The 208479-nt window shown below is 32.4% G+C and carries 200 protein-coding genes and 1 pseudogene; 117 read left to right on the forward strand and 84 right to left on the reverse strand.

Annotated features, from left to right (window positions below; genetic code table 11):
- Positions 1–145 precede the first annotated feature (145 nt).
- Both BP92_RS0104330 and BP92_RS0104335 read right to left on the reverse strand, forming a co-directional pair.
- Complete coding sequence (locus BP92_RS0104330) at positions 146–1048, reverse strand: hypothetical protein (protein WP_051604387.1); 903 nt, start codon at positions 1046–1048, stop codon at positions 146–148.
- Positions 1049–1380: 332 nt separating this feature from the next.
- Positions 1381–2598 carry a site-specific integrase gene (locus BP92_RS0104335; protein WP_026724923.1) on the reverse strand — a complete coding sequence of 406 codons (1218 nt, stop codon included), beginning with the start codon at positions 2596–2598 and terminating at the stop codon, positions 1381–1383.
- A gap of 780 nt (positions 2599–3378) precedes the next feature.
- Here BP92_RS0104335 and BP92_RS0104340 point away from each other — a divergent pair.
- The 8 genes from BP92_RS0104340 (at position 3379) to BP92_RS0104375 (ending at position 10892) form a co-directional block, all read left to right on the forward strand.
- The gene (locus tag BP92_RS0104340) at positions 3379–3876 is read left to right on the forward strand and encodes a hypothetical protein (RefSeq protein WP_026724924.1); all 498 of its coding nucleotides are present in this window, start codon (positions 3379–3381) and stop codon (positions 3874–3876) included.
- 173 nt (positions 3877–4049) lie between these two features.
- Positions 4050–4544, forward strand: coding sequence for a hypothetical protein (locus tag BP92_RS0104345; protein WP_026724925.1), 495 nt, complete (start codon positions 4050–4052; stop codon positions 4542–4544).
- Between the two features lie 211 nt (positions 4545–4755).
- A complete protein-coding gene (locus BP92_RS0104350) occupies positions 4756–5496 on the forward strand; it encodes a LytTR family DNA-binding domain-containing protein (protein WP_026724926.1) in 741 nt (246 codons plus the stop codon).
- A 103-nt stretch (positions 5497–5599) separates the two neighbouring features.
- The gene (locus BP92_RS15770) at positions 5600–7120 is read left to right on the forward strand and encodes an amidohydrolase family protein (protein ID WP_051604388.1); all 1521 of its coding nucleotides are present in this window, start codon (positions 5600–5602) and stop codon (positions 7118–7120) included.
- 266 nt (positions 7121–7386) lie between these two features.
- Positions 7387–8682 carry an AAA family ATPase gene (locus BP92_RS0104360; protein ID WP_026724927.1) on the forward strand — a complete coding sequence of 432 codons (1296 nt, stop codon included), beginning with the start codon at positions 7387–7389 and terminating at the stop codon, positions 8680–8682.
- Entirely contained in the window at positions 8669–9313 is a 645-nt protein-coding gene (locus tag BP92_RS0104365; RefSeq protein WP_026724928.1) for an RloB family protein, read from the forward strand. The genes BP92_RS0104360 and BP92_RS0104365 overlap by 14 nt, the downstream gene beginning before the upstream one ends.
- Positions 9314–9462: 149 nt before the next feature.
- Positions 9463–9918 (forward strand): hypothetical protein, encoded by a 456-nt coding sequence (locus BP92_RS0104370; protein WP_150111867.1) that lies wholly within the window; start codon positions 9463–9465, stop codon positions 9916–9918.
- Positions 9919–10088: 170 nt separating this feature from the next.
- Positions 10089–10892: a DUF2971 domain-containing protein gene (locus BP92_RS0104375; protein ID WP_026724930.1), complete on the forward strand. Its 804-nt coding sequence runs from the start codon at positions 10089–10091 to the stop codon at positions 10890–10892.
- 106 nt (positions 10893–10998) lie between these two features.
- Here the strand turns inward: BP92_RS0104375 and BP92_RS0104380 are convergent, their stop codons facing one another.
- Complete coding sequence (locus tag BP92_RS0104380; protein ID WP_026724931.1) at positions 10999–11490, reverse strand: thermonuclease family protein; 492 nt, start codon at positions 11488–11490, stop codon at positions 10999–11001.
- Between the two features lie 97 nt (positions 11491–11587).
- On the opposite strand from BP92_RS0104380, the gene BP92_RS15775 reads away from it, so the two are divergent.
- The 4 genes from BP92_RS15775 to BP92_RS0104400 all read left to right on the forward strand — a co-directional run bounded on the left by BP92_RS15775 (position 11588) and on the right by BP92_RS0104400 (position 13438).
- A complete protein-coding gene (locus tag BP92_RS15775) occupies positions 11588–12391 on the forward strand; it encodes a hypothetical protein (RefSeq protein WP_051604389.1) in 804 nt (267 codons plus the stop codon).
- A 68-nt stretch (positions 12392–12459) separates the two neighbouring features.
- Positions 12460–12912: a DUF5675 family protein gene (locus tag BP92_RS0104390; protein ID WP_026724932.1), complete on the forward strand. Its 453-nt coding sequence runs from the start codon at positions 12460–12462 to the stop codon at positions 12910–12912.
- Positions 12913–12924: 12 nt separating this feature from the next.
- Entirely contained in the window at positions 12925–13188 is a 264-nt protein-coding gene (locus BP92_RS0104395) for a hypothetical protein (protein ID WP_026724933.1), read from the forward strand.
- On the forward strand, positions 13178–13438 hold the full coding sequence (locus BP92_RS0104400; RefSeq protein ID WP_026724934.1) for a hypothetical protein: 261 nt from the start codon (positions 13178–13180) through the stop codon (positions 13436–13438). The genes BP92_RS0104395 and BP92_RS0104400 overlap by 11 nt, the downstream gene beginning before the upstream one ends.
- A gap of 189 nt (positions 13439–13627) precedes the next feature.
- Here BP92_RS0104400 and BP92_RS0104405 read toward each other — a convergent pair whose 3' ends face one another.
- From BP92_RS0104405 to BP92_RS0104490, 17 genes and pseudogenes are all read right to left on the reverse strand, one after another.
- Entirely contained in the window at positions 13628–14050 is a 423-nt protein-coding gene (locus BP92_RS0104405; protein ID WP_026724935.1) for a DUF6943 family protein, read from the reverse strand.
- Between the two features lie 1553 nt (positions 14051–15603).
- Positions 15604–17595 carry a heavy metal translocating P-type ATPase gene (locus tag BP92_RS0104420; protein WP_026724937.1) on the reverse strand — a complete coding sequence of 664 codons (1992 nt, stop codon included), beginning with the start codon at positions 17593–17595 and terminating at the stop codon, positions 15604–15606.
- Positions 17596–17605: 10 nt separating this feature from the next.
- Positions 17606–17971, reverse strand: a complete 366-nt coding sequence (locus tag BP92_RS0104425; protein WP_026724938.1) for a DUF3703 domain-containing protein — start codon at positions 17969–17971, stop codon at positions 17606–17608.
- Positions 17971–18333: a cation transporter gene (locus BP92_RS16665; RefSeq protein ID WP_160169116.1), complete on the reverse strand. Its 363-nt coding sequence runs from the start codon at positions 18331–18333 to the stop codon at positions 17971–17973. The genes BP92_RS0104425 and BP92_RS16665 overlap by 1 nt, the downstream gene beginning before the upstream one ends.
- 76 nt (positions 18334–18409) lie before the next feature.
- On the reverse strand, positions 18410–18628 hold the full coding sequence (locus BP92_RS17315; RefSeq protein ID WP_026724939.1) for a GDCCVxC domain-containing (seleno)protein: 219 nt from the start codon (positions 18626–18628) through the stop codon (positions 18410–18412).
- Positions 18629–18679: 51 nt separating this feature from the next.
- A pseudogene (locus tag BP92_RS17320) lies at positions 18680–19009 on the reverse strand (MerC domain-containing protein); the annotation flags it as partial.
- Positions 19010–19028: 19 nt separating this feature from the next.
- Positions 19029–19346, reverse strand: a complete 318-nt coding sequence (locus tag BP92_RS17250) for a heavy metal-binding domain-containing protein (RefSeq protein ID WP_035692882.1) — start codon at positions 19344–19346, stop codon at positions 19029–19031.
- A gap of 30 nt (positions 19347–19376) precedes the next feature.
- Positions 19377–20666, reverse strand: a complete 1290-nt coding sequence (locus BP92_RS0104445; protein ID WP_026724940.1) for an efflux RND transporter periplasmic adaptor subunit — start codon at positions 20664–20666, stop codon at positions 19377–19379.
- An 11-nt stretch (positions 20667–20677) separates the two neighbouring features.
- Positions 20678–25027, reverse strand: a complete 4350-nt coding sequence (locus BP92_RS0104450) for a CusA/CzcA family heavy metal efflux RND transporter (protein ID WP_026724941.1) — start codon at positions 25025–25027, stop codon at positions 20678–20680.
- Positions 25028–25123: 96 nt separating this feature from the next.
- Positions 25124–25450 carry a DUF6660 family protein gene (locus BP92_RS0104455; RefSeq protein WP_026724942.1) on the reverse strand — a complete coding sequence of 109 codons (327 nt, stop codon included), beginning with the start codon at positions 25448–25450 and terminating at the stop codon, positions 25124–25126.
- Positions 25451–25511: 61 nt separating this feature from the next.
- Entirely contained in the window at positions 25512–26741 is a 1230-nt protein-coding gene (locus tag BP92_RS0104460; protein WP_026724943.1) for a hypothetical protein, read from the reverse strand.
- Positions 26738–27178, reverse strand: coding sequence for a QcrA and Rieske domain-containing protein (locus tag BP92_RS0104465; RefSeq protein ID WP_026724944.1), 441 nt, complete (start codon positions 27176–27178; stop codon positions 26738–26740). The genes BP92_RS0104460 and BP92_RS0104465 overlap by 4 nt, the downstream gene beginning before the upstream one ends.
- A gap of 1 nt (position 27179) precedes the next feature.
- Positions 27180–28361 (reverse strand): di-heme oxidoredictase family protein, encoded by a 1182-nt coding sequence (locus BP92_RS0104470; protein WP_026724945.1) that lies wholly within the window; start codon positions 28359–28361, stop codon positions 27180–27182.
- Between the two features lie 612 nt (positions 28362–28973).
- Positions 28974–31202 carry a VapE domain-containing protein gene (locus tag BP92_RS0104475; RefSeq protein WP_026724946.1) on the reverse strand — a complete coding sequence of 743 codons (2229 nt, stop codon included), beginning with the start codon at positions 31200–31202 and terminating at the stop codon, positions 28974–28976.
- A gap of 97 nt (positions 31203–31299) precedes the next feature.
- Positions 31300–31581, reverse strand: a complete 282-nt coding sequence (locus BP92_RS0104480) for a helix-turn-helix domain-containing protein (protein WP_026724947.1) — start codon at positions 31579–31581, stop codon at positions 31300–31302.
- A 144-nt stretch (positions 31582–31725) separates the two neighbouring features.
- Entirely contained in the window at positions 31726–32634 is a 909-nt protein-coding gene (locus BP92_RS0104485; RefSeq protein ID WP_211252188.1) for a hypothetical protein, read from the reverse strand.
- Between the two features lie 271 nt (positions 32635–32905).
- Positions 32906–34123 carry a site-specific integrase gene (locus BP92_RS0104490; RefSeq protein ID WP_026724949.1) on the reverse strand — a complete coding sequence of 406 codons (1218 nt, stop codon included), beginning with the start codon at positions 34121–34123 and terminating at the stop codon, positions 32906–32908.
- Between the two features lie 387 nt (positions 34124–34510).
- On the opposite strand from BP92_RS0104490, the gene BP92_RS0104495 reads away from it, so the two are divergent.
- From BP92_RS0104495 to BP92_RS0104525, 6 genes are all read left to right on the forward strand, one after another.
- On the forward strand, positions 34511–35137 hold the full coding sequence (locus tag BP92_RS0104495) for a DUF2004 domain-containing protein (protein ID WP_026724950.1): 627 nt from the start codon (positions 34511–34513) through the stop codon (positions 35135–35137).
- Between the two features lie 172 nt (positions 35138–35309).
- Entirely contained in the window at positions 35310–35753 is a 444-nt protein-coding gene (locus tag BP92_RS16670) for a hypothetical protein (protein WP_051604392.1), read from the forward strand.
- 59 nt (positions 35754–35812) lie between these two features.
- On the forward strand, positions 35813–36508 hold the full coding sequence (locus BP92_RS0104505; RefSeq protein WP_026724951.1) for an SH3 domain-containing protein: 696 nt from the start codon (positions 35813–35815) through the stop codon (positions 36506–36508).
- 162 nt (positions 36509–36670) lie between these two features.
- Complete coding sequence (locus BP92_RS0104510; RefSeq protein ID WP_026724952.1) at positions 36671–37429, forward strand: hypothetical protein; 759 nt, start codon at positions 36671–36673, stop codon at positions 37427–37429.
- A gap of 164 nt (positions 37430–37593) precedes the next feature.
- Positions 37594–38679, forward strand: coding sequence for a hypothetical protein (locus BP92_RS0104515; RefSeq protein ID WP_026724953.1), 1086 nt, complete (start codon positions 37594–37596; stop codon positions 38677–38679).
- A gap of 159 nt (positions 38680–38838) precedes the next feature.
- Entirely contained in the window at positions 38839–39339 is a 501-nt protein-coding gene (locus BP92_RS0104525; RefSeq protein WP_026724954.1) for a TPM domain-containing protein, read from the forward strand.
- Between the two features lie 241 nt (positions 39340–39580).
- Here the strand turns inward: BP92_RS0104525 and BP92_RS0104530 are convergent, their stop codons facing one another.
- A complete protein-coding gene (locus tag BP92_RS0104530; protein ID WP_026724955.1) occupies positions 39581–40273 on the reverse strand; it encodes an SIMPL domain-containing protein in 693 nt (230 codons plus the stop codon).
- Between the two features lie 57 nt (positions 40274–40330).
- On the reverse strand, positions 40331–40957 hold the full coding sequence (locus tag BP92_RS0104535; RefSeq protein WP_026724956.1) for a rhomboid family intramembrane serine protease: 627 nt from the start codon (positions 40955–40957) through the stop codon (positions 40331–40333).
- Positions 40958–41038: 81 nt separating this feature from the next.
- On the opposite strand from BP92_RS0104535, the gene BP92_RS0104540 reads away from it, so the two are divergent.
- The gene (locus tag BP92_RS0104540) at positions 41039–41920 is read left to right on the forward strand and encodes a lysophospholipid acyltransferase family protein (protein WP_026724957.1); all 882 of its coding nucleotides are present in this window, start codon (positions 41039–41041) and stop codon (positions 41918–41920) included.
- 16 nt (positions 41921–41936) lie between these two features.
- Here the strand turns inward: BP92_RS0104540 and BP92_RS0104545 are convergent, their stop codons facing one another.
- Genes BP92_RS0104545 through BP92_RS0104555 form a run of 3 tightly spaced genes read right to left on the reverse strand, consistent with a single transcriptional unit; the run spans position 41937 to position 44703 of the window.
- A complete protein-coding gene (locus BP92_RS0104545; RefSeq protein WP_026724958.1) occupies positions 41937–43424 on the reverse strand; it encodes an aminotransferase class V-fold PLP-dependent enzyme in 1488 nt (495 codons plus the stop codon).
- 14 nt (positions 43425–43438) lie between these two features.
- Positions 43439–43933 (reverse strand): hypothetical protein, encoded by a 495-nt coding sequence (locus tag BP92_RS0104550; RefSeq protein WP_026724959.1) that lies wholly within the window; start codon positions 43931–43933, stop codon positions 43439–43441.
- A 5-nt stretch (positions 43934–43938) separates the two neighbouring features.
- Positions 43939–44703 carry an MBL fold metallo-hydrolase gene (locus BP92_RS0104555; RefSeq protein ID WP_026724960.1) on the reverse strand — a complete coding sequence of 255 codons (765 nt, stop codon included), beginning with the start codon at positions 44701–44703 and terminating at the stop codon, positions 43939–43941.
- 115 nt (positions 44704–44818) lie between these two features.
- Between BP92_RS0104555 and BP92_RS0104560 the strand changes: the two genes are divergently transcribed.
- A complete protein-coding gene (locus BP92_RS0104560) occupies positions 44819–46294 on the forward strand; it encodes a hypothetical protein (RefSeq protein ID WP_026724961.1) in 1476 nt (491 codons plus the stop codon).
- Between the two features lie 53 nt (positions 46295–46347).
- Positions 46348–46821, forward strand: a complete 474-nt coding sequence (rlmH, locus tag BP92_RS0104565) for a 23S rRNA (pseudouridine(1915)-N(3))-methyltransferase RlmH (protein ID WP_026724962.1) — start codon at positions 46348–46350, stop codon at positions 46819–46821.
- 51 nt (positions 46822–46872) lie between these two features.
- Here rlmH and BP92_RS15795 read toward each other — a convergent pair whose 3' ends face one another.
- Positions 46873–47610, reverse strand: a complete 738-nt coding sequence (locus BP92_RS15795) for a hypothetical protein (protein ID WP_051604393.1) — start codon at positions 47608–47610, stop codon at positions 46873–46875.
- A 3-nt stretch (positions 47611–47613) separates the two neighbouring features.
- Positions 47614–48435: a dihydropteroate synthase gene (gene folP / locus BP92_RS0104575; RefSeq protein ID WP_026724963.1), complete on the reverse strand. Its 822-nt coding sequence runs from the start codon at positions 48433–48435 to the stop codon at positions 47614–47616.
- Positions 48436–48504: 69 nt separating this feature from the next.
- On the opposite strand from folP, the gene BP92_RS0104580 reads away from it, so the two are divergent.
- From BP92_RS0104580 to BP92_RS0104600, 5 genes are all read left to right on the forward strand, one after another.
- Complete coding sequence (locus BP92_RS0104580) at positions 48505–49044, forward strand: DUF1599 domain-containing protein (RefSeq protein ID WP_026724964.1); 540 nt, start codon at positions 48505–48507, stop codon at positions 49042–49044.
- A 60-nt stretch (positions 49045–49104) separates the two neighbouring features.
- Positions 49105–50178: a DoxX family protein gene (locus BP92_RS0104585; RefSeq protein ID WP_026724965.1), complete on the forward strand. Its 1074-nt coding sequence runs from the start codon at positions 49105–49107 to the stop codon at positions 50176–50178.
- Between the two features lie 3 nt (positions 50179–50181).
- Positions 50182–50682 carry a TlpA family protein disulfide reductase gene (locus BP92_RS0104590; RefSeq protein WP_026724966.1) on the forward strand — a complete coding sequence of 167 codons (501 nt, stop codon included), beginning with the start codon at positions 50182–50184 and terminating at the stop codon, positions 50680–50682.
- A gap of 111 nt (positions 50683–50793) precedes the next feature.
- Entirely contained in the window at positions 50794–51543 is a 750-nt protein-coding gene (tpiA, locus tag BP92_RS0104595) for a triose-phosphate isomerase (RefSeq protein WP_026724967.1), read from the forward strand.
- A 164-nt stretch (positions 51544–51707) separates the two neighbouring features.
- Positions 51708–52100 (forward strand): DUF1801 domain-containing protein, encoded by a 393-nt coding sequence (locus BP92_RS0104600; RefSeq protein WP_026724968.1) that lies wholly within the window; start codon positions 51708–51710, stop codon positions 52098–52100.
- Between the two features lie 33 nt (positions 52101–52133).
- Here BP92_RS0104600 and rho read toward each other — a convergent pair whose 3' ends face one another.
- On the reverse strand, positions 52134–53909 hold the full coding sequence (gene rho, locus BP92_RS0104605) for a transcription termination factor Rho (RefSeq protein ID WP_026724969.1): 1776 nt from the start codon (positions 53907–53909) through the stop codon (positions 52134–52136).
- Between the two features lie 186 nt (positions 53910–54095).
- Between rho and BP92_RS0104610 the strand changes: the two genes are divergently transcribed.
- The gene (locus BP92_RS0104610) at positions 54096–54506 is read left to right on the forward strand and encodes a DUF4293 domain-containing protein (RefSeq protein ID WP_026724970.1); all 411 of its coding nucleotides are present in this window, start codon (positions 54096–54098) and stop codon (positions 54504–54506) included.
- A gap of 114 nt (positions 54507–54620) precedes the next feature.
- Here BP92_RS0104610 and BP92_RS0104615 read toward each other — a convergent pair whose 3' ends face one another.
- Positions 54621–55115, reverse strand: a complete 495-nt coding sequence (locus tag BP92_RS0104615) for a metallophosphoesterase family protein (RefSeq protein WP_026724971.1) — start codon at positions 55113–55115, stop codon at positions 54621–54623.
- A 97-nt stretch (positions 55116–55212) separates the two neighbouring features.
- Between BP92_RS0104615 and truA the strand changes: the two genes are divergently transcribed.
- From truA to BP92_RS0104665, 9 genes are all read left to right on the forward strand, one after another.
- Positions 55213–55971, forward strand: a complete 759-nt coding sequence (gene truA / locus BP92_RS0104620; RefSeq protein ID WP_026724972.1) for a tRNA pseudouridine(38-40) synthase TruA — start codon at positions 55213–55215, stop codon at positions 55969–55971.
- On the forward strand, positions 55964–57784 hold the full coding sequence (locus BP92_RS0104625; RefSeq protein WP_026724973.1) for an ABC transporter ATP-binding protein: 1821 nt from the start codon (positions 55964–55966) through the stop codon (positions 57782–57784). Before truA ends, BP92_RS0104625 begins: the two co-directional genes overlap by 8 nt.
- A 304-nt stretch (positions 57785–58088) precedes the next feature.
- Positions 58089–59477: a dihydrolipoyl dehydrogenase gene (lpdA, locus tag BP92_RS0104630; RefSeq protein WP_035692884.1), complete on the forward strand. Its 1389-nt coding sequence runs from the start codon at positions 58089–58091 to the stop codon at positions 59475–59477.
- A 151-nt stretch (positions 59478–59628) separates the two neighbouring features.
- Complete coding sequence (locus BP92_RS0104635) at positions 59629–59970, forward strand: hypothetical protein (protein WP_026724975.1); 342 nt, start codon at positions 59629–59631, stop codon at positions 59968–59970.
- 27 nt (positions 59971–59997) lie between these two features.
- Positions 59998–60387 (forward strand): hypothetical protein, encoded by a 390-nt coding sequence (locus BP92_RS0104640; protein ID WP_026724976.1) that lies wholly within the window; start codon positions 59998–60000, stop codon positions 60385–60387.
- Positions 60388–60474: 87 nt separating this feature from the next.
- Entirely contained in the window at positions 60475–61044 is a 570-nt protein-coding gene (locus tag BP92_RS0104650; RefSeq protein ID WP_026724977.1) for a hypothetical protein, read from the forward strand.
- Positions 61045–61152: 108 nt separating this feature from the next.
- Positions 61153–61938: an MlaE family ABC transporter permease gene (locus BP92_RS0104655; protein ID WP_026724978.1), complete on the forward strand. Its 786-nt coding sequence runs from the start codon at positions 61153–61155 to the stop codon at positions 61936–61938.
- Positions 61939–61940: 2 nt separating this feature from the next.
- Entirely contained in the window at positions 61941–62687 is a 747-nt protein-coding gene (locus tag BP92_RS0104660; RefSeq protein WP_026724979.1) for an ABC transporter ATP-binding protein, read from the forward strand.
- A gap of 8 nt (positions 62688–62695) precedes the next feature.
- The gene (locus BP92_RS0104665; RefSeq protein ID WP_026724980.1) at positions 62696–63667 is read left to right on the forward strand and encodes an MlaD family protein; all 972 of its coding nucleotides are present in this window, start codon (positions 62696–62698) and stop codon (positions 63665–63667) included.
- A gap of 47 nt (positions 63668–63714) precedes the next feature.
- On the opposite strand, the gene BP92_RS0104670 is transcribed toward BP92_RS0104665, so the two are convergent.
- From BP92_RS0104670 to BP92_RS0104695, 6 genes are all read right to left on the reverse strand, one after another.
- The gene (locus BP92_RS0104670) at positions 63715–64179 is read right to left on the reverse strand and encodes a hypothetical protein (RefSeq protein ID WP_035692885.1); all 465 of its coding nucleotides are present in this window, start codon (positions 64177–64179) and stop codon (positions 63715–63717) included.
- 21 nt (positions 64180–64200) lie between these two features.
- Complete coding sequence (cmk, locus tag BP92_RS0104675) at positions 64201–64884, reverse strand: (d)CMP kinase (protein ID WP_026724982.1); 684 nt, start codon at positions 64882–64884, stop codon at positions 64201–64203.
- Positions 64885–65064: 180 nt separating this feature from the next.
- Positions 65065–66084 carry a type IX secretion system protein PorQ gene (gene porQ / locus BP92_RS0104680; protein ID WP_026724983.1) on the reverse strand — a complete coding sequence of 340 codons (1020 nt, stop codon included), beginning with the start codon at positions 66082–66084 and terminating at the stop codon, positions 65065–65067.
- 129 nt (positions 66085–66213) lie between these two features.
- On the reverse strand, positions 66214–68676 hold the full coding sequence (lon, locus tag BP92_RS0104685; protein ID WP_026724984.1) for an endopeptidase La: 2463 nt from the start codon (positions 68674–68676) through the stop codon (positions 66214–66216).
- 150 nt (positions 68677–68826) lie between these two features.
- Positions 68827–70122, reverse strand: coding sequence for an MFS transporter (locus BP92_RS0104690; RefSeq protein WP_026724985.1), 1296 nt, complete (start codon positions 70120–70122; stop codon positions 68827–68829).
- Between the two features lie 65 nt (positions 70123–70187).
- On the reverse strand, positions 70188–71000 hold the full coding sequence (locus tag BP92_RS0104695; RefSeq protein WP_026724986.1) for a M48 family metallopeptidase: 813 nt from the start codon (positions 70998–71000) through the stop codon (positions 70188–70190).
- Positions 71001–71154: 154 nt separating this feature from the next.
- On the opposite strand from BP92_RS0104695, the gene BP92_RS0104700 reads away from it, so the two are divergent.
- On the forward strand, positions 71155–72018 hold the full coding sequence (locus BP92_RS0104700) for an alpha/beta fold hydrolase (RefSeq protein WP_026724987.1): 864 nt from the start codon (positions 71155–71157) through the stop codon (positions 72016–72018).
- Between the two features lie 34 nt (positions 72019–72052).
- Here BP92_RS0104700 and BP92_RS0104705 read toward each other — a convergent pair whose 3' ends face one another.
- Positions 72053–72778, reverse strand: a complete 726-nt coding sequence (locus BP92_RS0104705; protein ID WP_026724988.1) for an LOG family protein — start codon at positions 72776–72778, stop codon at positions 72053–72055.
- Positions 72779–72866: 88 nt separating this feature from the next.
- Entirely contained in the window at positions 72867–75698 is a 2832-nt protein-coding gene (gene uvrA / locus BP92_RS0104710; RefSeq protein WP_026724989.1) for an excinuclease ABC subunit UvrA, read from the reverse strand.
- Positions 75699–75856: 158 nt separating this feature from the next.
- On the opposite strand from uvrA, the gene BP92_RS0104715 reads away from it, so the two are divergent.
- From BP92_RS0104715 to BP92_RS0104735, 5 genes are all read left to right on the forward strand, one after another.
- On the forward strand, positions 75857–76075 hold the full coding sequence (locus BP92_RS0104715) for a hypothetical protein (RefSeq protein ID WP_026724990.1): 219 nt from the start codon (positions 75857–75859) through the stop codon (positions 76073–76075).
- Positions 76056–76439 (forward strand): hypothetical protein, encoded by a 384-nt coding sequence (locus tag BP92_RS0104720; RefSeq protein ID WP_026724991.1) that lies wholly within the window; start codon positions 76056–76058, stop codon positions 76437–76439. Before BP92_RS0104715 ends, BP92_RS0104720 begins: the two co-directional genes overlap by 20 nt.
- A gap of 20 nt (positions 76440–76459) precedes the next feature.
- Positions 76460–76780, forward strand: a complete 321-nt coding sequence (locus BP92_RS0104725) for a hypothetical protein (protein ID WP_026724992.1) — start codon at positions 76460–76462, stop codon at positions 76778–76780.
- Positions 76781–76853: 73 nt separating this feature from the next.
- A complete protein-coding gene (locus tag BP92_RS0104730; protein ID WP_026724993.1) occupies positions 76854–77228 on the forward strand; it encodes a hypothetical protein in 375 nt (124 codons plus the stop codon).
- A gap of 75 nt (positions 77229–77303) precedes the next feature.
- Positions 77304–77594 (forward strand): hypothetical protein, encoded by a 291-nt coding sequence (locus BP92_RS0104735; RefSeq protein ID WP_026724994.1) that lies wholly within the window; start codon positions 77304–77306, stop codon positions 77592–77594.
- 78 nt (positions 77595–77672) lie between these two features.
- Here the strand turns inward: BP92_RS0104735 and BP92_RS0104740 are convergent, their stop codons facing one another.
- From BP92_RS0104740 to BP92_RS0104750, 3 genes are read right to left on the reverse strand one after another with little or no spacing between them, the layout of a single operon-like run.
- Positions 77673–79490: a chloride channel protein gene (locus BP92_RS0104740; protein WP_026724995.1), complete on the reverse strand. Its 1818-nt coding sequence runs from the start codon at positions 79488–79490 to the stop codon at positions 77673–77675.
- Between the two features lie 53 nt (positions 79491–79543).
- Complete coding sequence (locus BP92_RS0104745; protein WP_026724996.1) at positions 79544–80209, reverse strand: DNA alkylation repair protein; 666 nt, start codon at positions 80207–80209, stop codon at positions 79544–79546.
- Entirely contained in the window at positions 80196–80792 is a 597-nt protein-coding gene (locus BP92_RS0104750; RefSeq protein ID WP_026724997.1) for an acyl carrier protein phosphodiesterase, read from the reverse strand. Before BP92_RS0104750 ends, BP92_RS0104745 begins: the two co-directional genes overlap by 14 nt.
- A 100-nt stretch (positions 80793–80892) precedes the next feature.
- On the opposite strand from BP92_RS0104750, the gene glmM reads away from it, so the two are divergent.
- Positions 80893–82281 (forward strand): phosphoglucosamine mutase, encoded by a 1389-nt coding sequence (gene glmM / locus BP92_RS0104755; protein WP_026724998.1) that lies wholly within the window; start codon positions 80893–80895, stop codon positions 82279–82281.
- 39 nt (positions 82282–82320) lie between these two features.
- Here the strand turns inward: glmM and BP92_RS0104760 are convergent, their stop codons facing one another.
- Both BP92_RS0104760 and BP92_RS0104765 read right to left on the reverse strand, forming a co-directional pair.
- Positions 82321–82746, reverse strand: a complete 426-nt coding sequence (locus tag BP92_RS0104760; RefSeq protein ID WP_026724999.1) for a hypothetical protein — start codon at positions 82744–82746, stop codon at positions 82321–82323.
- Positions 82747–82856: 110 nt separating this feature from the next.
- Positions 82857–84830, reverse strand: a complete 1974-nt coding sequence (locus tag BP92_RS0104765; RefSeq protein ID WP_026725000.1) for an endonuclease — start codon at positions 84828–84830, stop codon at positions 82857–82859.
- Positions 84831–85075: 245 nt separating this feature from the next.
- On the opposite strand from BP92_RS0104765, the gene BP92_RS0104770 reads away from it, so the two are divergent.
- From BP92_RS0104770 to trpA, 9 genes are all read left to right on the forward strand, one after another.
- Entirely contained in the window at positions 85076–87826 is a 2751-nt protein-coding gene (locus tag BP92_RS0104770) for a gluzincin family metallopeptidase (RefSeq protein ID WP_026725001.1), read from the forward strand.
- 183 nt (positions 87827–88009) lie between these two features.
- Positions 88010–90412 (forward strand): alpha-ketoacid dehydrogenase subunit alpha/beta, encoded by a 2403-nt coding sequence (locus BP92_RS0104775; protein ID WP_026725002.1) that lies wholly within the window; start codon positions 88010–88012, stop codon positions 90410–90412.
- Positions 90413–90617: 205 nt separating this feature from the next.
- Positions 90618–92018: an anthranilate synthase component I family protein gene (locus BP92_RS0104780; protein WP_026725003.1), complete on the forward strand. Its 1401-nt coding sequence runs from the start codon at positions 90618–90620 to the stop codon at positions 92016–92018.
- A 10-nt stretch (positions 92019–92028) separates the two neighbouring features.
- Positions 92029–92595 carry an anthranilate synthase component II gene (locus tag BP92_RS0104785; protein ID WP_026725004.1) on the forward strand — a complete coding sequence of 189 codons (567 nt, stop codon included), beginning with the start codon at positions 92029–92031 and terminating at the stop codon, positions 92593–92595.
- 94 nt (positions 92596–92689) lie between these two features.
- Positions 92690–93682, forward strand: a complete 993-nt coding sequence (gene trpD, locus BP92_RS0104790; protein ID WP_026725005.1) for an anthranilate phosphoribosyltransferase — start codon at positions 92690–92692, stop codon at positions 93680–93682.
- A 2-nt stretch (positions 93683–93684) separates the two neighbouring features.
- Positions 93685–94470 carry an indole-3-glycerol phosphate synthase TrpC gene (trpC, locus tag BP92_RS0104795; RefSeq protein ID WP_026725006.1) on the forward strand — a complete coding sequence of 262 codons (786 nt, stop codon included), beginning with the start codon at positions 93685–93687 and terminating at the stop codon, positions 94468–94470.
- Positions 94467–95102 (forward strand): phosphoribosylanthranilate isomerase, encoded by a 636-nt coding sequence (locus BP92_RS0104800; protein ID WP_026725007.1) that lies wholly within the window; start codon positions 94467–94469, stop codon positions 95100–95102. Before trpC ends, BP92_RS0104800 begins: the two co-directional genes overlap by 4 nt.
- Complete coding sequence (gene trpB, locus BP92_RS0104805; protein ID WP_026725008.1) at positions 95092–96285, forward strand: tryptophan synthase subunit beta; 1194 nt, start codon at positions 95092–95094, stop codon at positions 96283–96285. The genes BP92_RS0104800 and trpB overlap by 11 nt, the downstream gene beginning before the upstream one ends.
- Positions 96286–96321: 36 nt before the next feature.
- Positions 96322–97098, forward strand: coding sequence for a tryptophan synthase subunit alpha (trpA, locus tag BP92_RS0104810; protein WP_026725009.1), 777 nt, complete (start codon positions 96322–96324; stop codon positions 97096–97098).
- A 12-nt stretch (positions 97099–97110) separates the two neighbouring features.
- Here trpA and yaaA read toward each other — a convergent pair whose 3' ends face one another.
- A complete protein-coding gene (gene yaaA / locus BP92_RS0104815) occupies positions 97111–97869 on the reverse strand; it encodes a peroxide stress protein YaaA (RefSeq protein ID WP_026725010.1) in 759 nt (252 codons plus the stop codon).
- 143 nt (positions 97870–98012) lie between these two features.
- On the opposite strand from yaaA, the gene BP92_RS15800 reads away from it, so the two are divergent.
- Complete coding sequence (locus tag BP92_RS15800) at positions 98013–99143, forward strand: ligand-binding sensor domain-containing protein (protein ID WP_051604394.1); 1131 nt, start codon at positions 98013–98015, stop codon at positions 99141–99143.
- A gap of 38 nt (positions 99144–99181) precedes the next feature.
- On the opposite strand, the gene BP92_RS0104825 is transcribed toward BP92_RS15800, so the two are convergent.
- Both BP92_RS0104825 and BP92_RS0104830 read right to left on the reverse strand, forming a co-directional pair.
- Complete coding sequence (locus BP92_RS0104825) at positions 99182–100219, reverse strand: RluA family pseudouridine synthase (protein WP_026725011.1); 1038 nt, start codon at positions 100217–100219, stop codon at positions 99182–99184.
- Complete coding sequence (locus tag BP92_RS0104830) at positions 100206–100865, reverse strand: PASTA domain-containing protein (protein ID WP_026725012.1); 660 nt, start codon at positions 100863–100865, stop codon at positions 100206–100208. Before BP92_RS0104830 ends, BP92_RS0104825 begins: the two co-directional genes overlap by 14 nt.
- 179 nt (positions 100866–101044) lie before the next feature.
- Here BP92_RS0104830 and BP92_RS0104835 point away from each other — a divergent pair, with 179 nt between their 5' ends.
- The 3 genes from BP92_RS0104835 to coaD are packed head-to-tail and all read left to right on the forward strand — an operon-like array spanning position 101045 to position 103089.
- The gene (locus BP92_RS0104835; protein ID WP_026725013.1) at positions 101045–102019 is read left to right on the forward strand and encodes a D-alanine--D-alanine ligase; all 975 of its coding nucleotides are present in this window, start codon (positions 101045–101047) and stop codon (positions 102017–102019) included.
- 3 nt (positions 102020–102022) lie between these two features.
- The gene (locus BP92_RS0104840) at positions 102023–102628 is read left to right on the forward strand and encodes a hypothetical protein (protein WP_026725014.1); all 606 of its coding nucleotides are present in this window, start codon (positions 102023–102025) and stop codon (positions 102626–102628) included.
- A 2-nt stretch (positions 102629–102630) separates the two neighbouring features.
- Positions 102631–103089 carry a pantetheine-phosphate adenylyltransferase gene (gene coaD / locus BP92_RS0104845; protein ID WP_026725015.1) on the forward strand — a complete coding sequence of 153 codons (459 nt, stop codon included), beginning with the start codon at positions 102631–102633 and terminating at the stop codon, positions 103087–103089.
- Between the two features lie 62 nt (positions 103090–103151).
- Here the strand turns inward: coaD and BP92_RS0104850 are convergent, their stop codons facing one another.
- Entirely contained in the window at positions 103152–103787 is a 636-nt protein-coding gene (locus BP92_RS0104850; protein ID WP_026725016.1) for a class I SAM-dependent methyltransferase, read from the reverse strand.
- A gap of 271 nt (positions 103788–104058) precedes the next feature.
- Complete coding sequence (locus BP92_RS0104860) at positions 104059–105453, reverse strand: DEAD/DEAH box helicase (RefSeq protein WP_026725018.1); 1395 nt, start codon at positions 105451–105453, stop codon at positions 104059–104061.
- A gap of 95 nt (positions 105454–105548) precedes the next feature.
- On the opposite strand from BP92_RS0104860, the gene BP92_RS0104865 reads away from it, so the two are divergent.
- On the forward strand, positions 105549–107273 hold the full coding sequence (locus BP92_RS0104865; protein ID WP_026725019.1) for a M14 family zinc carboxypeptidase: 1725 nt from the start codon (positions 105549–105551) through the stop codon (positions 107271–107273).
- Here BP92_RS0104865 and BP92_RS0104870 read toward each other — a convergent pair.
- From BP92_RS0104870 to BP92_RS0104895, 6 genes are all read right to left on the reverse strand, one after another.
- The gene (locus BP92_RS0104870) at positions 107270–108118 is read right to left on the reverse strand and encodes a patatin-like phospholipase family protein (protein WP_026725020.1); all 849 of its coding nucleotides are present in this window, start codon (positions 108116–108118) and stop codon (positions 107270–107272) included. The two genes, BP92_RS0104865 and BP92_RS0104870, sit on opposite strands and share 4 nt — an antisense overlap.
- Before the next feature lie 128 nt (positions 108119–108246).
- Positions 108247–109683 carry a TolC family protein gene (locus BP92_RS0104875; protein ID WP_026725021.1) on the reverse strand — a complete coding sequence of 479 codons (1437 nt, stop codon included), beginning with the start codon at positions 109681–109683 and terminating at the stop codon, positions 108247–108249.
- The gene (locus tag BP92_RS0104880; protein WP_026725022.1) at positions 109670–112858 is read right to left on the reverse strand and encodes an efflux RND transporter permease subunit; all 3189 of its coding nucleotides are present in this window, start codon (positions 112856–112858) and stop codon (positions 109670–109672) included. Before BP92_RS0104880 ends, BP92_RS0104875 begins: the two co-directional genes overlap by 14 nt.
- Positions 112859–112876: 18 nt before the next feature.
- Positions 112877–113965, reverse strand: a complete 1089-nt coding sequence (locus tag BP92_RS0104885; RefSeq protein ID WP_026725023.1) for an efflux RND transporter periplasmic adaptor subunit — start codon at positions 113963–113965, stop codon at positions 112877–112879.
- A 106-nt stretch (positions 113966–114071) separates the two neighbouring features.
- Positions 114072–114488: a hypothetical protein gene (locus BP92_RS0104890; RefSeq protein WP_026725024.1), complete on the reverse strand. Its 417-nt coding sequence runs from the start codon at positions 114486–114488 to the stop codon at positions 114072–114074.
- 49 nt (positions 114489–114537) lie between these two features.
- Entirely contained in the window at positions 114538–115146 is a 609-nt protein-coding gene (locus BP92_RS0104895; protein WP_026725025.1) for an NUDIX hydrolase, read from the reverse strand.
- 7 nt (positions 115147–115153) lie between these two features.
- Between BP92_RS0104895 and pyrE the strand changes: the two genes are divergently transcribed.
- Both pyrE and BP92_RS0104905 read left to right on the forward strand, forming a co-directional pair.
- A complete protein-coding gene (pyrE, locus tag BP92_RS0104900; RefSeq protein WP_026725026.1) occupies positions 115154–115801 on the forward strand; it encodes an orotate phosphoribosyltransferase in 648 nt (215 codons plus the stop codon).
- A 40-nt stretch (positions 115802–115841) separates the two neighbouring features.
- Positions 115842–116234, forward strand: coding sequence for a hypothetical protein (locus BP92_RS0104905; RefSeq protein WP_026725027.1), 393 nt, complete (start codon positions 115842–115844; stop codon positions 116232–116234).
- Positions 116235–116477: 243 nt separating this feature from the next.
- Here BP92_RS0104905 and BP92_RS0104915 read toward each other — a convergent pair whose 3' ends face one another.
- Positions 116478–117599, reverse strand: coding sequence for a cysteine desulfurase family protein (locus tag BP92_RS0104915; RefSeq protein WP_026725028.1), 1122 nt, complete (start codon positions 117597–117599; stop codon positions 116478–116480).
- 122 nt (positions 117600–117721) lie between these two features.
- On the opposite strand from BP92_RS0104915, the gene BP92_RS15805 reads away from it, so the two are divergent.
- Positions 117722–118225 (forward strand): hypothetical protein, encoded by a 504-nt coding sequence (locus tag BP92_RS15805; protein ID WP_026725029.1) that lies wholly within the window; start codon positions 117722–117724, stop codon positions 118223–118225.
- Between the two features lie 97 nt (positions 118226–118322).
- Here the strand turns inward: BP92_RS15805 and BP92_RS0104925 are convergent, their stop codons facing one another.
- Both BP92_RS0104925 and BP92_RS0104930 read right to left on the reverse strand, forming a co-directional pair.
- On the reverse strand, positions 118323–118883 hold the full coding sequence (locus BP92_RS0104925; protein WP_026725030.1) for a Smr/MutS family protein: 561 nt from the start codon (positions 118881–118883) through the stop codon (positions 118323–118325).
- A complete protein-coding gene (locus BP92_RS0104930) occupies positions 118867–119064 on the reverse strand; it encodes a hypothetical protein (RefSeq protein ID WP_026725031.1) in 198 nt (65 codons plus the stop codon). Before BP92_RS0104930 ends, BP92_RS0104925 begins: the two co-directional genes overlap by 17 nt.
- 253 nt (positions 119065–119317) lie before the next feature.
- On the opposite strand from BP92_RS0104930, the gene BP92_RS0104935 reads away from it, so the two are divergent.
- Entirely contained in the window at positions 119318–120010 is a 693-nt protein-coding gene (locus BP92_RS0104935) for a hypothetical protein (protein ID WP_026725032.1), read from the forward strand.
- A gap of 133 nt (positions 120011–120143) precedes the next feature.
- Here the strand turns inward: BP92_RS0104935 and BP92_RS0104940 are convergent, their stop codons facing one another.
- The 4 genes from BP92_RS0104940 to BP92_RS17325 all read right to left on the reverse strand — a co-directional run bounded on the left by BP92_RS0104940 (position 120144) and on the right by BP92_RS17325 (position 125793).
- On the reverse strand, positions 120144–121610 hold the full coding sequence (locus BP92_RS0104940; protein WP_026725033.1) for an oligosaccharide flippase family protein: 1467 nt from the start codon (positions 121608–121610) through the stop codon (positions 120144–120146).
- Positions 121611–121628: 18 nt separating this feature from the next.
- Entirely contained in the window at positions 121629–122924 is a 1296-nt protein-coding gene (locus BP92_RS0104945) for a glycosyltransferase family 4 protein (protein ID WP_026725034.1), read from the reverse strand.
- Between the two features lie 109 nt (positions 122925–123033).
- Positions 123034–125550 carry a YfhO family protein gene (locus BP92_RS0104950; RefSeq protein WP_026725035.1) on the reverse strand — a complete coding sequence of 839 codons (2517 nt, stop codon included), beginning with the start codon at positions 125548–125550 and terminating at the stop codon, positions 123034–123036.
- 90 nt (positions 125551–125640) lie between these two features.
- Entirely contained in the window at positions 125641–125793 is a 153-nt protein-coding gene (locus tag BP92_RS17325; RefSeq protein ID WP_228063935.1) for a DUF4834 family protein, read from the reverse strand.
- Positions 125794–126002: 209 nt separating this feature from the next.
- On the opposite strand from BP92_RS17325, the gene BP92_RS0104960 reads away from it, so the two are divergent.
- On the forward strand, positions 126003–126971 hold the full coding sequence (locus BP92_RS0104960) for a transporter (protein ID WP_026725037.1): 969 nt from the start codon (positions 126003–126005) through the stop codon (positions 126969–126971).
- 1 nt (position 126972) lies between these two features.
- Entirely contained in the window at positions 126973–128094 is a 1122-nt protein-coding gene (locus tag BP92_RS0104965; protein ID WP_026725038.1) for a hypothetical protein, read from the forward strand.
- A gap of 56 nt (positions 128095–128150) precedes the next feature.
- On the opposite strand, the gene BP92_RS0104970 is transcribed toward BP92_RS0104965, so the two are convergent.
- Positions 128151–129410: an aminotransferase class I/II-fold pyridoxal phosphate-dependent enzyme gene (locus tag BP92_RS0104970; RefSeq protein ID WP_026725039.1), complete on the reverse strand. Its 1260-nt coding sequence runs from the start codon at positions 129408–129410 to the stop codon at positions 128151–128153.
- A gap of 248 nt (positions 129411–129658) precedes the next feature.
- Here BP92_RS0104970 and BP92_RS0104980 point away from each other — a divergent pair, with 248 nt between their 5' ends.
- The gene (locus BP92_RS0104980; protein WP_026725040.1) at positions 129659–130231 is read left to right on the forward strand and encodes a non-canonical purine NTP diphosphatase; all 573 of its coding nucleotides are present in this window, start codon (positions 129659–129661) and stop codon (positions 130229–130231) included.
- Here BP92_RS0104980 and BP92_RS0104985 read toward each other — a convergent pair.
- Positions 130209–130823: a trimeric intracellular cation channel family protein gene (locus BP92_RS0104985; RefSeq protein ID WP_026725041.1), complete on the reverse strand. Its 615-nt coding sequence runs from the start codon at positions 130821–130823 to the stop codon at positions 130209–130211. The genes BP92_RS0104980 and BP92_RS0104985 overlap by 23 nt on opposite strands.
- A 182-nt stretch (positions 130824–131005) precedes the next feature.
- On the opposite strand from BP92_RS0104985, the gene BP92_RS0104990 reads away from it, so the two are divergent.
- Together BP92_RS0104990 and BP92_RS0104995 are read left to right on the forward strand one after the other, a co-directional pair.
- Positions 131006–132907, forward strand: a complete 1902-nt coding sequence (locus BP92_RS0104990) for a DEAD/DEAH box helicase (RefSeq protein WP_026725042.1) — start codon at positions 131006–131008, stop codon at positions 132905–132907.
- Between the two features lie 86 nt (positions 132908–132993).
- Positions 132994–133767 carry a carboxypeptidase-like regulatory domain-containing protein gene (locus tag BP92_RS0104995; RefSeq protein ID WP_026725043.1) on the forward strand — a complete coding sequence of 258 codons (774 nt, stop codon included), beginning with the start codon at positions 132994–132996 and terminating at the stop codon, positions 133765–133767.
- 1 nt (position 133768) lies between these two features.
- On the opposite strand, the gene BP92_RS0105000 is transcribed toward BP92_RS0104995, so the two are convergent.
- Positions 133769–134446 carry a TrmH family RNA methyltransferase gene (locus BP92_RS0105000; RefSeq protein ID WP_026725044.1) on the reverse strand — a complete coding sequence of 226 codons (678 nt, stop codon included), beginning with the start codon at positions 134444–134446 and terminating at the stop codon, positions 133769–133771.
- Positions 134447–134501: 55 nt separating this feature from the next.
- Between BP92_RS0105000 and BP92_RS0105005 the strand changes: the two genes are divergently transcribed.
- The 8 genes from BP92_RS0105005 to BP92_RS0105040 all read left to right on the forward strand — a co-directional run bounded on the left by BP92_RS0105005 (position 134502) and on the right by BP92_RS0105040 (position 144027).
- The gene (locus BP92_RS0105005) at positions 134502–135032 is read left to right on the forward strand and encodes an RNA polymerase sigma factor (RefSeq protein WP_026725045.1); all 531 of its coding nucleotides are present in this window, start codon (positions 134502–134504) and stop codon (positions 135030–135032) included.
- The gene (locus BP92_RS0105010) at positions 135025–135810 is read left to right on the forward strand and encodes an anti-sigma factor (protein WP_026725046.1); all 786 of its coding nucleotides are present in this window, start codon (positions 135025–135027) and stop codon (positions 135808–135810) included. Before BP92_RS0105005 ends, BP92_RS0105010 begins: the two co-directional genes overlap by 8 nt.
- A 57-nt stretch (positions 135811–135867) precedes the next feature.
- Positions 135868–136575: an SIR2 family NAD-dependent protein deacylase gene (locus tag BP92_RS0105015; protein WP_026725047.1), complete on the forward strand. Its 708-nt coding sequence runs from the start codon at positions 135868–135870 to the stop codon at positions 136573–136575.
- A gap of 56 nt (positions 136576–136631) precedes the next feature.
- On the forward strand, positions 136632–137975 hold the full coding sequence (gene purB, locus BP92_RS0105020; protein ID WP_026725048.1) for an adenylosuccinate lyase: 1344 nt from the start codon (positions 136632–136634) through the stop codon (positions 137973–137975).
- Between the two features lie 13 nt (positions 137976–137988).
- Positions 137989–138768, forward strand: coding sequence for a polysaccharide deacetylase family protein (locus BP92_RS0105025; RefSeq protein ID WP_051604395.1), 780 nt, complete (start codon positions 137989–137991; stop codon positions 138766–138768).
- Between the two features lie 71 nt (positions 138769–138839).
- On the forward strand, positions 138840–141077 hold the full coding sequence (locus BP92_RS0105030) for a cation:proton antiporter domain-containing protein (protein ID WP_026725050.1): 2238 nt from the start codon (positions 138840–138842) through the stop codon (positions 141075–141077).
- A gap of 103 nt (positions 141078–141180) precedes the next feature.
- Complete coding sequence (locus BP92_RS16675; protein WP_160169117.1) at positions 141181–143481, forward strand: CAP domain-containing protein; 2301 nt, start codon at positions 141181–141183, stop codon at positions 143479–143481.
- 36 nt (positions 143482–143517) lie between these two features.
- A complete protein-coding gene (locus tag BP92_RS0105040; protein WP_026725051.1) occupies positions 143518–144027 on the forward strand; it encodes a CAP domain-containing protein in 510 nt (169 codons plus the stop codon).
- A 72-nt stretch (positions 144028–144099) separates the two neighbouring features.
- On the opposite strand, the gene guaB is transcribed toward BP92_RS0105040, so the two are convergent.
- Entirely contained in the window at positions 144100–145572 is a 1473-nt protein-coding gene (gene guaB / locus BP92_RS0105045; protein ID WP_026725052.1) for an IMP dehydrogenase, read from the reverse strand.
- A gap of 113 nt (positions 145573–145685) precedes the next feature.
- Between guaB and BP92_RS0105050 the strand changes: the two genes are divergently transcribed.
- Positions 145686–148187 (forward strand): cation-translocating P-type ATPase, encoded by a 2502-nt coding sequence (locus tag BP92_RS0105050; RefSeq protein ID WP_026725053.1) that lies wholly within the window; start codon positions 145686–145688, stop codon positions 148185–148187.
- Here the strand turns inward: BP92_RS0105050 and BP92_RS0105055 are convergent.
- Together BP92_RS0105055 and BP92_RS0105060 are read right to left on the reverse strand one after the other, a co-directional pair.
- A complete protein-coding gene (locus BP92_RS0105055; RefSeq protein WP_026725054.1) occupies positions 148184–149047 on the reverse strand; it encodes a hydroxymethylglutaryl-CoA lyase in 864 nt (287 codons plus the stop codon). The genes BP92_RS0105050 and BP92_RS0105055 overlap by 4 nt on opposite strands.
- A 19-nt stretch (positions 149048–149066) precedes the next feature.
- The gene (locus BP92_RS0105060) at positions 149067–150086 is read right to left on the reverse strand and encodes a quinone-dependent dihydroorotate dehydrogenase (RefSeq protein WP_026725055.1); all 1020 of its coding nucleotides are present in this window, start codon (positions 150084–150086) and stop codon (positions 149067–149069) included.
- Between the two features lie 171 nt (positions 150087–150257).
- Between BP92_RS0105060 and BP92_RS0105065 the strand changes: the two genes are divergently transcribed.
- From BP92_RS0105065 to BP92_RS0105075, 3 genes are all read left to right on the forward strand, one after another.
- Positions 150258–150812: a thioredoxin family protein gene (locus BP92_RS0105065; RefSeq protein ID WP_026725056.1), complete on the forward strand. Its 555-nt coding sequence runs from the start codon at positions 150258–150260 to the stop codon at positions 150810–150812.
- 255 nt (positions 150813–151067) lie between these two features.
- Positions 151068–152642 (forward strand): FMN-binding glutamate synthase family protein, encoded by a 1575-nt coding sequence (locus BP92_RS15815; RefSeq protein WP_084329653.1) that lies wholly within the window; start codon positions 151068–151070, stop codon positions 152640–152642.
- 6 nt (positions 152643–152648) lie between these two features.
- Positions 152649–153023 (forward strand): GreA/GreB family elongation factor, encoded by a 375-nt coding sequence (locus BP92_RS0105075; RefSeq protein ID WP_026725057.1) that lies wholly within the window; start codon positions 152649–152651, stop codon positions 153021–153023.
- Positions 153024–153051: 28 nt separating this feature from the next.
- Here the strand turns inward: BP92_RS0105075 and BP92_RS0105080 are convergent, their stop codons facing one another.
- From BP92_RS0105080 to BP92_RS0105090, 3 genes are all read right to left on the reverse strand, one after another.
- Positions 153052–153399: a hypothetical protein gene (locus BP92_RS0105080; RefSeq protein WP_026725058.1), complete on the reverse strand. Its 348-nt coding sequence runs from the start codon at positions 153397–153399 to the stop codon at positions 153052–153054.
- A gap of 6 nt (positions 153400–153405) precedes the next feature.
- On the reverse strand, positions 153406–153909 hold the full coding sequence (locus tag BP92_RS0105085; protein ID WP_026725059.1) for a hypothetical protein: 504 nt from the start codon (positions 153907–153909) through the stop codon (positions 153406–153408).
- A gap of 116 nt (positions 153910–154025) precedes the next feature.
- Positions 154026–154958: a peptidylprolyl isomerase gene (locus BP92_RS0105090; RefSeq protein WP_026725060.1), complete on the reverse strand. Its 933-nt coding sequence runs from the start codon at positions 154956–154958 to the stop codon at positions 154026–154028.
- A 167-nt stretch (positions 154959–155125) separates the two neighbouring features.
- Between BP92_RS0105090 and BP92_RS0105095 the strand changes: the two genes are divergently transcribed.
- The 6 genes from BP92_RS0105095 to BP92_RS0105120 all read left to right on the forward strand — a co-directional run bounded on the left by BP92_RS0105095 (position 155126) and on the right by BP92_RS0105120 (position 160847).
- Positions 155126–155845 carry a 3-ketoacyl-ACP reductase gene (locus BP92_RS0105095; RefSeq protein WP_026725061.1) on the forward strand — a complete coding sequence of 240 codons (720 nt, stop codon included), beginning with the start codon at positions 155126–155128 and terminating at the stop codon, positions 155843–155845.
- 182 nt (positions 155846–156027) lie between these two features.
- Positions 156028–156825, forward strand: a complete 798-nt coding sequence (locus BP92_RS0105100; protein WP_026725062.1) for a class I SAM-dependent methyltransferase — start codon at positions 156028–156030, stop codon at positions 156823–156825.
- A 17-nt stretch (positions 156826–156842) separates the two neighbouring features.
- Positions 156843–157520, forward strand: coding sequence for a tRNA (guanosine(37)-N1)-methyltransferase TrmD (gene trmD, locus BP92_RS0105105; RefSeq protein ID WP_026725063.1), 678 nt, complete (start codon positions 156843–156845; stop codon positions 157518–157520).
- 51 nt (positions 157521–157571) lie between these two features.
- Entirely contained in the window at positions 157572–157994 is a 423-nt protein-coding gene (locus BP92_RS15820; protein ID WP_051604397.1) for a BLUF domain-containing protein, read from the forward strand.
- Between the two features lie 117 nt (positions 157995–158111).
- Positions 158112–158468, forward strand: coding sequence for a 50S ribosomal protein L19 (gene rplS / locus BP92_RS0105115; protein ID WP_026725064.1), 357 nt, complete (start codon positions 158112–158114; stop codon positions 158466–158468).
- A gap of 156 nt (positions 158469–158624) precedes the next feature.
- Positions 158625–160847: an NADP-dependent isocitrate dehydrogenase gene (locus BP92_RS0105120; protein WP_026725065.1), complete on the forward strand. Its 2223-nt coding sequence runs from the start codon at positions 158625–158627 to the stop codon at positions 160845–160847.
- A 48-nt stretch (positions 160848–160895) separates the two neighbouring features.
- Here the strand turns inward: BP92_RS0105120 and BP92_RS16680 are convergent, their stop codons facing one another.
- On the reverse strand, positions 160896–161558 hold the full coding sequence (locus tag BP92_RS16680; protein ID WP_051604398.1) for a hypothetical protein: 663 nt from the start codon (positions 161556–161558) through the stop codon (positions 160896–160898).
- A 121-nt stretch (positions 161559–161679) separates the two neighbouring features.
- Between BP92_RS16680 and BP92_RS0105130 the strand changes: the two genes are divergently transcribed.
- From BP92_RS0105130 to BP92_RS0105160, 7 genes are all read left to right on the forward strand, one after another.
- The gene (locus BP92_RS0105130; protein ID WP_035692894.1) at positions 161680–164052 is read left to right on the forward strand and encodes a TonB-dependent receptor; all 2373 of its coding nucleotides are present in this window, start codon (positions 161680–161682) and stop codon (positions 164050–164052) included.
- Between the two features lie 4 nt (positions 164053–164056).
- Positions 164057–164884 (forward strand): DUF4249 domain-containing protein, encoded by an 828-nt coding sequence (locus BP92_RS0105135; RefSeq protein WP_026725067.1) that lies wholly within the window; start codon positions 164057–164059, stop codon positions 164882–164884.
- Between the two features lie 107 nt (positions 164885–164991).
- Positions 164992–165654, forward strand: a complete 663-nt coding sequence (locus tag BP92_RS0105140) for a thiamine diphosphokinase (RefSeq protein ID WP_026725068.1) — start codon at positions 164992–164994, stop codon at positions 165652–165654.
- Between the two features lie 41 nt (positions 165655–165695).
- On the forward strand, positions 165696–167687 hold the full coding sequence (gene uvrB / locus BP92_RS0105145; protein WP_026725069.1) for an excinuclease ABC subunit UvrB: 1992 nt from the start codon (positions 165696–165698) through the stop codon (positions 167685–167687).
- 8 nt (positions 167688–167695) lie between these two features.
- Positions 167696–168169, forward strand: coding sequence for a DMP19 family protein (locus BP92_RS0105150; RefSeq protein WP_026725070.1), 474 nt, complete (start codon positions 167696–167698; stop codon positions 168167–168169).
- Between the two features lie 70 nt (positions 168170–168239).
- The gene (locus BP92_RS0105155) at positions 168240–169130 is read left to right on the forward strand and encodes a DUF6252 family protein (protein WP_026725071.1); all 891 of its coding nucleotides are present in this window, start codon (positions 168240–168242) and stop codon (positions 169128–169130) included.
- 104 nt (positions 169131–169234) lie between these two features.
- Positions 169235–169672 (forward strand): VOC family protein, encoded by a 438-nt coding sequence (locus BP92_RS0105160; protein ID WP_026725072.1) that lies wholly within the window; start codon positions 169235–169237, stop codon positions 169670–169672.
- Here the strand turns inward: BP92_RS0105160 and BP92_RS0105165 are convergent.
- Positions 169669–170070: a hypothetical protein gene (locus tag BP92_RS0105165; protein WP_026725073.1), complete on the reverse strand. Its 402-nt coding sequence runs from the start codon at positions 170068–170070 to the stop codon at positions 169669–169671. The two genes, BP92_RS0105160 and BP92_RS0105165, sit on opposite strands and share 4 nt — an antisense overlap.
- A gap of 42 nt (positions 170071–170112) precedes the next feature.
- Here BP92_RS0105165 and BP92_RS0105170 point away from each other — a divergent pair, with 42 nt between their 5' ends.
- The 4 genes from BP92_RS0105170 (at position 170113) to BP92_RS0105185 (ending at position 172857) form a co-directional block, all read left to right on the forward strand.
- Positions 170113–170901, forward strand: a complete 789-nt coding sequence (locus BP92_RS0105170; RefSeq protein WP_026725074.1) for an alpha/beta hydrolase — start codon at positions 170113–170115, stop codon at positions 170899–170901.
- A gap of 44 nt (positions 170902–170945) precedes the next feature.
- Positions 170946–171395 (forward strand): DUF1456 family protein, encoded by a 450-nt coding sequence (locus BP92_RS0105175; protein ID WP_026725075.1) that lies wholly within the window; start codon positions 170946–170948, stop codon positions 171393–171395.
- 142 nt (positions 171396–171537) lie between these two features.
- Entirely contained in the window at positions 171538–172341 is an 804-nt protein-coding gene (locus tag BP92_RS0105180; RefSeq protein WP_026725076.1) for a hypothetical protein, read from the forward strand.
- A gap of 78 nt (positions 172342–172419) precedes the next feature.
- Positions 172420–172857: a VOC family protein gene (locus BP92_RS0105185; protein WP_026725077.1), complete on the forward strand. Its 438-nt coding sequence runs from the start codon at positions 172420–172422 to the stop codon at positions 172855–172857.
- A gap of 9 nt (positions 172858–172866) precedes the next feature.
- Here the strand turns inward: BP92_RS0105185 and menD are convergent, their stop codons facing one another.
- Positions 172867–174519, reverse strand: coding sequence for a 2-succinyl-5-enolpyruvyl-6-hydroxy-3-cyclohexene-1-carboxylic-acid synthase (gene menD, locus BP92_RS0105190; protein ID WP_026725078.1), 1653 nt, complete (start codon positions 174517–174519; stop codon positions 172867–172869).
- A gap of 77 nt (positions 174520–174596) precedes the next feature.
- Here menD and BP92_RS0105195 point away from each other — a divergent pair, with 77 nt between their 5' ends.
- A complete protein-coding gene (locus tag BP92_RS0105195; protein WP_026725079.1) occupies positions 174597–175091 on the forward strand; it encodes a GNAT family N-acetyltransferase in 495 nt (164 codons plus the stop codon).
- A 59-nt stretch (positions 175092–175150) separates the two neighbouring features.
- Here BP92_RS0105195 and BP92_RS0105200 read toward each other — a convergent pair whose 3' ends face one another.
- The 3 genes from BP92_RS0105200 to BP92_RS0105210 all read right to left on the reverse strand — a co-directional run bounded on the left by BP92_RS0105200 (position 175151) and on the right by BP92_RS0105210 (position 179833).
- Entirely contained in the window at positions 175151–175744 is a 594-nt protein-coding gene (locus BP92_RS0105200) for a glutathione peroxidase (protein ID WP_026725080.1), read from the reverse strand.
- A 90-nt stretch (positions 175745–175834) separates the two neighbouring features.
- The gene (gene ccsA / locus BP92_RS0105205) at positions 175835–178993 is read right to left on the reverse strand and encodes a cytochrome c biogenesis protein CcsA (RefSeq protein ID WP_026725081.1); all 3159 of its coding nucleotides are present in this window, start codon (positions 178991–178993) and stop codon (positions 175835–175837) included.
- Positions 178994–179101: 108 nt separating this feature from the next.
- Positions 179102–179833: a biotin--[acetyl-CoA-carboxylase] ligase gene (locus tag BP92_RS0105210; RefSeq protein ID WP_026725082.1), complete on the reverse strand. Its 732-nt coding sequence runs from the start codon at positions 179831–179833 to the stop codon at positions 179102–179104.
- An 85-nt stretch (positions 179834–179918) separates the two neighbouring features.
- Between BP92_RS0105210 and rsfS the strand changes: the two genes are divergently transcribed.
- The 8 genes from rsfS (at position 179919) to BP92_RS0105250 (ending at position 186010) form a co-directional block, all read left to right on the forward strand.
- On the forward strand, positions 179919–180290 hold the full coding sequence (gene rsfS / locus BP92_RS0105215; RefSeq protein WP_026725083.1) for a ribosome silencing factor: 372 nt from the start codon (positions 179919–179921) through the stop codon (positions 180288–180290).
- 8 nt (positions 180291–180298) lie between these two features.
- Positions 180299–182242: an ATP-dependent zinc metalloprotease FtsH gene (ftsH, locus tag BP92_RS0105220; RefSeq protein ID WP_026725084.1), complete on the forward strand. Its 1944-nt coding sequence runs from the start codon at positions 180299–180301 to the stop codon at positions 182240–182242.
- Between the two features lie 107 nt (positions 182243–182349).
- Positions 182350–182955: an LUD domain-containing protein gene (locus BP92_RS0105225; RefSeq protein WP_026725085.1), complete on the forward strand. Its 606-nt coding sequence runs from the start codon at positions 182350–182352 to the stop codon at positions 182953–182955.
- Between the two features lie 2 nt (positions 182956–182957).
- A complete protein-coding gene (locus BP92_RS0105230) occupies positions 182958–183764 on the forward strand; it encodes a phosphatidate cytidylyltransferase (RefSeq protein ID WP_026725086.1) in 807 nt (268 codons plus the stop codon).
- On the forward strand, positions 183754–184407 hold the full coding sequence (locus BP92_RS0105235) for a phosphatidylserine decarboxylase family protein (RefSeq protein ID WP_026725087.1): 654 nt from the start codon (positions 183754–183756) through the stop codon (positions 184405–184407). Before BP92_RS0105230 ends, BP92_RS0105235 begins: the two co-directional genes overlap by 11 nt.
- 3 nt (positions 184408–184410) lie before the next feature.
- On the forward strand, positions 184411–184692 hold the full coding sequence (locus tag BP92_RS0105240) for an acyl-CoA-binding protein (RefSeq protein ID WP_026725088.1): 282 nt from the start codon (positions 184411–184413) through the stop codon (positions 184690–184692).
- Between the two features lie 12 nt (positions 184693–184704).
- Positions 184705–185478 carry a superoxide dismutase gene (locus tag BP92_RS15830; protein WP_316929525.1) on the forward strand — a complete coding sequence of 258 codons (774 nt, stop codon included), beginning with the start codon at positions 184705–184707 and terminating at the stop codon, positions 185476–185478.
- A 13-nt stretch (positions 185479–185491) separates the two neighbouring features.
- Positions 185492–186010, forward strand: coding sequence for an STM3941 family protein (locus tag BP92_RS0105250; protein ID WP_026725090.1), 519 nt, complete (start codon positions 185492–185494; stop codon positions 186008–186010).
- A gap of 411 nt (positions 186011–186421) precedes the next feature.
- Here BP92_RS0105250 and BP92_RS0105255 read toward each other — a convergent pair whose 3' ends face one another.
- Positions 186422–187300 carry a winged helix-turn-helix domain-containing protein gene (locus BP92_RS0105255; protein ID WP_026725091.1) on the reverse strand — a complete coding sequence of 293 codons (879 nt, stop codon included), beginning with the start codon at positions 187298–187300 and terminating at the stop codon, positions 186422–186424.
- Positions 187301–187409: 109 nt separating this feature from the next.
- Between BP92_RS0105255 and BP92_RS0105260 the strand changes: the two genes are divergently transcribed.
- Entirely contained in the window at positions 187410–187970 is a 561-nt protein-coding gene (locus tag BP92_RS0105260) for a hypothetical protein (RefSeq protein WP_026725092.1), read from the forward strand.
- 54 nt (positions 187971–188024) lie between these two features.
- Here BP92_RS0105260 and BP92_RS0105265 read toward each other — a convergent pair whose 3' ends face one another.
- Positions 188025–190211, reverse strand: coding sequence for a glutamine synthetase III family protein (locus tag BP92_RS0105265; protein ID WP_026725093.1), 2187 nt, complete (start codon positions 190209–190211; stop codon positions 188025–188027).
- Between the two features lie 123 nt (positions 190212–190334).
- On the opposite strand from BP92_RS0105265, the gene BP92_RS0105270 reads away from it, so the two are divergent.
- Entirely contained in the window at positions 190335–190898 is a 564-nt protein-coding gene (locus tag BP92_RS0105270; protein ID WP_026725094.1) for a DUF1543 domain-containing protein, read from the forward strand.
- Positions 190899–190938: 40 nt separating this feature from the next.
- Here the strand turns inward: BP92_RS0105270 and BP92_RS0105275 are convergent, their stop codons facing one another.
- Positions 190939–191454, reverse strand: coding sequence for a hypothetical protein (locus BP92_RS0105275; protein WP_026725095.1), 516 nt, complete (start codon positions 191452–191454; stop codon positions 190939–190941).
- A gap of 107 nt (positions 191455–191561) precedes the next feature.
- Here BP92_RS0105275 and BP92_RS17205 point away from each other — a divergent pair, with 107 nt between their 5' ends.
- Positions 191562–191702 carry a hypothetical protein gene (locus BP92_RS17205; protein WP_162833735.1) on the forward strand — a complete coding sequence of 47 codons (141 nt, stop codon included), beginning with the start codon at positions 191562–191564 and terminating at the stop codon, positions 191700–191702.
- 3 nt (positions 191703–191705) lie between these two features.
- The gene (locus tag BP92_RS0105285) at positions 191706–192077 is read left to right on the forward strand and encodes a YchJ family protein (RefSeq protein ID WP_026725096.1); all 372 of its coding nucleotides are present in this window, start codon (positions 191706–191708) and stop codon (positions 192075–192077) included.
- Here the strand turns inward: BP92_RS0105285 and BP92_RS0105290 are convergent.
- Positions 192074–192550, reverse strand: a complete 477-nt coding sequence (locus BP92_RS0105290; protein ID WP_026725097.1) for a GyrI-like domain-containing protein — start codon at positions 192548–192550, stop codon at positions 192074–192076. The two genes, BP92_RS0105285 and BP92_RS0105290, sit on opposite strands and share 4 nt — an antisense overlap.
- 50 nt (positions 192551–192600) lie before the next feature.
- Complete coding sequence (locus tag BP92_RS0105295) at positions 192601–196026, reverse strand: methylmalonyl-CoA mutase family protein (RefSeq protein WP_026725098.1); 3426 nt, start codon at positions 196024–196026, stop codon at positions 192601–192603.
- Between the two features lie 129 nt (positions 196027–196155).
- Here BP92_RS0105295 and BP92_RS0105300 point away from each other — a divergent pair, with 129 nt between their 5' ends.
- Both BP92_RS0105300 and BP92_RS0105305 read left to right on the forward strand, forming a co-directional pair.
- Complete coding sequence (locus tag BP92_RS0105300; protein ID WP_026725099.1) at positions 196156–196866, forward strand: DUF4197 domain-containing protein; 711 nt, start codon at positions 196156–196158, stop codon at positions 196864–196866.
- 309 nt (positions 196867–197175) lie between these two features.
- Positions 197176–197559: a hypothetical protein gene (locus BP92_RS0105305; protein WP_026725100.1), complete on the forward strand. Its 384-nt coding sequence runs from the start codon at positions 197176–197178 to the stop codon at positions 197557–197559.
- Between the two features lie 80 nt (positions 197560–197639).
- Here BP92_RS0105305 and BP92_RS0105310 read toward each other — a convergent pair whose 3' ends face one another.
- From BP92_RS0105310 to prfA, 4 genes are all read right to left on the reverse strand, one after another.
- Entirely contained in the window at positions 197640–198422 is a 783-nt protein-coding gene (locus BP92_RS0105310) for an alpha/beta fold hydrolase (RefSeq protein ID WP_026725101.1), read from the reverse strand.
- A 58-nt stretch (positions 198423–198480) separates the two neighbouring features.
- Positions 198481–199269: an ABC transporter substrate-binding protein gene (locus BP92_RS0105315; RefSeq protein ID WP_035692903.1), complete on the reverse strand. Its 789-nt coding sequence runs from the start codon at positions 199267–199269 to the stop codon at positions 198481–198483.
- 38 nt (positions 199270–199307) lie between these two features.
- Complete coding sequence (pyrF, locus tag BP92_RS0105320) at positions 199308–200120, reverse strand: orotidine-5'-phosphate decarboxylase (protein WP_026725103.1); 813 nt, start codon at positions 200118–200120, stop codon at positions 199308–199310.
- A gap of 128 nt (positions 200121–200248) precedes the next feature.
- Positions 200249–201322 carry a peptide chain release factor 1 gene (gene prfA, locus BP92_RS0105325; protein WP_026725104.1) on the reverse strand — a complete coding sequence of 358 codons (1074 nt, stop codon included), beginning with the start codon at positions 201320–201322 and terminating at the stop codon, positions 200249–200251.
- Positions 201323–201509: 187 nt separating this feature from the next.
- On the opposite strand from prfA, the gene BP92_RS0105330 reads away from it, so the two are divergent.
- The 7 genes from BP92_RS0105330 to BP92_RS0105365 form a co-directional block, all read left to right on the forward strand.
- Positions 201510–203714 carry a TonB-dependent siderophore receptor gene (locus BP92_RS0105330; RefSeq protein ID WP_026725105.1) on the forward strand — a complete coding sequence of 735 codons (2205 nt, stop codon included), beginning with the start codon at positions 201510–201512 and terminating at the stop codon, positions 203712–203714.
- A gap of 20 nt (positions 203715–203734) precedes the next feature.
- Positions 203735–204283 (forward strand): PepSY-associated TM helix domain-containing protein, encoded by a 549-nt coding sequence (locus BP92_RS0105335; protein WP_026725106.1) that lies wholly within the window; start codon positions 203735–203737, stop codon positions 204281–204283.
- A gap of 633 nt (positions 204284–204916) precedes the next feature.
- Positions 204917–205507 carry a hypothetical protein gene (locus BP92_RS0105345; RefSeq protein ID WP_026725108.1) on the forward strand — a complete coding sequence of 197 codons (591 nt, stop codon included), beginning with the start codon at positions 204917–204919 and terminating at the stop codon, positions 205505–205507.
- Positions 205508–205556: 49 nt separating this feature from the next.
- Positions 205557–206396, forward strand: coding sequence for a CPBP family intramembrane glutamic endopeptidase (locus tag BP92_RS16685; protein ID WP_026725109.1), 840 nt, complete (start codon positions 205557–205559; stop codon positions 206394–206396).
- Positions 206396–206797, forward strand: a complete 402-nt coding sequence (locus BP92_RS0105355) for a hypothetical protein (protein ID WP_026725110.1) — start codon at positions 206396–206398, stop codon at positions 206795–206797. The genes BP92_RS16685 and BP92_RS0105355 overlap by 1 nt, the downstream gene beginning before the upstream one ends.
- Positions 206798–206905: 108 nt before the next feature.
- Positions 206906–207637 (forward strand): hypothetical protein, encoded by a 732-nt coding sequence (locus BP92_RS0105360; protein WP_026725111.1) that lies wholly within the window; start codon positions 206906–206908, stop codon positions 207635–207637.
- Between the two features lie 565 nt (positions 207638–208202).
- A partial coding sequence (locus tag BP92_RS0105365; RefSeq protein WP_026725112.1) for a helix-turn-helix domain-containing protein occupies positions 208203–208479 on the forward strand: 277 nt, incomplete at its 3' end.

Below are 208479 nucleotides of genomic sequence, written 5' to 3' on the forward strand. Positions count from 1 at the left end.
TCTAATTTTGCCATTAAGTCGTTGTACTGGTCTTTTGTTAAAATAATTGCTTCCATTTTCGTAGTTTTTAAAAGTTTATGGAGCAAAATTGTGAAGTAAAAAAAAGTCCCTTAGTCCCAATCGGGTCCCAAGGGACTATTATTTTTTAGAGTAAGTTGTCGAGGTCTATTCGTTTGTGGGTCTTTGGTCGTTTATCGCCTCGTGATGGTTTGAGGATGGTTTCGACTGTTTGGGGACTTATTTCGTTGTTATCCTTATCGATGAAATTATTGACGATCATATTTACGATTTCGCCATTAGAAGCATCAATAAATGATTTTCCATCTACAAATAATTCGCGACTTAGTTGGTAGAATATGTCTACTAATTGGTTTAGATTTCCGTTGAATTTCAGTTTTTTAGTTGTTAGTTTTTTCTCCAGTTCTAGTTCTTTTTCCTTCTCAATTTCTGAACGCATTTTGCGAAGGGTTTGTAATTTTTCAATGAATTGAACGCATTGCTGGTCATAAGCTTGCAGCTTGTTGTTGATTGAAATGATGTCGGCTTGTTTGTATTCGAAAATTTCTTCGTTTAAAAACAAGATTTGATCATTGAACGATTCCATTTTTTCAACCTGATGTTTGATTTCAAAAAATGAAAAATAACGATCTTCCGATTCGGCATTGATTAACCTTTTTGGAGTTAATTGTTTGGTTTCTTTTACGCTCGAAGATTGCAGCTCTGTCCGTTTTTTCTCGATGATGTTGTACAATTTATTAAATCTACTCAATGCCTTTTGGCTAAAGAATAGTTCTTCATTGTTGGCTAATAATTTTTCGAATTTGTTTAACCAAGTGTTACCGTCTTGGGCAAGTTGGAGTTGGTAGTTTATGAATTCGGGTAGTTGGGATTGTGGAATTGTAAATACTTTTTCGAGTAAAGCAATACAATAGTTTTCCAGTGTGGGTTCCTGGTCGTGCGTAATGTCAAAAATAGAAGCTGCACTTTGTGCTGTGTCGATGGTTCTCCATTCTGAGAATAATGATTTTTTGATGTTTTGCCCTTTCAAGTTCACGTTTTTTGCCGGTGTTAAATTTGTTCATTATTTGTTATTTGGTTACACTTTTTCCAATGTCACGACTTGAAATGATATAGTTGCTTGAAGTTCAGGTATACTTCAAGTAATTTTCAATATGATTTTGGAAGTTTTTTACTATTTGGGATGCCTAAAATTAGAACAAATTCAGCACCTGTTTGCGTTGGTTTTCGTACAAGTTTTTAACAAAATTGCGAGGGCTTGTATTTGCTAGGGTTTTGGATTTCGAGAGTAAAAAAGCATAAAATTTACCTTCGAAAAAGAAAACGAGAGTAATTTTTTGAAGTAATTACTCTCGTTCTGTTTTAGTAGATGTAGTTGTCAACCGCTTTGTCTAATTCTTCTGAAATGATTTTAGCATATACTTGGGTTGTGCTGATATCTCGGTGGTCCATTAGTTTTGAAACGTGCTCTATTCGCATTCCGTTGTTTAAAGCATTGGTTGCAAAGGTATGGCGGCTTATATGAAATGTTACTTTTACTGGAATTTCTAATTTCTTTGCTATGCGCTGTAATTGAAAATTAGCTGCTTTATTGGCACTTTCTATAAAAGTATAACGGTATTCATCATTCTTTAAATAGAGCTCTTTATTTGTGATTACAGGGAATATAAAGTCATCTTGTTCTGCATTTTCCTTTTTGTATTTATTGATAATGTCTAATGCTAACTGACCAATTTTAAACTGATGCATTCTTCCTGTTTTGCGAATTACTTTTTGTATTCTTCTTTCTTCTTCATTGAAGTGTTTGACTTGAAATTCTAATACATCACTGAATCGTAATCCTCCTGCGAAAATTGAAAAGATAAACATATCGCGATATACACTCGCTTTTGATTTTTCATCTAGTTTATAATTGATAATCGCCTCGAATTGCTCTTTCTTTAAAAACTGTCTTCTGCTTGGGTCTTTCTTTAATTTCAACTTACTAAACGGATACATATATTCAGGAATTAAATCTTCTTTGATAGCTTCTTTGAACATAATTGCTAATATCATAATGGAATAACGTTGTGTTGTATTTCCGTTTTTTAGTTCGTTGCTTAGATAACTCATATAGTCCATTAATAATGAAACTGTAATGTCATCAAAATAAACCTCCTTGGTTCCTACCCATTTTTCGAACTTATCTAAATAGGCATGATAATTTTTATAGGTTGAAATGGAAACGTTGTTTCTGATTCGTTCACAATGTTTTCTGGAATACTCGAAGAAATTTGGTACTTCTTTTCCTTTTATGGCTTCTTTTAGTTTTTTAATGGAAACGGTTTTTACTTTTCGTTCCATGTCGGCAATTTGTCCTTCCGCATCGGCAATTTTTTGAGCAAGTGCAGCATTCATTCGCGCGCTATTAGGATAGCTTTTCTTAACTCTCTGCTTTGCTTCATCCCAATCACTTTCTTTAAGCTTGAGTCCGGCAGTGATAAATTTCGTTTTTCTATCTTTTATAATTCTAATGTACAAAGGGCTTTTACCTGTTTGATCTTTCTGATTGGTGCGTAGTATTAATTTTATAGATGCCATAATTATAGAATATTAGAAATGTTGTACTATATTTGTAAAGCGGTGCAAACGAGTGAAAGTATTGATTTTACTAGTGTTTCATTCTAGTGCAACGGAGTACTAAGGTACAACAATTGGTACAACAAATCAAGTATTTTGATGCTTTTTTATGCTTAAATTTGCTTTAGTATTTTTTATAAAGTCAATAAATACAGTACTTTAAGTGCAAAAGGGTACTTGCAGAATTATTATAGAGATAACAGCGGTTTGCTTCAATGGCTACTTCCGGATTTTCCTACGGAAAATCCGCTGCTGAATGGAATGTTTTGTTATATTTGTGATGGATTGGTGTTGATTCAACGCCACTGAGAGCAAGCCTCATAACGTTGTATACAATATATTTTCCGAACTTACGCTGAACGATTCTCTCCTATTTTTACGAGAAAAATTTATTGAAATTGTTACCGAAAAATCTTGTGCGAAAATTGAAAACCGAACCGAACTTTGTCGATAAACTTTGTACTGAAATTACGTTTTCGGGAAAATTGTTGTGAAACTAAAACCCGAAAATAAATGTTGCGTGAAAATATGTTTTGCGTGACAATCCGAACTTTGCGTTGAGTTTTATTTTTAAGTTCCGAAAATATTATACTGTATACAACAGCGGTTTAAAAATATGGCTGGTTTCGGGATTTTTTGAAATGGCGCAGTTGTTTAATTTAAAGTTTTGGTTATATTTGTGAAGGCTTGGTGTTGCATTTTCGCCACATTTTTAAGCCGCAGAACGTTAGCAATAATTATATGAAAAACTTCGTAAAATTCGGGCTTTTATTAATTCTGATTTTTCAGTCTTGCTTTATTATTGCTCAAAAATTCGACAAAAAATATTTTGTAAAAACTGCTTGGTTTGTTAATAATAAAGACAGCATTTTCTATAAATCCGACACTTTAAAATTAATAAAACATGTTAACTTATCTCCAAAATGGTCTGGAAATGGAAAATTATATTCAGAAAATGAAATGGAATATTTTGGTCATGGAGACTTTGTCGAAATAAAGTTTGAAAGACAAGGTGAATTATATTTTAATTGGCGTGTGAAAAATTCAAAATTTAGATTTCCTATTCTTCCTTGGAATTGGAAATATAAGAAAAATGACCAAACTATAGAAATCCATGACGATAAAGATCTTTTAATTTTGAAATTCAAACCGATTTTTGAAAAACAAATAGAAATCACATCTCGTTACGACAAGAACAAAATGAAGACAGTTGAACTTACTGTCGTCAGGATAAAATAACTATTGCTAACAACGGTTTTGTTCAATGGCTTGGGCTTGGTTTTTCCTTCGGAAAAACCTCTATGATTCGTAATTTTGTTTTATATTTGTTTTGGTCAGTGCTTAATCACAAGCCACTGAAACAAAGCCGCAAAACGTTGTATGCTATAGTGCAAACTAAACAGAAAAACAATATGAAAAAAGCCTTTTTAATTTTTACTTTACTACTAATTTCAATTTCCTTTGCTCAAGAAAAAAGAAAAGCATTTACTTTAGAAATAGCAGCGAACGAAACTCAACAATATAAAGCTGAAATTCCAGAAAGCCCATTTTTTGTGAAAGAAAAAATACTTCAAATTTATTGTGGTGAAAAAATTTTTATTGAATGTGAAATTTCAAAAGATACTATATCTACAATGAAAATAGTTGAGAAAAATATTAATCCAAAGAAAACAATAGAAATTGAATTTATCCAGGATTCTGAAGACCGAAAAAATATAAGGACAATACTTATCGTTAAAAATCCTTTTGATAAAAAACTCAACTATAACGCAATAATGTTTACTCCATTAAGTCAAAATTGGAAGTCTACAAGTATAATACCGATTCAACCCAATTTAATGAATTATGAAATGTGGCCACACGCTATAATTTCAATTGTTTTAGAAGAATGGCGATTTGAAAATTAACTACAGCATACAACAACGGTTTGCTTCAATGGCTACTTCCGGATTTTCCTACGGAAAATCCGCTGCTGAATGGAATGTTTTGTTATATTTGTAATGGCTTGGTGTTGGCTCAACGCCACTGAGAGCAAGCCGCAGAACGTTGGCAGAAATGCAACCAAAAATCGGAGAAAAAACTAACAACCCCAAATATTTAATTGCCTCTTTTTTAAAAATGAAAAAAATAAATCCTTCGATAAAGCATCATTTACTAATCGGAATTTTTATCTGTTTTTGGTTTTTCATTTTTGCTTATTTTATCAAACCATTTGATGATGGAACAATAAGTTCAAAACAATGGATACTGATAAGTATTGGATTTAGTCTTATTGCGTTTCTATGTTATGGCTTAATTGCAGTAATTCAAAAAAGTTTTTATCAAAAAGTATTAAAATGGAATATTCTTTATGAAATAATTATCCTTTTACTTTTCCATTTCCTTTTTTTAGTAATGACCTATTTATATTATAAAAGTCCTATTCTAAATGGAGGATTTGGCTTTTTGGAATTTTTACAAGTAATCATTCTTAAATCTGCTTTGATTTCAACTCCAATTATAATTTTAGCAAGGATATACTCTGTTAAGTTAATTCCAATACAAGATGAAAACATTATTATTAAAGGAGAAAACAAGCTAGATATTTTAAAAATAAAAAAAAGTGACTTGGTTTGTATCTCCAATTCACAGAATTATATCGAAATATTTTATACAGAACAGAATCAATTAAAAACAAAATTAATTCGCAGTACACTAAAAAAAGTTCAAAAAGATTTTGTTTTTTTAGTTCAAATCCATCGTTCGCATTTAATAAATCCAACTCATTTTAAAGCTTGGAAAAATCAAGACACCATATTTCTAACTCAAATTGAACTACCTGTTTCTAAAAACTATAAAGAGCAATTATTATCTTTATAATTTTCGTACCTAAAACCGCATATTTCATACCTAACATATCAAAACACACTAATTCAGAGTGCTTTTGAGTTTATTTTTGCATCACAAAACAAAATTAAAAATTATGAAAAAACTGTGGTTTAGAAGAATACTTTACGTCACTATTGTATTTTTAGTCCTTTTTATTGGTGTCTTCATTTGGGCGGATAATGAATTAAATAAGGTTTTAGGTAAATCGACAAAAGTTATAGATATTGCTTCGATTGTTAAACCAACCGAAATAATTCAAATAAAAAACGCAAATGTACTTTCAGAAGATTGTAGCCACTTCATTAAAAATCAAGATGTAGTTATTAAAAATGGTAAAATAATTCGTTTAGGAGAAAATCAACTTGTCGAAAATAATGCTGTTATAATTGATGGAACAGATAAATATTTAATTCCAGGTCTTATTGATTCTCACGTTCATTTAAAAGAAAGCAAAAACGATTTGCTTTTATATTTAGTTAATGGAGTAACTTCTATTAGAGAAATGGCTGGAAGACCAATTACTTTAGAATGGAGAAAAGCAGTACAAAAAAATGGGTTTGGTCCACAAATGTTTATTGCTTCTCCACCAATATTTAGTGAAAGTGGAATAATGGGTTATTACTATCAATGGACTAGACAATCAATCAATTATTCAACAAAAGATGATGCTGAAAAAGAAATAAAAAAGATTAAAGAACAAGGTTATGATGCGGTAAAAATGTACGGTTTTGTTAATCCCGAAATGTTTAAAACCACAATAGATATTTCCGAAAAATATAATATTCCAGTAATTGGACACATTCCTTTAGTTAATTTAGATACGTTTTATACTTCAGGTCAAAAAGAGGTTGCTCACGTTGAAGAATTAACGGTAAAGACTATCGATGATTTTGGAAAATCTATATCGAAAAATCCAGAAGAATTTCTTGCCTATTTAAAAATACGTTCAGTCCAAATTGCAAAAAAACTAAAAGAAAATAATATTAGCGTAACTTCAACTGTTTGGTTATGTGAGAGTTTTTTAAATCAAAGATTCGACTTAAAATTGAAACTTAAAGAAATAGAACTAAAATATGCCAATCCAAAAATCATTGAAGGAACACCAATTTACAAATTAGGTTGGTTACCGACTAAAAATGGGTATGAATATGATGGAGAAGATAATCCAGACACAAAAAAATCATCATTAATTTACTGGAAAACTTATGCAGAAGCAATTCATATTATGACAAAAGCATTGATTGATAATAAAGTTACAATTATGGCTGGAACAGATGCCAATGTAGCAACTGTTGTTCCGGGGTTTTCACTTCACGATGAATTGCAATCATTATCAAAATCAGGAATGACCAACTCAGAAGTTCTTTATTCAGCAACAGTTGAACCGAGCAATTGGATGAAAAAAAATACTGGAAAAATAAAAATTGGATATAATTCAGATTTAGTGCTACTTTCAAAAAATCCATTAGAAGATATGAAAAACACGAAAACAATAGAATATGTTTTCTTTGACAAAAATATGATTGATAAAGTTCAAATCTCAACTATTCTGAAAAAAATAGAAGAAGCAAATAATGAAAATAGAAGTATAAAAATTGACGAATATATTAAGTAAAAAATGCACTATCTGCCAACAGCGGTTTTAAGAAATTGGGGTTTTAGGGCTTAATTTAAAGTTTGTTTTGTACTTTTGATTTTCGGTGTTTAATCGAAAGTTTCGGACTTACAAATCCCCAACTTCTTAAAGCCGCGAAACGTTAGCAGTAAGCTTATAAGAATTCGATAATAAGTCAAATTCTGCAATCAATTTACAAATTTTTAACTTATATTTCTATTTAATTGCTTTTTTAGTTGTATCTTTGAAATAAATTTACAAATACAATGATAATAAATTTCAATATTCAAAATTTCGGTTCAATAAAGGATAAACAAACATTATCTTTTGAAGCTGATAAATCCGACCATCTTGAAGATTATTATATAATTCATACAATTGGTGGATTAAGATTACTTAAATTAGGTTTGATATATGGCGCAAATGCTTCTGGTAAAACTACAATTCTAAAAGCACTTGAGTTTTTTCGTGAAATAGTTTTAAATCCAGAGGATAAAAAAACCGAAACATTTAACTTTAAATCTTTCTTATTTGATAATATATCTTCAAAATTAAATACTATCCTTTCAATTGAATTTATTCAAAATGAAACAAAATATTTTTATGAGGTTGAATTAAATGAAAAAGCTATCATAAGTGAAACATTAAACCATTACAATCCTACAAAAGCAAATGTTTTCAAAAGATCAACAGATTTAGAAGAACAATTTACAACAATAACATTTGGTAGTAAAATTAAAAAAGATAAAATATTTGAAAAAACTTTAGAATCAAATACATTATGGAATAACACTGTACTTGGAGGATTTCTAAAAACGAATATCGAATCTAAAGAATTAAAAGATGTTACAGATTGGTTTTCAAAATATCTGAATTCATTGATTTATACAGATACTCAACTTAACAATTATGTTTCTAAAAAATTAGATAAAGCTGAAATATCAAAAGCAGATGTTATTAATATATTATCAAAAGCAGATTTTAATATATCTGATATAATTCTTAAAGATGATGATGAGATTCCAGAAAAAATGGTTAACGTATTAAAGGCGTTAGATATGCCAAATGATGAAATTGATAAAATTCTAAATAATCCATTAAAAAAAATTGAGTTTGAGCATACTGTAAATAATACAAAATATTCATTGCCTATAAATCTTGAATCCCAAGGTACTCAAAGATATTATGGCTTTTCAGGGTTATTAAGTTTACTAATAAAAAAATCCATCGCAATAACAATAGATGAATTAGAAGCTTCACTACATCCAGATTTATTCACTCATTTTCTTTTATCTTTTTTAGTTAATTCAAAAAAATCGCAAATTATTGCAACAACTCATAATAGAGAAGTGTTAAACAATAAAGATATCTTTAGAAATGACTCAATTTGGTTTACAAATAAAACTGAAGATTGTGCAACTGAATTATATTCTCTTTCTGATTTTGATAGCTCAGTTATTAGAGACACGAGTAATGTGTACAACGCATATAAAATTGGAAAATTGGGTGGTGTACCAAATTTAGGTGATTACTATATAGAAATTACTAATGAGAAAAAATAGAGCTATTCCTTTGAAAAGTAAACCAAGTTTTGCATTTGTCGTTGATGGTGAATGTGAGTTTTGGTATATACAAATGTTAAAAAGAAATGAAAGACAAATAAGTGTTGATTTAAAACCTGAAATTCCTCAAAAAAAGAAACTTATCGACCAATATAAAAAGGTTGTTGATCTATCTAAAGATTATGACAAAGTATTTTGGATTATTGATTTTGATGTTATTATAAGCGAAACACGTAAAGCAAAAAAAGGAACACTAACAGCACTCCAAGAATTTAAAAAATATTATACTGAATTAGAAAATAATTTTCAAAATGTATTCGTTTTAATTAATAATCCTTGTTTAGAATTTTGGATATTACTACATTTTCAAACAACATCAAAATATTTTGATACTTGTGAAAGTGCTACAAAAGAGTTGAAAAAGCATATAACAAATTATGAAAAGTCTCAATCTTTTTATACAAAACAAGATAATGATATTTATTTAAAGCTTAAACCGCATTTAAATAATGCAATTTTAAATGCAAAAAAATTAAAACGTTTAGACTTTGATAATCCTCACACTGCTTTATCAGAAATGCAGATATTTTTTGAGCTAGAGGAAATTGAAAGTATAACTACACCAAAATAAAGCCAACTGCTAACACAGGTTTTACGCTATTGCGGGTTTTGGGCTTAATTTAAAGTTTGTTTTGTATCTTTGAAGTCAGTGCAAAACTGAAAGTTTCGGCTTCCTTAATCCGCAACAGACGTAAAGCCTGGGAACGTTGTAAACAATTTATGAAAAAAATACTACTTACGACATTAATCATTATTACTTTAAGTTGTAATAAAAATGATATCGAACAGGAAGAATTAAAAATTTTGACTGAAAAAATTACTTTACTTGAAGAGGAAAATAAGAACCTAAAAGATTCTATAAAGAAAGCTGAGGAAGATTTTTTATATTCCCTACATTTAGTTGGTGTTCCTCATAATAAAACATCAAAAGTTGGAAAAAAAGATAGTATAGCTGTTTTACTTCATCCATTTGGACATAAACTACCGAAATACGAGTTCTATAAAATTGAAGACAACAAAAAAATTAAAGTAAATAGTAATAATTCTACATTTTTTAATTATCAATTCAAACCAAAATCAACCGATGATAATAAAATAAAACTATTTATTAAAATTCCTGATAAAGATAGATTTGTAGAACTAAATGGTGAAATTACAATCGACGTAGAAAATTAAACTGTTTACAACAACGGTTTGCTTCAATGGCTACTTTCGGATTTTCCTACGGAAAATCCGCTGCTGAATGGAATGTTTTGTTATATTTGTAATGGCTTGGTGCTGGTTCAACGCCACTGAGAGCAAGCCGAAAACGTTATAGGCAATTTTACAAGACGAAATCGTATACTATGAAATGGGAAACACATCATACAAAAGAGATTACTGAAAAGTATGTCTATAGATATTTAACAATCGAAAAACTTATTGATTTTCTAGACACCAATAGTATCTATCTTGCCAGATTAGATACTTTCGAAGATAATTTAGAAAATATAGAACCTTACGATATAAATCAATTAAAGTTTTTAACATTATCAAAACCTGATGATGCAAATCCCGAAATGCCAGAATCATTTTGGGATGAGATAATTGAAAAAAGTAAAATACGATTACAAGAAGTTCAAAATTATTTAATTGAAAAGCAGAAAAAAAGATTTGTAAGTTGCTGGATTCTTAGTGATGTTGAATCTTTTGGAATGTGGGATACTTATGGAAAGTCAGGCTTTGTAGTTCGATTCAACCGAGAATATTTTCAAAAAATTATTAGGGAATCAATTCATTTGCAAACTGAGCCAACAAATAAAATTGATCTCTTAGTTGTTGGGAAAGTATTTTATCAGGATTTTGAAAAAATGTTACTTAAGGAAAAAGAATCCTTACTTCGGTTTTCAGCATTTAGGAAGCACCTATCTTTTAAACACGAATCCGAATATAGAATTGTTGGGTTTACAAACGAAAATGAAAATGAAACTGGGCTAAGGTTTAAACTGCCTGAAATTGAAAGCCTAGATTTCGAAATATTTGCAAATCCAAGATTATCTTCTTTTCAATTTCAACAATACAAAAAGATTATTGAAAAATATTTAAAAGCAGGGAAATTGAAAGAATCAGAGTTAAAGAATTTTTTGGAGTTTAGAAATTTGAAGTATTAAAAAACTGCCTATAACAGCGGTTTAACTCCATTACGCCTGTAAAGCACATATTTTATTGGTGTTTTAGTTATTATAAATTCAATTAGTACAACATAAGTACAACAAATCAAAAGTTATTTACATAGCTGTAAATCCCTATGTTATTAAGCTGTGCTTCCCTATTCATTAATTGAAATTCTGCCAACCTACTACAATAAAATTTATCAGTTGCTTTTGCAAACCCATTAATCAAAAGCAAATCATTTAAACATTCTCCTCCTGGAAGAATCACATACCCTAATTGTCTTTTCCAATAATCATAATAGTTATTGGTTTCTGTAATGATTGTAACATTTGTTTTAGGCGGTGCAACCGACAAAACATACTGTAATGACATTAATCCAAATTGACGCAGGAAATGTGCTGCTAAATGACTTTTTTGCTCCTCCTCTATCATCTTTCTACTGATACGCACTTCGGGTGCATCTAATCCATAAAGACGAATTCTTTTTTGCAATTGAGAGAAACGATTGCGAATGATGATGCTATCACCATCAATCACTTCTTCAATTTGCCAATGGGTTTCCACTAAATAGGGTGCTTTTGCGTTGTATTGCATTGATTTTCAATGTTTTAAGTTATTGATAATCAAAGATAATAATTGACATTTGTAATATCAAAATTCAATAATTATTAACACATTAAATTTTTAAAAAATGGCAAGACAAAAAGGCGCTTTAAAGTATGTAGGAACTCTAGGAGATGTTCGACATTTTAAAATTAAAGGACAGGAAGGCTACTTTGCAGGTATGGTAGGGGGACCAACAGGTGACCAAGTTTTAACTGCACCTGAATTTGAGAGAACTCGTGAGAATATGAATGAATTTGGTGCTTGCGCCAAAGCTGGTAAAGCAGTTCGCACAGGACTATCTCAATTAATGAAACAAATGGCAGACAGCCAAGTAACTGGAAGATTAACTTCTATTATGAAGAAAATCAACCTTGAAGACCAAACCGAAGCCAGAGGTTATCGTAAAATCGAAATCACTTCACAAAGAAACTACCTTAAAGGTTTTGAGTTTGATAAAAACATTTCTTTTAATGGTATTTTCAACGCTCCGTTTTCTGTAACTCACGGAACTGACAGAGAAACAGGTGATTTAGTTGTTCCGGCATTTAATCCAGCTAACTTGGTTAATGCACCATCAGGTGCAACTCATTTCAGATTACTTACTGCATTATCTGTAGTTAGTGATTTTGAGTACAACGCAACTACTAACAGTTATGATCCAATGGATGCAGCTTTGAATGAAGTAAACAACATTCAATATTCTGGATACTTAGATTTGTATTCTCCTGTTCCTGTAACTACTGTAACTGCAACATTACCAAATGGAGCTTTACCATCTGCTAATACATCAGTATTACAATGTATCGGAATTGAATTCTATCAACAAGTTGGAGCAAATTATTACTTGTTTGCAAGTGGGAACTGCTTAAAAGTTGAGGACGTTTTCTAAAAGAAAATCCTAAAGATTCCTCACCAAAAGTGAGGAATTTTTTATTTAACTTCAAATCTAATCATCCAATGGAAAGCAAAATAATTAGAATAGCACAGGGCAAAAATAGCACGTTAAGTCAATTGTATATCAATGACATTTTTCAATGTTATTTATTAGAAGATAAAATTAGGGAAATAAAAGTTCCAACAGAAACTGCCATACCTTCAGGAGTATTCAGCTTAAAATTAAATACTATCGGAGCTAAAAATGTAAACTACAAAAAAGCATTAGGAAAGCTGCACGAAGGAATGATAGAAATCAACGGAATACCAAATTTCAGTTTTGTATATATCCATACAGGAAACACTATAAAAGAAACAAATGGTTGTCCGCTTTGTGGATTTGGTTTCCAATTTACAGAAGGTGAATATGTGGTAACTCAAAGTGTTTCTGCTTATAGAATGGTTTATCCGAAATTAGTTAACCTAGCTAAAAGCACTTCAAACAAAATTGTAATTGAAAATAACTTCCAATTTTAAAATCAGTGTACAATGGAAAATGTAAATTATATAACAGTGCTTTTTGGCTCTTTAATTAGTATACTGCTTTCAGTTGTGGCTTATTTTATCAAGCAATTACACACCGATTTCAAAAGAATGGAGAAAGATTTAGTTGAAGTTAAAACAATGGCTTTAATCATTAAAACGGAATTCAAAAGCGGAAATGATTTATTGAACCAAAAAGTAGAATACCTAGAAAAAAGAATAAATAATATTGAATTATCAATTTTAAAAAATCAAGAATATGAAAAATAATAAAATGAATGTTGTTGAGCGTGTGAAAGCTCCAACACCAAAATGGTTTAAAGTTTTAAGAACCATCGGAATTACTTTAGCTTCAGTTGGTGGAGTAATCTTGGCTTCTCCTGTTGCCTTACCTGCTGGAATAGTTACAGCAGCAGGATATTTGCTACTTGGTGGCAGTATCGTTACAGCAGTTTCGCAAACTGGAGTAAAATCGGAAGAGGAACCGAAAATTGCACCTGAAGAAAAAGTAGTACAATAAAATAGTCAAATTTTAATAGCAAATTTAAGTCCCGAAATTCGGGACTTTTTTAGTTTACAACCTTTTTGCACAATGTTTTGCATCGTTTTTATCAATTTTATAAAACTGGTGCATTCATATTGCTTTTATGTTGCACTCAAATAGTAAGCAAAGTGCAAAAAAGTATTTTCGGTTTTGTTTAACTTGAAATTATCTTTTGCAGTAGCGGTATAAAATTACTCTGCGCATATCGTTTATAAGATTTAGATTTTCATTGAAGCGTTTTTCGCTTTGCTCTAAAAGTTTTAATGCTTGGACGTTTTTAAGGTGTTCTTTGTGGTCTTTTACTTCTTGGTTGACTTTTATTGAAAACTCTTTTCTGATTTCGTACAGGCTTAAAAATGGGATTACTGAACCACGAAGGAATTGATGCCAAAATTTTGTTTTCCAAAGTGCATAAGCTGTTAAATTTATGGTGTCGAAATCTTCTTCGTTTTCAAAAATGATTACGAAACTGTTTGTAAATGGTTCTTTTTGTGGCTTTCCGCTATTCATTCCTTTGTTTAGGATGAATAAATGAGGTTGTGAGTAAATCGTACCTGTTCTGTGGGTTTTAATGATAAATTTTAGCATAACATCGGCTTTTAAAAATTAGAAAAATTTTCTACTTTTTGCGGTGTTTCTTATGAAATGAAGATGTGCCTCGCTACGCTCCGCCCATTAAATTTTTTCAAAAGAAAAAAAGAAAAAAAAGAAAGCCGTCTTTGTAGTGGAGGGTTTCAAAAAAGCAAGTTTTTCAGAAAAAATACTACCCTAGAAAAGAGTGTTCAGTAATCAGTTTTTAGTATTCAGGAAGAATGTGTTTGGTAAAATGGGTGGAGATTTTTTCTGAAACCCGTAGGGCTTGAACTTGCTTTTTTGAATACCCGGAACTTACCTTTGCTTCCTTTTTTTTATTTATTTTTTTTTGAATTTCCCTATAAAAGTTCTTATGAAATCGGGGGTGATTTGGGAGTAGTTCTATTTACTGGGGTTTTGTTTTGAAAGATGGGAGTTCTTTAAAGGGTATTAAATTTTAAAACAGGATAAATTTCCATAGGCAAATCAATAATAATGCTTTTATCCTGTTTTAAAATTTAATACGCTTTAGTGGTTTTGATTTTTGTGGATGCTTATTGTTCAGTTGACAGTAGCAGTGTTCAGTTAGCAGTAAATGGTCTTATGGAAATGGGAAGCATCTTCAAAAAACAATGAAAATAAATACCTAGTGCGATGGTGCAGTAGCGCAGGCAAGTGTATTATTTTTTATTTGCTTATTGGGATATTGTGATTGCTTTTATGATGGATGGTTGCCTTACGGCTAGTGTTCAGTGTTCAGGTTTTAGTGTTCAGTTTTTGTGGAACGGATAAAGGCAACTGGCCATCGTGAAAGCAATTGATTGGGATGCTTCTGGCGAATAAAAAATAATACTCTTGCTGTCCCTTTTTGATTTTGTGGGTGCCTTTTTGGGAGTGTTCAGTGGTCAGATTTTAGTGGTCAGTTGTTTTGGAATGATGAAAGGCACTTACAAAAACAATGCAACTACTACCTATTTATACGCAAAGTTGATAAAAACAGTTAACCTAAAGGCTCTTTGAATTAATTATTTAGAGGTTTTTCAACTGAAATGAAAGGCGTGTTAATGGCGGTGGCGAAGGGTGGTGTTTTTGGTAGCTTGGTGATGCGATGGGAGCTGCCAAAAATGTTGCCCTAGAGCCACTGCCTTGCGCGTTGGGTGGAGCGGCTTTTTTACATAATGTTATTATAGTGCATCCGAGATTTTGTTTTGAAATAGGATTTTCTTTATGCACTATAATGCCACATTATGTAAAGAAGCTTTGGGAAAAAAAATTACTGGCGCAAGTTGCAAAGCGTACGTGTTTTTGATAAAAACTGTGCCAGTAATTTTTTTTGGAGCGTTGGCAAAGGGGTGCCAACTGAAATGTAAAACTTCTTTTTTAGCACCTAACCAAGATACGCCGTATTTTACTACTTTGGAAATTAACGAAATGAAGCAAACAAAGAACTGGCTTTAGGAATACTTGGACTAAAGACGGTTTTTGTGCAGCTGAATGAGATAATGACTTTCAAAAAAAAGATGCTTACTAATTTTAGTAAACATCTGTTAGGAAATATATAATTAACTTTAAAATTTCATTCTTTGTATTCTCACAGCATTTAAGATTGCTAACAACGCTACACCAACATCTGCAAAAACGGCTTCCCACATTGTTGCTAATCCACCAGCACCTAGAACTAACACAATTGCCTTAACACTAAATGCTAAAATAATATTTTGCCAAACAATTTTCTTGGTTTGTTTACCGATGTTTATTGCAATTGGAATTTTACTTGGTTTATCGTCTTGAATAACAACATCGGCAGTTTCTATTGTGGCATCACTACCTAAACCACCCATTGCAATACCAACATTACTTAAAGCAACTACTGGCGCATCATTTACACCATCTCCAACAAAAGCTACGGTTTCATTTTTAGCAATGATTTCTTTTACTTTGTTTACTTTGTCTTCAGGTAATAAATCTCCGAAAGCATTTGTAATTCCGAGTTTTTGAGCTACAAATTGTACTACGGTATTTTTATCGCCACTTAACATTGTGGTTTTTATACCTAATGCTTTTAGATTGTCAATTGTGATTTGTGCATCTTCTTTAATACTGTCTGCAATAGTTAAGTAACCCACAAATTTTTTATCATAAGCTACAGCTATTAACGTGTATACTATACTTAATGGATCAATATCATAAGTAATAGAAAATTTATCCATTAGTTTGAAATTACCCACTAATACTTCTTTTCCGTTTATGTTTGCTTTTAATCCGTGACCAGATATTTCTTCAACATCTTTAAGTTGAATTGTACTGTCAATATTTCCAACAAATTGATGAATGGCAGTTGCCACTGGATGTGTGCTTTGACTTTCTAAAGCATTAACCATTTGAAGTATTTCATTTTTATTGAAATCGGAATTAAAAACGACTTCTTGAACTTTGAAAACTCCTTCGGTCATTGTTCCTGTTTTATCCATTACAACATTTTGAACGGTAGCCATAACGTCAAGGAAATTACTTCCTTTAAAAAGAATTCCGTTTTTAGAAGCCGCTCCAATTCCTCCAAAATAGCCTAAAGGAATACTAATTACTAAAGCACAAGGACACGAAATAACTAAGAAAATTAAAGCACGATATAACCAATCATTAAATTGGTAATCCGCCACAAAAAACATCGGCAAAACACATATTGCAATTGCCAAAGCAACAACTATTGGCGTATATATTTTTGCAAACTTTCTAATAAATAATTCTGTTGGTGCTTTTTTAGCTGTTGCATCTTGCACCATTTCAAGAATTTTTGATAATTTACTATCTGTATAAGCAACTGTAACTTTTACCTGACAAACTGAGTTTAAGTTTATCATTCCTGCTAAAACGTTTTCCCCTTTTGCTTTTGTATCTGGTTTGCTTTCGCCTGTTAAAGCTGCTGTATTGAATGAAGCAGTATCAGAAAGCAATTCACCATCTAAACCTAATTTTTCTCCTGCTTTAAGCAGGATGATATCTCCAATTTTTGCTGTTGATGCTTTGATCGTTTTAGCCACATTATTTTCTAAAACCGTAACCTCGTCTGGTCGTTGGTCTAGTAAAGTTTTTATGTTTGCTTTTGCTCGTTGTACAGCTAATGTTTGGAATATTTCACCAATTGCATAAAACAACATTACAGCAACACCTTCAGGAAATTCAGCGATAGCAAATGCTCCAATTGTGGCAATTGACATTAATAGAAATTCTGAAAACACATCGCCTTTTCGAATACTTTCAAAAGCTTCTTTAACAACAGGAATTCCAACAGGAATGTAAGCTATGATATACCAAGCGATTCGTACCCAGCCTGTAAACCAAGATTGTGTAAAATAATTATCAAAACCAATAGCTACCATCAATAAAACAAAACTTATTATTGCAGGTAAGAACATTTGAAATGTTGATTTTTCCTCACTTGAATGGTCGTGGTCGTGTCCATCATCATCGGAATGATGTTCTGTACTTTGATTTATTTTTTCTTCTAACGAGCAACAAATTTGTTTTCCTTGCTCGTCATAAATATGTTTATGCTCCATACTATAATTGTTATGAATTCATATTTAAAATTTCTTTAATATCTTCAGGTATTTCCATCTGTTTTAAAGGTGGCACATTTGCACCACCTGTATTACCTACTGGAATTTGACCAACAAATGATTTTACACCGCCGACCAATAATCTTGGTATTTGACCAATAACTTCTTTTGAACTTTTTATTTTAATACCAAATTGCAACATTTTCCAATGTACAAATGTGTGTTCATAAGGATATTTTTGTGCAATGATATGCGCTCGTTCTAAATGATACCAAGCATTTTGCAAATTATCTTGCTGTAAATTATCCTTAACTAATTCTAACTCTTTTTTATAAAAAGGAATTAGTTTATTTGGCATTTTAATATTGAATTTCATTACTCTGCTTTACAACAACCGTCTAAACTTTCATAAGCTTCTAGGTCAGCCTTTACTTCATCTGCATCATAACCTAACTTAGAAATACCTTTTTTAATTGCTTGCAAAGTAGTTTTCTTTGAATTGTAATAAATAGTAAATGTCATCGCTTTATCATCTAATTCATACATTTTAACACCTTTTATTTTAAGCATTTCGGTTTTGAATTTTTGCCCACAGGTTTCACATTCTTTACAATGGTCGCAATGTAAAAATGTTTTTATTACAACCTTCTGAGTTGCTTTTTGTGCCGATACAAAATTTGAAAAGAAAAATAATGATACAGCTAAGACTAATATTTTTAAAACTGACTTTTTTCTCATAATTTTTATTGTTTTTTGGTTTTCGTGAATCTTCGATTTCATATTTAATGTTTATTAAATTATTTTAATAATATATTTAACAACAGCTTTTCTCTGCTTGAATTGGAGGACATTTTATTGAACCGTAGCTACAATAAACACAACAATCGCCTTCAAGTGGCTTGAGTATTGTTTTACATTTTTCACATTCGTAAAAATATTGGCAAGCATCGGTTGGCATTAACTCCTCTTTTTTATGTCCGCAATTAGGACAAGATAAAGCAGATTTTAATTCAACCTTTTTTCCTTCATAGATTGTGCAAGTTTTACAGTTTCCGTGTAATTTGTTTCGATAATAATTTACAGCAGTAGCTATTAAAACACCAAACATCCCTATATAAACAAGTAAAATATTGTTATTTACATAAAAGCTATAAAAAATTAGTCCAGCACTAGGAATTGCTATAAGTAAAGGATATAAACATTTATGTTTTTGATAAGAAATATAAAACCCTACAATAGAAACTATGACCAATATTTGAAACACCCACATTGTCCATCCACCAAAAAGCTCAAAGCTTCCTAATCCAAGTGCAGATGCACCAAACGCAAATAAAGGAAAACAACAGGGTGAAAAAATAGCTGTTATGAAAAGCCCAATTGTTCCTAATTTATCTATGTTTGATTTTATTTTCATTTTCAACTATTGTATTTACTTAATGATTATGTCCTTCGTGGCCCTCTTTTGAATGATCGTGTCCTTCGTGATCTTCTTTTGAATGGTCGTGTCCTTCGTGACTATCAGCTTTTGCTTCAATTAATTCCATTTTGCAAACTGGACAGTTTCCTTTTTTATCATACGTTTTTCCTTTTTCACAATCCATTGGACATTCGTAAGCTAATTTGTGAGCTTCTCCTTCTTTGTGATTATGTCCTTCGTGTTCAGTTGTAGCTTCAGTATTTTCTTTTTTATTACAAGAAACTGTACTAAATGTTGCAATAGCAAAAGCTATTATTAAAATTGATTTCTTCATTTTTTATGTTTTTTAAAGTTAAATTAAATATTAATGTTCGTGACCGCCACCACCTTCACTTTTCAGTAAATGACTTTGAATGTAGTAAGCTCCTTTTAAGACAATTTTTGCGTTTGGTTCAATTTTTTGAAGTAAGGTAACTTGTGTATATCCTAATTGTGAAGTTCCTGTTTTTACTTCAATACGTTGGAAGTGGAATTTTTTTCCTTCTGCTTCTTCGTGCTTGTCTCCATCTTCGTGATTATGTCCCTCTTTTTCATCGTGAGCCACTTCTTCTTTATGACCTTCTTCTAATACAAAAATGAATTCTCTACCATCTGCTTTTATAATTGCTTCTGATGGTAAAGCTTTCACTGTATTTGCTCCTGCATCGATAAGTGCATTTACATACATTCCAGGTATTAATTTTTGTTGAAAGTTTGAAATATCAGCGTGTACGGCTACTGATTTTGTTTCGTTTTCGAATGATTTACCAACACTAAATATTTTTCCATTAATTTCAGTATTGCCTTGATTGGTTAAAATAAAACGTACATTTTGACCTTGTTTTACTTTAAATAAATCTTTTTCGTACACTAGTAAATCTACGTGTAATTTAGAGTTGTCAACTATATTCATTAAGGGTTTACCTGCTTCAACATTACTTCCAATTTTAATATAAATTTCTGTAATATTACCTGAAATTGGAGCAATTACTGGAACTGTAGCCGTTGTATTTCCGTTACCACTAATGTGTAAAGTATTTAATTGCTTTTGCAAAGAATTAAACCTTGCTCTTTCAATTTCATAATCTGATTTGGTTTTTTGAAAAACTTTTTTAGAATTTACTTCTTCCTCACTTAATGTTTTTTGTCTTTCAAATTCTAATTTTAGAAACTCTAAATTACTTTTTGAAGTTAGATAAGCTTCTTGAATTTTAGTAAATTCAGGACTTTCAATTGTAGCAATAGTTTGTCCTTTACTCACTCTTTGTCCTTCGATTACATTTATTGTTTTTACAATTCCTGTAGTAAAAACAGATACATCAGCTTGATTTTGTGGTGGCAACTTTGTATAACCATTTGCCTTAATTACTTCACTCAAATTTTTATCTGAAAAAGTACCTAATGTTATACTTGATGCATTAAACTGAGCTTCATTTAATTCAACTTCTTTAATTGCTGTTGGCTCTTTTTCTTCAGAGTGACTTTCTTCTGTATGAGCTTCACCATCTGTATGTACGTGTCCATCGCCTTCAGTATGACGCAAAGAAAAATATAAAATAATAGCAAGGATTATTGCTCCTACTATTGATGCATATATTATATTCGATTTTTTCATTTTACTTTTTATTATTGATTGATACTGTATTGAATTGTAATTATAGTTTGATTATAATTATAAATCGCTTCGCTATAATTTAATTGAATTTGACTTGCTGTTTCTAAACTTTGAACATATTCCACATAAGAAATATCACCATTTTGATACCCTTTTGTTGCGTTTTTAATTATTAAATTAGCGTTTGGCATCGCTGTATTTTTATAATAATCTATTAATGATGCATATGTGACTAATTGCTCAGATTGTTGCTCTAAATGGCTTTTAAATTGCTGATTTATATAATCGGCATTTTTCTGTTCTCGTTCAATATTTGTTTTTGCAGATTTTGCTCTAGCGATACTACTTCCTGCAAATATTGGAACAGACAAACCAACTACAACACCTTGAAATTGAGGTGTGCTATTATAATATATTGGTGTTCCGTTTACATCTTGAATACCTGTTATAGATTGCAAAAAATAGCCCACTGAAAAATCTGGTGACAATGCTGATTTTTCTACTTTATGATTGGCTTTTGCAATTTTAACTTGTTGATCTGCTAATTGAACAATTAGATTTTGTTTTACCATTGAACTATCAACTTTCGCCATAGCAGGATATGGTACAAATGAAGTGTCAGTTGCTACAAAATCAGTTTTTAAATCTAAAATTGCTTTTAATTTTGATTTTTCAATTGCAATTTGTGTTTTATTTTGCTTTATTTTTTGCTCTAATTCTTGTTGTTTCGCTAATGCAATTGTTTTTTCTAAAGCATTTGTTTCACCTGTTTGAAATTTCAGATTGGCAGACTTTACAAATTTTTGCATTACAGCATTTTGTTTTTCTAAAACTGTATTTTGCTTTTCATAAAACAACAAAGTATTCCAAGATTGTCTTATAGAATAAGTTATTTCTTGTTTTGCAACTCCTAATTTAGTTGAACTTGCATTACTATATTCTTTAAGCAAACTCCTTTTAGCACTTATTTGAAATGGATTAAAACTTTGACTGATACCGAAATTTTTATCTTGAGCTTGTGAGTTTATTTGTCCAAATGTTCCTGTCAATTCCGTTTTAGGAAGTTCAAATGCTGTTTTTTGCAACTGTGTTTGCATTTTTACTTCTAATTCTGAAGCTTGGATACTTTGATTATTTTCCAAACCCATTTCAAGAGCTTGTTTTAAATCAAGCTTTTGAGTTTCTTGTGCATTTGCTCCGAATATCCCAAATAAAAATATAATTACTAAAGCCGAATTATTCATAGTTTTTCTTTTAATTTTTATCCCATTTTCAAAATATAAATACAGAATTGGAAGGACAATTAATGTTAGTAAAGTCGCAGTTATTAATCCACCAATTACAACAGTTGCTAATGGTTTTTGAACTTCAGCACCTGCGCTACTGCTAATTGCCATTGGTAAAAATCCAAGTGAAGCAACAGCCGCAGTTAATATAACAGGTCTTAATCTTACTTTAGTACCTTCTTTTATTCTGTCATATACATTGTCCATACCTTGTTTTTTAAGTTCATTAAAATATCCAATTAAAACAATTCCGTTTAATACAGCAACTCCAAAAAGAGCAATAAATCCTACACCTGCTGAAATACTAAATGGCATATCTCGTAACCAAAGGGCAACAATACCACCAATAGCAGATAATGGAATAGCAGTAAATATTAATAGAGATTGTTTGATTGATTTGAATGTAAAATAAAGCAATACTAAAATTAAACCCAATGCTACTGGCACAGCAACAGAAAGTCGTTTGTTTGCTTCAACAAGATTTTCAAATTGACCACCATAAGTAGTATAATACCCTTCTGGTAATTTTAGTTTTTCGTCTAATTTAGTTTGAATGTTTTCTACCACAGTTTTCACATCTGCACCACGAACATTAAAACCTACAACAATTCTACGTTTTCCATTTTCACGAGAAATTTGCATTGGTCCATCTTCATATTTTACATCTGCAATTTGTTCTAATGGGATTTGATTACCTGATGGTAAGGTTACAAATAAAGCTTTTAGGTTTTCAATATCTTTTCTGCTGTCATCGTCTAATCTTACTACTAAATCAAAACGTTTTTCGCCTTCATAAACAACACCTGCCGTTTCTCCTGCAAACCCCATTCTGACAACTTTGTTTAAGTCGCCAATTTTTAATCCGTAAAGTGCTAATTTGTCTTTATTGTATCGAATTGTTATTTGTGGTAAACCTGCAACTCTTTCTGCTTTAACATCTGAAACACCTTCAATACCATTAATTAACTGTACAACTTCTTCACCTTTGCTAACTAACATTTCTATATCGTCACCAAAAATTTTAACGGCTACATCACTTCTAACACCTGTCATCAACTCATTAAAACGCATTTGAATAGGTTGAGAAAACTCTGTAAATGCACCTGGAATATCAGACAAAGCGTGTTCCATTTTTTCCATTAATTCTTCTTTGGTTTCTGCTGAAGTCCATTCGTTTTTATCCTTTAAGAGAATAATCATATCTCCTGCTTCAATAGGCATTGGGTCAGTAGGAATTTCAGCCGAACCAATTTTGGTAACTATCATTTTAATTTCAGGAAATTTGGCTCTTAAAATTTGTTCTGCTTTAGTTGTTGCATCAACTTCTTGTGATAAAGAACTACCCGAAGCTATTATCAAATGCGTTGCAATATCACCTTCATCAAGTGTAGGAATGAACTCGCCACCTAATGTATTAAATAAGATTAATGAACCTATAAATAATGTAATAGCCACACCAATAATTGCAGCTTTAACTTGCAATGCTTTTTCTAAAAGTGGTGTATAGAAATTGTAAATGGCATCAATTATTTTATCACTAAAATTCTTTTTATGTCCTGTTTCTTTTTTTAATGCCAAAGCAGACATCATCGGAACATAAGTTAATGACAATATAAATGCTCCTAATATGGCAAATGATACTGTTTGTGCCATTGGTCCAAACATTTTTCCTTCGATTCCTACTAAGGCTAAAATTGGCAGATATACGATTAAAATTATTATTTCACCAAAAGCAGCACTACTTCTAATCTTTGCAGATGCTTTATACACTTCATCATTCATTTCTTGAGTGGTGAGTTTACCTTTTTTACTGACTTGGAGTCGATGTATAATAGCTTCAACAATGATTACAGCACCATCAACGATTAAACCAAAGTCGATTGCCCCTAAACTCATTAAATTTCCACTCACTCCGAAAAGTTTCATCATTGAAATGGCAAATAATAAAGCTAACGGAATAACTGAAGCTACAACTAAACCTGCTCTCCAATTACCCAGAAGTAATACTAAAATGAAAATTACAATTAATGCTCCTTCAATAAGATTAGTTTGAACAGTATTGATAGCCTTATCTACTAAAACTGTTCTATCCATAAACGCCTCAATCTCTACACCTTCAGGAAGTGATTTTTTGATTTGTTCCATTTTCTCTTTGACAGTTTTAACAACTTCTCCACTGTTTTCGCCTTTAAGCATCATTACCATTCCTGATACTTCTTCGCCTTTTCCATCTTTTGTAACTGCTCCATATCTGATACTACTACCTATCTGAACCTTTGCAACATCACTAATAAGAATAGGAATACCATTTTGATTTTTTACTACAATTTTATTAATGTCTTCAATACCATTAACCATACCCACACCACGAATGAAATAAGCATATGGCTTTTTATCAATGTAAGCACCACCTGTATTTTCGTTATTATTTTCTAAGGCATCAAAAATCTCAGTAATAGTTGTATTCATACTTTTCAGCTTATCTGGCTGAACTGCTATTTCATATTGCTTAAGATTTCCGCCAAGAGTGTTTACTTCAGCTACACCTTTTGTACCAACCAATTGAGGTTTTATAATCCAATCTTGTATGGTTCTTAAATCCGTTGCATTATATTTTTCTTCAAATCCTTTTTTGGGAAATACTACATATTGGTATATTTCACCCAAACCTGTACTAACTGGAGCCATTTCAGGTGTACCAACTCCTTTTGGTATGGTGTTTTCGGCTTCTTTTATTCGTTCTGTAATTTGTGCTCTTGCCCAATAAATATCTACTTCTTCTTTAAATACTACTGTTACAACACTTAAACCAAAACGACTTATTGAACGAAGTTCTACAATATCAGGAATTGATTTAACTGATTGTTCTATTGGATAGGTAATAAATTGCTCTACTTCTTGGGTTGCTAAAGTAGGTGAACTCGTAATTATTTGTACTTGATTGTTTGTAATATCCGGTAACGCATCAATTGGTAAAGTATATAATGAATAACTACCAACGATAACTAATACGAGTGTAAAAAGTCCAATAATAAATTTATTATTGATACTAAAATGAATGATTTTATCTAACATTTTTATTGTATAATGAATTAATAAACAGAGAACTGTTTTTCTTTTTTAAGTTGCTTAAAAGACACAACTTATTAACCCGAAATTACTCGGGCTTCATTATACTAACTGAGGTGGTTGCCAAATACTTCCGTAAAAATTTGAAAAAGAAGTTGACTTATAAAATGAAATAGAAGTTTTTATTTCTTGAAATTGTACTAAAAACTGAAAAGATTGAATTTCTAAAAACGTTAATGTTTGTTGACCACAACAATTGCAAACACAAAAAGGAGAACACAAATCTGTTTCTTCATCGTGTGAATGATTGTGTTGTGAGTTAGTTTGTGATTGTGAAGATTTAACTAAAACATCATTATGCTTATCTGCACAAGGATAGGCAGTAAGCATAATAATATATATTGATAATATGATGTTTAGTATTTTCATTGTTGTAAAAGTAATATTTTTTTACAAAAAATAAAAATAAATACAAATTGTGTTTTTTATTTTAAAAATAAGTAGATATTCCTAAATTAAATCCATCTGTTACAGATGGTGGATTCAATAAGATATCTCTTTGTTTTTGTAATCTGTAATTCAAACGAATAACAGTTTGACTATTTGGTCTGAAACTTAATGCTGGAACAATACTCCATAAATCTTCACCCATATTTTCACCTGTTTCTTTAAATTTACCTACGTTCCAATCTACATATTCCAATCTACAAGCCACATTTATTGTTGCATTTTCCCAATCTAAAATTGTTCCTTTTACGATAGGTTGAACAATATCTACAAAACCACCATATTGCTTATTACCAAATTGTTGCGTATAAGTTTCTGGAACATCTACTTTAATCCAAGCCCATTCGGCAGTAATAAAAGTTTTTATTTTTGGAAGTGTTGTGTTAAAATCAATAGCAAAAATATTTACTCGACGCTTCTTATCTATAATTATACCATCATCTTGAAATTTGTTGTAAATACCACCCATATAAGACAAACCAATTTCACCAATTTTACTATTTCTTACAGCCATTTTACCAGTAAATAATGGTTCTCCACTATTAATTTCTTCAAACCTTTCTGGGTTATCCTTTGCAGCTGGTAAATATGTTTTATTTTGAGTGTTTTCTATAATTGAATTATCAAAATTTCCAGAGAAATAAGCTTCATAACCAAACATCCAATTCTTATGATATTTTTTTCCGTATAATCCTGCTCCAACATTACTAAAAGTTCCGGGAAGCATTTGCGTTGCAGATATTGGTCGGTCTGTAAATTCCCATTTTGGGCCATCGTGATTTTGATTAAACGAACCAATTGGATTTACAATAATTCCAGCTCTAAAGTTTGCTAAAGGATGGAATTCAACATCAACAGAAGCAAATTCTATTGAAATTTCTTTACCACCATCTTCAAATTCTAATTCACTTAAAAACTTTACTCTTTTACTTATAGATGAAGACATAAATATTGATAATCTTCTAGCTTGGAATTGATGCCCTTCCGAAATGCCATCAGTAGTAAGATGTTGCCAATTTGTTTCAAGGTAACCACCAATTGCAATAGGTGTTTTGTTTATATTTAATGTTGGACGATTATAAATAGCATCCATATTTAAGGTTTTCGTTGTATCTTTTGTTACTCTTTTTAATAAGGTTGGATCTATTTGCGCATTGACTGTATTAGCAAATGCACAAAAAAATATAATTATATAGGAAATTGAGATTCTCATTTTAATGAAACTTTTAAAATATTGTTTTCTATTAGTATTGGAAATTTTCTTAAATCGGTATTTGCAGGACCACTTTCAACTACTCCTTTATTACTAAATTCACTGCCGTGTGCTGCACATTGAAGTTTGTCTCCAAAAGCTTGCAATTCTGCTCCTTGATGTGTGCATTTCATTAGTAATGCCGAATATTCCGTTGCATTGAATCGGTAAATACAAATAGGAAATTGTAGTATTTCATTTTGTATAATTATATATTTTTTATACTCAGTTTTACCGTTAGATACGATTTCAAAATCAGTAATTGGGACTAAAATATCTGAACCATCAATTTTTTTAGAAAGTACTTGAGAAGAAGAACAACTTTGTAATAAAGAAATTCCAGTAATAGCCGCCAAGCAACCAAAACCACAAGTTTTTAGAAATTCTTTTCTATCCATTTTATAAAGATTTTAAAAATTTTAATACCGCATTTTTATCTGCTTGAGAAAGATTATTATATGCGTTTTTACTATTGTTAGATTCTCCACCGTGCATTGCAATAGCTTCTTCTATACTATGCGCTCTACCATCGTGCATTAAAAAATATTGTCCGCCTTGTGAGTTTGTTGAAAGTCCTAAACCCCATAATGGTGGTGTTCTCCATTCAGAAGTTTTAGCGATTCCTTCGGTGTACCCATCATCAAGACCACTTCCCATATCGTGCAAAAGCATATCTGTATATGGTGAAAAAGATTTGAAAGATAATCCTGAAATTGGTGAATATCCAGTTGTTAAATTTGACTTATGACAACCCACACAATTTACTTGATTAAATAAATTTTTTCCGCGAATTACTTCTTCATCGTTCTGATTACGTTGTATTGGTGCCTTTAGCGTTTTAAGATAAAATACTAAATCATTAACTTTTACATTAGTTACTTCGGGGTCAATTTCTTCATTAGTATAAACATCAATAGGGTTAAATGTTGAAGTAATTCCCATATCTTGATTATAAGCATTTACAGTTTGATGTAACAAACTAAAAGCTGCTGCTTTTTTACCAAATCTTCCAATATATTTACCGTTTTGAGTAACTGCACTTTCAGGATTAATGTAGCTTGGAATTGTTATCCAATTTGGTACACCAGAAATACCATCACCATCTAAATCATTTGGGTCTGCCATTGCTAAAATGTCAGCATCAGTTAAATACTGTAAAAAGCCTAAACCTGTATTTGCAGGCGGAGTGAATTTTGAAAATGTTGCACCAAAGGGAATTTGTTCTGGTGTATAGCCTGGCATAGCTCTATTCTGTAATTGTGGTCCTCCTAAATGTAAAAATGTATTGCCGTTTTCGTCAGCTTGACCAAAACGTATTAATGTTGTAAACGGATGTCCTTTTCCATCACCTGCGTGACAACTAATACAACTTGTGGCAACAAATGTTGAACCTAATCCTGTATTACGAGTAAAAACTTCGGTAAATGCACCGTCTCCACTTAAAAACCTTGCTAATTCTTCATTTGATAATCCTTCAATTGTTCCGTCTAAAACTTCATCATCAGCTGGAATATCTACATAACTTGTTTCACACGACATAGCAATTGTGCAAAAAGCAACATATAAAATTAATTTTTTCATTACTGTAATATTATTTTTAGGCAAACCTAAAATATTAATTAGACAAATACAAGTTAAATATTAAGAAATCACTAAATAATAAAAATTTATAGTCCTTAAGCTAAGTGCTATAAGCATTTTTTACTAATTAATTTTATATAAAAAACATACGATAAATTAAAAATTAAAAAGAATATTGGCTGTCATTTTACTAATAGGGTAACATTGGTACCCTAATTTTGGAAAAAAGATATTTTATTTTTTTAGTTATAAAAAAAACTGATTTATATGGAATTTCGAGTGCAAACAAAACTTACTATTTTATTGATTTGCGTTAAAATATTCTAATGTTACCCGAAAGTTTGAAACTAAAAAAAATAAAAAATGTTTGTGTTGATTTATGGTTACCCTGCTTACCCTGTGAAAAGGGTGTATTTTGGAGGTTTTGGGTGATGGGTTTAGGGTGTTAGGTTTTTGGATAGAAAATGGTACACAGATTTAACGGATTGAACAGATTAGCACGGATTTTATTTTGATAAGTGTTACTTATAAATTAAAAAATCCGTGATTAAAATTGTATTTAGCCACGGATTAAATGCCTTTCGACTACGCTCAAGGTGACAAAGCAACGTCTTAATTCTCGTCAACAATTTTGTTTCTGTTATCTACTTCTTCGTATGTGTTTTCTATTAAGGCATATACAAATATTCCATTTTTCTTTAGTCTTAGAAAGTTGTGTTTCTTTAAAGCTTTGCCTAATTTGTTTATTGTTCCGTCTGAAATATTGATTTTTGCTTTTTCTGCTAGTTTTGTCGCTATTTGTGATGCGTTTAGGAATGTTAGTCCACCGCCAACAATTCCTGTTGAATGTAACGGAAGTACATTTGATTGGCTATCTGTATATTGATTTAGTTCGTTTTTATATGCTGGTTCAAACCACGTTAATAGTAATTCTTCTTCTGGGCTTCTTAATTGGTATTGTTCATTGTTTTCGGTGATGTTTTTGATTTCTTCTTGGTCGAACCAATGTCTGAATCCGCTTTTGAATAAATACAAGGCTTGGGAAAAAACAAGATTAATATCTACTTCGTGTTGGTATTGAATACCTTCTAATTCAAAACAAAGAAATCTTCTACTTCCTGTACTGTCGTTTAAGAACTGAGCTGTGTTGACACTTCCTGCAAATGATGCGCGTCTTGGCATTGTTTCGTTATTGTGTCCGTAAGCTTTTCTCATTCTGATTTGCGTTTTTGTAATAATTTCTTTTAAGCTGCCTATTTCGGAACGGTTTAGGTTTTCTAATTCGTCTAAATTGATTAACATACATTCCGCCAGCTGCACTAAAGTATCTTTATTGTTTGGATTGATAGTTCCTGAAAATAAATACTCTTTCAATTGTTTTGGTACTAATTTTTCTACCCAAGTTGTTTTTCCTAATCCTTGTTTTCCACTGAATACGATTACTGTATGATTTATTACTTTATCATCCAATACACAACCTACCATTGCTACAATCCATTTTTTAAAACATTGCTGCCAAAGTTCTTGTTTTGTAGTTGTTATAGTGTTTGCCAATTCTAAAATGTAATCGGTTTTTTCGTCGTACGTTGGTAAATTATAGAAGTAATCTTCAAACGGATTGAACAATTGACAGAAATCAGAATACAACAAGTTTCTTAATGAAGATAGATTTGTTTTAATTCTTCCTTTCAAACATTCACGAAGCATTGAGTTTTCTATAAAATCATTCATTACATTCCATTTCTTTTTCCCAAAATATTGAAACTCTAACTTACCTGAAACAATATTGTGACGAAATACATAACGTGTTGATAAAAACAGTTCTAGGCGGTCTATTTGGGTTGGTTTTGGTTTGTCGTCATCGATTTCATCGATGTTAGCCTTCTGCGAAGGAGTTTCCTCGACTTCGCTCGGAATGACACCTTTTTTTGATTTATTTTTTGTATTTCGACTTGTTTCAATTTTTTCATTTTTCCCAAATTCTTGAATATTTCCATAAGCGCTATTGATTGTTTGTGTTACTTCTTTTTCGTCATATCCAAAATCTGTTAGAATAAAACTTAATGCTTCTTGTAATGAAATGCCTTTTCGGTTTAGGTTACAGGCTAATTGATGTACGAATACGTTTCGACTACCTTGCGAAAATTGCACTTTTTTTTCTGTAAATTTTATGCAGTGATTATAAATGGCTTCGCTGTTTTTTGTTTCAGGTTTCAAGTTTAAAGTTGGAGGCACTTCGACAAGCTTAGTGTGAAAAGGTTGTTTTGAGTTGGTTGTATTCAAAGGCACTTCGACTGCACTCAGTGTGACAAAGACAATAGCATTTTCATTTATGAATACATTTTCATCGTAGGAATAAAAGCAAAGTCTGGTTATGTCTTTTCCGGATTTGTCTATTTCTAAATTTAGTAATTTTTCATAATGATCCTGGATTGCTAAAAAAGTTTCTTTGTGTTCGGCTTTTATGCTGCTTACTTTTACTAAAATCTTTAATCCGTTGCCTGATGGACTAATAAAACAAGCATAAGTAAATTCGCATTGTCTTGCTAAATGATTGACTTTTGCTAGTTCTTCTGTTTGTAATTTGTCGATGTCTAAAATGATGTAGTTGGAATATTCTGCCAAAAATTCCATTTTTCTACCACCAATAAATTTTCCTGAAGGTGTAAATGCAGGAAGTGATTTTTTTGCTTTTTCGTAAGCTTCTAATTTATTTTCAGATAGTGATTTACGCAAATAAACTATGGCGTGTTTGTATTTACCTGTTTTGATTTCCTCCAAAATCATTGGTATTGTTTTGTGTTCTACAACTTCGTTGAAGTTTTTGAAGATGGTTACCATAAGGATAGTGTTCAGTGGTCAGTTATTAGTATTCAGTTTCGTTTCGTCCAAAAGTTTGCAGTCGCAAACTTCACAAGTTCCATTACATTCTGTCATTTTATTTGCCTTTGAATGATTTGTTATAATGCTCTTGAAGTAGTTTTTCTACATCAGAAAGTTTGTAATAGATTTTACTTCCTACTTGACTGAATGAAATTTTACCTTCGTCTCTCCAGGTTTGGGCGGTACGTTTTGAGATTTTCATTAATAACAGAAATTCTTGATTGTCTAAAAAGGTTTCCTTTTTTGGGTCGGCTTTGGTGTTTAATTGATTTTGAATTGCTTCTAATTTTGTCATTAAGTCGCTGAACTGGTCTTTTGTGATGATAATTGCTTCCATTTTCTTTGTTTTTAAAAGTTTATGGTGCAAATGGAAGAAATAGAAAAAAGTCCGATTAGACTTAATTGGTCTTATCGGACTAAATACTTATTGAAGTGGTAATTTTAAAGGAATATCAAATTTTATTTACTCTTTTCCATCGGACTAAAACTTAACTGACACATCGCTATTTGGGTCTTTATCGGTGCGATTTGGTGATAAATAGGTTTGAACTGTACTCATTGAAAGTGGTTGTCCTTCTTCATCTACAAAACTATCACAGACAAATTGCGCCACATCTTTAATCTTATGTTGTAAATAAGGTTTTCCATTTGGTTTTACGTTTGTCATCATTTGTTTGAAAGCAAAGGCAATTATATTTAGTGGTCCGTTTATTTGAAGCTTGTTTTTAGAATTATGTATTGAATTGGAATTGTTTTCTAATAGTTCTTTTTCATTTTCGAATTCCGTTTTCATTTTACGAATGGTTTGCAATTTTTCAATTAATTGATTGCATTGTATATCGTAATCTAATAGTTTACTGTTTTTAGAAATTATATCGGCATTTTTATATTCGTAGATTTCTTCTGTTAAATGGATTATTTTTTCATTGAAGTTATCCAACTTTTCAACGTGTTCTTTTACTTCGTGAAAGGAAAAATATCTATCTTCCGCTTCCGCATTAATTAATCTTTTTGGAGTTGCTTTATGTGCTGCTCTTACTCTCATAGATTGAATTTCTTCTCTTTTCTTTTCTAAAATATGGAAAAGTTTGTTGTATTTGCATAATGCAGTTTTAGTAACAAATAGTGATTCGTTTCGGGAAATTAGTTTTTCTAATTTGTTTATCCAGTTCAATTCGTCTTTTACTAAGTCGGTTTGATAGTTTATGAAATCGGAATATTTGGATTGAGGCAAATCGAAAATCTTTGTAATCAAAGCAGTACAATAGGTTTGTAAGTTGATTTCTTCGTTTATAATAATATCAAATAATGGGTTACTTGATTGTGCTGAATTAACAGCAATAAACTCCACAAATGATGAAGTCTTAATAGGCAAATTTGGTGCGTTCAATTGAATTGATAATTTAATGTCTAACAATAACTAATTTTTACTTGCCTTTATGTGATTGTCACTTATCAATTGCTCAAAAATCCTCTTTATTTCACTTAAAATTGGCTTGTACTTACTTTTTTCTTTCTTCTTACTTTTATCATAAAAAAAAATCCTATTGGATAGGATTTTGATTTATAGGCTTATAATTTTCTTATTTTCAATATGTAAAAATAATACTTTATCTTGTAACGCATTTCTTAATAAAATATTATATTTCTGTTAAAATATTTTAGTAAATATAATTATCAACTGCATTGTCTAATTCTTCATTAATAATTTTAGCATATATCTGTGTTGTGCTGATGTCATTATGATCCATTAACTTACTTACGTGCTCAATTCTCATACCATTATTTAAAGCATTGGTTGCAAAAGTGTGTCGGCTAATGTGAAACGAAACTTTAACTGGTAATTCTAATTTCTTTGCAATTCTTTGAATTTGAAAATTAGCTGCTTTATTGGAACTTTCAGTAAAAGTATAACGGAACTCATCATTTTTGAAAAACATTTCTTTATTTGTGATTACTGGAAATATAAAATCATCTGGTTCCGCATTTTTCTTTTTATATTTATGAATAATATCCCAAGCTACTTGACCAATTTTAAACTGATGCATTCTTCCTGTTTTACGAATGACTTTTTTAATTCTTCTTTCTTCCTCGCTAAAGTGTTTAACTTGAAATTCTAACACATCACTAAAACGCAATCCGCCAGCGAATATTGAAAAAATAAACATATCGCGATAGATACAAGCTTTTGAATTTTCTTGAAGTTTATAATTGTTGATTGCTTCAAATTGTTCTTTCTTTAAAAACTGTCTTTTACTTGCGTCCTTTTTAAGTTTCAGTTTATTAAATGGGTACATATACTCTGGAATGATTTCTTCTTTAATAGCTTCCTTGAACATAATAGCCAAAATCATTATAGAGTAACGCTGTGTAGTATTTCCGTTTTTTAAAACATTACTTAAATATCCTAAATAGTCCAATAACAAAGAAACCGTAATATCATCAAAATAAACATCCTTTGTACCCACCCATTTTTCAAACTTATCCAAATAAACGTGATAGTTTTTATAGGTTGAAATTGATACATTGTTTCTAATTCTCTCACAATGCTTTCTCGAATATTCAAAGAAATTTGGTACTTCTTTACCCTTGATAGCTTCTTTTAACTTTTTGATTGAAACTGTTTTTACCTTTCTTTCTAAGTCTGCAACTTGTCCTTCAGCATCGGCAATTTTTTGAGATAATGCAGCATTCATTCTCGCACTATTAGAATGGTTCTTTTTTACTTTCTGCTTTACTTCATCCCACTCACTCTCTTTTAGTTTAACTCCCGCAGTGATAAATTTCGTTTTTCTATCTTTTATAATTCGGATATACAAAGGACTGTGACCTGTTTGGTCTTTCTGATTGGTGCGTAAAATAAGTTTAATTGAAGCCATAATTATAGAATATTAGAAATGTTATACTATATTTGTAATGCAGTGCAAAAGGGTGAAAGTATTGATTTTATTGGGTTTTCATTCCAGTGCAACTCAGTACTAAAGTACAACAATTGGTACAACAAAACAAGTATTTTAATGCTTTTTTATGCTTAAATTTGCTTTTGTACTTTTTAAAAAGTCAATAAATACGGCACTTTAAGTGCAAAAGGGTACTTGCGTTTTTAAAGTTGAGATAACAGCGGTTTGCTTCAATGGCTACTTCCGGATTTTCCTACGGAAAATCCGCTGCTGAATGGAATGTTTTGTTATATTTGTAATGGCTTGGTGTTGGTGCAACGCCACTGAGAGCAAGCCGCAGAACGTTAGCCACAATATGAAAAAATCATGACGCAAACTTTACTATTTTTACTTGTAATCGGAATTGGAACATTTTATGCTTTTAAAAACGGAAATAAAGCAAAGAAAGATATTATAGAATTTGAAAACTTAAAGTACCAAAAAAACAATGTTGATAATGAAATAGTTGATTTAAAGTTTTTTGGGAAAATCGATTTAAATAATACTAAAGAATACATTGATGTTTCCGCAAATATAAATGGAAATAAAATATCAATTGATTTAATTTTTTTTGAGAAAAAAGTTTCTAAAAAAACAATAGAACCAACAATACATTTATTAAATAATCTTTCTGAAATTGAAAAAAATGCAAAAAAAATAATTTTAGAAGATTATAAAATTCAAAATGTAGTTCTTGATTATATTGAACACCATCTTCAAGAATTCAGTGAAAGTGATTTACAATCTTTAGATATAATTCAAACAGAGAAATTAGAAGAAAAAAAATTAAAGTTTCTAAATAAAATTAAACTTGTAAGAATTGGAATTTATCCTGAAGATTCAGATAGTATGGCTACGTTTGATTATACAATTGGTCGAGATTTAACCCAGTACCTAATTGTTATACGTTTTGATAGCGAAGGAAAGCTTGTTGAAATAGTAATGGAAAGTTAAATACTACCACTAACAGCCGTTCATTTCAATGGCTACAAATCAATAAAACACAACATTTGATTTTCTGCTTGAAATCTTATCTTAGCAAGAAATAATCGTTCTAAGAAGCCAAAACCTTCTTGCCAAGCCACAGAACGTTTTTAAAAATTATAAAAGACAGAATACTAACCCCATGCGAATTCAAAATATAAATTTAAATTCTCAAAAAATCAAAGACAAAGAAAATCAAATAAACGATCTACTATCTGAAATTTTAAATAGAAATATAATTGATGCTGAAACCCATAAATTCATTGAAGATTTTGTGAATGAAAGTAAAACAATTGAAAATCAAGAGAACTTATATTTTAAAGAATTAAATGCTTTTGAAAAAAAATTATTAAAAGAAATAGAAAGAAAATATAAGCTCGTAAAAAAGGACTATTATAAAAATCTTTGGACTGTGTTAGGTATGGCTACATTTGGTCCATTAATCAGTGGTCTTTTCGGTTCCGTTTTTAAAAACATGGCTTTTATAGAAATAGGATTTCCTGTTGGTTTACTTATTGGAAGACAACTTGGAAGCTATATGGACAAAAAAGCTGCAGAAGAAAATCGACAATTAAACATAAAATAACTTCACCCAATGTTAGCCGACAGTTTGGCTGAGCAATACGAAAATGAAAACCGTAAATTATGACTAAATGGATTTACTTACTATTTTTTTTAAATTTTTCCTTTTGTTTTGGACAACAATTTGAATTTGGAGTAATAAATGACAACGATGGTTTTGTAAATGTTAGAAGTTCTAAAGAAATAAAAAATAATATAACCGATAAATTAGATAACGGATTTATCGTTTCATATTTTGGAGCAGAAGGAAATTGGATACTTATAGAATATAAAAAAAATGGAAAAGAATTAAATGGTTACGTTTATAAAGATAGAATAAAAGGATTGACTGAATTTACAAAAATACCTAGAATAAAAACTTTAGAGAACCACACCGTATTCGTAAACCAAAAAGTGAAAGTCGATATAGTTGAACAGAAATTTGAAAAAACTAAACATACTTATAAATACTACAAAGAAAATCCAAATCAGCTTTATAAAATTGATGGAAAAGACATTTTTGGAACTGATGGACGTATCCCAAATAAAGAATACAATTCTATTAAAATTGAAATAGATACACTAAAATTATCAATTCCCAAAAAAGCTATCGAAAACTTATACGAGCCAAATTCAGAATATACATTAATCAATTATGATGAAAAATTAGAGACTTTATATATTCAATCATTAAATGGTGACAGCGCAGGTGGATATGCATTGTTGTGGGTTATTGAAAAAGGAAAATATAAAATGCGGATAGAAACAACACCATTTTAATAAAAACGAACAGCTACAAATATTGGTTTTAAGCTTAATTTAAAGTTAGTTTTGCATTTGTAACCTATATCCTTAATTTATTAGTTTTGAGAAAACTTATCCTAACCTACTTAAAGCCTGCGAGACATTATGTGACTCCTTTTGACAAATCAAACTTACAGAATGAAACAACTTCTAATTATATTGTTTACATTAACAATTGTATCTTGTAAAAATAAAACGCTAAATGCAGTTTCAACGACTTCAAACTCTAAAGACACTCTTAAAACTGAGCTTTTAAAAAAAAATGAAAAATCAAATTCAATAAATAAAATCGATGTTGATTTTAAAAAAAACAAAGATTTACTTGACATAATTTTACTTTTACCTGATAGTGCTTTTTCAAGTTGGGAATGGAAATTAGAAGACCGAATTAAGTGGTATAATGAAATAAAAGAAAACGGTTATTACACCGATAATAATCCTGATTATTTTAATCAAAAATATTTTGAACCAAATAAAGCAGGATTTTCAATTGTTGATGGTTTTTGGTCAATAAACATTTATAGAACTTCAGAAAGTTCCTATATTGTTATCACTGACGATATTGTTGGAGACGGAAACACTTTAAATATTTATGAAGTAAAATCTAATGAATTGAGAAACTATTCAGATGAAGAAGAATTATTTTCCAACTTCAAAGAACTACTAAAGAAAAAAGAACATACTGAAAACTGTGCAGAAAAATTTGAAGAAATGAATGATCCAATTTTTGAGTTTGACTTTACAAAGAAGAATACCATTGAAATTGAAAGTTCTTGGTATTTAACAAAAGAAGATTATGAAAACTGTTTAATTGGAAACGCAATACTTTACAACTTTAATCCAAAAACAAAGAAATTTGAAATAGAAAAAATATACTGGAAAGCAAAGAAAAAGTGATAAATATGTTACATAACAGTTGTTATTCATCTCAGGTAGTTTTTCTTGGCTTCTACCCTATTTTTACAAAAAAACATATTACCTTACCGTACGCAATTCGCTGGATTCTCAAAAGCTAATAGCCAAGAAAAGTTTGCAATAATAAAAACTCAAAATCAAGAATTATGACCAAAACAAGAATCATCTTATTAGTAATTTTTATATTTTTTTCACTTCATATTACTGCACAAGAATTGAGCTGTGATGAGAAAATTACAACCCAATTTATAAATAAAATAAAACCATTTAACTCTAAAGATTTGATTCCATATTATTCTGAAAAAGAAAATAAATGGGGATATATTCATAGAATTACCAAAAAGATAATCACAAAACCAATTATGCGAGAGGCTTATTTTTTTAAACCTTTTGTTCAATTCTATTATAGCTTTGAAACCAATGGTTTACAAAATGGATGCTCTGGTAAAATTTTAGGAAGCAAAGATAATTACAAAATAGAATCTTTAGAAAAGTCTGAATATCAAGAATTTGACATCTATGAAGAAGGAGGTCCAGAAGTAAAAAAAACTTATAAAAACATGGTAAAAGAGGACGTAAATGGGTTTGTAGTTGATGAAAATGGAAAACTAAAACATTTTAATCCTAAATTTTATAATGAAAAAGACGATGAACCTTTAATTCAAAATATTATTTTTTTTAAAAATAATTATTATGCAATTATTAAAATATTAGAAAACAATAAAAAATATTACAGCATAATTAATCAAGAAGGGCAAGAGTTCTTAAACTTTAAAAAGACAGAATATTATCCAATGCTAAAACAAATTTATTCTGATGATACTGATATTTGGTTTTTAACTATTAGAAATGATAAAAAATATGTTTATAAATCATTGTTAAACAATATACAACTTGAAGAAGCTTTTGATGACAATACTATTTATGGTGAAGTACAAGACCAAAGCTTTGGTTATGTCATCTATTCCGTAGACAAAAAAAAGGGAGTTTTTGATTTGACTACAATGAAATGGAAAATAAAACCTTCTGATAAAAATGATTTTATCTATTTGTTTTATGCATCATCAGAGCCGCTTTTGTACAGTTATCAAAAAGGTGAATGGACATATAGAAATGATGTTATTATTTCGAACAAAGACATTGAAGAAAACAGAAAAAAAAGTTATATCTACATTCAATCTTCTAAAAATATTTTTTACGATTTGGAATTAAAAAGCTATGAGCCAAAATAATAGAATTTATAACTAACAAGGTTTTTGCAAGATTGCGAATTTTGTGGTTAATTCACGTTTACATTTCGCAAAAAATTTTATCTTTAACAGAAACAAACCGTTCCGAAGCTCGCAACTTACGTCAAGCGCTGGAACGTTATTTCCAATTTAAATCAAATCATGAATAAATCATTCTTTATAATTCTTCTTTCTCTTTTATTTTCAAACTCTAATTTTGCGCAAACAAACCCACAATTAGAAAAAAAAAGTAATGTTTTTCCAGAAACACCTTTCTTCGTAAATGACTTTGAAAATATTTTTGCATGGGACGAAGTACCAATAATTGATGAAAAATTAGAAACTTATTTCAATCAATCGCATCATAAAATTATTTTAGTTACTGTTTCTTCTATAGAACCTTATAAAGATATTTTTAATTACTCATTAGACTTAGCAAAAAACATTAATGTTAAGCAAAATAAAAATGCAGAGATTGTAATTGTCATCAGTAAAAACCTTAGACAAATTCAAATACAAAATGTAGACCAAATTAGGGAAAAACTTACGGATGAAGAAACAAAAAACATTATAGAAAATTATATTATTCCAGAATTTAAAAATGATAAATATCTTACTGGAATTATGAATGGAATAGAGCAAATAAAAAATGAGCTTAAATAAATCCATTTTAAGAAACAGCCTAAATTAAGTGTTTATTTGAGGTGTCAATATTTGTATTTCTTATTCGAAGTAAGATTTTCTTTTCTTCGTTCTAAGCCTATTTATAACAATAATAATAAGTTCCGCCACTTCAAAAAGCCCCAAGTACGTTAGAAAGTTATTTATGACGACTGCTAAATATTAGAACATAAAAAAAGCCAGAACTTACATTCTGGCTTTTCAATTTTTTTAGCTTATTTTCTTATTCTAAGACAAAAGAAACGGATACGTTTGAAATAATCTCAATTTCTCCAATGGCTAATGTTTCTTTTTCAGGCATTTGTTCGTATGCAACATCAACTGATTTCATAGAAGCATAAACTGGTCGTGGATAATTGGTATAAGAATTATCAGAAATCACTAACGCCTTCCCTACTTTTTGTCCCGCTAAAACAGAAACGTAATCTTCTGCTTTTTGTTTAGCATCTACCATTGCTCTCTTACGCGCTTGACTTTCGTATTCTTTAATTTTAGATGATTTGAATTCTACTCCTTGAATTGAGTTGATACCGCTATCTACCAAATCCATCATTAACTTATCGTATTTGGTTAAGTCTTTCAAATGAATAGAAATCGTTTGATTGGCTACATAATTGTATTTTTTAGTATTATAATCGTAGTTTTTATACAAGTTTACACGTTGTGTTTGATAATCGGCTGTTGGAATTCCGCGTTGCTTGATTAATTTCAAGACTTTATCTACGATTTCATCGTTTTTCTTTTTTACTTCGGCTGCTTCTTTTCCTGTGTTTTCCACAGCAACCGTAATTATAGCTTCGTCTGGAGTTACTTTGATTTTACCTTCGCCAGAAACACTAATTTGTGGAACTGTTTTTACTTCTTGTGCTTGTACCATACCTACTGAGAATAATAGTATCATTACTAGTTTTTTCATAATCTTAATATTTTAATAATTTATAGTTTTCAAGTATTGTGCCAAAAATGAATCTCCTTATATTTTTTTCATTTTAGCCATGATAAATAAAATTACAATAGGAACCAATAAAGCCATAACTGTTTTTGGTTCTTCTGTAATTAAAAAAGGAAATTTTACTAAAGTAATTACAAATCCGCCAATAGCGCCACCAAAATGCGCTACATGGCCAATATTATCATTCTTTGCTTTCATACCATAAATTGAAAATAATAAATAGGCAAATCCGAAGATGTAACCTGGAATAAATCCGTACATGTACAAATTAGGTTCTAACAAAATAGCGCTGTAAATAATTCCCATTACCGCACCAGAAGCGCCAACCGCACGGTAGTAATATTCATCTTTATGAAAATACAAAGTGAGTAAATTTCCCGCAATTAAACTTCCAAAATACAGATAAGCAAAATACATAGCACCTACACTATTAATTACAAAAGGAGCAAACATATAAAGCGTAAACATATTGAAAAGCAAATGCATCAAATCTACATGTAAAAATCCAGAAGAAAACATTCTAAACTGTTCACCAGAGCGAATGCTTCCAATATGAAATTCGTATTTTCTAAAGAAATGTGTATCGTTAAAACCTTTATAACTAATTAAACCATTAGCCGCAAGAATAACTAATAAAACAATGTTCATAAAGTTTTTTTTTGTAAATTTAGGAATACTTTGGCAAATTTACTTGCAAGTAAAAAAGTATATTTGTAAAAATTTAAACGAATGCAATTATTAGTTTACATACTTATCTATCCGATACTGTGGATAATATCTATTCTACCATTCCCTATTTTTTATTTGTTTTCCGATTTTATATGTTTTTTAACCTATAACATTATTGGTTACAGAAAAAAAGTAGTGCGTGCTAACATTAAATTAGCTTTACCCCATTTATCTGATAAAGAAAGACTTGCCATTGAAAAGAAATTTTACAGCCACATGTGTGATATGTTCTTAGAAATGATAAAAACCATTACCATCTCGCAAAAAGAAATTGAAAAACGATTTACTTTTAGCAACATGGAGGTATATTATGAATTGGAAAAAAAGAACAAAAGTATTGCCTTAATGTGTGCGCATTATGCTAGTTATGAATGGGTAGTATCAATGAATTATTACATTCATTGCAAAGGATTTGGAATTTATAAAAAATTATCCAATCCGTATTTTGACAAATTAGTAAAAAGAATTCGCTCTAAATTTAAAGCCGAATTAATTACTACAAAGCAAACTATTCCAACAATTGCAGAAAATCATAAAAATCATGTTTTAGGTATATATGGCTTTGCTAGTGATCAATCGCCAAAGGCAAATGCTGCTTATCATTGGGCACCTTTTATGGGACATATTGTTCCCGTTCACACAGGGGCAGAAATGCTTGCTAAACGTTTTGATATGAATGTGATTTTCTTAAAAGTTAAGAAAGTAAAAAGAGGCTATTACGAAGCAAATTTTGAAATTCTTTCTGAAGATGTAAAATCGGTTCCTAATTACGAGATTACTGATAAATTCTTGAAATTAGTAGAAGAACAAATCTATGAAGCTCCCGAATTTTACTTGTGGACGCATAAAAGATGGAAACATACAAAAGAAAAAGCTCAGTAATCACTGAGCTTTCTTTTTATAAATTAAACCAATTGTGAACCATTTCCTTGATTTCACCTTTGGCACTTTTATGAACAAATTCATTGGTTTTAGGATTGTACTCGTAATCCGTTCCCCATTCTTTATGATTAGCTGCTAAAGCTTTGATGTTTTCGCAAACGAATTCAATTTCTTCTGTTGTAGTCGTTGGGTGAATCGACATACGAATCCATCCCGGTTTTTGAATTAAATCTCCTGAAGAAATTTTACAAACCAAATCATGCGAAGTTTCTTGGTCTACGTGTAACAAATAATGTCCGTAAGTTCCAGCGCAACTGCAGCCACCACGTGTTTGAATTCCGAATTTATCATTTAGTAATTTTACTCCTAAATTGTAATGTAAATCATCAATGTAAAACGAAATGACTCCTAACCTATCTTGGTGTTGGTTTGCCAGAATATGTAAGTTATCGATATTTCCAAGAGCATCAAAAATGTAGTCAACAATTTCGTGTTCTCTATCTAAAATATTTTGAACACCCATTTTTTCTTTCAACTGAATTGCCAAAGCCGTTTTCATTACTTGTAAGAAACCTGGAGTTCCACCATCTTCTCTATCTTCGATATTGTCGATGTATTTGTGCTCACCCCAAGGGTTTGTCCAACTTACGGTTCCGCCACCGGGACAATCGGGAACGTTATTTTTGTATAAATCTTTGTTGAAAATCAAAACGCCTGAAGTTCCAGGACCACCTAAAAACTTATGAGGTGAAAAGAAAATCGCATCCAAATAACTTTCTGCATCTTCTGGATGCATATTGATATTCACATACGGACCCGAACAAGCGAAATCTACAAAGCAAACACCGTTATTTTGGTGCATTAATTTTGCCACTTCATGATACGGAGTTCTAATTCCGGTAACGTTTGAACATGAGGTAATTGAAGCAATTTTAAAACTTCTGTCTTTGTATTTTTCTAGTAAATTTTTTAATTCATTAATACATAATAATCCGTTTTCATCAGCTGGAATTACCACTACATCAGCAATGGTTTCTAACCAAGACGTTTGATTCGAATGGTGTTCCATGTGCGAAATAAAAACGATTGGTTTCAACTCGTTTGGAATCGCAGTAAACTCTTTTAAATTTTCTGGAATACGAAGTCCTAAAATACGTTGGAATTTGTTTACAACACCCGTCATTCCGGTTCCATCGGTAATTAAAATATCCGAATCCGATGCGTTTACATGATGTTTGATAATGTGACGTGCTTCATGATACGCCATTGTCATAGCGGTTCCTGTAACAGAAGTTTCGGTATGCGTATTGGCAACAAACGGACCAAAATCATTCATTAATTTCTCTTCAATTGGGCGATATAATCTTCCGCTGGCTGTCCAATCGGTATAAATGATTTTCTTTTCCCCAAAAGGCGATTGAAATTTTTGATTGATACCAATTATATCCTTTCTGAACTCCTCAAAGTAACATTCTAATTGGGTTTTAGTTGTTGTAGTTGACATGCGTTGTATTTTATTTATTCTTTCGTTTGTCTTTCGTATAAAACCGTTTCTACTGTTTCAAAATCAGTTGGTTTTCCTTCTGTGACAAAATATTTTATTAAAACTTGACCCCATAAATCGCCACAAGAAAATTCAGCAATTATCCATCTGTGATTCAGAATTTTTGATGTATTAATCAAAAACGGAACACCATCAATTGGTTCATAAGGAACAAGCGGATTTCCTTTTTTATTTTCGTTTAAACTAATCAAATCTTCCTTAACTTTTACAGCAACTTTTTGATAATCTAAATTGTTAGAAAAGAAATATTCTTGCGCATCTTCGTCGCTTTCCAAAGCAAAATAATTAGCATTAGCCAAACTAGCAACAGAATCTCTCGACGTTTTTAAATTCGCTTTTACTTTTAGTACCTCTTTGTCTTTAGCATCTAATATTTTGGTTGAATTCACATATTGAAATACATTAAACAATAATGAGAAAATCAAAGCATACAAAATTACGTTCTTCATAAGTATTAAATATTAATTTCTAAATTATCATAAGCTACAAACACATTTTCTGGCAATTTCTTCTGAATTTCTACATGAAAACCAAACAAATGGCTAATATGTGTTAAATAAGTTGTTTTTGGACGCACCAAAGATATGAAATGTAAAACTTCTTCTAAATTAAAATGTGTTGCATGTGGTTCTTCTCTCAAGCAATTCACTACCAAAAACTTACAATCTTTAATTTTTTCGATTTCAGAAGCTTCCATTGTTTTCACATCTGTCAAATACACAAAATCTTGAATTCGGTATCCAAAAACTTGTAAGGAACCATGATAAGCATTTACAGGAATAACAACTTCATCATTAACCAAAAACGATTGGTTATTAATTACTTCATTTTCAGAAACTGAAGGTGCGCCTGGATATTTATTCTCGGTTTCAAAGATGTAATCGAATCTTCGTTCTAAATTCTTCAATACGCGTTGATGAGCATAAATGGCAATAGCTCCTTGTTTAAAAAAGAACGGACGAATATCATCTAAACCCGCAGTATGATCCGCATGTTCGTGCGTAAATAATAATCCGTCAATTTTAGGACATTTGGAATTTAGCATTTGTTGTCTAAAATCGGGGCCACAATCGATAACAATAGAAGTATCTTCGGTTTCAATCCAAACCGAGACACGTAATCGCTTGTCTTTCTCATCTGAACTCAAGCACACCGAGTGATGACTTCCTATTACTGGAATTCCTTGAGACGTACCTGTTCCTAAAAAGTAAATTTTCACAACCTTATCTTTTGCACAAAAATAACAATAATTATGGTAGTTTTTATAAAATGATTAACTTTGCAATTAGAGATTATTATTCTCGTGTACCCCAAAATATATTTTAATGAAAAGCATGGTTACAGATATTAAAGTTCGTGGAGATAAAGAGATAGAGCAAATCCCTTCCATTAAAGATAAAGCATTAAGAATCAATCTTAATGAAAACATCTATGGAACGTTTGCAGAGATTGGTGCAGGACAAGAAACAGTACGTAACTTTTTTAGAGCAGGAGCCTCTTCTGGAACTATTGCAAAGGCCATGTCGGCATACGATAAAGACTTTAGTGACGCTATTTATGGTGAAGAAGCTGATGGTCGTTATGTTACAGAAAGTCGTCTTCGCAAAATGCTAACTCACGAAATTAATCTTGTTGAACAACGTTTAAGTAGAGACAAACATCCAAATAAATTGTTTTTTAGTTATGCTAATACGGTTGCTACAATCGACTTTGCAAAGCAATTTAAAGGTCATGGATGGGTTGGAATTGTGTATCAAGTAGAGCCAGACGAAGATTATAACGAAATTATTCTTCACATTCGTTTCAAAGAAAATGATGCCAAATTACAACAAGAAACTCTTGGAATTTTAGGGGTAAATTTAATTTATGGTGCTTTCTATAAATATAATGACCCGAAAAAATTACTTCGTTATTTATACGACCATTTAGATAAAGACCAATTAGAAATTGATACGGTAAACTTTTCAGGTCCTCGTTTTGCTAATGTTGACAATCGTTTGATGAGTTTACAATTGGTTAAAAACGGAATGACCGATGCCGTAATGTTTGGTCCTGATGGAAAAAATATCTTACCTGCTGCTGTTTTATACAAGAAGAATATCTTAGCATTAAGAGGAAGTTTTAGACCTGTTACTAAAGTAAATATGGACATGTATGAGGAATCATACAACATGTTTATCAAAGAAAATAAAGTTGCCGAAGACAACACGTTTGTTGTTTTTGAAATTACGCTTTCCAACTTAAAAGCCGAAGGTGAAATTGACGAACGCGATTTCCTTGACCGTGCAGAGTTACTTTGTAAACTTGGGAAAAACGTAATGATTTCGAACTTCCAAGAATATTTCAAAGTTGTGGAATACTTCTCTAACTATTCAAAAGCAAGAATGGGATTAGCTATGGGAGTAAATAACTTAGTTGAAATTTTCGACGAGAAATACTACCGCCATTTATCAGGAGGAATATTGGAAGCTTTTGGAAAATTATTCTATCGCGATTTAAAAGTGTACTTATATCCAATGAAAGATGATAATGGAAACGTTATCACTTCAGAAAACTTAAAAGTACATCCTAGAATGAAAGAATTGTACAAATTCTTCAAATTCAACGGAAAAGTAATCGATATCAAAGATTATGACGAAAAGAACTTAGATATTTTCTCTAGAAAAATTTTAAAAATGATTTGTAGAGGCGAATCAGGTTGGGAAGATATGCTTCCTGAAGGAACTGCGGATATCATTAAAAAAGAAAAACTATTTTCTTACGCTTGCGAAATCGACTTCAAAGAGAAGCAAACAGAAGAAATTAACTAATATCGAAAATCACTCCCAAAAAGAGTGATTTTTCATTTCACAAAACCAACCACATGAACATTCGTCTTTTAGCTATCGGAAAAACAGATAACAAAGCCTTACAAACCTTGATTGATGATTACACCAAACGTTTGTCGTTTTACGTGAAATTTGATTTGGAAATTATTCCCGATATCAAAAACGTTAAGAATTTATCCGAAGCCCAACAAAAAGAAAAAGAAGGCGAATTGATTTTATCCAAAATCACACCAACCGACCATTTAATTCTACTCGACGAAAACGGAAAAACGTTCAGCAGCGTAGGATTCTCCGACTTTTTACAAAAGAAAATGAATGCTGGAATCAAAACCTTAGTATTCGTAATTGGTGGTCCATACGGGTTTAGTGAAACGGTATACCAAAAAGCACAAGGTAAAGTTTCGTTATCCGAAATGACGTTTTCGCATCAAATGGTGCGACTTTTTGTAATTGAACAAATTTATAGAGGGTTCACAATTTTGAGAAATGAACCGTATCATCATCAATGATAAGGTAAAAGGATAAAAGGAAGTTACTTCATCCTATTCTTAACTTATTACTTATAACTTACACCCACATTCAGGCAATTTTTTCTCATCGTACACAAATTCAAAAGAAGACAATTGAATTTCATTATTTGTTGCTTTCCAAGCCAAAATTTTGTTTTGAATGTATTGGTCGTACGTTAATCGATTATCAAAATTCAAATGTAACATGGTGATTTTTCCATCGCTTGTAAAGTCAGCAAATTCTCTGATAAAATCGATAAATTCTTCTCTTGAAACATCGTTTCCATCAACGGTAATTTTATTGTCTTTATTGAAATTCACAGTGAAATTGTGGAAGTTTCTATAATGTTCGGCGTGTTTTTTAATAAAAAACTTAGAAAAATGTTTGCGGTATTTAAACTCGACATCCGTAAAAGGGAAAAAAGCCAAATTCTTAGCCACACTATCTGAATACGTAAAAACATTCATGGTTCCTTCTTTTGAGTGTGAACTGCGTTTCTTTTTGTCTTGTAAATTCATCACTTCTGGAATGACTAATTTCAAAGGCAAACGCTTGTCGATATTAAACACCCAATTGGTCGAAGCAATAGCATTTTTGCGATTCACTTCTACAATCGTATCTAATTTTTCTTTGTCATCTGGATTTTCTTCGGTTTTAAAGAACATATAAACAGGAGAATGGTCGGTCATTTCTTTCATAACCGAAACACTTTCTTGGGGTAATAATACTTCTTCGTTATTACAAGAAAACAAGCCAATCAAGGCAACAATAGCAACTAATTTTTTCATTCTTTATTTTAATTTACTGACTAATTTTATACATTCCACCGCTTCTTTTACATCGTGAACTCGAAGAATTTTAGCTCCTTTTTGCAACGCAATTGTATTCAACACAGAAGTGCCGTTCAAAGCTTCTTGTGGCGAACTTTCTAATACTTTATAAATCATCGATTTTCTGGAAACTCCGACTAATACTGGCAATTCTAGCATTTCGAACAACTCCATTTTATGTAATACTTCGTAATTCTGTTCTACTGTTTTGGCAAAACCAAATCCAGGATCAATCACAATATCCGAAATTCCAAAGCTTCTCGCCTTTTGAATTCGCTCCGAAAAATAGAAAATCATTTCTTTTACAATGTCGTTGTAATCAGTTAGACTTTGCATCGTTTGCGGATTGCCTCGCATGTGCATCATGATGTATGGCACTTTCAATTCGGCAACGGTTTCCAACATTTTATCATCTAATAAACCTGCTGCAATGTCATTTACCATCGCAACTCCATTTTCTACTGAAGCTTTCGCAACTTGAGCTCGAAACGTATCAACCGATAAAACAATATTAGGAAACGTTTCAACCAATGATTTCACAATCGGAACCAAACGTTTGATTTCTTCTTCTTCCGAGACAAATTCGGCACTTGGCTTACTCGAATAGGCTCCGATATCAATAAAATCAGCTCCTTCCGAAAGCATTTTATCAACCTGATGAATAATCGAATTGATTTCTTTATGCTTGCCACCATCGTAAAACGAATTGGGTGTCACATTCAAAATCCCCATCACTTTTGGAGTTGATAAATCGATTAAATTTCCGTTGCAATTGATATTCATCTTTATTTCTTTTCAATTTTGAGTTAATTCCTTACTTTTGAAAATTCTCACACAAATATAAAGCAAATAATGTCGAATACTTCTCAACAATATGATAAAGTTATAGCGGTTTGTCGCGATTTATTTTCAAAAAAAGCACATGATTACGGAACGGCATGGCGTGTTTTACGTTTGCCTTCTTTAACTGATCAAATTTTCATTAAAGCCCAAAGAATTCGCAGCTTACAAGAAAACGAAGTCCGTAAAGTAGATGAAGATGAAACTTCAGAATTCATCGGAATTATCAATTATTGTGCGATGGCTTTGATTCAAATGGAAAAAGGAGTTGCCAATCAACCAGATATGTCAGCTGATGAAGCTGTAAGATTATACGATGAAAAAATCGCGGAAACGAAAGCCTTAATGGAAAACAAAAATCATGATTATGGCGAAGCTTGGCGCGATATGCGAATCAGTTCTTTAACGGATTTAATCATTCAAAAGTTACTTCGTGTGAAACAAATCGAAGACAACAAAGGAAAAACTTTAGTTTCGGAAGGAATTGACGCCAACTACCAAGACATGATTAACTATTCGGTTTTCGCTTTAATATTAATGGAAAATAAATAACAAGTCGTTAACACATTACCTTTTTTGTAAATTGTATTTTTATCAAAAATCAAAAAAAGCATGAAAAAAGAAAACTTAAGTTGGATTTTACGCCTTATTATTTCTGCCTTATTTATTGTTTCGGCTGTAGCCAAATTATATCCATCGCCTTATTTTGCGATTTCCACTTTTGAAGTAAAACAATTGTATCCACTAGGATTTTCAGAAGGTTTTGCACCTTATTTCTCAAGAATTTTAATCGGAATTGAATTTGCTTTAGGAATTGCTATTTTATTAAAAGATTACTTGAAAAAAATCACGATTCCGGCTACCATTTTATTATTAGCTGTTTTCACAATTCACTTAAGCTACACCACTTTCGTAAGCGGAAATGCAGGAAACTGTGGTTGTTTCGGAGAATTAATCCCAATGACACCGGTGGAAGCCATTATCAAAAACATCATTGCGATTTGTTTATTAGTTTGGTTATTCAAAATACTACCCGCTGATGGAAAATCAAATTTTTGGTTGTTGAAATCGGTTGCTTTAGGCTGTATTTTAGGGCTTTTCATGTTGGCTCCTATTCGACCAGTTGAAAAAGTAATGACTGAACCAACTTCTGAAATTCAAGACAATTTAGGAGTTATCGCAGATTCTAGTGCTTTATTAACTGTTGAAGAGCCAAAAGCTGAAATCACTAAAGATACTATTAAAAAAACAGAAGAAAAGAAAACCGAAGATGCTCCTAAAAAAGTAAAATCCAGTTACGAGAAATATTTTCCAGGAATTGATACCGATAAAAAGATTCTGTGCTACTTTGTTCCTGGTTGCGACCATTGTATGGATACCGCAAAAGAATTGAACGAAATGCGTAAAAAAGATAAGAACTTCCCTCCTGTTTATGTGATTTTTATGAATGAAGAGCCAGAGAAAATTCCAACATTTTTTGAATTCGCAGGAACGAAATTCCCATACAAAATGATTGATGTGATTCCGTTTTGGACAGAACTAGGTTCAGGAAGAGATACACCTGGAGTAAAATATTTATGGAATGGTAACGAATTCAAATACTACGACGGCATCAATGAAAATAAATTCAACGGAGCCGAATTCAAGAAATTAATTAAAAAACCGTATTCAGAATTAAAAAAATAAGCTATGAAAAAAATATTCGTTTTAGCAACAATGCTAATCAGCACTTTAGGATGTGCACAAAAAGAAGAAACTACCTTTAAAAATGAAAGTCTTAATTATGTTTTAAAAACAACCGAAGATAAACCAATTACTTTCCATGAAATAGTAAAAAAACACGAAGGAAAGACAATATTCATAGAACTTTGGGCTTCATGGTGTTCGGATTGTATCAAAGCAATGCCAGAAGTAAAAAAATTAAACCAAACTTATGGTAAAGACGTTGTTTTTGTAAACTTATCATTTGACAAAACATCTGAAAAATGGATTCAAGGAATCGAAAAACATGAAGTGGAAGGTGAGAATTATTTCATTGGTGACAACATGAAAGGAACATTTGGGAAATCATTAGATGTAGATTGGATTCCAAGATACTTAATAGTGGACAAAACTGGTAAAATTGTTTTATACAGAGCCATAGAAAAAGATTTTGACAAAATAAAAGAGGTATTAAACAAGGTTAAATAAATAGTAGAATCTTCGCAAACCTTTGCGTAAATTTATTACAAAGAGGTGACCAAAAAACACTAATTAAACAAACAAATTAGTACTTTTGAAATTAATAAAAATGAAATTTCAATGAGAAAAAATATCGTAGCTGGAAACTGGAAAATGCATAAAAACCAACAGGAAACTATTGCATTAATAGAAGAAATTATCGCTAAAAAACCAAATACTTCAACTGAAATTATTGTAGCACCTACATTTGTAAACTTAGCTAAAGCAGTTGAAATTACGAATGGAAAAGGAATTACTGTAACAGCCCAAAACATGCACCAAGCAGAAGGTGGCGCTTTCACTGGCGAAATTGCAGCTGGAATGTTGACTGATATCGGTGTAAACACAGTAATCTTAGGTCACAGCGAAAGACGTGCGTATTTTCATGAAACAGATGCTTTGTTGGCTAGTAAAGTGGATACCGCATTAAAACACGAAATGCGTGTTATTTTCTGCTTTGGTGAAGAATTGAAAGACCGTCAAAACGACAATCATTTTAATGTGGTGGAATACCAATTACGTGATGGATTGTTCCATTTAGAGAAGAAAGATTGGACTAATATTGTATTAGCTTACGAACCGGTTTGGGCAATTGGAACAGGCGAAACCGCTTCTCCTGAACAAGCGCAAGAAATGCACAAATTCATAAGAACTTTAGTTGAAAAAGTATACGGCTTTGACATTGCAGACAACTTAACCATTTTATACGGAGGAAGCGTAAAACCAGATAACGCCAAAGAAATCTTCTCAAAACCTGATGTCGATGGTGGATTAATTGGTGGTGCTGCGTTAAAAGCAGATGACTTTTTAGCTATAGTGAATGGGTTTTAATTTTTGAATTTAAATAAATTCTAAAAGCTGAGTAAAAAGCGTAATTACTGTCATGCTGAACTTGTTTCAGCATCTCTATTTTGAGAATCTGAAACAAGTTCAGATTGACAAAACGTAAATTTTACTCAGCTTTTTTTATTAAATTTGAAGGAAACAATATTGCTATGAATCCAGAAATCTCGGAATACAACAACGCTCAATCAACTGAAGACCAATTAATCTGTAATGTTTTAGCAAAACAAATCGATTTACATTTGACTGAAGCTGAAAATAAAATTTGGCACGCGCATCCGGTTTGGTTTTTAGAGGGAAATCCAATTGTAGGTTATAGTAAACAAAAGAAAGGTATCCGATTGATGTTTTGGAGCGGAAAATCTTTTGATGAAGACAAACTCAATGTTTTAGGAGGTAAATTTCAAGATGCTTCTATTTTTTATAATTCTGTTGATGAAATCGACACAAACGATTTAAAAAATTGGCTTCAAAAAGCAAAAGAAATTCAGTGGGATTATAAGAATATTGTAAAACGAAAAGGGATTTTAGAGAGGCTAAAATAAAAAAAACTCCGATTATCATCGGAGTTTTTATTTTTATTGATTCATCGAAATTAAAAATTCTTCGTTGTTTCTTGTTTTCTTAAATCGGTCATGAATGAAATCCATAGCTTCTACTGGGTTCATATCGGCTAAATATTTACGCATAATCCACATTCTTTGAATGGTATTTTCGTCTAATAACAAATCATCACGACGTGTACTTGAAGAAACCAAGTCGATGGCTGGGAAAATACGTTTGTTGGCAATTCTTCTGTCCAACTGTAATTCCATGTTTCCTGTTCCTTTGAATTCTTCGAAAATAACTTCGTCCATCTTAGAACCAGTCTCTGTTAATGCAGTTGCGATGATACTTAATGAACCACCATTTTCTACATTACGAGCTGCTCCAAAGAAACGTTTTGGTTTTTGTAATGCATTCGCATCAACACCACCACTCAACACTTTTCCTGATGCTGGTTGAACTGTATTGTAAGCTCTTGCTAAACGAGTAATCGAGTCTAATAAAATCACTACATCGTGACCGCACTCTACTAAACGTTTTGCTTTTTCTAATACAATATTAGCAATCTTAACGTGCTCTTGTGGCTCTCTGTCGAAAGTTGAAGCAATTACTTCACCACGAACGCTACGTTGCATATCAGTTACCTCTTCTGGACGTTCATCAATTAATAAAACAATTAGATAAACTTCTGGATGATTAGCCGCAATAGCATTCGCAACATCTTTTAACAACATGGTTTTACCCGTTTTTGGTTGGGCTACAATCATACCACGTTGTCCTTTTCCAATTGGAGAAAACAAATCGATAATACGCGTTGAAACGGTACTACCACGTTCCGCTAAATTGAATTTTTCTGTTGGAAAAACTGGTGTTAAATGTTCGAATGAAATTCTATCACGCACGACTTGTGGATCGTGACCGTTAATTTTTAATACTTTTACTAATGGGAAGTACTTTTCTCCTTCTTTCGGAGGACGCACTACTCCTTTTACGGTATCTCCTGTTTTTAATCCGAACAAACGAATTTGAGACGTTGATAAATAAATATCATCTGGAGACGCTAAATAATTGTAATCTGAAGAACGTAAAAATCCGTAACCATCAGGCATCATTTCTAAAACGCCTTCACTTTCAATAATTCCGTCGAACTCATAATCAGGTTCTCTGAAATTTTGTTTTTTGTTTTGATGTGGATTTTTGTTGGTATTTGGAGTGTTCCCAGTATTTCCTTCAGTAGGATTACTTTTTTTGTAATCAGGATGGTTAGGGTTATTTTGATTTGCCTTGTGATTTGGATTTCTCGGCAAATTTTTATCATTCTGAGAAGTTTCTGTAGTAGTCACTTCTTTAATTGGTTTTTCAGCTTTAGCTACCTCTTCGTTAGTAGCTTCTTTGTTTGGTAAAGGTTTTTTATTTTTAAAATCTTTACGAGGTAGTTTGTCATTTGGTTTAGGTGAAACTACTTTTGACTCACTTACTTTGATTTCTTCATCTTTATCAGTTACTTGAGGAATAATATCTTCTGGTAAATCTTTTAAAGGTTTTGAAAATAAATCTTTTTTTATTTTTGGCGCTTGGCTAACTTCTTTTTTAGGAGCAATTCGCGCTCTTTTTTCTTTAGGTTGGTCTGTGGCTACTTCTTTAGGTAATTCTGATTTAATTACTTCTGGCTTAGCTGCTTGTAAGTCTAAAATTTGGTATACCAAGTCATCTTTTTTAAGAGAACGGTACTTATTAATTTTAGCCACTTTTGCAATCTCTTGCAAATCAGAGAGTTTCATCTCCTTTAATACTTCAATATCAAACATGGATATAAGTTGAATAAAATTGTTTATAGGGTTAAAACAAAAAAATGATAGATTTTTTTTGAGGTGTAAGGTGTCGCAGAATGAAGTACTTACGACTAATACAATGCAATAATACGAATAAATTTGGATATAACAATAGTTTTAATTGAAAAGAAATACTATTTTTGCTCTACAAATCAACTCAAAATGATACAAAGAATTCAAACGGTTTATATGGCTATCAGCGCTATTGCGATGGGCGCTCTGCCATTTGTATTTTCTTTATGGACAACAACCGATAAAAAAGAAGTATTTTTTACTTCTTCTTTATTGTACATCATTTTTTTCGTGGTTTCAGCTTTACTAGCAGTTTTTAGTATTATCAATTTTAAAAAGAGACAACATCAATTTGTATTAAACAGATTGAACATGATATTTAACTTTATTTTACTAGGATTTTTTGTGTATCGCTCGCTAAACTTATCCGGAGAAACCATGGTTTCTGAGAAGGGTATTGGGATGTTTCTTCCTGCAATTTCTATCGTTTTATTAGTCTTGGCCAACAAGGCAATAAAAAAGGACGAAGAGCTCGTAAAATCTGTTGATCGATTACGATAAACCTATCATCTTAGTTTATTAGTGCGAAGAAAAAATCCGAAGCGAAAGTTTCGGATTTTTTTGTTTTAAACAGATGAACAACGAATGTTGAATAACGAATGTTGAAGTTTTAAACTACTTCTTACCAAGCTCAATCACCTCCAAACTCTGGATTTTATCACCATCGATTTCAAAACGCAACATGGTTCGTACTTGATGAAAACCATATTTTCCACAAGCACCTGGATTCATATGTAGCAAATTCAACTTTTTATCGAATTGTACTTTTAATATGTGAGAATGACCACAAATAAATAATTTAGGAGGATTTTTTGTGATTTCAGCTCGTATTGTCTGATTGTACTTATCGGGATAACCGCCAATATGCGTAATCCAAACATCAACACCTTCACAGAAAAATCGATTATTTAAAGGAAATTCCATTCTGGCTTTGTCATCATCGATATTGCCATAAACACCTCGAAGGGGTTTTAGTTTTTTTATGGCATCGGTAACTGCTAAATCGCCAATATCGCCTGCGTGCCAAACTTCATCGGCTTGGTTGACGTATTTCAAAATAGCATCATCAATGTGGCTGTGCGTGTCGGATAACAACAGAATTTTCTTCATAAGACAAAATTAAGTTTTTATTATCACAATTTGAAAGGAACTTTACTTTTGAATTTTGTAAATTTGCAAGCTATTTAAGAAAACCGAACACCCAATTTTGAGATATTTCATAGAATTTGCCTACAACGGAAAAAACTTCCATGGATTTCAGAGTCAGCCTGACGCCGCTTCGGTACAGGAAACTTTGGAAAAGGCGCTTTCTACCCTTTTCAGAGAAACTATCGCAATTGTAGGTGCCGGAAGAACCGATTCGGGCGTACATGCCAAACAAATGTATGCCCATTTTGAAACCGAATTGGAATTGGATTCCGACTATTGGTCACACAAATTGAATTCGTTTTTACCGCCGTCGATTGTAGTTTATCGAATTTTTAAAGTAGCTGATGAGGCTCATGCGCGTTTTGATGCGACTTCGAGAACTTACGAATATTACATGCACACTTTTAAAGATGCGTTTATTACCGATGGAAGTTGGTATCATTCACATCATTTGGATTTGGATAAAATGAATGATGCGTGCAAAATTTTATTCGAATACATTGATTTTGAATGTTTTTCGAAAGTACATACCGATGTGAATACGTTTAATTGTAAAATTTCGGAAGCGCATTGGAAACAATCGGGAAATCAGCTTATCTTTACCATCACCGCCGATCGATTTTTGCGCAATATGGTAAGAGCGATTGTAGGAACTATGGTTAACATTGGTTTAGGCAAAATAGAAGTCGCTGATTTAAGAACGATTATCGAAAGTAAAAACAGAGGAAAAGCCGGATTTTCAGTTCCAGCACATGGATTGTATTTGGTAAATGTTAGGTATCCGTATATAAAAGAAAGAGAAAAAATTAATGAGTAAAAGAAAAAAATCGTCGTTTAATAAATTGCTAGTGTATGCAAAACCGCACAAAGGAAAATTGTACTTTGTGTGCTTTTGGGCTGTATTCTTAGCTATTATTAGTGCTTTTAGACCATTTTTATTAAATTTTACAATTGATAATTATCTAATTGAAGTTAAAAAAGAAACAAACGTAATTCAGCAATATTTTGAAGGTTTGATGCTTTCCATTTTCCCTGGAAACGATAATTTCTCTAATCTTAAAATATTAGTAGTTATAATGTTTTTGGCGCTTTTACTTGAAGCAATTTCACAATTTTACTTCAGTTACATAGCGAACTGGTTAGGACAAGATGTAATTAAAGATTTACGAAACAAACTTTACGACCATATCAATTCATTCAAAATGAAGTATTTTGATAATGAACCGGTTGGGAAATTAGTAACGCGCTCCGTTTCCGATATCGAGTCCATTGCAAGTATCTTCAGTCAAGGATTGTTTATGATTATTAGTGATGTTTTAAAAATGATTATTGTTATCATTTTTATGCTGATTGTAAATTGGAAAATTACAGGAATTGTTTTGGTTATCATGCCTGTCATCCTAATTGCAACGAACATTTTTAATAGAAAAATGAAGGGTGCTTTTAACGAAGTTCGAAACGAAGTAGCTAACTTAAATACCTTTGTTCAAGAGCGATTAACCGGAATGAAAATTGTACAATTGTTCAATAGAGAAGCAATTGAATTAGAAAAATTCAAAGAAATCAACCAAAAACACAATGTAGCATGGTTAAAAAACATTTTGTACAACTCCATCTTCTTCCCTATTGCCGATATTATTTCAAACATTAGTATTGGATTAGTTGTGTATTTTGGTGCTTTGTGGATTATTAACGGAGATGCAGACACTTCAATTGGGCAATTAGTTGCTTTTAATATGTATATTTCAATGCTTTATAACCCTTTACGTCAAATTGCAGATAAATTCAATGTGATGCAAATGGGAATTGTTGCCGCTGATAGAGTTTTTGAAATCTTAGAAAAACATGATGATGTTCAAGACAACGGAACAGTTGAAGCGACACATTTTAAAGGTTTAATTCAGTTGAAAGACGTTCGTTTTAGTTACATCAAAAACGAAGAAGTTTTAAAAGGCATTAATTTAGAAGTCCAACCTGGCGAAACTATTGCTATTGTGGGAAGTACAGGTGCAGGAAAATCGACTATTATCAATTTATTGAATCGTTTTTACGAAATTGATTCGGGTGAAATTGCTATTGATAATCAGAATATTAAAAATTATACTTTAGAAAGTCTTCGCAAGCAAATTGCTATTGTGTTGCAAGATGTTTTCTTGTTTGCTGATACCATTTACAACAATATTACACTTCACAACGAAGCGATTACTCGAGAAGATGTCATTACAGCCGCAAAGAAAATTGGTGTGCACGATTTCATCATGAGTTTACCAGAAGGCTACGACTACAATGTAAAAGAACGTGGTGTGATGCTATCTTCTGGACAACGCCAATTGATTGCCTTTTTAAGAGCGTATGTAAGTAATCCAAGTATTTTAATTTTGGATGAAGCCACCTCATCAATCGACACGCATTCGGAAGAATTGATTCAAAAAGCAACGGAAACTATCACTAAAGACAGAACTTCTATCGTAATCGCCCACCGATTAGCAACCGTTGTTAATGCAAGTAAAATCATCGTGATGGATAAAGGGCAAATCGTAGAATTCGGTAAACATAGCGAACTGGTGAATAAACCTAATGGCTATTACAAGAAATTGTACGATTCGCAGTTTGCAGTAGAGGTTGAGTAGTGTAGTGTTCAGTATTCAGTGATTAGTGTTCAGTTTTAGAACGCGGATAACACAGATTGAACGGATAATCGCTGATTTTTTTGTGCTCCTTGTGCTTTCCTTGTGTGCTTTGTGGTTAAACTTTTTACACAGAGATTCGCAGAGATTTTTTGATTTGCTTTGTGTTGATAGAGCTACACAGAGACGTTTTACTTTTTGTACTTTAAATTGAATTTGACTTTGAAATTGTTCTTGACCTTGCACTTGTTTTAAATTAATTCCTTAAATTCGCAACTTATAAATAAAACTGAAATACTTTATAAAAATGAAATACGATATCATTGTTTTAGGAAGTGGTCCTGGTGGTTATGTAACTGCTATTAGAGCATCACAATTAGGCTTCAAAGTAGCCGTTATCGAAAAAGAAAATTTGGGTGGAATTTGTTTGAATTGGGGTTGTATTCCAACGAAAGCATTATTAAAATCGGCTCAAGTTTTTGATTACCTAAAACATGCTTCAGATTACGGATTAACCGTTAAAGAATTTGATAAAGACTTCAATGCTGTAATTGCACGTTCGCGTTCGGTTGCAGAAGGAATGAGCAAAGGAGTTCAATTCTTAATGAAGAAAAACAAAATCGACGTTATTGATGGTTTTGGAAAAGTAAAACCAGGTAAAAAAGTAGACGTAACTGCTGCTGACGGAAAAGTAACTGAATATTCAGCAGATCATATCATCATTGCAACAGGAGCGCGTTCTCGCGAATTACCAAACTTACCTCAAGATGGTAAAAAAGTAATCGGATACCGCCAAGCGATGACATTACCTGAGCAACCAAAGAAAATGATTGTTGTAGGTTCTGGTGCGATTGGAGTTGAGTTTGCTCATTTCTATAACGCTATGGGAACTGAAGTTACGATTGTTGAATTCATGCCAAACGTAGTTCCAGTGGAAGACGAAGACATCTCAAAACAATTTGAGCGTTCGTTGAAAAAAGCAGGAATCAACGTGATGACGAATTCTTCTGTGGAAAGAATCGATACTTCTGGAAACGGAGTAAAAGCATTCGTAAAAACGGCAAAAGGAGAAGAAGTTTTAGAAGCCGATATCTTATTATCAGCGGTTGGAATTAAAACCAACATCGAAAACATCGGATTAGAAGAAACCGGTATTGCTACCGATAGAGATAAAATTTTAGTTAACGCTTATTACCAAACAAATGTTCCAGGTTACTACGCAATTGGTGATGTAACGCCAGGACAAGCTTTAGCACACGTTGCTTCTGCTGAAGGTATTTTATGTGTGGAGAAAATCGCAGGTTTACATGTTGAGCCATTAGATTACGGAAACATTCCAGGTTGTACGTATGCGACTCCAGAAATTGCTTCTGTGGGTATGACAGAAAAACAAGCGAAAGAAAAAGGATACGAAATCAAAGTAGGTAAATTCCCATTTTCAGCTTCTGGAAAAGCAAAAGCAGCGGGGACTCCAGACGGATTTGTAAAAGTAATTTTTGATGCTAAATACGGTGAATGGTTAGGTTGCCACATGATTGGTGCTGGCGTAACTGATATGATTGCAGAAGCAGTTGTAGCGCGTAAATTAGAAACTACAGGACACGAAATCTTAAAAGCAGTTCACCCTCACCCAACCATGAGTGAAGCGGTTATGGAAGCGGTTGCTGATGCTTACGGTGAAGTGATTCACTTGTAGTCTTTAGAACATAGAAAATAGATTTTAGAAAATAGATTAAATCCGATTTGTGAAAGCAGATCGGATTTTTTTGTTGAAAACTTGGAAAGAGTTTGTAGGAAAAATTGATTATATTTGAAACTAATTAGTTGATATAACCATATTAGAAAAAATGACTAATAAAGAAATCATAATTCTTTGCCTAGTAATAGTTTACATAAGTACAGCTCTCATACTTTTAATAACTGCTTACGTAAAATATAAAACTTTTTTAGAATTAAAACGAAAGATAGAACCAGAATATGTTGAAAATCTTGGTGGTCTTTGGGTTAATGATGGCGGAGGTTGGTTCGCTGGGACATTTCAATTCAGGACACCTTTACCCATAGAAGACAAATCAAATGATGAAAGTATTAAAAAGGCAGTTTCTGAACATAATAAAATAATAACTTATTACTGGATTTGGATGATTTCAATATTACCAGTTGGTTTATTAGTAAAATTATTGGTTTAAATCCAGAGAAAAAAAGATTTAATAAGAATGAAAAACATCTCAAGAATTATATCAATAATATCCTATTTAATTATAATTCTCGCTGGAGAAATGATTGGAATTCCATTCATTCTGTGGTTATTTTTTACAATCTTTGATTTTGGAAATATTGACCAAATTTTCGCAATATTTGGGGTTTTAGGAGTAGGATTAAATTTTTCAAAGTGGAAAAATAAAATTCTAATTACAATTATTAGTTTTATTTTAATGCTGTCCCCTATAATTGCAAGAATGTCACAAGTTGAAATTGAAAAATTTGATTATTTAGCATTTCAAATTCCTTTAACATTTTTTATAGTTTCATATTTACTATTCATAATTATAAACATTAAAGAAAAACTATTACCTACAACAGTTTCAAGCAAATTCTCAAAATGAAGTAAATTCACTTTTCTTGTATAAAAAATATTCCATTACGAAGAAACTCATTTCTTAAATCCATAAAACTATATAAATAACCAACAAATGGAAACATTAGGTCACTTTATCTTTGAGCTTTTAAAAATTACTATTTTAGGCTTTATTTACTCTACAATATTATATTATATCTTTAAATTAATTCCAGAAAATAAAAAACCTGAGTGGATTAAAAGTTGGTTAAAAACCAAAAAAAGACTTTGGTTATCTATTTCATTATTTCTCTTATTTTATATGTTTACACCTTATGGTGATCATGGACTGGGAGATAGTGCAAGAATTCCAATTAGCTTTACAAAAGAAATATGCAATATTAACTGGACAAAATATGCTCAATTAGATAAGGTAAAAAGTAGAGAAGACAATGATATTTATTTAACACGATTTAAAAAAGTAAACAACATTTTGTGTGGTAATTTAGATAGTGATTTTTACGATTATCAAAACTCTTACTTTGTATATGATATTGATTCTGAAAAGTTAGAAGAATTTCAAACTGAAAACGATTACAATAAATTTGCTGAAAGTAAAAAACTTCCAAAATCTAATGAATTGAAAAGCTTTGAAGATAATTATCAAGATTATTGGAGCGGTTGGAGATTTTTTTTGTTACCATAATTAGAAAATCCAACTCCACCACAAGTCGGATTTTTTACTACAACTCTTACAAATATCATGTTTTATCTGACTAAAAATCACTATATTTGGTTGTAATTAAGATGCTTCATGAAAAAATATTTCGACAATCTTACTGAAGCTTTACAAAACTTCCTCATCGAAGTGGGTGAACTCTCCTACTTTGCAGGGCGATTTTTCAAAGAATTTTGGAAACCGCCTTACGAATTTAAAGAACTCTTACGTCAGTGTTTTTATATTGGAAATCGCTCCTTGTTGTTAGTTAGTGTTACGGGTTTTATCATTGGTTTGGTATTTACCTTGCAATCTCGTCCTACGTTGCAGGAATTTGGTGCTGTTTCTTGGATGGCGTCTATGGTGAGTGTTTCTATTATTCGTGAAATTGGTCCCATCATAACCGCTTTAATTTGCGCTGGAAGAATTGGCTCTGGAATTGGTGCCGAATTAGGTTCCATGAAAGTAACCGAACAAATTGATGCTATGGAAGTTTCGGGAACCAATCCCTTCAAATATTTAGTTATTACACGAATTTTAGCGACTACCTTGATGTTGCCATTACTAGTTATCGTGGGCGATTTTATTGCAATTTACGGTTCGTTTTTAGTAGAAAACATCAAAGGAAACGTGTCGTTTACCTTATATTTCAATCAGGTTTTTAATATTTTAGAATACAGCGATATTATGCCGGCTACCATCAAAACCTTCTTTTTTGGATTTGCGATTGGTTTGGTGGGTTGCTACAAAGGTTATAACTGTAAAAAAGGTACGGCTGGCGTAGGAAAAGCAGCAAATGCAGCGGTAGTTTATACTTCTATGTTGCTTTTTATTATTGACTTTGTAGCGGTTTTTGTAACGAACATTTTTTACGATTTATAGCCATGACAACTCCAACGAAAAATGCGATTATCACCATTAAAGATTTGCACAAGCAATTTGGCAGCAATGTGGTTTTGAATGGTTTCGATTTGGAACTCTTTGAAGGAGAGAATTTAGTGGTGATGGGAAAATCGGGTTCAGGAAAATCGGTGATGATTAAGTGTGTGATTGGTCTAGAACAACCTGATAGCGGTTCGATTTTAGTCATGAATGAAGAAATCAACAACCTAGAACAAGAAGATTTAGACGAATTACGCACCGAAATCGGGTTTTTATTTCAAGGAAGCGCCTTATACGATTCGATGTCCGTTCGTGAGAATTTAGAATTTCCGTTGCGTCGTCATACTAAAAAATTTGGCGTTATTGAAGATACTACGCCTTTAGTGATGGAAGCTTTAGAAAGCGTTGGTTTAGCTCATGCAATTGATTTGATGCCGAACGAACTTTCAGGCGGTATGAAACGAAGAATTGCTTTGGCCAGAACCTTAATTTTAAAACCAAAAATCATCTTATATGACGAACCTACAACCGGTTTAGACCCGATTACATCAAAAGAAATTGTACTTTTGATGAATTCGATACAAAAACAATACAACACGTCTTCGATTATCATTACACACGATGTGGATTGTGCCAAAGTTATTGCCAATCGCATGATTTTATTGATTGACGGTGTAAATTATATAGAAGGAACGTTTGACGAATTAGCCAGTTCAACCGATCCAAAAGTGCAAGCATTTTTTAAATAGTTTTAGTAATGGAAAAATCAAATTCTCAAAAAATACAACTCGGAATCTTTGTTATCATTGGAACATTAGTGTTCTTAGCCGCGATTTATTTTATTGGAAATAAGCAAAATATGTTTGGTAATACCTCACATTTGAAGGCTGTTTTTGTTAATGTGAATGGATTACAACCAGGAAATAATGTTCGTTATGCAGGAATTGACATTGGTACGGTAAAAGAAATCGAAATGATTAACGATACGACTATTAGTGTTCATATGATTATTGATAACAAAATTATGGAACACATCAAGAAAAATGCGATTGCTACCATTAGTTCGGATGGTTTGGTGGGCAACATGATTATCAATATTATTCCTGGAAAAGGCGAAGCTCTAAAAGTTAAAAATGGCGATACGATTCAATCCTATAGCCGAATTGGAACTGATGCGATGTTAGAAACCTTAAATGTAACGAATGAAAATGCCGCCATGTTAACCGCTGATTTATTAAAAATCACACAAGAAATCACACAAGGAAAAGGAACGGTTGGAATGTTAATTCGCGATACGATAATGTCGAAAAATCTTCAAGAAACGTTGAATTATTTGCGAATTACGAGTAAAGGAACTTCGGAATCAGTGGCTAGTTTGAATAAGTTAATCAATGAATTAAATCGAAAAGACAATGTTATCGGTACATTAAACGATACGGTTGTTGCGAATAGAATGAAGAAAATTATAATCAATTTAGAGAAATCGAGTACTGAAATTGATAAAGTAGTGACTAATTTAAATGGTACCATTACCAATGTTAAAGAAGGAAAAGGCGCTTTAAATTATCTTTCAAATGATCCGAAATTGGTTAAACAAATTGATTCAACCATTACAAACATCAACAAAGCGAGCATCAAACTAAATGAAGATTTAGAAGCCTTGAAACACAATTTCTTATTTAGAGGGTATTTTAAGAAACAAGCTAAGGAGAAAGCGAAAGTAAATTAAAAAAAAAGCTGTCATTTTAAAGTGACAGCTTTTTATAATAGGTTATATTATCGGTGATATTCGGAAAAAAGTTCGCCTGTTACACCACTATCGTTAATTAATGTTTTAATTTTCATGTAATTAGCATTCAAAACCACAACTTTTGACATTTCTCCGTCGATTTCTAAATTATCTGTTGTTACGTCATAAAAATACTCACCCGTTGTTGTAGCAGCATCAATAGGAGTTGTTTCAGAATAACTCATTGCTGGAATTGAAATTGTTATATAACCACTAATAATATTACTATCGTAAGTACCATCAGATTTAAATTCCATAGTTCCTTCAGAATCACCATCTAAATTTACTCTTGTACCCGAGTAATTAGCAGTTCCGTACATGTTTCCTAATTGCCAAACACCTTCAATATTTGCTGTAGTTTTGTCACTTTCGTCATCACTACTACATCCATTTAAAAATAAAATTGACATTAATAAAAAAGTCACTTTTAAAGAATTGCTTAAAAATTTCATGTTGTTATTTGTTTAGGTTATTTATAATTTTTCCTTCACTAAATTCAAAACCAATTCAAATTGCTCTTTTTTAGTCAAGCTTGAATTATCGACTTCAATAGCATCATCTGCTTTCACTAAAGGAGAATCTTCTCTGTGCGTATCAATATAATCGCGTTCTTCTACGTTTTGAAGTACGTCTTCGAAAGTAATGTGTTGTCCTTTTTCTACTAACTCATCAAAACGGCGTTGCGCTCTGGTTTTTGAACTTGCGGTCATGAACAATTTCAACTCAGCATCAGGAAAAACTACGGTTCCAATGTCTCTTCCATCCATTACAATGCCTTTGTCTTTACCCATAGCTTGTTGTTGCTCTACCAATTTGGCACGAACTTCCGAGATTTCTGCTACTTTACTTACCATACGCGAAACTTCAATAGTTCTGATTTGGTTTTCGATGTTCTCGTTATTCAAATACATTTCAGCAAATCCTAAAGTAGGATTGAATTGAAAACGCAAATTGATATTCGGTAATTGCGCCACCAAACCTGCTGCATCTAAATGCGTTTCAGAAACCAAATTATGTTGCATGGCAAAATAAGCCACTGCACGATACATCGCGCCAGTATCTACATATACATAACCTAATGCTGCAGCCAATTGCTTAGCTAATGTACTTTTTCCTGTTGACGAAAAACCGTCTATTGCTATGGTAATTTTTTTCATATGTTGCCACGAAGACGCCAAGGCGCTAAGTTTTTTATTATTAAATCTATTGACTTTTTTTAAACATATAAGTCATATAAGTTTTTCTTAAGTAATATTTTGTGAATAATTAAGTTCATTTAAGCTAACCTCTTTTTACTTTTTACTTTTTACTTTTTACTTTTTACTTTTTACTTTTCACTAATTCAAATCAATCATCAAACCAAACAAACTCGTATTGGCAGCAATGGTATATCTTGAATACGAATAATCGAATTTCACTTTTCCAAATCGCAATCCAAAACCAACTGATATTCCAGAGAAATTACGTTTGTCTACGATTCGTAATTCTTCGCCTCTTCTAAAGTTATATCCTAATCTTAAGTTGAATCCTTTTTCTGGAAATAATTCGGCTCCTAAAATTACGTGACGTAAAGCGTTATTGAAAAACGATACTTTTTCTTCTTCCGAACCTCCATCTAAACTTCCTTGTGCTCTGTTGGGATTAGAAAAAGCAATATTCCACTGCTGTAAATTTTCTAACGTAACATGCCAACGAATCGGTACATGCAGCATCAATTGCGAAATTCCAGCATCAATAGCTAAAGGTAATTTTTCATTCGTATCTTGATAAGGTTTTATTTGAAATCCTAAATTCCGAACCGTCAATCCGTAATTGATATCATTATCTACATCAACATACAAAAATCCTAAATCAACCGCTGCTCCCCAAGAATTATAACTTTCTAAAGTGGAGGAAATTAATTTGGCGTTTGCCCCAACATACATATCGGTCCAAGGTAAATTATAGGCATAACCTAGTGATAATGCAGCTTCACTTCCTGTAAAATCAGAAGTTAAATTTCCTAATTCGTCTCTTCCTTCAAATGTTCCGTAATTGATATAACTAATTCCTGCATGAAAAGTTTGCAAATGGCGGTCATACGTGTAAGCATAAGCAGCAGTTCCATAAGAAACTTCTCCGTAGTAACTTCCATAATTAGCCGATAAACGATTGTGCATTTTTTCATTAATCGTTGCTGGATTGTAAAACGCTTGGTTGACGTCGTAATCCACAACAGTAACCGTTTTTCCACCCAAAGCCGCTTGTCGAGGTGATTGCGCTAAGTTCAAAAACTGATATACTGCTTTACCTCCTATTTGGCTAAAAGATACAGCCGATAGTAGAAATGAGAGTAGTAATACGAGTTTTCTTAGCATTTTTTGGTGTTAATCTTACTTATAACGCAACTGCGAAGATAAAATTATATCGGTTAGGAAACAAAAAAAGAACTCCCAATAAATGAATTATTGAGAGTTCTTAAATTAATCGTATTAAAATTGGAAAATTTAGTTTTTACTTTCCAAGTTTTTAGCATTTTTCACCTTTTGATTGGTAATAGCAATATCTAAAACTTCGCTCATTCTGTCTACGTAATGGAACGTTAATCCTTCGATATAATCCGCTTTAATTTCTTCGATATCACGTTTGTTTTCTTTACACAAAATGATTTCTTTGATGTTAGCTCTTTTCGCAGCTAAAATCTTTTCTTTGATTCCGCCCACTGGCAATACTTTGCCTCGAAGGGTAATTTCTCCCGTCATGGCGATGTGTTTTTTCACTCGTTTTTGAGTAAAAGAAGATACCATAGAAGTTAGCATCGCAATTCCAGCACTTGGTCCATCTTTTGGCGTTGCTCCTTCTGGAACGTGAATGTGAATGTTATAATTATTCAAAACCTCTGGATTGATTCCTAAAAATTCAGCGTTAGCACGAATATATTCCAAAGCAATCGTAACCGATTCTTTCATAACCGTTCCTAAATTTCCGGTCATCGTCATCGCTCCTTTTCCTTTAGAAATTAAAGATTCGATGAATAAAATATCACCACCAACTGATGTCCACGCTAAACCAGTAACTACTCCAGCCACATCGTTATTTTCGTATTTGTCGCGCTCCATTCGTGGCGATTTCAATACTTCTAAAATATCAGCATCGGAAACTTTTACGTTGTAAGGTTCTTCCATAGCAATCGATTTTGCTGCATGTCGCACTACTTGAGCAATTTTTTTCTCTAAACCACGAACACCTGATTCACGTGTATAACCTACTACGATTTTTTCTAATTGTTTTTTACCAATTTGTAAATCTTTAGCGGTTAATCCGTGTTCTTTTAATTGTTTTGGCAATAAGTGTGTTTTAGCGATTTCGATTTTTTCTTCAATGGTATAACCTGTCATTTCAATGATTTCCATACGATCACGAAGCGCTGGCTGAATGGTTGACAAACTATTTGAAGTCGCAATAAACATCACTTTTGATAAATCATATCCTAATTCCAAGAAATTATCGTGGAATTCTTTGTTTTGTTCCGGATCTAAAACCTCCAATAAAGCCGAAGATGGATCACCATTATGACTTGATGATAATTTATCAATCTCATCCAATACGAAAACTGGATTTGATGTTTTGGCTTTCTTAATATTTTGAAGAATTCGTCCTGGCATCGCACCAATGTAGGTTTTTCTGTGACCGCGAATTTCCGCTTCATCACGTAAACCACCTAATGACATTCTGATATATTCTCTTCCTAAAGCTTCAGCAATGGATTTTCCAATTGATGTTTTACCAACTCCCGGAGGTCCGTACAAACATAAAATTGGTGATTTCATATCGTTACGAAGTTTTAAAACTGCCAAATGTTCGACGATACGTTTCTTTACATCTTCTAAACCATAATGGTCTCTATCTAGAATTTTTTGAGCACGTTTTAAATCGAAATTGTCTTTGGTAAATTCGTTCCAAGGCAATTCTAAAAACAACTCAATATAATTGCGTTGAATACCAAAATCTGGCGAATTTGGATTAGTACGTTGCAGCTTAGACAATTCCTTTTCGAAATGTTTTGCTGTTTTATCGTCCCATTTTTTCTTTTTTCCTTTGGCACGCATTTCTTCAATTTCGGCTTCATACGAAACGCCACCCAATTCTTCTTGAATGGTTTTCATTTGTTGCTGCAAGAAATATTCGCGTTGTTGTTGGTCTAAATCGAAACGCACTTTAGACTGAATATCGTTGCGAACTTCTAATTTTTGAAGTTCTAAGTTCATGAAACGCAAGGTTTCAAGTGCTCTGTCTTTTAAATTTGGAATCGATAATAATTGTTGTTTTTCTTCAACCGAAAGATTCATGTTAGAAGAAACAAAATTGATTAAAAACGGATTACTTTCGATGTTTTTAATAGCAAAAGTAGCTTCTGTAGGGATGTTTGGACTTTCCTTGATAATTTGGATTGCCAATTCTTTAATCGATTCTACAATCGCTTTAAATTCGACATTTTTATCATCTGGGCGTTCTTCTGCAACCTCTTTGATTTTGGCTCTCAAATAAGGCTCTTCTTGCGTAAACGCTTCTACTTCAAAACGTTTTTTTCCTTGAAGGATTACGGTTGTATTTCCATCAGGCATTTTTAAAACACGCATGATACGAGCTACAGTTCCAATATGATGTACATCGTTTGGAGTTGGTTCTTCTACATTTTCATCAATTTGCGCCACTACACCAATGATTTTTCCTTTGGCATTGGCATCATTGATTAATTTAATCGATTTATCTCTTCCTGCAGTAATTGGGATAACCACTCCTGGGAATAAAACGGTATTTCGTAAAGGTAAAATGGCAATATCTTCAGGCAAAGCCTCGTTGTTCATTTCTTCTTCATCTTCGGGCGTCATTAACGGAATCAATTCCGCTTCTGGATCCATTTCTTGAAGTGACAAATTGTCAAGCGCTAGTATTTTTTGATTCGGCATAGTAATATTTATGGTCTTTTTGTCAGTAATTATCATTTGAAAATGTATTCAAAGGTACGCATTAAAGCGCTATTTTATTGATAATCAAATCATAAAATAATTTTAAATAGCAATTTCAAGAGTATTAGTTCAAGATGTATGCCAAGAACCTTACTTTTTAGGAACTCGTAACAAAAGAAGCAATCCAACAACAAAAAATAGGATTAAAAATAAGATGGCATTTTGAATTTTACCCGTTACATCAGCAATATAACCATAAGTAAACATTCCGATAACAATTCCGATTTTCTCAGCTACATCGTAGAAACTAAAGAACGAAGTTGTGTCTTTAGAATCTTCAGGAATAAATTTAGAATAAGTAGAACGCGATAACGATTGAATTCCTCCCATTACTAATCCCACAAAAGCGGCAGCAATATAGAAATCGTTTGGAGTGATTACAAAATAGGCATAGGTACAAATTAAAATCCAGGAGAAATTTAAACCAATTAAAACGACAATATTTCCATATTTAGCAACCAGTTTTGATGTAAGCCAAGCACCTAAAACCGCGATTAATTGAATTAATAAAATACTCACAATTAATCCCATTGTACGTTTACTATCACTTCCCCATTGCACTTCTTTTTCACCAAAATAAGCTGCAATAATCATGATAGTTTGCACTGCCATACTATAAACGAAGAAGGCTCCTAAATAACGTCGTAAGGATTTTAATTCCTTTATTTGTTGCCAAACTTTTCGCAACTCTTTAAAACCATTGAATAGTACATTTTTATGCAGTTTGTTTTCGTTTTTATTATTTGGTAAGTAGTAGTAAGTGTATTGACTAAAGCCTAACCACCAAATACCTACTAAAAGAAAGGAATAACGCATCATTTGTAGTTTTTGGTTATCCGCTACTGACATAACCATAGCCAAACAAATCAATAACAAAACAACGCTACCCACATAACCCAAACTAAATCCTTTTGCGCTGATTTTATCTTGTTGTTCTTTGTGAGCGATATCGGGTAAATAGGAATTGTAGAAAACTAAACTTCCCCAAAAACCTATTAATGCCAATAAGTAGGAAACCAAACTTAAAACAACCATTTCATCATCTATTGAAAAAAAGTACAATGACATACATGAAATCGCCCCAACGTAACAAAAAAGCTTCAAGAAAAACTTTTTGTTTCCCAAATAATCGGCAATTCCTGATAATAATGGCGATATAAAAGCAATGATTAAAAATCCTAAAGCAGTAACATAACTTATTAAAGCCTCACTTCGAATAGAAAATCCAAACAGAACAATTTCTTCAATATTTTTTTGGCGGAATAAAGCTCCGTAATACAATGGAAAAATGGTTGAAGAAATCACCAAAGCATAAACCGAGTTTGCCCAATCGTAAAAAGCCCAAGCATTTAAAAGTTTTGAATCTCCTTTTTGAAGTTGTTGCATAGCAATTGTTTTAAAATAAAAAATCCCGACAATGTCGGGATTCAAATATAATAGTAATTTTTTAATTATTTAAAAGTTACTCCAAACTTAGCCGCTTCTGCTTTAGCCTTTGGAATTAATTCTTTAATTTTAGCAATACGAGTAGCATTACTAGGGTGTGTACTCATAAATTCTGGTGGTGATTGCCCTCCAGATTGTTGCGCCATTCTTTCCCAAAATGCAACAGCCGTATCAGGATTATAACCTGCAATTGCCATTAACGTTAATCCAATCATATCTGCTTCACTTTCATGCGCTCTACTAAATGGTAACATTCCACCAAATTGAGTAGTCGCTCCATAAGCTGTCATTGCTATTTGCTGAGTTTCTTGAGATTTATTTCCAGTAGCTACTGCTACTCCCGCCGCTCCAGCTTGTTGTAAAACACCAGCACTCATTCGTTGTTGACCGTGATTGGCTAAAGCATGCGCTACCTCATGTCCCATTACAGTTGCCATACCCGCATCGTCTTTACAAATTGGCATAATACCCGTGTAAAAAACGATTTTTCCTCCTGGCATACACCAAGCATTTACTTCTTTGCTATCTACTAATTTATATTCCCAAGCATATCCTTCTAAATAATTAGCATATCCGTTAGCATTTAACCAACGTTCAGCAGCAACTTTAATTTTAGATCCAACTGTCTCTACTCTTTTCGCATCACTTGTACCCGTAATTACTTTATTTTCAGATAAAAACTGATTATATTGTTGAAAAGCTGAAGGCAAAATTTCACTATTTGGAACTAAAGCCAAAGTACTCTTTCCAGTAAACGGATTTTTAGCACACGATATCACAAGTGCAAAAGCAAGAAGTACTACAATTTTAAATTTCATATTCATAAGTAATCGATTTTTTACAAAATTACATCTTTTTTTAATTTTAAGCTGTTTGTCGGATTCAATTTTTGCATCATTTTTTAACTATATTTTATAATCAAATTTTAAACCAAACATCATATAAATTGTAACTTGCACAAAATTTCTGAACATGTCTAAAAAGAAACAAAAGCAATCGCAAGTTATCGAAACACCTAAACCTATTTTATATACAGCAAAATTTTTGCAAGCTATTTCTCCTAGTCTAACAACTAAATTTGCGGCTAAACTTTTTACCACTCCTATTCGCCATAAATTACCAAAACGTGAATTACATATGGAACGCGAAAGTGTTCAAAAAAGTATTATGGTTCCATCTATAAACAAAGAAATTGTAGTTTATGAATATGGAAAAAGTGATAAAAAGGTACTTTTAGTTCACGGATGGTCTGGTCGTGGAACACAATTGGTTAAAATTGCGGATGAGTTACTAAAAATGGGCTACATGACGATAAGTTTCGATGCACCAGCACATGGGAAATCAAAAGGAAATTATTCGATAATGACTGAATTTATTGCTTCAATTTTAGAATTGGAAAAACAATACGGTTCGTTTGAATATGCTATTGGACATTCGCTTGGTGGAATGTCGGTTTTAAATGCGATTAAGCAAAATTTGAATGTTAAAAAAGCCGTTACCATTGGAGCTGGTGATATCATTCAAGACATCATTGATGATTTTATCAAGAAATTAGAATTAAAACCAGAATACGGAGTCAAATTACGAGATCATTTCGAAAAACGTTTTGTTGGAAAAATGGATGATTATTCAGCATACAAAGCTGCTAAAACAATTAAAATCCCAGTTTTAATCATGCACGATAAAGAAGATGATGATGTTTCCGTGAAAGCGGCTTATCATATTCATGAACATTTACAAGGTTCAGAATTGGTGATTACGGAAGGTTTAGGTCATCGTAAAATTTTAGGCGATGAAGCAGTAATTGAAAAAATTAAAGAATTCATTTCAAAATAAAAAAAGTCCTTCGTTTGAAGGACTTTTTAGTTTTTTAGAAGTTTGGTGATAAATTGTATTTTTTATAGAAGTTATCTAACGCTTCCAATACCTCATCTTCAGTATCAACTACTTTGATTAAGTTCATATCATCTGGATTGGCGTTTTTCATTTTGTCAATCATCACATTTTTAATCCAATCTAATAAACCTGACCAAAATTCGGTTCCTACTAAAATAATTGGGAATTTTCCGATTTTCTTAGTTTGAATTAAGGTAACCGCTTCGAATAATTCGTCTAATGTTCCAAAACCTCCTGGCATAACCACGAAACCTTGCGAATATTTTACAAACATTACTTTTCTCACGAAGAAGTAATCAAAGTTTAAGTTTTTATCTTTATCGATATACGGGTTAAAGTGTTGTTCAAAAGGCAATTCGATGTTTAAACCTACCGAAGTTCCGCCTCCATAATGAGCTCCTTTGTTTCCTGCTTCCATGATACCAGGACCACCACCGGTAATTACTCCGTAACCTGCTTTACTAATTTTGTATGCGATTTTTTCAGCTAATAAATAATATTTGTCTTCTGGTTTTGTTCTTGCTGAACCAAAAATGGAGACACAAGGACCAATTCTTCCCATCGATTCGTAACCATTTACGAATTCTGACATGATTTTAAAAATTGCCCATGAATCATTGGTTCTTATTTCATTCCAAGTCTTTTGCTTGAATTTCTCTTGAATTCTGTGTTCTTCGTTTTCGTACTGATCTGCTGCCATAGTAATTTTAGTTAATTTGTTTGTAAACAAACTATTACGATTAAATAATAAAGTTTTAGCAGTGTTGTTGTGTGTAGTAATTAGGTTGCTAAGATAATTCTTTTTTCAAAAACTGCGCCGTATAACTTTTTTTATTTTTCACGATTTCCTCTGGAGTTCCTTTCGCAACGACTTCTCCTCCACCTTTTCCACCTTCGTAACCAATGTCGATAATGTAATCGGATAATTTTACAACATCTAAATTATGTTCGATAATTAACACCGTGTTTCCTTTATCCACTAACTTATTGATGACATCCATAAGAACTCTAATATCTTCAAAATGTAATCCCGTTGTTGGTTCATCGAGAATATAAAACGTGTTACCAGTATCTTTTTTAGAAAGTTCTGTTGCTAATTTAATACGCTGCGCTTCACCACCGGAAAGTGTTGTACTTTGCTGTCCTAAGGTAATATAACCTAACCCTACATCTTGAATTGTTTTTACTTTTCGATAAATTTTTGGAATATTTTCAAAGAAATCTACCGCTTCATCAACCGTCATGTTCAATACATCCGAAATTGATTTTCCTTTGTAACGAATTTCCAAAGTTTCTCTGTTGAAACGTTTTCCCATACAGGTTTCACATTCTACATAAACATCAGGCAAAAAGCTCATTTCAATCGTTCTCACACCTGAACCTTCGCAAGTTTCACAACGTCCGCCTTTTACATTAAAACTAAATCTTCCTGGTTTGTAACCACGAATCATAGCTTCTGGCGTTTGCGTGTATAAACTTCTAATTTCTGAAAAAACATCAGTATAAGTCGCTGGATTCGAACGCGGTGTTCTTCCAATCGGACTTTGGTCAATGTCAATTACTTTGTCGATATGTTCTAAACCTTCGATTTTCTTGTAAGGTTGTGGCTTTTTAACAGCATTGAAAAAATGCGCGTTTAATATCGGATACAAGGTTTCGTTAATCAAAGTCGATTTTCCACTTCCTGAAACTCCGGTAACACAAACCAATTTTCCAAGCGGAATTTCAATCGAAACATTTTTTAAGTTATTCCCCGTAGCACCTGATAATTTGATGGATTTACCATTGCCTTCACGACGTGATTTTGGAACTTCAATCTGCATTTTACCACTCATGTATTGAGCCGTAATGGTATTTTCTTTCAACAATTCTTTCGGCGTTCCTTTACTGATGATTTGTCCACCAAAACGACCTGCTTTTGGACCAATATCAATCACATAATCGGCACGTTCAATCATATCTTTGTCGTGTTCAACAACAATTACGGAATTTCCAATATCGCGCAAACTTTCTAAAGATTTAATCAAACGTTCGTTATCTCTTTGGTGCAAACCAATACTTGGCTCATCCAAAATATATAAAACCCCAACCAATTGCGAACCAATTTGCGTTGCCAATCGAATACGTTGCGCTTCTCCACCCGATAGTGATTTTGAACTTCGATTTAAGGATAAATAGTTCAGACCTACATCCAATAAAAATTGTAATCTAGCTGTAATTTCTTTTAAAATTTCAGTTGAAATAACTTGTTGTTTTTCAGAAAGGTGATTTGGTAAATCGGCAAACCATTCGGATAAATCGGCAATATCCATTTGGACTAATTCACCTATGTTTTTTCCGTTTAATTTGAAGTATAACGATTCTTTTCTTAAACGTGTTCCTTCACATTCTGGACATTCATTTTCATCCATAAATTCTTTTGCCCAACGTTTAATGCTTGCCGAATCGGAATTATCGTATTGATTTTTAATGAAGTTAGAAATTCCTTCAAAATCGATTTTATAATCTTTCGTAATTCCCATAACCTTTGAAACGACTGAAAATTTTTCGTTTCCACCATACAAAATCATATCCATTGCTTCTTGCGGAATGGTTTCAATGGCATCGGTTATTTTGAAATCATATTTTTGTGCGATAATTTCCAATTGCTTGAAAATCCATGAACTTTTATATTCTCCCAAAGGAGCAAAACCACCATTTTTTATTGATGATTTCGGGTTTGGGATAATTTTTTGAAGGTTGATTTCATTCACAGTTCCTAATCCGTTACAACACGGACAAGCTCCTTTTGGAGAGTTGAATGAAAAGTTATTCGGTTCAGGATTTGGATACGAAATTCCAGAAGATGGACACATTAAATTACGACTGTAAAAACGCACTTCTTGGCTTTCTTGTTCAATCACCATCATGACATCTTCGCCATGATACATAGCGGTTTTGATGCTTTCTGATAGACGTTTATCAGTATCTTCTTCGTTATCAATTGCCATTCTATCGATTACGATTTCAATGTCATGCGTTTTATAACGATCGACTTTCATGCCGTATTCTAAATCACGAATTTCGCCATTTACACGAACTTTTAAGAAGCCTTGTTTGGCAATTTGCTCAAATAATTCGCGATAATGTCCTTTACGAGAACGAACAACTGGTGCTAAAATATTGATGCGTTTCCCGTTGAAATCCTCTAAAATCAACTGTTTTATTTGCTCATCAGAATACGAAACCATTTTTTCTCCCGTATTGTAACTGTAAGCATCAGCGCCACGAGCGTACAATAAACGTAAGAAATCGTAAATTTCGGTAATTGTTCCTACAGTAGAACGAGGTGATTTACTCGTGGTTTTTTGCTCAATAGCAATCACAGGCGAAAGTCCGTCGATTTTATCTACATCAGGTCGCTCTAGCCCTCCTAAAAACTGACGCGCATAAGCTGAAAAGGTTTCGATGTACCTTCTTTGACCTTCAGCGTAAATAGTATCAAAAGCCAATGACGATTTTCCAGAACCCGACAAACCTGTAATAACCACAAGTTTTTCGCGTGGAATGGTAACATCTATGTTCTTAAGATTATGAGCTCTCGCTCCAATAATTTCGATTGTTTCTTCTGTGTGTTGCATGTTTTTTGGCAAAACGCAAAGATATGAGTTTGTAGCTTGAATTACTATTTTTTAAATTTGTTTATGTTTAAAAAATAAACTTGTTAATAATTATAACTTATTGAATACTACTTAAATCATAGGTATTTGTTATTTTTGATTATTAAAAATTTATTCAAATGGCAAAATCAACTTTTAAATCTAACTCAGATACAGCAACAAGTGAATTAGCATATTATATTAAATGTAACTATGATAATATCAATTTGGAGTTAAAAGATAGCAAATTTGGAAAGTCTATCGAAATCTCATTTAGTAATGAAGAAAAAATGAAAATTTTTAAATCATGGCTTCATCAAAAACTAAATATTGATAAAAATGGATACTATTGCCTTTAATTTTTTTCTAAATTTACCTTTGTATATAAAAGATATTTTAAACATGATTAAAAAAACATTCTTATTCTTATTAATTTTTTATTTAGTATCCTGCAACAACAATGAAGATTATGTTGGTGATTGGTATCTTGTAGAAAAAAACAAATTTAGCAACTCCGAAAAAATAAATATTAAGAAGGCAGGAGATAATGGTTTTATAATAAATTATGTTTATTTTTCAGATTGGAGATGGGGAAAAAAAACATATTATTGTGAATATGAAAATGGATGTTTTGTTTACAAGGATAAAAATAAAATATGGTTATGCTCTTCTGAGGATAGCTTAATTTCAGCATTAAATGGTAAAGTTTATAGAAAAAAATAACCCCAAATGAAATCATCTTAATGAGAAAGATTTTTTACAAAGGTTTAAGTGAAAATGAAGAAATTAATAAAAATATTGTTAATTTTTTTTACACTAGGTTATTTTATAAATCGGATGAAGAAATTGTTAGAGTCTACAATAAAGAGTATGATATTAATTGTGAAAATGAAAAAATACAATTTCTTTTATTCTTTATGATTGATAGAATTTTTAGAAATAGATTTGATTATAGTCCTATCATTGTTGACTCTAAAAATGATGAAATAGAATTACTTGGCAAAGTAAAATTCATAAAACCCAATAAGCTCCTATTAATTAATGACTTCATGAGAAAAGTTTAAAACTTTTTATACTATTTAAATTTAATTCACGTTAATCTTTAAAGGTTCAATTTAAAAATTTAAATGATTTAGTATGAAAAAGTTATTATTTATTCTCTTTTTATTTCCTGCAGTAAGCTTTTCTCAAATACTTATTAAAGATGTTTCAAGAATGTCTTATTTAGATACTCCAAAGAATATTCATAAGACTACAGAGGTTTTGTCTAATATGAGCATTTATATTGAATCTGGTTATTTGTTTATTAAAGACGACATAGAAACTTTAAAATACAAAGTAATAGATACTTATCTTTCTGATATTAATGGAAAAGAAACAACTGTTTACGAAATATTTATTAAAAACGAAAAATATGTTGCTTATGTTGATTCTGTAAGAGATTCAAGATTTTTATTTTTAAGATCTGTTGATGATACCGATGTAAGCTTTTTTTATGAAAAAAGAAGCTAATTTTTTTTAACATAGTCAAAAGGATGCTTTAAAAATTTTATAATTAAATATTTAAAAAAATAAAGTTCAAATTTTATGAGTGAAATTTTAAAAAAATTTGATTTTTTAAAAAAGTTGTTTAAACGGCTTGGTTATATTTTTCTTTTATTAGGGAATATTGAATTTGTTTTAATGTTTGTTTTAAAAGACAAATCGTTAAGTCAGGTAATCTACCAAAATTATGGTGAAAATTTTTTAGCACTATATTTTAGTTCATTTTTTTGTTTTTCATTATTCTGTTTTTGGATTAAGAAAAAAATATCAGATTTAGAACTAAATGTATTTGCTAATCATTTAGATTTAATAGATGAATTGCACAACAATTGATCTTTCAATAAAATTAATTTTGCAATATTATTGTATATATATTGATATAAAAACTTGACTTTATTTTATATTAGTTAACTACTCAATAATCATTGATTTTAAACGCATTCTGTATTTTTCAAGAATAAGTTGTTTGTATATAAATCCAAGGAAGATGCCATCTTTTAAAACCGGTAACACTTTACAACCCGACGAATCAAACTTTTCCATGATGGTTTCTAAAGTTTCATCATAGAAAATAATTTCATTTGGTGGTTGCATTATTTCGTCAGTTGAAGTGTATTTTACTTTGAATTGCGAGAAAACTATTGGTCGAATTTCATCTAGTAATATCAAACCTAACAACTTATTTTTTTCATCCAAAACAGGAAAAACATCGATATCCGATTGCTGGATTTTCTCAACTAATTCTTCCAAATTATCACTAACCGAAATAGGTTTGAAATCAGTTTGAATTAATTTAGCTACATCAATAGAATTCAAAATATTAGCATCACGATTATCTGTAAAAACTTCGCCTTTATCGGCTAAATTTTTAATATCAAACGAATACGGTTCAAAACGTTTAGAAATTGCAAAACTTACCGAAGAAACTATCATCAATGGAACCATCAAATTATAACCTCCAGTAATTTCAGCAATAAGGAAAATTGCGGTTAGTGGTGCGTGAAATAATCCGCTCAATATTCCAGCCATTCCAACAAGAGTAAAGTTTCCAATTGGCAACTTAGCGAAACCGATTATATTGAAAAAATAAGCCACACAAAATCCTAAATACGAACCTACGAAAAGTGAAGGAGCAAAATTTCCACCATTTCCACCAGCACCTAATGTCAAACTTGTAGCATAAACTTTTATCAACATCGTTGCACCAACAAACAACAACAAAATCCATTTTGAATCTTCAAAGCGTTCAAAAACGGTATTTTGGACTAATCGTTCAGGATTACTGTCGGCTAATAGCTTGATGCTTTCATAACCTTCACCAAATAAAGAAGGAAATAAGAAAATCAGAACGCCCAAAATTCCAGCTCCAAACAACGCTTTATTGATGATATTAAATTTTAATCCGCTGAAATAATGTTCTATTTTTCTGAAAGTTCTCGCATAATTTATCGAAACTAATCCACTTAAAACGCCTAATAAAATATAATAGGGTAAATTGTGATAATCGAAAAACTGGACTTTTTTAAACGAAAACAAGATGTCTTCATTTAACATTACCGTTGAAACCAAAGCACCAGTAGCCGCGCTAATCATAATCGGAATAAAGGCTGTAATACTAATTTCAGCTAGTACCACTTCAATGGCAAACAATACTCCTGCGATTGGAGCGTTGAAAGCGGCTCCAATTCCGGCAGCGACACCACAAGCTAATAAAAGCGTTCTATCTTTGTAACTTAAACGATAATTTTGTGCATAATTACTCCCAAAAGCAGCTCCCGTAACGGTAATTGGCGACTCTAAACCCGCACTTCCCCCCATACCTACCGTAAAGGAACTCGTGATGATTTGGGCAAACATTTGCTTTCTAGGCATGATTCCGCGCTTTTTAGCGACAGCATACATAATTTGAGAAGTTCCTTTTTCAATAGAACCATCCAAAACCTTTTTAACAATGAGTACTGTAATAATAATACCAATGATTGGCAGCGTACTATTACTGTAAGGAAGATGGAATACATCATCTAATCTTTGAGCCGATTTATAAACCCAATGCGCAAACGTTTTTAGAATAATTACGGCTAAAGCTGAAGAAATTCCGACTAAAACGCACGAAAAATATATAAACTGCCGTGGTGTTAGTAACGATTTTAAAAGAAAAACAAATCGCTCTAAACGTCGGAAGGTTTTGTGTGTAAACGTTTTTAAGGAAAAAGATTTCTTTCTTGGCATTGTCTTGAAGTATTTTACGAAGGTAAATCTTTAATCTGAAAAATGAAACAAAATTAGAGTAAACGTAAGGCTTCTCTTCTACTTAAAGGTTTCAAATTGGTTGAATTCACATAAGCTTCGACTCCTTTTGGATTAAATCTACTATAATCACGTAAAGCCCAACCAATTGCTTTTTGAATGAAGAATTCGTTGGAATCTTTATGCTTTTCGCATTCCGATTTTAAAATTTCAAAATTGGTTTTTTCTTTATAACTCAATTGAAATAAAATAGCGCTTCGGTTTAACCACATGTTTTCAGAATTTGAAAAACGTTCAACTACATTTAAAGTCTCAGAAGGAAATTGCAACAAGTAACCTCCTAAAATATATTTCGCAATCGTATCAACTGAATCCCACCAAAAATTAGTAATAATTAATTTTTCAATCAATTGAATATCTTCTAAAACATATTTCTTCTTGAACTCTTTTAGTAATAAATCTATTGCTGTTTGATGAAACTCGCGTTCTTTCATTTGGAACAATTCCCAAGCAATTGCTCTAAAGTTAGATTTGACTTCCGATTTATTTTGTTCGTAGTTTGATTTGAAAATTGCACGTCTTTTCTCGGTTTTAATTCCAAAATAGGTAAAATTATTCTTCATGTAATTTTCCATTGGAATTGCTAATTCGCTATTGGATGCTTTTCGAAAATCAGCTTCTAGATCACTACAAAATTTCATTGAGTTCCTTTAATTTTTGTTGGCACGAAAGTACTAATTCTTCAAAAAACTGAAAAAATTCCGATTCAAATTCAGTATAAAAATCTTGAATTTCAACAATCGCCTCTTGCATGTGTGCGCGATGCTTGGTTTTATAATCCATCTGAAAAAGAATCATTTCCAACCCTGCGATTGTTGCATAACTGACAAGCCAATTTCTTCCAATCATATAGGGCAACATTCCTTTTGTTCTTTCGGTTAGGATTTCGTAATTGTCTTGCATCAATTTGTAAAAATCAGCAGCGTAATCTTCTAATTTTTCATTGGAATATTTACTCCAATTTTTCGCTAAGAAATGATCGTAAGCAATATCCATAATCACACCCGAATAATGTCCGTATTTTTCGTGCAAACGATGTTTACTTTTGCGATAAATGGGATGCGCATCGGTAAAACTATCAATATGACGGTGTAATAAAATACCCTTTTGAAGGGAATTTGGATAATCCAAATACTGAGAACCTCGAATACTATCTGCCATGAAATTGCCAATTTTGACAAAATCATCATCACCCGACAAATAGATATGAGCTAAAAAATTCATTTTGTAAGTTATTTTCGTAAATATATAAAAAAATATTTTGCGACTTTGCGACTTTGCGAGCTACATCTTAATATATTTGTATTTCAAATTTCAATTCATCATGACATTAATAAAATCAATATCAGGAATTCGTGGAACCATTGGCGGAAAAGTGGGTGATAACCTAACTCCAGTTGACGCTGTAAAATTTGCTTCTGCTTACGGAACCTTTCTAAAACAAAACATTGCAAAAGATAAACTAAAAGTAGTAATTGGTCGAGATGCGAGAATTTCGGGACCCATGATTCATAATTTAGTGGTGAATACATTAGTTGGATTAGGAATTGATGTTATCGATCTAGGCTTATCCACTACTCCAACGGTTGAAATTGCAGTTCCTGTGGAAAAAGCAGATGGTGGAATTATCCTGACGGCTTCTCACAATCCAAAACAATGGAACGCTTTAAAATTATTAAATTCAAAAGGCGAATTTTTAAGCGGTGCCGATGGAGCAAAAATTCTAGAAATTGCGGAAGCCGAAGCCTTTGATTTTGCCGATGTGGACTCGCTAGGAGAAGTTACTGAAAACAATGCTTACATGGATATTCACATTGATGAAGTATTAGAATTGCCTTTGGTTAATGCTGATTTGGTAAAGACTAAAAAATTCAAAGTAGTTGTTGATGGAGTAAATTCATCGGGTGGAATTATTATCCCAAATCTATTAGAACAAATGGGCGTTGAAGTAGTAAAATTATATTGCAATCCAAACGGTCATTTTCCTCACAATCCAGAGCCTTTAAAAGAACACTTAGGTGATATTTGTAAATTAGTTGTAGAAGAAAAAGCGGATTTCGGAATTGTAGTTGACCCAGATGTGGATCGATTAGCTTTCATTTCTAATGATGGTGAAATGTTTGGTGAAGAATATACTTTAGTAGCTGTTGCCGATTATGTTTTATCGAAAACTCTTGGAAATACGGTTTCTAATATGTCATCTTCTCGTGCTTTACGCGATATTACTGAAAAACACGGCGGAACATATCAAGCAAGTGCTGTAGGAGAAGTAAATGTGGTAGAATTAATGAAGAAAACCAACGCTATCATTGGTGGCGAAGGAAATGGCGGAATTATTTATCCATCATCGCACTATGGTAGAGATAGTATTGTTGGAGCAGCTTTATTTTTAACGTATTTGGCTAACCAAGATAAAACGGTTGCTGAAATTAGAGCAAGTTTTCCTCAATATTATATGAGTAAAAACAAAATTGAGTTAACACCTCAAATCGATGTTGATACTGTTTTAGCTGCGTTAACCGAAAAATATAAATCAGAGAATATCTCAACTATTGACGGAGTAAAAATTGATTTCCCAACCGAATGGGTGCATTTAAGAAAATCAAACACCGAACCAATTATTAGAATTTACACGGAAGCTCCAACACAATCAGAAGCTGATGTTTTAGCAGAAAGATTTGTTAAAGAACTCAAAGAAATAGCAGGAATATAAATAATAAAAAAGGTTAGATTTTAAATCTGACCTTTTTTATTATTTACCGTGGCCTTTTCCATGGCCTTTCCCTGGGTGACCATTACCTTTATTGTGTTTATGGTCGTGATGGTGTTTTTTTACTTTATATTTTGTTTTATGCGAGTAATTATAGCGTTGTGGGCTATCGCCATAAAAATCTAATTCTATTTGAGTACTTTTTCCTAAATTAATACCCACAAAAATTGAAGGAACTTTTACACTTACCGACCATTTTCCGTTGTTGAAATAAATATAATTTCCTCTTTGAATGTCATAATACATATTTTGGTCAGGAAAATAAATATGTCTTGTTTTTGCTCTATATCCATGAGCAGGAGCCCAAGGCGGTGGTCCTTGCGAAAAAACGTCTGTTGGCACTACCAACATAAATACTAAAATTAATACCCCAAAAAGCGTTGCTATTCTGTTTTTACTAGTTTCCATAGTGATTAAATTTAATAGTTATTTGTATTAATAAACCAATAATACTGCCAAAAATTATGTTTTTAGAAATTTTTAACTTTTTTTAACATTTTTTAAAAACAGAAAAAAGTCTATTTAACAATAATTTTTTTTGTGGTACTTTGAACGCCATTTGTAACTTTAACCAAGTACATTCCGGCATTTAAATCTAACTTGACACGTATTTCGTTTTCAAAATTTTCTGTCTTAAGTAACTGTCCTGTAATGGTATAAATTTCCACTTTTGAAGTTCCTTCTAAACCAGAAACAATTAAGTATTCAGAAGCTGGATTTGGATAAACAACTACTCTATTATCAATTGGAGTTTGAGTCGATAAAGTAGAAAACCATGGCTGACCAAAATTAGCTCCAAAAATATAATCAGCTAAACTAGGATAATCTATAAATGGATTACGATTCATTTGCCAAGTATATATGTAATTATTACGATTCATTTCAAAATCGTCTCTTGGGTCGGTTGTATTCCAAGTTAGTAAAGTAGCTAAATCACCTAATATTTGGTTTCCTGAAATATCTGATGGATTACCATTAACTAAACTTAATGCGTTATATCTAACAGCCATATAAAACAATGATCTTGCTACATCTCCTTTCCATTTTCCTTGTGTTCCCAATGGTCCATTATAATCTCCTAAACCAAAATCTTTATTACTTTTAATAATATTTTCTTGTCCATCTTCAGCGTGTAAGTGATGTGCATCTGAATGAGCAGATAAAATATCATTTGCATTTGTTGGCAACCAAATATTGATTCCATCTGCAGTAGAGGATGTTCCTCCAGAAAAACCTCCTCTTGCTTGCGCAAAAACATGTTCTCTTACCCATTTTCCTACACCACTACTTCCAACTTGCTGATCTAATTTTGGTTTTGGTGACTCAACATAATACATCCAAACTTGATTACTATTTTCAGGATTTATATCAGCACTTTTGAGTATTTCCCAAATATCACCATAACTATGTGCTCGAACAACCGCTGGATTTGCAATTATATCTTGTAGCGCTTGCTTTAATGCATTACCAGATAGACCTTCTAAAGAATCGTAATACCCAGCAGGAATAGTTGGTGTTACTAGACCATAAGTAGGGTTTAAAGGAGTTCCATAAGATTGAACTATAAAATCGTTATCGTAAACTCTTACTATGATATTATTATTATTTGAAACATAGCCTAAAGCTAAAGGCTGAACACTAATCAACATTTCTTCATCTCCCTCATCAAAATTATCGTCTGTTAGAGTGATACTTGTTTGTGTTGAACTTTGACCTATTGGAATTGTAACTGATAAAGTTCCTAAATAATCACTACTATTAAAATTTCCATTGTTAAGAGCGAAATTTATATCTAGATTAGCATTTGTAACAGGTTGGCTTGTCGTAAAAATAATATTAAAAATATCACCTTCATTATAACTTACTTGAGAAGTTGAAACCGTTACATAATTTAAAACTATTCCACTTCCATCATTGTTAACACCAGGAGTCGGGGGCTTTACTTCATAAGTTCCATCATTTTTTCTTTGAATTGATTTTGAAACCGAAGTTGATGTTTCAATATCAGCAGAACTTACTGATAAATTTAAAATCGACATTAAATTTGTTGCCACTAGAGTATTACTATTTGAATAAGCAACCGCATCAATTAAATTTGTTAGAGTTGCCAAAGTTCCTGTAGTAGTTGTATATGGAAAATCAGAACCGTTTCCAAGATATAGTGCTACTACATCTGGTCCGTTTTGAATTTTACTATTCGGAATATTACCTGCTGGAGAAGGCTCTACCATAACATTTCCAAAATGAATAATTCCATTTATGTCAGTTATAAAACCATCTAAATCATAGGTGTAATAGCTAGAAGAATTTGATTCATTAAAAAAAACGAGTACATAACCATCCAAAGGAAAATTTGGTGTAGATGATTTTAATTCAATAAATTCCTTAACATCACTTCCAGGATTATCTGCATCTACCTCGTTAATAACAACTTGAGAGTAGTTAAACATTCCTAACATAAGGAATAATAGGGTAAGTAATTTTTGGAGCATAAAAACTAATTTTATCAAAAATACGAATATAAAAATGAAAGTACCTTCATTTTTTAACAATACTTATTAATTTTATGCATTTTTTAAGGCTATTGTACGAGTATTTTTATATTTTGCAGTCGTTAAGCAACTTTTTGCTTTGTTTGCCATCTAACAATAAAACTGATAAATCAATTTTGAAATTTATTATTAAAATAATTGTTTTCTTATTTCCAATTCTTGTTATCTCTCAACATTCTACTAGAATGATTGTTAGAGTTAATTCAGAAGAAAAAACGCTATTGATTAAACAAATTTTAACTTACAATAACACTAGTAATGATACCTTAAATCATATCATTCTTAACGATTGGAACAATGCTTTTTCATCAAAATCTTCTGCATTAGCAAAAAAATATTCCGATGAATTTGTGAGAGCCTTTCATTTAGCAACAGAAAAAGAAAGAGGTTTCACAGAAATTAAAAATATAGTAGACAACGATTTTCAAATAATAAATTGGAACCGACCTAAGGGCAAAGTAGATTTAATAAAACTAGAACTCAATCAGCCTATTTTACCTTGTTCGAAACAAACCTTCACATTGGTTTATATCGTTAAAATTCCAGATTCAAAATTTACCAAATACGGTTACAATAATGACGGACGAATCGTATTAAAAAACTGGTATTTAAATCCCGCTCGATTTGAGCATAAAAAATTCATACAATATAGTAATGAAAATCTAGATGATATTCCAAATGCTTTTTCTGATTTTGAAATTGAATTTGAACTTCCAAAAGACTATGCTTTATCAAGTAACCTACAAGAAATCAATTCTATTGAACTTATTGATACTAAAAAGGTTCTTCTAAATTCTAAAAACAAAAATGAAGTTGTCATTACAATAGAACCTAAAAACACCTATCAAACTTACCGAAATGAAATTATTGAAGTAAGTTGTGGAATTGAAGATGCTAGAGTAAAAGAAATTGACAAAGCGATAATCTTTGATAAAGTAAGCCGTTTTACAGCTTCAAAATTAGGATTACCTCTAACTTCTAAAATTATAATTACTCAGGAAGACTACGCGCGTCAGCCGTTTTATGGTTTAAATCAATTGCCTAGCTTTTTGAGTCCGTTTTCTAATGAATTGATGTTTGAGTTGAAATTTTTAAAAACCTATTTAAACAACTACTTAAAAGAGAATCTTAATCTAAATCAAAGACGTGATTATTGGATTGCAGATGGAATTCAAATGTTCTTAATGATGCAATATGCTGATGAGTATTTTCCTGAATTAAAAATGACTGGAAATGTTGCCCACCTAAAAATTTTAAAACCGTATCATTTTATCAATCTAGATTTCAACCAACAATATAACTATTTGTATATGTTAATGGCTCGTAAAAATTTAGATCAACCTCTTAACGAACCCAAAAATCGCCTAATAAAATTCAACGAACAAATTGCAAGCAAATACAGAGCTGGCTTAAGTTTAAAATATTTAGATAGCTATTTAGGAAACGATATTGTTCATAAAAGCATTCAAGAATACATTCAAGAAAATCAGTTTTTTGGAACAAATTCTCGTCAGTTTGAAACCGTTCTTATAAAAAATAGTCCAAAAGACATTAATTGGTTTTTTAGAACTGTTATTGAAACTCGTGATTTAATCGATTATAAATTTGGAAAAGTTACCAAAACAGAAGATTCTATAACGGTAAATATCATTAATAAAACCAATACCAACGTGCCCATTTCTCTATATCAATTAAAAAATAATGAAGTGGTTAATAAAATGTGGTTGACCGAAATTAAAACCGATTCAACTATTGTAATACCAAGATTGGGTGCCGATAAAATAACACTAAATTACAACAACGAAGTTCCAGAATACAATTTAAGAAACAATTGGAAATCTTTAAAAGGTTTCTTCTTTAACAATCGTCCTTTAAAATTCATATTTTTTAAAGATTTAGAAGAACCTTATTACAATCAAATCTTTTATGTTCCAGAGGCCGAATTCAATATTTATGATGGTATTGCTTTAGGAATGCGAATTAATAATAAATCCATGCTGAACAAACCGTTCTCTTTCAGCATGACACCAATGTATTCAAGTAATACAGGATCAATCGTAGGGAAATTTTCTGCTTTTGTAGATGATAATATTCGCGAAAAAGGCAAGTTATATAACATCCGATACATGGTAGCTGGTAGTCGTTTCCATTACACAAAAGATGCTTTTTATACCAATTTTACACCAGTTGTTCAATTTAGATTTAGGGATGAAAATTTTAGAGTAAACAAAAATGAATTCATTCAACTAAGACAGGTCTATGTCAATAGGGACAAATCGCCATTTGTAACGGATGCTAATACACAAAACTATAATATTTTCAATGCTAAATACGGAAATTATCAATCAGAAGGAACGAAGCATTTTTCACTATTAAACGATTTACAAATTGCTAATTCATTTGGAAAAATTTCCACAGAAATCCATTACCGAAAATTATTTGAAAACAATAGACAAATTAGTCTTCGTTTTTTCGCAGGAGCTTTTATGTACAGAAGTGTAAATACTGACTTTTTTAGTTTTGGACTAGACCGACCAAACGATTACATGTTCGATTACAATCTATTAGGAAGAAGTGAAACCACTGGGATTTACAGCCAACAATACGTTTATGCAGAAGGTGGTTTCAAATCTAAATTAGATACAAGATTTGCGAACCAATGGATGACAACAATAAATGGAACCTTCAATATTTGGAACTGGATTCAAATATATGGCGATGCCGGAATGTTTAAAAATCAATACACTAGTCCAAAATTTGTATACGATTCTGGATTACACCTTAATCTTGTTCCTGATTATTTTGAACTTTTTTTACCTGTTTATTCTTCAAATGGTTTTGAACTTAATTCAAATAATTATGGCGAAAAAATCCGTTTTGTAGTAACCTTAAGTCCAAAAATATTAGTTTCTCTATTTACAAGAAAATGGTTTTAATAGCTTTTTGACTATTTTTTTGATAATTTAATAATTAAAAATCGTTTTTTAATAGATTCATTGCGTTTTTCAAATCAAAACTATTGATAATTTAATAATAATTAAAAAAATATTACTCCTTGTATTGTTTTATAAGTCGTTTTAATTAAATTTGTTGAATTATCAATTTCGTACAAACGGCTTATGAAAACAGCAACAACATCGGAAGTAGTTTCTTTTGAAGATTTCAAAAAAGAAGTCATTAACGATTATAAAATCGCCCGAATTAGTAGAGAATGTAGTCTTCTTGGAAGAAAAGAAGTACTTACAGGTAAAGCCAAATTCGGAATTTTTGGCGATGGTAAAGAAGTACCTCAATTAGCTTTAGCAAAAGCGTTTCAAAACGGAGATTTCCGTTCAGGATACTACCGAGACCAAACGTTTATGATGGCAATTGGTGCTATGAATATCGAGCAATTCTTCGCTGGATTGTACGGCCATACCGATATTAATTTTGATCCAATGAGTGCCGGTCGTCAAATGGGCGGACATTTTGCAACACATTCATTAGACGAAAACGGAAATTGGAAAAACTTAACCCAACAAAAAAATTCGAGTTCTGACATCTCTCCTACTGCTGGGCAAATGCCGCGTTTGTTAGGATTAGCTCAGGCTTCAAAAATATACAGAAATGTTTCAGGAATCAACCAAACCAACTTCTCTGAAAACGGAAACGAAGTGGCTTGGGGAACTATCGGAAATGCTTCTACTTCTGAAGGTTTATTCTTCGAAACCATCAATGCTGCTGGTGTTTTACAAGTACCAATGGTAATGAGCGTTTGGGACGACGAATACGGAATTTCAGTTCACGCACGTCATCAAACAACTAAAGAAAACATCTCAGAAATTTTAAAAGGTTTCCAACGTGATGAAGAAAATAACGGTTACGAAATCTTACGTGTTAAAGGTTGGGATTACCCAGCTTTAGTAGAAACCTATCAAAAAGCATCGCAAATTGCGCGTGAAGAACACGTTCCTGTTTTAGTGCACGTAAGCGAATTAACGCAACCGCAAGGTCACTCAACTTCTGGAAGTCACGAACGTTACAAAAATGCAGAACGTTTGGCTTGGGAAACAGAATTCGACTGTGTAGCTAAAATGAAAACTTGGTTAATTGAAAACAATATCGCTACTTCTGAAGAATTAGATGAGATTGATAGCCAAGCTAAAAAAGACGTTTTAGAAGGTAAAAAAACAGCTTGGATAAACTTTACAGCTCCAATTAAAGCTGAGCAACAAGAGTTGGTTGGTTTGTTAAATACCATCGCTTCACAAAGTGAAAACAAAGTATTCATCGAGAAAATTGCTAACGATGTTGCTTCAATAAAAGAACCTATTCGTAAAGATATTTTAGTAGCAGCTCGTAAAGTGTTGCGCATGATTATCAAAGAAAATTCGCGTGCGACTTTAGCTACTTGGATTGAAAACTATACGGAAAAAATCCAACCAAAATTCAGTTCACACCTATTTTCGCAATCGGATAAAACGGTTTTAAAAACGAAAGAAGTTGCTCCAACTTACGATGCAACTGCGGAAGATGTGGATGCACGTTTGGTTTTAAGAGATAACTTTGATGCTATCTTCTCAAAATATCCAGAAACCTTAATTTTTGGTGAAGATTCAGGAAACATTGGTGACGTAAACCAAGGTTTAGAAGGCATGCAAGAAAAATACGGAGAATTACGTGTTGCCGATGTGGGAATTCGTGAAGCTACGATTTTAGGTCAAGGAATTGGAATGGCAATGAGAGGATTACGTCCAATTGCTGAAATTCAATATTTAGATTATTTGTTGTACGCTATCCAAATCATGAGTGATGATTTAGCAACATTACAATACAGAACAGCGGGGCGTCAAAAAGCACCGTTAATCATCAGAACTCGTGGTCACCGTTTAGAAGGCGTTTGGCATTCAGGTTCTCCAATGGGAATGATTATCAATGCGATTAGAGGAATTCACGTTTTAGTTCCAAGAAATATGACCAAAGCAGCTGGTTTTTATAACACATTGTTAGAAACTGATGAGCCTGCATTAGTTGTAGAATGTTTGAACGGTTACCGTTTGAAAGAAAAAATGCCAATCAACTTAGGTGAATTCAAAACACCTATCGGAGTAGTTGAAACAATTAAAACTGGAACTGATATTACTTTAGTTTCTTACGGATCAACATTACGTTTAGTAGAACAAGCAGCAAATGAGTTAGAATCGGTTGGAATTAGCGCTGAAATTATTGATATTCAATCTCTATTACCTTTCGATATCAATCACGATATTGTAAAATCGGTTGCGAAAACGAATCGATTATTAGTAATTGACGAAGACGTTCCTGGTGGAGCAAGTGCTTATATTTTACAAGAAATTGTAGAAAATCAAAATGCGTATAAACATTTAGATAGCGCACCACAAACATTAGCTTCAAAAGCGCATAGACCGGCTTATGGAACGGATGGAGATTACTTCTCAAAACCTTCAGCTGAAGACATTTTTGAGAAAGTATATGCCATGATGAATGAGGCTAATCCAACAAAATATCCAAGTTTATATTAAAAAATTTGTTTATTCAAAAAATATTTAGAAACATTTGCAACATACAATTAAGAAAATGATTTCAATTTTAAACAATACTTGGTGGTGGTCTAACTTACGTCAAACGTCGTGAGCGAAACCTGCTATAGTATAATTTAAAACCAATACATAGAAAAGGCTTGTCAATCACGACAAGCCTTTTTTTATTGCCAAAAATTCAAATCACATGAAAAAATATAAATTACATACCAACTACAAACAAATTCTTGCCGACACCATTACGCCGGTGAGTGTTTATTTAAAAATTCGCGATAAATTCCCGAATAGCATTTTATTGGAAAGTTCGGATTATCATGCAAATGAAAACAGTTTTTCGTACATCTGTTTCAATCCGATTGCTTCTATCAAAGTGGAAAATCAAAAAATTGAAACGAATTTTCCAGATGGCTTTTCAGAGATAATTCCAATTGATTCCAATGTAAACGTAGCGAAAGAAATCGAAAATTTTTCAAACCAATTCCAAACCGAAAAGTCAGATTTTAAATTCATTACACAAGGATTATTTGGTTATTTAGCTTACGATGCAATTAAGTATTTTGAGAAAGTTTCGATTGCTAAAAAATCAACAGAAAACGAAATTCCCGAAATCTTTTATGCTGTTTACCAGAATATCATCGCGATCAATCATTTCAAAAATGAAGCATATTTATTCTGTCATAGCTTTGACGGAAGCAACAATATCGCTGAAATCGAACAATTATTGCAAGCGAGAAATTTTGCTTCATTTTCCTTCCAAAAATCAGGAAGCGGAACGTCAAACTTAACTGATGACGAATTCAAAAACTATGTTGCTTTAGCCAAAAAACATTGTTTACGTGGCGATGTCTTCCAATTGGTCTTATCTAGAAGATTTTCACAAGGTTTTAAAGGTGACGAATTCAATGTTTATAGAGCTTTACGAAGCGTAAATCCTTCTCCCTATTTGTTTTATTTCGACTATGGAAATTTCAAAATATTTGGTTCATCGCCCGAAGCACAATTGGTAATCAAAAACAATTTTGCTGAAATTCATCCCATCGCAGGCACATTCAAACGCACCGGAAACGACGAACAAGATGCCGAATTAGCTAAAAAATTAGGTGAAGATACCAAAGAAAACAGCGAACATGTAATGTTAGTCGATTTAGCAAGAAATGATTTAAGCCGAAGTTGCTACGATGTGAAAGTAGAAAAATACAAAGAAGTGCAGTTTTTCTCTCACGTGATTCATTTGGTTTCAAAAGTATCCGGAAAATTAAAAGAAAATCATACTTTTATGGAATTAGTTGCGAAGACATTCCCAGCAGGGACATTAACCGGAGCACCAAAAGTAAAAGCCATGCAATTGATTGAAAACATAGAAAAAACCAGCCGAAGTTTCTACGGTGGAGCCATCGGAGTGTTAGATTTTGAAGGTAATTTCAATCATGCCATTATGATTCGTTCCTTTTTGAGTAAAAATCACACCTTACATTTTCAAGCTGGAGCCGGAATAGTTGAAAGTTCCTCCGAAGAAAACGAAATGCAAGAAGTGTATAATAAATTAGGTGCTTTACAAAAAGCTTTAGATTTAGCAGAAAACATTTAGACAGAAAAACATCATGAAAATAGCAGTTATAGACAATTACGATAGTTTTACCTACAATTTAGTCCACTATTTAGAGGATTTGAATGCGAATGTAACCGTTTTTAGAAACGATGAATTTGAGTTGAATGAATTGGAAAAATTCGATAAAATTCTTCTTTCTCCAGGGCCAGGAATTCCAGACGAAGCGGGTTTGTTGAAAGAAGTTATCAAAAAATATGCTGCTACTAAAAGTATTTTTGGAGTTTGCCTAGGCTTGCAAGCTATCGGAGAAGTTTTTGGTGGAACTTTAACCAACCTAGAAAAAGTGTATCACGGTGTGGCAACCAAAGTCACAAAAACGGAAGATGATTTTATTTTCAACGATTTACCAAACGAATTCGAAGTGGGTCGCTACCATTCTTGGGTCGTTTCCAATGAAAATCTTCCTACCGATTTAATCGTAACTTCTACTGATGAAAACGATCAAATCATGTCGATGAAACACGCACATTTTGATATTCGAGGCGTTCAATATCATCCTGAAAGTGTTTTAACTCCTTTCGGAAAAAAAATCCTAGAAAATTGGCTTAGCCATTAATTAACAACAACATACACGCTTAATTTATTGCTTCACTAACACAAAATAAGTGAAGTACAGCCCAACTTATGTCCAATTTTAAAATTCGAAACACATGAAAAATATATTAAATCGTTTAATTCAACATGAAATCCTAACCAAAGAAGAAGCTAAAGATGTTTTGGTCAATATTTCTTCAGGAAGTTATAATCCAAGTCAAATAGCTGCTTTTATGACAGTTTACATGATGCGATCCATTACTATTGAAGAATTAGCAGGTTTCCGAGAAGCTTTGTTAGAATTGTGCATTCCTGTTGATTTTTCCGCTTACAATACGATCGATTTGTGTGGAACTGGTGGTGATGGAAAAGACACCTTTAATATTTCAACTTTAGCTTCTTTCATACTAGCTGGAGCTGGAATTAAAGTCGCAAAACATGGAAATTATGGGGTTTCTTCGATTTCAGGATCTAGCAATGTGATGGAAAAAATGGGCGTAAAATTCACTAATGACTCCGATTTCTTAACCAAATCCATTGAAGAAACGAATATCGCTATTTTACACGCACCACTCTTCCACCCTGCCATGAAAAATGTGGGTCCGATTCGAAAAGAGTTAGGCGTGAAAACGTTTTTTAATATGTTGGGACCGATGGTAAATCCGTCGTTTCCAAAAAATCAAATGGTGGGGGTTTTTAGTTTGGAATTGGCTCGAATGTATGCGTATTTATACCAAAACACATCTACCAACTACTCCATTTTACATGGATTAAGTGGTTTTGACGAAGTTTCATTAACCGATGAAGTAAAAATCATTTCCAACGCATCCGAACAAATTTTAAAACCATCCGATTTCAAATTACCTGAATGTAAACTTGAAACCATCAAAGGAGGAATAACCGTAGACGAATCTGCAAAAATATTCTTCGATGTGATTTCTGGAAGAGGAACCACGGCTCAAAACAATGTGGTTTGTGCTAATGCTGCAATCGCAATTCAAACCGTTGAAAAATCGAATTATGAAGAAGCTTTAGCTAAAGCGCAAGAAAGTTTAGAAAGTGGAAAAGCATTGGAAAAATTGAAAAAATTAATCGCAATAAGTAATTAATCATGAACATTTTAGATAAAATCATCACCGACAAAAAACGAGAAGTCGAATTAAAGAAAAACATTATTCCAGTTTCACAATTAGAAACTTCAGTTTTGTTCAACTCACGAACCTATTCATTAAGTAAACTTTTGAAAAATAGTGTTTCTGGAATTATTGCAGAGCATAAACGTCGTTCACCATCAAAAGCTATTATAAACAACAATCATTCTGTAGAAGATGTAGTTTTAGGGTACCAAAATGCTGGAGTTTGTGGAATTTCTGTTTTAACCGATGCTAAATATTTTGGTGGGAGTTTGGAAGATTTGTTATTAGCAAAAGCTTCGGTTAATATTCCGTTATTAAGAAAAGAATTCATTGTTGACGAATACCAAATCTTGGAAGCCAAAGCGCACGGAGCCGATGTAATATTACTAATTGCAGCGGTTTTAACTCGAGAAGAAATCAAACAACTTTCTGAATTTTCTCAAAGTTTAGGATTGGAAGTATTATTGGAAGTTCACAATTTGGAGGAATTGGAAAAATCGATTATGTCAAGTTTAGATATGATCGGCGTGAACAATCGCAATTTAAAAACCTTCGAAGTGAGTTTGAATTACAGCAAAGAATTAGCTACAAAAATTCCAGATGAATTTGTAAAAGTTTCAGAAAGTGGCATTAGTTCTATTGATGCAGTTAAAGAATTACAACAATATGGTTATCAAGGCTTTTTAATGGGAGAACATTTCATGAAAACCGAAAATCCGGGTTTGGAAGCTAAACGATTCATTCAAAAATTAATGTCATGAAAAACATAAAACTAAAAATTTGTGGTATGAAAGATTCGGAAAACATCACGGAAATTTCGACTTTACAACCTGATTATCTTGGTTTAATCTTTTGGGAAAATTCAAAACGAAATATGACTTTAGACGCTATTCCTGAACTTTCTGAAACCACAAAAAAAGTTGGAGTTTTTGTAGATGCTTCCATACAAGAAATTGCTGCAAAAATTAATCAATATCAATTAGACGTCATTCAATTACATGGAAATGAGTCGGTTATTTTTTGTAAAAACGTAAAAAAACTCGGTGTTGAAGTCATCAAAGTTTTTTCTATGGATTCGACATTCAATTTTTCAAAATTAAAAGAATATGTATTTACTGTCGATTATTTTCTCTTTGATACCAAAGGAAAATTACCAGGAGGAAACGGAATTACTTTCGATTGGAATGTTTTGGAAAACTATCACTACACTATTCCTTACTTTTTAAGTGGTGGAATTGGAAATACAGAAATTGACGGATTAAAAGAATTTCTAAAATCATCCGCTGCAAATAAGTGCTATGGAATTGATGTTAACAGTCGTTTTGAAAAAAAACCTGGAATCAAAAATAAAATCAAATTACAAAAATTTAAAAAATTGCTATATGAAAACTAAGTATAATGTTGATGAAAACGGATTTTACGGCCAATTTGGAGGCGCATTTATTCCCGAAATGTTATACCCCAATGTTGAGGAATTAAAAGAAAACTACTTAAAAATCATGGCCGAACCTTCTTTTAAAGAGGAGTTTAACGACTTATTACAACAATTTGTGGGTCGTCCAACGCCTTTGTATTTTGCCAAACGTTTATCCAAAAAATACAACACCAAAATCTACTTGAAGCGAGAAGATTTATGTCACACTGGAGCACACAAAATCAACAACACCATCGGTCAAATTTTAGTCGCCAAACGTTTAGGCAAAAGCCGAATTATTGCCGAAACTGGCGCTGGTCAACACGGTGTAGCAACAGCAACGGTTTGCTCTTTAATGGGATTAGAATGCATTGTATACATGGGTGAAGTCGATGTCAAAAGACAAGCACCAAACGTAGCTCGCATGAAAATGTTGGGCGCAGAAGTTCGTCCAGCAACATCGGGTTCGAAAACTTTGAAAGATGCTACTAATGAAGCGATTCGCGATTGGATTAATAATCCGATTGATACGTTTTACATCATTGGCTCTGTAGTGGGACCTCATCCTTATCCCGATATGGTGGCACGATTTCAAAGTGTGATTTCTAAAGAAATTAAATCCCAACTATTAGCTCAAGAAGGGAAAGAAAATCCTGATTACGTTATCGCTTGTGTTGGTGGCGGAAGCAATGCTGCTGGAGCTTTTTACGAATTTTTAGACGAAGAATCGGTGAAATTAATTGCTGTGGAAGCGGCTGGGCATGGAGTTGAATCGGGAGAAAGTGCTGCGACTTCTGTTTTAGGGAAAATCGGAATCATTCACGGAAGTAAAACTTTATTAATGCAAACTGAGGATGGTCAAATAACAGAACCTTACTCTATTTCCGCTGGATTGGATTACCCAGGAGTTGGTCCGCTTCATGCTCATTTACACGATACCAAAAGAGCGGAATTCATCGCAATAACAGATTCCGAAGCCATGCAATCTGGATTAGATTTATCAAAAACAGAAGGGATTATTCCAGCAATTGAAACGGCTCATGCTTTTTCAGTTTTGGATAAAAAACAATTCCAACCTAATGATATTGTTGTTATCAACTTATCTGGAAGAGGCGATAAAGATTTGAATACGTATATCGATTATTTTAAGTTTAGCGAATAGTAATAAGTGAAAAGTGATTAGCCTAAAACAAATAATATGAACAGAATCAACCAAAAATTACAAGAAGATAGAAAACTGCTTTCCATTTATTTCACAGCAGGATTTCCGCAAATAAACGACACTGTTTCCATTATTCAGGAATTGGAAAAAAATGGTGTCGACATGATTGAAATTGGGTTACCTTTTTCTGATCCATTAGCCGATGGACCAACCATTCAAGAAAGTTCTACAATTGCTATCGAAAACGGCATGACGACTTCACTCCTATTCGAACAATTGAAAGACATTAGAAAAACCGTTCAAATTCCTTTAATCATCATGGGTTATTTTAATCCGATGATGCAATTTGGAATAGAGAAATTTTGTCAAAAATGTGCTGAAGTTGGGATTGATGGCTTAATTATTCCCGATTTACCACTATTCGTTTACGAAACAGAATACAAAGCGATTTTTGAACAGTACAATTTAAAAAACATCTTTTTGATTTCGCCACAAAATTCGGAAGAAAGGATTCAACAAATCGATGCGATTTCCGATAGTTTTATTTATATGGTGAGTTCGGCTGCCGTTACTGGAAGTCAATCAGGATTTGGTTCGGCGCAAATGGATTATTTCAAACGAATTTCAAATTTAAACTTGAAAAATCCTCAAATTGTTGGTTTTGGAATTAAAGATGAAGAAACGTTTGAACAAGCGACGAAATATCAAAAAGGTGCTATAATTGGAAGTGCATTTATCAACTTTTTGAAGGAAAATCCGATTTCAGACATTTCAAAATTTATAGATAGCATAATTAAAAAATCCCGAGCCTAACTCGGGATTTGTTTATCTTGTAAAAACTAAAGTATTTCCTTTACTCAAATTCGCATCAAAAGCATAACCTTCATAGTTAAAACCTTTTAAATCTTCAATGGTTTCTGCATTGGTATCGATAATATAACGTACCATCAAACCTCTTGCTTTTTTGGCGAAGAAACTTATCATTTTTAGTTTTCCGTCTTTATAATCTTTGAATTCTGGCGTAATTACTGGAACTTTTAATGCTTTGGTGTCAACTGCACTAAAATATTCATTACTTGCTAAATTTAGAAACAATTCATCTTTTGTAAGTTCTTTGTTTAAAGTATCTGTGATAGTCTTTTTCCAAAATTCGTAAAGATTTTTCTTGGTTCCGATAGCAATAGAAGTTCCCATTTCTAAGCGATAGGGTTGCATTAAATCTAAAGGTTTTAGAAGTCCGTACAAACCTGAAAGAATGCGTAATTTTTCTTGTAAAACAGCTACTTTTTCTGTTGGTAACGAATATACGTCTAATCCTGTATAAACATCACCATCAAAAGCATAAATAGCAGGACGAGCATTTTCAGGTGTAAAAGGAACACTCCATTCTTGATTACGTTGCCAATTTAATTCGGCCAACTTCTCAGAAATATCCATAAGCTCCATTAATTGCTTCGGTTTTTTCTTTTTTAACGTTTTTTGAATGGTTTCCGATTTCGATAAAAAAGCAGGTTCCGTGTAATTAGAAAATGGTAACGGACTTTCGTAATTCAAAGATTTAGCTGGTGATATAACAATTTTCATAGTTTATTCTTTCTGTTTTTCAAAAGTACGAAAATAAGTAAATGTTAGTTTATCGCTTTTATAAGATTTTATTATAGTATTATAACTAAGAATGTATTCAAACTTATTTGTATATTTGACTATACTCATACAAATTCAGTAAAATGAAAAATTCAAAATCAGTTTTAGCACAAATAAGTGAATTTTCTATTTTACTTCTTTTTCTAATTTTTACTTCTTGCAACGGACAAAATAAAAACGAAAAAGATTCTAAAAACGAAACCGTTCAAAACGTAATTACTAATGATAAATTCAATATTAGTTCATTTAAAAACAATATTGTTAGCGAAATAGATAAAAGTATTCGCAGCATTTATCAAGATAAAACCGGTGCTTATTGGTTTGGAACGAATGATGCTGGAGTATTTCGTTATGATGGAAAAACTATTATTCAATTTACTACGAATGACGGACTTTCAAACAATCAAATACTAACTATTCAAGAAGATAATTTGGGAAATATTTGGTTTGGAACCGGTTTATTTGGCGTTAGTCGTTTTGATGGAAAAACTTTCACCTCTTTTACTTCTAAAGAAAATTTAAAACTAAACCAACTTTCCATCAACGATTGGAAAAAAGAACCAAATGATTTATGGTTTTATACTGGTGGTGGAGCCTATCGATACGACGAAAATTCAATTTCCTATTTACCTCTAAGTTATGAAAGCAAACATTTACAAAGCTCTCCTTTTAACTTGAGTCGCTATGCTGTTTATTGCATTTTAAAAGATTCTAAAGGTAATCTTTGGTTTGGAACACAAGCACAAGGCGTTTGTCGCTACGATGGAAAATCATTTACTTGGTTTACTGATAAAGGATTACAAGGTCCTGCTGTTCTGGCATTATTTGAAGATAGTAAAGGAAATATATGGTTTGGGAATAATGGAGCTGGATTGTTCAAATATGATGGAACTTCGTTAGTTAACTTTTCAGAAGAAAAAAACCTAAGCAATTCCGAATTTAGAGTAGCCGGAAAATCTAATCCAAATACATTGGCGCGTGTATATTCGATAAACGAAGATAATAATGGAAATCTTTGGATTGGAACCGTCGATGCAGGTGTTTGGAAATACGATGGAAATAATTTAATCAACTTTACCACTAAAGAGGGTTTAACAAGTAATGCTATTAACACTATTTACAAAGATGTAAACGGTGAACTTTGGTTTGGAACCGATGCAGATGGAATTTGTAAATTCAATGGAAAAACCTTTACAAAATTTGAAGTTAAATAGTATTTATAATAAAAAAAGCCTCTAATTGAGGCTTTTTATTATTCTTCTGAAAATGTTTGTGCTTTTGAATAAACCCTCCATTTATCAATACATTCTTGTAAATCTTGTGGAATTGGAGAATCAAAACGTAAAAATTCTTTTGTGATGGGATGTTCAAATCCTAATGTTTTGGCATGAAGTGCTTGTCTAGGCAACACTTTGAAACAATTCTCAACAAACTGTTTATATTTCGTAAAAGTCGTTCCTTTTAAAATGGAATCACCTCCATAGCGTTCATCATTAAAAAGTGTGTGACCAATGTGTTTCATGTGCACACGAATTTGATGTGTTCTTCCTGTTTCTAATTGACATGAAACTAAAGTTACATATCCAAATCGTTCTAAAACTTTATAGTGTGTTACTGCGTGTTTTCCTTTTTCATCACTTTCATGAACCGCCATTCGCATTCGATTTGTATCATGACGACCGATATTACCTTCCACAGTTCCTTCGTCTTCTTCAATATTTCCCCAAACTAAGGCAATGTATTCTCTTTCCGAAGTTTTTTCAGCAAATTGTTTCGTCAAATAAGCCATTGCGTGTTCGGTTTTTGCAACTACTAATAAGCCTGTGGTATCTTTATCGATTCTGTGAACCAAACCTGGTCTTTCCGAACTATTCATTGGTAAATTCTTAAAATGATATGCCAAAGCATTCACCAAAGTTCCCGAATAATTTCCATGACCTGGATGCACTACCATTCCAGCTGGTTTATTAATCACCAACAATTGATCATCTTCATATACAATATCCAAAGGAATATTTTCAGGTGTTAGCAATTGTTCGTAAGTTGGATGTGCTAAAACTAAACGCACCACATCACCTGCTTTTACTTTGTAATTGGATTTTACCGCTACATCGTTCACTAAAATGGAACCATTTTCTGCTGCTTGTTGTATTTTATTTCGGGTGGTATTTTCAATCATGTTCATCAAAAATTTATCCACACGCAAAGCCGATTGTCCTTTACTTGCTTCAAAACGATGATGTTCGTATAACTCGTCTTCGAGTTCAGTTCCTACATTATAATCCGCCATTCTCTTCTTTAAATTCTACTGGTTCTGTTACTCCTTCTTCCACAGGTGGTAAAGTATCTGCTGGTTCTTCTGAACTAAATGTTTCTTCATTAAACACTTCTTTTCCATCACCTAATACAAAATCCAATGTTGAACTTTTCTTTACCTTATCTCCTGCTCTTAAACGTCTTCCATTTTGGTAGATTTGTAATACCACATCTTTCGCAATATGCGGTTTGTAAGTAATTTTTCCTTCTTTTAAAGTTAACGATTTTATAGTAGCCGAAATTTGTCGGAACGTTTTATCTTTAAATTCAGGAATCGTGATATCAGTAAATTCACCTGCATTTAATTTCACATAGACTTTACGACCGTCTTTTACCAAACTTCCTGCTTTTGGATCTTGCTCTAAAATCGTAAAAGGAGGAAAATCAGCATTAAATTCAACTGTATCTAACAAAAAAACCTCTAAATCTAATTCGTTTAGTTTTTCTTCAGCTACTTCTAGTTTCATTTTAGATAAATCAGGCACTTTGATTTCCTGACCATGATTGGTTCTAAAATCTAAAAACTGAATCACTAAAAAAGTAAAACCCACAACTATTGCAGCGGCTAAAAAAACTTGAGTAAAAAATGTTCTACTAGTTAAATATTTAAATAAACTCATACAAAATGATATTTTGACAAAGATATAAAATTCAAAAAGAATTTACGAAGCAATTCATTTTGATTTCTTCACCCATTTAAAACGAATGAATTGCAAAAATATTTCTTTGGTAATCGAATAAAAGAACGTAAAATCTCAATAAATAATGTAATTTTGTGTATCACTTTTAGAATTTCAAAATGAAAAACGTTGCCATTATCATGGGAGGTTACTCTAGCGAGTACAAAATTTCGTTAACTAGCGGAAATGTTGTGTTTAACAATATTAATCGTGCTAAATTCAATCCATATCGCATTCATATTTTCAAGGAAAAATGGGTGTATGTTGACGAAAATGATGCCGAATTCCCAGTGGATAAAAACGATTTTTCAGTAACCGTAAATGGAACGAAAATCAATTTTGATGTGGTTTTTAATGCAATTCACGGAACGCCAGGTGAAGATGGTTTGATGCAAGCTTATTTTGAATTATTGAATATTCCTCAAACTTCTTGTGATTATTATCAAGCAGCTTTAACGTTCAACAAACGCGATATGTTATCGGTTTTAAAACCTTACGGAATCAAAACGGCGGAATCTTATTATTTGAATTTAGGTGATGAAATTAACGTTGATTCAATTTTAGCAAAAGTTGGATTACCTTGCTTCGTAAAACCAAATAAATCAGGATCCAGTTTCGGAATTTCGAAAGTAAAAACTAAAGAAGAATTTCTTCCAGCTATTGAAAACGCTTACAAAGAAGACGACGAAATCATCATTGAAAGTTTCCTTGACGGAACTGAAGTTTCTGTTGGAGTTATCAATTATAAGGGAAATGTTACGGTTTTACCTATTACCGAAATCGTATCGGAAAACGACTTTTTTGATTACGAAGCGAAATATTTAGGCAAATCGAAAGAAATTACACCTGCAAGAATTTCGGATGAATTGAAAGTAAAAATTGAGACGGTTGCCAAAAGAGCTTACGAAGTATTAAAAATGAAAGGTTTTTCGAGAAGTGAATTCATTATAGTTAATGATGAACCTCATATGTTAGAAATGAACACGATTCCAGGTTTAACTACTGAAAGTATTCTACCGCAACAAGCTCGCGAAGCAGGAATTTCATTACCAGAATTATTTGAAAATGCTATTGAATTGGCTTTAAAGAAGTAATATATGGTTGAAATTCAAGTTCATCATGAACTTCTTCAAACTGGAAAAATTAAAAATGTAATTTGTCCAAATTGTAAGAATAGAGAAAATTTAGAATATAGAGTTTACGGTGGGATAAGTCGAATTTTAATTGTTCCAACAGCTCCTTTAAGAAGACTAACAAAAGTGTTTTGTAATTCATGTCAAAAAGAATTTAAATTAAAAGAACTTAGTGACGATATAAAACAAGCCGTTAAATATGAGAGAAGTAAAAACCCAATAAAAACACCTATTTGGCAATTTACAGGGATAATTATTTTACTCTCCATATTATTTTTTGGAATCTATACTGGTATAGAAATGACAAAACTTGAGAAAGAATATATAAAATTACCTTTGAAAAACGATATTTATAAAACAAATATTAAAGGCAAATATTCAACTTTAAAAGTTTATAAGGTTACAAAAGATAGTGTATATATATTATTGAATAAATTTTCTTTAGATAGTTACAAAGGTCTTGAAGAAATTAATATTGAAGAAAATTATTCAGAAATAAAAGTTTTATCAAAAAGAGAGTTACAGAAATTATACGATGAAAATCTGATTTACGAGGTTAATAGAGAGTAATTATGAAAAAAGCAATATTTCCAGGTTCGTTTGACCCAATTACCAACGGACATTTCGATATTATCAAAAGAGGCGTTTCTTTATTTGATGAAGTCATTGTGGCGATTGGCGTTAATGCCGAAAAAAAATACATGTTTTCGTTAGAAGATAGAAAACGTTTCATCGAAGAAGCTTTCAAAGACGAACCTAAAGTTAAAGTCATCACCTACTCTGGCTTAACAATCGATTTATGTAAAAAAGAAAAAGCGGATTTCATTTTACGTGGATTACGAAATCCAGCTGATTTTGAGTTTGAAAAAGCTATTGCGCATACCAACCGTGTCATGTCGAAAATAGAAACGGTTTTCTTGTTGACAGCCGCTCGAACTTCATTTATTTCTTCAAGTATTGTTCGTGATGTGTTGAGAAATGGTGGCGATATTACACAATTAGTTCCTGAATCGGTTTTAGATAAGAAATAATTCTAACACGAATTTCACGAATTGACACAAAAAGATTAGTGTAAATTCTTGAAATTCGTGCTTTATTTCTCAAACACAATCAACTTCTCTTTTATAATTAAATTCGAAAAGTGAAATTCGGATTTTATCCATTCTAAAGTTTTGGGTTGGTAAATGAAAACATGGGTAAAATCATCTTTGTAATACCAATTCTCAAAAGGTTTCTGATTGTTGAAAACTTCTGTTTTACAGTATAATTTTCCTTTCGGAAGAAGTAAACTTTTCAGCAATTCAAATTCTTTATAAGGTTGATGAAAATGCTCCATTACTTCGCAACACGAAACGTAATCGTATTTTTGATTTAAAAGTGACACATCATTCGCAAAAAACAAATCGTAATTCTGCACTTGATAGCCTTTATCCATCAACATTTTAGCAATCACCGGTCCCGTTCCTGAACCAAAATCCAAACCTTTAGCTTCTGGAGAAAAATCTTGTAAAACAGCATTTACGATTGGAGAAACAAAGTTTTGATAGCGTTCATCAAAAACATCATTATTGTGCTTTTCGTAATGTGCTTTTTCTTCTACAGCAGTTAAAAAAGTATGTTTTGGTCTGAAAATCCCATAGCAAGTATCACATTTATAAAACAAATGCTTGGGTTTATCGCAAAAAAGCGTTGCAGCGGAATTACAAAGTGGACAGGTTGGAGAATTCATGATTGTAAATTTATAATCACATTTTATTTTTCATAAAAATTTGATAAAAGATTACCAATAATGGAATCCAAACAAGGATAGGAAATAATGTTCCCTTTATTTTATATTTCAAATTGTCTTTTGAAAACCAAATATGATACAATCCTGGTACTATAAATAACATACTAATAATATAAAACCAAGGATTTATGAGAATAAACAAACCAATAGAAAATAGTATTACTCCCTTTTTTAAAGTTCTATTCATCTCTATTTTAATTAAAATAAATTCTTATTTTCTATTATTCTCTTTACGTGACGTAAATTTTGGATGATTTTCTTCCTCCTCCTCTTTCTTAATCACCTTTCTTGCTACTTCAATTTTATATTTCTTTCCTTTCATTTTTTCGTCTTTGATGTTTTGCAATAGCGATTTCACTTTTGGATATTTCACTGCTACAAACGAAATAAAATCTTTAACTTCGATTAAGCCTAAATCGTCTTTTTCTAATTTGCCTTTTTGCGAAAAGAAACCTACAATATCAATTTTATTCAGCTTATTTTTCTTTCCTCCGCTAATGTAAAGCGTTTGATATAAAGGTGCTTTGGGCAACGATTTCGCATTGGAAACATCTAATCTACGTTTACCATAATCAAAATAATCGGCTTTCTTTTCGGTTTCGTTTACCAAAACATAAGCGGTTCCAGTGGCTAACATACGAGCCGTTCTTCCGTTTCTGTGGGTGAATTCGTCTTCTTTGGCTGGTAAATGGTAATGAATTACGTGATTCATTTCTGGAATATCCAAACCTCTCGCACCTAAATCGGTTGTAATCAAATAAGAAACACTACCATTTCTGAACTGAATTAAAGCTCTTTCACGTTCGTCTTGGTCTAATCCACCATGATAAAACGTGGAAATAATGCCTTTTTGAGTCAACATATCATGAATACGTTCTACTGCTTCTCTATGATTGCAAAAAATAATCGCAGCTTCGGAATTTAACGAACAAATTAATTGAAACAACGAATCAATTTTATCTTTCGATTTCGAAAATACGATGCGAATATCTAAATTGTCATTTTGCTTCTCTTTCGGAATAAAATCCAACACTTTCGGATTAACCACCTTTGTATATTTCGGAATTTCAACACCTGAAGTCGCAGAAACTAAAACGTGTTTGTTTGCTTTTGTAATTTTTCCAATGATATACGACATTTCTTCATGGAAACCCAATTGTAACGACTTGTCAAACTCGTCTAAAACATAGGTTTTGATGTTATCCGTAGCAAAACTTCCTCGTTCTATATGATCGGCAATTCTTCCTGGTGTTCCAATTAACAACGCTGGCGGATTGCTTAAATTTTTGAATTCAGTTTCTATCGAGTGACCTCCATAACACGTGTTGACTTTATAATGCGTTCCCATTTTTTTCCAAACTTGCTCAATTTGTAAACCTAATTCGCGTGAAGGTACTAAAATTAAGCACTGTACACCTTTTACGTCTTCTTCTAATAATTGAAAAATTGGCAACAAAAAGGCTAACGTTTTCCCCGAACCTGTTGGAGAAAGCAATAAAATATTATCTTCATTCAAAATAGCCTTTTGGGCTGCTTCTTGCATTTTGTTTAAACTTTGAATACCAAGATTCAATAGTACATTGTTGGAATATGGATTTTGACTCATGCGGCAAAGATAAAGCCAATTAATTAAAAATTACGAATTATAAAATTCTACCTCAAAAAGATTCTTTATTTTTGAAAATCAAATACAATTCTGCTATGCGTTTTTTACAAATAAGTTTACTTTTCTTCTCGATTTCTGCGTTTTCACAAAACAATTTCATTACACCTTTTGAACGTGGTAATGGCAATCAAACGACTACTTATGAGGAATGTATTGCGTTTTATGAAAAATTAGACGAAAGTTTTGCCAACATCCAAATGATTTACAAAGGCACCACCGATAGCGGAAAACCTTTGCATTTAGTACTTTTTTCAAGTGAAGGCAAATTTGATTTTGACGAATATTTTACTAAAAATAAAGCTGTAATTTTAATCAACAACGGCATTCACGCAGGTGAACCTGACGGAATTGACGCTACCATGATGTTGATGCGCGATTTGGCTATGGGAAAAATAAAAACAGCTAAAAACACTTTAATTGCTGCAATTCCCGTTTATAGTGTTGGCGGTATGTTGAACCGAAATTCGCATTCCAGAGCCAATCAAAATGGTCCCGAAGAATATGGATTTAGAGGAAATGCTCGAAATTATGATTTGAATCGTGATTTTATTAAATCGGACACTAAAAATTCAAGAAGTTTTCAAAAGTTGTTTACCGAATTAAATCCTGATATTTTCTTGGACAATCACGTTTCTAATGGGGCGGATTATCAATATACGTTTACATGCATTGCAACCCAACACGAACGTTTAGGAAATACATTAGGCAATTATTTCATCAACGAATTATATCCTTCGGTGGTGAAAGACATGAACAAAAAGAAAATCGATGTGGTTCCGTATGTTAATGTACACAGCACCACGCCTGATAAAGGTTTTGAACAGTTTACCGATACTCCAAGATATGCCACTGGTTATTCGACTTTGTTTCATACCTTAGGATTTGTTCCAGAAACGCACATGTTAAAAGTGTACAAAGAACGTGTGAAAGTGACGTATGAATTTATGGTAAGCACTATTAATTTCGCCGACGCTAATTGGCAAAAAATCAAACAAATGCGAAAAAATGCTTTGAACGAATACCAAGCTGGAATGCCATATCCATTAGATTGGGCAATTGATTCAACGAAAGTGTCATATATTGATTTTAAAGGCTATCAAGGTGGTTACAAACCAAGTGATATTTCAGGAAAAGACCGCTTATTTTACGATAAAAGCAAACCATTTACCAAGAAAATTCCGTTTTATGGGAATTATAAACCTACGAAATTCGTAAACATTCCGAAAGCGTATGTTATTCCGCAATCGCAATGGCAAGTTTTGGATATTTTGAAATTGAACAATATTAATGCACATCGTTTTCAAAAAGACACAATTATTGAAGTAGAATCGTATAAAATTGAAAATTATCAAACCTCAAAATCGCCTTACGAAGGGCATTACGCGCATTACAATACGAAAGTCTCCAAATCGACTCAAAAAGTGAAATTTTTCATGGGAGATTATGTGTTTTACACGAATCAACCTGGAGTAAAATACTTAGTAGAAACTTTGGAACCTGAAGCAGTAGACAGTTATTTCAATTGGAACTTCTTTGATCCTATTTTACAACAAAAAGAATATTTTTCAAGTTATGTTTTTGAAGATTTAGCCAAAGAATTCTTAGATAAAAATCCAAAAATCAAAGCCGAATTAGAACAAAAGAAACAAAACGACAAAGCTTTCGCTGAAAATGGAGCTGCACAATTAGATTGGGTGTACAGACAATCGCCTTACTATGAGAAAGCGCATTTGCAGTATCCGGTTTATCGAGTGAATTAAATTTTAGATTGAATTTCAGGAATTGAATTTATAAAATGTTCTTTTCCTGAATTTATTATTGTTTTCGCATTGTAAAACTCAAAAATTCCAGCGCCATTTCTTGGAATTTCGACTAAAACATCGGGTGGATATTTTTCTAAAATTAAATTAGAAATATGATTGGTCATCGTTACCAAACTGTTATTAACTAAAAAAAAGTAATTGACGTTTTTATTCATTCTGTGTGAAGTTTTATTAGTGCCTTTATCTTGTTTTGTAAGTTGCTCTATTTCTGAAAAATACACAACGTCATCTGCTACTCCAGCATTTACATTAACCGCGATTACTATGTCGTTTTGAACTCTTTTTGCTGTGTTAATCGGAATATTATTAACAACACCACCATCAACAAAAACAGAATCTCCTAAAGTTAATGGTGTAAAAATGGTTGGAATAGAAATAGAAGCTCTAATTGCATTGTATAAACTTCCTTTATCAAAAACAACTTCTCTCCCATTTGCAATATCAAAAGCGGTTGCTGTATATTTAATGGGTAAATCTTCAATATTTACATCGGTAATAAATTCTTTAATTTCGTTAAAAATTCGCTCCCCTTTCACCAAACCTTGAGTTGAAAAACTAAAATCGATTAACTTAAAAATTTTAGTTCGATTTACCTTTAACATCCATTGCTTGAATTCCTCTAGCTTACCTACTGCATAGATTCCGCCAATTAAAGCGCCCATAGAAGTTCCAGAAATGGAAGCAATATTTACATTTAACTTTACTAATTCTTCAATAACACCAATATGTGCTATGCCTCTTGCACCACCACCGGAAAGAACTAAAGTAATATCTTTTTTCATTGTGTTGAAAATCTTATTATTGAAAAACTTGTATTAAAAATAGTAAATAAATTTTAGAAATAGAAGTGCAATAAAAAAAGTCATCTTTTCAGATGACTTTTCATTTACAATTACATTACAAAAAAATATTAATTCCATCCCCCACCAAGCGCTTTGTATAAATTAATTACTGTAAGCATTTGGTTTTTACGAGTTTCAATTAAATCTGTTTTGGCTTCCAAAGCATCGCGCTGAGTAAGTAAAACTTCCATATAATCAGCTCTAGCTGATTGAAATAATTGATTCGCAATTTCAATAGATTGATTTAAAGCATCCACTTGATTGTTTTTTAAATTAAATGAATTTTGTAGATTTTCAATCTTCGACATTTGATTTATAACTTCGGTATAAGCTCTTAAAATGGTTTGCTCATATTCATAAACCGCTTGAATTTGTTTTGCAGAAGCTGTTTTATAAGTCGCTTTAATAGCATTTCTGTTTACTAATGGCATAATAGCATCTCCAACGATAGAATACAATAGCGATTCTGGAGAGTTTAATAGATATTTAGCATTAAATGCTTCATAACCTATACCTGCTTTTAATCCAAACTGTGGATAAAAATTAGCTTTTGCAACTTTAATATTTAATTTAGCAGCTTCCAACTCCAATTGTGCTTGTTTGATATCGGGTCTGTTTTCTAATAAATCTGAAGGTAAACCTACACTTACAAACTTAGGAGTTGTTGCCATAAAACTACTAGCATCTCTTAAAACAGGTTGCGGTGTTCTACCTACTAAAAAATTAATTTTATTTTCAATCTCTACTATTTCCTGTTTAAGATTGTAAATTTCGCTCTGATTTTTTTGAACCTCAGCTTCAAAACGTTTAACTGCCAAAAGGGTTGTTCTAGCCGACTCTTTTAATAATTTTACAATATCCAAAGCATTTTTTTGAATCTCGATGTTTTGCTCTAAGTTTTTCAATTGGGCATCTAATGCAATTAATTCATAATACGAATTAGCCACTTCCGCTACCAAATTCGTAACTAAATAATTCTTACCTTCTTGAGAAGCCATATATTCCATTACAGCTGCTTTTTTAGAATTACGAAGTTTTTTCCAAACGTCTAATTCCCAAGTACTGTATAAACCGAATTTGTAGTTTGTTAGTGGTTCTGGAAATTTCTCATCTTCTCTGATGTTTAAATTCTCTTCAATTGCACCATTTCTAGTAAACTTACCCACTTTATCTAAATCGGCACCAGCACTTAATCCAACACTTGGTAAATATTCCCCTTTTTTAGCTTGAATTTCGTTTTGAGCCATATTTACCTTTTGCATCAAAATATTCAATTCTTTATTATTAACTAAAGTAGAATCGATTAAATTTTGCAAATAAGGATCTTCAAAAAAGTCTTTCCATTTTACTTTACCAGAATTAGTACTTTCAGTTGTTTTTTCTGTATAATTTGTTGGTAAAGTCACTTTACTTTCTTGTGTAGCTACCTTTGGAATTCCACAAGAATGTAGTATTAGGATGGTGCATCCTAATACTACTGATTTTATAAAATTATTTCTTTTCATTTTTTTCTTTATGAGAATCTAGATATTTGTAATCTTCCGTTAACGGAGTAAAGTCTTCGTTTTTAATCATTTTTCTGCCTTCAGCTAATTTGGCAAAAATGTAGTATAATCCAGGAATTAATAAAACCCCGAAAATGGTTCCAAACAACATACCTCCAAGCGCAGCTGTACCAATAGTTCTATTTCCAATAGCTCCTGCACCAGTTGCTTTAACTAATGGAATTAATCCTGCAATAAAAGCAAATGAAGTCATTAAGATAGGTCTAAAACGAACTTTAGCGCCTTCAATAGCTGCCTCTAAAATAGACATTCCTTGCTGCGTTTTCTGGACGGCAAATTCTACAATTAAAACGGCATTCTTACCCAGTAATCCAACAAGCATTACTAAACCTACTTGTGCATAAATATCGTTTGCTAAACCAAAAAGTTTCAACATGAAGAATGTTCCGAAAATTCCGGCTGGCAAAGAAAGTATAACTGCAAATGGCAAAATAAAACTTTCATACTGAGCTGCTAATACAAAATAAACGAAGACTAATACAATTCCAAAAATTAGAATGGCTTCATTACCTCTTTGAGCTTCATCAAAAGTTAATCCTTCCCATGCTACATCGTATCCATTTGGAAGCGTTTTTTTAGCTACTTCGTTAATAACCTTAATGGATTCTCCTGTTGTATATCCTTTAGCAGGAATTGCTCTAATGGTTGCTGAATTGTATAAATTATAGCGCGTAATTTCGTTTGGCCCTTGTCGTTTTTTTAGCGTCATAAAAGCAGAATAAGGAACCATTTCGCCTTTATCATTTTTAACGTAGTATTTTAATAAATCATTTGGGTTTCTTCTAAAAGATGGATCTGCTTGCGTGTATACTCTAAAATAATTATTAAATCGAATAAACCCTTGTTCAAAAGTACTACCAACCAAAATATTTAAATTTTCCATTGCTGCTCCAATAGAAACTCCTTTTTGCATGGCTTTTTGGTTATCAATGATAATTTCATATTGCGGATAATTTGCTGCGTAAAAAGTAAACAATCCTGTTAACTCTTTACGTTTTCCTAAATCTTCCATAAATTGTTTATTGATTTTATCAAAAGAATAATAATCTCCACTATTTGTTTTATCCAATAAACGGAAAGATAATCCTCCAGCCGCACCATAGCCAGGAACTGCTGGTGGTTCAAAATATTCAATTACAGCTCCAAAGTTTTTAGTTTCTTTCTCTAATTCTTCAATAACTTCATGTACCGAATTTTTTCTGTCTGACCATGGTTTTAGATTGATTATACAAGTACCGGCATTAGAACCCCTACCTTCTGTAAGAATTTCATAACCTGCCAATGATGATACCGATTGTACTCCTTCCACATGTTCTGCAATTGATTGTAATTTTCTAGAAACAGCATTAGTTGTTTCTAAGGTTGAACCCGGAGGCGTTTGAATAATAGCATAAATCATCCCTTGATCTTCACCTGGAATAAATCCTGAAGGTAATGTTTCATTTACAAAAATAGTTGCAACGGCAAATCCACCTAAGGCCAAAAAAGTAACAATTCGTCTATCAACAATCTTAGTCAGAATGTTAGTATACTTTCCTGTTAATTTTTCAAACAATCTATTGAATGCATCAATAAATTTATTAATTGGTGTTTTCTTTCTAGGTTTTCCATGCGTATTTTTAAGAATCATAGCGCATAAAACTGGAGTTAAAGTAAGCGCCACAACACCAGACAGTACGATAGATGATGCCATGGTTATTGCAAACTGTCGATAGAATACCCCAACAGGACCCGACATAAAAGCTACTGGAATAAATACGGATGTCATTAACAAAGTAATTGCAACAACAGCGCCTCCAATTTCTCCTAATACCCTTTGAACAGCTTTAAATGGACCAATATGATCTTCCTCCATCTTGAGGTGGACGGCCTCGACGACGACAATAGCATCATCTACTACGACCCCAATGGCTAATACTAAAGCAAATAAGGTAATCAAGTTAATGGTAAGTCCAAACATCTTCATAAAGATAAAGGCTCCAATTAACGAAATAGGTACAGCAATAATTGGAATCAGTGTTGAACGCCAATCTCCAAGGAAAATGAAAACAACAATTGCTACTAATACAAATGCTTCCCCCAAAGTATGTACTACTTTTTCTATTGAGGCATCTAAGAAACTTGAAACATCATAACTGACTTCATATTTCATTCCTGGTGGAAATGAGCCTTTTAATTCTTCTAATTTTTGTTTAACTCCTTCAATTACTTCTGTTGCATTACTTCCATAAACTTGCTTTAATTGAATTGCTGCAGATGGATGCCCATCTTTATTTGAATAGATATCAAAAAATTCGCTTCCAAATTGTACCTTTCCAATATCTTTAATCTTGATAATCTCCCCTTCTGGATTGGCACGAACTATAATATTTTCATATTCTTCGGGCTTATTAAACCTTCCTTTATAAACCAATACATATTCTAAAGATTGCGCTTTTATACCCGTAGCTTGGCCTAAACGTCCTGGTCTACCAATAAGACTTTGCTCAGCCATCGCTTTCATAACTTCATCTGTAGAAACATTGTAAGCACGCATTCTGTCTGGATTTAACCAAATACGCATAGCATAATTACGGTTTCCTAAAATTTGTGCTGTTGAAATCCCTTTTATACGCTGGATTTCAGGGATAATATTCACATTCGCATAGTTATATAAGAACTTTTCATCAGCATGTTTGTCTTCACTATACACGTTGATGTACATTAACATACTAGGTTGCACGACTTGTACAATAACACCCTCTAACTGAACTAGTTCCGGCAATGTGTTAATTACTTTATCTACCCGGTTCTTAACATTAACTACAGCTTCATTAGGATCTGTTCCTAAATCAAATAAAACCTGAATCGTTGCTTCACCCGCACTTGTTGCGTCTGAAACAATATATCGCATTCCTGGCACACCATTAATTGCTCTTTCTAAAGGAATTAATGAAGATTTTTCTAATACTTCAGCACTTGCCCCTGGATAAGCTAAGGTAATTAAAACCCTTGGTGGTGCAATCTCTGGGAATTGAGATATGGGTAATGTTTTAATAGACAATAACCCTAAAAATATGATTATAAGCGATACAACAATCGCCATAACCGGTCTTTTAATAAAATTCTTAAACATGATTACTCTTTTTAGGGGTTATTCTGCGTAAAGATTTAAGTTGGAAAACACCTTATTAGGCGCTTGATAGTCAATATGAATTTTTTGACCATTCTTCACTTTTCGTAATCCATCTAAAAGAATCTTATCTCCTATAGAAAGTCCACTTTTAACAATAAACAAATAGGGAATCTCTTCCTCGGCTACTGTTATTTCTCTCTGTTTAACTGTATTGTCTTTATCAATAACAAAAACAAATTTCTTATCTAAAACTTCAAAAGTTGCTTTTTGAGGAATCAATAGCGCTTTTTTGTAATTGTTTCTAACTATTACATTTCCAGTTTCGCCATGCCTCAATATTTTATCTGGATTGTTAAAAGTTGCTCTAAAAGCAATATTCCCTGTTTCGTTATTAAACTCTCCTTCGATAGTTTCAACTACTCCTTCTTGGCTAAAAATTGAACCATTAGCCATTTCTAAGTTTACTTTAATCATTTCTCCTTTAGCCTTTTTGGTAACGTAGTTCAAATACTCAGCTTCGGGAACATTGAAATAAACCCACATTTTGCTATTATCAGAAAGTGTAGTTAATAAATCTCCTTCATCTAATAAACTACCTTCTCTGGCTTCTAAATGATTCATAATTCCAGAAAAAGGAGCTCTTATATCGGTAAAACCTAAATGAGTTTGCGCCAAACTAACTTCGGCATTAGCTTTTGCTAATCTTGCTTTTGCTAGTGCCAATTCATTTTTAGAAACCACATTCTTTTCAGCTAAAGCCTTTGTGTTTTGGTATTCTATTAATGCAGATTGTGCTTCAGCTTTTGATTTAGATAATTCTGCTTCATAAACATTAGGCATAATTCTAAACATTTTTTGTCCTTTAGAAACAAATTGCCCTTCATCTACAAAAATGTTTTGCAAATAACCACGCTCTAAAGCTCTTAATTCAATGTGACGAATTGAGTGAATTTGGGCAACATATTTTCTATCAACAACGGTATCTTTTTCAAGCGGATTTGAAACTAAAAACTTTGCTTCTTCTTCCTTTGTTTCTTCTTTGTGTCCACAACTAGATAGTAATAAAATACCACCTAAGCTTAAAAGCATAAAAATTCTTTTAGCCATTTTTTTTATTTTAAAATTGAATAAATATTTTTTTTGTAATGAAATGTAAAATCTCCAGAAATCGTAAGTATTGATTTCTGTTTAGTAACTAAAAAAAAATATTAAATCAAATTCTAAAAACACAATAGAATATATTGCGGGAAGGAATTGTAGATAAATAATCTATATACTTGCAAGGAGCAAGTCTGTTTTGAATAAATTGTGAATGGTTAGCGCATACATTAGTATCAAAATATGCAGAAAAGAAATTAAAATAATTATCAAATATAGAATATTCAGTATCTTCTTGCTCTAGTTCAGATTCTGATATTTCTATTTTATCATGATGAGTCTCGTAGTTAGCATCTGTTTGTTTGTAAAATACAACTAGCTTTTCTAATTCCTGTAAATGGAATTCTTCATCAGAGGAAATTGTTTTTGAAAAAGAATTTGCACTAAAATCTATATTGGAATTTGCAAATACAATATTCCCAATGAATGTTAGTACTACTAAATAAAAGTATTTTAATAATTTCTTTTTCATTTGAGTACAAAATTATAGAATGAATTTAATCTTGTATCACAAAATAGTGTTAAATGCTATTATTAACCAATTCCGTCTCAAACAACAACTTAATATTCTCGTACGAGTTCTCTAATAAAAACTTTATATCCTTAGGATTTACCCATTCCACACGTTCAATTCCTTCATCGGCTTGACCTTGTGGTGTGCCTTCATATTTGGTGCGCATTTCAAACCATTGCGTAATTTTTAGTTTGTAGCGACCGTTACGTTTGAAAATATGGTAGGTTCTTTGTAGTTTTTCGGTAATAGCTAATCCTGTAACGCCAGTTTCTTCCTCCACTTCTCGGATAGCGGTTTCTTCAATGGTTTCGTTTTTTTCTGTACCGCCTTTTGGTAAATCCCATTTGCCGTTTCTGAAAATAAAAAGCACATCGCCGTCATTGTTATAAACCAATCCACCACCTGCTTTTTCAACGGGTAATTTCGCACGAAGCGTTTTCATTATCAATTTTTCATCAGGATGATACAGAAAGGCTTTCTGAATTTTATTCTGAAAAATTTTAACGATTAACTTTTTGATATCAACACTTTCCAATAAAAAAAGTTTGAAATCGGTTTCTTTTTGAACCTGATTTGTCAAAAAAAGTGGCTTATCGTTCACAAAAACTTTATACATTTGCAATATGATTTTTAATAACAACACAGCACAACAAACAGCCGAATTGCTTTTACAAATAAACGCAATTAAATTAAATTCTAAAAATCCTTTTACGTGGGCTTCAGGCTGGAAGTCACCGATTTATTGCGACAACCGCATAATACTTTCATTTCCAGCGGTTAGAAATTATATTCGCGATGAATTTGCCAAACATATTGAAGAAAAATTTGGCAAACCAGATGTGATTGCAGGCGTTGCAACAGGTGCTATTGGTATCGGAATTCTAGTTGCCGAAACCATGGGATTACCTTTTGTATACGTTCGTCCAGAGCCAAAAAAACACGGAAGACAAAACCAAGTAGAAGGTTTCTTGCAAAAAGGACAAAACGTAGTAGTTGTAGAAGATTTGATTTCGACTGGCGGAAGCAGTTTGTTAGCTGTTGAAGCTTTACGCAACGAAGGTGCTAATGTAAAAGGAATGGCAGCGATTTTCACCTATGGCTTTCCAGTTTCAAAAGAACGTTTTGAAGAGGCTAATTTAGATGTTTTTACTTTAAGTAATTACGAAAATTTATTGCAAAAAGCAGTTGACAAACAATATGTTTCAGAAAACGAATTGGAAACATTAAGCGCTTGGAACGCCAATCCTTCTGAATGGAATGTAGAAGTTTAAATCACAAATAATAAAACATCAACAATAAACAAAAAAACATATGAACTTAGAAAGTCCAAAAGTAAACGTAGCAAAATCAGCTGAATATTTATTCAACGCTTTGAACGACGTTAAGAATTTCGAAAAATTAATGCCTGAAAATATCGCAAAATTTGAAGTAATCGACGAAAATTGCTTTGAATTCGGCTTAAAAGGAATGCCAGAAATTAAATTGGTAAAAAAAGGAGGAACTCCAAATTCGCAAATCGTTTTAGGAGCAGCTTCAAGTAAATTGCCTTTTACATTAACTGGAAACTTAAACGCAATTGATGCTGATAACACAGAAGTGCAATTAGCTTTTGAAGGCGATTTCAATCCAATGATGGCCATGATGATCAAAGGACCAATCACAAAATTTATTGAGACATTGGCTCAGAATATGGGGAAATTATAGTTTCCTGATTAACTTATTGAACACGAATTGCATGGTTTATGTAATTCGTGTTTTTTTATGTTTCAAATCGAAATTCCACTAACGTCACTTCGAGTGTTTTGTGTTTGGAAAGCCTCAGATTTCCAAATACAAAATGCATCGAGAACTGAAGAAGGAAAATCGTTGCTATAGTTCTCGATACAATTTTTAAAAGCAAAAATTAGCATTTTTTCTTTTAAAAATCACTCGAAGTGACGGTAATAGTTATGCTTGTTTCAAAGCCTCAACCAAGAAATCAATATCTTCTTTTGTATTAAAATGACTAAATGAAATGCGTAAACTTGGTTTTTTGGTCTCTTCTGGTGATAGAAATTCGGCTAAAACGTGCGATGGCTTGATACTTCCACTTTGACAAGCACTTCCGCGTGAAACGGCAATTCCTTTCATATCCAACGTAAATAACAACATTGAAGTCTTTTCTTCCGATAAAGGCAACTGGATGTTTAAAAGGTTATAAAACGTATTTTCTCCGTTGATTTTTACTTCTGGAAACACTTTTTTTAATTCTGAAAAGCAATAGTTTTTTAAATCGGAAATATATTGTTCATCGTTTTCTAAATTCGCGTAAGCTAATTCTAAAGCTTTTGCCATTCCTACGACTTGATGTACCGCTTCGGTTCCGGCACGCATGCCTTTTTCTTGCTCGCCTCCGAAAATCATAGGTTGTAACATGGAATTCTTTTTAATGTAGGCAAAACCTACTCCTTTTGGACCATGAAATTTATGTGCAGAAGCTACTAAAAAATCAATTCCCGACTCTTGTACATCTAAATTCGTTTTTCCAATAGATTGCACAGTATCGCAATGAAAAAGTGCTTTTGCATACTTACATAAGCCTGAAACACGTTTGATGTCTAAAATCGTTCCTATTTCGTTATTTACGTGGATTAATGATACTAATGTTGGAACTTCTGAATGCAATTTATCAGCTAAATCATGATAATCAATATTTCCATTAGGTAAAATCGTTACATATTCAACTTGAATTCCGAACTCTTTTGCTAGATGTTCGACAGTATGTAACGTAGCGTGATGTTCGATTTTAGTTGTAATGATGCGTTTAATTCCCAAATCCTTAACAGCACTAGTCAGAATCCAGTTTGTGGCTTCTGTAGCACTTGATGTGAAAATAATTTCAGAAGCTTGTGCATTAAGCAATTTCGCAATGGATTTTCGGGATGATTCCAATAAAGTCTTGGCACTTCGACCAAAACTGTGGGTGGAAGATGGGTTTCCAAAATCGTTTTGAAGCACGTTCATCATCGCAGTAATCACTTCTGGATGAATTGGCGTAGTTGCGGCGTTATCTAAATACACTTTTTTCATAAGGCAAAGATACAAATCATTTTATTTTAGAAATCTTAAAATCAATTCGTATTGAAATTAACAAAGTTTAGCAAATTAATAAATTAAAACCTTTATTTTTGTTGCACAAATTAGATGAATACATGAAAAAACTTATAGTTTTAGTAGCCTCGGTTTTTATGCTACAAGCTTGTGATGATGGCGATATTACGCTAGAATCTTTCAATTTTGATACGGTTAATATTCAAGAATGCCCTGATAATAATTTGATTTTCAAAATTAATGGAGATGAAATGTTATTAATTAATATTCCCGAATCGAGTTTTGCCAACGTTGAAACTCCTGATGGAAGCCCACGAATAATAAATGTAAGTACATCGAATCAGATTATCTATAGAATATATTCAGACAATGTAAGTGCTAATAATATTTGTGCAACTATTCCACCTGCTACACCAGTAGTAAAAAAAGAATGGAATGCTACAGGAGGAACAATTGAAATCATTACAGATGCACTTTACGCTTCAGATGGAATTACAATAACTGGATATAATCATAACATTAAATTTGTTAATGTAAACTTTTCCGGAAGTTCGAATTCGTTTAGTTTTACGGAATATAATTTTGGTAATTACGAAACGAATTAGATAAAAATATTCAAAAAAATAAAAGGACTATTCAAATTCGAGTAGTCCTTTTTTTATTTCTAGAAGTGAAATGGGAGTGAAATTATCATCCAAAATCTTACTTCACATTTTGCTTAATATACACTTCAGTTGCTCCTAAACCATATTTTTGATAGTTCGCATCTTGGAATGAAATGTTGTCATAACGTCCCAACATAAAATCCAATTCGGCTTTCAAAACACCTTCACCAACGCCGTGAATAAACACCACTTTTGGCATCCTATTTTTGATAGCAAAATCGAGTTGGCGTTTTGCAGTTTCCATTTGCAAAGTTAAAATATCATAGTTGCTCATTCCGCGTTTTGAAGGTACTAATTTTTCGATATGCAAATCTACTTCTAAGACAAATTCATCCTTACGAGAACGCTTTTCTTTGACAAAACTGCGTTTTTTTGGCTCTTCTTTATCTTTTAAAACAGAACTTAAACTTTGAGTGGAGAAAAAACCACTTAAATCATTGGAATTGTTTATTTTAACCAATTCGTTGACAAAAAATGTCATCACAAAATTATGAGTAGTTTCCACTGAAATCTCATCATTTTGAACCTTAATTACTACTCCCGAAATGTTGTCGTCTAAAACCGCAACCTTATCTCCTATTTCAAATTTCTGTATCATTTTCTTCTTCGTTTTCTCCATCATTTTTAGATGGAATTTTCTTCATCAATCTAAATAATCCAAACATAAAAACAGCCATTGCTCCTATCATGATAAATCGATTTGGAGCTGGTTTTGATTGCTCAATCATGGCAAAAATTCCAACTGCAGCAAACATCAAAATGTATAAAAATTGCTTCATAATTTTTTCTTTAAAATACAATTTTCAAAAGTAGTCTTTTAAAAGTCAACAAAAAAAGTCAATCTCATTTTTAATAAAAAAGTCCTATTAAAATTTGAAATTATTAACGCGTTAAAATTAATAACAACTCATTAACAAATCGTTTACAACACTTTTTTTGAGTTTGGCACAGCAATTGAAAATACCTAATCAAGCAACAAGTTTTAGAAACGAGTTTTAAAATTGAGTTGCTAAATTTTTAAATTGTTGTATCATGAAAAAAATTACACTTTTAGTAGTAGCCAGTATCCTTCTGGTAGGGAACATGGCTTTAGCGTCAGAAAATCCTGTTTTTTCTGACAACACAAACAGAAGAGGATATTACATCGATTATAGAGATGCAGAGCCTATTATCTTCAGAGAGCGCGGAATTGAGTTTATGTTGTTTCCAAATGGAGAATTCGACTTCAACACAAGACCATCAGGACCAAGATATGCAGTAAACGGTACAAATGGAGCTCCTGGCACAAGAGGTTATTACGGAACTTCTGAAAGAGGAATTCGAGTTGAGCATGATAACTTTGGTAGAGTAAGACGTGTAGGGAATGTTTACATTAACTACGACGCTTTTGGAAGAGTAAAACGCATTGGAACTATCTACATGAGCTATAATAGTTTTGCAGTAACTAGAGTTGGAAATATGCGAATTATGTACGACAGAAGAGGAAGAATTGTAGATGTATATGGCTTTATCAACTATGCAAACAGCGGATATGTTTACAACCCAAGAGGAGAGCATTATTCTGGAGGAAATGGTGGTTATGGCTACGATGACGATTATGATGATGATTACGAAAGTGATGATGACTTTTACTACTATAGAAAAGATGGCTCTAAAGCCAAAATGTCTGAAGATGACGTAAAAGAAATCAAAAGAGAAACTTTAGAAATGAAAAAAGATAAATAATAATTGGTTGGTTAGTTTGTTTTTAAATCCTGCGGATTCTGGGAAGATGAAGCAGGATTTTTTGTTTTTAAATTTTAAAAAAATTTATTTGGAACACAGATTGAATTAATCAAAGAAATTAAAAAAATCTTTATTATTTCTTCAGAATTCTCTTGAAAACAGAGTTCATCACAAAATTGATATCAGAAGAAATTTTTAAATAATAACTCAATCCTAAGTAGAAAATGGTTACTAAAATAGATTTCAAGATAATATTTACGAAAGGATGAAAGCTAAAATCCCAATAATAAAATACTCCAAAACTTACTATTGCTAAAACTAAAGCTACGATTGTATTTTTTGTAAACGGAAATAACTTCATTTTAAGCACTACAAAAAGTAGTTTAGCTAAACTATATAACGTAATCGAAATTAACGTTGCTATTGCTGCTCCATTCAAGCCATAAAGCGGAATGAAAATCATATTTAGAGAAACCGTTAGAAAGACTAAGAACAATCCTAAAAATAAAACCGCTTTATAATACTTCGAATTAAAAATGATCGAATTATTATTTCCTAAAATCAAATCGAAATACTTTGAAATTCCAATTAGGAAAACGACAGCAATTCCTTCTTTATATCCAGCTGGCAAAACACCATATAATTCATTGATATTCACTAAAATACCTATCAAAATTAATCCACCAATAACTTGTAGCGTAATTGAAGACTTTTTATACAATTCATTTAATTCATCGTGTTTATTTTCGCTCATTAATTTAGCCGTAATAGGATACGTAATTTGATGCATCGCACGACTAGGAACCGCAATAACCGTCGCAATAAATATAGCAACCGAATAAAAAGCGATATTATCAATGTTGATGTAAAAATTCAGCATGAATTTATCGACATCTAACAACATATTTGCTACACTTCCTGATAAGATGATAAAAAAACAATAGGTTAAAATTGCTTTATAATTATCTGGAAAAACTAGCTTAAAATGAGGTAATTTCACTTTCATCGCATAAAAAAACATCGTTAAAAGCAATAAAAAGTAAATTCCCATCAAAGTAAAAACGAATTGTTGTGGCGAAATCACATCAAAATAAACCGCAAATAAGAATATGGAAATCAGAATCCGAAGCAAAACTTCTTTTACAAAGCTACCATAAACCGATTGCAAATGCACTTTTACCCAGGCATAAAAAATCTCGAAATACCCCATACACAATCCAATCACAGGAATTTGCCACACATAATCGTAAACAATTTGATTTTTTTGAGACAATAAACTCGCTATTTGGTGGTAACCAAAAAACCCGATTAAACTTACCGGAAGCACTATCAATAAAGGCAAAACCAATACAAAAGTTAGAAATTGTGCTTTTTTTTCTTCTGTTTCGTATTCGTTATAAAATTTCACCAAAGTATTATGAACTCCAAACGCCATTAAAGGCATCATAATGTTAGCAGCGGATAGTATAAATCCCACCAAACCATAATAAGTATCACCTAGAAATTGTCCGTACATGAACAACGTATTAATCGCACCAATTCCAAAACCAATGTAAGTAATGATGGTGTTTTTAATCGATTGTTTGATGACGATTCCCATATTTTTAGTAAAAAGTGATTAGTGACTAGTGATTAGCAGTTTGGCTAATTTTTCTGTCAATGATTTTCTGCTGTATTGTTGCAAACCTACTGGATATACTTTTAAATTATTTTGCTGAAATTGCTCGAAATAGGTCAGAATTTGTGCTTTTAAAGCTTCTAATTCGTCATATTTGAAGAAAGTTCCCGTATTGGTTTCTTTAATAATTTGAGCGAAATCAGCATGTTCTGGTCCGATAGCCACAATTGGTCGTTCTGAAACCATATATTCAAATAATTTTCCAGGAATAATGCATTTGGTTTCTTCCGAATCAATTTCGATAAGCAATAAAACTTGTGAACTTCTTTGTTCGATTATGGCTTCATCGTGTGGCAAATAGCCCAAATGATTCACATATTTTTCTAACTTAAATTCTTTAATCGCCTGAAGTACCTCAGCACTCACCGCTCCAATCAATTTTAATTGAAAATGATTTTTAAAATGTGGGTTTTCTTTGGTCAATTCTTTCAAAGCTTTCCATAAAATTCTTGGATTTCTTGCAGATAAAAACGAACCAATATGTGCTAAAGTAAATTTTTCATCCAAAGATTTTTTATCCACTTGTTCCACATCATATCCATTGGTAATCACTTCAATTGGTTTTGAAGTAATGGCTTCAAATTCTGTTTTTGTGGTTGGAGAAGTAACTAAAAGTCGGTCACAAGTCGTCATGACTTCTTTTTCCAAATCTTTGTGTTTTTTGGCTGCCCAAGAACTTAATTTTAGTTGTTTGTGATAGCCAATAGTTGTCCAAGGATCACGAAAATCGGCCAACCAAGTAATATTGAGTTCTCTTTTTAATTGCAAACCAATCAAATGCAAACTATGTGGTGGACCCGTTGTAATTATCGTATCGATTTGATTTTCTTGAAGATATTGTTTCAAGAATTTAACCGAAGGTTTCACCCAAAATACTCTTGCATCTGGAATAAAAACGTTGCCACGAATCCAAAGCATTGCTTTTTCTATAAACGATTGCTTTTTTTGATTCGGAATAATTCCGGAACTGATTTTTTTGGTCTTATTTTTTGAAAAAACAGAAGCTAATCCGTAAGGTTCAAAAATCGGTTTTTTGATAATAATAGCTTTATCCGAAACTTCACTCAATAATTTCTCATCAACCAACGGATAAGTTGGATTTTCAGGAATATAAACGTGAGGTTCGATATTAAAATCGGGTAAATATTTGACAAATTTCAACCAACGCTGTACACCTGGACCTCCTGCTGGTGGCCAGTAATACGATATAATGAGTATTTTTTTGGTTGGTTGCAACTTTATATTTTTTAAACACATAGACACATAGGTCTACTTTAATAATTTATAGAAAAGCGTTTCACTTAACATAGTAAACAGAGAAAATCTGTGTTTTCCACGTTCCAAACTAATTATGCTTTTTCTTATTCTCAAAATAAACTCCAGCTCCAATTAATAAAAGCATTCCGATTGAACTCATTAATGCGATTGTACTTCCTGTTTTTATCACTTCTGGTTCAAATTTGAATTCGATAGTATGTTTTCCTGCTGGAATTTGTAAACCTCTTAAGACGTAATTTACATTCAAAATTTCAGCCTCTTTTCCATCTATCGTTGCTTTCCAACCGTTCTTATAATACATTTCAGAGAAAACCGCGAAGCCTTCACTGCTGTTATTTGAAACGTATTTCAAATGATTTGGTTTGTAGGCAACTAAATTTATTGATGAAATAGAATCTTTTTCATATTCTAAATTTGAAATAGGAAGTGCAGGTGCTTTTAAATATTTTGTAGCATCAATAGTTCTAAAAATAGCCACTCTTTTTGTATCCAAAGTATCCAACGCTTTGATTTCTTCATTGGCAGATTTTACAAGCTTAATTTCTTCTACAAACCATGCATTTCCATTAGCAAAAGGATTGGTAACGGGAACGTCGCCATTGCCAGTAGGAACAATTACATATTTTACATTTAACATATCCAAAACTGGATTGCTTTTTGTAAAACTATAGGTTTGCATATCTATTGAACTTGCTAATTTTTCAATATTTTTCTCAATGTTATATTCAAATAACTGGTCAACTCTTCTTGGGCGAACAGCGCTATAACCTCCAACTGCTTTATGGAAATAAGACGTTCTTCCTTGCAATCTTCCTTGAATTTCGTATACTCTGTAATTTGACGTGTCTTGTAAAATTTGCTTATCAGCTTCTGTTGGTTCAAAAGGCATATCTACTTCGCGGGCACTTCTAAATTGACTTGGATTGTTATTCAAATAACGTTTATCGACCATAAATAAATCGGAAACCATAAAGAATCCAACCAATACAACAGCTGTAGTTTGTGCCAATTTTTTTTGGATATACAACCATAAAACAATCGCTACAGCTAACATGAATAAACCTGAACGCATTAAATCGCTAGTATAGAAATTTATTCTATCTTCTTTTAAGGCGTTTATAAAATTGATTCCGAATGATTTATCTTGGCTTTCACCAAACATTTGCATCAATTGTTGGTCGATTGGAGCTGAAAAATTAAAGAATCCTTTTGCTAAGTATAATACAACTACTAATCCTAAACTAGTAGCAGCAGCTTTCCATAAACTTGTCCATTGTGCTTCTTTTTCCGAAGTAAAAAAAGATTGAAGTCCCATAATGGCTAATACTGGAAAACATAACTCCAACACTACCTGAATAGAAGAAACCGCACGGAATTTATCATACAAAGGCACGAAATCAACAAAGAATCTCGTCAAAGCATCAAAATTTTTACCCCATGAAAGCAATAAAGAAAGAATGGCTCCAGCTAGGAATAAATATTTAACTTTTCGCTTATCGTGATATAATCCTAAAACCGCTAAGAAAAACACAATTGCTCCAATGTAAGCTGGTGCTTCAACAATTGGTTGTTCTCCCCAATATGTTTTCCCGTAATATTGAACCGTTTGTAAGGCTTCTGGTGGTGTAGCGCCATAATTCAATAAAAACTCATATAAAGCTGATTTTTCGTCTAATTCTTCTCCATTTCCACCTCCAAAAAGTCTTGGTGCAATTAAGTTAAAACTTTCCGTAACACCATAACTATATTCCGTTATGTATTCATACTTCATGGATGAATCTTCGGTGTTTTTGGAACCATCGGCATTAAAAGTTAATTCGCTTTTCCCGCGGATACTGTGATTGGCATATTCTGAAGTTGCCATTAAATTAGTAGCATTGGCACCTATGGCTAAAATTCCTGCAACAGCAAATACTCCAATAATTTTTCCTAATTCTTTAAATTCCTTATTCTTAACTGCAATTACCACATAATACACTCCGATTATCGCTAATAAGAGTAATAAGTAATACGTCATTTGGAAGTGATTCGCATTAATTTCTAATGCTGCTGCGACCATAGTAAGCAAACCTCCAATTACATATTTTCGTTGGAAAACCAATAAAACTCCTGCAATTACCATTGGCATATAAGCGATGGCGTGAGCTTTAGCATTGTGTCCAACTCCTAAAATAATAATCAAATACGTTGAAAATCCAAAGGCTAACGCTCCGAAAAATGCTTTTAACGGATCTACTTTTAACACCATCAACAACACATAAAACCCTAAGAAATAAAGGAATAAATAATCCGCAGGGCGAGGTAAAAATCGTAACCCATCATCTACCATTCCAATAACATCATTTGGATATTTTGCACCTAACTGATAGGTTGGCATTCCTCCAAAAGCACTATTTGTCCAATACGGCTCTTCACCCGTTTCATTTCTAAAGTCATTTTGTTCTTTAGCCATTCCGGTATATTGAACAATATCGGATTGGAAAATTTTATTTCCTTGTAAAACTGGGTAAAAATAAATTAGGGAAACCAAAATAAACCCTACTAAAACCAATAAATGAGGATATAATGCTTTGATATTTTTCATGTGTAGTAAATAATGAATATAAGGCGCTAAAGTAATTAAAAAAAGGATATTGTTAAAATATCCTTGGGAGTAATCTTGTTAAACTAACAATTATTTCACTTCTTCGTAATCAATGTATTCACCCACTTCTTTTTTAGGTTTTGGGGCTGGAGCACTTGCTTGAGAAGTTCTATTTTGTTGTTCTTGTTGTTGTCTGTACTGTTCCTGCATTTGTTCTTGCATTTTATTTACGGCCTTTTGCATTAAAATTGGAGCAAAAATTCGCATTAAAAACTTAAACAAATAATAAAAGAGTATAATATAAAATATAACCTTTATTGTTCCTGTAAGAGAAGCCATTTCCATGCTAATAAAATTTAAAATTCAAAAATACAGATATTGGTTGGGAAAACTTCAAAATTGTTTCATAAAATTATGATAAAATAACTATTTTTGGAGATAAATCTTTTTTTATGAAATCTATTCAAGTACTTTTTATTTTAATCTTCGGGATTACTTCACAAATTACATTTGGCCAATTTACGGATGAAATTAATTCTAATCGTCCAGGAAAATCGATGATGGCTTATGCTGTTGGTAAAAAAATCATTCAAACCGAAACGGGCGTAACTTATGTTTCAGAAGATCACGATCTTTTAGGATATCAAGCAAAAGGATTTATCGGAGAATTAGCCATTCGCTATGGTGTTTGGAAAGAAGAATTAGAGGTTATTGCAGATATTCAATATCAAAACGACAAACTTACCGTTGGTAATTTTGAAGAGAAAAGAAATGGTTTCAAACAATTGACATTAGGAGCGAAATATTTAATTTACGATCCCTTTAAAAATTATGTAGAAAAAGAGAACATCTACAGTTGGAAAGCCAACAAAAAATTCAAATGGAGACAATTTATTCCGGCTTTTTCAATGTATGCTGGAGCAAATTTCAATGTGGGTGATACTCCTTTTAATTATGCTCCGGCAGATATAAAAGAGCCTAGCTTTAGTCCAAAAGTAACAGCAATTGCTCAAAATCATTTTGGAGGTAGATGGGTTTTAGTAACGAACTTAACTTACGATAAAATAGGAACCGATTTTGCTTCTATCAACTATATTGTAACATTAACCAGAGGTTTCAATGCAAAATGGTCGGGATTTATTGAAAATCAAGGCTATATGGGTGATTATTACAGCGACGGTGTTTTCAGAATTGGAGCTGCCTTTTTGTTTGACAAAAACATGCAAGTTGATGCTTCATTAGGGAAAAACCTTAAAGACACTCCTGGTTTATTGAATGCCGGAATTGGTTTTTCATGGCGTTTTGCAGACCAGTATGAAGAAGTTCAAATGGCAAAACCCGGTACAGAAACTAAAACCGACAAAAAAATGAAGAAAAAAGGTGAAAAAGAAGCGAAGAAAAGAAAAGATGCAGTAGAATAAAATGATAACAATTAAAGAAGCCCTTACCAAAAAAGAAATGAAAGATTACGTTATGTTTTCTTTCGAATTGTATAAAAATAACCCTTATTGGATTCCACCAATTATTGCTGAAGAATTAGAAACTTTTGATAAGACAAAAAATCCAGCATTAAAAACAGCTGAAGCCCATTTTTATTTGGCTTATAAAGACAATAAAATTGTTGGTAAAATTGCAGCCATAATTAATTGGGAAGAAGTTAATCTATTAGAAAAAAGAAAAGTCCGTTTTGGTTGGTTTGATGTTATTGATGATATTGAAGTAACAAAAGCTCTTTTAAATAAAGTAGAAGAATTAGGCAGAAAACACAACATGGATCACATGGAAGGTCCAATGGGTTTCTCTAACCTAGATAAAGTTGGCGTATTATCTGAAGGTTTTGACCAATTGGGAAACATGATTACTTGGTATAGTTTACCTTATTATATCACTCACTTTGAACAACTCGGATTGGTTAAAGAAAAAGAGTACATAGAAAGTGACTTTTCTTTCAATGGTATTAATCCTGAACCTTTTCAAAAAGCCAGCGAATTAATTAAAAAAAGATATGAATTACGTTGCTTAAATTTCACAAAAACAAAAGACATTATGCCTTATGTGGATAAAATGTTTGATTTGTTTAACGAAACTTATTCTAAACTGCAATCATTTGTACCAATCAATGATATCCAAAAAGAATATTTCAAAAAGAAATATATTGGTTTTATCAATCCCGAATTTATTAAATTCATAATGGATAAGGACGACAATATGGTTGCATTTGCAATTGTAATGCCTGGTTTTGCTCAAGCACTTAAAAAAGCAAACGGAAAACTTTTCCCTTTTGGTTTTTATCATTTGTTACAAGCACGTAAACATTCAAAAGAAGTTGTTTTCTATTTAATTGGTGTTACACCTGAATATCAAAGTAAAGGTGTTACAGCTATTGTTTTTGATGAATACTATAAAGTGTGTCAAGCAAAAGGAATTGAGACTTGCATCAGAACTCCAGAATTAGAAGAAAATCATGCCATTCATAATTTATGGAAACATTTTAATTCTAAAATCAATAAGAGAAGAAGAACATATAAAAAGGAATTATTATAAAACAAAAAAGGGATTCAAATTGAATCCCTTTTTTATATGTATTTATTTATAAAGGCTTACTCTACATTTTGAACGTTTGCTTCTGCAATTTTAGCATACGTTCCGTTTACTAATTTTTCACGAATAGCTTCAAAAGCTGCTAAAGTTTCAGCAATATCTTCTAAAGTATGTGAAGCAGTAGGAATCATTCTTAATAAGATAATTCCTTTTGGAATTACAGGATATACAACAATAGAAAGGAAAATTCCGTAGTTTTCACGTAAGTCATTTACCATAACCATCGCTTCTGGAATAGACCCTTCTAAATATACTGGTGTAATACAAGTATTTGTATCACCAATATTGAATCCTCTTTCTTTTAATCCGTTTTGTAATGCATTTACGTTTACCCATAATTTATCTTTGATTTCAGATGAATTACGTAATAACTCTAAACGTTTTAAAGAACCAATAGTTTGAATCATTGGTAATGCTTTTGCAAACATTTGAGAACGTAAATTGTATTTTAAATAATCGATAATATCTTTATCTGCTGCAACGAATGCCCCAATGTTAGCCATTGATTTTGCAAAAGTTGAGAAATACACATCAATTCCATCTTGACAACCTTGCTCTTCTCCTGCTCCAGCACCCGTTTTACCTAATGTACCAAAACCATGAGCATCGTCAACTAACAAACGGAAATTGTATTTTTCTTTCATTGCTACAATTTCTTTCAATTTACCTTGTTGTCCTCGCATTCCGAAAACACCCTCAGTAATAAATAAGATTCCACCTCCTGTTTCCGTAGCCATTTTAGTTGCACGTTGCAGGTTTTTCTCCATACTTTCTAAATCATTGTGTTTGTAAGTAAAACGTTTTCCCATGTGTAAACGTACCCCATCAATAATACAAGCATGAGAATCTACATCGTATACAATGATATCGTTTTTAGTTACTAAAGCATCAATAATAGACACCATTCCTTGGTAACCAAAGTTTAATAAATAAGCTGATTCTTTCATTACAAAAGCAGCTAATTCATTTTCTAATTGTTCGTGATATTTAGTATGACCACTCATCATACGAGCTCCCATTGGGTAAGCTGCTCCATATTGAACTGCCGCATCAGCATCTGCTTTACGAACTTCTGGATGATTTGCTAAACCTAAATAATCATTCAAACTCCAATTTAAAATATCTTTTCCATGAAATTTCATTCTTGGACCCAACTCTCCTTCTAATTTAGGAAATACATAATATCCTTCTGCTTGTGAAGCCCATTTTCCTAACGGACCTTTATTGTTTTGAATTCTTTCGAATAAATCTTTTACCATGATATATAATAGGTGTTAAAAACGAAGCAAAAGTATAAAGAAAAAAGTTTTTATTATAAATTTTAAGCCTAAAAAAATTCACTGATAAAATAAAAATTCAAAAAAGCTTGGTAAATCAATAAATGCAATTACCTTTGCACCGAACGACACAGAAATGTGGTTACACGTTCACCTTAAAAGTCGGGGGCTCCACCTCGACTTTTTGCTTTTTATACATTTCGTATCTTTGTTTTTTAAAATCATTTTTCATGAAACTCGTATTCGCATCCAACAATAAAAACAAAATTCAGGAAATTCAAGCTTTAGTTCCAAAAACCATTCAAATTGTAAGTTTAGAAGAAATTGGTTGTACAGAAGATATTCCAGAAACTGCTGAAACTATCGAAGGAAATGCCATTCTAAAAGCCAATTATGTTACAGAAAAATATGGCTACGATTGTTTTGCTGATGATACAGGCTTAGAAGTGGAAGCTCTGAATGGAGCTCCTGGAGTTTATTCCGCTCGCTATGCTGGCGAACAAAAAGATGCCAACGATAATATGGATAAACTTTTATCCGAATTAAAAGATAAAGCAAATCGAAAAGCCAACTTTAAAACCGTTATTGCTTTAAATCTTAATGGAGAACAAAACTTATTTACCGGAATCATCAATGGAAAAATCATAGATAAAAAAATCGGAACAAACGGTTTTGGTTATGACCCTATTTTTGTTGCTGAAGGATTTGATAAAACCTTTGCTGAATTGACTATGGAAGAAAAATCAACTATTAGTCACAGAGGAATTGCAGTTAAAGAACTTATTCTTTTTTTGCAAAAATAGAACCTATAGGCAAACTCCAGTTGTATTTAAAAGCAATTAATCGCAAAGAAATAATAAAAACCGCGACTATTAATGAAATAATATCACTTTGTATTTGTAATTCTTGCAAAAGGAAAAACAAAATTCCACCTGCAATACAAAGCGTAGCATAAATTTCCTTTCGGAATAAAACCGGAATTTCATTACACAAAATATCGCGAATTACTCCACCAAAAGTAGCCGTAATAGTTCCTAAGATTACACAAACCACAGGACTCAAACCAAATTCCAAACCTTTTTCTAAACCAATTAAGGTAAAAACCCCTAATCCAATCGTATCAAATAAAAACATCGAGATACGCAAACGCTCTAAATAACGATTGAAAACAACTGAAAGAAAAAATCCAAGGGTAATAATGTAAACATAATCGATATCTAACATCCAGCCGACAGGTGTTCGTCCAATCATTACATCACGAACTGTTCCGCCTCCTAAAGCAGTGACAAAAGCGATACAATAAACACCAAATAAGTCTAATTTCTTATAAATAGCAGTCAAAGCACCCGAAATAGCAAACACTAAAGTTCCAATAACGTCTAAAAGTTCAAACATGTCGCATCATTTTTTACAAAAGTAGTTCATTTTGCAATTTTTCTATCCCAAATTCAACTATAAAACATTTTTTATAAAATCTGTAAAAATGCATGAAAATGTAATTAATTGAAAATCAATTAGTAACAAATTAGTTAATCTGATTTATAAAGCGTACCTTTGCACCCAATTTAAAATATTTTATGAATAAATTTGAACAATTAGGATTGAATGAGTCGCTACTGCTGGCGATTAAAGATCTAGGATTTGAGAATCCGTCAGAAGTACAAGAAAAAGCGATTCCAGTACTATTGGAACAAAACACAGATTTAGTTGCCCTAGCGCAAACAGGTACAGGGAAAACCGCAGCTTTTGGTTTCCCGCTAATTCAAAAAATTGATGCTGAGAACAAAAATACTCAAGCCTTAATTTTATCGCCAACACGTGAATTATGCTTACAAATCACCAACGAGATTAAATTATACTCAAAGTACATAAAGGGGTTACATACTGTGGCTGTTTATGGTGGTGCAAGCATTACAGAACAAGCTAGAGAAGTGAAACGTGGTGCACAAATTATTGTGGCTACACCAGGTAGAATGCAAGACATGATTAACAGAGGTCTTGTAAACATTAAAAACATCGATTTTTGTATCTTAGATGAGGCAGATGAGATGTTAAACATGGGATTCTACGAAGACATTTGTTCCATTTTATCGGACACACCAGACGAGAAAAACACTTGGTTATTCTCTGCAACAATGCCTGCTGAAGTAGCGCGTATTGCAAAACAATTCATGTCGAGCCCAGAAGAAATTACGGTTGGACACAAAAATTCAGGTTCTGCTACCGTTTCTCACGAATACTACGTAGTAAACGCAAGAGACCGTTACGAAGCTTTAAAACGTTTAGCTGATGCTAATCCAGACATTTTTTCAGTAGTTTTTTGTAGAACAAAACGTGATACACAAGCAGTTGCTGAAAAATTAATCGAAGATGGTTATAATGCAGCGGCTTTACACGGAGATTTATCGCAAGCACAACGTGATGGCGTAATGAAATCATTCCGTGGTCGTCAAATTCAAATGTTGGTTGCTACTGACGTTGCGGCTCGTGGAATTGACGTTGATAACGTTACACATGTTGTAAATTATCAATTACCAGACGAAATTGAAACTTACAATCACCGTTCTGGAAGAACTGGTAGAGCTGGAAAATTAGGGACTTCAATTGTAATCGTTACGAAAAGTGAATTGAGAAAAATTCATTCTATCGAGCGTATTATCCAACAAAAATTCCAAGAAAAAACAATCCCTTCTGGAATTGAAATCTGCGAAATTCAGTTATTACATTTAGCGAATAAAATTAAAGATACAGAAGTTGATCACGATATTGACACCTATTTACCTGCAATTAATGAAGTTTTAGATGGTTTATCTAAAGAAGAGTTAATTAAGAAAATGGTATCTGTTGAATTTAATAGATTCATCAACTATTATAAATCGAAACGTGATTTAACAGGCGAAAGAGGAAGTGATAGAGAAAGAAGTTCTGAACCAAGAGAAATTAGAGCGGGTGATCCAGTTCGTTATTTCATCAACATTGGAGCAAGAGACGATTTCGATTGGATGCAATTAAAAGATTTCATCAAAGAAACTTTAGATTTAGGTCGTGATGACGTATTTAAAGTAGACGTAAAAGAAGGTTTCTCTTTCTTTAATACTGATGGTGAACATACTGACAAAGTAATGTCTGTTCTTAACGGATATGACATGAACGGTCGTAGAATCAACGTTGAAATTTCTAAAAACGACGGTGGAGGAAGACGCGATCACAACGGAAGAAATTCTGGTGGTGGAAGACGTGAAGGCGGATTTAGAGGTGAAAGAAGCGGTTCGGCTCCAAGAAGAGACGGTGGTTTCAGAAGCGATAGAGGTTCAGCTCCAAGAAGAGAAGGCGGAAGAGATGGTGGTTTCAGAGGTGAAAGAAACAATGAAAGAAGCAGTTCGGCTCCAAGAAGAGAAGGCGGATTTTCTGACAGAGCTCCAAGACGTGCTGAAAGTGCTGGAGATTCATCAAGACCAAGAAGACCTAGAAGAAGCTAACGATTTTCGTTAATTTTCTTATAATTTTATAGAAAACTACAAAATATCCCCTTTTGATTCGTATTTTTGAATCAATAATTTAAAGGATGAGATATTTTGTAGTTTTTCTTTTTGCCTTGATTTCTAATTTTTGTTTTTCACAAAACGATTCGATTGTGAGAAATATCAAAGGCACTGTTATTCACAACGGAACAAAGCTTCCTATGGGCAATGTTCACGTTATCAATACGTCACGTGTAAAAGGTACTGTAACCAGTCCTAGTGGAACATTTGAAATTGGCGCAAAAGTAAATGACACTATATTGTTTACGTATTTAGGTTACGAAACTGTTAAAGTTAAAGTAACCAACGACTGGATTAAAGAAAACCCAACAAAAATCTACTTGAGTGAAAAAGCCTACGTCTTAGACGAAGTAGTTGTAGCAAAATACAATTTAACAGGTTATGTAGAAGTGGATACAAAATTAATACCCGTATCCGATGACGCTTATCGTTACAGTATTTCTGGATTAAAAGCAGGTTATGAGGGTGGTGAATACAAACCTGGAGCAATTGCAAAGGTTTTAGGTTCTATTTCAAATCCAGCGGATTTCTTATACAATGTATTTGGAAAACGACCAAAAGAAATGAAAAAGCTGAAAGAAATGAAGAAAGACGATACTGTTAGAAATCTTTTAGCCACTAAATTTGACAGAGAAACGTTAGCTGCTTTGTTAGAAATTAGTAAAGACGACATTCCTTTAATCCTTCAAAACTGTAATTATTCTGAATATTTTATCCAAACTGCAAACGACTTGCAAATCATGGATGCTATTAGTGCTTGCTATGAAGATTATAAAATCTTAAAGAAGAATAAATAATTTATTCCGAAACGTTTTCTTTTAATTCGTGAAACTTACGTTCAATAAACTCAATATCTTTTATAGATTTCCGTGTCCAATCAAGGCGTTTTTCTAAAACTTCTTCTTCAGATAATTGCCAATCGATATTAGATTGTCTTAATCGGTTCGTAATATCTTGGATAATAATAGCCGCAGAAACTGAAATATTCAAACTTTCGGTATAACCCACCATCGGAATTTTCAAAAATCCATCCGCTTGCTGAATTACTTCTTCCGATAATCCATTTCGCTCGGTTCCAAAAAACAAAGCTGATGGCTTCGAAATATCAAATTCGTGCAACATACATGAATCATTATGTGGAGTTGTAGCAATAATTTGATATCCTTTAGCTTTCATCTCGTCAATACAACTTTGAACGGTATTAAATCGATTAACATCGACCCATTTTTGAGCACCCATTGCAATTTCGGTATCAATTCGCTTCCCAAATTTCTGTTCAATCACATTCAATTCTTGAATTCCAAACACTTCACAACTACGCATTACAGCGCTTGTATTGTGTAATTGATACACATCTTCCATGGCAATAGTGAAATGTTTAGTTCTGTTTTTCAACACCCGTAAAAAGCCATCTTTTCTATTCTCGGTAAGAAAACCTTCTAAATATGTTAACAACTCTTGATTAAATTTCTCCATATCGCAAAAATAATACTACTTTTTTTATTATTTTAGACAAAAAAAAGAAAATTGCATGACACAAGAAGAACTTTTGCCCCTATTACTTAAAAAAGACGATAGGTCATTTACACTGCTTTATGACAATTATGCCAAGAGTCTTTATGGAATTATTTTCAATTTAATCAAAGACAAAGAAGAAGCAGAAGATGTGCTTCAGGAAGTTTTTGTTAAAATTTGGAAAAATATTGATACTTACAATACCTCAAAAGGCCGATTATACACATGGATGTTGAACATTGCCCGTAATTCTTCTATCGATAAATTACGTTCTAAAAACTTTAACAACAATCAGAAAAACCTGTCTACCGATAATTTCGTACATATACTTGACGATAACTCGAAGACCATCAACAAAATAGATGCGATTGGAATTAAAGAGTTTATCAAGAAATTGAAACCAAAGTGCATCCAACTAATTGATTTGTTGTTTTTTAAAGGATATACCCAACAAGAAGCGTCTGATGAATTAGAGATTCCTTTAGGAACCGTGAAAACGCAGAATAGAAATTGTATGAATGAATTAAGATTAATGATCAATGAATAGTAGAGAATATATAGAATCAGGTATTTTAGAATTGTATGTATTTGGAAAACTTTCCGATGAAGAAATTGCGGAAGTCAACCAAATGGCAACACAATATCCTGAAGTGAGAGAGGAAATTAAGGCTATTGAATCAGCAGTCATTAATTTATCACACAGTATTGCTCCTCATTTATCGGCAACGAATTTTGAAAAAATCAGAGCTGAATTATTAGGAAGAAGCAAAGTAATTGAAATGAAACCGAAAACAAATTGGGCACAATACACAGGTTGGGTTGCTGCTGCTGTTTTAGTAGTTGGTTTCGGACTTCAATTTTATAAATTAAACCAAACAAATGAAACCTTGAATAATGTTTCGACCGAAAAAAACTTATTACAAGAGTCAATTGTTGATTTAGAATTAAAGAAGAAAGAATCAGAAGAAGTTTTAGCTATTTTAAGAGATACAAGTAATATTGCCGTAGCTTTAGCAGGACAACAAGTAGCACCAAACGCTTATGCAAAAGCCTATTACAACAAAACTACTAAAACAGTTTACATCGATGCATCAGGGCTGCCTGAACCACCAAAAGGAATGGTATATCAAGTATGGTCGTTGCAGTTAGAACCTGTTTTAACACCAACAAGCATTGGTTTACTTGACTCCTATGCGACAAGTTCAACCAAGGTTATAAAAGTAGAAAATGCCGAATCACCACAAGCGTTCGGGATTACTTTAGAACCGGCTGGTGGTAGCGCTAGTCCAACATTAGAACAGCTTTACACCTTAGGAAAAGTATAATCAAAATGCGTCTTTATGGACGCATTTTACTTTTATAAAATTGCAAAAGAAAAGAAAATGAAAAAAATTGTAGTACTAACAGGCGCTGGAATCAGTGCTGAAAGCGGCATTAAAACATTCCGAGATGCTGACGGTTTATGGGAAGGTCATGATATCATGGAAGTGGCTTCTCCTATTGGTTGGAAAAAAAATCCTGAATTGGTTTTGGACTTTTACAACAAAAGAAGAGCCCAACTCTTAACCGTAAAACCCAATAAAGCACACGAAATTTTAGCCGAATTAGAAGAACATTTCGATATTCACATCATAACACAAAACGTAGATGATTTACACGAAAGAGCCGGAAGTAACAAAGTCATTCATTTACATGGCGAATTGTTAAAAGTGCGAAGCATTTCAAACGAAAACTTCGTAATCGATTGGAAACAAGATTTAAATCTAGGTAATTTTGATTTGGAAGGCAATCAATTACGACCACATATCGTTTGGTTTGGCGAAGACGTTCCGATGATTGAACACGCTATTGACATCGTAGAAACAGCTGATATTTTAATCATCATCGGAACTTCATTACAAGTCTATCCTGCTGCTGGATTGATGAATTATGTGAACCAAAACGTTCCAGTTTATTATATCGATCCAAATCCAGCTACAATTTATGATTTACCAAACGAGTTAAAAGTATTACCACTTACCGCCGTTGAAGGAATGAAAATTGTAAAAGAAGAATTGGCAAATTCTATACAAAAAACTTCTGACTTCTAACTTCTAACTTCTAACTTCTTACTATATTTGCACTTCTTTAAACAACACACTACAAAATGCAATTAACAGAATTAAATGCTATTTCGCCAATTGATGGTCGTTATAGAAGCAAAACTATTTCATTATCTCCATATTTTTCTGAAGAAGCCTTAATTAAATACCGCGTTTTGGTAGAGGTTGAATATTTTATTGCTTTGCGCGAAGCTGATATACCTCAATTAGCCAAAATTGACAAATCGATTTACGATTCTTTAAGAGCGATTTACAAAAACTTTTCTACCGAAGATGCACTTTGGATTAAAGAAACCGAAAAAACAACGAATCACGATGTTAAAGCGGTCGAATATTTCATTAAATCGAAGTTTGATAGTTTAGGATTACAAGAATTTAAAGAGTTTATCCATTTCGGATTGACTTCTCAAGATATCAACAATACAGCAATTCCGCTTTCTACTAAAGAAGCATTTGAAAATGTATATTTACCAGGTTTGGTGAGTGTTATTGCGAAATTGAAAGAATTAGCAATGGAATGGAAAGACATTCCAATGTTAGCCAGAACACACGGTCAACCAGCCTCTCCTACTCGTTTAGGAAAAGAAATCTTAGTTTTCGTAGAGCGTTTAGAAGAGCAAATGCGTTTGTTATTCAATGTTCCGTTTGCAGCTAAATTTGGTGGTGCAACTGGAAATTACAACGCACACAAAGTTGCCTATCCAAACACCGATTGGAGAAAATTTGGAAGCGATTTCGTAGAAAACAGTTTGGGATTACACCATTCGTTTCCAACAACACAAATTGAACATTACGACCATTTTGCAGCGTTTTTTGATGCTTTAAAACGAATCAATACCATTTTAATCGATTTAGATAGAGATATTTGGACGTATGTTTCAATGGATTATTTCAAACAAAAAATCAAAGCAGGAGAAATTGGTTCTTCGGCTATGCCACATAAAGTAAATCCAATTGATTTTGAAAATTCGGAAGGAAATTTAGGTATTGCCAATGCAATTTTCGAACATTTATCAGCAAAATTACCACTTTCAAGATTACAACGCGATTTAACTGACAGTACGGTTTTACGTAATATTGGAGTTCCAATGGGACACACGTTAATCGCTTTTGAAGCTACATTAAAAGGATTGAACAAATTGTTATTGAACGAAGAAAAATTCGCAGAAGATTTAGAGAAAAACTGGGCGGTAGTTGCAGAAGCTATCCAAACGATTTTACGTCGTGAAGGCTATCCAAATCCGTACGAAGCTTTAAAAGACTTAACCAGAACGAATACTGTAATTAACAAAGAAGCGATTCATAATTTTATTGGAACTTTAAACGTTTCTGAAGAAGTGAGAGCGGAGTTAATGCAAATTACACCGAGTAACTATTTGGGGATTTAATTCCTTCTAAAATATGCCAAAACCTATCAGTATAAAACTTATTTTTATTAGTTTACTGATAGGTTTTTTCTTTTATTCTTGTTCGTCTTCCAAAACCACAACCACAAATTCAAAAGCAGGGGTTGTTATCACATTTGATGATTACTTCGTAAAAGAATGGAAGGAAGCAGATGTCCAGCTCTCAAAACACAATTGGAAAGCGACTTTTTGCGTGAGTAATTTTGAAAAACTTACAGCAATTGATATTTCAAATTTAAAAGCACTTCAAAGCAAAGGGCACGAAATTGCTGGTCACGGATTTCGTCATCTCAATGCAAAAGAATTCACTAAGAAAAATAAGAAACAACAATACTTGATCGTTGAGATTTTTCCATTAATTGAAGCATTTAAAAAAGAAGGTATCGAAATTAAATCGTATGCCTATCCTTTTGGAGCCAAAACACAAACGTTAGACTACGAATTACAAAAACATTTCGAAATCATAAGAGGAACAGCAAAAGGGGGAAAAAAAGTAGCCGACAACGCTAATTTCTATAACGGAACTCGATTAGCGAACGGAATTGGAATCGACAGCAATTACGAGCATTTTAGTTTAAACTACTTAACTAAAGTTTTAAATTACGCAAAAAAACACAATAAAATAGTCGTTTTCTACGGACACAAACCAGTTAACAAAGCAACTAATGAATATGAAGTAGATGTAAAAACATTAGAAATGATTTGTCAATTTGTGGTTTCAAACCAAATGAAATTTTACACGCTTCAAGAACTAAATTCGTTAAAAAAACAATAAAATTAAGCGCATAAAGAATTGAAATTTTGAAAACTGAACGCTTTTCACTATTTTAGTAAAAATTCAAATGTATGCCAATATTACTAACTGCCTCTACTGTTCATTTACCCAATTTAATTAGCGATTTAGGACTAATTTTAGTCACTGCAGCCATTGCGGTATTAATTTTTAGAATTTTAAAACAACCTTTGGTTTTAGGTTACTTGGTCGCTGGTTTTTTAGCAGGAAATAAATTCGGTTTTTTTCCAACGGTTAAAGACATGAACAGCGTAACGGTTTGGGCAGAAATTGGAGTAATTTTCCTCTTATTCAGTTTAGGTTTAGAATTTAGTTTCAAAAAGCTAATGAAAGTAGGCGGAACGGCTTCTATAACCGCACTCACCCAAATCATATCAATGGTAGCCTTAGGTTATTTCGTAGGCCAAATGATGGATTGGGGCAAAATGAACAGCTTATTTTTAGGCGTTATTTTATCGATTTCTTCTACAACCATCATCTTAAAAACCTTTGACGAATTAGGTGTAAAAACACAAAAATTCGCCGGAAATGTAATTGGAGCCTTAATTGTACAAGATATTTTAGCCATTTTAATGATGGTTTTATTGTCAACCGTTGCGGTAAGTCAACAATTTTCGGGTGGTGAATTATTGCAATCCGTTTTAAAATTGGTTTTCTTTTTAACCATTTGGTTTGTGGCGGGAATTTTCTTTATCCCAACTTTACTTAAAAAAGCCAAACACCTTTTAACCGATGAAATGTTACTAATTGTTTCATTGGCATTATGTTTATTGATGGTTTTATTTGCTGCAAATGTAGGCTTCTCTCCTGCTCTTGGTGCTTTTATCATGGGTTCTATTATTGCCGAAACCACACAAGCGGAACACATTGAACATTTGGTAAAACCTGTAAAAGATTTATTTGGTGCAGTTTTCTTCGTTTCGGTCGGAATGTTGATAGATCCTGAAATGTTAGTCAAATACGGATTTCCTGTAGCTATTTTAACGTTGGTTGTTATCTTAGGACAATCATTAAGTGCTACCATTGGCGCATTATTTTCGGGACAACCGTTGAAACAATCCATACAAACGGGAATGAGTTTATCGCAAATTGGTGAATTCTCGTTCATCATCGCTACATTAGGAATGACGTTAAATGTAACGAGCGATTTCTTATATCCAATTGTGGTTGCGGTTTCTGCTATTACCACCTTCACAACGCCGTTTATGGTGAAATTCTCAACACCATTTTCGTCTTATTTAGAAAAAAAACTACCAAGACGTTGGGTTAAAAAAATCGAACGTTACAGCGCCAATACCGAAGCTATCAAATCGGTTAGTACTTGGCAAATTGTACTTCGCGCCTACTTAACTCAGGTAATTATTCACTCGATTATTATTGTTGCGATTATTCTACTTTCATCTAAATATATTCTTCCATTAGTAGAAGATTCACGTTTTGGAAATGCCATTGCAGCATTAATTACGGTTGTAATTTTATCTCCATTTTTATGGGCTTTATCGCTTAGAAGAGTGGCCGTAGAACAAGTGCAAGAATTAATGCAAGTCAGAAAATACCAAGGTCCGATTATCGTATTAGTATTCTTTAGAATTGCGCTTTCTCTTTTCTATATGGGATTTGTATTGAATGAATTTTTCTCTCCAGTAATCGCTATTATTGCGTTGGTTATTGGAATCGTTTCCTATATTTTATTCCCAAAACGATTGCATGCGTTTTACAACAAAATTGAAGGTCATTTCTTGAGGAATTTCAACGATAGAGAAATTACAAAACAAGCCAACAAACGTCAGAATGTATTATCGCCTTGGGATGGACACATGGCAGATTTTGAAATCGCTACAGCATCCAATTTAGCAGGCAAAACCTTAGAAGAATTAAAAATCAGAGAGCAATTTGGAATCAATATCGCTTCTATTAAACGTGGTGATGTTACGATTAATATTCCAATTAGAACCGAACGCTTATTTCCTGGTGATGAAATCAACGTTATTGGTACAGACGAACAAGTAAAATTATTTAAGAATTACCTAGACAAACACGAGATTGATGCTCCTGAAACTAAAGCAAAAGAAGATATCATCTTACAACAATTAGAACTTAAAAACCGAGTTTGCATAGGAAAAAGCATTCGTGAATCGCAAATTAGAGAAAAAACACACGGCATCATCGTAGGTATCGAACGCAACGGAAAACGTATTTTAAATCCAGAATCGCATTGGATTTTAGAATCTGATGATATTTTGTGGATTGCTGGTGATAGAAAGAAAATTAATGAGTTTTTGAAGGGGTAATTCATTAGTATTCAGTTATCCGCAACGTTTGTCATTCCGAAGGAATCTCTTGGTTTTTTTTGGCATGAAAGTTGTCATTAATTTAGATATCAAACCAAAATCTATGAGTAAATTTTTTCTTTTTGTATCTTTTCTATTTTCCATTTCAATTTTCTCTCAACAAGAAGTTGAAATCGACTTTGAAAAGTTGAATTCAAAAGTTACTATTTTAATAAACAATCACAGGAAATATCTAAAATTAAAAGAATTCGAAAAAGACACTTTTCTTCTTAAGGCAGCTGAAGACCATAGTTTGTATTTACAAAAATTAGGCTTTTTATCTCACGAACAGAAAGATGCAAAAAAGAAGAACCCAAGTGACCGAGTAATCTTTTATGGTGGTAAAAAATTTAGTGGAATTGGAGAAAACATCTTATTCACTTCTATTAAACGAGAAAAATATAGTAATAAAGACTTAGATAAATTAGCACAAACTATTTTCAACCAATGGAAAAATTCACCACCACATTACAAAAACATAATTAATAAAGATTTTGATGCAGCGGATTTAGGTTTTTTCATCGATACTAAAAGAAAAAGAATCTATGCCACTCAGGTTTTTGGAATAAAAGGAATTGAAATCCCAAATCAATTATCTGAAAATGCATTTGGAGTTGAAGAAAAGAATAAAAAATGTAGACCGATTGATTTTGGAACAAAATTACATATTGGAAATAGTATTGAAATAGAGGGCGAAAATGTCATTCTTTATTATCATGATAAACAGAAATTTGAATTGATGTTTTCTGAACCGAAAGATGGAATTGCAATTGATTTTGTTGAAAAAGAACAAATGAGCTGCAGCAAACCAAACACTTTTGACGTTTCTCCAATTTATGATGGAGTTATGTCAGAACCTATTTACAGAGAAGAATTATTAAAAAACAACACCGCTCAAAACGAATACAAGTTAATCACTAAAGTTGGAAAAGTTCCCAATCATCTTATCGGAAAAGAAATTGTCGCTAATGTAATTTTGATTTTTGATAATTGTGCTTGCGAATATGTTGTGCCTTTAAAAATTAAATCAAAAACTATTGATTTATTTCCTTTAGAACCAATCATTGAAGTAACAAATGATGCAAGTTTGAGCAACAAAGGCATTTTGTTCACCGATGAAATTTTATTTGAATTTGATAAAAATAAAATCAAATCAAAAAATGAATTTTACTTTAAAAGTTATAACAAAGTACATTCAACTCAAATTTACAGTTACAGTTCCATCGAAGGAAATGAAATTTCGAACAAAAAATTACATAACGATAGAGCAATTGCTATTGAAAAATTCGCAAGAGATTCTTTGAATATAAAAATGAAACCTTCTTTAGTTATTGCCGAAGAAAATTGGGAAAAATGCTACATTCAATTAGCTATGGAAAACATGGAATATTTAGCAAGTAAACCCAAAAATGAAATTAGAGAGTACATAAATCTAAAAAATAAAGATTTTGAAACGTATCTAAATGACCAAAGAGTTTCTAAATTAGTTGTTAATTATTATGGAGAAATCAATAAAGATTCATTGTCAAATGAAGATTATTTAAACTCTTTATATGACTTAAATCTAAGAACTGCTATTTATGATAAGGATTATAAAAAGGCGAATTTGGCGCTTTCAAAATTGTATACTTTAGAATATAGTTCGAGTATTTTTGATGAAATGGTTTTTAATGAAATTCAAACAAATCCTAAATTAGTTCAAAATGCTACTGCTGTAATCTGTAAAAATTTTGAAAATAACTACTTTAAAACGACACAATTTCTTAAAATTTGGTTAGAAAAATTTGATTCCCTACCAAAAAATGCACAATTAAATTTACTAATTCTTTATTGCAGAATCAATAGTGAATTACTTGAAAAATGGGATGTTAATATTTCTAAATTAACCAATGTTAGTAAGCCAGCGTCAATAGAAAACAAGTTCATAACGTTTAAAGAAAATAAAAAACTCCAATCCAATTTCGATTACATTTTACTTTATTATAGCAATCATATTAATGATTACAAGAACATCAATCGTTATTTCGATAGAGTTTACATGAGTTTTAAATCGAACATAAAAACGAAAGAAGATAGAATTAATTTGGCTTTGTTTGTCAATCATTGGAGCGTTTATAGTTATAGTATTGCTTTACTCAAAGCCGAAATGAATAAGCCTACATTTTCAAAAGAAGAAGCATTATTATTAGCACAAACTGTTACTCTTTTCTTTGATGAAAACGATGTAAAAACGAATCAACAAATTTTAAACAAAGTCTATCAATTGAATAAAAAAGAATGGTGCGAATGGCAAAAAGAAAACTTCAATCTTTTAAGAAACGAACAAATTAAATCAGATTTCTGTAAAAAATGCAATAATCTTTAGTTAAAAAGAGTTATCATAGAAAAATCTCCAACTAACATGAAAACCCAAATCACCCTATTCCTACTCCTACTTTCTTCTTTAAGTTTCAGTCAAAATCAAAACAAAATTGATTTAGAAAAACTGAAAACAAAAGTATATCAATTAGTAAACGAAGAACGCTCTAATAACGACAGAAAAGTTCTTGGTTTGGATGCTTATTTGAAAAAAGCAGCGGATGACCATGCTAAATACATTGCAAAAGCTCAAACCTTATCGCACGAACAGACTGATGCTAAAAAGCAAAGTCCAAAAGAACGCGTGTATTTTTATGGCGGAAATTCGTTTGTTCTGGTTGGTGAAAACTTATTATTTACAGGAATTAAAGACCAAATTTACTCTGAAGCCGACTTAGATGCTTTAGCCTTAAAAATGTTCAATCTGTGGAAGAAATCACCCAATCATTTGAAAAATATTTTAGATCATCAATACTTTTATACTGAAATCAGTTTTAGCATCGATTGGGAAAACAAGAAAATTTATGCAGTACAATTGTTTGGAGCAAAATAAAAAACCTGATAGCTTATAAACTATCAGGTTTCTATTTCACTGAACACTACTCACTGAGCACTGAACACTTTTTTATCTCGAATAATTCGGAGCTTCTTTCGTAATCGTTACATTGTGTGGGTGACTTTCGCCAATACCACTTGCTGTAATTCTAATGAAACGGCTGTTTTCTTGTAATGTAGCAATGTCTTTTGCACCACAATATCCCATTCCAGCTCTTAAACCACCTATGAATTGTTGCATGCTTTCGTTCAATTCTCCTTTATATGGTACACGACCTACGATTCCTTCTGGAACTAATTTCTTAACATCGTCTTCTACATCTTGGAAATAACGGTCTTTTGAACCTTCTTGCATCGCCTCCACAGAACCCATTCCACGGTAAGATTTGAATTTTCTTCCTTCAAAAATAATAGTTTCTCCTGGAGATTCTTTTGTTCCTGCTAATAACGAACCTAACATCACACAATCAGCACCCGCAGCAATTGCTTTTGGAATGTCTCCCGTGTAACGAATTCCCCCATCAGCAATAACGGGAACTCCAGTTCCTTTTAAAGCCGCAGCTACTTCCAAAACTGCTGAAAATTGTGGAAATCCAACTCCAGCCACAACTCGCGTTGTACAAATCGAACCTGGACCAATTCCAACTTTCACCGCATCAGCTCCATTTTGAGCTAAGTATAAAGCTGCTTCTGGAGTTGCAATGTTCCCTACAACTACATCTAATTCAGGAAATTTTGCTTTTACTGCTTTTAATACATCCACAACACCTTTTGTATGTCCGTGAGCCGTATCAATGATTACAGCATCAACTCCAGCGTTTACTAATGCTGTTGCTCTTTCAACGGCATCTGCTGTAACTCCTAAAGCTGCAGCAACACGCAAACGACCGAATTTATCTTTATTGGCAATTGGTTTTTGTGTTAATTTGGTAATATCTCTAAACGTAATTAAACCAACTAATTTATTATTGTTGTCAACTACTGGTAATTTTTCAATTTTGTTCTCTTGTAAAATTCCTTCTGCTTCTTGCAAAGTGGTTCCTTGAGCAGCTGTTACTAATTTTTCAGAAGTCATTACTTCTAAAATCGAACGTGAATTTACTTTTTCGAAACGTAAATCTCTATTCGTTACAATTCCTTTTAAAATTCCGTTTTCATCAACTACTGGAATTCCGCCAATGCTAAATTCTTTCATCGCCATTTTAGCATCTCCAACAGTTGCAGTTAAAGGCAACGTTACTGGATCGATAATCATACCGCTTTCTGCACGTTTAACTTTCTTTACTTTAGCTGCTTGTTGCTCAATCGTCATGTTCTTGTGTAACACGCCAATTCCACCTTCTTGTGCCATAGCAATTGCCATAGAACTTTCGGTAACCGTATCCATTGCTGCGGAAACGATAGGAACATTCAACGTAATATTTCTCGAAAACTTCGATTGAATACTAACTTCGCGTGGTAAAATTTCTGAATAATTTGGAATAAGCAAAACATCGTCGTAAGTAAGACCTTCGCCAACGATTTTAGTTGTGTGTGCTTTCATGGTGCAATTTGTAGTTGTTGTTAAATTGCGTGCAAATATAGTAAAACTTAGCCAAATAATCTATTTCTTTTAAGAATAAATTATGTAACTTGCATATTAATTTTTCATTCCCAATGAGCGATTCTAAAAAAATAAGTACAGGCCTAAACGATTTAGAAGTAGTAGAATCCGCAAAAAAATTCGGAACCAACTCCGTTGAACATCAGAAAAAAAACCATTTTCTGAATTCCATTTTAGATATCGTAAAAGAACCCATGTTTCTTTTATTACTAACTGCTACCAGTATCTATTTCATAACGGGAGATTATGGTGATGGTATTTTTATGGCTTTTGCAATTGTATTTGTAATGGCGATTTCGGTTTTTCAAGAATCTAGAAGTCGTAATGCGATTGAAGCCTTAAAAAAACTAACCCAACCGAAATGTAAAGTCATTAGAAACAGTCAATTAATCGAAATTCCAACCGAGGAAATTGTAATTGGTGATTGTGTTCAATTAGAAGAAGGCGCCTTCATTCCTGCTGACGGAATCATTCTCTCTTCCAACGATTTTTCGGTGAACGAATCAATTTTAACTGGTGAATCTTTATCAATTTTCAAATCCAATGAATCCGAAGACAAACAAGTTTTTCAAGGCACAATTGTAGCTTCTGGACTTGCTATTTGCGAAGTAACGGCTATTGGAGATAAAACGCAATTAGGGAAAATTGGTTCGAGTTTGAATGCGATTGAAGAAGAAAAAACGCCTTTGCAAATTCAAATAGGGAATTTCGTTACTAAAATGTCAATTATAGGTTTGGTCATATTTGCTATTGTTTGGGCGATTAATTACTACAACTCTGGATTAGTTTTAGATAGTTTATTAAAAGCGTTAACCTTAGCAATGAGCGTTATCCCAGAGGAAATTCCAGTCGCTTTCACTACGTTTATGGCATTAGGAGCTTGGCGTTTGATGAAAATGGGAATCATTACCAAGCAAACCAAAACAGTAGAAACCTTAGGAAGCGCCACCGTAATTTGCACCGACAAAACCGGAACAATTACCGAAAATCGAATGAGTTTAGCCGAATTGTATCTTTTTAATTCCAATTCAATAGTAGCAACTACACAAAAACTAAATCCTGAAGCCGAAGAAATCATAAATTATGCCATGTGGTCGAGTGAACCAATTCCGTTTGATGCGATGGAAATTGCGATACATGAAGCGTATTCTAATTTTGAAAGCGAAGACGAACGACCTCATTTTAAAATGGTTCACGAATATCCGTTAAGTGGAAAACCACCAATGATGACACACATTTTCGAAAACGAATCGGGTAAAAAAATCATTGCAGCGAAAGGCGCTCCTGAAGCTTTAATCGCTGTTAGTCATTTAACTGAAACTGAAAAAAATCAGATTTTTGAGGCGATGAAAACCATGATGCAAAAAGGATTCCGAGTTTTAGGCGTGGGTGTTTCTGACTTTGAAGGAACGGATTATCCAGCAGCCCAACAAGAATTAAAGTTTCATTTTAAAGGATTGGTAGCGTTTTATGATCCACCAAAACATAACATTCAAGCGGTTTTCGAAACGTTTTACAAAGCTGGAATTCAAGTAAAAATTGTAACAGGCGATAATGCTGAAACTACTTCTACCATCGCAAAACAAGTCGGGTTTAAAAATGCTGATAAAGTATTGAATGGCGACGAATTAATGGCAATGGATGAAGCGACTTTGAAGGAAAAAGTAATGGAAACTGCGATTTTCACTAGAATGTTTCCAGAAGCTAAACTAAGAATCATCAAAGCTTTAAAAGCTAACAATCAAATCGTAGCCATGACAGGCGATGGCGTAAATGACGGACCTGCTTTAAAATCAGCACACATCGGAATTGCGATGGGTAAAAAAGGTACCGAAATTGCCAAACAAGCTGCCAACTTAATTCTTGTAGACGATAATTTCGAGCGAATGACGGATGCTATTGCTATGGGAAGAAAAATTTACCTCAACCTTAAAAAAGCGATTCAATACATCATTTCTATTCATATTCCGATTATATTAATTGTGTTTATTCCGTTGGCTTTGGGTTGGATGTATCCAAATATTTTTTCTCCAGTTCACATTATTTTCTTGGAAATTATTATGGGCCCAACTTGCTCCATCATATACGAAAACGAACCGATGGAAGACAATCTGATGCTACAAAAACCAAGACCGCTAACAACGACTTTCTTTAACTTAAAAGAAGTATTGATAAGCATCATTCAAGGATTAGTCATTACATTAGGATTACTGTACATTTATCAATACGCTATTGGAGAAAACATGTCCGAAAACGGCACTAGAACCTTAATTTTCCTAACATTAATTACTTCCAATATTGTATTAACCTTAGCGAATCGTTCGTTTTATTATTCTATTTTCAAAACGATTCAGTACAAAAATAATTTGGTAGGATTAATCATTGGAGTAACCATTTTACTGACAGTATTAATATTGTTTATCCCTGCATTTTCCAACTTCTTCTTGTTTGAAATGGTAAGTGGTTCCCAAATAGGATTATGCGTTTTAGTGGGAAGTATTTCAGTACTTTGGATAGAAATTTATAAAGCCTTTAAACGAAGAAAATCGAATTAATGAAATTCACCAAATAGTTTAGTCGCTTCATTATAAGCACTTTCAAAACTCATTGGACTCGTATTCGTATTTTCTCTTTTTGTAGTGAAGTACGACAACAATTTTTCCGTAGGCATGTTTCCTGTTAAATCGTCTTTTGCCATTGGACAACCACCAAAACCTTGAATCGCGCCATCATAACGACGACAACCTGCATTATAAGCTGCATCAATTTTTTCAAACCATTTGTCTGGCGTAGTGTGAAGATGGGCGCCAAATTCGATGTTTGGATATTTCGGAATCAAATTAGAAAACAAATAATCAATTACTTCTGGAGTGGAACTTCCAACGGTATCGGAAAGCGATAGAATTTTAACACCCATATTCGCTAATTTTTCGGTCCATTCGCCCACAATTTCAACATTCCATGGATCTCCATACGGATTTCCAAAACCCATTGAAATGTAGGTCACGACTTCTTTATTCGATTTATCAGCGATTTCTAAAATTTCTTGTAAAGTAACCAAACTTTCAGCGATAGTTTTGTGCGTATTTCGCATTTGAAAATTCTCCGAAATCGAAAAAGGAAAACCTAAATATTGAATTTCCTTATGAACCGAAGCATTTTGAGCGCCTTGTGTATTGGCGATAATGGCTAATAATTTACTGTTGGAAGCAGACAAATCCAATTGAGCCAAAACCTCAACAGTATCTTGCATTTGCGGAATCGCTTTTGGCGAAACAAAACTTCCAAAATCAATAGTATCAAAGCCTACACGCAATAATGATTGGATGTATTTTACCTTTTTTTCGGTAGGAATAAACGGCTTAATGCCTTGCATGGCATCGCGCGGACACTCGATAATTTTGATTTCGTTCATAGCTTCAAAGATAGAAATTTTAGCTGTTTTCCAAAATCTTTTTGTTGATTGCTTTCACTAAAGCTGGTCCTTCGTAAATAAATCCAGTGTACAATTGCACCAAACTAGCACCAGCATTTAATTTTTCAATCGCATCTTCTGCGGTGTGAATTCCTCCTACTCCAATGATTGGGAACGACTTATTACTTTTTTCCGAAAGAAAACGAATCACTTCTGTAGAGCGTTTCGTTAATGGTTTTCCAGACAAACCGCCCATTTCTGATTTGTTTTCTGATTGCAAACCTTCGCGAGAAATCGTCGTATTGGTAGCAATTACACCTGCAATTTTAGTTTCGTTTACGATATCAATGATGTCTAAAAGTTGCTCATCAGTTAAATCGGGAGCAATTTTTAGTAAAATTGGTTTTTGTTTTGATTTTGCCTTATTTTGATCTTGTAGCGTTTGCAACAACTCGGTCAAAGGTTTTTTATCTTGTAATTCGCGAAGATTCGGTGTATTTGGCGAACTCACATTCACCACAAAATAATCCACATACGGAAACAAAGCTTCAAAACAGATTTCGTAATCCTTAACCGCTTCTTCGTTTGGAGTGACTTTATTCTTCCCGATGTTTCCACCAATTAAAACGCCTTTATTCTTTTTCAAACGTTCAACGGCTTCTTTTACACCACCATTATTGAAACCCATTCGGTTGATAATCGCATTGTCTTCTTTTAGGCGGAACAAACGTTTTTTAGGGTTCCCTTCTTGTCCGACTGGCGTTAATGTTCCAATTTCAATAAATCCGAAGCCGAAATTCGATAACTCTTGATATAACTTCGCATCTTTATCAAACCCAGCTGCTAAACCAACTGGATTTTTGAATTTAATTCCGAAAACTTCGCGCTCTAAACGAACATCTTTTACTTCGTAAAGCGATTGAAATAAAGAAGAAAAACCAGGAATTTTATTCAGAAAACGAATGAATGAAAAGGTAAAATAATGCACTTTTTCTGGATCGAAACAGAAAAGTAACGGACGAATGAAGCTTTTATACATAGTGTGTTGTGTTGTGGTACAAAAGTAAGAAAATGGAATCCTAAAAAAAAGTATTGACGCATTTTGTAACAATAAAAGATTTAGTGCGTATAATTAACGAAGTGAAAAGTAAAAAGTGAAAAGACTAAACTTCTAATTTCTAAATTCTAACCTCTAAATTCTAATTTCAAAATGGCTCAAACTCCTTCCAACATGTTACCATTAGGCACAATTGCTCCTGATTTCAATTTGAAAGACACCAACGCTACCGATTTTAAAACGTTAGCTGATTGCAAAGGTGAAAAAGGAACGGTGGTAATGTTCATTTGCAATCATTGTCCATTTGTGCATCATGTGATGGAAGAAGTGCTTAAAGTGGTGAATGATTATCGCGTGCAGGGAATTGGTTTTGTGGCGATTTCGAGTAACAATGTAGTTAAATATCCGCAAGATGCACCAGAATTAATGACCGAATTTGCCTTTGAAAACGGATTTGAATTTCCATATTTATATGATGAAACACAAGGAGTAGCCAAAGCTTACGATGCGGCTTGTACGCCTGATTTTTATCTTTTCGACAACCAAAATAAGTTAGTTTACCGAGGACAATTAGACGATAGCCGACCAGCCAATGGAATTCCCTTAAGTGGTTCTGATTTACGCAGCGCTATTGATGGTGTGGTTATGAATCGATTAATTAATCCGGAACAGAAGCCGAGTATTGGGTGTAATATTAAGTGGAAGTAATTTTTTTATCTCATTAGTTTACTTAACTTTGTACTCAAATTAAATTCTTTCATTTTGAAATACCAAGTTTCAAATATCACTTTAATTTCAAATACTATTACAAAAGTAGTAGCATTTACACACAGCAAGGCCTTTATCAATTAGGCCTCCGTCTATCCTATTCCTAATTCTCAGACGGAGGATTTTTACATACAACATTCTCTATTCATTTCAGAAGTATCTTCTGTAATCATTATTTATTTTAATTCTAGTATCATGTCGCAAAAAAAACTTTTGGGAAAATTATATGCGCGCCATATAATTTGGATAATCACGTTATCATTTATGATGGGAACTCTTTTTTTGGTTGCCTACTATAAAGTGCATCCGATTTTTCTATCTGCTCCTTTATTAATGCTTGTTCTAGTAACTATCGACAGCTTTCAATCTAAGCATTCGGTACGAAGAAATTATCCATTGGTAGGACGTTTACGTTATCTTTTTGAATCGGTTCGTCCTGAATTTCGCCAATACTTTTTTGAAGGTGAATTGGACGGAAAGCCTTTTAACAGAAGACAACGTTCCATCGTGTATCAAAGAGCGAAGAACCAAAAGCAAACTATTTCGTTTGGCATGCAAGACGAACCTAAAAGAATTGGTTATGAATGGGCTGCGCATTCGATTTATCCTAAAAAGAACGACTTCAGTCAATTCCGAGTAAACATTGGAAATTCGCAATGTTCAAAGCCATATAGTGCTAGTATTTTCAATATTAGTGCGATGAGTTATGGTGCTTTGAGTAAAACTGCCATTTCTTCTCTAAATGAAGGAGCTAAAATGGGGAATTTCGCTCACAATACAGGAGAAGGCGGAATCAGTGATTACCATTTAAAAGGAGGCGACTTGATTTGGCAAATTGGAACAGGATATTTTGGTTGTAGAGATGGAAAAGGACATTTCAATGAGGCTCTTTTTGTTGAAAAAGCCAATTTAAAAGAAGTGAAAATGATTGAAATTAAACTTTCGCAAGGAGCTAAACCTGGTCACGGTGGTTTACTTCCAGCCGAAAAAAACACACCAGAAATCGCACGAATTAGAGCCTTAGAACCGCACAAAACCGTTCATTCACCATCAGCACATACAGCGTTTTCAAATGCTACTGAGTTATTATATTTCATACAGAAATTGAGAAACTTATCTAATGGAAAACCAGTTGGATTTAAGATTTGTATTGGAAAAAAAGAAGAATTTACTGAAATCATAGAGGCAATGTTAAACACTAACATCCTTCCTGATTTCATTACCATTGACGGTGCTGAAGGAGGAACAGGAGCTGCTCCACTAGAATTCATTGATTACATGGGAATGGCTTTATCCGATGCACTTGTATTTGCTCACAAATCGTTAGTAGATTATGGCTTGAGAAGCGAAATTAAAATTCTAGCTTCAGGAAAAATCATATCCGCTTTTGATATTGCTAAAAACATGTCTTTAGGAGCCGATGCTTGTTACAGCGCTCGCGGAATGATGTTTGCCTTAGGTTGTATTCAAGCCTTACAATGCGATAGCGGAAAATGTCCAGTTGGTATAGCAACACAAGACAAATCACTTTACAAAGGTTTAGATATCACCGATAAACGCGTTCGTGTAGCGAATTTTCATAAAAATACTTTGAAAGCGGTAGCCGAATTCATTGGAGCCTGCGGATTTGAATCACCTGAACAGATAACGCCTGATACGTTCTTTAGAAGAGTAAATTATAATACCAATTTAAACTTCAAGGAAATTTATTTCACAAATCCAGAAACCAAAGGCAAAACACTAGATAAAGAAACAATATTCTTAAATTAAAGTAATATGAAACCAATACCAAACTTTACAAAACATGATTTTAATCTTTTAACCGAAATGATTAAAAGTAATATTAATGTTTCCAATTCAAAAGATCTATTACTTTTAAAACAAGAATTGGAACGAGGTACCATTCACAAAGAGAAAGATGTGATAGAAAAATTCATCAAAATCAATTCCATTGTAATCATTGAAGATTTAGAAACAAAAAGAGAAATGAAATTTCAAATCATATTGCCTTCAATGGCAAACATTAAAGAACAAAAAGTTTCTGTTTTAGCCACTTTGAGCATTGCTGTAATTGGATTTAAAGAAAACGACGAAATCGAATGGGATTTACCAGGCGGAAAGAAAATGCTAAAGATTAAATCGATTAATTAAATAAAAACACCCTATTGCGGTGTTTTTTTTATTTAAACAAATCAACAATAAATATGACCAAAATCAGTAAAGCAACGACTATCAAATAAACTAAAAAATGAAATTTTTGAACTTTTCTTTCTTCTCGATAATCTGGCATTAAAATAGTTTCGGTACTTGCAATAATTTCATTATCAATAAGTAGTTGATCAATAATGACTCTATCTTTATCCAACAAAAAAAATAGAGTTCCATCACTAATATCAGAGTTTTCATTACTATTATGATAGAAGTCTATATTATTCTCAAGTAACAAATTTTCAAAAAATATATAATCTTTGAATAAGACATTTAACTTAAAATGATTTTGAAATTTTACTTCTGCAGAATTTGCCATAATCTATTACTTTTTTTCCAAAATCACTTCAATTGGATTATTACTTCTTGGTCCGAAAGTTCTGGCTTGGCGTTCGTTTTCACTCGAGCACAAAATATACATATTAAAAGCTTGTAATTGCACTAATTGAGCTTTGAACTTTCCTTTAGTATCTTCAATTTTAATATAAAATTCTTCCGCAGGAAAAGTATTCGTTACCGAAAGCAAATAAGTATCTCCAGCATAAGGAAAAAACCATTTTTCAGATTCGTTTGGTTTACTGATTAGGTGATTTCGAGTAAAAACTAAAGCTTGATTGCCGTATTTCCAACTGTATTTATTGTTCTCGTTGATAACTTCTTCTCCTTTTTCGTTGACCAATGTAATTTTCAAATCGGGAATATTATCTGATTTTCCTTCTTCATGTGCTTTTACTACTAAATAGGAGGTAAAATCAAAGCCACAATGCGGCACTTGCCCTAATGAGAACAAAGAGAAAAGAAGAAAGAAAAATGATAATTTGATTTTCATAGCCTTGATTTGTTGGTAAAAATACAAAAATGATACCAAAGAAAAAATCCCAAGACAAAGTCTCAGGATTTCTTTTAAATATACTTTTTACTTTTAGCTTTTTACTTTGGACTTAATTATTTAACATCCATCAATTCAACATCAAAAACCAAAGTAGCGTCTGGTGGAATAACTCCTCCAGCACCTCTAGAACCGTATCCTAAATAAGAAGGAATTACAAAACGAGCTTTGTCTCCTACTTTTAATAAAGCAATACCTTCGTCCCAACCTTCAATAACTTGTCCAACTCCTAAAGTGAAGTCAATTGGTTGTTTTCTTTTGTATGAAGAATCAAAAACTTGTCCGTTTTCTAATGCTCCTTGGTAGTGAACCGATACTTTTTTACCTTTTTCAGCTTGTTTACCATTTCCTTTTTGGATGATTTGGTAACGTAAACCACTTTCAGTCTTTTGAAAACCAGCGGCTAATTTTTCCAAAGCTTCCTCTGCCATTTTTTTTTGCTCAGCAATTCTTTTTTCTCTTGAACCTTCAAATGTTCTGAACGCTTCAATAGCATTCCATTTTTGTGCCTCTTCTCCTACTCTTACAATTTCTAATGAATCAATTGTATCGCCTTGTGCAATAGCATCAACTACATCTTGACCTTCAACAACATGTCCAAAAACAGTGTGTTTTCCGTCTAACCAAGCGGTTTCAATATGAGTGATGAAGAATTGAGAACCATTAGTTCCGGGTCCAGCATTAGCCATCGATAAAACTCCAGGTCCATCGTGACGTAAAGTTGGGTGAAACTCATCATCGAAGTTATAACCAGGACCACCCGTTCCTTGTCCTTGAGGACAACCACCTTGAATCATAAAATCAGGAATTACACGGTGAAATTTTAATCCGTCGTAATAAGGTTTTCCCATTGGACGTGCTGAATTTTCTAATTGTCCTTCTGCTAATCCTACGAAATTCCCAACCGTTCCTGGTGTTAAATCGTGCGTTAATTTTACTAAAATAACACCTCTTGAAGTATTGAATTTAGCGTATATTCCGTTTTCCATTTTCTATTTATTAAATTAAAGTGCAAAACTACAAAAATATTACGAACCTATCAATTAAGATATGCTACAGCATTATCACTTCACGAATTTAAACAATCTTTAACATCATATAAAACAAGTAAAATATCTTTATGTAGTAAATTTGTAGTCTAAAATCATGAAAAAGAATGGAAAATTTAAAAGGTAAAAAAGCCATCATAACGGGCGGTAGTAGAGGTTTAGGAAAAGCTACAGCCATAGCATTTGCAAATCAAGGAATTGATGTTGCCATAACAGGAAGAAATGAAGCGAATTTAAAAGAAACTGTTGCCGAATTAAAAGCATTGGGTGTAAACGCTACGTATGCGGCTTTTGACATCGGAAATTATGACGAAGTAAAAAAAGGAATTCAAGAAATCATGAATACTTTTAATACAGTCGATATTTTAGTAAACAATGCTGGAATTGCAGCTTTTGGAAGCTTTTTAGAAATGGATGTGAACCAATGGCAATCGATAATTCAAACGAATGTAATGGGAATGTACTACGTAACTAAAGAAGTGTTACCTTATTTAATTGCTAACAATCAAGGAGATATTTTCAACGTTTCGTCTACTGCTGGATTAACCGGAAACCCAAATACTTCTGCATATTCTGCATCAAAATTCGCTGTAATCGGAATGTCAGAATCGTTAATGAAAGAAGTAAGAAAGAACAACATCAGAGTTTGTACGTTAACACCAAGCACCATTGCTTCTGATATGTCGATTCAATTAGGAATTGCAAGCAAAGACACCACAGAAACCGTATTACAACCTGAAGATTTTGCTGAACTAATCGTTTGTGCATTACAACTTCCAAGAAGAGCTTTATTGAAAAATGCTTCTTTGTGGTCTACAAATCCATAAAATCAATAAAATCTAATCTAAAAGCGATGTTACTTCTGTAAAACATCGCTTTTTTTGTTTTTAAACCACTATTCTTCTTATCTTTAATGCTTCAAAATCGATTATAAGAATCGATACTATGATTTTTTACCCAAATTAATACGAAGTCCATTTGAAGCTTCGATAAACAAATAACGATTCGTATGCAAGCTAATGATTACTTAAATATCAATAAACAAACTTGGAACAACAAAGTAGAAGTTCACGTGAACTCGGATTTTTATGACATGGAAGGTTTTCTGAAAGGAAAATCTACATTAAATTCGATTGAATTGGATTTACTTGGCGATGTTTCTGGAAAAAGAGTTTTGCATTTACAATGTCATTTTGGTCAAGACACCATGACTTTAGCAAGAATGGGAGCTAAAGCAACTGGAATCGATTTATCCGACAAGGCAATTGAAAAAGCGAAAGAAATCAACAATAAATTGAATTTAGACGCGACTTTCATTTGTTGTGATATTTATGATTTACCGAATCATTTGGACGAAAAATTCGATATTGTTTTCACCAGTTATGGCACAATTGGTTGGTTTCCCGATTTAGACAAATGGGCAAAAATAATTTCGCATTTCTTAAAACCGGATGGAAAATTTGTCTTTGCTGAATTTCACCCAGTAGTTTGGATGTTTGACAATGATTTTAAAGATGTTTTCTATAATTATTTCAATGTCGAACCTATTTTAGAAGAAGAATCTGGAACTTACGCTGATAAAGAAGCACCTCTAAATGCAAAAACCATCACTTGGAATCATCCAATTTCAGAAGTCTTAAACGCTTTGATTCAAAATGGATTGGTAATTAATTGTTTTAACGAATTCGATTATTCTCCTTACAATTGTTTCAATCAAACCGAAGAATTTGAACCAAATAAATTCCGAATCAAGCACTTGGAAAACAAAATTCCAATGGTGTATTCGCTTTCGGCAACTAAAAAATAAACTCCTATCTTTGCAGCATGCGAATTGATATTATTACCGTTTTACCCGAATTAATGCGAAGTCCGTTTGAGGCTTCCATCATGAAACGCGCCATTCAGAAAGGATTGGTCGAAGTCCATTTTCATAACTTAAGAGATTACACTACAAATAAACAAAGAAGTGTAGACGATTATCAATTTGGTGGTGGCGCTGGCATGGTAATGATGGTGCAACCAATCGACGATTGTATTTCGAAACTAAAAAGCGAAAGAACCTACGACGAAATCATCTACATGACGCCAGATGGAGAAACGCTGAATCAAAAAATGGCCAATTCCATTTCGATGTATGAAAACATCATGATTTTGTGCGGACATTATAAAGGAGTTGATCAACGTGTTCGCGATATGCACATTACACGAGAAATTTCGATTGGTGATTATGTATTGAGCGGTGGCGAAATTGGTGCTATTGTATTTTGTGATGCGATTATACGATTGATTCCAGGTGTTTTGAGTGATGAAACTTCTGCTTTGACGGATAGTTTTCAAGACAATTTGTTATCACCTCCTATTTACACAAGACCTGCCGAATACAAAGGATTGAAAGTTCCCGAAGTATTATTGAGTGGGAATTTCGGAAAAATTGAAAAATGGCGTGAAGAAATGGCGTACGAACACACCAAAAACAGAAGACCCGATTTGTTAGAAGATTAGTTTTTTTGTTTTGATTTTTTTCTTAAATTTAGTGTACTAATTTCTGAAAAAATGAATCGTATCATTTATTTAAGTTCCGGAGTTAAAATATTCTCCGATGAGGAGATTAATGATTTGTTGAAAATTTCAAGAGAAAACAATCAAAAGAACGGAATAACAGGCTTACTACTTTATTCTGATGGTAATTTTATGCAAATTCTAGAAGGAGAAAGAGAAGCAGTTGAAAACACTTACAACAAAATTCAGAATGATACCCGACATCGAAACATTATTCTAATTACAAACGAATCTGTAAAACAACGTAACTTTTCAGAATGGAAAATGGGTTATAGTATAGTGGATCCTGAATTTTTAAGTAAGCATCCCGAAATAAATCCATTTGAATTAAAAAAGCCTTCCAAAATAGATACTATAATAACAACTTTTATAGATACTTTTTTAAATTCCTTCCGAAACAAGGTACTTTACAATTAAAAAGAGTTGAAAAGTTTTGGATTTTAAATAAAAAAACTTAATTTTGCACCCACTTTGAACCAACCTCTGGCGATAGACGTGTATGTTGCTTTGAATCAAACATTTATAATTAAAACTATGTCAAATTTAGTTGATTTCGTAAATAACGAATTAGTTGCAAAAAATGATTTCCCTGAGTTTGGTGCTGGTGATACAATCACTGTGTACTACGAAATTAAAGAGGGTGAAAAAACTAGAACTCAGTTCTTCAAAGGAGTTGTAATCCAAAGAAGAGGTGCTGGAGCTACTGAAACTTTTACAATTCGTAAAATGTCTGGTGCTGTTGGTGTTGAGCGTATCTTCCCAGTTAACATGCCAGCTTTACAAAAAATTGAAGTTAACCAAAGAGGTAAAGTACGTAGAGCTCGTATCTTCTACTTTAGAGATCTTACTGGTAAAAAAGCAAAAATCAAAGAAAGAAGATACAAAAACTAATTTGTACTTTCTCAAGCATAAAAAGCCGCAACATTGTTGTGGCTTTTTTTATTGAATTTTATTCAAGTTTTAAGCGAAATCGCTCCATTATTTCTCTCAAATTTTCTATATTTGGCAGATTTTACAAATTATATTCAAAACAAACACATAACATTCATGTCCAATCAATCTAAAATAATGTATACCATTACGGATGAGGCGCCAATGTTGGCAACACATTCGTTTTTACCTATTGTAAAAGCCTTCACAAAACCTGCTGATATTGCTATCGAAACTAGAGATATTTCTTTAGCAGGAAGAATTTTAGCTAACTTTCCAGAATTCTTAAAAGAAAATCAAAAAGTAGGCGACGCGCTTACCGAATTAGGACAATTAGCTAATACTCCAGAAGCTAACATTATTAAATTACCCAACATTTCGGCTTCGGTAATTCAATTAAAAGAAGCGATTGCTGAATTACAATCACAAGGTTTCAATATTCCTAGCTATCCTGAAGAGCCTCAAAACGATACTGAAAAAGAAATCAAAGCAAAATATGCTAAAGTTTTAGGTTCGGCTGTAAATCCTGTATTACGTGAAGGAAACTCGGACAGAAGAGCGCCAAAAGCAGTTAAAAACTACGCTAAGGCTAATCCTCACCGCATGGGAACTTGGGCTGCTGATAGCAAAACCGAAGTAGCACACATGAATTCGGGAGATTTCTACGGAACAGAAAATTCTACAACCGTTGAAAAAGACGGAAAATTCAGAATCGTTTTCAATTCAGATAATGGAGCAACTACCGTTTTAAAAGATTTCTCAAATTTAAAAGCGGGAGAAGTTATTGATAGTTCGGTTATGAACTTAAATGCTTTAAAACAATTCGCTAAAGCTACGATTGCGGATGCTAAAGCGAAAAACGTAATGCTTTCTGCGCATTTAAAAGCAACCATGATGAAAGTTTCGGATCCAATTATTTTTGGAGCTATCGTTGAAACTTTCTTTGCTGATGTGTTTACAAAATATGCTGATTTATTCAAATCATTAGATATTAATCCAAATAACGGATTACAAGATTTATACAACAAAATTGCAGGAATTCCTCAAGAAGCAGAAATCAAACAAGCTATTGCTGATGCTTTAGCTAACGGACCACGTGTAGCTATGGTAAACTCAGAAAAGGGAATTACGAATTTCCACGTTTCTTCTGACGTAATTGTAGATGCTTCAATGGCTGCTTTAGCACGTAGTGGAGGAAAAATGTGGAATGCAGAAGGAAAAGAAGAAGACACTATCGCAATTATTCCAGACCGTGCTTATGCTGGTTTCTATTCGGCTTGTATTGAAGAAATGAAAGAAAATGGTGCTTTAGATCCTAAGACAATTGGTTCTGTTCCGAATGTTGGATTAATGGCTCAAAAAGCAGAAGAATATGGTTCTCACGATAAAACTTTCCAACTAAAAGAAAACGGAACTGTTAATGTGGAAGATGAAAACGGAAACATTTTATTATCTCAAAAAGTAGAAGCAGGTGATATTTTCAGAATGTGTCAAGTAAAAGATGCTCCTATTCAAGATTGGGTAAAATTAGCAGTTAACCGTGCAAGATTATCTGATACTCCGGCTATTTTCTGGTTAGATAAAGGCAGAGCGCACGATAGAGAAATCATCAAAAAAGTAGAGAAATACTTAAAAGATTACAATACAACAGGCTTAGACATTCGCATTATGGATGTAAAAGATGCTATGAAAGAAACCTTAAGAATCATCCGTCAAGGAAAAGATGTAATTTCAGTTTCTGGAAACGTATTGCGTGATTACTTAACGGATTTATTCCCAATTTTAGAATTAGGAACTTCGGCTAAAATGCTATCAATCGTTCCATTAATGAACGGTGGTGGATTGTTCGAAACTGGTGCCGGTGGTTCTGCTCCAAAACACGTTGAACAATTTATTGAAGAAGGGTATTTACGTTGGGATTCATTAGGTGAATTCTTAGCATTACAAGCTTCTTTAGAGCATTTAGCACAAACACAAAACAATACTAAAGCTCAAGTTTTAGCAGATACTTTAGATGAAGCAAATGCAAAATTCTTAGCAGAAGACAAATCGCCAGCCAGAAAAGTAGGTGGAATTGATAACAGAGGTTCGCATTTCTATTTAGCTTTCTATTGGGCACAAGCTTTAGCAAACCAAACTAAAGATTCGGAATTAAAATCAACATTCGCTCCTATTGCAGAAGCAATGACAGCAAATGAAGCAAAAATCGATGCAGAATTAATTGCAGCTCAAGGTAAAGAACAAAAAATTGGTGGTTATTATCATCCAAGTTTTGAATTAACTGAGAAAGCAATGCGTCCAAGTGAAACATTAAATACTATCTTAGCTAAATTGAACTAAGATTTTTAAACTCAATAAAAAAAGCGACTTAAAATTAAGTCGCTTTTTTTATTTCTTATCTATTGGCTTGACGTATTCAATAACAAATTTAGCTGCTACTCCAGTATTCAAATTCCAATCATTTGTAGTTATTAAATTATCATTTTCATCATAAATGGCAAAAGTAGCTGTGTTAGGACCTGCTAATCCTTGATTTAGCGCCACAATATCAATATTATTATCTCCTTCTCTCAATTCAATCAAACTCGTTTTAAAATCAGAATCTAAATAAATTACATTAAAGACTGTAACTTCATTTAAAAGAATTCTAACCTTATCTCCATCTGGATCCATGTAGTCTCTAGTCTTGATTTTTATGACATGTGTATTGACTTTAAACTTTCCAAAGAAAACATTTTCCCAGCTTCCTTGTTGCGATTCTTTATTTAATTTATCCTTTACTTCATCTCCAGGATTCTTAAATTCACTTTTTTGAACCATGACACTTTCTTCCCCTTTTTTCTGATTCAATATTGAATAGCGCTTTAAGTAGCTATCATCTTTATCAAAAATACTTTTGTAAGGTAACGTTGTAGTATTTGATTCCGTATCCACTTTTGCAGGTTCATCCCAATTTAACTTCAGCTTTGAAGTTTTAAAAGGAGAATCTTTTTGAGCCAAAACCGACACAAATTGAAATAGAAAAAGTAAAACAAATAATTTGGTTTTCATTTGAACTGCATTGAAAGTGGTAAAATTAAAACAATTATTGATTTTAGATTACAAATTAACATTTGTTTTAAATTATTGCATATTTTTTTTGTGAAATTTGTAGTACAAAATTTATACCAAAATGGGGCTACAACTAAAACTTTATTGGATTTTATTCTTTTTTTCACTTTTGGGATTTGGACAAGAAAAAGTAACCCTAAGTGGTGTTATTTCTGATGCCAATAATAATGAAACTTTAATTGGTGTCTCCGTTTATGTTTCCGAATTAAATATTGGAGCATATACAAATGAATACGGCTTCTATTCCATTACTTTACCAAAAGGAAATTATACAATTCAAGTTAGCTATATTGGATTTGAAACCTTTTCTGAAAAATTAGAAATCAATCAAAATGTAAAGAAAAACTTTAGTCTAAAAGAAAGTAAGCAAGAACTTAAAGAAGTTGTCATTACAGAAAACGCTTATAAAACCAATATCAAAAAACCGGAAATGAGCGTTAATAAATTAGCGATTACCACCATAAAACAAATGCCAGTTTTATTAGGTGAAGTTGATATTATTAAATCGCTTTTGTTTTTACCAGGTGTTACAAATGCTGGAGAAGGCCAATCGGGTTTTAATGTTCGTGGTGGTGGAGCCGATCAAAATTTAGTACTTTTAGATGAAGCGACACTTTACAATACATCACACGTATTTGGTTTATTTTCGGTTTTTAATGCAGATGCTATTAAAGATTTAAAACTATATAAAGGAGGAATTCCAGCCCGTTTTGGAGGAAGAGCCTCTTCGGTTTTAGATGTGTATCAAAAAGACGGAAATAGCAATAAATTCAGCATGAATGGTGGAATTGGATTGATTTCCAGTCGCTTATTAGCAGAAGGTCCAATTGTAAAAGACAAAGGTTCTTTTCTTATTGCAGGAAGAGGTTCGTATGCCCATTTATTCTTGAAATTAACCGATAATAAAAACTCCGCTTACTTTTATGATTTGAACACCAAATTGAATTATAAAGTTAACGAAAATAACAACTTATATTTATCGGGTTATTTCGGACGCGATATTTTTAATTTAAATGAATCCTTCCGAAATATTTACGGAAATTCGACACTTAATGTGCGTTGGAATCACTTATTTTCTGATAAATTATTTTCTAACTTATCACTTATTTACAGCAATTATTTTTACGGATTGGATTTAGATTTCATAGGGTTTAATTGGGAATCTACTATTCAAAACTACAATTTGAAATACGATTTTAAATATTACGCTACTGAAAAAACAAAGTTCAATTTTGGAGCTAATGTTACCAAATTTGATATCAATCCCGGTACCATAAAACCATTGAATGAGGAATCTTCAATTAACTACCGTCAATTGGATAAAAAATATGCTTTTGAAAATGCTTTATATGTCGATTTCGAACATAATTTAACTGATAAACTTGCTATTATGGCAGGAGTTCGCTTTAGTTCTTTTTACCGAGTAGGAGCTTCTACAGTAAACTATTACGATAACGATCAACCCGTTTTGTATGATGAAGAGTTGAAAATTTACGAAAAAGCAACTCCAACTTCTACAAGGTATTTTGGTTCGAATGAAAAAATAGCAGATTATTCCAACTTTGAACCTCGTTTTACGGTATCCTATGAAATTGATAAAGATCAATCCATAAAAGCAGGTTATAACCGAATGGTTCAATACATGCAATTGGTTTCAAATACCGCATCACCTACTCCATTAGATGTTTGGACCCCAAGCGATAATTACATTAAACCTCAACTGGCTGACCAAGTTGCTATTGGTTACTTTAAAAATTTTAAGGATGGTGATTACACTTTAGAATTAGAAACTTACTACAAAAAAGTACAAAACCGAATCGATTATATTGATGGTGCCGATTTAATTGCCAACGAAGCAATAGAACAAGTTCTATTAAACGGAAGAATGCGCTCCTATGGTCTAGAAATGATGATTAAAAAAAATGAAGGTAGATTAAACGGATGGATTTCATATACTTTATCTCGCTCAGAACAACAAACTCCAGGAAGAACACCAACTGAAATTGGAATCAACAATGGTGATTGGTATCGTTCTGCGTATGACAAAACCCATAATTTAGCAGTTACTGGAAGCTATAAATTAAATAAAAAATGGAGTTTTGGAGCTAATTTCACACTTCAATCAGGTCAACCTGTAACTTATCCTTCAGGAAAATATGTTTTTCAAGGTGTAACCGTTCCAAGTTATAACTCTAGAAACGAAGACCGATTACCAGCTTATCACCGTATGGATGTTTCGGCAACGCTGACTCCTAAAAAATATGAAAACCGTAAATTTAAAGGAGAATGGGTTTTTGGAATTTACAACATCTATAGCCGCTTTAATGCTGCTTCCATATCGTTTAGACAAAATTCAGAAACTGGTGTAAATGAAGCCGTAAAACTTTCTATTTTCGGAATTGTTCCTTCTGTTTCCTATAATTTTAAATTTTAATTTTATGAAAAATATTTTCCTATATACCGTTTTACTCGTTACAATGCTATTAAATAGTAGTTGTGAAAAAGTAGTAGATATTGAATTAGACAATTCAGACCCAAAATTGGTTATTGATGCCATCATCAAATGGGAGAAAGGAACAACTGGCGAAAGTCAAACCATAAAATTGAGTTTGACTAATGATTTTTACACCAATGAAATTCTTCCTGCTAATGGTGCAACCGTTACCGTTACAAATAGTTCCAATGTAGTTTTCAATTTTATTGAAATTCCAAATACGGGAGATTATGTTTGTAATAACTTTCAACCTGTAATTGGCGAAGTTTATACATTAGAAATTCTATATGATGGAGAAATATATACTGCATCTAGCGCTTTATATCCTACTCCAGATATCATTAATGTACAACAAGAAACAGTAGTTGGAATTAGTGGTGAAGACGAAATTCAAATTAAATATTTCTATCAAGATAATGGAGCTGAAGAAAATTATTATCTATTAGGTGTTAAAAATCCAAACAAACAATTTCCTGAATTTGGTGTGGTAAGCGACGAATTTTTTCAAGGAAACGTTATGTTTGGTTTTTATGGTAGTAGTGAAACGGAACCTGGAATTACGTTAGATTTAAGCGTTCAAGGCGTTTCAAAAAGCTATTATAACTACATGAATAAATTAATTGCAATTGCCGGAAGTGGTTCTGGAAATCCATTTGCAACACCACCAGCTACCGTTAGAGGAAATATTAGTAACATTACAAACAACTCAAATTATCCGCTAGGTTATTTCTTTTTGAGTGAAATTGATACGGTTAGTTATTTGGTTCAATAGTTTTTAAAAGATAAAAACGAGTTCAAGTACAAAATTGATATTGTACTTGATTTTGTTTTTTGTATTTGATTTTTTTAACGATATATTTACGGCATTAAATCTAAAAAATGTCATCACACCATATTGTTCGCGACGACCAAGAACCTGCATTAATTATTGCTAATGGCGCATCCTGTAGCGAAGAATTAATGGGGCAATTGTTAGAATGGTCACCATTAGTGATTGTTTTAGACTCAGCAATTGAACGTGTTTTAGAATTAGACATTAAAGTCGACGTTTTATTGGGCGATTTTGACCGAGGTTTTAATCCAGAATATTATTTAGAAAAACAATATCCGTTAGAAATTGTTCATACACCCAATCAAGATAAAACTGATTTAGAAAAAGCCTTTGATTACCTCATCGAAAAAGGTCATAAAGCGGTAAATGTAATTTGGGCGACTGGCAAACGTGCTGATCATACAATTACCAACATTACAAGTATCGTTAAATTCAGAAATCAATTGAAAATAGTATTGCTTGACGATCATTCTAAAATATTTTTATTACCCAATACCTTTGAAAAATGGTATACTAAAAACACTCCTATTTCACTCATTCCAATAGGAGAAGTTACCGGAATTCATTCTTCTAATCTTTTTTATCCATTATCCAATCATTCACTAACCATTGGATATAAAACAGGAAGTAGTAATCATGTTTCCGAAGATGGAATAGTGACAATTACTCACGAAAAAGGCGATTTGTTATTAATGGAATGTTGGGATTAACTTTGTAACTTTGTACCTTACATTTTACACTTTGTACTTTAATGAAATTCCAAGTCGTATCTGAATACAAACCTACTGGTGACCAACCACAAGCCATTGAAAAACTTTCAAAAGGCATTTTAAATGGTGAAAAATACCAAACATTATTAGGTGTTACAGGTTCTGGAAAAACATTTACCGTGGCAAATGTGGTGCAAGAAGTACAACGACCAACACTTATTTTAGCGCATAATAAAACACTTGCAGCTCAATTATATTCCGAATTCAAGCAGTTTTTCCCTAATAATTCGGTACAGTATTTTGTTTCGTATTACGACTATTACCAACCTGAAGCTTTTATTCCCGTTACCGGAACTTATATTGAGAAAGATTTATCGATTAATGATGAATTAGAAAAACTGCGTTTAAGTACAACTTCCGCCCTACTTTCGGGTCGAAGAGATATTATTGTAATTTCATCCGTTTCTTGTTTGTATGGAATTGGAAATCCGGTTGAGTTTCAGAAAAACGTAATTAATTTAGAAGCGGGTCAGCAAATTTCACGTACCAAATTATTACATCAATTAGTACAAAGTTTATATTCGAGAACGGAAGCCGAATTTGCCGCTGGAAATTTCAGAATCAAAGGTGATATTGTCGAAATCTTCCCAAGTTATGGCGATGAACCTTTCCGAATCCACTTTTTTGGAGATGAAATTGAAGAAATTGAAGCTTTTGATCCAACCACTGCAAAAGTGATAGAACGATACGAAAAACTAACAATTTATCCAGCGAATATGTTTGTGACTTCGCCTGATGTGTTACAAAACGCTATTTGGGCTATCCAACAAGATTTGATTAAACAGGTGGATTATTTTAAAGAAATTGGCAAACATTTAGAAGCAAAACGCTTGGAAGAACGCACGAATTTCGATTTAGAAATGATTCGCGAATTGGGTTATTGTTCTGGAATTGAAAACTATTCTCGTTATTTAGATGGTCGTGAACCTGGAACCAGACCATTCTGTTTATTAGATTATTTTCCTGATGATTATTTAATGGTGGTGGATGAAAGTCACGTTACGATTTCGCAAGTTCATGCCATGTACGGTGGCGATAGAAGTCGTAAAGAAAACTTGGTAGAATATGGTTTCAGGTTGCCTGCTGCTATGGACAATCGCCCACTAAAATTTGAAGAATTTGAAGCCTTACAAAATCAGGTTATTTATGTTTCGGCAACACCTGCAGATTACGAATTACAGAAAACTGAAGGTGTTTATGTAGAACAAGTTATTCGTCCAACAGGTTTACTTGACCCCATTATTGAAATTCGACCAAGTGCCAACCAAATTGATGACTTAATCGAAGAAATTCAATTGCGATGTGAAGCAGATGAACGTGTTTTAGTTACTACTTTAACCAAACGTATGGCAGAAGAATTGGCTAAATATTTAACTAAAGTTTCGATTCGTTGTCGCTATATTCACTCCGATGTGGATACTTTGGAACGTGTTGAAATCATGCAAGATTTACGAAAAGGAATCTTTGATGTGTTAATTGGTGTGAATTTACTTCGTGAAGGCTTGGATTTACCTGAAGTTTCGTTAGTTGCAATTTTAGATGCCGATAAAGAAGGTTTTTTACGTAGTCATCGTTCGTTAACACAAACTGTAGGTCGTGCTGCTCGTAACGTAAATGGAAAAGCAATTATGTATGCGGATAAAATAACTGCTTCAATGCAAAAAACCATTGACGAAACCAATTACAGAAGACAAAAACAAATCGATTACAATACCAAAAACGGATTAGCGCCAAAAGCTTTGAATAAAAGTTTAGGAAGTGCATTAAGTGGTAATTCAGTTTCTACAGGTTATTATGAAAAAGAAGCTCTAAAAGCGGCCGAACCCGAAAGTTTATACTTGAGTAAACCTGAAATTGAGAAAAAAATTAGAGATTTACGCAAAATGATGGAAAAAGCTGCTAAAGAATTAGACTTCATGCAAGCAGCGAAATTGCGTGACGATATAAAAGTTTTACAAGAGAAAATTAAATAAAAACACATATGAGCAAAATTGAAAACATTCTAAAATTAGAAGACGAAATCAAAATCATTGAAGCTATTGGAGAAATCATTTGGCAAAAAAAAGAAGAAACAGAAGATTTCTCATCGTTAACCGATGAAGAGAAAGTATTCGTTTTTGTAGATTTATTTGAAGGTGCTATGGGAGAAGGTGGTTTTCAATTCTTTTTTAGTTCAGAAGCAGGTGATTTTGCTGAAGAAGTAATCACATCATACAAAGAAATTAAAGCATTTAAAACGGCGGAATTAATCTCAAAAGCATTGGGTTTATTTCCAGCAAAAACCTATTCGCCTGACGTAGAAAAAAGAATAGCATTCATTGAAAAAGCAGATGAAAACATCATTTCAGGTTGGGAAGACTTAGACGAATTATTTTTCGAAGACGAAACTGAAGAAGATATTGTAACGTTAATCGTAGATTATATTAAAGCCAACGAAAATCAATTTGGAGCTTAATTAAAATAAAATTTGCAAGATAAATCTTAATATTTTACTTTTATATCGATTAATTATATAAATAAAAAAAATGAAAAAAATTATCTCTCTTATCCTATGTTTCGTAGTCCTAACTTCATGTTCAAGCGATTCTTCTGATGAATCATCATTAACGGGATCAATTACTGCCACTATCGATGGTCAAAATTGGCGCTCTAATGTGGCTGTTGCTGCAGTTCAATCTATTAATTTTGGTGAAATTAATGGCAGTGTACTTCAAATTTTAGGAACTGCATCAAATTCTTCATCGTTAGCTGTTAATATTCCTTTACAGAACTTATCAGTAGGAACTTATACTTATAATGGATTCGATGCAGATGGAAATTTAAGTTACAACACTATGGAAGACTCATATAGTTCTGATGAAACGGGTGGAACATTCACATTAACAATCAACTCATACAACAGTAACAATGGAACAATTTCAGGAACTTTTAGTGGAACCTTAATCGGCTTTGATTCTCCAACACAAATGTCAATAACCAATGGTACATTTAGCAATATTAGGGTAATTAGTCAACAATTATATTCTAATGGAAGTATGTCATTAAAATTAAATAGCGGTACTGTTTTCAATATGGATACAGATAACAATGATGGTAAGTATTTAATGATTCAGCAAGTTAGCGAAGCTAATAAAATAGTGGTATACGGATACAATACAAATATTGGTGCTGATTTTGGTATTTATTCCATCATGATTCCTGAAAATGCAACCGTTGGTTCACATTCAATTGATGGAAATAATTATGATGCTGGTTTCAATAATAATTCTAATATTGACTATACAACAACAGGAGGAACTATAAACATTACTTCTCACACAGGGAACACAATTGTAGGAACTTTTAATTTTACAGCAACAGGAAATTCCCAAACCATGACAATTTCCCAAGGTAATTTTAGCATTACTTATAACTAAAAAAAGAGAGTGCTAGTTCACTCTTTTTTTTATTTCTATTTGATAAAATACCTATATTAAAAAAAATTTATACTTTTAAGTAATCAATCATAAAACAATAAAGTATGGCAACAGTAAATGTATATCTTACCTTTAATGGTAATACAGAAGAAGCTTTTAATTTTTACAAATCGGTTTTTGGAGGCGAATTTACTTATATGGGTAGATTTAAAGATATGCCAGCTGATGAAAATTGTCCACCACCAAGTGAGGAAGAAGGCAATCGCATTATGCATGTAAGTTTACCTATTAGTAAAGAAACCATTTTAATGGCGAGTGATAGTACTTCGTTTAGTGGCGATGTTACGTTTGGAAACAATTTCTCTGTATCTATCAATACAGACAGTAAAGAAGAAGCCGATAAATTGTTCAACGGACTTTCTGCAGGCGGAAACATTATTATGCCAATGGAAAAAACATTCTGGGGAGCTTATTTCGGAATGTTTACCGATAAATTCGGCATCAATTGGATGGTAAATTTCGACGAAGTTCCAGCAAACTAATTATGTTGCTCAGTAAAAACGGATAATAAAACATCTCCCTCAACCATTCGGTTTGGGGAGTTTTTCATTAAATTCAGTACACGTTTCATCGCATACGGATTTAATCCCATATTAATTCCAATTTCATTGATTTTGATTTGTTCAGCATCGTGTAAAACGCCATCGCAATGCATCAATAACGCCAAACGATAAAACTGACAAATTCGGTGAAACTCATCTTTTATTACGGTAACTTCCCCTCTATTTTCAAATAACTTATGAAAAACGGTTTTCTCGATTTCTAATTCCATGGCTACCATTTCTAAAAAATCGTATTCTCTATCATGCAATTCACCATCAATTAAGGCAAAACCTATCATTTCCTGTAATAAACTTATTTTTTCTTGGTAACTGTCCATCAAAATAGTATTTTTATGTCTTAGATGAATTCAAATATAAAAATGAAAAAGCAGTATTTCCCATTTTTGTTCTTTTTTTTATTAACATTTCTTTCGGGATGGTCGCAAAGCAAAGTTACTTCTTTTATAATTGAAGCGCCACAATTACAGACTTCCAAGAAAATTTGGTTATATTTACCTCACAATTATGAAACTTCAGAAAAGAAATATCCCGTAATTTACATGCACGACGGGCAAAATTTGTTTGATGACAAAACGGCTTTCGCAGGCGAATGGAGAGTAGATGAAACCTTAGATAGTTTAAAAGCGGAAGTCATCATTGTAGGAATTGAACACGGCAACGAAAAACGAATGGATGAACTTACACCTTATCCAAATGAAAAATATGGTGGCGGAAAAGCCGATGCTTATTTGGATTTCATTGTAACTATCTTAAAACCTCATATCGACACCAATTACAGAACGAAAACAGGTAAAATGAATACCGCTATTGCAGGAAGTTCACTTGGCGGACTCGTTTCCTATTACGCGATTTTAAAATATCCTAAAATATTTGGAAAAGCAGCTATTTTTTCACCTTCTTTTTGGTTTAACAATAGCATTTATACTTTGACGGAAAACACCAAAAATCTCAAAACTAAATTGTATTTCATGTGTGGCGATAGCGAAGGTGAAACCACAGTAGCCGATATGGACAAAATGGTAGACTTGGTGAACGATAAAAGATGTACTTGCATGCATTTGACCAAAAAAGTAGTAATTGCTGGTGGTAAACATAATGAAAAATTATGGTCGAAAGAATTTGGAAAAGCGTACCTTTGGATCTTCTAAATGAATTAATAATTTGGAAATTGAATATTTAAAAAAGACACAGAATGAATAACAACGATATATTTAAAAAATTACGTGTAGCCTTACAACTACGTGACGACCAAATTATTGAAATTTTGAACTTAGTAAATTTCAGAGTTTCAAAAGGCGAATTAGCAAACGTATTTAGAAGTGAAGACCATCCTAACTTTATGGAATGTGGCGATCAATTATTACGCAATTTCTTAAACGGATTAGTTATTCATTTGCGTGGCACTAAAGAAGACCCTAAAAATCCAAAAGAAGTTTTAGACCAAATAGCAAAAAACAAAGCCCCACTTTACAAAGAAGACAAAAAATCGGATTTTAAAAAAGAGGGCGAGAAAAAACCTTTTAAACCAAAAGGCGCTCCCGCTAAAAAACCATTTGGACAAGGCAAACCTTCCGACAAAAAGCAAAAACCAGAAAGCCCAGTAGAACGTTTTAAGTTTAACTCTGGTAAAAATAAAAAGTAAATAAAATCCTCAATTAATTGGGGATTTTATTTAGTTATTTTAACACAAACTGCAGAAAAACTAAAGCGATTAGTTTGTCAGAATTTTGCTATATTGCAGTTTAAAAATTACAACTCTATATTTATCAAATAAATCTTAAAAAATGAAAATTAACATCCTTTTAATTTCCTTCACTTTACTTTTTTTTATAAGTTGCTCAAATGAAGAAAATTCATTGAATAATAAATTAGAATCTTATCATTTCAAATATATGGATTATCCTTCTGATATGGCATTGAATCTAACTTTGGATAATTTGGTCAAAATTCACTATGACTATAATAATAAAATAACCAAAAGGGTTGGGGGAATATTATATCTTAGTTCAGGTTCAGGGTATTCAACAATGTTTTCTGATTATTTATACGATGAAGTCAATTATTCGTTTAATCAAATAAAAATAAAAAGAAAAATGTCATTAGAAAATTATTCAACTCCAACTTTTGAACGCATATTATTTATTGATAATCATAATAGAATAACAAAAAAAATTATTTATGATCAAACGACACATCCTTATACAAAAGATACAATAATTTATTCTTATGATAATTTAGGGTTATTAACTGAATCATATAGGGGTAACTTAAATTCCTATAATGAAAAAACAAAATATTATTACAATCAAGACAGAAACTTAGATAGCATTGTTAGAAAAAAACACTACGGAAATGAGCCTTATTATGATAAGGAAAAAGAAGTATTCAGCAATTTTGATAGCGCCATAAACCCTTTAAAAAAATTAATTATTTTCGAAGAAACATTTATTAGAGCTCTTTCAAAAAATAATTATGCTAAATGTGAAATATTCAAGTATAATGGAAGTAATAACTTGTATTGGCAAGAAACTAAAACTTGGGATTTATTTTATGACGAAAACGGCAATGTAAATTTTAATTTATTTTAATATTAATCTTGATTTCTCACAATCGTGTTAAAGTTTAAAATACTTTTTATATATTACTACAACTAATTAAACAAAACTATGGCACTAATCAATCCACACATCAATTTCAACGGCAATGCCGAAGAAGCGTTTCGTTTTTACCAATCGGTATTTGGTGGCGAGTTTGCTCAAATTATGCGTTTCAAAGACTTGGCAAGTGAAGAATTTCCAGTTCCAGAAAACGAAGCCAACAAAATCATGCATATTGCTTTGCCAATTGGCAACAATATTTTAATGGGAAACGATGTACCTGAAATTATGGGTCGTGTAAATGAAAATGAAAACCGTTCCAAGATTTCCGTTAGTGCAGCAAGTAAAGAAGAAGCAGACCATTTATTCAACGGACTTTCAGCTGGCGGCACAGTCGAATATCCGATGAGTGATAGTCCTTGGGGTTCTTACTTTGGCATGTTTAGAGACAAATACGGCATCGAATGGATGATTGATTTTGATTCAAAGTATAAAGGAAAAGTATAACCTAAAACTTTACTTCAACCCTCTAAAAAACTCCAATAAAATCCCATTATTCTCTTTTTCTGGTGTGAAAACTTCTAAAATACTTGGTTTTTCATTTTGATTTAGGAAAGCTGAATATTGTTGCTGTAATGTAATTTCATCATTCGCTTCAAAATAATCTAATCCATACATTTTAGCTAAATGTGAAGCGTTCAAGTGATGTGAAGTTTCAAAATAGGTGTTAAACGTTTCCGTTTCTTGATGTCCGGGTAAAATTCTAAAAATACCACCACCGCTGTTATTCAACAAAATGATTTTGAAGTTTTTTGGAATGTAATTGTTCCATAAAGCGTTGCTATCGTATAAAAAGCTGATATCACCTGTAATCAAAATCGTTGGTAAATCAGACGCAAATGCAGCTCCAATGGCGGTTGAAGTACTTCCATCAATTCCACTAGTACCACGATTGCAAAAAACTTGTATGCTTTTGTCTAAATCAAATAACTGTAAGTAACGTATCGCCGAACTATTGCTCACTTGTAACTGACTGTTTTTTGGCAGGCTTTGGCAAATAAAATCAAACACTTTAAAATCTGAAAACGGAATTTTTGCAGTGTATTCTTGATGTTTCACTACTCTATCATTCCAAATAGCTGAAATATTAAATTTATATGTGCTTTCAATCGAATTTTCAGTCAATAACTGACTCAAAAACGTATTAATTTTAGTTTCAAAGTGATTCGTAAGTGCTCCAAAAGTATTATACGCTCTTAATTCATCCACATGCCAATGATGTGCTGGTTTGTATTTTCGCAAGAAGGCTTTGATACGTTTCGAAACAACCATTCCACCAAAAGTCAACAAAATTTCAGGTTGAAACGTTTTGAAATCATCCTCCGTAAATGGTGTAATCAACGTATCAATCTGATCGATGAAAGTTGGGTGATGTAAATTCGATGTTTTTTCGGTTAACACAACAACACTTGGATCATTTGCTAAAATATCTAAATATCTTTGTTCTACTAAATTTGGAAACAACTCTCCTACTAAAACTAATTTCTTAGTCGCTTTATTCCAAGTTTCTACAGTTGAATTTCCTAAAGAGAACGTTTTGCTTTCAGTATTAAAATCAATAATTTCTGGTTTTACTTTTAATTCGGAAACTATTTCATACAATGGTTCTTCAAAAGGCGCATTGATATGAACTGGTCCTTTTTGGGTAGCCGCAACATGCAACGCCATTTGAATGTGATTGTCGTTTTCAGCAGAGGCATCTTCACGTAAATTCGCATTGTACAAAGAATGATTTTCCAATACATTTTCTTGACGAATCGTTTGACCGTCACCAATATCAATCTTGTTTTGTGGTCTATCCGCAGAAATAACAACTAACGGAATTTGGCTATAAAAAGCCTCAGCAATTGCAGGATAATAATTCAACACTGCAGAACCTGAAGTACAAACTACAGCAACAGGTTTCTGAATTTGTTGGGCAATTCCCAAAGCAAAAAATGCGGCACAACGTTCGTCAGCAATACTGTAACATTTGAAAAACAGATTTTTAGTAAATCCAATTGTCAAAGGTGCATTGCGCGAACCTGGTGAAATTACGATATGTTGGACTCCTTTTTGTTGGCAAATTTCGATAATGCTTTGCGCTAAAGGAATTTTTGGATACATCATTTTTAAAAATAACTGAACTACAAAGTTACGAAGTTGAAAAGGTTTTTAGTACTTTTACTACGTAATTTCTTTGCCAAATGGAGATAAAAATTAGAGACTATAAAATAACAGATTGCCCAGCCATTTTAGACATCATCAACGATGCTATTTTGAATTCGACCGCTTTATACGATTACAATGTGCGAACTTTAGCCACACAAGAAGCTATTTTTGAAGAAAAGCTTCAGAAAGGTTTTCCTGTGACTGTTGCCGAAATGAATAATGAAGTCGTAGGCTTCGGTTATTACAGCGAATTCCGATTCAGAGAAGCGTATAAATTCACGGTAGAACATTCGGTTTATGCGAATAAGAATTCTATTGGGAAAGGCATCGGAAAATTATTATTGACCGAATTAATCGAAAGAGCTAAAAAGCAAAATCTCCACACGATGATTGGCGTTATAGATTCAGAAAACACAAACAGCATCGATTTTCATAAGAAATTTGGTTTCGAAGAAGTTGGCTTTATAAAAGAATCAGGTTATAAATTTGACCGATGGTTGCATTCGGTTTTTGTTCAAAAGATATTATAAAAAAAAGTGTTCAGTATTCTAAAAAAGAACAAACTGAACACTATATACTGAATACTAAACTATTTCCCTTCAATCCAATTTACGATTTCTGCATCAGTTGGCAACGTTCTTGGTGAAACTACTTTTACTAACTCGCCATTTTCATTGATTAGGTATTTTTGGAAGTTCCATTCTACTTCACTGTCCTGTAATCCGTTTTTAGCTTTTTGTGTTAAGAATTGGTACACAGAATGCATATCACCACCTTTTACCGAAATTTTAGCCATCATAGGAAACGAAACGCCATAATTTTTTTGACAAAAAGTTGCAATTTGTTGATTAGTTCCTGGTTCTTGTGCTCCAAAATTATTAGCTGGAAAACCTACAATTACGAAGTTTTTGTCTTTGTATTTTTCGTAAATCGCCTGTAATTGTTCGTATTGCGGGGTTAAACCACATTCTGAAGCCGTGTTAACTACTAAGATTTTCTTTCCTTTTAGTGTTGAAAAATCGAATGAATCTCCACTCAAATCTTCTACTTTAAACTGATAAATGGTTTCTTTTGCCATAGGTGTTGTGGTTGCTGTTGCGGTAGCTGTTTGCTTTTTTTGTGCCTGATTTTGACAACTAAAAAGCAATGCTGCTACTGAAAACAAGGTTAGTAATTTTTTCATCTCTTTTTTTATTTCAAATTTAGGATTTTAAAACGCAATTTTTGATAAACATTTCTTAAAAAAAATGGCCGCTTATTAGCGACCAAATTCTTATTTTTTATAATACTTCTTATATGGAAAGTAAGCTATTACCGATATTACTAAGACAATTGCTAAAATTACAAAGTAATAGGTTACGTTTTGTTTCTCTCCTGAAGCGTAACTATGTAAACCACTCAAGTGGAAATTTACCCCAAAATACGTCATTAAAATAGAAGCGAAAGCTAAAACGCTCATTACGTTATAAATCCATCTTCCTCTTAATGCCGGTACAAAGCGCGCGTGAATTACAAATGCATACACCATAATACTGATTAACGCCCAAGTTTCTTTTGGATCCCAACCCCAATAGCGTCCCCAACTTTCGTTAGCCCATTGTCCTCCAAGGAAATTCCCTATGGTTAACATGACTAAACCTACTGTTAGTGCCATTTCGTTAATGTATGTGATTTCGTCGATGCTTAATTTCATTCTTTCTTTGTTTTTTTCGTTTGTGAAAATCATCAAGAATAACGAAACTAAACCTAAAACCATCGCTAAAGTAAATGGTCCGTAACTCGCTACGATTACTGCAACGTGAATCATTAACCAATACGAATTTAAAACCGGTTGTAAGTTTCCGATTGAAGGATCCATCCAATTCCAATGTGCAATCATCAAAATCATTGAAGTTACAAAAGCAGTTGAAGCTACCGTAAGTTTCGAATCTTTCCCGAAAGCTAATCCAAAGAACATCGTTGCCCAACCCACATAAATCATACTTTCATAAGCATCACTCCAAGGCGCGTGACCTGAAATGTACCATCTTACAATTAAACCTGCTAAATGCAAAATGAAAAACAACCCTATTAATCCATGAAAAAGATTAATAATCGTTCGGATGGCTTTGGAATTTTTGAAAATTTGTACAATACAGAAAGCTAACATTAAAACACCAGCTAGCATATACATATAATATAATCTCTTGAAAACATCATATTTATTATACGTAATTTCAGAATTGATTTTACTTTCCGAAAGCATTACGGCTTTTCCGTATTTTTTTTGGTATTCGGTTAGTCCTTTTAAAAGGCTATTTGGTAGTTCGTAATTTTTACTTTGAGATGCTTTATCTAAAGCATTCAAATAAAATGGCATTACATTTTTAATCGAATCTAAAGCGGTTCCTGTTGGTTGGTTGATTTCTAAAAACGAAACCCATTTATTCGATTTATCACCTGGAACTGGGAACACTTTCAAAATTTGTCCACTTAAAGCCGAATATAGAAGGTTTACTTTTTTATCTGCTTCAATAAAATCTTTTTGAAATTGATTTGGAACTGGTTCTTTGTAAGCGGCTTCTAAAACTTTAGCCAATTTATAACTTCCAGTTTCATCGAAAAAGGCTACTAAAGGTGCGTATTTTGCTTCTTTTTCTACACCAATTAATTTACGAATACTGTCATTTCCTCTTTTTAAATAGATAATTGGCAACGAATACCAATACTGAGGATATTGCGTCATCGATAAAAACGCTTGATCGGAATTCATTCCTTCATACGTATCACTTTTTGATACTTTACGAAGTAATTCAGATGAAAACGTATTAATAGGCTTCATACGACCACCATCTTGAATTACGATTTTTCCAAATTCATTGGCATGGTCAGCTGAAACTTCGTATTTCTTTAACAACTTCAGAATTTCTTCTTTACTAGGTTGGTGATTGTGTTGTTGTGCAAAAGTTAATGAAGAAAATAAAATCAAAAACACGCTCAATAAACCTGCTCTCTTAGCTTTCACTTTTTCTAATTTCTCTTTCAAACTACTGAAACGACTATTTTTTGTAAACAAAATTGCCATCAAACCAAAATACAACAAGAAATAACCAATGTAAGTTATCCAAGTTCCCCAGAAATCGTGACTTACGGATAGCTGTGTTCCTTTTTCGTCTGGATCAAATCCAGCTTGAAAGAATCTAAATCCTCTATAATCTAAAATATGATTCATGAAAACACTATCTTTAAATGTTTTTCCTTGTTCAGTATCCGCCACTTCAATTTTACTTTTGAAAGCCGAATAACTATTTTCAGTTCCCGGATATTTATCCGCGATAAAATCATCTAATTTTACTGTAAAAGGCGTATTGTAAATTTTACTTCCAAAGAAAAGTGTGAATTCTAAATCGCCAATCTTAACACTTTGCGGAACTCCTTGCTTTCCTCTCGAACCCACTAAAGTTAAGATTTCTTCTTTTCCTTGTGTTTTGATTTTAACTTTCAAGGCATCATCGGTTTGTTTGTCTTTGAAATCGTTATTCGATTTGAAAGTCAATTCTCCTTTGATAGCTGGTTCTGGAAATACAAATTGCGCTCCACCAATATTATATAAAGAACGTAACATTAAAGGTTGCACAGAATCTTTCACAACTTTTCCTTGCAATTTATCTGCCATTCGCATAAAATCACCTTCAAAAGGCGTTTGAATTGTGTAGGCTTCTGCAATTTTAGTAATGTTAATTGCACCTTCTGTATATTTATTGAAAGCAAAAAGCACGTTGTGTAAGTTTTGAACTTCACCTTCTTTTAAATAATGTTCATGGCGTGTTCCTCCACTCGACTCTACCATTTTAATCATCAACTGTCCGGTTTCAGATGGAACAACCGTTTCAGTAGCGTTCATAATGAATTCTTGATGTTCTACTTCAAATGGAATACCACTGAATTCACCACTCATTGAGAAATCGTTACTTGCAAAAGCATTCAAAAAAGCATCATCTTTAACTTCTGGAGCTAAATACAATCCTTTTTCAAAAGTTTTACGACGTATTTGCCCTTCGTGATCTCCATCCACTAAAACCGTTAAATAAGGTTTATCTGAATAAATCATATTAGAAGATTCGCCTTCTCTAATTGGCATCATTCCTTCGTAACTAATATAACGCGTAACAAAAGCTCCAACTATAATTAGAATAAAAGAAAGGTGTAAAATTAAAGTCGCCCAATTTTCTTTTTTGTGTAATTGATAACGTTTTATGTTACCTAAAAAGTTAATGATAAAAAACACCATGATAACTTCAAACCAAACAGCGTTGTAAACAACAACTCTAGCAGTATCAGTATTATAGGCATCTTCAATAAAAGTTCCAGCTGCCATGGCAAAAGCAAAAAGAATAAACAAAACAGCCATTAAGCGTGTGGAAGATAACAGGGATAGTATTTTTTTCTCCATGAGATATATTAGGAATACGTTTTTTTTTAATTGGCACAAATGTACTTAAAAACAAAAACTTTTTAACGAAGTTTAACAAAGGTTTGAGGAATTTATAACAGAATGATTTTAGTACAACATTTTTACTTCTTTCACATCAAAAAATTGAACAGAATCATCCTCTAGTAAGACAGCTAATTTTCCTTCTTGCGTAACTTCCTGAATCTTACCAACAAAACGATTTCCAGCAACCGATTCAAAAGCAGAAACTACATCTTTCTTAAACAAAATTTGATGATAGGCATTCCAAAAATGCGTTTCTCCTAAAATTGGCAATTGTTTTAAATTGAATTCCAACTGATTTGCAATAGAAATTAGCATCGTTTCTCTATCAAAAATTTTATTTTCCAACAAAAATAAAGAAGAAGCTTGAGGCAAATTTTCGAACTGAGATTGATTTACATTCAAACCAATCCCGATTATCGATTGTACTTCGCTTGAATTTTTGAACGTATTTTCGATTAATATGCCACCAATTTTCTTATTTTCTGACAAAATGTCGTTTGGCCATTTGATGACAAAATTTAAATTACTAACTGATTTTAAAGCTTCAACAATACTCAAAGCTATGATAATATTCAATGTAAAAAGACTCGTAATCCCCTCAACTCTTTGATTATATAAAACACTAAAAGTTAGATTCTTACCTACTTCAGAAACCCATCCAGAACCTCTTTGACCTTTACCTTCTGTTTGCGATTCGGTACTTACAACCGTGAAATTTTCACAACTTTCTTGAGCCGAAAGTGCTTTTAAAAAACGGTTGGTTGAATCTATGGCATCGAGTTTGATTATTCTCATAATTTAATAACAAAATTTAATCTTATGTTAAGGTTCAAAAATAATCACAAAAAATGATACCTTTGCATAAATAGAAAAATAATAAATGGCGAAGAAGCAGATTAATAATGATGATTTATTAGCAAACATCATCAAAGGGATTGAAGAAGTAAAAGGAGAAAATATTGACATTCTTGATTTAAGAGAAATTGACAACACGGTTTGTGACTATTTTGTAATTTGCAATGGAAATTCAAATACACAAGTAAATGCAATCGTAGGATCAATACAAAAAATCGTTTCTAAAGAGTTAAAAGACAAACCATGGCATGTTGAAGGTGCTGAAAATGGAGAATGGGTTTTAATGGATTACGTAAACATTGTAGTACACGTTTTTCAAAAACACATTCGTGAATACTACCGAATTGAGAGTTTATGGGGTGATGCAAAAATCACTACCATTGAATCAAAATACTAAAAAATTTTATGGCACAAAATAATAATTCTGGATTTAAGTTTAGTCCGTGGATGAGTATTGTACTTGTCTTGACTATTTTTTTTACGATAAGTTTATTTACCAAAGGAATTGATTTAAGCAATCCTGCGCCTACAACATTATCAAAATTCTACCAATTTTTAGATAAAAATCAGGTACAAAAAGTGGTGTTTACCAATACTAAAGCTACTGTCTATTTAAAGAAAACAGCTTTAACAGATAAAACACATGACAAAGTAAAGAATGATGTTTTAAACAAATTAAACACCAAAGGTCCTCACTATTTCTTTGAAATTGGTGATTTAAAAACCTTTCAAGAAAATTTACAAAAAGCATCAAACGAAGGTAAACTTTCAGAATATGAAAAAGAACCAGAAAGCATGTGGGGCGAACTTATCTCAATGCTTTTACCAATTGTAATATTGATTGGGTTGTGGATTTTCATGATGCGAAGAATGTCAGGTGGTTCTGGAGGTGGCGGAGGTCAGATTTTTAGCATCGGGAAATCGAAAGCTAAATTATTTGACGAAAAAAATGACACAAGAGTAACATTTGAAAACGTTGCCGGATTAGAAGGAGCTAAAGAAGAGATTCAAGAAATCGTAGAATTCTTGAAAAACCCTGAAAAATATACTTCAATTGGAGGAAAAATTCCAAAAGGAGCTTTATTAGTTGGCCCTCCAGGAACAGGGAAAACTTTATTAGCAAAAGCCGTTGCTGGTGAAGCTAAAGTACCTTTCTTCTCATTATCAGGTTCTGATTTTGTGGAAATGTTTGTGGGAGTTGGAGCTTCTCGTGTTAGAGATTTATTCAAACAAGCCAAAGAGAAATCACCATCTATCATTTTCATTGACGAGATTGACGCTGTGGGTAGAGCTCGCGGAAAAAACAACATGACAGGTGCCAATGACGAAAGAGAAAACACATTGAATCAATTATTAACTGAAATGGATGGTTTTGGAACCAATTCAAATGTAATTGTTTTAGCTGCAACCAACCGTGCTGATGTTTTAGACAAAGCTCTATTACGTGCTGGTCGATTTGACAGACAAATTTATGTAGACTTACCAGATATTAGAGAACGTAAAGAAATTTTTGAAGTACATTTAAAACCTTTGAAAAAATCAGAGGAATTAGATACTGAATTTTTAGCAAAACAAACTCCAGGATTCTCAGGTGCTGATATTGCCAATGTTTGTAACGAAGCAGCTTTAATAGCAGCTCGTAAAGACAAAAAAGCAGTAGATAAACAAGATTTCTTAGACGCAGTAGATAGAATCATTGGTGGTTTAGAAAAGAAAAATAAAATCGTAACTCCTGAAGAAAAGCGTGCTATTGCGATTCACGAAGCAGGTCACGCAACAGTAAGTTGGATGTTAGAGCACGCTGCACCTTTAGTAAAAGTAACAATTGTTCCTCGAGGACAAAGTTTAGGTGCTGCTTGGTATTTACCAGAAGAAAGACTGATTGTACGTCCAGAACAAATGTTAGACGAAATGTGTGCTACTATGGGAGGTCGTGCTGCTGAAAAAGTAATTTTTAATAAAATTTCAACTGGAGCGTTGAGCGATTTAGAGAAAGTTACACGTCAAGCAAGAGCAATGGTAACCATTTATGGATTGAATGATAAGCTTGGAAATATCACTTATTACGATTCAACAGGACAATCGGACTATAATTTTTCAAAACCATATTCAGAAGAAACAGCAAAAGTTATCGATACTGAAATTTCAAAATTAATTGAAGAACAGTACGACAGAGCGATTCATCTTTTGGAAACCAACAAAGAAAAACTAACTCAATTAGCTGATATTCTGATTGAAAAAGAAGTAATTTTTAAAGATGATTTAGAAACCATTTTTGGAAAAAGACCTTTTGATAAAGAAGTTACTACAACTCCTGAAAACACGGATGAAAAGACAATTTCAGAATAAGTAACTTATCAACAAAATAATATTAATAAAAATCTTAGTTCTGTATGTAAAGAACTAAGATTTTTTTTATCTTTGATTTTCACAGTTAAAAAACCTACTAAAGATACATGAGTCTTTTTAGAAAATTTTTTGGTACATCTTCTGAGGAAGAGGACAATGACAAAAAACAAGAAGTCAAAAGTCCTTATTCTCCAGATACTACATTGCCAATAGACGAACAGTTTACTTTCAATTTCAAAGAAAATGGAGGTAAATTTATTTATTGTGAGAATTTAGATGAGATTGCAGAGAATTTTGAAAATATTTTAGCAGAGAATGATTGGTTTGAGTGTAACACACAATGTTTCGACAACCGATTACTTTATTTACTAAACGACAATAAATTAACTTACGATAATTCATCAACTCCTGTGTTTTTTCTTTCTTCTTGTGAAAATTTAATTGCTGATGAAGGCTCGATTCTATTCTCTTCAAATCAGTTAAAACATTTTAAACCAAATGAGTTGCCTACCAACATGATTGTTTTTGCTACAACTAGTCAAATAGTAAATAGCAAAAGTGATGGGATGAGACGAATTAAAAGTACACACGAAAAAAATTATCCTTCCAATATTACTGCTATAAAATATTTTGAAGAAGTAAAAGAACAGGATTTTCTTCATTATGGAAGTTGCCACAAAAATCTTTACCTACTTCTTTTAGAAGATTTATAATAATGAATGAAACGCTAAAAAGAGCATTATCTGGAGCCGTTTATGTTGTATTACTTTTAGGCTGCATTTCTTATTCTAGGGAGGGTTTAGCAATTCTTTTTGGCGCATTTTTAGTCATTGGAGTTTACGAATTCTGTAAAATGTGTGGATTAAATTACTACATCAGTATTCCAATTGCTGCAGGCTCCTACTATTACTTATGGAACAAGAATTCTGACTTAAACTTAAATACCGCTTTAACCACAATATCTATTGTAACTTCAATCAAATTGTTACTCTATTTATTTAATGCTAACAAGTCTAATTTTAAAATTTATACAAGATATTTCTTGTTGTTTGGTTATGTAATTCTTCCATTCATCTTAACAAATTATGTGGCAATGGGAGTTAAAGGTTATAATCCTAAAATTCTAATTTCTATCATTGTTTTAATTTGGACTAACGATACCTTTGCCTACTTAGTTGGGAAAAACATCGGAAAGAACAAACTTTTCCCAAGTGTTTCTCCTAAAAAAACCATTGAAGGTTTTGCTGGTGGTTTGGTCTTTACCATTATTGGTGGTGTTTTATTAGCGAATTATTACATAATGGCTTCTACCCTATTTATTTGGATAGTCATTGCCGCTATTGTTAGTATTTTCAGCACGTTAGGCGATTTAATTGAATCTAAATTAAAACGCGTAGCTGGAATAAAAGACACTGGAAATATAATGCCTGGTCACGGAGGTATTCTAGATCGATTAGATAGTATTATATTTGTAATTCCATTTATTAATTTATTTTATTTAATTTTATACTATGTTTCATAAAGAAGGCGCTAAAATCATTTTCATTACACTGCTTATAGTAGTTGCTATTATTTTCTTAACCGATGCATTTGTTGATATAAATTGGTTACGAACACTTTTATACTTATTTGCATTAGTAATTTTAGTTTTAGTTTTACAATTCTTCAGAAACCCTACACGTGTTGCTGATAATAGTGACAATCACATTTTGGCTCCAGTAGATGGAAAAGTGGTAGTTATTGAAGAAGTATTTGAACCTGAATATTTCAAAGACAAACGTTTAATGGTTTCTATCTTTATGTCACCTATTAACGTGCATGTTACACGTTACTGTGTAAACGGAATCGTTAAATACAGCAAATATCATCCAGGAAAATATTTAGTAGCTTGGCATCCAAAAGCAAGTGAAGAAAACGAAAGAACTACTGTTGTTATTAATAATAGAGTTTATGGTGAAATTTTATACCGCCAAATTGCCGGTGCTTTAGCAAGACGTATTGTAAATTACGCTCAAGAAGGTATGCGTGTAGTTCAAGGTAAAGATGCAGGTTTCATCAAATTTGGTTCAAGAGTTGATATTTACTTACCATTAGGAACTGAAATCAACGTAAAACTAGGCGATAAAGCTATCGGAAACAAAACCGTTATTAGTAAAAAAGCATAAAGAATGAGCGAAAAGGATATCAATACTTTATTTGACGAAGCATTTGCTAACGCACAATTAATTCCACAAGAATCAGTGCCCCAGGATATGCAACTAGTACTGTATGGTTTGTATAAACAAGCTACATCCGAAACTTCCAATCCTTTATTGTTTCAAAATCCACAAGATTTAAGAAATGCTTTCAAGTTAAATGCTTGGATGCAAGTGAAACATCTGAAACCAGATGATGCCAAAGCAGAATACATCAATATCATCAATCAATTACTGAAAGAACGTAATTTATAATCCGCATTACAAATGAAAAAGTCACTATTGATTTTGGCTTGTATATCATTTATGATGACGAGCTGTAGAAAAGAAAACGAACTTGAAGAAGTTAAAATTCCTGACCCAGAAGTAGAAACTAAAATTTCAGCTTTAGGAAATCCAGCTGATGTAAAAATTACAGAAGGTGGAATCTTTCAAATGCGCGGATTAAAATATGCCTACGATGACTTACAACCTCACATAGATGGTCGTACAATGGAAATTCATTATTCAAAACATCATTTAGGTTACGCAAACAAACTAAATAAAGCCGTAATTGGTTCTGATTTAGAACTTAAAACTGTTGAAGACATTCTAAAAAACTTAGACGTTAACAATAAAGAAATCCGAAATAACGCCGGCGGTTACTACAACCATAATTTATTTTTCGAGATTTTAAACCCAAAAGGTGGTGGAACTCCTAAAGGCGCTTTAGCCGAAGCTATAACTACAGAATTAGGCTCGTTTGACAACTTACAAAAACAACTTACCGAAGCTGCAGCAGGGCAATTTGGAAGTGGTTGGGCATGGTTAGTAGTAACCCGTGACGGAAAATTAGCCGTGACTAGCACCGCTAATCAAGATAATCCACTAATGCCAAACGCTGAAGTTAGAGGTACTCCCATTTTAGCCATTGATGTTTGGGAACACGCTTACTACTTACACTATCAAAACAAACGTAATGAATATTTAACCGCTATTTTCAATGTAATCGATTGGAATGTTGTAAATATTAAATATGAAACGGCAGTAAGTAAGATTTAATTTTAAAACTAAAATGTCTAATAAAGAAATTAAATATAAATTTTCTCCTTTCGCAGTAATTGTAGGTTTGATTGTTTTTCTTTTTCTTTTCACAATATTAGGAATTATATTAGTGTCACTATTGAGTGTAAAAGCATACTTAGCAGTTTTTTTTCTAGGATTTTTACTTTTCATAATATCTAACGAAGCTATTCCAAATCTTTTTCGATTTTCCAAACATTTAATCAAAAGTGAACCAGCACTTATCTTAACCGAAAAAGAATTAATTGATAATGTAAACAATGTGATTTATCCTTGGACAGATATAAAAAAAATAAAATATCAATTGAATTACCCTGCAAATTACATTTCAATTGAAGTCAAATCTCCATCCTTGTTTTTAAAAAAAGAAACAAATTCATATAAACGTTTGATTATGAAATTGAATGCTAAATATTTCAATGGAACTTTTTCTTTAAAACCTATGCTCATTAGTTGTAATAAAAGAGAACTTGTAGAAAATTTATATCTTTATTTAAAACAAAACAGTTAAATTATCTACCAACTAAGCCGAGAGTATCACTAGTTAACGCAAACATAATTTATATATATCAAAATCAAGTTTAGCAAAAGCTAGACTTTTTTTTTACAAAAAAGTAGCAAAAAAATGCGTTTTAGTAAAAATATGCAGAAAAACTACAGCAAGCACTCCAATAAAACCTCTTAATTTTGATCTATCTAAATTTGAATGCTTTCAAAACTGCATTCCTTACTTAAGTTTTGAAATGTTAGTGGTAATTTAAGGGGTTAAAGTATGTCACTAACAATCTTTGCAACGATGAAAAATTGATTGCAAAAAACAAAGTACTAAAATTTGATAATTTAGGGGTAAATTATCCTAGTTAGTACAACAAAAAATCCCAATCTTTCGATTGGGATTTCTTTTTCTAAAAACGCAATATTTTTATTCTCTAATCTCAAGCTTATACCCTTTTCCACGAATAACTACAATATTAATATTCGGGTCAAGCTCTAGTTTTTTTCTAAGTTTTGATATGAACATGTCTAAACTACGTCCTACAATAACGCCTTCGTCTTCCCAAATCTCTTTTTGTAATCGGCTTCTTTCTATTGTTTCGTTAGGCGATGAGGCAAAAATGAGCAATAAACGTGTTTCTGTTGCTGTTAAATCTATGGTTTCTTTATTAATTTCTAGTTGACGCTTTTGTGCATCAAACACCACTGAACCAAAAGTAAACAGTTTATTATTATCAATTTTAGGTAATTGTTTCTTATGTTTAAATTTCCAAAAAACAAATCCAATCAATAGTAAAAACGATAAACCTCCTAAATAATATTTATAATTTGTTGTAACTATATCGTTTGGTTTAAATTTGATATTTATCTTGTAACAAGCAATAGGTTGTTTTCTTCCAACACAGGCTAAAATATCTTCTTTTTTGTTTTTGGAAATAGCATATCCATAAGTTACACTCGAATTTGCACAATTAATTACATTTACAACATAATCGGTTACTTGATAATCTTTAATAAGTAAACGTTTGGTAGTATTTACTATTGAATCGGTTACAAATGAAAATTCTTTCTCAAAACTAATTTGGTATTCATTTTCAGCTATCTTTTTTATCGGAAGCACTCTCGAAGTACTATCTCCCGATTGCAAAAGTATTTCATGTCCAATTCTACGCAATAAAACTTCTCTTCTGGAAAGATCAAAATCGTTAGCATTATTAACAAAGAAAACCAATGAAATTAACACCAGTAATAGCAATGCAATTATATATTTAGTTTTCCCAAAAAGGAGTTTTTGTCTACTATTCATAGTGTCAATTAATTATTTACAAAGTTTACATTTTTATTTACAATCCCAATCGTTCTAACAAAAAATTATGAATGTAAATTCGTTTAATCAATTTAAAAAAGTGAAAATTATGAAAAAAACAATTTATGTTCTAATCTTTTCATTGGTTGTGATAAGTGGATTTGTATTTAGCTTTTCAACTTTTGCCAATGGCTTACATGTTAATCGTGAAATTAAAAACGACACTAAAATTTCTTCAAAACCGTTATCCAATTTAGAGAAAAGAAAAAAATGGGAAGCTTCACCAGATGGCATAAAATTTAGCGAATGGAAAGATTCTCCCGAAGGTAAAAAAGTACAAGCAAGTTACGAGAAGATAAAAAACGAAATAAATGCTTATGCTGAAATGGAAGCCTTGGTAACTTCGGTGAATTTTCAATTTCCAACCACAAACCCATCAAGTCCTAAATGGCTAGTTGTGAAGATTAATGGAGAAGATTACATGATGCAATTTATTCCGAATGATTTTGAAAAATTGAATAGCCTAAAAGTTAACGACAAAATAATTATCAAAAGCCGAAGCGCTGGTTTTTCAAACAATCATCCTTATTTGATTTTATCAAGCGACTATATCGAACACAACAATAAAGTACTTTTTGAACGCGATTTAAGTAAGAATGATGGTTGTTAAGAATTGAGAAACAATAAAGAAATCCCAATCAAATGATTGGGATTTCTTTTTTTATTATTTCGTAAATAACAATTCTCTATATTTTGTTAGTGTCCAAAGTTCGTCATCTACTAACAATTCTAATTTGTCAGCGTGGTAACGAATTTCTTCGAAATATGGTTTTACTTTATCACAATAAGCGTCTGCCATTTTTTCTGTGCTCGTTAAGGCGTTTGCTTTTTTACGTTCTTCGGTCATTTTTTCAACTTTCGTGTTGATACCTTCAATGTGTTCTGAAATTTCTTTGATTAACGAAATTTGTTCTTTAGCGATTTTCTCAAAGTCTTTTCCGAAAATTTCTTTTAATCCTTTTACGTTTTCAATTAACACATTTTGGTAACGAATAGCCGTTGGAACTACATGATTACGAGCGATATCACCTAAAACTCGACCTTCGATTTGGATTTTTTTCACGTATTCTTCTAATTCAATTTCGTAACGTGATTCTACCTCAACATGATTCATTACGCCCATTTCTCCAAACAATTCAATTGCTTTTTTAGAAACTTTCGCTTTTAATGCTTGTGGAGTTGTTTTGTGATTACTTAAACCGCGTTTTTTAGCTTCTTTTTCCCAAGCATCGCTATAACCATCACCTTCAAAAAGGATAGTTTTCGTTTGCTTGATGTATTCTCTCAATACATTGAAAATTGCTTCGTCTTTCTTTAAATCTTTTTTCTCGATTAAAGCATCTACTTCAATTTTGAAATCTTTTAATTGTTTTGCAACAATTGTATTTAAAGTCGTCATAGAAACCGCACAGTTTGCCGAAGAACCAACGGCTCTAAACTCGAATTTGTTCCCTGTGAAAGCAAATGGCGATGTTCTGTTTCTATCGGTATTGTCTAATAAAACGTCTGGTAATTTACCTACTACGTTTAATTTTAAATCGGTTTTTTCTTCTGGAGATAATTTCCCTTGAGAAACTCCTTCTAATTCCGCCAATACCTTAGTCAATTGTTGACCGATGAAAACCGAAATAATTGCTGGTGGCGCTTCATTAGCTCCTAAACGGTGGTCGTTACTAGCTGATGCAATTGACGCTCTTAATAATTCTTCGTTATCATGAACTGCTTTAATCGTATTGATGAAAAACGTTAAGAATTGTAAGTTACTCATCGGAGTTTTTCCAGGAGATAACAAGTTAATTCCAGTATCAGTAGCTAAAGACCAGTTGTTGTGTTTACCTGAACCATTAACTCCTTTGAATGGTTTTTCATGGAATAACACTTTAAAATCGTGACGCTCAGCCACTTTTTGCATTACGTCCATTAATAACGAGTTATGGTCTACCGCTAAATTCGTTTCTTCAAAAATTGGTGCCAACTCAAATTGGTTAGGCGCTACCTCATTGTGACGTGTTTTAACTGGAATTCCTAATAACATACATTCGTTTTCTAAATCACGCATATACGTTAAAACTCTAGTAGGAATCGAACCAAAATAATGGTCATCTAATTGTTGTCCTTTTGCTGCAGTGTGACCTAATAACGTTCTTCCTGTAGCTAATAAGTCAGGTCTTGACGCAGCTAAAGCGCTGTCTACCAAGAAATATTCTTGTTCCCAACCTAAAGTTGGTGTTACTCTTTTTACGTTTTTATCGAAATATCTTGCAACGTCAATCGCAGCTGAATCGATAGCATGTAACGCTCTTAATAAAGGCGTTTTGTTATCTAATGCTTCACCTGTATAAGAAACAAAAACTGTTGGGATACATAAAGTTGTTCCAAAGATAAAAGCTGGCGATGTTGGATCCCAAGCGGTATATCCTCTTGCTTCAAATGTATTACGAATTCCTCCATTTGGAAAAGAAGACGCATCTGGTTCTTGTTGTACCAATTGACTTCCGCCAAATTTTTCTACTGGATCACTTCCATCAGGAAATGTTTCGAAGAAAGCATCGTGCTTTTCCGCAGTGGTTCCAGTTAATGGTTGAAACCAGTGCGTGTAATGAGTTACTCCTTTTGATAATGCCCACTCTTTCATTCCCAATGCAATATAATCGGCAATTTTTCGGTCGATTTTTACTCCTTCAGCAGCAGCTTTAACAGCTTTGTAAGCCTCTGGTGTTAAAAACTGTCGCATCGCTTTATCTCCAAAAACATTACTACCAAAAATAGCTGATTTTCTATCCAATTCCTCTACGTGAACTGGTTTTCTGTCGGTTGCTTTTCTTAAAGCTTGAAAACGAAATGTTGACATAAGTTGTGTGTGTTTAAAGTTATACCCTTGAAAAGTTATGCAAATATATGAATTTTTTAAATAATTTTACAAAGACCCCTATTTTTTTTAGGGGTAAAAATATTTTTTTATTACTTTTACATTATGAAAACATCAAATTTACACATAATTATGTTGGGTTGCACCCCAAAAGGACGCTTTACCGAACAACACGATATCTTTTTTGGTATTGGAAGTAGTTTAAAAGAATTAATTCCAGACATGAAAGATTTTTGGCCTGAAGCTAAAGGAAGAATCCATATCGATGCTTGGCAAAAAGTAACTTCTGTTGATGGATTTGCAATTGAAATAGTTTCTAATAAGGACAAATTAGAACAAGAAGAGCAATTATTCTTTTTAAACCTGGGCGGTTATAAAGAAGGCGAATTTGAAGAATATCATTATAAAGTATTAGTTGTCGCCAAAACAAAAGCGGAAGCCATTAAAAAAGCCAAACAAACTACTTTCTATAAACATTATGGTTTCAAAGGAGCCGAATCGCACATTGATGATAAATATGGAGTTGATGTTGATGATATTCATAATATTGAAGATATTCTTTCAGAAAAATTTAAATCACAGTATCGTTTGAAAATAACAAAAACCAATGTAATTTCAGAAGATGAAAAACACATTGGCTATTTAAAGTTGGATAAAATATCAGTATAAAAAAAGAGCTATCGGAATGGGATAGCTCTTTATATTTATTTTACATTTTAATCTTAGTTACTTTGGCGGTATCTAAGCTAAAATGTTCTTTTACTGAATCGTAATTAGTAAAGTCGATTTCACTTGACGTTTTGTTTCCATAATAAGCTGGAATGACTACTACTCTAAATACTTGGTCTAATTTATAAGCATTTGACAAACCAGGTAAATCATATCCAAATAAATTTACTTGAGCATCATATCTGGTAAAATCATTATCATACGCAAAATCTAATGTTCCATCATCAAAATAATAGGTTTCTGGCAACAATTTCCAAACATCACCAGCTGAACCATAGTCTACCAAACGGTAAACCAAAACCATATCAGATGTATAAGTAGCATGAGGAAAAGTTAATAATGCTGAATATCCATTTCCAGATGTTAAATCAACATTTGTGTATTCAAAAACCTCGCTTATAGCATCGTTATCTACATTATCTTGAACTTCGTTAACTGTACAACTTTGTAGTGTTATCATCCCGATAAAAGCTATCAATAAAGTAATTTTCTTCATAATCTTTAATTTTTAAATTTTTTCCTATATAGATATAACCAATTGTTGTGCCAAAAATTTATCACACTTTATTTTCTTATCTTTGAAACTTCAAAAAAGCTTGTAAAATGGGAAGAAATAATCCAAAAAATATTAAAGCACACAACGATAAATTGCACAAAGAGCAAGCTAAAGAAAAAGCAAAAAAGAATGCTCGTGCTGAAAAATTGAAAGAGATTACTAGAAAGTTCAATGAATCTAAACAATAATTTATGTCGAATTGTTATTGCGGAAATTCTATTCCTTTTCAAGATTGTTGCGAACCTTATATTAAAGGAATTGCTAATGCTCCAACTGCCGAAAAATTAATGCGTTCTCGTTACAGCGCTTTTGCAACTGGTGCCGCTGATTATTTGGTAAACACTACTCACATTTCTAAAAGACGCTTCCACAACAAAAAAGATATTTTAGCTTGGAGTCAAGCCAATAAATGGTTAAAATTAGAAGTTTTAGCTTCAACTGAAACCACGGTAACTTTCAAAGCGTATTATTTAGATGAAAATTTAAAAGCGCAAGTCCATTATGAACATTCTACTTTTAAATTGGAAAATGGGAAATGGTTTTATGTGGATGGAGAATATTAAATTCCATTTTTGATTGGAATCCAAATTTCCTCTTCAGAATCAGAAGTATTATTTTTATATTTTTCTCCTAAAATTTCAAATTGAGGACGATTATCAAATTCATATTGAGAATTTGGCAACCATACACCAAAAATATAACTAAACGTTTCTCTTGCTTTTGAAGCATCTCCAACATGATTAAAAACAGCATACAAACCTTCCTCAACAATTAATGTTTGCATTCCTTCAGGAAGAAAATCAAAATCTGAAACAGGAACTACAGCCCATTTTACAAATTTAGTTTGTGGATTGAAATCAAAATTTTCAGGGTTGATTTGAATGTTGAATAAATCTGCACCTAAAGCATTTTGAATCTCATTTCTTCTAGGCATAAATTTTCCCCACAATTCTCCTATTCGATAATCTGAATAAGAAAATTGACTATTCATTCCGATGAATTTTGTTGTTGGAAAGGTTTTTATGATGGGCTTCATGCTTCAAAAATAAAAAAACCTCCCAAATGGAAGGTTTTTTATTTAAAATTTTACATATTGCGTCTATACTGACCACCCACCTCAAACAAGGCACTGGTGATTTGTCCTAACGAACACACTTTCGTAGCATCCATTAATTTTTCGAAAATATTTTGGTTGTTAATCGCAGCTTCTTGAATTACATTTAACTGTTCTTCAACCTTGTCAGAATTTCTCTTATGCAGATTGTTTAACATATCAATTTGATATTGTTTTTCTTCTTCTGTTGCACGAATAACTTCTGCAGGAATAACTGTTGGTGAACCTTTTGAGCTCAAGAACGTGTTTACACCAATAATTGGGAATTCTCCTGTGTGTTTTAAAGTTTCATAATACAATGATTCTTCTTGAATTTTTGAACGTTGATACATCGTTTCCATTGCACCCAAAACTCCTCCACGTTCTGTAATTCTGTCGAATTCTTGTAAAACAGCTTCTTCTACTAAATCAGTTAATTCTTCAATAATGAACGAACCTTGAATTGGGTTTTCGTTTTTCGCTAAACCTAACTCTTTATTAATAATCAACTGAATTGCCATTGCTCTACGCACTGATTCTTCTGTTGGTGTTGTAATTGCTTCATCATACGCATTCGTGTGTAACGAGTTACAGTTATCATAAATCGCATATAAAGCTTGTAAAGTCGTACGAATATCATTGAAATCAATCTCTTGTGCGTGTAATGAACGTCCAGAAGTTTGAATGTGATATTTCAACATTTGTGCTCTTTCGTTGGCTCCGTATTTATTTTTTAAAGCTTTTGCCCAAATTTTACGCGCTACTCTACCAATTACCGCATATTCTGGATCAATTCCGTTTGAGAAGAAGAATGATAAATTCGGACCGAAATCGTTGATGTTCATTCCGCGACTCAAATAGTATTCCACATAAGTAAAACCATTTGCTAACGTGAAAGCTAACTGCGTAATTGGATTCGCACCCGCTTCAGCAATATGATATCCAGAAATTGAAACTGAATAGAAATTACGAACATTTTGCTTGATGAAATATTCTTGAACATCACCCATCAAACGTAAAGCGAATTCCGTAGAGAAAATACAAGTATTTTGCGCTTGATCTTCTTTTAAAATATCCGCTTGAACCGTTCCACGAACTTGTGCTAACGTTTTTACTTTGATATCTTGATAAACCTCTAAAGGTAAAACTTGGTCACCAGTTACTCCTAAAAGCATCAAACCTAAACCATTGTTTCCCTCCGGTAAAGCACCTTGATATCTTGGACGTTCTACTCCTTTTTTCTTGTAAATTTCATTGATTTTAGCTTCAACTTCGTCTTGTAAACCGTTTTCAATGATATATTTTTCACAGTTTTGATCGATGGCAGCATTCATGAAGAATCCTAACAACATTGGTGCTGGACCATTAATTGTCATCGAAACCGAAGTTAACGGATGACTTAAATCGAAACCTGAATATAATTTCTTAGCATCGTCTAAACAACAAATCGAAACTCCTGCATTTCCAATTTTCCCATAAATATCTGGTCGAACGTGTGGATCATTTCCGTATAAAGTTACCGAGTCAAAAGCAGTTGACAAACGTTTTGCAGGTAATCCAGCAGATACATAGTGGAAACGTTTGTTGGTTCTTTCTGGTCCACCTTCTCCGGCAAACATTCTACTTGGGTCTTCTCCTTCTCGTTTGAATGGATACAATCCTGATGCGAATGGAAATTCTCCTGGAACATTTTCTTGTAAATTCCATTTTAAAATATCACCCCAAGCTTGGTATTTTGGTAAAGCTACTTTTGGAATTTGAGAATGTGATAACGATTCGGTATGCGTTGCAATTTTGATTTCTTTATCACGAACTTTAAAACTATAAACCGGATTTTTGTATTTATTTACTTTTTCGTCCCAAGTTAAAATGATTTCCCAATTATATGGATCTAAATTCATTTTTACTCGGTCGAATTCTTTAGTTAATAACGAAACGAAATCTTTGTTATCAGCAGTAATTTTTAAAGAACTTTCAACAATTCCGGCTTTGTCTAATTGCGGTACATTTCCGTTAACCGATTCGATGGTTTTGAAAATTCCGTATAATTTTTGCGCTACTTCTACTTGAGAAAGCGCTGTTTCGTCGTATTTTCTATTGTTTTCTGCAATTTCAGATAAATAACGAGTTCTGTGTGGCGGAATTACGAAAATCTTCTCGCTCATTTCACGCGTAATTTCAAAAGTCGATTTTAGATCGGCTCCTGTTTTATCCACAATCTTATCCATGATAGATTTGTAAAGCGTATTCATTCCTGGATCGTTGAATTGCGACGCGATAGTTCCAAAAATTGGCATTTTATCTGTATCTACATCCCAAAGATTATGATTGCGTTGGTATTGTTTTTTTACATCTCGAATGGCATCTAAAGCGCCACGTTTGTCGAATTTATTCAATGCTACTAAATCAGCAAAATCTAACATATCGATTTTTTCCAACTGAGTTGCTGCTCCAAATTCTGGTGTCATTACATATAACGAAACATCAGAATGGTCCATGATTTCAGTATCTGATTGTCCAATTCCTGAAGTTTCTAATACAATTAAATCATATTTCGCTGCCTTCAACACTTGAATCGCTTCTGCTACATATTTCGATAACGCTAAATTCGATTGACGAGTTGCTAACGAACGCATATAAACACGAGAATTATTAATCGCATTCATACGAATTCTATCACCTAACAAAGCGCCACCTGTTTTACGTTTTGATGGGTCAACCGAAATTAATCCGATAGTTTTTTCAGGGAAATCGATTAAGAATCGACGTACTAATTCATCTACTAAAGATGATTTTCCGGCACCACCCGTCCCTGTGATTCCTAAAACTGGAATTTTTGACGTTTCATTCTTTTGGTGAATTTGGTCAAAAACCGATTTTGCAATTTCTGGAAAATTCTCAGCTGCTGAAATTAATCTTGCAATTGCAGTTGGATTTTTCTCTTCGATATGCGATAATTCTCCCGTAAGTTTATCACCAATTGGATAATCAGAACGTTGTACTAAATCGTTAATCATACCTTGTAATCCCATGGCACGACCGTCGTCTGGCGAATAAATTCTTTCGATTCCGTATTCGTGTAATTCTGAGATTTCAGAAGGTAAAATTACACCTCCACCTCCACCAAATATTTTGATGTGACCTGCTCCTTTTTCCTTAAGCAAATCGTACATGTATTTGAAATATTCGTTATGACCTCCTTGGTAAGACGTCATTGCAATTGCATTAGCATCTTCCTGAATAGCGGTATTTACTACTTCTTCCACACTTCTATCATGTCCAAGGTGAATCACCTCAACACCTGTAGCTTGAATAATTCTACGCATGATATTGATAGCTGCATCGTGTCCATCAAAAAGTGACGCTGCGGTCACAATTCTTACTTTATTTTTAGGAATATAAGGAGTTTGTAGTTCCATATGTAATTTTTGTTCGTTTTAAAGGGTGCAATTTACGAATTTAATAATTTTATTTCATTTAAAATTTTGAATTAATTGTGATAAAAAATTGGCACTATCTTTGTCTAAATAGTTGACAAAATATTTATCATGAAAAAAATCGTATTAAGTTTATTTGTTTTTAGTTTATTTGGATGTGCCGAAATGCAACAAGTATTAGACCAATTACCACAAGGAACAGGTGTTTTGAGTCAAGCAGAAATTGGAAACGGATTAAAAGAAGCTCTAAACAATGGAATCACCAAACAAGTTTCGAAATTAACTGCCACAGATGGCTTTTTTAAGAATGAAGCTGTTAAAATTTTATTACCACAAGAATTGCAAGTGGTTGATAAAAAATTACGTCAAATAGGTATGAGTAAGTTAGCAGATGAAGGATTGAAAGTCTTAAACCGTGCTGCTGAAGACGCGGTAAAAGAAGCGACTCCAATCTTCGTTGATGCAGTAAAACAAATGACTTTTAATGATGCCAAAAACATTTTGATGGGTAATGAAAGTTCGGCTACGACTTATTTACAAAACACCACTTCTACTGCTTTGTATGCAAAATTTAATCCTGTGATTAAAAATTCGTTTGCCAAAGTAGGTGCTGATAAAGTTTGGACCAACATCATTACAAAATATAACGCCATTCCATTAGTAACCAAAGTGAATCCTGATTTAACCGATTATACTACGAACAAAGCTATGGAAGGTGTTTTCAAAATGATTGCTGTAGAAGAGAAAGATATTCGCACAAATTTAACCGCAAGAAGTTCCGATTTATTAAAAAAGGTTTTTGCTTTACAAGACAAAAAATAATGATTTGTAATTGATTTTTTACAGAAAAAACGTTTTCGTAAAAATTTAGTAATCAATAACATAAGAATAACATAACCTTAACATTACAATTCAAAAAAAGGTAAGATATTTGCACTGTAATAAGAATAAAATTCTCATTTAGTTAGGGTTAGTTTAGAAAAAATCACTCCGATGCAAATCGGAGTTTTTTTGTTTTTATACGGTAAATTTTGTAAAGATTTTATTATATTTGGAAAAGAAAAAGTATTATGTTTATTATATGTAAATAAGTTATAGTTCATTTAGTGACTAATTTTCAATTGAACAATTATGAAATTATTTATGTTTTACTTTCTTTTTACTTTTGTTTCCGAACTTACTTATCAAGATAGTTTTGGAAACGATTTCGTAATAGAAAATTCCAAAAAGTTACCAAAAAGAATTGATTTTGATTTTTTAAAATGCAATTTAAACACAAAACATTTTATAGAAAACTTTACACGAAAATCATACAATTATAAGTTCGTAGTAATGAAAGTTCAAAAGAAAAGTAAAAATCTTTATGAATTGAAAGTTCAAATTATACCGCAAACAAAAGATGATATGCAAGAACTTTTTAGATATACAAATCCATCATATTACATTTTGAAAACAACAAACAGAAATAAGAAACTCGAAATTGAAAGCGTGAAATTTGATCGTGGAGAAATTTAAACGGCCTGTAACAGCTATTTGCTTCAATGGTTACTTCCGGATTTTTAAGAAAAATTAATTGTTGAAAAATATAAATTTTATCACATTTTCTTCAAATACCCAATCACCGTTTCATTAAAAACAACTGGTTGCTCTACATTTACCACATGACCGCAGTTTTGGATGATGAAAAGTTCGGCAGTTTTAACGTGATTAGCAACGACTTGTTTTACCGAAGGTAAAAACATATAATCTTCTTCTCCCATGACGTAAAGCGTGGGAATATTCAATTCTTTTTGGCGGAACCAACGTAATACTGGATTAATTTCAGCCGTAAGTTTGAACCATTTAATGAATTCTTTTTGGTACAATTTTTTCGCTTCGTTAATGAACAACAAACGTGATTGTTTGTGATTCTTTTTTGGCATAATCACAAAGGCAAAAAAGCGGTACAAAACCAAATATGGTAACACATATTTAAACATATTTCCCAGTCGCATTAAAACTTGTGAACGGAAATTCATTTTTAAAATAGCACCACCTAAAATCATGCTTTTCACGCGTTCAGAATGCATTTCTGCCAATTGACGAATAACGATGGAGCCTAAAGAAATTCCAACAAAATGAGAGCTTTCAATCTTTAAAAAATCGATAACCTCAACAATATCTTCCGCAATTGCTTTGAACGTATATTTCTGTTTGAGTGCCGATTTTAATTGGTCTTTTGAATTTCCATGACCGCGCAAATCCAATAACAGCACATTAAAATGCTTTTGAAAATCACGAATTTGCTTAAACCAAATAGAAGAACTTCCTCCTGCTCCATGAACAAAAGTCACCCATTCGGTACTGGTTTCGTTTTTATAAATTGTATAGGAAATCAAATGTTTCAATTTTTGTCAAATGTACTGTTTTTAAAACAACTACATTGTTGAACAAATTTTAAATTTTAGCATGCAGTAATTTGAAATAATCAAAGGCTTTCAAAAGTCGACTTCCGTACCAAGAAAACATTTCGCCATCGACAAAAACGGTTTTGGCATGATGTGTAAAACGTCCAATTTCAAACGCATGTTCGTCTTTAAACGGAAACGGTTCGGAAGACAAAAACACATAATCAGGATCGCCTTCTAAACGAATTTTCTTCAATTCGACTTCTGGATAACGTCCTTCTTTTACTTCGTAAATATTCTCGAAATGATTCAATTTCAACAATTCATTGATAAAGGTATTATTTCCCGCGACCATATGCGGTTTTGCCCAAATAAAATAAGCTACTTTTTTAATTGGTTTATCTTTGATAAATTGCTGAAAATCTTGATGAGCAAAATTGATTTTATCCATCCATTTACGAGCTTCCGTACGTTTATTGAAGAGTTGACCGAAATTGTGAATCATTTGTAGATTATCTTCAATCGTGAGAATATCGGTTACCCAAACTGGACAAATTTGGGATAATTCTTCTACGATTTCTTTGGTGTTTTCCTCTTTATTGCAAATGATAATATCAGGTTGAAGTGCTTTTATTTTATCGAATTTGATGGTTTTAGTTCCGCCAACAATCGTCTTTGTCGCTTTAAAATGACACGGATGCACACAGAATTTAGTAATGCCAACAATATTATCTTCCAAACCTAAATCGTATAATAATTCGGTTTGTGAAGGCACTAACGAAACGATTCGCAAAGGTGTTTTTTCGAAAGTGTGTTGGGTTCCTAATTGGTCTTGCATTGGTTCAACATTCAAAATTCAGCGTTCAACATTAAAATTTACCCTAAAATGGATTGCATTTCTTGTTGCAACTTCAAAGCCTCTTCCCTAGCCTTTGCTGCGAAATCCATTCCGTTTGAAGCGTAAATAATCCCTCTTGAAGAATTGATTAACAAGCCAACATTAGCATTCATTCCGTATTTGCAAACCTCTGCTAAACTTCCGCCTTGAGCACCAACCCCTGGAACTAATAAGAAACTATCAGGAACTATTTTTCTGATTTCCGTGAAATATTCAGCTTTGGTCGCACCAACTACGTACATTAAATTATGAGCGTTTTTCCAAGATTTTGAAGTTTCCAAAACCACTTTGTACAATTCTTTACCATCGACATTTTGCGTTTGGAAATCAAAAGCTCCTTCGTTTGAAGTTAACGCTAACATAATCGTGTGTTTATCTTCAAATGATAAGAAAGGTTCTACTGAATCTTTTCCCATATAAGGCGCCACCGTTACCGAATCGAAATCTAAATCGTTGAAAAAAGCTCTGGCATACATAGACGAAGTATTGCCAATATCACCACGTTTAGCATCCGCAATAGTGAAGATTTCAGGATATTTCTCATTGATGTAATTAATGGTTTTTTCTAGCGATTGCCAACCTTTGATTCCGTAAGCTTCGTAAAAAGCAGTATTTGGTTTGTACGAAACACATAAATCGTGAGTCGCATCGATAATGGCTTTATTGAATTCGAAAATAGGATCTTCGGTTTGTAGTAAATGCTCGGGAATTTTATTCAAATCGACATCCAAACCAATGCAAAGAAATGATTTTTTAGTTCGGATTTGGGTAATTAGTTGTTCAGTAGTCATTGTGTTGTTGTTATTTAAACGCAAAGTTCGCAAAGTTTTTCGCAAAGTTCGCAAGGATTTAAAAAAAATGCCAAACAAATTATTGTTCAGCATCTTTTCTCTATGTTCTATGTTCTGGTTTCTTTCATTTAGAAAACTTCGCTTTCTTTTAGTTTTTCGGTGTTGGCTACCAATTGTAATTCTTCAATCATTTTGTGAAGATTTCCATTCATGAAACCATCTAAATCGAAAATACTTAAACCAATTCTATGGTCGGTAATTCTACCTTGTGCATAGTTGTAAGTACGAATTTTAGCCGAACGGTCACCCGAACTTACCTGAGAATTACGTTTTTTCGCATCTTCTTCTTGTTTTTTGGCTAATTCCATTTCGTATAAACGCGAACGTAAAACCGTTAACGCTTTGTCTTTGTTTTTATGTTGCGATTTCTCGTCCTGACATTGTGCCACCAAACCTGTTGGAATGTGCGTCATACGAACCGCCGATTTCGTTGTATTTACCGATTGTCCACCTGGTCCTGACGAACAGAAAAAGTCTATACGAACGTCGTTCATATCGATTTGTACGTCAAATTCCTCTGCTTCTGGCAACACCATTACGGTTGCTGCTGAAGTGTGCACACGACCTTGCGTTTCGGTTTGTGGCACACGTTGTACACGGTGTACTCCTGCTTCGTATTTTAAAGTTCCATATACATCTTCACCTGTTACTTCAAAAATAACCTCTTTGAAACCTCCAGAAGTTCCTTCACTTACATCTACTACAGACGTTCTCCATCCTTTTGAATCACAATATTTAGTGTACATACGGTACAAATCTCCAGCAAAGATAGAAGCTTCATCTCCACCTGTACCCGCACGGATTTCCACCATAACGTTTTTAGCATCTTCAGGATCTTTAGGAATCAACATATATTTGATTTCGTCTTCTAACTGAGGTAAACGTTCTTTAGCTTCGTCCAATTGCATTTTAGCCATTTCTACCATTTCGGCATCCGAACCATCCGCAATAATTTCGTTAGCTTCTTTAATATTTCCGTCAAGATTAATGTATTCTTCACGTTTATCTACTAAAGCTTTAAGGTCTTTGTATTCTTTATTTAATTGTACATAACGCTTTTGATCCGCAATTACATCAGGCTGAATAATCAAATCTGATACTTCGTCAAAACGTTGTTTTACATATTGTAATCTATCTAACATAGCTGTTATTTATTTTGGAGTGCAAAGTTACAATTTTAGTTGAAAGTTTAAAAATTAAAATGTTTAAAAGTTTTAAAACTGAAAATCAACCTCTTAACTATTTTATTTAAAATAAATCTAAATAAACTTTGCGAATTCATTTTTGCTTATTATTTTTGCGGTGTTATTTTAATTAAATCTAAATAAGATGTATAAAAACATTTTCAAATCTATAGTACTACTGTCTTCTTTTCAGGCAGTGGCCCAACAAACTCCAAATGATGTTAGCGAAAACTATTTTACAGAAAACGATACTGTGAAAACGCTAAACGAAGTAGTCATTAACGGAAAAAACAATCCTTCTAAGTCTTCTGTTAACAGAGCTGGAATCAAAGAAAAAGATTTACCTCAAGCCATTCAGGTTATTGGAACAGAAATCATCCAACAACAACAATCGGTTCGCTTGAGTGATGTAGTTAAAAATGCCAACGGTGTTTATGTAGGTTCGGCTCGTGGCGGTGCTCAAGAATCATTTTGGTCAAGAGGTTACGACATGTCGGCAAACAACATGTTTAAAAATGGTTTCCGTTTTAATAGCGGTTCTATTCCAGAAGTTGCTTCATTAGAAAAAGTAGAAATTTTAAAAGGAAGCGCAGCTCTTTTATACGGAAATGTAGCGCCTGGAGGAATTATGAACATGGTAACCAAATCGCCAAATTTCAGAACTGGTGGCGAATTCACTATGCAAGCTGGAAGTTATAGTTTCTACAAACCTTCGGCAGATGTATATGGGGCTTTTAACAATTCGATTGCGTACCGCTTTAATGGTTCGTATGAAAACTCAGAAAGCTTTAGAGATTATGTTACTAGAGAACGTTACTACGTAAATCCTTCCCTACTTTTTAAAGTGAGTGACAAAACTGAAATTACACTACAAGCGGATTATTTAAGTGATGACTGGACACCTGATTTTGGAACTGGTTCTATCGGAAAAGAAATTGCAGATGTACCAAGAAGCGCTTATTTAGGAGCAAAATGGTCAAATGGAAATACCAAACAAGCAACCGCTTCGATATTAGTAAACCATGAATTCAATCCCAATTGGAAACTGAATTTTAATTCTTCTTTCCAAGATTACGACAGAGAATCGATTGGTACAGAACGTATTCAACCAGCGGCAAATGGGGATTGGAATAGACCTTACGGAAGAAATAAAGCGGTAGAACAAATTTTTGCCAACCAAATTAGTTTACAAGGCAACTTTAAAACAGGTAACATCAAACACCAATTATTTACGGGTATCGATACCGAAATTTCGTATGCTGATGCTTACACTTTTAGATTTTATGATCCAACAACTGGTGCAACTGTAACTACATACGATACCGTAAATATTTTTGATCCATCGTCTTATGCAGCTTCGAATGAAGGACCAATTTTACCCTCTGAAGTAACAAGAATCGTAAAAACTCAAACTACACGTTTTGGTGTTTATGCACAAGATTTAATTTCGTTTTCTGACAAATTCAAAGCGTTATTAGGCGTTCGTTATTCATACCAAGAAGCAAAACCAGAAACATATAATATAGCTGCAAATACAGTTACAGAAGAAACCATCCGAAACGACAGAGCTTTTTCACCTAAAGTAGGATTGATTTACCAACCTACCAAATACACTACTTTATTTTCTAGTTACTCCAACTCATTCACACCAAATACGGGAGTAACCATTTACAATGAAGCGATTAAACCTTCTATAATTGATCAAATTGAAGTAGGTGTTAAAAACGAATTCTTTAAAGGAAAATTAACAACAAACGTTACTTTATATCAAATTGTAAACAGCAATTTAGCACAAACAGCTGAATTTGATGCAAACGGAAACATCAATACCAATACTAACGTAAAAGCATTAAGCGGAGAAACAACCAGTAAAGGAATTGAATTAGACTTAAACTACAAACCAATTGATGGTTTAAACATTATATCAGGATATAGTTATAACGACATGCGTTATACCAAAACCACTGGAGCAACAGGAAGTTTTATAGAAGGCGATCGTTTGGTAAGAACACCTCAACATACAGCTAACTTAAGTTTCTTTTATACGGTACAAACTGGAGTGCTTAAAAATGTATCGGTTGGAGCTATTGGAAACTACATTGGTGACAGACTTGGCGGTTGGAACAATCAAGTAAATCCTGCTTATCCAAACGGAATTTGGGATAGAGAAATTCCAGTTAATGGCTACACAACAATTGATGTATCGTTAGGTTACAATTGGAAACAATTTTCATTACTTTGCAAATTATCTAATATTACCAACGAGTTGAATTATACTTTACATGAAAATTACAGTGTAAACCCTATTGCCCCAAGACAAATTTTAACTTCGTTACGATACAAATTTTAAGAATTCAATTAAAACAAAACATGAAACAAAAATTAATTAGAGACATTCACCGCGATTTTGGCTACTTCTATGTAGGATTAATTATTTCGTTTGCTTTTTCAGGAATTTTAATGAACCACAGAGAACATTGGCATCCTGAAAAATACACCATCGAAACCAAAAACATCAAAGTACAATTGCCAGAAGAAAGCCAAATTACAGAAGAATTTGCTGAAAACTTAGGAAAACAATTGGGCATCGATGATAAAATGCGTCGCCACAACGTAAAGAAAGGTACGTTTAAAATTTCGTTTGAAAAGCACGATGTAGAAATCGACATGAAAACGGGTAAAGGTGAAATTGTTGCCTTCAACAAAACACCAATTATCAGCCAAACAATGAAGTTACACAAAACCACTTCGAATTGGTGGATTTACTACTCTGATATTTTTGGAATCTCCTTAATATTAATTGCCATCACGGGAACTTTAATGGTAACCCACGGCAAAAACACCTTTAAAAATAGAGGCTGGAAACTAGCCGTAGCCGGAATTATTTTTCCCATCTTAGTTTTAGTTATTTTGAGTTAATAAACGAAAAGGTTCACGAAAGTGAGCCTTTTTTGTTTTAGAAATTGTAAATATTTTATTATATTTGATTTCGTTAAAAAAATAAGCGAAATAAAAACTTGCCAAACTTTCGCCAATCTTGCCAATATGGTATGATACTAGTTCGAAAGTTTCGTATATAAACGAGTTACAAGTAACCTTATGACAATTGGAACGTAAAAAAATAAAATAAATAATTAGTTTTTTTAAAAAAAACATATAGATTTGCATTAATCCCCTACAAATTTAACGAAGAAGTAATTCAAAATCTTAACTCAAATTTGCATTTTATTTTTGATAAATGTATAATTGAAAATTAAGAATCCCAGCAAACACTGGAAAATAAAATTGAAAATGTACAGAAAATCTGTAACAAGAATAAAATTCTATAGAATATATTTGCACAAGAAAATGTCTAACATAATTAAATCTAAAACAAGGTAAAAAAGAGACTTACCATCTTAAAGTGACAATAGAATGCATTTCATTTATTTTAGAGGTTTGTTATTAAATGAAATTAAAGAGAAACCAACCAAAAAAAATGCAGCCCAAACTTTTTAATGTTTTCGAAGACAAAAGAGTGGACTGCAAAAAACATAATTAATACACAAATTTATGAAAAATTTATTTTTAATCACTTGCTTATCGCTTTTTAGTTTAGCAACATCAAGTCTAAACGCAAAAACAATTTCCCTTTCTGATAACTTTAATGATACTTTTATTGCAGAAAATATTTCAATTTTTGATGCAAGAGTAAGAAGTTTAGACAAATCAACTTATGTAAAAGAACTATATATAATTAATTTCTCTGAAACATCTTGGGGTATTTCTGATGTAGGTTTCAAAGGTGAGTTATTTAAAGATGATGGTAAAGGAAATGACTTAAAAGCAAATGATAATATATATACTTCTGTTGAAAAATTCAATTTTAATGATAAAGTTGTATATGACTCAAAATTCCAAGTTAAATCAGTAATGGCTGACTATATTATTTCTCCAGAGTTTAAGCATTTAGAAAAATTAACTGAATTTGTAAAAAATTACAGCAATTCAAGTACTATTGGTAATGCTTATGCTAAAACAAAAGTTGGAGGTTCAATTAAGTGTAAAATTAAAGCTGTTAGCTCTGGCTGTATAGCTGATTGGGTTTGGAGTGGTTTTGGCTGTCTTGAATTATCAGGTTGTACAATAGAAATTAATTGGTAATTGTAATTTGGGAAGGCAAAGCCTTCCCAAATTTTAAAGTTTATTCATCATGAATTATACAAGTATAAAACCATTTATTTATTCAATAATTGCACTTTCTTTAATCTTTGGTTTAAATAAACTATCATTAGATTTTATATTTAACGGTTATAATTTTGACTCTTATTCAACGATAGCAATTGGTAAAACTATTAAAAATACAATCTCAATAATCTTAATAATATTTTTATTACGGTATAAAAAAGAAATTCCCTTTTTTAATTTTTCACTAAAAATAAACAAAATTCATTTTTACATACCACTTCTAATTTACGTTTTTGTGTTTTCAGGTGGCTTTAAAATTTTTAGGGAATTCAATTTTTCAGATACAACAATAAATACATTTATAACATATTTATTAAGAGTCTTATCTTCTGCTTTTCTGGAAGAATATCTTTTTAGAGGTTTAATATTGGGAATATTTTTATTTTACTATCCGAAAACAAAAAAAGGGTTATTAAAAAGTGTAATTTTTTCAAGTTTAATTTTTGGAATTATGCACCTTGTTAATTTATGGACAATTAAAGAAGAAACTTCTGAAAATGTATTAAATCAAATTTATGCTGCAAGCTGTATAGGCATAATGTATGGAGCAACTTATTTAAGAACAAAAAGCATAGTCATTTTAGGTATTTTACATTTTTTAACAAACTTTTTTACATTAATAAAAGAAATCAGTTCAGTTTCAAATGAGCCATATGAGAAAGTTATACAACAAGACGATTTAGCAAGTTTAATTATTAGTCAATTACTAACACTGATAATTTATGGTATACCTTTATTTATTGGATTGTATTTAATTTTAAAAATGAGCCAAAAAGACATTGACGCTTTAAAAGCAAATACTTAATGAGAATTATATTAATATTAATTTTTACTAATTCTTTTTTCTTTTCATATTCTCAATCAGATGTTGACAAAATACTAAAAGGAGGAGAAATAATTGTTAATGGATTATCATTTCTTAAAAAGGATAAATCAGAAGTCAAAGAAAACAATTCTAAAGTAATTGAAAGTGTTTGTATAAAAAACAAACTTACAGACAAAATAACTTTTATCATTGTTGGTAAAGACGAAGAAGATAATACTATCAAAAAAGAAATGGTTATTCAAAAAGACGGAAAAGAATGCGTTTTTGAATTACCAAAAGGCATTTATACATATGAAATTGTTTTAGCCAATAAAGAAGTTTACAAAAAAGGCGAATACAAATTCAATGAAGAAATTACAATTACTGTAAAGCCCGATTAATTATCGCTTTACTAAATATTTACAGCAGTTTTGACAAAATCGAAACTGCTGTTTTATTTTTATTAGAATTTTACTATTTTTGGTTTACAACTTTAAAAATATAAAATTATGGCATCTACTTCAGAAAAAGGTCATGCAAAAAATGTAGCCAACTTTCAAGATTTAATTGAATTTGTAACAGGCTATGGTGCAACTTACAATCCATCGAAAAACAGTTTAAAACTTCCACAACTTATTGCACTAAAAGCATCAGCCGATGCAAATTTAGTAGATGTAATTGCAAAAAACACAAACTATAACAATAAAGTAAATGAACGTATAATTGCTTTCAGCGGTTTAAAATCATTTTCAACTCGATTAGTTAATGCATTGCAAACTACTGATGCAACACCCGAAACAATTGGCAACGCTAAAACATTTAACCGCAAAATGCAAGGTAAAAAAGCATCATCAACACAAACACCAACAGATACCAGTACTCCTGCTCCAACAAACATTTCTACAAGTCAACAATCGTATGACCAACTCATTCAACACTTAGCAGGTCTAACCTCTGTTTTAGAAGCAGAAACAAGTTATACACCAAACGAAACAGATTTACAAGTAGCTACAATCCAAGCAAAAATTGCCGATTTAACTGCTAAAAATACAGCCGTTGCTACAGCATATACAAACATCAGCAATTCAAGAATTGCAAGAAACGAAACACTATATTCAACCGATAGTGGATTAGTGCAAACCGCTTTAGAAGTTAAAAAGTACATTAAATCAGTATTTGGGGCTTCAAGCCCGCAATATTCTCAAGTAAAAAGCATAGAATTTTCAAAGCCAAGATTATAAAACACACACATTAAAAAAGAAAAAAAAAACAATAAAACTTATTGCTCACGCAATAAGTTTTATTGTTTCATTTTTTTAATTTATTATAACATCATTTAGAAAACTATCTTCCGCGCTTAGATTTATTCAAAGCAATTTTAAGAATATAAAAGGCAATTTTAGAATTATGTCATAATCAAAAAGAAATATTTTTAACGGTTATTAATATGTGTCATACAAGTTTTAATATATGTCATAAAACTTTAGATATATTATGATAAAGTTTAGATTTATGTCATACAAATTTAGATTTAGAGTATGCAGTTTTAGAATTATATCAACCTACTTAATAATAGATGTGTATATAAAAGGCTACTTGTAACAGCGGTTTAAATCAATGGCTACTTTCGGGAAAATATGCAATGGCACAGTTGTTCAATTTAATGTTTTGTTTATATTTGTAATGGCTTGCTGTTAGTTCAACGCCACTGAATTTAAGCCGCAAAACGTTGTGTGTAATTTTAAAAAGAAATGGAGAATTCAATAACTTAATGCAACAAATGATAAATTTTATCTTTGTTGAATTATGGAAAAATTACGCAGGCGATTAACCTTAAATGAACGGATTGTTATTGAGACTTTACTCAAAGAAAACAAGTCTAAAAGCTATATTGCTAAACAACTCAATAGAAACAGATCTACAATTACTCGTGAAGTTAATAATTGGGTTATTAAACCAACAGATATTTACAAAGCTTCTATTGCAGATTTCTTTGCTAAAGATGATTACTTAAATAAAAGAAATAAGGACAAAATAAACACCCACAAAAAACTTAAACACTTCGTTTACAAAGGATTGCTGT

The sequence above is a fragment of the Flavobacterium sasangense DSM 21067 genome (genome assembly GCF_000686885.1).
GTDB lineage: Bacteria > Bacteroidota > Bacteroidia > Flavobacteriales > Flavobacteriaceae > Flavobacterium > Flavobacterium sasangense.

Bases quoted from the DNA above. Each gene is read 5' to 3' on its own strand.
- BP92_RS0104335 (WP_026724923.1), bottom strand. From the start codon at position 2,598: ATGGCATCTATAAAATTAATACTACGCACCAATCAGAAAGATCAAACA.
- BP92_RS0104340 (WP_026724924.1), top strand. From the start codon at position 3,379: ATGAAAAACTTCGTAAAATTCGGGCTTTTATTAATTCTGATTTTTCAG.
- BP92_RS0104345 (WP_026724925.1), top strand. From the start codon at position 4,050: ATGAAAAAAGCCTTTTTAATTTTTACTTTACTACTAATTTCAATTTCC.
- BP92_RS0104350 (WP_026724926.1), top strand. From the start codon at position 4,756: ATGAAAAAAATAAATCCTTCGATAAAGCATCATTTACTAATCGGAATT.
- BP92_RS15770 (WP_051604388.1), top strand. From the start codon at position 5,600: ATGAAAAAACTGTGGTTTAGAAGAATACTTTACGTCACTATTGTATTT.
- BP92_RS0104360 (WP_026724927.1), top strand. From the start codon at position 7,387: ATGATAATAAATTTCAATATTCAAAATTTCGGTTCAATAAAGGATAAA.
- BP92_RS0104365 (WP_026724928.1), top strand. From the start codon at position 8,669: ATGAGAAAAAATAGAGCTATTCCTTTGAAAAGTAAACCAAGTTTTGCA.
- BP92_RS0104370 (WP_150111867.1), top strand. From the start codon at position 9,463: ATGAAAAAAATACTACTTACGACATTAATCATTATTACTTTAAGTTGT.
- BP92_RS0104375 (WP_026724930.1), top strand. From the start codon at position 10,089: ATGAAATGGGAAACACATCATACAAAAGAGATTACTGAAAAGTATGTC.
- BP92_RS0104380 (WP_026724931.1), bottom strand. From the start codon at position 11,490: ATGCAATACAACGCAAAAGCACCCTATTTAGTGGAAACCCATTGGCAA.
- BP92_RS15775 (WP_051604389.1), top strand. From the start codon at position 11,588: ATGGCAAGACAAAAAGGCGCTTTAAAGTATGTAGGAACTCTAGGAGAT.
- BP92_RS0104390 (WP_026724932.1), top strand. From the start codon at position 12,460: ATGGAAAGCAAAATAATTAGAATAGCACAGGGCAAAAATAGCACGTTA.
- BP92_RS0104395 (WP_026724933.1), top strand. From the start codon at position 12,925: ATGGAAAATGTAAATTATATAACAGTGCTTTTTGGCTCTTTAATTAGT.
- BP92_RS0104400 (WP_026724934.1), top strand. From the start codon at position 13,178: ATGAAAAATAATAAAATGAATGTTGTTGAGCGTGTGAAAGCTCCAACA.
- BP92_RS0104405 (WP_026724935.1), bottom strand. From the start codon at position 14,050: ATGCTAAAATTTATCATTAAAACCCACAGAACAGGTACGATTTACTCA.
- BP92_RS0104420 (WP_026724937.1), bottom strand. From the start codon at position 17,595: ATGGAGCATAAACATATTTATGACGAGCAAGGAAAACAAATTTGTTGC.
- BP92_RS0104425 (WP_026724938.1), bottom strand. From the start codon at position 17,971: ATGAAATTCAATATTAAAATGCCAAATAAACTAATTCCTTTTTATAAA.
- BP92_RS16665 (WP_160169116.1), bottom strand. From the start codon at position 18,333: ATGAGAAAAAAGTCAGTTTTAAAAATATTAGTCTTAGCTGTATCATTA.
- BP92_RS17250 (WP_035692882.1), bottom strand. From the start codon at position 19,346: ATGAAGAAATCAATTTTAATAATAGCTTTTGCTATTGCAACATTTAGT.
- BP92_RS0104445 (WP_026724940.1), bottom strand. From the start codon at position 20,666: ATGAAAAAATCGAATATAATATATGCATCAATAGTAGGAGCAATAATC.
- BP92_RS0104450 (WP_026724941.1), bottom strand. From the start codon at position 25,027: ATGTTAGATAAAATCATTCATTTTAGTATCAATAATAAATTTATTATT.
- BP92_RS0104455 (WP_026724942.1), bottom strand. From the start codon at position 25,450: ATGAAAATACTAAACATCATATTATCAATATATATTATTATGCTTACT.
- BP92_RS0104460 (WP_026724943.1), bottom strand. From the start codon at position 26,741: ATGAGAATCTCAATTTCCTATATAATTATATTTTTTTGTGCATTTGCT.
- BP92_RS0104465 (WP_026724944.1), bottom strand. From the start codon at position 27,178: ATGGATAGAAAAGAATTTCTAAAAACTTGTGGTTTTGGTTGCTTGGCG.
- BP92_RS0104470 (WP_026724945.1), bottom strand. From the start codon at position 28,361: ATGAAAAAATTAATTTTATATGTTGCTTTTTGCACAATTGCTATGTCG.
- BP92_RS0104475 (WP_026724946.1), bottom strand. From the start codon at position 31,202: ATGGTAACCATCTTCAAAAACTTCAACGAAGTTGTAGAACACAAAACA.
- BP92_RS0104480 (WP_026724947.1), bottom strand. From the start codon at position 31,581: ATGGAAGCAATTATCATCACAAAAGACCAGTTCAGCGACTTAATGACA.
- BP92_RS0104490 (WP_026724949.1), bottom strand. From the start codon at position 34,123: ATGGCTTCAATTAAACTTATTTTACGCACCAATCAGAAAGACCAAACA.
- BP92_RS0104495 (WP_026724950.1), top strand. From the start codon at position 34,511: ATGACGCAAACTTTACTATTTTTACTTGTAATCGGAATTGGAACATTT.
- BP92_RS16670 (WP_051604392.1), top strand. From the start codon at position 35,310: ATGCGAATTCAAAATATAAATTTAAATTCTCAAAAAATCAAAGACAAA.
- BP92_RS0104505 (WP_026724951.1), top strand. From the start codon at position 35,813: ATGACTAAATGGATTTACTTACTATTTTTTTTAAATTTTTCCTTTTGT.
- BP92_RS0104510 (WP_026724952.1), top strand. From the start codon at position 36,671: ATGAAACAACTTCTAATTATATTGTTTACATTAACAATTGTATCTTGT.
- BP92_RS0104515 (WP_026724953.1), top strand. From the start codon at position 37,594: ATGACCAAAACAAGAATCATCTTATTAGTAATTTTTATATTTTTTTCA.
- BP92_RS0104525 (WP_026724954.1), top strand. From the start codon at position 38,839: ATGAATAAATCATTCTTTATAATTCTTCTTTCTCTTTTATTTTCAAAC.
- BP92_RS0104530 (WP_026724955.1), bottom strand. From the start codon at position 40,273: ATGAAAAAACTAGTAATGATACTATTATTCTCAGTAGGTATGGTACAA.
- BP92_RS0104535 (WP_026724956.1), bottom strand. From the start codon at position 40,957: ATGAACATTGTTTTATTAGTTATTCTTGCGGCTAATGGTTTAATTAGT.
- BP92_RS0104540 (WP_026724957.1), top strand. From the start codon at position 41,039: ATGCAATTATTAGTTTACATACTTATCTATCCGATACTGTGGATAATA.
- BP92_RS0104545 (WP_026724958.1), bottom strand. From the start codon at position 43,424: ATGTCAACTACAACAACTAAAACCCAATTAGAATGTTACTTTGAGGAG.
- BP92_RS0104550 (WP_026724959.1), bottom strand. From the start codon at position 43,933: ATGAAGAACGTAATTTTGTATGCTTTGATTTTCTCATTATTGTTTAAT.
- BP92_RS0104560 (WP_026724961.1), top strand. From the start codon at position 44,819: ATGGTTACAGATATTAAAGTTCGTGGAGATAAAGAGATAGAGCAAATC.
- rlmH (WP_026724962.1), top strand. From the start codon at position 46,348: ATGAACATTCGTCTTTTAGCTATCGGAAAAACAGATAACAAAGCCTTA.
- BP92_RS15795 (WP_051604393.1), bottom strand. From the start codon at position 47,610: ATGAAAAAATTAGTTGCTATTGTTGCCTTGATTGGCTTGTTTTCTTGT.
- folP (WP_026724963.1), bottom strand. From the start codon at position 48,435: ATGAATATCAATTGCAACGGAAATTTAATCGATTTATCAACTCCAAAA.
- BP92_RS0104580 (WP_026724964.1), top strand. From the start codon at position 48,505: ATGTCGAATACTTCTCAACAATATGATAAAGTTATAGCGGTTTGTCGC.
- BP92_RS0104585 (WP_026724965.1), top strand. From the start codon at position 49,105: ATGAAAAAAGAAAACTTAAGTTGGATTTTACGCCTTATTATTTCTGCC.
- BP92_RS0104590 (WP_026724966.1), top strand. From the start codon at position 50,182: ATGAAAAAAATATTCGTTTTAGCAACAATGCTAATCAGCACTTTAGGA.
- tpiA (WP_026724967.1), top strand. From the start codon at position 50,794: ATGAGAAAAAATATCGTAGCTGGAAACTGGAAAATGCATAAAAACCAA.
- BP92_RS0104600 (WP_026724968.1), top strand. From the start codon at position 51,708: ATGAATCCAGAAATCTCGGAATACAACAACGCTCAATCAACTGAAGAC.
- rho (WP_026724969.1), bottom strand. From the start codon at position 53,909: ATGTTTGATATTGAAGTATTAAAGGAGATGAAACTCTCTGATTTGCAA.
- BP92_RS0104610 (WP_026724970.1), top strand. From the start codon at position 54,096: ATGATACAAAGAATTCAAACGGTTTATATGGCTATCAGCGCTATTGCG.
- BP92_RS0104615 (WP_026724971.1), bottom strand. From the start codon at position 55,115: ATGAAGAAAATTCTGTTGTTATCCGACACGCACAGCCACATTGATGAT.
- BP92_RS0104625 (WP_026724973.1), top strand. From the start codon at position 55,964: ATGAGTAAAAGAAAAAAATCGTCGTTTAATAAATTGCTAGTGTATGCA.
- lpdA (WP_035692884.1), top strand. From the start codon at position 58,089: ATGAAATACGATATCATTGTTTTAGGAAGTGGTCCTGGTGGTTATGTA.
- BP92_RS0104635 (WP_026724975.1), top strand. From the start codon at position 59,629: ATGACTAATAAAGAAATCATAATTCTTTGCCTAGTAATAGTTTACATA.
- BP92_RS0104640 (WP_026724976.1), top strand. From the start codon at position 59,998: ATGAAAAACATCTCAAGAATTATATCAATAATATCCTATTTAATTATA.
- BP92_RS0104650 (WP_026724977.1), top strand. From the start codon at position 60,475: ATGGAAACATTAGGTCACTTTATCTTTGAGCTTTTAAAAATTACTATT.
- BP92_RS0104655 (WP_026724978.1), top strand. From the start codon at position 61,153: ATGAAAAAATATTTCGACAATCTTACTGAAGCTTTACAAAACTTCCTC.
- BP92_RS0104660 (WP_026724979.1), top strand. From the start codon at position 61,941: ATGACAACTCCAACGAAAAATGCGATTATCACCATTAAAGATTTGCAC.
- BP92_RS0104665 (WP_026724980.1), top strand. From the start codon at position 62,696: ATGGAAAAATCAAATTCTCAAAAAATACAACTCGGAATCTTTGTTATC.
- BP92_RS0104670 (WP_035692885.1), bottom strand. From the start codon at position 64,179: ATGAAATTTTTAAGCAATTCTTTAAAAGTGACTTTTTTATTAATGTCA.
- cmk (WP_026724982.1), bottom strand. From the start codon at position 64,884: ATGAAAAAAATTACCATAGCAATAGACGGTTTTTCGTCAACAGGAAAA.
- porQ (WP_026724983.1), bottom strand. From the start codon at position 66,084: ATGCTAAGAAAACTCGTATTACTACTCTCATTTCTACTATCGGCTGTA.
- lon (WP_026724984.1), bottom strand. From the start codon at position 68,676: ATGCCGAATCAAAAAATACTAGCGCTTGACAATTTGTCACTTCAAGAA.
- BP92_RS0104690 (WP_026724985.1), bottom strand. From the start codon at position 70,122: ATGCAACAACTTCAAAAAGGAGATTCAAAACTTTTAAATGCTTGGGCT.
- BP92_RS0104695 (WP_026724986.1), bottom strand. From the start codon at position 71,000: ATGAAATTTAAAATTGTAGTACTTCTTGCTTTTGCACTTGTGATATCG.
- BP92_RS0104700 (WP_026724987.1), top strand. From the start codon at position 71,155: ATGTCTAAAAAGAAACAAAAGCAATCGCAAGTTATCGAAACACCTAAA.
- BP92_RS0104705 (WP_026724988.1), bottom strand. From the start codon at position 72,778: ATGGCAGCAGATCAGTACGAAAACGAAGAACACAGAATTCAAGAGAAA.
- uvrA (WP_026724989.1), bottom strand. From the start codon at position 75,698: ATGCAACACACAGAAGAAACAATCGAAATTATTGGAGCGAGAGCTCAT.
- BP92_RS0104715 (WP_026724990.1), top strand. From the start codon at position 75,857: ATGGCAAAATCAACTTTTAAATCTAACTCAGATACAGCAACAAGTGAA.
- BP92_RS0104720 (WP_026724991.1), top strand. From the start codon at position 76,056: ATGGATACTATTGCCTTTAATTTTTTTCTAAATTTACCTTTGTATATA.
- BP92_RS0104725 (WP_026724992.1), top strand. From the start codon at position 76,460: ATGAGAAAGATTTTTTACAAAGGTTTAAGTGAAAATGAAGAAATTAAT.
- BP92_RS0104730 (WP_026724993.1), top strand. From the start codon at position 76,854: ATGAAAAAGTTATTATTTATTCTCTTTTTATTTCCTGCAGTAAGCTTT.
- BP92_RS0104735 (WP_026724994.1), top strand. From the start codon at position 77,304: ATGAGTGAAATTTTAAAAAAATTTGATTTTTTAAAAAAGTTGTTTAAA.
- BP92_RS0104740 (WP_026724995.1), bottom strand. From the start codon at position 79,490: ATGCCAAGAAAGAAATCTTTTTCCTTAAAAACGTTTACACACAAAACC.
- BP92_RS0104745 (WP_026724996.1), bottom strand. From the start codon at position 80,209: ATGAAATTTTGTAGTGATCTAGAAGCTGATTTTCGAAAAGCATCCAAT.
- BP92_RS0104750 (WP_026724997.1), bottom strand. From the start codon at position 80,792: ATGAATTTTTTAGCTCATATCTATTTGTCGGGTGATGATGATTTTGTC.
- glmM (WP_026724998.1), top strand. From the start codon at position 80,893: ATGACATTAATAAAATCAATATCAGGAATTCGTGGAACCATTGGCGGA.
- BP92_RS0104760 (WP_026724999.1), bottom strand. From the start codon at position 82,746: ATGGAAACTAGTAAAAACAGAATAGCAACGCTTTTTGGGGTATTAATT.
- BP92_RS0104765 (WP_026725000.1), bottom strand. From the start codon at position 84,830: ATGCTCCAAAAATTACTTACCCTATTATTCCTTATGTTAGGAATGTTT.
- BP92_RS0104770 (WP_026725001.1), top strand. From the start codon at position 85,076: ATGATTGTTAGAGTTAATTCAGAAGAAAAAACGCTATTGATTAAACAA.
- BP92_RS0104775 (WP_026725002.1), top strand. From the start codon at position 88,010: ATGAAAACAGCAACAACATCGGAAGTAGTTTCTTTTGAAGATTTCAAA.
- BP92_RS0104780 (WP_026725003.1), top strand. From the start codon at position 90,618: ATGAAAAAATATAAATTACATACCAACTACAAACAAATTCTTGCCGAC.
- trpD (WP_026725005.1), top strand. From the start codon at position 92,690: ATGAAAAATATATTAAATCGTTTAATTCAACATGAAATCCTAACCAAA.
- trpC (WP_026725006.1), top strand. From the start codon at position 93,685: ATGAACATTTTAGATAAAATCATCACCGACAAAAAACGAGAAGTCGAA.
- BP92_RS0104800 (WP_026725007.1), top strand. From the start codon at position 94,467: ATGAAAAACATAAAACTAAAAATTTGTGGTATGAAAGATTCGGAAAAC.
- trpB (WP_026725008.1), top strand. From the start codon at position 95,092: ATGAAAACTAAGTATAATGTTGATGAAAACGGATTTTACGGCCAATTT.
- trpA (WP_026725009.1), top strand. From the start codon at position 96,322: ATGAACAGAATCAACCAAAAATTACAAGAAGATAGAAAACTGCTTTCC.
- yaaA (WP_026725010.1), bottom strand. From the start codon at position 97,869: ATGAAAATTGTTATATCACCAGCTAAATCTTTGAATTACGAAAGTCCG.
- BP92_RS15800 (WP_051604394.1), top strand. From the start codon at position 98,013: ATGAAAAATTCAAAATCAGTTTTAGCACAAATAAGTGAATTTTCTATT.
- BP92_RS0104825 (WP_026725011.1), bottom strand. From the start codon at position 100,219: ATGGCGGATTATAATGTAGGAACTGAACTCGAAGACGAGTTATACGAA.
- BP92_RS0104830 (WP_026725012.1), bottom strand. From the start codon at position 100,865: ATGAGTTTATTTAAATATTTAACTAGTAGAACATTTTTTACTCAAGTT.
- BP92_RS0104835 (WP_026725013.1), top strand. From the start codon at position 101,045: ATGAAAAACGTTGCCATTATCATGGGAGGTTACTCTAGCGAGTACAAA.
- BP92_RS0104840 (WP_026725014.1), top strand. From the start codon at position 102,023: ATGGTTGAAATTCAAGTTCATCATGAACTTCTTCAAACTGGAAAAATT.
- coaD (WP_026725015.1), top strand. From the start codon at position 102,631: ATGAAAAAAGCAATATTTCCAGGTTCGTTTGACCCAATTACCAACGGA.
- BP92_RS0104850 (WP_026725016.1), bottom strand. From the start codon at position 103,787: ATGAATTCTCCAACCTGTCCACTTTGTAATTCCGCTGCAACGCTTTTT.
- BP92_RS0104860 (WP_026725018.1), bottom strand. From the start codon at position 105,453: ATGAGTCAAAATCCATATTCCAACAATGTACTATTGAATCTTGGTATT.
- BP92_RS0104865 (WP_026725019.1), top strand. From the start codon at position 105,549: ATGCGTTTTTTACAAATAAGTTTACTTTTCTTCTCGATTTCTGCGTTT.
- BP92_RS0104870 (WP_026725020.1), bottom strand. From the start codon at position 108,118: ATGAAAAAAGATATTACTTTAGTTCTTTCCGGTGGTGGTGCAAGAGGC.
- BP92_RS0104875 (WP_026725021.1), bottom strand. From the start codon at position 109,683: ATGAAAAGAAATAATTTTATAAAATCAGTAGTATTAGGATGCACCATC.
- BP92_RS0104880 (WP_026725022.1), bottom strand. From the start codon at position 112,858: ATGTTTAAGAATTTTATTAAAAGACCGGTTATGGCGATTGTTGTATCG.
- BP92_RS0104885 (WP_026725023.1), bottom strand. From the start codon at position 113,965: ATGGCTAAAAGAATTTTTATGCTTTTAAGCTTAGGTGGTATTTTATTA.
- BP92_RS0104890 (WP_026725024.1), bottom strand. From the start codon at position 114,488: ATGAAAAAGAAATTATTAAAATACTTTTATTTAGTAGTACTAACATTC.
- BP92_RS0104895 (WP_026725025.1), bottom strand. From the start codon at position 115,146: ATGTATAAAGTTTTTGTGAACGATAAGCCACTTTTTTTGACAAATCAG.
- pyrE (WP_026725026.1), top strand. From the start codon at position 115,154: ATGATTTTTAATAACAACACAGCACAACAAACAGCCGAATTGCTTTTA.
- BP92_RS0104905 (WP_026725027.1), top strand. From the start codon at position 115,842: ATGAACTTAGAAAGTCCAAAAGTAAACGTAGCAAAATCAGCTGAATAT.
- BP92_RS0104915 (WP_026725028.1), bottom strand. From the start codon at position 117,599: ATGAAAAAAGTGTATTTAGATAACGCCGCAACTACGCCAATTCATCCA.
- BP92_RS15805 (WP_026725029.1), top strand. From the start codon at position 117,722: ATGAAAAAACTTATAGTTTTAGTAGCCTCGGTTTTTATGCTACAAGCT.
- BP92_RS0104925 (WP_026725030.1), bottom strand. From the start codon at position 118,883: ATGATACAGAAATTTGAAATAGGAGATAAGGTTGCGGTTTTAGACGAC.
- BP92_RS0104930 (WP_026725031.1), bottom strand. From the start codon at position 119,064: ATGAAGCAATTTTTATACATTTTGATGTTTGCTGCAGTTGGAATTTTT.
- BP92_RS0104935 (WP_026725032.1), top strand. From the start codon at position 119,318: ATGAAAAAAATTACACTTTTAGTAGTAGCCAGTATCCTTCTGGTAGGG.
- BP92_RS0104940 (WP_026725033.1), bottom strand. From the start codon at position 121,610: ATGGGAATCGTCATCAAACAATCGATTAAAAACACCATCATTACTTAC.
- BP92_RS0104950 (WP_026725035.1), bottom strand. From the start codon at position 125,550: ATGAAAAATATCAAAGCATTATATCCTCATTTATTGGTTTTAGTAGGG.
- BP92_RS17325 (WP_228063935.1), bottom strand. From the start codon at position 125,793: ATGCAAAAGGCCGTAAATAAAATGCAAGAACAAATGCAGGAACAGTAC.
- BP92_RS0104960 (WP_026725037.1), top strand. From the start codon at position 126,003: ATGAAATCTATTCAAGTACTTTTTATTTTAATCTTCGGGATTACTTCA.
- BP92_RS0104965 (WP_026725038.1), top strand. From the start codon at position 126,973: ATGATAACAATTAAAGAAGCCCTTACCAAAAAAGAAATGAAAGATTAC.
- BP92_RS0104970 (WP_026725039.1), bottom strand. From the start codon at position 129,410: ATGGTAAAAGATTTATTCGAAAGAATTCAAAACAATAAAGGTCCGTTA.
- BP92_RS0104980 (WP_026725040.1), top strand. From the start codon at position 129,659: ATGAAACTCGTATTCGCATCCAACAATAAAAACAAAATTCAGGAAATT.
- BP92_RS0104985 (WP_026725041.1), bottom strand. From the start codon at position 130,823: ATGTTTGAACTTTTAGACGTTATTGGAACTTTAGTGTTTGCTATTTCG.
- BP92_RS0104990 (WP_026725042.1), top strand. From the start codon at position 131,006: ATGAATAAATTTGAACAATTAGGATTGAATGAGTCGCTACTGCTGGCG.
- BP92_RS0104995 (WP_026725043.1), top strand. From the start codon at position 132,994: ATGAGATATTTTGTAGTTTTTCTTTTTGCCTTGATTTCTAATTTTTGT.
- BP92_RS0105000 (WP_026725044.1), bottom strand. From the start codon at position 134,446: ATGGAGAAATTTAATCAAGAGTTGTTAACATATTTAGAAGGTTTTCTT.
- BP92_RS0105005 (WP_026725045.1), top strand. From the start codon at position 134,502: ATGACACAAGAAGAACTTTTGCCCCTATTACTTAAAAAAGACGATAGG.
- BP92_RS0105010 (WP_026725046.1), top strand. From the start codon at position 135,025: ATGAATAGTAGAGAATATATAGAATCAGGTATTTTAGAATTGTATGTA.
- BP92_RS0105015 (WP_026725047.1), top strand. From the start codon at position 135,868: ATGAAAAAAATTGTAGTACTAACAGGCGCTGGAATCAGTGCTGAAAGC.
- purB (WP_026725048.1), top strand. From the start codon at position 136,632: ATGCAATTAACAGAATTAAATGCTATTTCGCCAATTGATGGTCGTTAT.
- BP92_RS0105025 (WP_051604395.1), top strand. From the start codon at position 137,989: ATGCCAAAACCTATCAGTATAAAACTTATTTTTATTAGTTTACTGATA.
- BP92_RS0105030 (WP_026725050.1), top strand. From the start codon at position 138,840: ATGCCAATATTACTAACTGCCTCTACTGTTCATTTACCCAATTTAATT.
- BP92_RS16675 (WP_160169117.1), top strand. From the start codon at position 141,181: ATGAGTAAATTTTTTCTTTTTGTATCTTTTCTATTTTCCATTTCAATT.
- BP92_RS0105040 (WP_026725051.1), top strand. From the start codon at position 143,518: ATGAAAACCCAAATCACCCTATTCCTACTCCTACTTTCTTCTTTAAGT.
- guaB (WP_026725052.1), bottom strand. From the start codon at position 145,572: ATGAAAGCACACACAACTAAAATCGTTGGCGAAGGTCTTACTTACGAC.
- BP92_RS0105050 (WP_026725053.1), top strand. From the start codon at position 145,686: ATGAGCGATTCTAAAAAAATAAGTACAGGCCTAAACGATTTAGAAGTA.
- BP92_RS0105055 (WP_026725054.1), bottom strand. From the start codon at position 149,047: ATGAACGAAATCAAAATTATCGAGTGTCCGCGCGATGCCATGCAAGGC.
- BP92_RS0105060 (WP_026725055.1), bottom strand. From the start codon at position 150,086: ATGTATAAAAGCTTCATTCGTCCGTTACTTTTCTGTTTCGATCCAGAA.
- BP92_RS0105065 (WP_026725056.1), top strand. From the start codon at position 150,258: ATGGCTCAAACTCCTTCCAACATGTTACCATTAGGCACAATTGCTCCT.
- BP92_RS15815 (WP_084329653.1), top strand. From the start codon at position 151,068: ATGTCGCAAAAAAAACTTTTGGGAAAATTATATGCGCGCCATATAATT.
- BP92_RS0105075 (WP_026725057.1), top strand. From the start codon at position 152,649: ATGAAACCAATACCAAACTTTACAAAACATGATTTTAATCTTTTAACC.
- BP92_RS0105080 (WP_026725058.1), bottom strand. From the start codon at position 153,399: ATGGCAAATTCTGCAGAAGTAAAATTTCAAAATCATTTTAAGTTAAAT.
- BP92_RS0105085 (WP_026725059.1), bottom strand. From the start codon at position 153,909: ATGAAAATCAAATTATCATTTTTCTTTCTTCTTTTCTCTTTGTTCTCA.
- BP92_RS0105090 (WP_026725060.1), bottom strand. From the start codon at position 154,958: ATGGAAAACGGAATATACGCTAAATTCAATACTTCAAGAGGTGTTATT.
- BP92_RS0105095 (WP_026725061.1), top strand. From the start codon at position 155,126: ATGGAAAATTTAAAAGGTAAAAAAGCCATCATAACGGGCGGTAGTAGA.
- BP92_RS0105100 (WP_026725062.1), top strand. From the start codon at position 156,028: ATGCAAGCTAATGATTACTTAAATATCAATAAACAAACTTGGAACAAC.
- trmD (WP_026725063.1), top strand. From the start codon at position 156,843: ATGCGAATTGATATTATTACCGTTTTACCCGAATTAATGCGAAGTCCG.
- BP92_RS15820 (WP_051604397.1), top strand. From the start codon at position 157,572: ATGAATCGTATCATTTATTTAAGTTCCGGAGTTAAAATATTCTCCGAT.
- rplS (WP_026725064.1), top strand. From the start codon at position 158,112: ATGTCAAATTTAGTTGATTTCGTAAATAACGAATTAGTTGCAAAAAAT.
- BP92_RS0105120 (WP_026725065.1), top strand. From the start codon at position 158,625: ATGTCCAATCAATCTAAAATAATGTATACCATTACGGATGAGGCGCCA.
- BP92_RS16680 (WP_051604398.1), bottom strand. From the start codon at position 161,558: ATGAAAACCAAATTATTTGTTTTACTTTTTCTATTTCAATTTGTGTCG.
- BP92_RS0105130 (WP_035692894.1), top strand. From the start codon at position 161,680: ATGGGGCTACAACTAAAACTTTATTGGATTTTATTCTTTTTTTCACTT.
- BP92_RS0105135 (WP_026725067.1), top strand. From the start codon at position 164,057: ATGAAAAATATTTTCCTATATACCGTTTTACTCGTTACAATGCTATTA.
- BP92_RS0105140 (WP_026725068.1), top strand. From the start codon at position 164,992: ATGTCATCACACCATATTGTTCGCGACGACCAAGAACCTGCATTAATT.
- uvrB (WP_026725069.1), top strand. From the start codon at position 165,696: ATGAAATTCCAAGTCGTATCTGAATACAAACCTACTGGTGACCAACCA.
- BP92_RS0105150 (WP_026725070.1), top strand. From the start codon at position 167,696: ATGAGCAAAATTGAAAACATTCTAAAATTAGAAGACGAAATCAAAATC.
- BP92_RS0105155 (WP_026725071.1), top strand. From the start codon at position 168,240: ATGAAAAAAATTATCTCTCTTATCCTATGTTTCGTAGTCCTAACTTCA.
- BP92_RS0105160 (WP_026725072.1), top strand. From the start codon at position 169,235: ATGGCAACAGTAAATGTATATCTTACCTTTAATGGTAATACAGAAGAA.
- BP92_RS0105165 (WP_026725073.1), bottom strand. From the start codon at position 170,070: ATGGACAGTTACCAAGAAAAAATAAGTTTATTACAGGAAATGATAGGT.
- BP92_RS0105170 (WP_026725074.1), top strand. From the start codon at position 170,113: ATGAAAAAGCAGTATTTCCCATTTTTGTTCTTTTTTTTATTAACATTT.
- BP92_RS0105175 (WP_026725075.1), top strand. From the start codon at position 170,946: ATGAATAACAACGATATATTTAAAAAATTACGTGTAGCCTTACAACTA.
- BP92_RS0105180 (WP_026725076.1), top strand. From the start codon at position 171,538: ATGAAAATTAACATCCTTTTAATTTCCTTCACTTTACTTTTTTTTATA.
- BP92_RS0105185 (WP_026725077.1), top strand. From the start codon at position 172,420: ATGGCACTAATCAATCCACACATCAATTTCAACGGCAATGCCGAAGAA.
- menD (WP_026725078.1), bottom strand. From the start codon at position 174,519: ATGATGTATCCAAAAATTCCTTTAGCGCAAAGCATTATCGAAATTTGC.
- BP92_RS0105195 (WP_026725079.1), top strand. From the start codon at position 174,597: ATGGAGATAAAAATTAGAGACTATAAAATAACAGATTGCCCAGCCATT.
- BP92_RS0105200 (WP_026725080.1), bottom strand. From the start codon at position 175,744: ATGAAAAAATTACTAACCTTGTTTTCAGTAGCAGCATTGCTTTTTAGT.
- ccsA (WP_026725081.1), bottom strand. From the start codon at position 178,993: ATGGAGAAAAAAATACTATCCCTGTTATCTTCCACACGCTTAATGGCT.
- BP92_RS0105210 (WP_026725082.1), bottom strand. From the start codon at position 179,833: ATGAGAATAATCAAACTCGATGCCATAGATTCAACCAACCGTTTTTTA.
- rsfS (WP_026725083.1), top strand. From the start codon at position 179,919: ATGGCGAAGAAGCAGATTAATAATGATGATTTATTAGCAAACATCATC.
- ftsH (WP_026725084.1), top strand. From the start codon at position 180,299: ATGGCACAAAATAATAATTCTGGATTTAAGTTTAGTCCGTGGATGAGT.
- BP92_RS0105225 (WP_026725085.1), top strand. From the start codon at position 182,350: ATGAGTCTTTTTAGAAAATTTTTTGGTACATCTTCTGAGGAAGAGGAC.
- BP92_RS0105230 (WP_026725086.1), top strand. From the start codon at position 182,958: ATGAATGAAACGCTAAAAAGAGCATTATCTGGAGCCGTTTATGTTGTA.
- BP92_RS0105235 (WP_026725087.1), top strand. From the start codon at position 183,754: ATGTTTCATAAAGAAGGCGCTAAAATCATTTTCATTACACTGCTTATA.
- BP92_RS0105240 (WP_026725088.1), top strand. From the start codon at position 184,411: ATGAGCGAAAAGGATATCAATACTTTATTTGACGAAGCATTTGCTAAC.
- BP92_RS15830 (WP_316929525.1), top strand. From the start codon at position 184,705: ATGAAAAAGTCACTATTGATTTTGGCTTGTATATCATTTATGATGACG.
- BP92_RS0105250 (WP_026725090.1), top strand. From the start codon at position 185,492: ATGTCTAATAAAGAAATTAAATATAAATTTTCTCCTTTCGCAGTAATT.
- BP92_RS0105255 (WP_026725091.1), bottom strand. From the start codon at position 187,300: ATGAATAGTAGACAAAAACTCCTTTTTGGGAAAACTAAATATATAATT.
- BP92_RS0105260 (WP_026725092.1), top strand. From the start codon at position 187,410: ATGAAAAAAACAATTTATGTTCTAATCTTTTCATTGGTTGTGATAAGT.
- BP92_RS0105265 (WP_026725093.1), bottom strand. From the start codon at position 190,211: ATGTCAACATTTCGTTTTCAAGCTTTAAGAAAAGCAACCGACAGAAAA.
- BP92_RS0105270 (WP_026725094.1), top strand. From the start codon at position 190,335: ATGAAAACATCAAATTTACACATAATTATGTTGGGTTGCACCCCAAAA.
- BP92_RS0105275 (WP_026725095.1), bottom strand. From the start codon at position 191,454: ATGAAGAAAATTACTTTATTGATAGCTTTTATCGGGATGATAACACTA.
- BP92_RS17205 (WP_162833735.1), top strand. From the start codon at position 191,562: ATGGGAAGAAATAATCCAAAAAATATTAAAGCACACAACGATAAATTG.
- BP92_RS0105285 (WP_026725096.1), top strand. From the start codon at position 191,706: ATGTCGAATTGTTATTGCGGAAATTCTATTCCTTTTCAAGATTGTTGC.
- BP92_RS0105290 (WP_026725097.1), bottom strand. From the start codon at position 192,550: ATGAAGCCCATCATAAAAACCTTTCCAACAACAAAATTCATCGGAATG.
- BP92_RS0105295 (WP_026725098.1), bottom strand. From the start codon at position 196,026: ATGGAACTACAAACTCCTTATATTCCTAAAAATAAAGTAAGAATTGTG.
- BP92_RS0105300 (WP_026725099.1), top strand. From the start codon at position 196,156: ATGAAAAAAATCGTATTAAGTTTATTTGTTTTTAGTTTATTTGGATGT.
- BP92_RS0105305 (WP_026725100.1), top strand. From the start codon at position 197,176: ATGAAATTATTTATGTTTTACTTTCTTTTTACTTTTGTTTCCGAACTT.
- BP92_RS0105315 (WP_035692903.1), bottom strand. From the start codon at position 199,269: ATGCAAGACCAATTAGGAACCCAACACACTTTCGAAAAAACACCTTTG.
- pyrF (WP_026725103.1), bottom strand. From the start codon at position 200,120: ATGACTACTGAACAACTAATTACCCAAATCCGAACTAAAAAATCATTT.
- prfA (WP_026725104.1), bottom strand. From the start codon at position 201,322: ATGTTAGATAGATTACAATATGTAAAACAACGTTTTGACGAAGTATCA.
- BP92_RS0105330 (WP_026725105.1), top strand. From the start codon at position 201,510: ATGTATAAAAACATTTTCAAATCTATAGTACTACTGTCTTCTTTTCAG.
- BP92_RS0105335 (WP_026725106.1), top strand. From the start codon at position 203,735: ATGAAACAAAAATTAATTAGAGACATTCACCGCGATTTTGGCTACTTC.
- BP92_RS0105345 (WP_026725108.1), top strand. From the start codon at position 204,917: ATGAAAAATTTATTTTTAATCACTTGCTTATCGCTTTTTAGTTTAGCA.
- BP92_RS16685 (WP_026725109.1), top strand. From the start codon at position 205,557: ATGAATTATACAAGTATAAAACCATTTATTTATTCAATAATTGCACTT.
- BP92_RS0105355 (WP_026725110.1), top strand. From the start codon at position 206,396: ATGAGAATTATATTAATATTAATTTTTACTAATTCTTTTTTCTTTTCA.
- BP92_RS0105360 (WP_026725111.1), top strand. From the start codon at position 206,906: ATGGCATCTACTTCAGAAAAAGGTCATGCAAAAAATGTAGCCAACTTT.